This is a genomic window from Streptomyces sp. GQ60 (genome assembly GCF_059758875.1).
In genome coordinates, this window is sequence record NZ_JCAXEG010000002.1 from 622,613 (window position 1) to 786,268 (window position 163,656).

Annotated in this window: 150 protein-coding genes and 5 pseudogenes (1 of these 155 running past the window's edge); 64 read left to right on the top strand and 91 right to left on the bottom strand. The window is 72.9% G+C overall.

The features are described 5' to 3' along the window. On the bottom strand, positions 1-457 hold the 5' end (the start) of the coding sequence (locus AC6CKD_RS07865; protein ID WP_498326056.1) for a pirin family protein. Its footprint begins 509 nt before the window's first position; only the first 457 of its 966 coding nucleotides appear in the window; it begins with the start codon at positions 455-457; the stop codon falls past the left edge of the window. 157 nt (positions 458-614) lie between these two features. Here AC6CKD_RS07865 and AC6CKD_RS07870 point away from each other — a divergent pair, with 157 nt between their 5' ends. The 7 genes from AC6CKD_RS07870 to AC6CKD_RS07900 all read left to right on the top strand — a co-directional run bounded on the left by AC6CKD_RS07870 (position 615) and on the right by AC6CKD_RS07900 (position 5,574). Then, entirely contained in the window at positions 615-1,001 is a 387-nt protein-coding gene (locus AC6CKD_RS07870; RefSeq protein WP_498326296.1) for a tetratricopeptide repeat protein, read from the top strand. 204 nt (positions 1,002-1,205) lie between these two features. Then, on the top strand, positions 1,206-2,402 hold the full coding sequence (locus AC6CKD_RS07875) for a methyltransferase (protein WP_498326298.1): 1,197 nt from the start codon (positions 1,206-1,208) through the stop codon (positions 2,400-2,402). Positions 2,403-2,489: 87 nt separating this feature from the next. Then, the gene (locus AC6CKD_RS07880; protein ID WP_498326057.1) at positions 2,490-3,254 is read left to right on the top strand and encodes a MerR family transcriptional regulator; all 765 of its coding nucleotides are present in this window, start codon (positions 2,490-2,492) and stop codon (positions 3,252-3,254) included. Positions 3,255-3,378: 124 nt separating this feature from the next. Beyond that, positions 3,379-4,008 (top strand): DUF6230 family protein, encoded by a 630-nt coding sequence (locus tag AC6CKD_RS07885; protein ID WP_498326058.1) that lies wholly within the window; start codon positions 3,379-3,381, stop codon positions 4,006-4,008. Next, a complete protein-coding gene (locus tag AC6CKD_RS07890; RefSeq protein ID WP_498326060.1) occupies positions 3,999-4,487 on the top strand; it encodes a DUF6114 domain-containing protein in 489 nt (162 codons plus the stop codon). Before AC6CKD_RS07885 ends, AC6CKD_RS07890 begins: the two co-directional genes overlap by 10 nt. Then, the gene (locus AC6CKD_RS07895) at positions 4,484-5,140 is read left to right on the top strand and encodes a hypothetical protein (protein WP_498326062.1); all 657 of its coding nucleotides are present in this window, start codon (positions 4,484-4,486) and stop codon (positions 5,138-5,140) included. The genes AC6CKD_RS07890 and AC6CKD_RS07895 overlap by 4 nt, the downstream gene beginning before the upstream one ends. 134 nt (positions 5,141-5,274) lie before the next feature. Continuing rightward, positions 5,275-5,574, top strand: coding sequence for a DUF2087 domain-containing protein (locus AC6CKD_RS07900; protein ID WP_498326063.1), 300 nt, complete (start codon positions 5,275-5,277; stop codon positions 5,572-5,574). Here the strand turns inward: AC6CKD_RS07900 and AC6CKD_RS07905 are convergent. From AC6CKD_RS07905 to AC6CKD_RS07945, 9 genes are all read right to left on the bottom strand, one after another. Continuing rightward, a complete protein-coding gene (locus AC6CKD_RS07905) occupies positions 5,547-6,311 on the bottom strand; it encodes a metallophosphoesterase (protein ID WP_498326065.1) in 765 nt (254 codons plus the stop codon). The genes AC6CKD_RS07900 and AC6CKD_RS07905 overlap by 28 nt on opposite strands. A gap of 153 nt (positions 6,312-6,464) precedes the next feature. After that, the gene (locus AC6CKD_RS07910; RefSeq protein ID WP_498326066.1) at positions 6,465-7,565 is read right to left on the bottom strand and encodes a hypothetical protein; all 1,101 of its coding nucleotides are present in this window, start codon (positions 7,563-7,565) and stop codon (positions 6,465-6,467) included. A gap of 98 nt (positions 7,566-7,663) precedes the next feature. Beyond that, positions 7,664-8,143, bottom strand: a complete 480-nt coding sequence (locus AC6CKD_RS07915) for a hypothetical protein (RefSeq protein ID WP_498326067.1) — start codon at positions 8,141-8,143, stop codon at positions 7,664-7,666. A 136-nt stretch (positions 8,144-8,279) separates the two neighbouring features. Further along, a complete protein-coding gene (locus AC6CKD_RS07920) occupies positions 8,280-8,828 on the bottom strand; it encodes a SixA phosphatase family protein (RefSeq protein ID WP_498326068.1) in 549 nt (182 codons plus the stop codon). A gap of 76 nt (positions 8,829-8,904) precedes the next feature. Beyond that, positions 8,905-9,582, bottom strand: coding sequence for an HAD family hydrolase (locus AC6CKD_RS07925; RefSeq protein WP_498326070.1), 678 nt, complete (start codon positions 9,580-9,582; stop codon positions 8,905-8,907). A 163-nt stretch (positions 9,583-9,745) separates the two neighbouring features. Then, the gene (locus AC6CKD_RS07930) at positions 9,746-9,958 is read right to left on the bottom strand and encodes a DUF6479 family protein (protein ID WP_498326072.1); all 213 of its coding nucleotides are present in this window, start codon (positions 9,956-9,958) and stop codon (positions 9,746-9,748) included. Between the two features lie 94 nt (positions 9,959-10,052). After that, on the bottom strand, positions 10,053-10,886 hold the full coding sequence (locus tag AC6CKD_RS07935; protein WP_498326074.1) for an SDR family NAD(P)-dependent oxidoreductase: 834 nt from the start codon (positions 10,884-10,886) through the stop codon (positions 10,053-10,055). 32 nt (positions 10,887-10,918) lie between these two features. Beyond that, positions 10,919-12,028 (bottom strand): NAD-dependent epimerase/dehydratase family protein, encoded by a 1,110-nt coding sequence (locus tag AC6CKD_RS07940; RefSeq protein WP_498326075.1) that lies wholly within the window; start codon positions 12,026-12,028, stop codon positions 10,919-10,921. A 58-nt stretch (positions 12,029-12,086) separates the two neighbouring features. Further along, positions 12,087-13,055, bottom strand: a complete 969-nt coding sequence (locus AC6CKD_RS07945) for an LLM class F420-dependent oxidoreductase (RefSeq protein ID WP_498326077.1) — start codon at positions 13,053-13,055, stop codon at positions 12,087-12,089. A gap of 313 nt (positions 13,056-13,368) precedes the next feature. On the opposite strand from AC6CKD_RS07945, the gene AC6CKD_RS07950 reads away from it, so the two are divergent. The 4 genes from AC6CKD_RS07950 (at position 13,369) to AC6CKD_RS07965 (ending at position 18,757) form a co-directional block, all read left to right on the top strand. After that, the gene (locus AC6CKD_RS07950; protein WP_498326078.1) at positions 13,369-14,616 is read left to right on the top strand and encodes an NAD(P)/FAD-dependent oxidoreductase; all 1,248 of its coding nucleotides are present in this window, start codon (positions 13,369-13,371) and stop codon (positions 14,614-14,616) included. 129 nt (positions 14,617-14,745) lie between these two features. Then, the gene (locus AC6CKD_RS07955; protein WP_498326079.1) at positions 14,746-16,878 is read left to right on the top strand and encodes an MMPL family transporter; all 2,133 of its coding nucleotides are present in this window, start codon (positions 14,746-14,748) and stop codon (positions 16,876-16,878) included. A 29-nt stretch (positions 16,879-16,907) separates the two neighbouring features. Continuing rightward, complete coding sequence (locus tag AC6CKD_RS07960) at positions 16,908-17,801, top strand: oxygenase MpaB family protein (RefSeq protein ID WP_498326080.1); 894 nt, start codon at positions 16,908-16,910, stop codon at positions 17,799-17,801. A 134-nt stretch (positions 17,802-17,935) separates the two neighbouring features. Then, positions 17,936-18,757, top strand: a complete 822-nt coding sequence (locus tag AC6CKD_RS07965; RefSeq protein ID WP_498326082.1) for a class I SAM-dependent methyltransferase — start codon at positions 17,936-17,938, stop codon at positions 18,755-18,757. 317 nt (positions 18,758-19,074) lie between these two features. On the opposite strand, the gene AC6CKD_RS07970 is transcribed toward AC6CKD_RS07965, so the two are convergent. Together AC6CKD_RS07970 and AC6CKD_RS07975 are read right to left on the bottom strand one after the other, a co-directional pair. Continuing rightward, positions 19,075-20,379 (bottom strand): RNA polymerase sigma factor, encoded by a 1,305-nt coding sequence (locus AC6CKD_RS07970; protein WP_498326299.1) that lies wholly within the window; start codon positions 20,377-20,379, stop codon positions 19,075-19,077. 17 nt (positions 20,380-20,396) lie between these two features. Then, positions 20,397-20,747 (bottom strand): YciI family protein, encoded by a 351-nt coding sequence (locus AC6CKD_RS07975; protein WP_498326084.1) that lies wholly within the window; start codon positions 20,745-20,747, stop codon positions 20,397-20,399. 322 nt (positions 20,748-21,069) lie between these two features. Here AC6CKD_RS07975 and AC6CKD_RS07980 point away from each other — a divergent pair, with 322 nt between their 5' ends. Then, positions 21,070-22,227 (top strand): alpha/beta fold hydrolase, encoded by a 1,158-nt coding sequence (locus AC6CKD_RS07980; protein WP_498326086.1) that lies wholly within the window; start codon positions 21,070-21,072, stop codon positions 22,225-22,227. 89 nt (positions 22,228-22,316) lie between these two features. Here the strand turns inward: AC6CKD_RS07980 and AC6CKD_RS07985 are convergent, their stop codons facing one another. From AC6CKD_RS07985 to AC6CKD_RS08005, 5 genes are all read right to left on the bottom strand, one after another. Further along, entirely contained in the window at positions 22,317-23,747 is a 1,431-nt protein-coding gene (locus AC6CKD_RS07985; RefSeq protein WP_498326087.1) for a dihydrolipoyl dehydrogenase family protein, read from the bottom strand. A 61-nt stretch (positions 23,748-23,808) separates the two neighbouring features. Beyond that, positions 23,809-24,342 carry a thioredoxin family protein gene (locus AC6CKD_RS07990; RefSeq protein WP_498326301.1) on the bottom strand — a complete coding sequence of 178 codons (534 nt, stop codon included), beginning with the start codon at positions 24,340-24,342 and terminating at the stop codon, positions 23,809-23,811. Then, entirely contained in the window at positions 24,332-25,771 is a 1,440-nt protein-coding gene (locus tag AC6CKD_RS07995; protein WP_498326089.1) for an aldehyde dehydrogenase family protein, read from the bottom strand. Before AC6CKD_RS07995 ends, AC6CKD_RS07990 begins: the two co-directional genes overlap by 11 nt. A 231-nt stretch (positions 25,772-26,002) precedes the next feature. After that, the gene (locus tag AC6CKD_RS08000) at positions 26,003-27,202 is read right to left on the bottom strand and encodes a thiolase family protein (RefSeq protein ID WP_478688615.1); all 1,200 of its coding nucleotides are present in this window, start codon (positions 27,200-27,202) and stop codon (positions 26,003-26,005) included. A gap of 369 nt (positions 27,203-27,571) precedes the next feature. Then, positions 27,572-28,609: a LacI family DNA-binding transcriptional regulator gene (locus tag AC6CKD_RS08005; RefSeq protein ID WP_498326091.1), complete on the bottom strand. Its 1,038-nt coding sequence runs from the start codon at positions 28,607-28,609 to the stop codon at positions 27,572-27,574. Between the two features lie 281 nt (positions 28,610-28,890). Between AC6CKD_RS08005 and AC6CKD_RS08010 the strand changes: the two genes are divergently transcribed. Continuing rightward, a complete protein-coding gene (locus AC6CKD_RS08010; protein ID WP_498326093.1) occupies positions 28,891-30,123 on the top strand; it encodes an MFS transporter in 1,233 nt (410 codons plus the stop codon). 103 nt (positions 30,124-30,226) lie between these two features. Further along, positions 30,227-30,922 (top strand): alpha/beta fold hydrolase, encoded by a 696-nt coding sequence (locus AC6CKD_RS08015; RefSeq protein ID WP_498326302.1) that lies wholly within the window; start codon positions 30,227-30,229, stop codon positions 30,920-30,922. Positions 30,923-31,027: 105 nt separating this feature from the next. Here the strand turns inward: AC6CKD_RS08015 and AC6CKD_RS08020 are convergent, their stop codons facing one another. Beyond that, positions 31,028-31,435, bottom strand: a complete 408-nt coding sequence (locus AC6CKD_RS08020; RefSeq protein WP_498326094.1) for a RidA family protein — start codon at positions 31,433-31,435, stop codon at positions 31,028-31,030. 73 nt (positions 31,436-31,508) lie between these two features. On the opposite strand from AC6CKD_RS08020, the gene AC6CKD_RS08025 reads away from it, so the two are divergent. Beyond that, positions 31,509-32,141, top strand: coding sequence for a TetR/AcrR family transcriptional regulator (locus AC6CKD_RS08025; protein ID WP_498326096.1), 633 nt, complete (start codon positions 31,509-31,511; stop codon positions 32,139-32,141). 89 nt (positions 32,142-32,230) lie between these two features. Then, positions 32,231-32,692: a type II toxin-antitoxin system PemK/MazF family toxin gene (locus AC6CKD_RS08030; protein WP_498326097.1), complete on the top strand. Its 462-nt coding sequence runs from the start codon at positions 32,231-32,233 to the stop codon at positions 32,690-32,692. Positions 32,693-32,779: 87 nt separating this feature from the next. Here AC6CKD_RS08030 and AC6CKD_RS08035 read toward each other — a convergent pair whose 3' ends face one another. Further along, positions 32,780-33,646 (bottom strand): TIGR02452 family protein, encoded by an 867-nt coding sequence (locus AC6CKD_RS08035; RefSeq protein ID WP_498326099.1) that lies wholly within the window; start codon positions 33,644-33,646, stop codon positions 32,780-32,782. 108 nt (positions 33,647-33,754) lie between these two features. Between AC6CKD_RS08035 and egtA the strand changes: the two genes are divergently transcribed. Genes egtA through egtD form a run of 4 tightly spaced genes read left to right on the top strand, consistent with a single transcriptional unit; the run spans position 33,755 to position 38,371 of the window. Then, positions 33,755-35,089: an ergothioneine biosynthesis glutamate--cysteine ligase EgtA gene (gene egtA, locus AC6CKD_RS08040; protein ID WP_498326100.1), complete on the top strand. Its 1,335-nt coding sequence runs from the start codon at positions 33,755-33,757 to the stop codon at positions 35,087-35,089. Next, a complete protein-coding gene (gene egtB, locus AC6CKD_RS08045) occupies positions 35,086-36,417 on the top strand; it encodes an ergothioneine biosynthesis protein EgtB (protein ID WP_498326102.1) in 1,332 nt (443 codons plus the stop codon). Before egtA ends, egtB begins: the two co-directional genes overlap by 4 nt. Beyond that, a complete protein-coding gene (gene egtC / locus AC6CKD_RS08050) occupies positions 36,417-37,286 on the top strand; it encodes an ergothioneine biosynthesis protein EgtC (RefSeq protein WP_498326103.1) in 870 nt (289 codons plus the stop codon). Before egtB ends, egtC begins: the two co-directional genes overlap by 1 nt. After that, positions 37,283-38,371, top strand: a complete 1,089-nt coding sequence (egtD, locus tag AC6CKD_RS08055; protein WP_498326105.1) for an L-histidine N(alpha)-methyltransferase — start codon at positions 37,283-37,285, stop codon at positions 38,369-38,371. The genes egtC and egtD overlap by 4 nt, the downstream gene beginning before the upstream one ends. Before the next feature lie 233 nt (positions 38,372-38,604). Here egtD and AC6CKD_RS08060 read toward each other — a convergent pair. From AC6CKD_RS08060 to AC6CKD_RS08070, 3 genes and pseudogenes are all read right to left on the bottom strand, one after another. Continuing rightward, positions 38,605-39,138, bottom strand: a pseudogene (locus AC6CKD_RS08060) (lysophospholipid acyltransferase family protein); the annotation flags it as partial. After that, on the bottom strand, positions 39,135-40,019 hold the full coding sequence (locus AC6CKD_RS08065) for a GNAT family N-acetyltransferase (protein ID WP_498326107.1): 885 nt from the start codon (positions 40,017-40,019) through the stop codon (positions 39,135-39,137). The gene AC6CKD_RS08065 and the pseudogene AC6CKD_RS08060, both read right to left, overlap by 4 nt. Before the next feature lie 231 nt (positions 40,020-40,250). Then, the gene (locus AC6CKD_RS08070) at positions 40,251-41,510 is read right to left on the bottom strand and encodes an extracellular solute-binding protein (protein WP_498326108.1); all 1,260 of its coding nucleotides are present in this window, start codon (positions 41,508-41,510) and stop codon (positions 40,251-40,253) included. Positions 41,511-41,676: 166 nt separating this feature from the next. Between AC6CKD_RS08070 and AC6CKD_RS08075 the strand changes: the two genes are divergently transcribed. Further along, positions 41,677-41,895 carry a dodecin gene (locus AC6CKD_RS08075; protein WP_498326109.1) on the top strand — a complete coding sequence of 73 codons (219 nt, stop codon included), beginning with the start codon at positions 41,677-41,679 and terminating at the stop codon, positions 41,893-41,895. Between the two features lie 408 nt (positions 41,896-42,303). Here AC6CKD_RS08075 and AC6CKD_RS08080 read toward each other — a convergent pair whose 3' ends face one another. After that, on the bottom strand, positions 42,304-42,798 hold the full coding sequence (locus AC6CKD_RS08080; protein WP_498326111.1) for a phosphatase domain-containing protein: 495 nt from the start codon (positions 42,796-42,798) through the stop codon (positions 42,304-42,306). 154 nt (positions 42,799-42,952) lie between these two features. On the opposite strand from AC6CKD_RS08080, the gene AC6CKD_RS08085 reads away from it, so the two are divergent. Together AC6CKD_RS08085 and AC6CKD_RS08090 are read left to right on the top strand one after the other, a co-directional pair. Next, positions 42,953-44,059: an LLM class flavin-dependent oxidoreductase gene (locus tag AC6CKD_RS08085; RefSeq protein WP_498326112.1), complete on the top strand. Its 1,107-nt coding sequence runs from the start codon at positions 42,953-42,955 to the stop codon at positions 44,057-44,059. 10 nt (positions 44,060-44,069) lie between these two features. Next, the gene (locus AC6CKD_RS08090) at positions 44,070-46,469 is read left to right on the top strand and encodes an excinuclease ABC subunit UvrA (RefSeq protein ID WP_498326113.1); all 2,400 of its coding nucleotides are present in this window, start codon (positions 44,070-44,072) and stop codon (positions 46,467-46,469) included. Between the two features lie 40 nt (positions 46,470-46,509). Here the strand turns inward: AC6CKD_RS08090 and AC6CKD_RS08095 are convergent, their stop codons facing one another. From AC6CKD_RS08095 to AC6CKD_RS08120, 6 genes are all read right to left on the bottom strand, one after another. Then, positions 46,510-46,875: a cupin domain-containing protein gene (locus AC6CKD_RS08095; protein ID WP_498326115.1), complete on the bottom strand. Its 366-nt coding sequence runs from the start codon at positions 46,873-46,875 to the stop codon at positions 46,510-46,512. 87 nt (positions 46,876-46,962) lie between these two features. Continuing rightward, a complete protein-coding gene (locus tag AC6CKD_RS08100; protein ID WP_498326116.1) occupies positions 46,963-47,610 on the bottom strand; it encodes a hypothetical protein in 648 nt (215 codons plus the stop codon). A 36-nt stretch (positions 47,611-47,646) separates the two neighbouring features. Continuing rightward, positions 47,647-49,575 carry a stealth family protein gene (locus tag AC6CKD_RS08105; protein WP_498326118.1) on the bottom strand — a complete coding sequence of 643 codons (1,929 nt, stop codon included), beginning with the start codon at positions 49,573-49,575 and terminating at the stop codon, positions 47,647-47,649. A 142-nt stretch (positions 49,576-49,717) separates the two neighbouring features. Beyond that, a complete protein-coding gene (locus tag AC6CKD_RS08110) occupies positions 49,718-50,464 on the bottom strand; it encodes a succinate dehydrogenase/fumarate reductase iron-sulfur subunit (protein WP_389698002.1) in 747 nt (248 codons plus the stop codon). Continuing rightward, positions 50,461-52,485: a fumarate reductase/succinate dehydrogenase flavoprotein subunit gene (locus tag AC6CKD_RS08115; RefSeq protein WP_498326120.1), complete on the bottom strand. Its 2,025-nt coding sequence runs from the start codon at positions 52,483-52,485 to the stop codon at positions 50,461-50,463. The genes AC6CKD_RS08110 and AC6CKD_RS08115 overlap by 4 nt, the downstream gene beginning before the upstream one ends. 2 nt (positions 52,486-52,487) lie before the next feature. After that, the gene (locus AC6CKD_RS08120) at positions 52,488-53,192 is read right to left on the bottom strand and encodes a succinate dehydrogenase cytochrome b subunit (protein WP_498326121.1); all 705 of its coding nucleotides are present in this window, start codon (positions 53,190-53,192) and stop codon (positions 52,488-52,490) included. A gap of 109 nt (positions 53,193-53,301) precedes the next feature. Between AC6CKD_RS08120 and AC6CKD_RS08125 the strand changes: the two genes are divergently transcribed. Further along, positions 53,302-54,180, top strand: a complete 879-nt coding sequence (locus AC6CKD_RS08125; RefSeq protein WP_498326122.1) for a LysR family transcriptional regulator — start codon at positions 53,302-53,304, stop codon at positions 54,178-54,180. Positions 54,181-54,234: 54 nt separating this feature from the next. Here AC6CKD_RS08125 and AC6CKD_RS08130 read toward each other — a convergent pair whose 3' ends face one another. Then, the gene (locus tag AC6CKD_RS08130) at positions 54,235-54,882 is read right to left on the bottom strand and encodes a TetR family transcriptional regulator (RefSeq protein ID WP_498326123.1); all 648 of its coding nucleotides are present in this window, start codon (positions 54,880-54,882) and stop codon (positions 54,235-54,237) included. A gap of 140 nt (positions 54,883-55,022) precedes the next feature. Here AC6CKD_RS08130 and AC6CKD_RS08135 point away from each other — a divergent pair, with 140 nt between their 5' ends. Beyond that, positions 55,023-56,144 carry an FAD-dependent monooxygenase gene (locus tag AC6CKD_RS08135; RefSeq protein WP_498326124.1) on the top strand — a complete coding sequence of 374 codons (1,122 nt, stop codon included), beginning with the start codon at positions 55,023-55,025 and terminating at the stop codon, positions 56,142-56,144. 22 nt (positions 56,145-56,166) lie between these two features. Here AC6CKD_RS08135 and AC6CKD_RS08140 read toward each other — a convergent pair whose 3' ends face one another. The 3 genes from AC6CKD_RS08140 to AC6CKD_RS08150 form a co-directional block, all read right to left on the bottom strand. After that, the gene (locus AC6CKD_RS08140; protein WP_498326125.1) at positions 56,167-58,356 is read right to left on the bottom strand and encodes a putative bifunctional diguanylate cyclase/phosphodiesterase; all 2,190 of its coding nucleotides are present in this window, start codon (positions 58,354-58,356) and stop codon (positions 56,167-56,169) included. Continuing rightward, positions 58,353-59,183 (bottom strand): SAM-dependent methyltransferase, encoded by an 831-nt coding sequence (locus AC6CKD_RS08145; protein WP_498326126.1) that lies wholly within the window; start codon positions 59,181-59,183, stop codon positions 58,353-58,355. Before AC6CKD_RS08145 ends, AC6CKD_RS08140 begins: the two co-directional genes overlap by 4 nt. Positions 59,184-59,864: 681 nt before the next feature. After that, positions 59,865-60,323, bottom strand: a complete 459-nt coding sequence (locus AC6CKD_RS08150; protein WP_498326128.1) for a hypothetical protein — start codon at positions 60,321-60,323, stop codon at positions 59,865-59,867. 58 nt (positions 60,324-60,381) lie between these two features. On the opposite strand from AC6CKD_RS08150, the gene AC6CKD_RS08155 reads away from it, so the two are divergent. Together AC6CKD_RS08155 and AC6CKD_RS08160 are read left to right on the top strand one after the other, a co-directional pair. Next, positions 60,382-61,152: a bestrophin-like domain gene (locus tag AC6CKD_RS08155; protein ID WP_498326129.1), complete on the top strand. Its 771-nt coding sequence runs from the start codon at positions 60,382-60,384 to the stop codon at positions 61,150-61,152. A gap of 210 nt (positions 61,153-61,362) precedes the next feature. Next, positions 61,363-61,983 carry a hypothetical protein gene (locus AC6CKD_RS08160; RefSeq protein WP_498326130.1) on the top strand — a complete coding sequence of 207 codons (621 nt, stop codon included), beginning with the start codon at positions 61,363-61,365 and terminating at the stop codon, positions 61,981-61,983. Between the two features lie 110 nt (positions 61,984-62,093). Here AC6CKD_RS08160 and AC6CKD_RS08165 read toward each other — a convergent pair whose 3' ends face one another. Next, positions 62,094-62,609 (bottom strand): hypothetical protein, encoded by a 516-nt coding sequence (locus AC6CKD_RS08165; RefSeq protein ID WP_498326132.1) that lies wholly within the window; start codon positions 62,607-62,609, stop codon positions 62,094-62,096. A gap of 352 nt (positions 62,610-62,961) precedes the next feature. Between AC6CKD_RS08165 and AC6CKD_RS08170 the strand changes: the two genes are divergently transcribed. Further along, positions 62,962-63,651 carry a class F sortase gene (locus AC6CKD_RS08170; protein ID WP_498326133.1) on the top strand — a complete coding sequence of 230 codons (690 nt, stop codon included), beginning with the start codon at positions 62,962-62,964 and terminating at the stop codon, positions 63,649-63,651. Between the two features lie 52 nt (positions 63,652-63,703). Here AC6CKD_RS08170 and AC6CKD_RS08175 read toward each other — a convergent pair whose 3' ends face one another. Beyond that, positions 63,704-64,615, bottom strand: a complete 912-nt coding sequence (locus AC6CKD_RS08175; protein ID WP_498326134.1) for a polysaccharide deacetylase family protein — start codon at positions 64,613-64,615, stop codon at positions 63,704-63,706. Between the two features lie 113 nt (positions 64,616-64,728). Next, on the bottom strand, positions 64,729-68,040 hold the full coding sequence (gene lysX / locus AC6CKD_RS08180; protein WP_498326135.1) for a bifunctional lysylphosphatidylglycerol synthetase/lysine--tRNA ligase LysX: 3,312 nt from the start codon (positions 68,038-68,040) through the stop codon (positions 64,729-64,731). A gap of 85 nt (positions 68,041-68,125) precedes the next feature. Here lysX and AC6CKD_RS08185 point away from each other — a divergent pair, with 85 nt between their 5' ends. Then, on the top strand, positions 68,126-68,587 hold the full coding sequence (locus tag AC6CKD_RS08185; RefSeq protein ID WP_498326136.1) for a universal stress protein: 462 nt from the start codon (positions 68,126-68,128) through the stop codon (positions 68,585-68,587). Positions 68,588-68,768: 181 nt separating this feature from the next. Then, positions 68,769-69,494, top strand: a complete 726-nt coding sequence (locus AC6CKD_RS08190; protein WP_498326137.1) for a DUF4328 domain-containing protein — start codon at positions 68,769-68,771, stop codon at positions 69,492-69,494. A 26-nt stretch (positions 69,495-69,520) separates the two neighbouring features. Here AC6CKD_RS08190 and AC6CKD_RS08195 read toward each other — a convergent pair whose 3' ends face one another. Further along, a complete protein-coding gene (locus AC6CKD_RS08195; protein ID WP_498326139.1) occupies positions 69,521-70,732 on the bottom strand; it encodes a CapA family protein in 1,212 nt (403 codons plus the stop codon). A gap of 284 nt (positions 70,733-71,016) precedes the next feature. Between AC6CKD_RS08195 and AC6CKD_RS08200 the strand changes: the two genes are divergently transcribed. Next, on the top strand, positions 71,017-71,556 hold the full coding sequence (locus AC6CKD_RS08200) for a sigma-70 family RNA polymerase sigma factor (RefSeq protein ID WP_498326140.1): 540 nt from the start codon (positions 71,017-71,019) through the stop codon (positions 71,554-71,556). Positions 71,557-71,815: 259 nt separating this feature from the next. Further along, positions 71,816-72,280, top strand: a complete 465-nt coding sequence (locus tag AC6CKD_RS08205; RefSeq protein WP_498326303.1) for a hypothetical protein — start codon at positions 71,816-71,818, stop codon at positions 72,278-72,280. Between the two features lie 44 nt (positions 72,281-72,324). Here AC6CKD_RS08205 and AC6CKD_RS08210 read toward each other — a convergent pair whose 3' ends face one another. The 4 genes from AC6CKD_RS08210 to AC6CKD_RS08225 all read right to left on the bottom strand — a co-directional run bounded on the left by AC6CKD_RS08210 (position 72,325) and on the right by AC6CKD_RS08225 (position 77,119). Continuing rightward, on the bottom strand, positions 72,325-72,729 hold the full coding sequence (locus AC6CKD_RS08210; protein WP_498326141.1) for a hypothetical protein: 405 nt from the start codon (positions 72,727-72,729) through the stop codon (positions 72,325-72,327). A 71-nt stretch (positions 72,730-72,800) separates the two neighbouring features. Next, positions 72,801-73,661: an Fpg/Nei family DNA glycosylase gene (locus AC6CKD_RS08215; RefSeq protein WP_498326142.1), complete on the bottom strand. Its 861-nt coding sequence runs from the start codon at positions 73,659-73,661 to the stop codon at positions 72,801-72,803. 100 nt (positions 73,662-73,761) lie between these two features. Beyond that, positions 73,762-75,825: a SpoIIE family protein phosphatase gene (locus AC6CKD_RS08220; RefSeq protein WP_498326143.1), complete on the bottom strand. Its 2,064-nt coding sequence runs from the start codon at positions 75,823-75,825 to the stop codon at positions 73,762-73,764. A gap of 7 nt (positions 75,826-75,832) precedes the next feature. Next, positions 75,833-77,119, bottom strand: coding sequence for a DUF6777 domain-containing protein (locus AC6CKD_RS08225; protein WP_498326144.1), 1,287 nt, complete (start codon positions 77,117-77,119; stop codon positions 75,833-75,835). 173 nt (positions 77,120-77,292) lie between these two features. On the opposite strand from AC6CKD_RS08225, the gene AC6CKD_RS08230 reads away from it, so the two are divergent. From AC6CKD_RS08230 to AC6CKD_RS08240, 3 genes are read left to right on the top strand one after another with little or no spacing between them, the layout of a single operon-like run. Continuing rightward, positions 77,293-78,297 carry a YndJ family protein gene (locus AC6CKD_RS08230; RefSeq protein ID WP_498326146.1) on the top strand — a complete coding sequence of 335 codons (1,005 nt, stop codon included), beginning with the start codon at positions 77,293-77,295 and terminating at the stop codon, positions 78,295-78,297. Next, on the top strand, positions 78,294-78,896 hold the full coding sequence (locus tag AC6CKD_RS08235) for a DUF1990 domain-containing protein (RefSeq protein ID WP_498326148.1): 603 nt from the start codon (positions 78,294-78,296) through the stop codon (positions 78,894-78,896). Before AC6CKD_RS08230 ends, AC6CKD_RS08235 begins: the two co-directional genes overlap by 4 nt. Then, positions 78,854-80,305, top strand: coding sequence for a lipase maturation factor family protein (locus AC6CKD_RS08240; RefSeq protein WP_498326150.1), 1,452 nt, complete (start codon positions 78,854-78,856; stop codon positions 80,303-80,305). The genes AC6CKD_RS08235 and AC6CKD_RS08240 overlap by 43 nt, the downstream gene beginning before the upstream one ends. On the opposite strand, the gene AC6CKD_RS08245 is transcribed toward AC6CKD_RS08240, so the two are convergent. Continuing rightward, on the bottom strand, positions 80,291-81,274 hold the full coding sequence (locus AC6CKD_RS08245) for an NAD-dependent epimerase/dehydratase family protein (protein ID WP_498326151.1): 984 nt from the start codon (positions 81,272-81,274) through the stop codon (positions 80,291-80,293). The two genes, AC6CKD_RS08240 and AC6CKD_RS08245, sit on opposite strands and share 15 nt — an antisense overlap. Before the next feature lie 207 nt (positions 81,275-81,481). Next, positions 81,482-81,658 carry a hypothetical protein gene (locus AC6CKD_RS08250; protein ID WP_498326153.1) on the bottom strand — a complete coding sequence of 59 codons (177 nt, stop codon included), beginning with the start codon at positions 81,656-81,658 and terminating at the stop codon, positions 81,482-81,484. A 312-nt stretch (positions 81,659-81,970) separates the two neighbouring features. On the opposite strand from AC6CKD_RS08250, the gene AC6CKD_RS08255 reads away from it, so the two are divergent. Then, entirely contained in the window at positions 81,971-82,333 is a 363-nt protein-coding gene (locus tag AC6CKD_RS08255; protein WP_498326305.1) for a hypothetical protein, read from the top strand. Positions 82,334-82,399: 66 nt separating this feature from the next. Here AC6CKD_RS08255 and AC6CKD_RS08260 read toward each other — a convergent pair whose 3' ends face one another. Beyond that, positions 82,400-83,887, bottom strand: coding sequence for an SDR family NAD(P)-dependent oxidoreductase (locus AC6CKD_RS08260; protein ID WP_498326154.1), 1,488 nt, complete (start codon positions 83,885-83,887; stop codon positions 82,400-82,402). 200 nt (positions 83,888-84,087) lie between these two features. Between AC6CKD_RS08260 and AC6CKD_RS08265 the strand changes: the two are divergent. Further along, positions 84,088-84,813: pseudogene (locus AC6CKD_RS08265) on the top strand (DMT family transporter); the annotation flags it as partial. A gap of 186 nt (positions 84,814-84,999) precedes the next feature. On the opposite strand, the gene AC6CKD_RS08270 reads toward AC6CKD_RS08265, so the two are convergent. Next, on the bottom strand, positions 85,000-86,292 hold the full coding sequence (locus AC6CKD_RS08270; RefSeq protein WP_498326155.1) for a transglycosylase family protein: 1,293 nt from the start codon (positions 86,290-86,292) through the stop codon (positions 85,000-85,002). A gap of 207 nt (positions 86,293-86,499) precedes the next feature. Between AC6CKD_RS08270 and gnd the strand changes: the two genes are divergently transcribed. Beyond that, complete coding sequence (gene gnd, locus AC6CKD_RS08275) at positions 86,500-87,945, top strand: NADP-dependent phosphogluconate dehydrogenase (RefSeq protein ID WP_498326157.1); 1,446 nt, start codon at positions 86,500-86,502, stop codon at positions 87,943-87,945. Positions 87,946-88,240: 295 nt separating this feature from the next. Here the strand turns inward: gnd and AC6CKD_RS08280 are convergent, their stop codons facing one another. Genes AC6CKD_RS08280 through panD form a run of 3 tightly spaced genes read right to left on the bottom strand, consistent with a single transcriptional unit; the run spans position 88,241 to position 89,669 of the window. Next, a complete protein-coding gene (locus AC6CKD_RS08280) occupies positions 88,241-88,879 on the bottom strand; it encodes an aspartate/glutamate racemase family protein (protein WP_498326158.1) in 639 nt (212 codons plus the stop codon). Beyond that, positions 88,873-89,235, bottom strand: a complete 363-nt coding sequence (locus AC6CKD_RS08285; RefSeq protein WP_498326160.1) for a GNAT family N-acetyltransferase — start codon at positions 89,233-89,235, stop codon at positions 88,873-88,875. The genes AC6CKD_RS08280 and AC6CKD_RS08285 overlap by 7 nt, the downstream gene beginning before the upstream one ends. Positions 89,236-89,249: 14 nt before the next feature. Further along, a complete protein-coding gene (gene panD, locus AC6CKD_RS08290; protein ID WP_498326161.1) occupies positions 89,250-89,669 on the bottom strand; it encodes an aspartate 1-decarboxylase in 420 nt (139 codons plus the stop codon). Positions 89,670-90,002: 333 nt separating this feature from the next. Here panD and AC6CKD_RS08295 point away from each other — a divergent pair, with 333 nt between their 5' ends. Continuing rightward, positions 90,003-91,691 carry an SWIM zinc finger family protein gene (locus AC6CKD_RS08295; protein ID WP_498326163.1) on the top strand — a complete coding sequence of 563 codons (1,689 nt, stop codon included), beginning with the start codon at positions 90,003-90,005 and terminating at the stop codon, positions 91,689-91,691. 16 nt (positions 91,692-91,707) lie between these two features. On the opposite strand, the gene AC6CKD_RS08300 is transcribed toward AC6CKD_RS08295, so the two are convergent. From AC6CKD_RS08300 to AC6CKD_RS08315, 4 genes and pseudogenes are all read right to left on the bottom strand, one after another. Then, the gene (locus AC6CKD_RS08300) at positions 91,708-93,138 is read right to left on the bottom strand and encodes a chloride channel protein (RefSeq protein WP_498326164.1); all 1,431 of its coding nucleotides are present in this window, start codon (positions 93,136-93,138) and stop codon (positions 91,708-91,710) included. 147 nt (positions 93,139-93,285) lie between these two features. Continuing rightward, entirely contained in the window at positions 93,286-93,774 is a 489-nt protein-coding gene (locus tag AC6CKD_RS08305; RefSeq protein WP_498326166.1) for an ion channel, read from the bottom strand. Between the two features lie 435 nt (positions 93,775-94,209). Next, entirely contained in the window at positions 94,210-94,893 is a 684-nt protein-coding gene (locus tag AC6CKD_RS08310; protein WP_498326167.1) for a GAP family protein, read from the bottom strand. 362 nt (positions 94,894-95,255) lie between these two features. Further along, positions 95,256-95,534 (bottom strand): annotated as a pseudogene (locus AC6CKD_RS08315) (trehalase-like domain-containing protein); the annotation flags it as partial. Between the two features lie 75 nt (positions 95,535-95,609). Here AC6CKD_RS08315 and AC6CKD_RS08320 point away from each other — a divergent pair. Beyond that, a complete protein-coding gene (locus AC6CKD_RS08320; protein ID WP_498326168.1) occupies positions 95,610-96,089 on the top strand; it encodes a hypothetical protein in 480 nt (159 codons plus the stop codon). A 381-nt stretch (positions 96,090-96,470) separates the two neighbouring features. Here AC6CKD_RS08320 and AC6CKD_RS08325 read toward each other — a convergent pair whose 3' ends face one another. The 5 genes from AC6CKD_RS08325 to AC6CKD_RS08345 are packed head-to-tail and all read right to left on the bottom strand — an operon-like array spanning position 96,471 to position 100,968. Continuing rightward, positions 96,471-97,178, bottom strand: a complete 708-nt coding sequence (locus tag AC6CKD_RS08325; RefSeq protein ID WP_498326169.1) for an ABC transporter ATP-binding protein — start codon at positions 97,176-97,178, stop codon at positions 96,471-96,473. Continuing rightward, a complete protein-coding gene (locus tag AC6CKD_RS08330; protein ID WP_498326170.1) occupies positions 97,175-97,942 on the bottom strand; it encodes an ABC transporter ATP-binding protein in 768 nt (255 codons plus the stop codon). Before AC6CKD_RS08330 ends, AC6CKD_RS08325 begins: the two co-directional genes overlap by 4 nt. Then, positions 97,939-98,919: a branched-chain amino acid ABC transporter permease gene (locus AC6CKD_RS08335; RefSeq protein ID WP_498326171.1), complete on the bottom strand. Its 981-nt coding sequence runs from the start codon at positions 98,917-98,919 to the stop codon at positions 97,939-97,941. Before AC6CKD_RS08335 ends, AC6CKD_RS08330 begins: the two co-directional genes overlap by 4 nt. Continuing rightward, complete coding sequence (locus AC6CKD_RS08340; protein WP_498326173.1) at positions 98,916-99,794, bottom strand: branched-chain amino acid ABC transporter permease; 879 nt, start codon at positions 99,792-99,794, stop codon at positions 98,916-98,918. The genes AC6CKD_RS08335 and AC6CKD_RS08340 overlap by 4 nt, the downstream gene beginning before the upstream one ends. A gap of 1 nt (position 99,795) precedes the next feature. Then, entirely contained in the window at positions 99,796-100,968 is a 1,173-nt protein-coding gene (locus AC6CKD_RS08345; RefSeq protein WP_498326174.1) for an ABC transporter substrate-binding protein, read from the bottom strand. A gap of 295 nt (positions 100,969-101,263) precedes the next feature. Here AC6CKD_RS08345 and AC6CKD_RS08350 point away from each other — a divergent pair, with 295 nt between their 5' ends. Beyond that, positions 101,264-102,901: a carboxylesterase/lipase family protein gene (locus AC6CKD_RS08350; protein WP_498326176.1), complete on the top strand. Its 1,638-nt coding sequence runs from the start codon at positions 101,264-101,266 to the stop codon at positions 102,899-102,901. Between the two features lie 30 nt (positions 102,902-102,931). Here the strand turns inward: AC6CKD_RS08350 and AC6CKD_RS08355 are convergent, their stop codons facing one another. Beyond that, entirely contained in the window at positions 102,932-103,771 is an 840-nt protein-coding gene (locus tag AC6CKD_RS08355; RefSeq protein WP_498326178.1) for a PaaX family transcriptional regulator, read from the bottom strand. 377 nt (positions 103,772-104,148) lie between these two features. On the opposite strand from AC6CKD_RS08355, the gene AC6CKD_RS08360 reads away from it, so the two are divergent. Next, positions 104,149-104,856 carry a cyclodityrosine synthase gene (locus tag AC6CKD_RS08360; RefSeq protein WP_498326180.1) on the top strand — a complete coding sequence of 236 codons (708 nt, stop codon included), beginning with the start codon at positions 104,149-104,151 and terminating at the stop codon, positions 104,854-104,856. Further along, positions 104,846-106,030 (top strand): cytochrome P450, encoded by a 1,185-nt coding sequence (locus AC6CKD_RS08365; RefSeq protein WP_498326181.1) that lies wholly within the window; start codon positions 104,846-104,848, stop codon positions 106,028-106,030. Before AC6CKD_RS08360 ends, AC6CKD_RS08365 begins: the two co-directional genes overlap by 11 nt. Before the next feature lie 70 nt (positions 106,031-106,100). Here AC6CKD_RS08365 and AC6CKD_RS08370 read toward each other — a convergent pair whose 3' ends face one another. The 3 genes from AC6CKD_RS08370 to galT form a co-directional block, all read right to left on the bottom strand. Next, positions 106,101-106,943 carry an alkaline phosphatase family protein gene (locus AC6CKD_RS08370; RefSeq protein WP_498326182.1) on the bottom strand — a complete coding sequence of 281 codons (843 nt, stop codon included), beginning with the start codon at positions 106,941-106,943 and terminating at the stop codon, positions 106,101-106,103. A 158-nt stretch (positions 106,944-107,101) separates the two neighbouring features. Then, positions 107,102-108,307, bottom strand: a complete 1,206-nt coding sequence (galK, locus tag AC6CKD_RS08375; RefSeq protein ID WP_498326183.1) for a galactokinase — start codon at positions 108,305-108,307, stop codon at positions 107,102-107,104. Further along, positions 108,304-109,392 (bottom strand): galactose-1-phosphate uridylyltransferase, encoded by a 1,089-nt coding sequence (galT, locus tag AC6CKD_RS08380; protein ID WP_498326184.1) that lies wholly within the window; start codon positions 109,390-109,392, stop codon positions 108,304-108,306. Before galT ends, galK begins: the two co-directional genes overlap by 4 nt. Before the next feature lie 127 nt (positions 109,393-109,519). Between galT and AC6CKD_RS08385 the strand changes: the two genes are divergently transcribed. Both AC6CKD_RS08385 and AC6CKD_RS08390 read left to right on the top strand, forming a co-directional pair. Further along, positions 109,520-110,332, top strand: coding sequence for a DeoR/GlpR family DNA-binding transcription regulator (locus AC6CKD_RS08385; protein WP_498326186.1), 813 nt, complete (start codon positions 109,520-109,522; stop codon positions 110,330-110,332). Between the two features lie 121 nt (positions 110,333-110,453). Next, positions 110,454-110,915 carry a hypothetical protein gene (locus tag AC6CKD_RS08390; RefSeq protein ID WP_498326187.1) on the top strand — a complete coding sequence of 154 codons (462 nt, stop codon included), beginning with the start codon at positions 110,454-110,456 and terminating at the stop codon, positions 110,913-110,915. A 152-nt stretch (positions 110,916-111,067) separates the two neighbouring features. Here AC6CKD_RS08390 and AC6CKD_RS08395 read toward each other — a convergent pair whose 3' ends face one another. Both AC6CKD_RS08395 and AC6CKD_RS08400 read right to left on the bottom strand, forming a co-directional pair. Beyond that, positions 111,068-112,168, bottom strand: coding sequence for a glycoside hydrolase family 18 protein (locus AC6CKD_RS08395; RefSeq protein WP_498326188.1), 1,101 nt, complete (start codon positions 112,166-112,168; stop codon positions 111,068-111,070). A 471-nt stretch (positions 112,169-112,639) separates the two neighbouring features. Then, a complete protein-coding gene (locus tag AC6CKD_RS08400; RefSeq protein WP_478684253.1) occupies positions 112,640-113,011 on the bottom strand; it encodes a peptidoglycan-binding domain-containing protein in 372 nt (123 codons plus the stop codon). Positions 113,012-113,276: 265 nt separating this feature from the next. On the opposite strand from AC6CKD_RS08400, the gene AC6CKD_RS08405 reads away from it, so the two are divergent. Then, a complete protein-coding gene (locus tag AC6CKD_RS08405; RefSeq protein ID WP_498326190.1) occupies positions 113,277-114,026 on the top strand; it encodes a helix-turn-helix domain-containing protein in 750 nt (249 codons plus the stop codon). Then, on the top strand, positions 114,023-114,928 hold the full coding sequence (locus tag AC6CKD_RS08410) for a helix-turn-helix domain-containing protein (protein WP_498326191.1): 906 nt from the start codon (positions 114,023-114,025) through the stop codon (positions 114,926-114,928). The genes AC6CKD_RS08405 and AC6CKD_RS08410 overlap by 4 nt, the downstream gene beginning before the upstream one ends. Before the next feature lie 67 nt (positions 114,929-114,995). Here the strand turns inward: AC6CKD_RS08410 and AC6CKD_RS08415 are convergent, their stop codons facing one another. The 3 genes from AC6CKD_RS08415 to AC6CKD_RS08425 all read right to left on the bottom strand — a co-directional run bounded on the left by AC6CKD_RS08415 (position 114,996) and on the right by AC6CKD_RS08425 (position 118,833). After that, complete coding sequence (locus AC6CKD_RS08415) at positions 114,996-116,120, bottom strand: MFS transporter (RefSeq protein ID WP_498326192.1); 1,125 nt, start codon at positions 116,118-116,120, stop codon at positions 114,996-114,998. A 213-nt stretch (positions 116,121-116,333) separates the two neighbouring features. After that, positions 116,334-116,750 (bottom strand): PaaI family thioesterase, encoded by a 417-nt coding sequence (locus tag AC6CKD_RS08420; RefSeq protein ID WP_498326193.1) that lies wholly within the window; start codon positions 116,748-116,750, stop codon positions 116,334-116,336. A 58-nt stretch (positions 116,751-116,808) separates the two neighbouring features. Beyond that, a complete protein-coding gene (locus tag AC6CKD_RS08425) occupies positions 116,809-118,833 on the bottom strand; it encodes an oxidoreductase (protein WP_498326195.1) in 2,025 nt (674 codons plus the stop codon). A gap of 253 nt (positions 118,834-119,086) precedes the next feature. Between AC6CKD_RS08425 and AC6CKD_RS08430 the strand changes: the two genes are divergently transcribed. Continuing rightward, the gene (locus tag AC6CKD_RS08430; RefSeq protein ID WP_498326197.1) at positions 119,087-119,800 is read left to right on the top strand and encodes an alpha/beta fold hydrolase; all 714 of its coding nucleotides are present in this window, start codon (positions 119,087-119,089) and stop codon (positions 119,798-119,800) included. 31 nt (positions 119,801-119,831) lie between these two features. On the opposite strand, the gene AC6CKD_RS08435 is transcribed toward AC6CKD_RS08430, so the two are convergent. The 4 genes and pseudogenes from AC6CKD_RS08435 to AC6CKD_RS08450 form a co-directional block, all read right to left on the bottom strand. Continuing rightward, positions 119,832-120,506: a DUF4328 domain-containing protein gene (locus AC6CKD_RS08435; RefSeq protein ID WP_498326199.1), complete on the bottom strand. Its 675-nt coding sequence runs from the start codon at positions 120,504-120,506 to the stop codon at positions 119,832-119,834. Between the two features lie 128 nt (positions 120,507-120,634). Continuing rightward, positions 120,635-120,947 (bottom strand): annotated as a pseudogene (locus AC6CKD_RS08440) (alpha-mannosidase); the annotation flags it as partial. Between the two features lie 278 nt (positions 120,948-121,225). Beyond that, positions 121,226-121,525, bottom strand: a complete 300-nt coding sequence (locus AC6CKD_RS08445) for a universal stress protein (RefSeq protein ID WP_498326200.1) — start codon at positions 121,523-121,525, stop codon at positions 121,226-121,228. A 52-nt stretch (positions 121,526-121,577) separates the two neighbouring features. Next, entirely contained in the window at positions 121,578-121,934 is a 357-nt protein-coding gene (locus AC6CKD_RS08450; protein ID WP_498326201.1) for a hypothetical protein, read from the bottom strand. A 190-nt stretch (positions 121,935-122,124) separates the two neighbouring features. Between AC6CKD_RS08450 and AC6CKD_RS08455 the strand changes: the two genes are divergently transcribed. Beyond that, on the top strand, positions 122,125-122,574 hold the full coding sequence (locus AC6CKD_RS08455) for a universal stress protein (RefSeq protein ID WP_498326203.1): 450 nt from the start codon (positions 122,125-122,127) through the stop codon (positions 122,572-122,574). 103 nt (positions 122,575-122,677) lie between these two features. Here the strand turns inward: AC6CKD_RS08455 and AC6CKD_RS08460 are convergent, their stop codons facing one another. Both AC6CKD_RS08460 and AC6CKD_RS08465 read right to left on the bottom strand, forming a co-directional pair. After that, a complete protein-coding gene (locus AC6CKD_RS08460; RefSeq protein WP_498326204.1) occupies positions 122,678-123,658 on the bottom strand; it encodes a serine/threonine dehydratase in 981 nt (326 codons plus the stop codon). A gap of 26 nt (positions 123,659-123,684) precedes the next feature. Then, the gene (locus tag AC6CKD_RS08465; RefSeq protein ID WP_498326206.1) at positions 123,685-124,332 is read right to left on the bottom strand and encodes a TetR/AcrR family transcriptional regulator; all 648 of its coding nucleotides are present in this window, start codon (positions 124,330-124,332) and stop codon (positions 123,685-123,687) included. Between the two features lie 192 nt (positions 124,333-124,524). Between AC6CKD_RS08465 and AC6CKD_RS08470 the strand changes: the two genes are divergently transcribed. The 4 genes and pseudogenes from AC6CKD_RS08470 (at position 124,525) to AC6CKD_RS08485 (ending at position 130,773) form a co-directional block, all read left to right on the top strand. Next, positions 124,525-126,246, top strand: coding sequence for a ricin-type beta-trefoil lectin domain protein (locus AC6CKD_RS08470; protein ID WP_498326207.1), 1,722 nt, complete (start codon positions 124,525-124,527; stop codon positions 126,244-126,246). 111 nt (positions 126,247-126,357) lie between these two features. Next, positions 126,358-128,691: an alpha-N-acetylglucosaminidase gene (locus tag AC6CKD_RS08475; RefSeq protein ID WP_498326208.1), complete on the top strand. Its 2,334-nt coding sequence runs from the start codon at positions 126,358-126,360 to the stop codon at positions 128,689-128,691. 223 nt (positions 128,692-128,914) lie between these two features. Next, entirely contained in the window at positions 128,915-129,253 is a 339-nt protein-coding gene (locus AC6CKD_RS08480) for a hypothetical protein (protein ID WP_498326209.1), read from the top strand. 133 nt (positions 129,254-129,386) lie between these two features. Beyond that, positions 129,387-130,773 (top strand): annotated as a pseudogene (locus AC6CKD_RS08485) (molybdopterin-dependent oxidoreductase). Positions 130,774-130,798: 25 nt separating this feature from the next. On the opposite strand, the gene AC6CKD_RS08490 reads toward AC6CKD_RS08485, so the two are convergent. Further along, positions 130,799-131,815, bottom strand: coding sequence for a metallophosphoesterase family protein (locus tag AC6CKD_RS08490; protein ID WP_498326210.1), 1,017 nt, complete (start codon positions 131,813-131,815; stop codon positions 130,799-130,801). Next, on the bottom strand, positions 131,812-132,594 hold the full coding sequence (locus AC6CKD_RS08495) for a hypothetical protein (protein WP_498326212.1): 783 nt from the start codon (positions 132,592-132,594) through the stop codon (positions 131,812-131,814). Before AC6CKD_RS08495 ends, AC6CKD_RS08490 begins: the two co-directional genes overlap by 4 nt. A 675-nt stretch (positions 132,595-133,269) precedes the next feature. Here AC6CKD_RS08495 and AC6CKD_RS08500 point away from each other — a divergent pair. Further along, a complete protein-coding gene (locus tag AC6CKD_RS08500; protein ID WP_498326213.1) occupies positions 133,270-134,349 on the top strand; it encodes an alpha/beta hydrolase in 1,080 nt (359 codons plus the stop codon). Here the strand turns inward: AC6CKD_RS08500 and AC6CKD_RS08505 are convergent. Then, positions 134,326-135,549: a cytochrome P450 family protein gene (locus tag AC6CKD_RS08505; protein ID WP_498326306.1), complete on the bottom strand. Its 1,224-nt coding sequence runs from the start codon at positions 135,547-135,549 to the stop codon at positions 134,326-134,328. The two genes, AC6CKD_RS08500 and AC6CKD_RS08505, sit on opposite strands and share 24 nt — an antisense overlap. A gap of 253 nt (positions 135,550-135,802) precedes the next feature. Between AC6CKD_RS08505 and AC6CKD_RS08510 the strand changes: the two genes are divergently transcribed. Then, complete coding sequence (locus AC6CKD_RS08510; protein WP_498326215.1) at positions 135,803-136,726, top strand: SDR family oxidoreductase; 924 nt, start codon at positions 135,803-135,805, stop codon at positions 136,724-136,726. Between the two features lie 49 nt (positions 136,727-136,775). On the opposite strand, the gene AC6CKD_RS08515 is transcribed toward AC6CKD_RS08510, so the two are convergent. Further along, positions 136,776-137,546 carry a TetR/AcrR family transcriptional regulator gene (locus tag AC6CKD_RS08515; RefSeq protein ID WP_498326216.1) on the bottom strand — a complete coding sequence of 257 codons (771 nt, stop codon included), beginning with the start codon at positions 137,544-137,546 and terminating at the stop codon, positions 136,776-136,778. 107 nt (positions 137,547-137,653) lie between these two features. On the opposite strand from AC6CKD_RS08515, the gene AC6CKD_RS08520 reads away from it, so the two are divergent. Then, positions 137,654-138,133, top strand: coding sequence for a VOC family protein (locus AC6CKD_RS08520; protein ID WP_498326218.1), 480 nt, complete (start codon positions 137,654-137,656; stop codon positions 138,131-138,133). A 25-nt stretch (positions 138,134-138,158) separates the two neighbouring features. Here the strand turns inward: AC6CKD_RS08520 and AC6CKD_RS08525 are convergent, their stop codons facing one another. The 3 genes from AC6CKD_RS08525 to AC6CKD_RS08535 form a co-directional block, all read right to left on the bottom strand. Continuing rightward, positions 138,159-139,232: an enoyl-CoA hydratase/isomerase family protein gene (locus tag AC6CKD_RS08525; RefSeq protein WP_498326220.1), complete on the bottom strand. Its 1,074-nt coding sequence runs from the start codon at positions 139,230-139,232 to the stop codon at positions 138,159-138,161. Between the two features lie 31 nt (positions 139,233-139,263). Then, positions 139,264-141,006, bottom strand: coding sequence for an FAD-dependent monooxygenase (locus AC6CKD_RS08530; protein WP_498326221.1), 1,743 nt, complete (start codon positions 141,004-141,006; stop codon positions 139,264-139,266). An 82-nt stretch (positions 141,007-141,088) separates the two neighbouring features. Further along, positions 141,089-141,841 (bottom strand): AraC family transcriptional regulator, encoded by a 753-nt coding sequence (locus AC6CKD_RS08535; RefSeq protein ID WP_498326222.1) that lies wholly within the window; start codon positions 141,839-141,841, stop codon positions 141,089-141,091. 63 nt (positions 141,842-141,904) lie between these two features. Here AC6CKD_RS08535 and AC6CKD_RS08540 point away from each other — a divergent pair, with 63 nt between their 5' ends. Continuing rightward, positions 141,905-143,158, top strand: coding sequence for an MFS transporter (locus tag AC6CKD_RS08540; protein WP_498326308.1), 1,254 nt, complete (start codon positions 141,905-141,907; stop codon positions 143,156-143,158). On the opposite strand, the gene AC6CKD_RS08545 is transcribed toward AC6CKD_RS08540, so the two are convergent. From AC6CKD_RS08545 to AC6CKD_RS08565, 5 genes are read right to left on the bottom strand one after another with little or no spacing between them, the layout of a single operon-like run. Continuing rightward, positions 143,139-143,717, bottom strand: coding sequence for a DUF6434 domain-containing protein (locus tag AC6CKD_RS08545; protein WP_498326224.1), 579 nt, complete (start codon positions 143,715-143,717; stop codon positions 143,139-143,141). The genes AC6CKD_RS08540 and AC6CKD_RS08545 overlap by 20 nt on opposite strands. A gap of 53 nt (positions 143,718-143,770) precedes the next feature. Further along, positions 143,771-145,162: a TfuA-like protein gene (locus AC6CKD_RS08550; protein ID WP_498326225.1), complete on the bottom strand. Its 1,392-nt coding sequence runs from the start codon at positions 145,160-145,162 to the stop codon at positions 143,771-143,773. Next, positions 145,162-146,376, bottom strand: a complete 1,215-nt coding sequence (locus AC6CKD_RS08555; protein ID WP_498326227.1) for a YcaO-like family protein — start codon at positions 146,374-146,376, stop codon at positions 145,162-145,164. The genes AC6CKD_RS08550 and AC6CKD_RS08555 overlap by 1 nt, the downstream gene beginning before the upstream one ends. 19 nt (positions 146,377-146,395) lie before the next feature. Then, positions 146,396-147,205 carry an ABC transporter permease gene (locus AC6CKD_RS08560; protein WP_498326228.1) on the bottom strand — a complete coding sequence of 270 codons (810 nt, stop codon included), beginning with the start codon at positions 147,203-147,205 and terminating at the stop codon, positions 146,396-146,398. A 4-nt stretch (positions 147,206-147,209) separates the two neighbouring features. After that, complete coding sequence (locus AC6CKD_RS08565; RefSeq protein ID WP_498326230.1) at positions 147,210-148,151, bottom strand: ABC transporter ATP-binding protein; 942 nt, start codon at positions 148,149-148,151, stop codon at positions 147,210-147,212. Positions 148,152-148,539: 388 nt separating this feature from the next. Here AC6CKD_RS08565 and AC6CKD_RS08570 point away from each other — a divergent pair, with 388 nt between their 5' ends. The 6 genes from AC6CKD_RS08570 (at position 148,540) to AC6CKD_RS08595 (ending at position 155,907) form a co-directional block, all read left to right on the top strand. Next, on the top strand, positions 148,540-149,361 hold the full coding sequence (locus tag AC6CKD_RS08570) for an MvdC/MvdD family ATP grasp protein (protein WP_498326231.1): 822 nt from the start codon (positions 148,540-148,542) through the stop codon (positions 149,359-149,361). 31 nt (positions 149,362-149,392) lie between these two features. Continuing rightward, a complete protein-coding gene (locus AC6CKD_RS08575; RefSeq protein WP_498326233.1) occupies positions 149,393-149,866 on the top strand; it encodes an aroma-sacti cluster domain-containing protein in 474 nt (157 codons plus the stop codon). A 6-nt stretch (positions 149,867-149,872) separates the two neighbouring features. Continuing rightward, a complete protein-coding gene (locus AC6CKD_RS08580) occupies positions 149,873-152,995 on the top strand; it encodes an AAA family ATPase (protein WP_498326234.1) in 3,123 nt (1,040 codons plus the stop codon). Then, a complete protein-coding gene (locus tag AC6CKD_RS08585) occupies positions 152,986-153,906 on the top strand; it encodes a S8 family serine peptidase (protein WP_498326236.1) in 921 nt (306 codons plus the stop codon). Before AC6CKD_RS08580 ends, AC6CKD_RS08585 begins: the two co-directional genes overlap by 10 nt. Next, the gene (locus AC6CKD_RS08590; RefSeq protein WP_498326237.1) at positions 153,903-154,541 is read left to right on the top strand and encodes a GAF domain-containing protein; all 639 of its coding nucleotides are present in this window, start codon (positions 153,903-153,905) and stop codon (positions 154,539-154,541) included. Before AC6CKD_RS08585 ends, AC6CKD_RS08590 begins: the two co-directional genes overlap by 4 nt. Before the next feature lie 82 nt (positions 154,542-154,623). Further along, positions 154,624-155,907, top strand: a complete 1,284-nt coding sequence (locus tag AC6CKD_RS08595; protein WP_498326239.1) for a helix-turn-helix domain-containing protein — start codon at positions 154,624-154,626, stop codon at positions 155,905-155,907. Between the two features lie 31 nt (positions 155,908-155,938). Here the strand turns inward: AC6CKD_RS08595 and AC6CKD_RS08600 are convergent, their stop codons facing one another. The 5 genes from AC6CKD_RS08600 to AC6CKD_RS08620 form a co-directional block, all read right to left on the bottom strand. After that, positions 155,939-157,801 (bottom strand): S9 family peptidase, encoded by a 1,863-nt coding sequence (locus tag AC6CKD_RS08600; RefSeq protein ID WP_498326241.1) that lies wholly within the window; start codon positions 157,799-157,801, stop codon positions 155,939-155,941. After that, the gene (locus AC6CKD_RS08605; protein ID WP_498326242.1) at positions 157,798-159,228 is read right to left on the bottom strand and encodes an NAD(P)/FAD-dependent oxidoreductase; all 1,431 of its coding nucleotides are present in this window, start codon (positions 159,226-159,228) and stop codon (positions 157,798-157,800) included. Before AC6CKD_RS08605 ends, AC6CKD_RS08600 begins: the two co-directional genes overlap by 4 nt. Further along, positions 159,225-159,566, bottom strand: a complete 342-nt coding sequence (locus AC6CKD_RS08610) for a PqqD family protein (protein ID WP_498326243.1) — start codon at positions 159,564-159,566, stop codon at positions 159,225-159,227. The genes AC6CKD_RS08605 and AC6CKD_RS08610 overlap by 4 nt, the downstream gene beginning before the upstream one ends. Beyond that, positions 159,547-161,046: a StsB family radical SAM/SPASM domain sactipeptide maturase gene (stsB, locus tag AC6CKD_RS08615; RefSeq protein ID WP_498326244.1), complete on the bottom strand. Its 1,500-nt coding sequence runs from the start codon at positions 161,044-161,046 to the stop codon at positions 159,547-159,549. The genes AC6CKD_RS08610 and stsB overlap by 20 nt, the downstream gene beginning before the upstream one ends. Positions 161,047-161,116: 70 nt before the next feature. Continuing rightward, on the bottom strand, positions 161,117-161,386 hold the full coding sequence (locus AC6CKD_RS08620; RefSeq protein WP_498326246.1) for a StsA-related sactipeptide RiPP: 270 nt from the start codon (positions 161,384-161,386) through the stop codon (positions 161,117-161,119). A gap of 319 nt (positions 161,387-161,705) precedes the next feature. Between AC6CKD_RS08620 and AC6CKD_RS08625 the strand changes: the two genes are divergently transcribed. Further along, positions 161,706-162,458 carry an AfsR/SARP family transcriptional regulator gene (locus AC6CKD_RS08625; protein WP_498326248.1) on the top strand — a complete coding sequence of 251 codons (753 nt, stop codon included), beginning with the start codon at positions 161,706-161,708 and terminating at the stop codon, positions 162,456-162,458. 132 nt (positions 162,459-162,590) lie between these two features. Here the strand turns inward: AC6CKD_RS08625 and AC6CKD_RS08630 are convergent, their stop codons facing one another. Both AC6CKD_RS08630 and AC6CKD_RS08635 read right to left on the bottom strand, forming a co-directional pair. After that, entirely contained in the window at positions 162,591-163,040 is a 450-nt protein-coding gene (locus AC6CKD_RS08630) for an SRPBCC family protein (RefSeq protein WP_498326249.1), read from the bottom strand. Between the two features lie 139 nt (positions 163,041-163,179). Next, positions 163,180-163,578 carry an STAS domain-containing protein gene (locus AC6CKD_RS08635; protein WP_498326251.1) on the bottom strand — a complete coding sequence of 133 codons (399 nt, stop codon included), beginning with the start codon at positions 163,576-163,578 and terminating at the stop codon, positions 163,180-163,182. Positions 163,579-163,656 lie beyond the last annotated feature (78 nt).

The following is a 163,656-nucleotide window of genomic DNA, read 5'->3' on the forward strand; positions in this document are numbered from 1 at the left end:
GCGGGTCCACGTCGCGGTGCGCGTCCGGGAGGGCCACCCACAGCTGCGCGCCGTGCAGGAAGCGGGCGTGCGGGCGCGGGCTCTCCTCGGAGTGGCTGATGCCCCGACCGGAGGTCATCAGGCCGAGCTCGCGCGGGCGGATCGTCGCCAGGCTGCCGACGCTGTCGCGGTGCAGCACCTCGCCCTCGTGGAGCCAGCTGACCGTCTGGAGCCCCGAGTGGGGGTGCGGGGCCACGGCCATACCGGGCTCGTCAGCGATGTCGTCGGGACCGTAGTGGTCGACGAAGCACCAGGCGCCGACCATGCGGCGGCCCAGGTTCGGCAGGAGCCGGCGGACCTCGGTGGACTCGCCGAGTTTGACGGTGCGCGGGCTCAGGAGCTCGCGCACCGGCTCGGCGACGACGAACCCGCGGCCGCCGCAGGTGGAGAGAGCGGGTTGGCGATCGAGATTGCTCATACCGCACAACTTAGCCCCGGCGCCGCCGCCGCGGTCATGGGAATGTGCGTACGGATCCGCGTGTTGCAGCAGCCGGACGGAACGACGAGCAGAGCAGAACAAGGCAGAGCACGGCAGAGCACGGCACCTGTGCGGCGGAAGGGATCCGATGGACGTGATGGGCGCGATGGACGTGACGGGCGGGACGGGAGCGATCGACGCGCGGCAGGGCTACCTGGAGCACGGGACCGCCGCCGAGCGCTGGGACCGCGGCCGGCTCTTCTTCGAGGCGAAGGAGTACGCGAACGCCGCTCGCGTCCTGCACGGCGTGGCGGCCGAGGCCCCCGAGCTGCTGGCTCCCCGGATGCTGCTGGCTCGCGCCTACTACCACTCCGCCCAGCTCTCCAAGGCCGAGCGCGAGCTCCGCGCCGTCCTGGACCGCTGGCCCGTGGAGGACTACGCGCAGCTGATGCTCGGGCGGACCCTGGAGCGCCAGGGCCGGCCCGCCGAGGCGGCTCCGTACCTGCGGATCGCCGCCGCGATGGCCGGGGACTTCCCGGAGTAACGCGGTACCGGAGCGGTCGCAGGCGCGGTCCCGGAGCGATCCCGCAGCGGTCCCGGAGCGGTCCCGCACCCGTAGCAGCGCGGTGCGGTACCGGGTCCGGACCGGGCCTGCGGCGGGGCCGGGTGCCGCGGCGCCCACTCTCCCGGCCCCGCCCGTGCGGGACCGGGGCGGTCCCTCGGTTAGCCTGGGGGCAATATGAACCGTCTGACCACGCCCTTCGGCTCCTTCGAGCTCGCCCGCTTCCCCGAGGACCCGCGCGACCGGCTCTTCGCATGGGACGCCGCCGACGAGTACCTGCTCCGCCACCTCGAATCCGGTACGGGTGAACGCGGCCCGGTGGATCTGGCCGGCGCCGGGCAGATCACCGTGATCGGGGACCGCTGGGGGGCGCTGACGACGGCGCTGGCCGCGCACCACCCGACCCAGATCACCGACTCCAGCCTGACCCGCTCCGCCACCGCGGCCAATCTGGACCGCAACGGCATCGGGACCGCCAAGAGCACCGTGACCCTGCTGACGACTCAGGACGCCCCGCCGGAGCGGATCGACGTGCTCCTGGTGCGGGTACCCAAGAGCCTGGCGCTGCTGGAGGACATGCTCTACCGCCTCGCCCCGCACGTGCACGCCGGGACCGTCGTCGTCGGCGCCGGCATGGTGAAGGAGATCCACACCTCCACGCTGCGGCTCTTCGAGAAGATCCTCGGTCCGACGAAGACCTCGCTGGCCGAGAAGAAGGCCCGCCTGATCTTCTGCACGCCCGGCAACCCCGGAGCCGCGCATCCCCGGACCGACGGCCCGTGGCCGGTGACGTACACCGTCGACCAGGACGCCGGGTCGGGCTCCGGTCTGACCGTGGTCAACCACGCCGGGATCTTCTGCGCGGACCGCCTCGACGTCGGCACCCGCTTCTTCCTGCAGAGCATTCCGACCAACACGGACGGGGCCCGCGTCGTCGACCTGGGCTGCGGCAACGGCGTCGTCGGCACTGCGGTGGCGGTGGCCGACCCGGAGGCCGAGGTCGTCTTCACGGACGAGTCGTACCAGGCGGTGGCCTCGGCGGAGGCCACGTACCGCGCCAATGTCCAAGGACGTCTGGACCGCGCCGAGTTCATCGTCGGGGACGGGGTCTCGATGCTGCCGCCCGGTTCGGTGGACCTGGTGCTCTGCAATCCGCCCTTCCACTCCCACCAGGCGACCACCGACGCGACGGCGCTGCGGATGTTCGCGCAGTCGCGCAAGGTACTGCGGCCGGGCGGCGAGCTGTGGGTGGTGGCCAACCGCCACATGGGCTACCACACGCACCTGCGCCGGCTCTTCGGCAACAGCGAAGTCGCCGCGAGCGAGCCGAAGTTCGTGGTCCTGAGGGCGGTCAAGCGGCGCGAGCAGCCCCGCGCCGCGTGACCTGCCGGTACAGCCTGCGCGGCGATCTTCCGACCGCCCCGCGCTAACTCGCCGGTAGGCCCGTCAGCGCGTCTTACACTCGGCCGCGTGAGCAGTCAGGTGGATCAGGACGCGGCCGTCGGCGGGCACTACCGCCGGGATGAACTGGCCCGCGCGGCCGGGGTGAAGGTGCGCAACCTGCGCTACTACCAGGAGCGCGGACTCCTCCCGGCACCGCGCCGGGAGGGGCGGATCGCCTGGTACTCCGACGACCACCTCACCCGACTGCGCCTGATCAGCAACCTGTTGGGGCGCGGTTACACCGTCAACGGCATAGCCGAGCTGCTGGCGGCCTGGGAGCAGGGCGGCGGGCTTTCCCAACTGTTGGGCCTGGAGCGGGAGATGACCCGCGACTGGGAGCAGGAGGAGCCGGTCGTCATGTCCCGGGCCGCGCTGCGTGAGCTGTTCGGCCCGACGGCCTCCCCCGAGGACACCCGGCGGGCGGCCGAGCTGGGGTACGTGACGATCGACGGGGACCTGGTCACGCACCGCAGCCGGCGCCTGCTGGAGGCGACGGTGACGCTGGTGCGGGCGGGGGTGCCGCTCGGGGAGGTCCTGGACGCGGGGGACTTCGTGCAGACGCAGGCGGCCGCTGTCGCGGACCGGTTCGTCGCCCTGTTCAGCACGCACGTGATCGGCGCGGACGGGCTGGAACAGCTTTCGGCCACGCGCCTGCGGCACATCACCGAGGCGGTCGCGGCGCTGCGTCCGCTGGCGGGCGGGGTCGTGGCCGCCGAGTTCGCCCGGGCGATGGCCCGGCGGGTGGACGCCGAAGTCTCCGAGCTGCTGCGCACGGAGTCTTCCGGGGCGTGACCGGCGAGTAGGACTCGGCCGAAAAGGTACGCCCGAGCAACCTTGCCAACCCCCATTGGCACTCTTACATTCAACTCGTCGGTAACAAAAAAACGGTGCACAGCCGAACATAAGGGACGATCTCATGGCAGATTCCCCCAAGTTATCCGAGAGGGCCGACGATGCGGGCAGGGTCCGCTGGCGCCGGTTCGCCCTACTGACCCTCCCCGCCGTCGCCGTGACCGCCGGCCTGGGCATCGCCCTCGGACAGGGCGCGCTCGCCGCCTCCTTCGCCGTCTCGGGCCAGCAGTTCAAGGTGTCGGCGAAGAGCCTGACGGGCGAGGGGTTCGCCCAGTACGGCAGCGTGGACGTGAACGCCCGCGAGGAACTCATCCCGGTGGCGGTCACCGCCATCAAGGAGGCCAAGCTGCACAGCCTCTGCCAGTCGGTGGTGACCACGCTCCCGATCATCGGGGACATCTCGCTCAACCTCACCGCCGGCCAGAAGGCCCCCGTCGAGGCGAGCAACCTCTTCGTGGACGCCACCCAGCTATCCGGTGACGCGGTCTTCACCAACATCGAGATCGGCCGCGACGCCTCCACCCTCGACAAGGGGCCGGCGGACGCGGTGGGCATGCAGGACCTGTTCGCCCAGCAGGCCGACACCGTCAGCATCACCGATCTCCGCCAGACGGCCTGGGCGACCAACGCGGGCACCTTCAAGCTCTCCGGGCTGCACATGAACATCAGCAAGGGCAAGAAGGAATGCTTCTGAGCCGCTGGCGGCGCTGGCGGCGCGGCCGGCCCTTCTGGGGCGGGCTGTTCGCCATCCTCGCCGGGGCCGAGATCTGCGCCCTGCCGCTCGCGCCCTTGAAGATCATGCTCCAGCAGGGGGTGGCGGGGATCCCGTCGGTCCTGATGGGCATCGTCATGATCGTGCTCGGCCTCACCGCCTGGTTCTCCCCGCCCCAGCGCGCCCTGGCCGGCGTCCTCACCACCCTCATCGCCACGGCCGCGCTGGTCCTGTCGAACCTCGGCGGATTCCTGATCGGCACCCTGCTCGGCATCCTCGGCGGCGGCCTGATGTTCGCCTGGCAGCCGTACGCCGCCCCGCGCCCCGGCGCCGCACCGGACCCGGAGGCATCCGGGCCCGGCACCCCCACGGCCGAGTCCCCCGCGGCCACCTCACCCACCGCTACGTCCCCCACGTCCGCTCCCCCACAGCACCACTATCCCCAAGGAGCACAGCCATGAGCCGTACGCGCACCACCACCCTCGCGCTCGCAGCGGCCGCCGCGGCCGGAGCCATGTCCCTCGCCCCGGTCTCCGCCACCGCCCTGCCCTTACCTCTGGCCGGGTCGACCACCGTCACCCCGGCCGGGCACGCCTTCAAGGCCACCCTCAGCGGGAAGGCCACCCTCAAAGCCGGCTCCGTCACCGTCACTTGTACGGTCTCGGTGTCCACCGGCGCGGTGCCGGCCGCCCCCGGCAACCACAACGCGGCGGGTCCCGTCTCCTCCCCGATCTCCCCGCCCACCTACAGCTCCTGCACCTCGAGCATGTGGGGCGTGACCCCCACGGTCACCACCAGCGGGGCCTGGAAGGTGTCGATGCAGCACGGCTCCCCCATCACGGCCACCATGACCGTGCCCCCGGGCGGGCTCGTCGTCCACACCACCGGCCTGGCCGTCTGCACCGTCACCGCCGCCCCCTCCGGACCGGCGAGCGTCCCCGGCGCCTGGACGAACGGCGCCCCGCCGAGCCTGACCTTCACCAACGCCTCGGTGCCGGTCACCGTCACCGGCGGCTTCGGCTGCCCGACGAGCGCCACCGCGTCCATCTTCAACGCCGTGTACAAGGTCACCGACACCACCGACCCCGCGCAGCAGATCACCGTCGGCCCCTGACGCCCCCGTGCACGAGGAAGCCCGCCGGCCCCGGACCGCTCCGGGGCCGGCGGGCCTTCGTGCGACCGTCGCTCTTCGAACCTGCCCGGGAAAAGCCGTTGCCCCGGGGCGATTGGCCGGTAAAGCTCGAGGGCATGTCACAAAGCAGCGCAGAAACCCGTACGCCCACCCGACGCGGCGTCGCCGACCTGTTCACCGCCGGCGGCCGCCTCGCGGCGATCCCGCGCAAGGCGGCCCGCCGGGAGCAGTTGCTCGTCCACCTCAGCGAGACCCTCTTCGAGGCGGACCGCGCGTACACGGAGCCCGAGGTGAACGGTCTGCTGCTCACCGTCCACGAGGACTGCGCGGCGCTGCGGCGGTACCTGGTCATCGCCGGGCACCTCACCCGGACGCGCGACGGCTCCGGCTACCGGCGGGCCACGACCACCCTGTAGTGCGTCGTCAGCCGGCCGTCCTCACCGATCACGTGGAAGGCCACGGCCGGCGGCTCGTCCGTGTGGATGTACTCGCCCTCCCCCGAAGCCGCCTCCCAGGGGAGCCGCGTCGTCGACACGACGCCCGGAGCCACGAGCAGCGGCCGCCCCGCGAAGGTGGTCGCCGCGCCGGTGTGGGCGTGTCCGCACAGGAACGCCGCCAGGTGCGGGTGCCGCTCGGCCAGCGCCGCCAGCCGCTCCTCGCCGAACTGCCGGATGCCGTCGACGTACGGGATGTGCAGCGCGACGGGCGGGTGGTGGAAGGCGACCAGGACGGGCACCTCGCGCGGGGTCTCGGTGAGCACCCCGTCCAGCCAGGTGACCGTCGAGTCCTCCAGGTACCCCCGGTGTTCACCGGGTACGGACGAATCGCACACCGCGAGGACGAAGCCGTCGCCGCGCAGCACTTGGTCGACCGGGGCCGCGGACGGGCGTTCCTCCCCCAGCAGGCCGCGCCGGAAGGCGGCGCGGTCGTCGTGGTTCCCGGGGCAGACGACCAGTGGATGGCGGGAGCCGAGGGCCTTGCGCGCCTCCTCGTACTCCTCCGTGCGCGCGTGATCGGCGATGTCCCCGCTCACGAGCACCGCGTCGAGCTCGTACGGGAGCCCCTCCAGGTACTCCATGACCACGCGGGTCCGCTCGGCGGCCCGGTCTCCGCCGTCGAGGTGGACGTCACTGAGGTGGGCTATCACGATCACGGGCGATGGCTCCTTCGGTACGGAAGCTGGGATTGCATGCCCGCGGCACTCCGGCCTCGGGCCGGGCGTTGAGGCAGGAGACGTGCGGCGAGCGGCGCGCGGCGAGGCGGCACCTCCACGGAGCCGAGCCGAGTCGCGACCGTCCACGCCCGCTCACCTCGACCATCCGAGGGCCCTCCTCCACCAACTCGCCTCCCGGCCGGCCGGGCCCGGCGAGGACCTCCGTCGGCGACCAGCCCCCGGGTCGCTGCCGGGATCACCGTCAACTCCCGCCCCCGGAAGCGGTGGTGCGTCGGCCGCCTTCGAACGCGGGAGGAAGAGCTCTAGCTTGACGTGCTCGGCGACCACCACTTCTCGATCGTTGCACTTGAGAGCCAAGGAGAAGTCGTGGACCGCCGAACGGTCGGAGGCGAGGGTGACGAGGAACCGATCGGCCTCGCCGCTCTGGACGAACTGGGAGAGCGGCACCGAAACCCGGTACGCGCGACCTGCCGACGGCAGGACCGTCGAGTACGCGTGCCCCGGCGGCAGGTACGCCCCGATCCGGGGAGGACCGAGGTACAGGTGGAGCATGCCGCGGACCGAGTTGCTCGAACGGACCGGCGTGCCGTCCGGGCCCGGGTGCGTGTACTCCAGCGTCCCTTCGACGTAAGCGGCTTGCCGGTCGGCGAAGGGGCCGAGGACGGAGCGGATCGTGGCCCGACTGGGCTCTGGAGCCATGAGACCTGCCCCCGCGAGCGATCTCTTCAGCCTCTCGAAGGCCTTCGTGTCCACACCGCACGAACGGAGCGCGTCCGCCACGGACCAGGAAGAGGAGGAGCGCCGGTCTCGGAGGGATTCGAGACCGGAGGAACGCAGCACGAACGGGCCTCCGACGGGCCTCGACGCCCCCGGCGCGGTGAAGAGGGAGAACGTGAGGGTGCAGTCCTCCAGCGGACCCCATCCGTCGTTGCGCACCGTGATGGAGGTGCTGAGGTACGTGAGGACGGGGATGGTGCGCAGATCCGGCGCGGAGGACCTGACATCCAGGATGGCCTCGTGGAGCAGGATCGCCTCCGAGGTGTTGTTGACCACTTTGACGTCCAGGACCGGCCATCGGAATGCCTGTCCCCACGCGCCCTCCAAGGTCGCCCCGGAGCGCAGGCTGCTGAGATAGCCGTTCACCGGCCGGATCACCAGGCCGGACGCGGCTCGCGACACCTCGTACGAGATGTCGGCCGGCCGTCGCTCGTCGGTGTGGACGCCGATGACCACCGTCGGCCGGCCCGGCTGCGGCGGGCCGGATCCGAAGTGGATGCCGCCGTGGACGGTGGAGGCGTTGATCGTGATGGGGCTCGTGTTCCCGGAGTGGTTCAGCCCTGCGTCCGCTCCGGCGCCAGAGGGGGGTTGATGACGGCTCCCCCGTTGATCACCCCCGCGGCGATCGAACCCGGCATGCTCCGGATCTCGACGTTCCCGGCCGCCGACAGGCCGCCGTCGCCGCTGGAGACACCACCGCCGGCCGCGATCCGAGCCAGCAGTTCCTTCAGCTCGGCCGCCGCTCGCACCTGGTCAGCGGCGTCTCGGCTGCCTGCCAGGGCACCCTCGAACCGGGCCCGCCACAGGGCCTCGTGGTACGCGGTCACCTCGGCCAGCCCCTCCGGAGCCGCCTCCCCGACCGCCCGCGCGGTCGCGTCGAGGAGCTCGAACTCCTGGGGCGCTCGCGAACTGTCCGACCGGCTGAACCACTGTGCGACCAGCACTCTCGTCCCGCCCCACGCGTCGGTGGCCGCGGCCTGCACCACCGCCGCACCACCAGCCGCGGCCAGCGCTGCCAAAGCCTCCGTCAACACGTTGCCCCCTCGCTCCGTCCATCCGACTGCGCGCAAACGAAGCATAGGAGACGCCCCAGCCCCACAACAGCCGTTCCTGATCACGCCGTTGATCACCCGGCTGATCAGCCCCCCCGCCTGCCGCATCGGCCGACCGTCAGTGCTGAGGAGCCCAGAACGCCGTCGGCCGGCCTGCCCCCGGCGCGAGCTCCTGCCAGGTGCCCGACAGGGTGAAGACGACGACGGCCGCGGTGGGGAACCCTTCGCGAATGCGGTGGCGAAGCCTCTTCACGTCTTTCTCGTCCGTCCCGGCCTTCCCGTCCTTCCCGCACAGTGCAACGGCCAGTTCGTGGATGCCGGGATTGTGGCCCACCATCAGCAGGCCCATGACGGCCTCGTCCGTCTCGCCCAGTACGTCCATCAGGACATCGGCGGGCTTTTTGTACAGCCGGTCCTCGTAGACGACGGGAGGCGGTTCGCTCAGCCCGGGCGCGAGGAGGTGCCATGTCTGCCGGGTCCTCAGCGCCGACGAGCACAGCGCGAAGTCGAGCGGGTATCCGGACTCCGCGAGCCACGCACCCGTCTTCGGGGCCTCGCGTCGGCCGCGGTCGGCCAGTGGCCGGTCGAAGTCGGGGGCGGCGTCCTTGGGCACGGACTTGGCGTGCCGTACGAGCACGAGCCGGCGTTCGCCTCTGATCGCGGTCACGGTCTCCTCCTCCTGCCCTTGCGGATGGCCCCGCTACCCCGGCGTCCTCCTGCCTCGGGACCGTGCGGCAGCGGGCTCACTCGGACGTCACCGCGGAGAACGGGCTGTCGGCCAGTTCGGCCAGCAGATCGGCCGGGTCACGGTAGGCCGCAGCGGCTCCCGCCTCCTCAAGGTCGCCGCGCGGAATGCCGCCGCAGAGCAGCCCGACGGCGGCCACGCCGGCTCGTACCGCTGCCTTCATGTCCCACACGGTGTCGCCGACGAAGACGGCGCGTTCGGGCGGCGCCCCCGCCAGTTCCAGGGCGTGGTGCAGGGGCTCGGGGGCGGGCTTGCCCTGCTGGACGTCGTCGGAGGTCGCGGTGTCGGTGATGGCGTCGTCCGCATCGATGGCCCGGCGCAGAGCCCGCAGTTCGGTGTCCTTCGCCGAGGTCACGAGCAGGACCTTCCAGCCCGCCTCCGACAGGGTCCGCAAGAGGTCGGCCGCCGAGTCCAGGGCGGGGAGCCGGTCGAAGTAGGTCGCGTACAGGGTGTCGTGGGCGGTGCTCATCAGCTCGTCGTCGCCGCGGTCGCGATCGTCCTCGAGGAGGTGGTCGAGGAGGTCTTCGCCCGGCAGGCCGATGGCCCGGTGGATGTCGTGCATCGGTACCCGGTGGCCGTGCTGGCGCAGGGCCTCCCACCAGGAAACGACGTGGAGGTGGTTGGTGTCCGCGAGGGTGCCGTCGACGTCGAAGAGGGCGGCGCGGTTGCGGCTCATGGCGGCGGCCTCCTACGGTCGCGGATCTGTCGTCGTGCGGCCGGGCCGGATGCCTGCCCGCTACGGCACGCCTGCCCAGTCGGCTGCGCTTCATACCGGCGCTCTGGCGTACGCACCTGCCGCCGCGGCCGTACGTACCTCGATGACGACGGGCTGTGACTGGTCAGCGGCCCTCGTCGTCCGGTGTCTCCCACGATTGCGCGCGCCCGCGCGCCGCGGGGTTCTGCTCGGCCGGCCGTGCCGGGGCCTGCCGACGCGCGCTGCGCCGGCTGCCGTACCAGAAGGCGGCGAGCAAGAGGGCGACGACCGCCACACCCGCGAGGATGAGGAAGAGCGAGGACCGGCCTTCGGCCGCGAAGATCTCGATGGCGAACATGATGCGCTCCTACCCCCGATCGTCTGGAACATCGGCAGGACGCGCCGTGCCGGTTCCGGCTCGCAGGCGACTCCGGGTCACGGACGGCTCCGGGTCACAGATGGCTCCGGCTCCCGTGGGGCCGCGCCCAGTGGGCGTGCAGGGAAGCTCTGGCTTCGGTGGGGAGGCACCGGGTGAGCAGCTCCCTGCTCTTGGTGCGCGAGGAGCCTGCCACCTTCATCGGCCGGCCGGCCATGAGGGCCCGGTACCCCTGGCGGGCGACGAGCGCCGGGTCGTCCTTCCGCGACCTTCCCAGACGGGTGTCCAGCATCCCGGCCCGTACGAAGAACCGGGTGTCCGTCGCACCCGGCATCAGAGCCGTGACCGTGACGCCTGTGCCCCGCAGCTCCTCGCGCAGGGCGCGGGCGAAGGAGAGCAGGAAGGCCTTGGAAGCGTTGTAGACGGCGTTGTAGGGCCCGGGCAGCTCGGCGGCGACCGAGGAGGTGATCAGCAGCCGGCCTTCGCCCCGTGCGGCCATGTCCGTCAGGAGGTGCCTGGCCAGGTGCACGGTGGAGGACACATTGACGTCGATCACCTCGGCCGAATCCCCCGGGTCCGTCTCCAGGAACGCGCCGGCCCGGCCGATGCCCGCGTTGAGGAAGGCGGCGCTCACGGGCCGGTCGTGGGTGCGCAACTCGCTGACGAGCAGCCCGACGCCGTCGGCGGCGGCGAGGTCCGTGCGCACGGCGTGGACCGCGGTGCCGTGCACGCGCAGCCGGTCCGCCGCCTCGTGGATGAGCTCGTCCTCGGCCGCCACCACGAGGTCGTAGCCGTGGCGCGCGCATTCACGCGCCAGCTCCAGACCGATGCCGCTGGAGGCTCCGGTGACGAGGGCGAGAGGGCGTTCCTGGGTGTCCATGAGCTGAGTGTCCATGAGCTGGGTGTCCATGAGCTGCGGCTACCCGGCCGGAGGCCGTGCACTCACCCCGCCGCCCCGGGAACCCCGGTGCGCGCCTCCGTCCGGTGCCCGTGGGCCGAGGGGGCGGCGTCCCGGTCCGGGGCGAGGGGCGCGGTTTCCATGCCCGCTCCGCCCCGGAGGCCGGAGAGGAACTCCTCGAAGGCCTCCACGGCGGTGCGCCGGGGCTCCCACGCGAGTTCCTCGCGCGCCCGGGTGCAGTCCATGAGCGGCAGGCGCAGCACGGCGTCGAAGAGGCCGGGAGCGGCGGGCACCAGGCGCAGCCGCCAGGCCACGGCGAGGGCGGCCCGTAGCGGAGCGGTGGGCATCCGCAGGGTCCGCGCGTCGAAGAGGCCGGCCAGGACGGTGGCGTCCAACGGCGGGTCGGCCGCCAGGTTGAAGGGGCCGCGCACCGGGCGGGTGACGGCGGCCAGGTAGGCGGAAGCCGCGTCGTCGGTGTGCAGGGCCTGGAAGCGCAGCCCCCGCAGGTCGGGCACGACGGGCACGAGGCCGGGCCGGACGAGCCGCCCCGGCAGCAGCCGTCCGGCGAAGATCCGGCGCTGCTCGGAGGCGGACTCCCGCTTGAAGAGGAAGGCGGGGCGCATCCGGACCACGCGGACGTCCGGATGGTCTCGTTCGTAGGCGTCGAGTACCCGTTCGAGGTAGGCCTTCTCCCGCGTGTACGCGGCCTTCGGCCAGCCGTGGGTGGGCCAGGACTCGTCAACGGCACTGTCCTTGGGGCCGGGTGAGTACGCTCCGACCGAGGAGGCGTGGACCAGGGCGGGTACGCCCGCCGCGGCCACCGCGTCGAAGACGCGGATGCTCCCCAGGACGTTGGTGCGCCAGGTCTCGTCCGGACGGTGGGTGGGCTGGAACTTCCAGGCGAGGTGGATCACGGCGTCCGCACCGGCGAGGAGCGGTACGAGGTCGTCCCCGCCCGGCTCGATGTCGACCGCCCGCCACTCGGTCTTGGCCGGCCGCCAGCGCGGCACCCGCCGTGCCAGGCCGAGCACCGAGCCCACCGCCGGGTCTTCGGACAGGGCCTGTACGACGCTGGTGCCCACGTTTCCGGTCGCCCCGACGACCACCACGCGCGCCGCGCCCGCCTCACGCACGGACTCCGGGTGCCGTGTCATGTCCGGCTCCTCCCTTCACGGGGGCCGGGCCCGCACGCCGGCCCGGCCCGGTTTCGTCTCACATGCTCCGGAGCGCGGGCAGGAGTTCCGCCTCGGCCCATTTCAGGAACGGCTCCTGGCGGTCGCCGCCGATCTGGACGAGGGCCACCTCGGTGAACCCCGCTTCCGCGTAGGGACGTACGGCGTCGACGAACGCGTCCACGTCGGCGCCGCAGGCGATCGCCCCGGCGACGTCCTCGGGCCGGGTGTGCTGCGAGGCCTGCTCGAAACCGGTGGGCCCCGGGAGTTCGGCGTTGACCGCCCAGCCTCCCAGTGCCCAGCGGAACTGGTCGTGCGCCCGGGCCACCGCCGCTTCGCGGTCGGTGTCGTAGCTCACGGGCACCTGGCCGACGCGCGGTTTTCCCGCTCCGCCGTGGGCGTCGAAGGCTTCCAGGAGCTCCCGCTCCGGCTCGGTGGCGATGACGAGGTCGCCGCACCGGCCGGCGAGCTCGCACGAGCGGGGCCCCGAGACGGCTATGCCGATGGGGGGCGGCCCGTCGGGCACGTCCCAGAGCTTGGCGTTCTCGACGTCGTAGTGGGCACCGTGGTGGCTCACGTACTCGCCGGTGAACATGCGCCGGATGATGTCGACGGCTTCGTCCAGCATCTCCAGGCGTACGTGGGCGGCGGGCCAGCCGGCGCCGACGATGTGCTCGTTGAGGTTCTCGCCGGAGCCCAGGCCCAGCCGGAACCTGCCCTGGGACAGGAGTTGCATCGTCGCCGCCTTCTGCGCGACGACCGCAGGGTGGTACCGGAACGTCGGGCAGGTCACGTACGTCATGAGCGGTATCCGGGAGGTCGCCTGCGCGGCCGCTCCGAGGACGCTCCACGCGTACGGTGCGTGCCCCTGTGAGCGCAGCCAGGGGAAGGAGTGGTCCGAGATGACCGCGAAGTCGAATCCCGCCTCCTCCGCTCCCACGACGTGGGCCACCAGCTCACGCGGCCCGGCCTGCTCGGTCATCATCGTGTATCCGATGCGCACCGCCATGTCGGTCCTTTCCCTCGCTCCTGGGCGCGGCGCCAGGCGCTGGAGCGTCACCGCTCCCGTCTGGCCGACGTCACCCCGACCACACGGCGCCTGCCCACACGGACGCGATGCACACCACGGTTCCAGAACCGTCCCGTACCCGAGGCGGCCGGCCGGGAACGCACGACCGGCCGGCAGCCACACCCGCGGCGCGCACCGGGGCATCCCCGGCTCACCCCCGGCGCGCCCCACCGGACCGACCTTCCCCCCGACGTAGCGTGGGCCGGGGCCGATTGCCGAGAGCCCCCTCACCCTGAAGCGAAGGTGACCGCGCATGAGGCGGGAACAGGGAAGCGGCCGGGACGTGATCGTGATCGGTGCGGGCGCCGCCGGCCTCGCCTGCGCCGCGGACCTGCTGGCAGCGGGCCTCCGCGTCAGCCTGCTGGAGGCCTCGGACGCGGTCGGCGGGCGCATGCGCACCGACCGCTCCTCCGGCTTCGTCACCGACCGCGGTTTCCAGGTGCTCAACACCGCGTACCCGCAAGTCAAACGCCGTCTCGCACTCCGCCCCCTGCGCCTCAGGCCCTTCACCCCGGGCGTGCTCGTCCACACCGGCGGCGGCCACCTGCTGCGCTTCACGGACCCCACCCGGCGGCCTCGCGAGAGCCGCGACCTGCTTCCCGGCCGACTGGCCACGGCCCGGGACCTCGCCGCGCTCGGATTCCTCACCGCGCAGGACACGCTCCTGCCGCCGCGCCTCCTGCGCGCGCGGCCCGACCGGACGACCCTCGCCGCGCTGGCCGAGGCCGGGATCTCCGCCGGGCTGGTCGAGACCTTCCTCAGGCCGTTCCTGTCCGGGGTGTTCCTGGAAGACCGCTTGGAGACCTCGTCCCGGTTCTTCCACTTGGTCTGGCGCAGCATGGTGCGCGGCACCCTGTGCCTGCCCGCCGACGGCATCGGAGCGGTCCCCTCCCAGCTGGCCGACCGCCTTCCCCCAGGCGTCCTCGGCACCGGAACCCCGATCGCCCGGCTGACCGACGACGGGGTGGTCCTGGCGGACGGTACCGAACGCCGGGCCCGGGCCGTCGTCGTCGCCACCAACCCGGCTGCCGCGGTCCGGCTGCTGCCCGGGCTGAGGGTGCCCGCCGGCCGTACGGTCACCACCCTGTACCACGCCGCCGATCGCTCGCCGCTGCGAGAGCCCACGCTTCTGATCGACACGCGGCGCCGGTTCCTCAACACCTGCGTGCTCAGCGAGGTGCACCCCGGCCATGCCCCCGACGGCCGCGCACTCGTTGCCACCTCCGTCCTCGGGGCACCGGATCCCACGGAGGAGGCAGTCGTCCGGGCCGCGCTCGCCGAAGCGTACGGAGCCGACACGGACACTTGGCAGTTGGTGAGGCGGCACACGGTTCACGACGCGCTTCCCGCCATGCCCCCGCCCCTTCCGCTGATCCGGACGACCAGGTTCGGGCCACACCGGTACGTCTGCGGCGACCACCGGGCGACGGGCTCGCTCCAGGGTGCCCTGGCTTCCGGTTCCAGGGCCGCCCGCGAAGTCCTGGCGGACTTCGACCGTTGAACGGCCGCTCAACGGCCGCATCCGTACCGGCCCTTCCGGGAGAAGACAGCGGTACGGGCAAGCAGCGGTGGTCCCCTCGGCCATCGTGGCGCAGCCCGTCAACTGTTGAGATGGATCTACAGGAGCGCCATGTCCGCCTCGTCACGGTTCACCCGATGGCTGATCCCTGTCGTCCTGCTCGTCGCCTGGCTGCTCGTCGGAGGCGGACTGGGCCCGTACGCGGGCAAGCTCGGCGAGGTGGCCGCCAACGATCAGACGGCCTTCTTGCCCCGCAGTGCGGAGTCCACCCGGGTCGTCGAGGCGCAGCGGGCCTTCAGGCAGGACGAGAGCCTGCCTGCGGTCGTGGTGTGGACCGCGAAGACGCCGGGCGGGAAGCTGGGGGCCCGGCAGCAGGACGACGCCACACGGGCCCTGGCCGGTCTCGGCCACGCCGGGTTCGCGGCCGGTCCTTCCTCCCCCGCCGTCCTCTCCGCCGACGGGCAGGCGCTCCAAGGCGTCGTACGGCTCAAGCCCGACCTCGGAGAGGAGCTGCCCCGCGCTCTGGGGGAGATCGCGGCGACCGCGGCAGCGGTCCCCGGGACCACCGCGCAGGTGGCCGGCCCCGCGGCCGCCCAGGCCGATCTCGCCGACGCCTTCGCCGGGATCGACGGGCTCCTGCTGGGCGTCGCCCTGGTCGCCGTCCTGCTGATCCTCCTGCTGGTCTACCGCAGTCTGCTGCTACCCGTAGTGATCATCATCGGGGCGGTGTTCTCCCTGGGACTCGCCTGCGCGATCGTCTACGTGCTCGCGGACCGGGGCATCGTCCGCGTCGACGGGCAGGTGCAGGGCATCCTCTCGATCCTGGTGATCGGCGCGGCCACCGACTACGCCCTCCTCCTCGCGGCACGCTTCCGCGAGGAACTCCGGGCCCGCTCGGACAGGTTCGCCGCGGTAAGGGCGGCCCTGCGGCGGTCCGCAGGCCCCATCACGGCGAGTGCGGGCACCGTCGCCCTCGGCCTGCTCGCCCTGCTCCTGAGCGACCTCACCAACAACCGCGCCCTCGGTCCCGTAGGGGCCATCGGCATCGTGTGCGCGGTGCTGAGCACCCTCACCTTCCTGCCCGCCGCCCTCGTCCTGCTCGGCCGCGCCGCCTACTGGCCCGCCAAGACCGGCCACACCGCCGACGACGGCACCGGCACCGGCAGCGGCACCGGCACCGGCACCGGCACCGGCATCTGGAAGACCGTGGCGGCCGTGGTGGACCGTGCCCCGCGCAAGGTCTGGGCCCTCAGCCTCGCCGTCCTCCTGGCCTGCGCCGCCTTCGCCCCCACGCTCAACGCCAAGGGCGTGCCGCTGGAGGAGGTGTTCGTGAACGACGCCCCGTCGGTGGCCGCCCAGCAGACCCTGAGCGAGCACTTCCCCGGCGGATCGGGCAATCCGGCCGTCGTGATCGCGGACGCCGACCGGATCGACGAGGTCACGCGGGCGGCCGAGCGGACCGAGGGCGTCGACGCCGTCACCCCCCTCACCGCACCGGGGCCGGCGGGCGGCCCCCCGCTCGTGGCAGGCGGGAGGGTCCGCCTCGACGCCACGCTCGAAGCACCGGCGGACAGCAGGTCGGCCCAGGAGACCATCGTCCGACTGCGTCAGGCGGTCCATGCCGTACCGGACGCGGACGCGATCGTCGGCGGCTACAGCGCGCAGCGGTACGACACCCAGCGCACCGCCGAGCACGACCGCACGCTCATCGTCCCCGTCGTGCTCGTGATCATCCTGATCATCCTCGCCGTACTGCTGCGCTCGGTGCTGATGCCCGTGCTCCTCGTCGCCACCGTCGCCCTCAGCTTCGTCGCGACCCTGGGCGTCTCCGCGATCGTGTTCCAGCGGCTCCTCGGGTTCAGCGGCACCGACTCGTCCGTCCCGCTGTACGGCTTCGTCTTCCTCGTGGCCCTCGGGGTCGACTACAACATCTTCCTGATGACCCGGGTCCGCGAGGAATCCCTTCTGCACGGCACCCGCCAGGGCGTGCTGAGAGGCCTGGTGGCCACCGGCGGCGTGATCACCTCCGCGGGTGTCGTCCTCGCAGCCACGTTCGCCGCGCTCGGTGTCATCCCGCTGGCCTTCATGCTCCAGATCGCCTTCATCGTGGCCTTCGGCGTACTCCTCGACACCCTCGTCGTCCGGTCCCTGCTCGTGCCGGCCCTCGTGCGGGACATCGGCCCGGCCTCATGGTGGCCGGGCGCGCTCAGCCGCGCCCGCGGCAAGGACGATCAGCAGCATTGAACCGGGTTCCGGGCGGGCAGGACACCACCATGGACAAGTCCTCTGCCGGAGACCGGACCCTACGGGCCCGGCTCGGCGCGACGCTGTTCAGCCGGGTGGCGGGACCGTCCGGCCCGGCCAACCGCGCACGGATCCACACCGCACCCGGACCCCGGTGGTTCGGCCCCGACCGCCCCATCCGCACGGTCCACGGCGACGCCTCGATGTTCATAGGAGGCCTCAGCGCCCTCCTGCTCCAGTCCCTGCACCCGCTCGCCATGACCGCCGTGGCGGCACACTCCGGCTTCCGCGGCGACCCGTGGGGCAGGCTGCAGCGCACCAGCACCTTCCTCGCCGTCACCACCTACGGCACGGCTCAGGACGCACAGCGCGCCGTCGACGGGGTCCGAGCGGTCCACGAACGGGTGCGGGGCACCACGGCGGCGGGCGAGCCCTACCACGCGGCCGATCCCCACCTGCTGGGCTGGGTGCACGCCGCGGAGGTCGACAGCTTCCTTCGCGCGCACGAGCGCTTCGGAGCGCACCCGTTGGACGCGGCCGGATACGACGCCTACGTCGCGGACACCGCGCGCGTGGCAACGGCTCTCGGCGTGGTGGGCCCGCCGCGCGACCGGGCGTCGCTGATGTCCGTTCTCGCGCGATACCGGCCGGAGTTGCGGGCCACGCCCGAAGCCCTCGACGCGGCCCGCTTCCTCCTCCGCCATCCGCCACTGCCCTGGCCGGCCCGGGCCCCGTACGCCCTGCTCGCCGCGAACGCGGTCGCCCTGCTGCCCCCGTGGGCCCCGGGCATGCTCGGCCTGCGCCCCGTGACCGGCCCGGTGGAGACCTGCGTATCCCTGTCAGGGCACGCCCTGACAGGGACGATCCGGTGGGCGATGACGCCACCGCCCCGACAGCCCCGACCGCCCCGACAGCCGCACTGAGCCGTCGCGCACGGACCCCGGGCGACCAAGCGGCGGCGGTACTGCTGCGCGGGTGGTCTCTCGCACCACCCATGCGGGGTACTCGTCCGCGGCGTCGCCCTCCCTGGAGCCGCGCAGACGCTAGTGATAGGGACATGAGCAACGAGAATCCGCCCCCGGACGCCCTGAAGGCGAAGCACCGTGCGATGTGGGCGCTGGGCGATTACCCCTCCGTAGCGTCGAACATCGTCAACGAGCTGGGTGGCGAGCTGGTGCGGGCGTGCGGCATCCGGCCGGGTGACCGCGTCCTCGATGTCGCGGCGGGCTCCGGGAACGCGTCCATCCCCGCGGCCCTCCTCGGCGCCGAGGTCGTCGCCTCCGACCTCACGCCCGAGCTCCTCGAGGCCGGCCGCCGGCTCGCGGAGACGCACGGCGCCCGGCTTGACTGGCGGGAGGCGGACGCGGAAGCCCTGCCCTTCGCGGACGGCGAGTTCGACACGGTGATGTCCTGCGTCGGCGTCATGTTCGCCCCGCACCACCAGGAGGCGGCCGACGAGCTGGTCCGGGTCTGTCGGCCGGGCGGCACCATCGGGCTGATCAACTGGACCCCGGCGGGGTTCATCGGGCAGATGTTCGCCACGATGCGTCCCTACGCTCCACCGCCGCCGCCCGGTGTCCAGCCGCCACGCCTGTGGGGCGACCCGGAACACGTGCGCACCCTGCTCGGGGACCGGGTGGGCGACTTCGACGCCCGTCCGCAGACGCTGCGTGTGGACCGCTTCGCGCGGCCGGAGGAGTTCCGGGAGTACTTCAAGGCCTCCTACGGGCCGACCATCGCCACGTACCGCTTCGTCTCCGAGGAGCCCGACCGGGTGTCCGCCCTCGACTCGGCCCTCGACGACCTGGTCGCGCGGCACCTCGTCGACGGAGCCATGGACTGGGAGTACCTCCTGGTCACGGCCCGACGGGCCGACTAGCCGGCCGGCCCCGCAGGGCTGGACCGCGGGCGCTGCGCGACCCGGACCGGGTGGCGGCCCTCGCCGGGGTCGGGGTGCCAGCGCTGGTGGTGGCATTCGAACACGATCCTGTACGTCCCGCCGCACCCCGGCCGAGGGGCTGCCGACGTGCTGCAGGACGGCCGCTTCGCGCGGGTGGCCGGGGCGCCGCACGGCGGACCGCTGACCCGTCCGAAGGAGACCGCCGACGCCGGGATGACGGGATGAGCTGCCTCACCGAACAGTGACAGCGGCCCGCGCCCGCGCCAGGGGACGGCCGCGGGCGCGGTGTCGCGCGGTCAGGTACCGGTTGAACCGTCCGGTCCCGTCGGCAGCACCGCGTCCAGCCTGCGCCGCAGGTGGGCGCGTTCGGGTTCGGTACCGGCCAGGTCGAGCGCCTCACGGTAGGCCTCGGCGGCCTCGGGCAGACGGCCGAGCCGCTGCAGCAGGTCTCCTCGGGCGGCCGGGTAGGGGTGGTGGCCTCGCAGCTGATGCTCGCCGGCCAGGTCGTCGAGCAGGGCCAGGCCGGCCTGCGGGCCGTCGCGCATGGCCACCGCCACCGCCCGGTTCAGTGCGACGACGGGGGACGGCGTGAGCGCGAGCAGTACGTCGTAGAGCACGACGACCTGCGGCCAGTCGGTGGTGGCGAGGTCTGCGGCCTCGTCGTGCAGGGCGGCGATGGCGGCCTCCACCCCGTACGGGCCGGGTGGTCCACCCGTCAGCGCGGAGACCACCAGAGCACGGCCCTCCTCGATCATCGGCCGGTCCCAGCGGCCGCGGTCCTGGTCGCCGAGCAGCACGGGCTCGCCGTCCGGGCCGGTACGGGCCTCCCGCCTGGCGTGGGTCAGGAGCATCAGCGCGAGCAGACCGGCGGCCTCCCGCTCAGCGGGCAGCAGCCGGCGCAGGATCCGCGCCAGCCGGATGGCCTCCTCCGCGAGGTCGAGCCGCTGCAGCTGCGGGCCCGAGCTGGCCGCGTACCCCTCGGTGAAGACCGAATAGACGACCTGGAGCACCCCCGGCAGGCGCTCGGGGAGCTCGTCGGCGCCGGGCACCCGGAAGGGGATGCGCGCCTCGCGGATCTTCTTCTTCGCCCGCACGATCCGCTGCGCCATCGTTGCGGGCGGCACCAGGAAGGCACGCGCCACCTCGGGCGTCGTCAGACCTGCCAGGCAGCGCAGGGTGAGCGCCGTGCGGTCCTCGGCCGCGAGAGCCGGGTGCGCGCAGGTGAAGAACAACTGCAACCGCTCGTCGGGCAACTCGCCGTCGGCATCAGCGGGCGGGGCGGGGTCAGCCCGCTCCGCCTCCACCTGAAGGACGGCCAGCCGGGCGGCGTACGCCTGGTCCCGCCGCAGGCGGTCGACGGCCTTGCGCCGGGCCGTGGTGAGCAGCCATGCCCCGGGCCTGGCCGGAACGCCCTCGACCGGCCAGTGCTCCAAGGCCGCCTCGACGGCCTCGGAGGTGACCTCTTCGGCCAGGTCGAGATCGCCGAACCGGCGGACGAGGGAGGCGAGCAGCCGGCCGCGCTCCTCACGGAACACCGCCTCCACGGACGACCTGGCGGAAGACCGATGGAACGACCCGGCGGACGGGCCGCGGTCGGCGATCCCCTCGTCCCCCACCGTCAGACTCCGAAGTCGGCGATCGGACGGACGACGACCGATCCGCTGCCGCGCGCGCCGGGACAACGGGCGGCCCAGTCGAGCGCGACGTCCAGGTCCGGTACGTCGATGACGTAGAAGCCCCCGAGAACCTCGCGGCTCTCCGCGAACGGCCCGTCGGTGACGACCCGCCTGCCGTCCTGCCCGACCCGCACCGTCGTGGCGGTGACCAGGTCCGCGAGCGACTCACCGGACACCCGGATCCCCGCCTCCCTCACCTCTTTGTCGTAGCCCATCCAGTCCTCGACGGTGCACTCGGCGGCCCCGCCGTCCTCACCGATCGCACCAGCGTTGATCAGCAGCATGTACTTCATGGTCCGGCTCCTGTCAGTCCTGTCGTTCCCGCGCACGGCGAGTCGCCGTACACCATGACGACGAACGGGACGCGGTCGAATCGACACCGCCCCGAAGATCTTTTCGGGACGCTGACCACGGTATGCACGGCAGCGACCGGATCCTGTCCGGCCCGCCGACCTGCCCGCCCCGGGCCACGGGAACCGGAAGGGCTTCGCCCGCCCGCCCCGGGGGTAAGGGACGCGAACACCGGTGCGACGGGGCCGCGGGGCGCGGAGGACGGGGTGGCGGGGTGCGCAAACGGACAGGGGTGCGGGTGTCGGCGGGGCCGCGGGGCGCGGGATGACGGCTCCGGGCCCCCGCCCGGCGACGGGCGTGGTCAACCGGGTGCGTGCGGCCCTGGCCGCGGCCGGGGGCGCGCTGGGGATCCTCATCGGGATCTACGCCGACGAGGCCCGCGCCGTGCTCGCCTGGGCCGGAGCGCACGCCGCCGCGCCGGCCGGTGCCGCGCTGCTCTGCGCGGGCGCCGGCTTCGGCCTCGGGTGGTGGAGCGGCGCCAGGGCGGGTCCCGGCGGCCGGGACGCGGGGCCCCAGGTGGTCGAGGGTTCCTTCGAGATCAGTGCCGACGACTTCGACGTGGACCTGCCGGCGGACCACATGGTCTTCGGCCGCCGGCTGCGCTACCTGGAACGGGCCACGGCTTCGCGTGACCTGGTGGTCCTGCTGCACGGCCTGGGCACGGACGCCTCGGAGTTCCGCCCGTACATGGCCTCGGCCCGGCCGCACACCGTCGCGCTGACGGCGTTCGGTCACCATCCGGAGGAGGCGCGGGACGCGCGCTACCGGCCGATCGGCCTGACCACGCACACCGAGTTGATCGCGGGCGCCATCAGGGCGCTCGCCCGGCGCCACCCGGGCAAGCGGCTCGTGCTCGTGGGGTTCTCGTACGGGGCAGACACGGTGCTGCGGCTGGCCGAGCAGTGGGCGGAGCATCCGGAGCAGCGGCCCTCGCTCGCGGGGGTGTTGCTGCTGGATCCGAACATGAACCGGTCCACCCTCCCCGTCACCCGGGCCCTGGCCGGGTTGGACCTGTCCGATCCGGCGGCGGCGCTGCGCGGGATCGTGGCGGGGACCCGGGACCTGGACGCCCTCGCGAACGTCTGCGACTACCTGCACCGGATCGCCGGGAAGGACCTGGCGCAGGTGTGCCGGCATGCCGGTGAGGTGTGGGAGGACGCGGAGGAGGTGGGGGGCTACGAGCGGTTCGTGCGCCGGTGCGAGCGACTGCGGTCGGTGTGCGGGGGGCCGGTGCGGATCCATTTCTCCACGCGCTTCGAGACGCATTTCAACGATCTGGTCGCCCACGCGCGACGGCGTGGTGTGCGGGGTGTGTTCGACCTGCGGCGGACCGACCACTTCGCGTTGTGTGCGGAGCCCGCGCTGCGGCCCCAGGTGGAGGCCCTGGTGGCGGGTTCCCCGGCCCCCGCTCCCGAGGGGTGAGCGGGGGGGCCGGGGGGTGGGCCGGGGCACGGGTGCGCCGGGGCGCCGAGGCGCCGGGCTGACTCGAAGCGGCCGTCGTCCTCGGGCGCCTATCCCCTGTACTCCTCCAGCAGCCGCAGCCAGATCTCGCTGATCGTCGGGAACGCCGGAACCGCGTGCCACAGCCGCTCGATCGGCACCTGGCCCGCGACCGCGATGGTCGCCGCGTGCAGGAGCTCGGCCGCGCCCGGCCCGACGAAGGTGGCGCCGAGCAGGATCTCGCGGTCCAGGTCCACCACAATGCGGGCGCGGCCCCGGTAGCCGTCTGCGTACAGGCCCGCTCCGGACACCTTGCCCAGGTCGTAGTCCACGGCCCGGACCCGGTGGCCGGCCCGCTCGGCCTCCGCGAGGGTCAGGCCCACCGATGCGGCCTCCGGGTCGGTGAACACGGCCTGCGGGAGGGCCTCCGTATCGGCGGTCGCCGCGTGTGCGCCCCAACGGCCCGTGTCGAGGGGTGCGTTGCCCGCCGCGCGGGCGGCGATGACGGCGCCCGCGATCCGGGCCTGGTACTTGCCCTGATGCGTGAGCAGCGCCCGGTGGTTGACGTCGCCGACCGCGTACAGCCAGTCGGTCCCCGGGACCCGGCAGCTCTCGTCCACCGCGATCCACCCGCCCGGGGTGAGCCCGACGGTGTCCAGCCCGATGTCCTCGGTGCGCGGGGTGCGCCCCGTCGCCACCAGGAGCTCGTCGCCCTCCAGCGTCTCGCCGCCTTCGAGCACCACGGTGACGGGCCCGGTCGAGCCGTCCCGTACGACGGACTCGACGGCCACGCCCGTACGGACCACCGCGCCCGCCTCGCGCAGCGCCTCGGCGACCAGCTCCCCGGCGAAGGGCTCCATGCGCGGCAGCAGCCCGGAGCCCCGTACGAGCACGGTCACCTCGGAGCCGAGGGCCTGCCAGGCCGTGGCCATCTCCGCGGCCACCACCGAGCCGCCGACGATCAGCAGCCGGCCCGGCGCCGCCTGAGCCGACGTGGCCTCGCGGCTGGTCCACGGGCGGGCGCCTTCGATGCCCGGCAGTTCCGGGACGGCCGCCCGGGTACCGGTCGCGACGACGACCGCGTGCCGGGCGGCGAGCACGTGGTGCTCCCCCTCCGGGCTGGTGACGGCGACCTTGCGGACTCCGTACAGCCGCCCGTGGCCCCGGTACACGTGGGCGCCGACCGACTCCAGCCAGTCGACCTGGCCGTCGTCGTTCCAGCTCCCGGTCCAGTAGTCGCGGTGCGCGAACACCGCTTGCGCGTCCAGGGGACCGGCCACAGACCGCGCGAGACCGGGCACCCGGCGCGCGTCGGCCCGGGCCAGCACCGGGCGCAGCAGCGCCTTGCTGGGGATGCAGGCCCAGTACGAGCACTCGCCGCCCACCAGCTCGCTCTCGACCAGCGCCGTGCTCAGCCCGGCGGCGCGGGTCCGGTCCACGACGTTCTCGCCGGCCGGGCCCCCGCCGAGGACCACTACGTCGTACTCCACCGCTTCGCTCATCTGGCCAGTCTCACGGCACGACGCGGGCCCGTCACGCAATCACGCGTCCGGCGTGCCGGGGTCAGGCGTCCGGTGTGCCGGGCTCGTCGGCCGCCGCGCCGGCGGCGCCGCCCTGCTCGGCGGCGATCTTCGTCCGCACCTCGTCCATGTCGAGGGCCCGGGCCTGGGTGATGAGGTCCGTCAGTGCCGCCTCGGGCAGCGCGCCGGGCTGCGAGAAGATCGCGACCTGGTCCCGGACGATCATGAGCGTCGGGATGGAGCTGATCTGGAACGCGGCCGCGAGCTCCTGCTGCGCCTCGGTGTCCACCTTGGCGAAGAGCAGGTCGGGATTGGCCTCGGAGGCCTTCTCGTAGACCGGGGCGAACTGCAGGCAGGGACGGCACCAGCCCGCCCAGAAGTCGATCAGGACGAACGAGTTCTCGCTCACCGTCCGGTCGAAGTTCTCCTTGGTGAGTTCGACGGTAGCCACGGTATTCCAGACCTCCAGAGTGCTGTGCCGCTCGTTTCCCTGAGCTGCTTGTTTCCCCTGAACGAACGACCGGCCCGAAGCATTCCTGGCCGCGCCCGGGAACTCGGCGGACGGCCTAGAACGGATGCCCGCCCGGGGTGGCGCGGAGCGTGGTCCAGCGCAGCTCGGTGAAGGCGTCGAGGTTCGCCTCGCCGCCGAAGCGGGCGCCGGTGCCGGACGCGCCGACTCCGCCGAAGGGGGCCACCGCCTCGTCGTTCACCGTCTGGTCGTTGACGTGCGCGATCCCGACCGGGATCCGCCCCGCCAGGTCCAGCCCACGTGCCGCGTCGCCGGTCACGATCCCGAGGGAGAGCCCGTAGGGGCCGGCCGAGGCCAGCTCCACGGCCTCGGCCTCCGTCGCGAAGGACCGTACGGGTGCCACCGGGCCGAAGACCTCCTCCGTATAGGCCGGGCTGTCGTCGCCGGCGTTCGCCAGCACCGTCGGCCGGTAGAAGAGGTCCTGGTGGTCGCCGCCGGTGACGAGTTTGGCGCCCTGTGCGGTGCTGGCTTCCACCAGCCCGTGCACCCGGTCCAGCTGGGACCGGTCGATGAGCGGCCCCAGGTGCACCCGCTCGCGGTACGGGTCCCCGACCGCGAGCTCCTCCGCGCGCGCGGCGAGCCGCTCCACGTACTCGTCGTAGAGCGAGGCGTGCACGAGGTGCCGGCCGGCCGTCATGCAGATCTGGCCCTGATGGAAGAAGGAGCCCCAGGAGGCCTGCGCGACGGCCGCCGCCACATCGGCGTCGCGGAGCACGACGAGCGCCGAGTTCCCGCCCAACTCCAAGTGCGCACGCTTGAGGTGACGGCCCGCCAGCGCACCGACGGCCCGCCCGCTCGCGGTGGATCCGGTGAACGACACCACCCTGACGAGGGGGTCGGCGACCACCGCCGCCCCCGTCTCGGCGCCGCCGGGCAGGACGTGCAGCAGTCCGCCCGGCAGGCCGGCCGCCGCGAAGACGGCGGCGAGTGCGAGCCCGCCGCTGACGGCGGTACGGCGGTCCGGCTTGAGGAGCACCGCGTTGCCGAGGGCGAGCGCGGGCGCGACCGAGCGGATCGAGAGGATCAGCGGTGCGTTGAAGGGCGCCACCACCCCCACCACACCGACCGGTTCGCGGCGGGTGAAGGACAGCCGCGGCGCCTCGCTGGGCAGCACCTGCCCGGCCGGACGCGAGGCCAGGGCCGCGGCCTCGTAGCACTCCTGCGCGGCGACGTGCAGCTCGAAGTCGGCCTTGCCCGGGATGGATCCGGATTCCCGGACCAGCCAGTCCCGCAGCTCGCCGGCGTGCGCGGTGAACACGTCGCCGGCCCTGCGCAGCACCGCCGCCCGCTCCGGGTGGGTGGCCCGCGCCCAGTCCCGCTGGGCCGCGTGGGCCCGTACGGCGACCTCCGCCACATCGACCGGAGCGGCCAGGTCGATGGTCGCGAGGGTCTGGCCGGTGGCGGGTTCGACGACCGGGGCGGTGCCTCCGGTGAGGGTGGGTCCGTCCTGCCAGAGCGTCGGATCGAGGAGCGGCATGGCGCGGGGCCTCCGGGTGCGGGGAGCGTGGCGGGGGGTGGCGGCAGCACGCGCCATCGTGCCACCCCACCGCACCGGAGGCATCAATTCCCTTCACTTGCTGCGCAGTTGCCGCCCGACTATGACCGGAAATGATCGACTGCCCGGAGTCGGCGCCTCACCGCCTCACTGGATCACCGCATCACCGCATCACTGGATCAGCGCTCCAGCCGGATCAGCGCTCCAGCCCGATCAGCGCTCCAGAACGAGGGCGATGCCCTGCCCCACACCGATGCAGAGGGCCGCGATCCCGGTACCGGATCCGGCGGCCGCGAGCTGGTGCGCCACCGAACCCGCCAGCCGGGCGCCCGAAGCACCGAGCGGGTGCCCGATCGCGATGGCCCCGCCGCGCGGGTTGACCACGGCCGGATCCAGCTCGGGCCAGGCCGCGAGGCAGCCCAACGCCTGTGCGGCGAAGGCCTCGTTGAGCTCAAAAGCGGCCAGATCGGCGAATCCGCGCCCCGCCTTGGCGAGCGCGCGCTCGACGGCCTCCACCGGCCCCAGGCCGAAGAGCTGGGGCTCGATCCCGGTGACGGCCGACGCGCTGATCCGGGCCAACGGCTCCCGGCCCGTGGCGGCGAGGCCCTCCTCGTCCGTCAACAGCAGTGCAGCGGCCCCGTCGTTGAGCGGCGAGGCGTTGCCCGCCGTGACCGTGCCGGTGCCGTCGCTCCGGAAGGCGGGCTTCAGGCGCGCGAGCGCCTCCGGGCCGGAACCCTCGCGGATGCACTCGTCGCGCAGCAGGTCCACGCCCGCGTACGGAACCACCTCGGCGTCGTACTGCCCGGCGGCCCAGGCGGCCGCCGCCTTGCGGTGGCTCTCCAGTGCGAAGGCGTCCTGCGCCTCGCGCGTGATGCCGTGCTTGTCGGCGACGAGCTCGGCGCCCTCGCCGAGCGAACCGGCCCACTCCGCGGGCATGCGGGGGTTGGTCATCCGCCAGCCGAGCGTGGTGGACCACATCTGCTGGTGCCCCGCGGGGAAGGCGCGCTCCGGCTTCTGCACCACCCAGGGGGCCCGGCTCATGGACTCGACGCCCCCGGCGATGGCGACGGAGGCGTCGCCGAGCGCGATGGCGCGGGCCGCCTGGACGACGGCTTCGAGCCCGGAGCCGCAGAGCCGGTTGACGGTGACGCCGGGGACGGTCACGGGGAGCCCGGCGAGCAGCACCGCCATGCGGGCCACGTCGCGGTTGTCCTCGCCCGCGCCGTTGGCGTCCCCGAAGACGACGTCGTCGATGCGGGCCGGGTCCAGTGCGGGCGTACGGTCCACGAGCGCGCGCACCACGTGGGCGGCCAGGTCGTCGGGGCGGATCCCGGCGAGGGCGCCGCCGAACTTCCCGATCGGGGTGCGGACGGCGTCGACGACGTAGACGTCGCGGACGGTACGGATGCTCATGGAGTCCCTCCGAGGCGAACGGGAGGCGGCGCGGCACACCGACACCACTGTCCGGCCCGGCGCACGCTCCGCCCGCGCCCGGTGGGGCGCGCCCGAAGTCTCCGTCCCCCCGACCCCCCTGTCAACGGTCCCCCGCCCCCGACGGGGCCCCGACCTGCGCCCGGCCCCCTGGGACTCGGGCACCGGCGGGGCCGAAATGGCCCCGCGCGTCCGAGCCGACCCCGCCACGCCCAGCTCCGCCGGCGTTCGAGGCGCGGCCACGGCGCCGCAGCCGGCGGCGGGGCCACCACCCCCACCCGTAACCCTGCGGAGTCGCTCAGCGGCGACCCGGCGCTGGGGCACCCACCCACCCGGAGCGGAGCCACGAGCTCAGGTCGAGTCCCGCGGCACCGCCACCGCGGCCATCAGGTCGTGTCTGCGCACCGCCGCGGAGGGCTCCCGTACCGCCTGGTCCACCAGCGCCGCCAGCCGCTCCCCGGTCGGCATCTCGATCTGCACCGTGCTGAGCCTCGGCCGCAGCAACCGGCCTATCAGCAGGTCGTCCGCGCCCATGACGGCCACGTCCTCCGGCACCCTGAGCCCCACGTCCTGGAAGGCCCGCATCAGGAGCATGGCGTACTCGTCGTTGTACGCGAACGCCGCGTCGAGCCCCAGCGACCCCCACCCTTCGGCCAGCGCCGCCGCCGACTCCTCCGAGTAGGCCATCCGCAGGGCCACGACCTCCGCCCCGGCCACGGACCGCGCGCCCTCCAGCCGGGGCGTGGAGAACAGCCCCAGCCCCTCCTCCTCCGGAACGACCACGCCGATCCGCCGCCGGCCCCGGCCCACCAAGTGCTCCGCGGCCCGCGCGCCGACCTCCGCCTGGTCCATGACCAGCGCGTGGGCCCCGGAAACGGCTTCCGGCCCCATCGTCAGCACCGCGCGCGCCCCGGCCCGCTTGAGCGTGGCGACGTTGTGCGCGGACAGGGTGATCTCCCCCAGCGAGAGCACCGCGACCGGCCGCAGTTCGGCCCAGGCCCGCGCGGCCTCGTCACCGGTGAGGCCGAGGCTGCCGTACTGGACCACCGTGTAGTCGAGGGCGCGCAGCGCCCACTGCAACTCGTTGAGGAAGGTGCTGTACAGCGGGCCGATCGGCACGTGCGAGGTGGGCAGCAGCACGATGCGCGTGTGCCCGGCGCGCAGACTGCGGGCGGCCGCGTGGGGGACGTAGCCGAGCTCCTCGGCGGCCTCCCGCACCTTGCGGCGGGTCGGCTCGCTGATCCGTACGGCCTCCGCGTTGTTCAGGACGTACGAGACCGTCGCGCGCGACACTCCCGCGAGACGGGCCACGTCCGCGCTGGTCGGCACGGGCGCCGAGGACGGCGACGGCGGCGTGGGGGGCTTCGGCGGCTTCGATGACTGAGACATTGCCGTGGCATCTTTCCAGACCGGTTGCGCCCGGGGGCTAGCGGATGGCTGGAAACCAATGCTACACAGTGGTTACACGATTCACTGACACGTGTCACCAACCAGTCGCCCCGGCTTCACCAAGGGGTGTCACCCCACGTGCCGGTGCCGTGTCCAGCCGTGCCGCCGCCCTGCCGCGTTCCGTCGCACCCCCGCCGTCGCGACAGGGCGGCGCGCACTCCTCCCCACACCCCTGAGCCCCCCTCCCTCTCGCCCCTCGCCAAACCGCCCAGGAGGGCACCGTGGCCCTTTCCTCCCCCGGCACCGCCACCACCGACGCCCCCGGCACCCCGCGGGGCCTGCTCCCCTTGCTGCTCGTCGGCAACGGCGCCATGTACGCCCTCTACGTCGGTGTCGCCGGCGTACTCCTCGCACTCCAGGTCGAAGACATCGACGCGGCGAACAAGGTCGCCAACTTCGGCCTGATCGCGGGGGTCTCGGCGATCTTCGCGACGGTCTTCAACCCGGTCGCGGGCGCCCTGTCCGACCGCAGCGGACGGCGCAACCCCTGGATCCTGGGCGGTGGACTCGCCGCGATACCGGCGATGTTCCTGCTCGGCGCCGCGGACACGATCCTGCTCATCACCATCGCCTGGTGCCTCGGACAGGCCGTGATGAACGTCTACCAGGCCGCCATCACCTCGGTGGTCCCCGACCGGGTGCCCCTGAGCGCCCGCGGCAAGGCCTCCGCCGCCGTCGGCCTCGGCCTGCCGCTGGGCTCCACCATCGGCGCCCTGATCGGCGCGGCCTTCTCGGACGACTACCGCACCGGATACCTGATCTTCGGCGCGCTCGTCGCGGGCGCCGCCGTCCTGTTCACCACCTGCACCCGCGAGGAGCGGCGCCCCGCCAAGCCCTCCATGCCGGTCAAGGCACAGCTGGCCGCCTTCGCGAGCGCCCTGAAGGACCACGACTTCCGCTGGGCGTTCATCGGACGGGCCCTGCTGGTCCTCGGCTACTTCGCGGTGAGCGGCTACCAGCTGTACATCCTCCAGGACCACACCGTGCTGCCGGAGGGCATGAAGCCGGAAGCGGCGGTGGCGATCATGATGCCGCTGACGAGCGTGGCGATGGTGGTCTCCACCGTCCTCGGCGGCTGGCTCTCGGACAAGTACGACCGCCGCAAGCTCTTCGTCGGGGCCTCCGCCCTGCTGTCCGCCGTCGCGCTGCTGATCCCGGCCCTGTCGACCAGCTGGACGGCCATGCTGGCCTTCGCCGCGATCAACGGCCTCGCGTTCGGCTGCTACATGGCCGTGGACACCGCACTCGTGACGATGGTGCTGCCGAAGGCGGAGGACGCCGCCCGCGACATGGGCGTACTCAACATCGCCAACGCCGGCCCGCAGATCGTCGCCCCCTTCATCGCCTCGGTGATCGTGTCCCTGAGCGGCGGCTACACGGCCCTGTTCATCGCGGCCGCCGCCCTGGCGGTGGCGGGCGCCCTGGCGGTCAAGCCGATCCGCAGCGTCCGCTAGGCCGTCTCTTTCGGATCTTGCCGGTCAGGCGCGGCCCGCTCCCCGCCGCATCCACTCCCGGCTCCCTTGCCACCCCTCACCCCCGACGATGAAAGGCACCACCGTGCAGCTCCACACCCACACTTGGGGCGAAGGCGACCGCATCGCCCTCCTGATCCACGGGATCATGGCCGACCACCGGACCTGGCGCCGGGTCGGCCCCGCCCTCGCCGAGCGCGGCTACCGCGCCATCGCCGTGGACCTGCGCGGCCACGGCGCCAGCGGCCGGGGCGCGTACAGCCCGGACGCCTTCGCCGACGACGTGGTCGAAACGCTGCCGGCCGGCGCCGAGCTCGCCATCGGCCACTCCCTCGGCGGCCTGACCCTCTCGAACGCCGTCGCCCGCCTGAAGCCGGCGCGCGCCGTCTTCTCCGACCCCGCCTGGCACTTGGCGGCGCTCGGCGAGGGTTTCGGCCCCGAGATGTTCGCCCAGTTCAAGTCCGCGCCCAAAGAGCAGGTCCGGGCGATGAACCCGCGCTGGGAAGAGGCCGACGTGGACATCGAACTGGCCACCCTGGCCCTCTGGGACGAGGCGACCGCACTGAGCCTGACCCCGCTGATGGGCGCGGACCTGCTCCCGGCGGCGCCGGTGGTCCCGTCCCTCGTACAGCTGGCCGACCCGAGCTTCCTGATCTCACCGGAGCGCGCGGCGGTCCTCAAGGAGCGCGGCTTCGAGGTCCGCTCGGTCACCGGAGCCGGCCACACCATCCACCGGGACGACTTCGACGGCTTCATGACATCGCTGGAGGGCTGGATCTAGGACGGCGTACGGGCCGGTGGACCGGCGCACGCAGGTCCACGCGGTCCACTGCCACGCCGACGACTCCCGGGCCGCCGTCGGGGCGATCAGCCCTCCTGGCGATCGTCAGTCGAGAACGGCCGTCGCTTCGACCTCGACCAGGAGATCGGGTTCCCCCAGCGCCGCGACGCCCAGCAGCGTGATCGGCTTGACGGGGTCGATCCCGAGCTTGGCGGCCGCCCGGGCCACCCCTTCGCCCAGCAGCGGCATCTTCTCGGCGCTCCAGTCCACGACGTAGACGGTCAACTTCGCCACGTCGTCGAAGGATCCGCCGATCTCGGCCAGAGCGGTGCCGATGTTGAGATAGCACTGCTCGACCTGGGCGGCGAAGTCCCCTTCACCGACCCGCCGCCCCTCGGCGTCGCGCGCGACCTGGCCTGCGAGGAACACCAGCTTCGACCCGGTGGCGATCGAGAGCTGACGGTATACCTCGGGTTTCGGCAACCCGTCGGGGTTGACCAGCCTCACGGCCATGACAGCTCCTTGTCGTCGGGGCGCAGCTTCCTGCACCTCCCCAAACCATAGCGCTGCTATGTATCGTAACGGCATGGCGCGAACCAAGGACCCGGCGATCCGCTCCCTCCTCATCGAACGGGCCGCGATGATGCTGCGCACCCGCGAACCGGTCACCCTCCGTTCGCTGGTGGCGGGAACCGGCGTATCCACGATGGCCGTCTACACCTACTTCGGAGGCATGGACGGCCTGTGGACGGCGATGCGCCAGGAAGGCTTCGCACGCCTGGCCGCCAGGCTCGACACGGTGGCGATGTCCACGGATCCGGTACGGGACCTGGCCGCCCTCGGAGCCGCCTACGTGAGCAACGCCCTCGCCGCCCCCGACCTCTACCGGATCATGTTCGACGCCGGCTTCGAGCTCGAAGACGCCAAGGCGGCGGACGAGACGCTGCATTCCCTGGTCCGCGCCGTCGAACGCGCCAAGACGGCCGGCCGCTTCCACGCCGACATCGACCCCCTGACCCTGGCGACGCAAAGCTGGGTGATCGGCCACGGACTCGCGTCCCTGGTCGCGACGGGCCCGCTGCCGCACCACGTCCTCACCCAGGGCGCGCCCATGCTGACCGCACTCTTCACGAGTTCCGGCGACGCGTCCGACAGGTGCCGCCGCTCCGTCGAACTCGGCTGGCAGAGCACGCCCATGGCCTCCACGGACAGCCTGTAGGCGCCAAGCCGGCCCACCCTCCCGTTCCCCGGCCATTCCCCCGGGCGGCGTCCAGGCACCCCGCGCGGCCACCCGGTAACCTCGCCCGAATGACGGCACTTTCCCATCACAGCAATGGTCACGTCGAGCAACCGGGTCGCGCCGGGGCCACCGCGACCGCCGAGGCCGATCCGCACGCCATCGGGCCGGTGCGGACCTCGTACGCTCCCGATCGCGACGGGGATCCCGACCCCGGCGAGATCGTGTGGACCTGGGTTCCGTACGAGGAGAACGACGGGCGCGGCAAGGACCGCCCGGTGCTGGTCGTGGCCCGGGAAGAGGGCAGCACGCTCCTGGCCGTCCAGCTGTCCAGCAAGCGGCACGACCACGACCGGGAGTGGGTCCCCATCGGGACCGGACCGTGGGACGGCGCGGGACGGGAGTCCTGGGTGGACGTGGACCGGGTGCTGCGCGTCCACGAGGCCGGCATGCGGCGCGAGGCGTGCGCGCTGGACCGGGGCCGGTTCCAGCTCGTGGTGAACCGGCTGCGCGAGCGGTACGGCTGGCACTAGCCGGCCGCCCCCGGGGCGCGGCCGGCCCTGACCGGGGCTAGGCCCGCCGGGCCCCATCCCGGCCGGCGCCGCTCAACGTCCCCCGGCTCACTCGGCTTCCCCGGCTCCCCCACCCGTCCCCACGCCCGCCAGTGCCCGCTCGAACGCCTCCCGAGTCTCCGGCTTCCGGTCGAGCACCCCGAACACCACCCGTTCGAACACACCGACGAACCGCCCTGCCAGCAGCCCCCGGAAGGCTTCCGCCACCTGGGCGGGGTCGTTCTGGAAGACTCCGCACCCCCAGGCGCCCAGCACCAGCCGCCGGTACCCGTGCAGCGCCGCCACCTCCAGCACCAGCTCCGCGCGGCGGACGAGGGCGGCGGGGATCTCCGGCTCGCGGTCCGGTTCCTGGCGGCGGATGGTGCCCGCGTTCGGGGCCGGTGAGGTGAGGAATCCGGCCCGGAACGGGGTGTCCAGCAGGTTGCCCCGGTCGTCGCGGAAGACGGGGACCCCGGGCGAATGAATCACCCGGTCGGTGTAGAAGGTGCTGACCTCGGCGCGGTGGATCTCGTAGTACTCCGGCGCCTCCAAGAGGGTCTCGTACAGCGCCGAGGCGCGGCAGAGTGCCTCCTCCTGGGCCTTGGCCCCGCGGACGTAGCCGCCCCCGGGATTCCGGGCCGAAGCGAAGTTCAGGACGGCCACCGGAACCGTCCGAACCGTCCCCGGGTGCTGCTCGGCGAGCCGACGGGCGGCGACCGTGCTGCTCTCGCCGGTGACCTCGACGACGGTTCGGTACGCGCCCTTCGAGGCCGGCTCGCCTGGAATGACCCGGTTTGGGCCATATATCCTAGTTCCTGCCTTGGCCTCCGCCACGGCGGCGGCGAGCGACACGTGCCGTCCCGACCGCGTCCGGTACCCCCCGGCCGCCACGATCTCCGCATTCTCCCGCGCGATCTCGCGCAATCTGCCGCTCACGCGGCGATCCTCGGCGCTCCGACAGGGCGCCCGCAAGGGATTTGCGCCCCAAGGGACGGGTAGGCACGGGTGATGTCACAGCCGACGACACGAGACGAGGGCCCCGTCATGCCCCAGGACTCACTCACCCGACTGACCGAACCCACCGCCGAGGAGCTGATCCACGGCATCTGTTTCAAGACCGGCCCGCCCCGCCTGCTCGGCGCGGAGCTCGAATGGCTGGTGTTCGACGCGGAGCGACCCGGTCGGCCCGTTTCCCACGAACGCCTGGCCGTCGCGCACGACACGGCGCGCGGCCTCCCCCTCGGTTCCCGCGTCACCGTCGAGCCCGGTGGCCAGCTCGAACTCAGCTCGGCCCCCGCCACCTCCCTGACCGGCTGCGTCGACGGCCTCCAGGCCGATCTGGCCGCCGTCCGGGGCGCCCTGCGCGACCAGGGTCTGGTCCTTCGGGGACTCGGCCAGGACCCGCGCCGGCCGCTGCGGCGGATGCTGACCAGCCCGCGGTACGAGGCCATGGAGACCTACTTCGACCGCACCGGCCCGGCCGGGCGCTCCATGATGTGCGCCTCGGCCTCCGTCCAGGTGTGCGTGGACGCCGGACACGAGGAGCCCGGCCCGCTGGGCCACGGCAGGCGCTGGCGCCTCGCCCACCTCCTCGGTGCGGTGCTGGTCGCCGCGTTCGCCAACTCCCCCGCGCACGAAGGCCCGTACGCGGGCTGGCGGTGCGCCCGCCAAGGGATCTGGAGCGACGTCGACACCCGGCGCTCCCTCGCCCCGCTCCTGGAGGCGGAGCCGCGCGGCGCGTGGACCCGGCAGGCGCTGGACACCGAGGTGATGTGCGTGCGGACGGGCGAGGACGGCGGGACGCACGAGGACGGCGCGCCCTGGGCGGTGCCGCGCGGGCTGACCTTCCGTGACTGGCTGCGCTCCGGAGGCGGCCCCCGGCCCCCCACCGCCGCGGATCTGGACTACCACCTGACCACGCTCTTCCCGCCGGTGCGGCCCCGGGGCCATCTCGAGCTGCGGATGATCGACGCCCAGCCCGGCGAGGACGGCTGGCTGGTCCCGGTGGCCGTCGTGCACGCCCTGTTCGACGACCCGGAGGCGGCGGAGACCGCGTACCGGGTGGCGAAGGGGCTGGCCGACTCCTACGGCACCGGACCCGCGCCGCGCAATCCGCTGTGGCGGTCCGCCGCCCGCAACGCGCTGGCCGATCCGGAGCTGCGCTCCGCCGCCCGCGCCTGCTTCCGGGCCGCGGTCTCGGCGCTGCCCCGACTCGGAGCCGACCGTCACGTCACCGACACGGTGGGCGAGTTCACCGAGCGCTACGTGTCCCGCGGCCGCTGCCCGGCCGACGACCGTACGCCGCCCGGGCAACCGCGGACACGGACACGGACGCAGCAGACCCACCCCCGGCCGGCCGGCGAGGAGGCACACTCATGACCGCCGACCCGGAGCTCCTGCGCGAGCGGGCCGCCGCCGCCCTGACCGCGGCGCGCGCCCGCACGGCCGGACTCACCGACGCCGTCACCGAGGCGGACCTCACCGCCCAGCACTCCCCCCTGATGTCTCCGCTGGTCTGGGACCTCGCGCACATCGGGAACATGGAGGAGCTCTGGCTGCTGCGCAACGTGGCCGGACGCGAGTCCATGCATCCCGAGATAGACCCGCTCTACGACGCGTTCGAGCATCCCCGTGCGGAGCGGCCGAAGTTGCCGCTGCTGAGCCCGGACGAGGCCCGCCGGTACGCCGACGAGGTGCGCGGCCGGGTCTTCGACCTGCTGGACCGCACCCCGCTGGAGGGCACGGCCCTGCTCGACGGCGGCTATGTCTTCGGGATGATCGCCCAGCACGAACAGCAGCACGACGAGACGATGCTGATCACCCATCAACTGCGGCAGGGAGCGCCGGTGCTGACGGCGCCGGACCCGGATCCCCCGCAGGGACCGCCGCCGCCCGCGGCCGAAGTTCTCGTACCGGCGGGGCCGTTCACGATGGGCACCTCCGCGGAGCCCTGGTCGCTGGACAACGAGCGGCCCGCGCACGTCCGCGAGGTTCAGGCGTTCTGGATCGACACCGTTCCGGTGACCAATGCCGCGTACCAGGAGTTCATGGCGGACGGCGGCTACCGCGAGGAGCGTTGGTGGGAGGCGGCCGGCTGGGAGGAGATCCGCCGGCACGGGATCGAGGCCCCGCTGTTCTGGCACCGCGAGGGCGGCACCTGGCTGCGCCGCCGTTTCGGGGTCACGGAGCCGGTGCCCGGGGACGAGCCGGTGCTGCACGTGAGCTGGTACGAGGCCGACGCGTACGCCCGCTGGGCGGGGCGCCGGCTGCCCACCGAGGCGGAGTGGGAGAAGGCGGCCCGGCACGATCCGGCGGCCGGGCGCTCCACCCGCTACCCGTGGGGCGACGCGGATCCCACGCCCGCGCACGCCAATCTCGGCCAGCGCCACCTGCGGCCGGCCAGGGCGGGCGCCTACCCGGCCGGGGCCTCCCCGCTCGGGGTGCGCCAGCTCATCGGCGACGTGTGGGAGTGGACGGCATCGGACTTCCTCCCGTACCCCGGCTTCCGGGCGTTCCCCTACCGCGAGTACTCGGAGGTGTTCTTCGGCCCCGAGCACAAGGTGCTGCGCGGCGGCTCCTTCGCCGTGGACGCCGTGGCCTGCCGGGGCACCTTCCGCAACTGGGACCTGCCGGTGCGCCGGCAGATCTTCTCAGGGTTCCGGACCGCGCGCGGCGCCGTCCCCGCCGGCGCCCCCGGGCAGGCCTGATGTGCCGTCATCTCGCCTACCTCGGGGCCCCCGTTAGCCTCGGCCGGGTGCTGAGCGAGCCCGAGCACTCGCTGGTCCGGCAGTCGTGGGAGCCGCGCCGCCAGGTTTCCGGCACGGTCAACGCGGACGGCTTCGGCGTCGGCTGGTACGCGGACGGGGACCCGGTCCCCGCCCGCTACCGCCGGGCCGGGCCGATCTGGGGCGACCTGACCTTCAGCGACCTCGCCCGGGTGGTCCGCAGCGGGGCCGCGCTGGCCGCCGTACGGGACTCCACGCGTCCGGGGGCGGACGGGGAGGCGGCGGCGGCCCCGTTCGCGGAGGGGCAGTGGCTGTTCAGCCACAACGGGTCGCTGCGGGACTGGCCGGACGCCGCGGCCCCGCTCGCCGCCTGCCTGCCGCCCCGGGAGCTGCTGTCGCTGGCCGCGCGTACGGATTCGGCGCTGATCTGGGCGCTGGTCCTGCACCGGCTGCGGAGGGATCCCGACCTCGGTGCGGCCCTGGCCCGGACGGTACGGGAGCTGGCCGAGGCCGCGCCCGGATCCCGGCTGAACCTGCTGCTGACCGACGGCCGGGCCATCGCCGCGACGGCCTGGGGGGACTCCCTCTGGTACCTGGCCGACTCGGCGGCGCAGCGCACGGTGGTGGCCTCGGAGCCCTACGACAACGACTCGCGCTGGTGCGAGGTGCCCGACCGGACCCTGCTGACGGCCACCCGCACCCGGGTCGACCTCGTCCCCCTGCAGGCGGCTCCCGCCGACGCACTGGACGCACTGGACGCACCGCACGCACCGCACGCACCGCACGCACCGGAAGCACCGCACGCACCGCACGCACTGGACGCACCGCACCAAGGAGACGAAGGCCAGTGAACGACTTCCAGCTGACCCGCACGCTCGACGAGCACGCCGCGGAGACCGCTCTGCGCACGGATGTGCGCGTCGGGCTGAGCCGGTCCCCCAAGTCGCTGCCGCCCAAGTGGTTCTACGACGCCCGGGGCAGCGAACTCTTCGAGGAGATCACCCGGTTGCCCGAGTACTACCCGACCCGCGCCGAGCGGGAGATCCTGCTCGAACGGGCCCGGGAGATCGCCTCGGTGAGCGGGGCCCGCACCTTGGTGGAGCTGGGTTCGGGCTCCTCGGAGAAGACCCGGCACCTGATCGAGGCGCTGCCCGCGCTGGACACGTACGTACCGGTGGACGTGAGCGAGAGCGCGCTGACCGGAGCGGCGAAGACGCTGCTGGAGGAGCATCCGGGGCTGCGCGTGCACGCGCTGCTGGCCGACTTCACCCGGGCGCTGCGGCTGCCGGACACCCCCGGACCCCGGCTGGTGGTGTTCCTGGGGGGCACGATCGGGAACCTGCTGCCGCCGGAGCGGGCGGTGTTCCTGGCGGACGTACGGGCGATGCTGTCGCCCGGGGACGCGCTGCTGATGGGGACGGACCTGGTGAAGGACCCGGCCGTCCTGGTGTCGGCGTACGACGATGCGCAAGGGGTGACGGGCGAGTTCAACAGGAACGTCCTGGCCGTGGTGAACCGGGAGCTGGGCGCGGATTTCCACACCGCCGACTTCGCTCACGTGGCGGTGTGGAATCGGGAGCACGAGTGGATCGAGATGCGGCTGCGCGCCCGGAAGCAGGTGGTGGTGAAGGTCCGGGCGCTGGATCTGGAGGTGCCCTTCGAGGCGGGTGAGGAGATCCTGACGGAGATCTCGGCGAAGTTCCGTCAGGAGGGGGTTCGCAGAGAACTGGCCGCCGCCGGACTGGAATTGACCCATTGGTGGACGGATTCGGCGGGCCGTTTCGCCCTGTCCCTGTCGGTGGCGGACGGCATCGGCACCGACGGCTGGGAGGGTACGCCGGGCAGCGACGAGCGCGCCGGTCGTGACACGGGGCGCGACACGGGGCGCGACACCGGGCGTGACACGGGTACCGGTTCGGCGAGCACCGCGGCCTGAGCAGCGGCCGCGAGGTCCCGCCGGTGCGCGTACCGGCCCGGCGGGATCCGCGGCAGCAGCCGCACCTCGGCCCGCACTCCACGGGCGCGCGCGATCCGCCACAGGGAGGCGGTCAGCGGATCGTCCCCGACGAAAGCGGGCGCTCCGGCCGGCCCCCCGTCGTCGAGCAGGTAGCTGATCCGTACGGGCTGTACCGGCACCCGCGCGTCCAGCGCTGCCTGGAACGCGGCCCGGCGGAACGGGCCTTGGGCGCGCCCGCACCAGGTGGAGCCCTCGGGGTAGACGGTGACGTGGTCGCCGGTGAGCAGCGCCCGGGTGAGGCTGCCGACGGCGGCCGGCAGGGTGCGGAGCCGGTCGCGTTCGATGTAGAGGGTGCCGGCCTGCCGGGAGAGCGGTCCGAGGACCGGCCAGCTCCGGATGTCGCTCTTGGCCAGCATCCGGGAGGGCAGCACGGCGGCGACGAGCGGGATGTCCAGCCAGGAGATGTGGTTGGCGACGATCAGCCGTCCACCGCCGGGTCCGGGGGTTCCGTGCACGGTGATCCGCAGGCCGAAGGCGCCAAGCAGAGCCGCGGCCCAGGCCCGTACCACCGCGTGGCGGGGCCGTTCCGGCAGCAGGCGGAGCGGCGGGGCGCCCAGGATTCCGAGCAGGACCAGGGCGATGGCGGCGGCGAGCCGCAGTACGGCGCGCGGCACGCTCGCGGTGCGCCCCTCGTGGCCGGCGCAGACCTCGGGGGTACAGGGCGAGGTCGGGAGCCAGGCGCTCATGCGGCCGGGGCGAGCGAGAGGAAGTGCTTGAGGTAGCGGGGGTTGGTGCGCCGCAGGGAGAGCAGGACGTACAGGTCGGCGCAGCCGAACTCGGCGTCGAGGGCGGGCTCGCCGCAGACCCAGGCGCCCAGGCGCAGGTAGCCGCGCAGCAGTGGGGGCAGTTCCATCCGGCCGGGGAATTCGATGCCTTCGGGGTTCCAGGGGAGGTGCGGGGTGACCCGGTACTCGACGGGGGCGAGGCTGCGGGTGAGGACGTTCGCCCGGGTGGCGGCGGCCAGGACCCCGCCGTCGGAGAGCGGTACGGAGCAGCAGCCCGCGAGCCAGTTGTGCCCGGAGCGGTCCATGTAGCGGGCGAGGCCGGCCCAGATGAGCGCGATGACGGCGCCGTTGCGGTGGTCGGGGTGGACGCAGGAGCGGCCCACCTCGACCAGGTCGGGGCGGATGGGAGCGAGTGCGGAGAGGTCGAACTCGCCCTCGGAGTAGAGGCGTCCGGCGACGGCGGCGCGCTCGGGGGGCAGCAGACGGTAGGTGCCGGCGACCTGCTCGGTCTCCTCGTCCACGACGAGGAGGTGGTCGCAGTATGCGTCGAAGGCGTCGGCGTCCAGACCCGGCTCCGGGCCGTCGAGCCGGGCGCCGAGCTCGCCGGCGAAGACCTGGTGGCGCAGCCGCTGGGCGGCGCGCACCTCGTCCTCGTTGCGGGCGAGCCGGACGGCGTAGCGGGGCGTGGGGACCGCCGCCGGGTGCGGAGCGGCCACCGGGGCGGAGGCCGCGGGGGCGGCAGCGGAGGCGGCGGGACGGCCGGGCTCGGAGAGGCGGCCGGACGCTGGGGGAACGACGGACGCGGGGGGAACGACGGACGGGGACAGGGGGGCGATGGTCATGACGGCTCCTGGTCCGGCACGGGAAGCCAGGCCGGCAGGTGTGTGGCCTGGCTTCTTTACTTCTTCCGTGACCGGCTGGATTCGACATGGCCGCTTCGCGGCCCTTGGATGTGCGGACGCTGAACTCGGCGGGCGAACCCCTCCGGGGCCCTTCCCCCCGTCCTCGCCCGCCCTCCTGGCCGCCCTCCTCCGCCGTCCCCCAGCCTCCCCACCGCCCCCGCCCGCCCCAGGTCAGCGGTCGGAGCTGAGGACCTTGCTGATGGTGTCGGAGGCCGCCTTCGCCGCCTGCTGGGGGTCCTGGCCGGTGAGGACGGCCGTCATGAACGGCTTGATCGGGTTCTCGGCCTCCACCTCGGCCCAGCGGGGGGACTTCGGGGTGGCTCGGCCCTGAGCGGCTCCGGGGGCCATCGCCACGGCGCCGTCGTTGCCCTCGACCACGTGGGCGAGGGTGGTCTTGTTGGGTACGTAGCTCATCGTGCGGGCCAGCTCGGTCTGCCACTTCTCGCTGACCAGGGCCGTGATCACGTCGACGGCATGCTTACGCTGCTTCGTCTTCTCGGGGATGATCAGGTCCGAGCCGCCGGTGAAGACCGAGCCCACCTTGTCGGCGGTCTTGCCGGGGATCGGGAAGAAGCCGAGCTTGCCCCTGAGCTCCGGATTCGCGGCCTCGATGGCGGCTGCCTGGCCGGGCGGCGCGATGATCTGGGCGATCCCGCCACGGGCGAACACGTCGGACTGCGGGGGCGTCTCCTCGTCGGCGTCCTTGGGGCCGTCACCGAGGGCCTGGAGCTGCTTGTAGAACTCCATGCCCGTCAGCGCCTTCTCCTCGTCGAGGGTGCCGATCCACTGGCCGCTGCTCTCGACGGCGAGCTCGCCGCCCTCGTCCCAGACGAACCCGGCGAGGACGTACCAGTTCTGCCCGGCGAGGTAGATGCCCTGCTGACTGCCCTTGTCGAGCTTCTGCGTGGCCTGGATCCATTCCTGGCGGGTCTTGATCGGCGCCTTGACCCCGGCGTTCGCGAACAGGTCCTTGTTGTAGATCACCACCCGGTTGGCGGCGTACCACGGGACGCCGAACTGGGCGCCGTTGACCCGCCCCGGCTCGGAGAGGCCCTTGAGCCAGTCCTTGCCGTCCCACTCGCGCAGGGCTTCCAGGGTGAGTTCGGAGACGCCGCCGCCCTCGACGTACTGGGCGACCTGGGTGTTGCCGACCTCGATGACGTCGGCGCCCTCCTCGCTCTTGCCGGACAGGACGGCGTTGACCTTGTCGCCGATGCCCTTCCACTCCTGGATCTTCACTTCGAGGTCCACACCCGGGTGTTCCTTCTCGAAGGTGGTGGTGAACTGGCCTATGAACGCGTCGGAGGCGCTGCCCTTCATCAGCCAGAGCGTCACCTTCTGCGTACCTCCGCCCGACCCGGTGAGGCCGCAGCCGGTGAGGGCGGTCGCGGCCGCGAGAGCGGTGGACACGGCAAGGAAGCGCATCTTCACGAGGGTCACCTTCTGGGGATGGATCTCAGATGGCTTGAAATTGGCATAGACCATTGGGTGGGTCAAGGGGGTATCGCTATGGATTGTTCACGCAAAGTTCGCGTACCGGGACTTACTGGGGCACCGTAGAACAAGGCAACAGCCCACCCAGTGTCGGGAGACCCCCATGTCCAATCACACGTACCGGGTGACCGAGATCGTGGGCACGTCCCACGAGGGCATCGACCAGGCCATCCGCAACGGCATCGCCCGCGCGGGCGAGACGCTGCACAACCTCGATTGGCTTGAAGTGGTGCAGATCAGGGGCCACATCGAGAACGGCGAGATCGCGCACTACCAGGTGGGGATCAAGGTCGGTTTCCGCCTCGACGACGGCGAGGCCTGAGGCCGGCGCCCCGGGGGCCCTACGGGGCGCTCCCGGGGCCCGAGGGACTCCAGCGGCTCTACGCACTCCCACGGCCCCGCGGAAAGCTTGCGGCCCTCCGGACGCCCTGGGGCCGTACGGGGCGCCCCCGGGGCCCGCAGGACCCCTGCGGCTCTCCGGACTTCCGGGGCCTCACGGGGCTCCTACGGCTCCACGAACTCCCGCGGCCCCACGGACTCCCGGCGCCCTGCGGACTCCCGCGGCTCTGCCGGACTCCTACGGGTCCACGGATTCCCGACCCCCTGCGGGCCCGGCCGGGGTACCGGGCCCGAGGGGCCGCCAGGCCCGAGAGGCCGCCAGGGCCCGTCCGGCCCCGCCCCCCGAGGAGCGCGCGAGCCCGCCGCCCACCCCAGGGAGCACCGGTACGCCTCAGGTGCGCCCCTCGCCCTCCTGCGCAACCTTGAGCTCCGGCGCGTCCGCCGCCCAGTCCGCCAGAACCACGCGGAAGCCCGCCGCGCGCGCCGCCTCGCACACCAGCTCGTCGTCGTCCACCAGCATCCGCACCTCGCGGCCCCGCGAGATCCGCCGGAGGACCTCCAGCTTGGTCGTCCGGGCGGGCCGCCGGTCCTGGTTGCCGCGCATCCACAGCCGCCCCTCGGGCAACCCGTTCCGGGTGAGCCACTCCTCGGTGTCCGCACGGCACCGCTCCGGGCGGCCGGTGAGGTACGCGACCTCGCAGTCGGCCGCGCTCTCCACCGCGAGCGCGATCCCGCGGGCGAGGGGCGGATCGGCCGGGGCCGCACCGAAGAAGCCGTTCCAGTCACGCGGCCGGCGCTCCAGGAAGTGCTGGCGGTGCGCGGTGTCGGCCAGCGTGTTGTCGATGTCGAAGACGGCCAGGGGCCTGCGGTTCTGAGTCTCGGTCACCCCGCCAGCCTAAGCAGCGACGCCTTCCGCTCGACCGCGGGGACACCGCACCGCACGACCCCCGCAGCCGCCCGGGCGAGCGCCGCTCGGGCGCTGCCCGGGCGCTGCCCGGAAGCTCCGGGAATCCTGGCGCCCTCCGCGCGTTGACCACGGTGTGATCCGCACACTCTCGATACTCGACCGGTCCCGCACCCGCCAGGGGCATCCCGCAGCCCGGGCCCTGCGCGACACCGTGGAGCTCGCGCGCAGCGCCGAGCGGCTCGGATACCGCAGGTTCTGGGTCTCCGAGCACCACAGTGTGCCCGGGGTGGCCGGATCCGCACCCACGGTGCTCGCCGCCGCCGTGGCCGGGGCGACGGAGCGGATCCGCGTCGGGACCGGCGGTGTGATGCTGCCCAACCACCAGCCGCTCGTCGTCGCGGAGCAGTTCGGGGTCCTGGAATCGCTGTTCCCCGGCCGGATCGACATGGGGCTCGGCCGCTCGGTCGGCTTCACCGGCGGGATCCGCCGGGCGCTCGGGCGGGACACCGCCGACGCCGACCGGTTCGAGGAGCAGCTCGCGGAGCTGCTGGGCTGGCTCGACGGCTCCCAGCGGGCGCACCCCGAGGTGCACGCCCTCCCGGCGGAGGGAATGCGGATTCCGGCGTACGTACTGGCCACCGGCGAGGGGGCGGGGATCGCGGCCCGCGCCGGGCTGCCCCTGGTCGTCGGGGACCTGCGGGCCCGGGCGCGGGTCGCGGAGATCATCACGGCGTACCGCCAGGAGTTCCGGCCCTCCGCGTGGGGGGCGCGGCCGTACGTCGTGGCCTCGGGGACGGTCGCGGTGGCCGCCACCACCGAGGCCGCCCGGCGGATCCTGGTACCGGAAGCCTGGGCGGTCGCGTACTCCCGCACCCGGGGCAGCTTCCCGCCGCTCCGCCCGGCCGAGGAGGTCGAGGCCCTCGCCATGAACACCAAGGAGCGGGAGCTGTACGAGCGCGCCCTCGCCGGGCACATCCACGGCACGGAGGCGCAGGTCGCGGCGGAGCTGGCCGAGGTCGCGGAGCTGACCGGGGCGGACGAGCTGCTGGTCACCACGTCCACGTACGACCGGACGGCGCTCCTGGACTCCTTCGGGCGGCTCGCCCGGCTCACCGGACTCACGGATCGCGCGAACGGGCCGGCGAACGGGTCGGCGGACGGGCCGACGGACGGGCGCGCGGACGGGCACGCCGACCTCGGCGGGCAGTCCGTCGGCCAGTCCGGCCGCTCCGGACACTAAACTAGGACGAATGCACCAGCCCGCCACCCCGCACGCCCACGACCCCTACGTCCGCGTACGCGGCGCCCGGGAGCACAATCTGCGCGGGGTCGACGTGGACATCCCGCGTGACGCGCTGACCGTGTTCACCGGGGTCTCCGGCTCCGGGAAGAGTTCGCTGGCCTTCGGCACGCTCTTCGCCGAGGCCCAGCGCCGGTACTTCGAGTCCGTGGCGCCGTACGCCCGCCGCCTGATCCACCAGATCGGCGCGCCGAAGGTCGACTCCGTCACCGGGCTCCCGCCGGCCGTCTCGCTGGAGCAGCGGCGCTCCTCCCCCGGGTCCCGGTCCTCGGTCGGGACGGTGACCATGCTGTCCAACTCGCTGCGGATGCTGTACTCGCGGGCGGGCTCCTACCCGCCGGGCGCCGAGCGCCTGGACTCCGACGCCTTCTCCCCCAACACCGCGGCCGGGGCCTGTCCTTCCTGCCACGGCCTCGGCCGGGTACACCGCACCAGCGAGGAACTGCTGGTGCCGGACCAAGGCCTGTCGATCCGCCAGGGCGCCATCGCCGCTTGGCCGGGAGCCTGGCAGGGCAAGAACCTGCGCGACATCCTGGAGGCCCTCGGCCACGACGTGGACGCGCCCTGGCGGGAGCTGTCGGCGGCGGAGCGCGAGTGGATCCTGTTCACCGAGGAGCAGCCGGTGGTGACGGTGCATCCGGTGCGGGAGGCCGACCGGATCCAACGGCCTTACCAGGGCACGTACATGAGCGCCCACCGGTACGTGATGCGGACCTTCGCCGACAGCAAGAGCCTCACTCTGCGAGCCCGCGCCGAGAAGTTCCTGACCGATTCGCCCTGCCCGGTGTGCGAGGGCAGGCGGCTGCGCCCGGAGGCGCTGGCCGTGACCTTCGCGGGTCGCACCATCGCGGAGCTGGCGGGACTGGCGCTGACGGAGCTGGACGGGGTGCTGGCCACCGCGGGCGGCGGCGGTGAAGCGGCCCGGGTGCTCACGGAGGACTTGCGCTCCCGGATCGGCCCGGTCACGGAGCTGGGGCTGGGCTACCTGAGCCTGGACCGCGGCGCCCCGACCCTGTCGGCGGGCGAGCTGCAACGGCTGCGCCTGGCCACGCAGTTGCGTTCGGGGCTGTTCGGGGTGGTGTACGTACTGGACGAGCCGTCGGCGGGACTGCACCCGGCCGACACGGAGGCGCTGCTCGGCGTCCTGGACCGGCTCAAGGAGGCCGGGAACACCGTGTTCGTGGTGGAGCACCATCTGGACGTCGTGCGGCACGCGGACTGGCTGGTGGACGTCGGCCCGCTGGCCGGGGAGCACGGCGGGCGGGTGCTGCACAGCGGGCCCCCGGAGGCTCTGGCCGCGGTGGCGGACTCGGCGACGGCCCGGTACCTGTTCGGGGCGCAGCCGGCCCGGGGCGGGCGCTCCGGGGCCGCGCGGAAGGCGACCGGATCCGTCCGGCTCAGCGGCGTCGACCGGCACAACCTGCGCGACGTGGCGGCCGAGTTCCCGCTCGGGGTGTTCACGGCGGTGACCGGGGTGTCGGGTTCCGGGAAGTCCACACTGGTGGGCCAGGTGCTCGCGCGTGAGGTCCACGAACGGCTGGCGGAGCCGGAGTTCCCGGTGCGGCGGCTGGTGGAGGTGGACCAGAAGCCGATCGGCCGGACCCCGCGCTCCAATCTGGCCACGTACACGGGGCTGTTCGACGTGGTCCGCCGGCTCTTCACGGCGGCGCCGGAGTCGAAGGCGCGGGGCTGGAAGGCGGGCCGCTTCTCCTTCAACGTGCCGGGCGGCCGGTGCGAGTCCTGCCAGGGCGAGGGCTTCGTCTCGGTGGAGCTGCTGTTCCTGCCCAGTACGTACGCCCCGTGCCCGGAATGCGCGGGGGCCCGCTACAACGCCGAGTCCCTGGAGGTCCGATACTCGGGGCTGAACATCGCGGAGGTGCTCGCCCTGACGGTGGAGTCGGCGGCCTCCTTCTTCGCCGGGGTCCCGGCGGCGGCGCGCAGCCTCGGGGCGCTGTCGGACATCGGCCTGGGATACCTGCGGCTCGGGCAGCCCGCCACGGAGCTGTCGGGCGGCGAGGCGCAGCGCATCAAGCTGGCGACGGAACTCCAGCGCGTGCGCCGCGACCACACCCTGTACCTCCTCGACGAGCCGACGACGGGGCTCCACCCGGCCGATGTCACGGTGCTGCTGCGGCAGTTGCACGGCCTGGTGGACGCCGGGCATTCGGTGGTGGTCGTGGAGCACGACATGGCGGTGGTGGCGGGAGCCGACTGGGTCATCGACCTGGGGCCGGGCGGCGGCACGGAGGGCGGCCGGGTGGTGGCCGCGGGCACCCCCGCCGAGGTGGCCCGCGCCACGGGCAGCCGTACGGCGGCCTATCTGGCGCGCGCCCTCGCCGTGGGGCCGTAGCCCTCCGGGACGGACCGTGCACGCTCGCGCGGCGACGGATTCAGGTGCGCTTGGCGTAGTCCCCGTAGCCCTGCCAGTCGAGAACGACGCACGGCTCGTCCCCGAGCACCCTCGCGTCGTGTCCGGGGGCGATCTGGATGAAGTCCCCCGGCTCCGTCTCGACGCTCTCCCCGTCGTCCATGACGATCTTCATCCGGCCGCTGACGACGTAGCCCACGTGGGGCGCCTCGCAACTGTCGGTTCCCGCGATGGGCTTGACGTGCTTCGACCACTGCCATCCGGGCTCGAACACGGCCCGCCCTACGGGTCCCTGGTCGGTGTTGAGCAGGTCGAGCCTGCCCTTGCCGTCCTCGAACGGACGTGTCTCATCAGCGGAGTCGAAACCCCGTCGCACGATTCCTGACATGATCGTCTACCTCCCGGCACACGACTGCCCCGAGTCCACTTCTCAGCGTACGCCCGCACCGCGGAGAACTCCCGGCGTACGGGGACGCTACGCGTCTCCCGAGAGCAGGTGCTGCGGAAGCTCGCGGAAGCTCCAGACTCCCTGTCTGCGGGTGAACATCCACACCAGGTCGTAGCGGTCGGGCCAGGCGGCCGGCAGCCCCAGCACGTCCTGCGCTCCGAGGCCCCGGATCAGCCGGGGCATCCCCTGGTGCTCCCAGCAGACCAGGACGGGCATCCGCGCCGCCAGTACCGCCCTGGCCAGGGCGGGCTCGGCTCCGACGGCGAACTCCGCGCGGACGGGCGTACGCAGGGCGGTGGCGAGCGTCTCGACGGTCTGGCGGCACCGCGCGGGCGCTCCCTCCTTGCCGCCGACCGCGAAGACGGCTCCGGGCCGGGGCAGGGTGGCGCCCTTGGCCGGTGGGAAGAGCGCGGGCAGCTCCTGGGCGCGGCGCCGGCCCCGCACGGCGAGGAAGCCGGGATCCTCGTTGCCCTCGTCGTCCTCGCCGGTGTCCCCGGCGTACGGCATTTCCGCGTGGCGGATGACCATGACCAGCGCGTCCTTGACGGCCTCGGGGCCGGGGCGCGGCGTCGGGGGCCGCTCCTCCCCGGCGCAGCCGGCCGCCGCGAGCGGGGCGAGGGCGGCGGCCAGCACGGTACGGCGGCGCGGGCCGGATCCGCTGGGGACTTGAGGCATGCGCCCACTGTCACCCATGCCCCGGAGGGCGGCCGGTCACGGCGCGGCGGGGGTCGCTCCGATCATCCGATCGGCGGAGGTGCCGTGGTCGTGCCCGGAGGTGCCGTCGTCGTGACCCGCGGTGCCGTCGTCGTGCTCGGACGCGTCGCGGTCGCGCCCCACGCGCCTGCTCTTCGCAGCGGCCCGGCCCGGGGTCTCGTAGGCCGAGGGGACCGGGAAGTAGGCCTCCAGGAAGGCCTTGAGCTCGCGCTGCTGCTCCTCGGGGGACACCTCGGTGCTCGAATCGTCGGCGAGACAGAACGCGTCGGTGCCGCGGTCGCGCAGGAGGCCGCCCAGCCGCTGCAGTTCCCGCGTCGCGCCGGTGGACACGTACGCGGTGACCAGGTCGCCTTCCACCGCGCGCCCCTGCGCGAGGGCCAGGTGCAGGGCGAGGGTGACGGGGGCGAGGTCGGTGGCACTGCGGAAGACGGACCGGCTGGTCGCGTCGAGTCCGCCGGGCAGCGCCTCCTCCAGCCGGGTGTAGAGGGAGCGGCTCTGCGCGTACGGGGCGTGCGCGAGGATGCGCGGGTACGTGCGCCCCGCGAGCGTTTCCACGATGCGGCGGGTCGCGCGCTGCGAGGTGGTGTAGACGTCGTCGTGGCTGTCCGGGGAGCTGGGCGGGACCGCACGGGTGTCGTGGAAGACCTTGGGCAGACCGGACGGCAGGAAGTAGTTCTGCGGGCGCTGCGGGCGGCCGAGGAAGATGTCGTCGTTGAAGTAGAGGTAGTGCTCCGCGAGGCCCGGGACGCGGTGGAGCTGGGTTTCGATGGCGTGCGAGTTGAAGACGGGCAGGGCGCCGGGGTCGTCGAACAGCTCCCGGTGGTGGACCACGGTGAGCCCGGGGTGCTCCTGGGCCAGCCAGTCCGGGACCTGGTCGTCGGTGACGAGGAAGACCCTGCGGATCCAGGGCGCGTAGGCCGCGATGGAGCGCAGGCAGGAACGCAGCTCGCCGCGGTCCCGGAAGCGGTGGTCGGCGCTGTCGGCGGCATCGGTGAAGGCGGCGCCATCGGAACCGGCCTCGGAACCGGCCTCGGCTTCGGAACCATCGCCGGCACCAGAACCGGCAGGACCGCCGGCGGCAGACGCACCGGCGGCGGCGCCGGCCGCCGCCCGGTCCCTGCGGTGGCGCCACTGGGGGTCCGAACCGTCCACCCAGGTGACCACGGCGTCGATGGGGAAGTCGATGTCTTCGGGGAAGCGGCGGTCGAGGGCCGTCAGCACCGGGTAGTCGCGGTCTCCGATGCGCCGGTGGGCCGTGGCCTCCATGGAGGGCACCCACCAGCCGAAGGGGGTCTCCCGGAGCGAGGCGACCCCGCCGGGACCGTTGGCCGGCTTCCAGAACTCCAGGTCACAGCCCTGCTCCGCGCCCATGTGAAGCGTGTACCCGGAGGTGACCACCGGAATGTAGAGCCGGATCCCCGCGACGACGGCGCCGGGCGTCTCGGCCTCCGCCGCGGTGACGGCCTCGGGCAGGTCCTCGGCGAGGGTGGTGCCGAGCGCCGCGCGGTGGCCGAGGAGGTCGGCGTAGACGGGCCTGCCGGCGAATCCCTTCGCGCAGGCGGCGAGCGCCTCGGCGCGGGTGCCGGGGGCGAGCGCCACCCGGTGGACCAGTTCCCCGTCGGGGACCAGGCCGTAGGGCATCGACGCCGCTTCCAGTGCCTCGGCGACCGCCCGGAGGTTCATTTCGGCCAGTTGGGCGGGCAGCAGGTCGTCCCGTACGACGGCCAGCCGGCCCCCGTGTTCGACGACGCTCCCGGATTCGGCCGCCTTCGTCAGGATCTCCCGTTCGCGGACGGCCCGCCGGGATTCCCGCTCCTGCGCCGGGGTCCGGGCTCCCCGCCCGCGCTCCGACCTTCTCGGCTGCGCCGGCAACGCGGTCCGGGGCTGGAACGGCATCCAGCTCAGATGCCGACGGATGCCGCTCATGATCACCTCAGGGCTCGTGGACACAGAGAACGGCCCCACCGTCGCCGGCGGCCCCCGATGGCCGAAACTCACCTTACGGGTCGGTGTCCGAAAGGTGAACAGGATCTTTCCCCCAAGGCCGCTTTCTTACGAAATCCACAGGTCAGCGGGGGCCTCGACGGACGGCCCGCAGCCATTCCTTGTTCATGGCGGCGATCGACGGCAGCGGGATGCCCTTGGGGCAGGCGGTGGCGCACTCGCCGGTCAGGGTGCACCCTCCGAAGCCCTCGGCGTCCATGGTGGCCACCATGTCCAGGACCCTCGTCTCCCGCTCCGGCGAGCCCTGCGGGAGCACGTTCAGGTGGTTGACCTTGGCGGAGGTGAAGAGCATCGCGGAACCGTTGGGGCAGGCCGCCACGCACGCCCCGCAGCCGATGCACTCGGCGTGCTCGAAGGCGTAGTCGGCGTCCGGCTTGGGGACGGCCGTGGCGTGCGCCTCGGGGGCGGCGCCGGTCGGGGCGGTGATGTAGCCGCCGGCCTGGATGACCCGGTCGAGGGCCCCGCGGTCGACGACGAGGTCCTTGACCACGGGGAAGGCCGAGGCGCGCCAGGGTTCGACGTCGATGGTGTCGCCGTCGGCGAAGGAGCGCATGTGGAGCTGGCAGGTCGTGGTGCGCTCCGGCCCGTGGGCGTCGCCGTTGATGACGAGGCTGCACGCGCCGCAGATGCCCTCGCGGCAGTCGTGGTCGAAGGCGACGGGGTCCTCTCCGCTCAGGATGAGGTCCTCGTTGAGGGTGTCGAGCATTTCGAGGAAGGACATGCCCTCCGAGATGCCGTCGACCTCGTACGAGGCCATCGCGCCGGGGGCGGCGGCGTTCTTCTGGCGCCAGACGCGCAGGGTGAGCTTCATGCGTAGCTCCGCTGGGTGGGGTGGACGTACTCGAAGACGAGGTCTTCCTTGTGCAGGACGGGCGCGGCGCCGGTTCCGGTGTACTGCCAGGCGGCCGCGTACCCGAACTCCTCGTCGCGGCGGGCGGCTTCGCCGTCCGGGGTCTGGGACTCCTCGCGGAAGTGGCCGCCGCAGGACTCGGCGCGGTGCAGGGCGTCGAGGCACATCAGCTCGGCGAGCTCCAGATAGTCGACGATGCGGTTGGCCTTCTCCAGCGACTGGTTGAACTCCTCGCCGCTGCCCGGCACCTTGATCCGCCGCCAGAACTCCTCGCGGATCTCCGGGATCCGGGCGAGGGCCTTGCGCAGGCCCTCTTCGGTCCGGGCCATCCCGCAGTACTCCCACATCAGTTCGCCGATCTCCCGGTGGAAGGAGTCGGGGGTGCGGTCCCCGTCGACGGCGAGCAGTTTGGCGAGGCAGTCGCGGGTCTCGCGGACGGCGGCCGCGGCCTCGGGGTGGCTGTCGTCGACGGTGTCCCGGTGCGGATGGCGGGCCAGGTAGTCGTTGATGGTGGAGGGGAGCACGAAGTAGCCGTCTCCGAGGCCCTGCATGAGAGCGGAGGCGCCGAGGCGGTTGGCTCCGTGGTCGGAGAAGTTGGCCTCGCCGATCGCGAACAGGCCGGGCACGGTGGTCTGGAGGTCGTAGTCGACCCACAGTCCGCCCATCGTGTAGTGCACGGCGGGATAGATCCGCATGGGGACCTCGTACGGGTTCTCCGCGGTGATCCGCTCGTACATGTCGAAGAGGTTGCCGTACTTCTCCGCGACCTTCTCCTTGCCCATGCGGCGGATGGCGTCGGCGAAGTCGAGGTAGACGCCCTGGCCGCCGGGGCCGACGCCGCGGCCCTCGTCGCAGACGTTCTTGGCCGCGCGGGAGGCGATGTCGCGGGGCACGAGGTTGCCGAAGGAGGGGTAGATCCGCTCCAGGTAGTAGTCGCGCTCCGCTTCCGGGATGTCGGCGGCGGGGCGGGTGTCGCCCTTGGCCTTGGGGACCCAGATGCGGCCGTCGTTGCGCAGGGACTCGCTCATCAGGGTGAGCTTGGACTGGTGGTCGCCGGTGCGCGGGATGCAGGTGGGGTGGATCTGGGTGAAGCAGGGGTTGGCGAAGTACGCGCCGCGCCGGTGCGCCCGCCAGACGGCGGTCGCGTTGGAGTTCATGGCGTTGGTGGAGAGGTAGAAGACGTTTCCGTAGCCACCGCTCGCGAGGACGACGGCGTCGGCGTAGTAGGTGTCGATCTTGCCGGTGACCAGGTCCCGGGCGACGATGCCGCGGGCCACGCCGTCGACGGTGATCAGGTCGAGCATCTCGGTGCGGGCGTGCATCTCGACGTTGCCCGCGGCGATCTGCCGCGAGAGCGCCTGGTAGGCGCCGAGCAGGAGCTGCTGTCCGGTCTGGCCGCGTGCGTAGAAGGTGCGGGAGACCTGGACGCCACCGAAGGAGCGGGTGTCGAGGAGGCCGCCGTACTCGCGGGCGAAGGGGACGCCCTGGGCCACGCACTGGTCGATGATCTCGACGGAGATCTGGGCGAGCCGGTGGACGTTGGACTCGCGGGCGCGGAAGTCGCCGCCCTTGACGGTGTCGTAGAAGAGGCGGTGTACGGAGTCGCCGTCGTTGCGGTAGTTCTTGGCCGCGTTGATGCCGCCCTGGGCGGCGATGGAGTGCGCCCGGCGCGGGGAGTCCGAGAAGCAGAACTGGACGACGTGGTAGCCCTGTTCGGCGAGGGTGGCGCCCGCGGCGCCGCCGGCCAGGCCGGTGCCGACGACGATGACGGTGTGCCCGCGGCGGTTGGCCGGGTTGACCAGTTTGGCCTCGAAGCGGCGGCGGTCCCAGCGCTCGGCGATGGGGCCTTCGGGGGCCTTGGCGTCGGCGATCGGGTCCCCGGTGGTGTAGTCGGCGTAGTGCACGGCCTCGCTGGTCTCTCTGGTCTGGCTGGTCTCGCTGGTCTCGCTCGCGATCTCACTGCTGCTCGTGTTCTCGCTCATGGTCAGCTCACCACTCCGGTCATGACGGCGACGGGCACGGACACGAAGCCCGCGAAGAGGACGAGGGCGAGGGCGTCGGCCAGGAACTTGAGCGTCCTGTCCCGTCGGGCGTTGCCCGCGCCCAGGGTCTGGGCGGCGCTCCAGAAGCCGTGCCGGACGTGCAGTCCGAGGGCGGCCATGGCCACGAGGTAGATGGTGTTGCCGTACCAGGTGGAGAAGGTGGCGAGGACGTTCTCGTACGGATGCCCGGCCCAGGCCCGCTCGTTCACGGTGAGCGTGGTGAGGTCGAGCAGGTGCCAGACGATGAAGAGGGCGAGGATGATGCCGCCCCAGCGCATGGTGCGGGTGGCGTAGCTCGCGCGGCGGCGCTTGTGGGCGTACTTCACCGGGCGTGCCTTGATGTCGCGGCGGCTGAGCTGGTACGCGCAGACGCCGTGCGCGACGACGGCCGCGAGCAGGGCCGCGCGGACGATCCACAGGGCCCATTCGTGGTGCAGGAAGGGGGAGCCGAGGGTGCGGAGCCAGTGCGCGTAGCCGTTGAACTCGTCCGCCCCGAAGAAGATCTTGAGGTTGCCGAGCATGTGCACGACGAGGTAGCCGAGCATGATCAGGCCGGAGACGGCCATCACGGACTTCTTGCCGACGGAGGAGTCCCAGAGCGTGCGCGTGGTGGACGGCCGTCGATCCGTCCGCGTTGCCAGAGCCATGACATTGACGGTAAGGACGAAGGTCCCGAAAGGTCCAAGACATGGCAGAGCTGAAGTCGATATGCTCAGCCTATGGCGGGGCTGGAAAGGGACGGCCTAGCCTGGGGCCATGCAGTTCCAGCAGCTGGTCTACTTCGTCGCCGTCGCCGAGACCCGGCACTTCACGCGCGCGGCCGAGCGCGAGCACGTGGCCCAGCCCTCGCTGTCGCAGCAGATCAAGGCGCTCGAACGGGAGCTGGGCGCCGAGCTCTTCAGCCGGGCGCGCGGGAACATCACGCTCACCGACGCAGGCGAGACCCTGCTGCCACTGGCCCGGCGGATCCTCGCGGACGCGGACACGGCGCGGCTGGAAGTGCAGGAGCTGGCGCAGCTCCGGCGCGGCCGGATCCGGCTGGGGGCCACCCCGAGCCTGTGCACCGGCCTGCTGCCGGGCGTGCTCCGCGCCTTCCACACCGCCCACCCGGGGATCGAGCTGCTGATCGAGGAGAGCGGTTCGCTGGACCTCGTACGGGAGCTCGCGCGCGGCTCCCTGGACCTCGCGCTGATCGCCCTGCCGCTGCCTCCCTCGGCGCCGGCGCTGACCACGGTGGAGCTGCTGACGGAGGACCTGGTGGTGGTCTCCTCGGCGGCCCTCCCGCCTCCGGCGGGCGGCGGCTCGCTCACGGTGTCCGCGCTGCGCGACGAGCCGATGGTGATGTTCCGGCACGGCTACGACCTGCGGGACCTGACGGTGGCGGCCTGCCGGGCGGAGGGCTTCGAGCCGGCGTTCACGGTCGAGGGCGGCGAGATGGACGCCGTACTGGGCTTCGTCCGAGCGGGGCTCGGCATCGCCGTGGTCCCGGCGATGGTGGTCGGCCACGCGGGCTCCGGCCTCCGCGCCACCCCCCTGGCGGGCTCCCCCTTGCGCCGCACGATCGCCCTGGCCCACCGCACGGACGTGGCGCCCCCACGCGCCGCCCGCGAACTGAAACGCATCCTGCTGGGCTGACCTCTTTCCCGCCCCCTTCCTTTCCTTTCCTTCGCCGTGCGGGCACACCGACCGTCACACCGAGCGGCGCGCGGGCAGGGACCGGTCCAGACCGTCGGACAGGAGGGTGAAGGCGCGCTCGGCGTCGACCACGGCGGCCGGGTGGGCCTCGGCGGCGGTCCGGCCGGCCTCGATGCGGCGCCAGTTCTCCCGCCCGAGCTCTTGCCGGGCCGCCACCAGGTATCCGGCCGACAGGCGGGCGGTGAGCGGGTCGACCGCCTCGGCTTCCAGGACCGCGGCGAGCAACTCCACCTCACGGGCGGTGTAGTGGGCCATCCGGGACTCCAGGCTGGCGGTGCCGTAGAGCAGGCGCTGGAAGGCGAGCACGTTCGGGTGGTCGCAGAGCCCGGTGATCGGGTCGCGCTCGGCGAGCGCCGCCAGGAAGTGGGCGCGCACGGCCGCCACCGGGGTCTCACCCACGGGGCGGTCGCGCACGAGGCGCGCCGCCTCGTCCTGGTGGTCGGCGAAGCGGTCGAGGACCAGGTCCTCCTTGCTGGGGAAATAGCGGAACAGCGTGGGCTTGGAGACCTCGGCGGCGGCCGCGACGTCGGCTACCGAGACGGCGTCGAAGCCTCGTTCCAGGAAGAGTTCCAGCGCCGTGGCCGCCAGCAGGCGGCGCGTACGGAGCTTCTTGTTCTCGCGCAGACCCGACGTGTTTTCCATGGGGACAGACTACACGAACGAGTGACCCAGTTACTTTCGTTACCGGGTTGCTTTTTCTGTCGCGGCGCGCTTTCCTTGATTCAACGACGACGAGACGACGAGACGACGAGACGACGGACGACGAGACGAAGGGGATACCGATGACCGACAGCAAGCAGCGCCAGGACCGGCCGGACGTGTCGGCAGCGCCGGACGTGCTGGTCGTGGGCGCCGGCCCGACCGGGCTCACGCTGGCCTGCGACCTGGCCCGGCGGGGCATCGCGGTGCGCATCCTGGAGAGCCGCTCCGCTCCGCACCGCGAATCGCGCGGGAAGGGGCTACGGGCCGACAGCCTCGAGGTCTTCGAGCGGCTCGGCGCGGCCGGGGCCGTGAAGGCCAGAGGCAGTGAAGGGATGGTGCTGCGCAAGTACTTCGACGGGCAGCACGTCAACGACACCGCGGTCAGCAGTGGCCTGCTCATAGGGCAGTGGCAGGTGGAAGAGGTCCTGCGCGACCGGCTGGCCGAACTCGGCGTGCGGGTCGAGTACGGGGCCCGGCTCGCGGGGATCGCCCAGGACGCGGCCGGCGTCCGCGCCGAGCTGGCGGACGGCACGGCGATCGCGACCGGATACCTCGCAGGGTGCGACGGCGGTCACAGCACCACCCGCGGCCTCCTCGGCATCCCCTTCGAGGGGAGCGGGGAGGAGGAACCGGCGATGGTGCTCGGGGACGTCGAAGCACCTGGGCTCAGCCGCGATTTCTGGCACCAGTGGTTCACCTCGGAGGGAGGCGGGATACTGCTCTGCCCGATGCCGGGGACGGACAGCTTCCAGCTCCAGGCCTCCCCCGAGACCGACGGCAGCGGGGCGCCCCTGCCACCGTCCCTGGAGAGCTTCCAGCGGCTCTTCGACCGCCACGCCCGGATGCCCGGGATCCGGCTCGCGGAGCCCACCTGGCTCTCCGCCTGGCGGGTCAACGTCCGCATGGCCGCCCGGCTGCGCGAGGGCCGGGCGTTCCTCGCCGGGGACGCGGCGCACGTCCACCCCATAGCCGGCGGGCTGGGCATGAACACCGGCATCCTGGACGCCGCCGCCCTCGGCAGGGCGCTCGCCTCCGCGCTCTCCGGGAAGGCGGGCGGAGCCGGCGAGGAGGCTCTCGGCAGCTACCAGGCCGAGCGGCTTCCAGCGGCCGCCGAGGTGCTGGCCGACACCGCCCGGCGGTACGAGCGCGTGCTGGCGGCCGTCCGCGAGCCGGGCCTGGGGACGGAGGTGGGGCTGGAATGACTCCGGCCGGCCATGGCGGTGCTCAGGGGGTGGGGACCGCGTCCGACAGGGACAGGGTGTGGATGCGGTCGGCGGCGCCCGGGCGGGCGTAGTACCAGCCCTGAGCCGTATCGCAGCCGAGGGCTCGGAGCTGGGCGGCTTGGGCGCCGGTCTCCACTCCCTCGACGGTGACGGCGAGTTCGAGGCTGTGGGCCAGCGCGACGATCCCCTCCACGATCTTGACGTCGACCGGGTTGGCCGGGTGCTGCTGCATGCCCTTGGTGAAGGAGCGGTCCAGCTTCAGAACGCTGACGGGCAGGCGGCGCAGGTTGGCCAGGTTCGAGTAGCCGGTACCGAAGTCGTCGAGGGCGATGTCCACGCCCAGGGCGGCGAGCCGGCGCAGCGGTTCGAGGAGTTCGTCGTCGGCGCCGATCAGGGCCGATTCGGTGACCTCCAGGCACAGCGTGCCCGGCGACAGGCCAGAGGACTCCAGGACGCGGATCGTGTCGGCGACCAGGCCGGGGTGGTGCAGTTGGGTCGGTGAGAGGTTGACGTTGATCCGCAGGGTGGCGCCGCCCTGCTGGTGCTGCCAGGCGCGGGCCTGACGGACGGACTCCTCCAGGACCCAGCGGCCGAGCGGCACGATCAGGCCGGTGCGCTCGGCGAGGGGAATGAACCGGTCCGGGCCGAGCACCCCGTGCTGAGGGTGCGACCAGCGCACCAGCGCCTCGGCGCCGTGCACGCTGCCGTCGTGCATGTGGACCAGCGGCTGGTACTCGATGAAGAACTCGCCGCGTTCCAGGGCCGCCGGGAGGGCGTTGGTCAGGCCGTGCCGGGTGATGGCGCGCGCGTCGGCAGCGGCGTCGGCGAACTCGAAGCGGTTGCCGCCGGCCGCCTTGGCCCGGTACATGGTGATGTCGGCGCTGCGCAGCACCTCCGCGGGGGTGCGCTCGCGGGCCGGGCCCTCGACGATGCCGATGCTGCCCCGGACCGTCAGCTCACGCCCCTCCAGCCGGATCGGGACGGAGAGGGCGGAAAGGATCCGGACGGCGAGTTCGGTGGCCTTCTCCTCGGTGTCGGGGCCGGTGGTCAGCGCCACGAACTCGTCGCCGCCGAGCCGGGCGACCACCTCGCCCGGTGCCGTCGCGCAGCTCTGCAGCCGGTCGGCGACTTCGACCAGGAGCCGGTCGCCGGCCGAGTGGCCGAGGCTGTCGTTGACCGCCTTGAAGCCGTCGAGGTCGAGGTAGCACAAGCCGAAGCGCGAGCCGCCGGCGCCGCTCAGGGCCTTCTCCAGGCGTTCGAAGAAGAGCGTCCGGTTGGGCAGGCCGGTCAGGGCGTCGTGAGTGGCCTCGTAGCGCAGGCGCAGGTTCAGCAGCCGGCGCTCGGTGGTGTCCTCCATCAGAGCCAGCTGGTACTGCGGCACGCCCTCGGCGTCCCGCAGCAGCGAGACCGTCAGGTTGGTCCACAGGACGGTCCCGTCGTGCCGGTAGTACGGCTTCTCGACGCGGTAGCTCTCGCGTTCGCCGCGCACGAGTTCCCCGTACATCCGCCAGACGTGCGGGGTGTCGTCGGGGTGGCCCCATTCGCTGACGTTGCGGCCCCGGACGTGCCCGTCCATGCCGCCGAACATCTGGAGCAACGCGTCGTTGACCTCCAGGACGTTGCCCTCCAGGTCGGCGATGCCGATCCCGATGGCCGCGCCCTCGAACACCGCGCGGAAGCGGGCCTCGCTGGCGTGCAGCGCCTGCTGGGCGTCGATGCGGGCGGTCAGCGCGGAGCGGGCGATGGCCTCCTGCTCCTTGAGGGTGCGCTCGCGCAGTGCCCGGGCGAATCCGGCCGCGATGCCGTGCTGGAGCCGGGCGCAGCGGGACCGGTACTCCTCGGTTGCCTCGACGCTCTCGGCGTCGGGGCCCTGCGGGCCGCAGTACAGCACCAGGTACGACTCGACGACGCCGAGCGTGCCGGCCAGCGCCTCCGGGTCGGTGCAGTGGACCGCCACGAGTTCCTCCCCGACCCGCTGGCCGACGGAGGAGTCGAAGGGGCGGGCGCGCAGGGCCTCGACGAGGGTGCGGGTGAGCGGCAGGAGGTGGCGTTCGAACTCGCCGCGGGTGAGCGACGTCGCGGTGACCGGGAAGATCGCCCTCCCCCAGATGGTCGCGAACCGCCCGATCCGGTCCTCCAGTCCGCCCTGCGGCGCGGCCGGGTCGTCCGCCGTCTGCGTCGGCAGTCTCACGCCTTGCGTCCCACTCCGGCGAAGCCCGAGAAGGCGTAGGGGTCTTCGTCCGCGGTCTCGGCCTCCGACCCGCCGGTCGTGTCGGGCCGCCAGTCGGGCATCGACACCAGCCCGGGCTCGATCAGGCCGAAGCCGTCGAAGAAGCGCCGGATCTGCTCCGCGTCCCTCATGACGAGCGGGTTGCGGATATCGCGGTAGACGCCGACGGTTCCGCTCGCGGTCTCCTCCGAGAGCGGGATCCCCTCGTACGAGGCGTGCGTGAGGATCAGCAGGCTGCCGGGTGCCAGCGCGTCGCACAGCTGGGTGACGGCCTCGTAGGGCTCGTCCGAGTCCTCCAGGAAGTGCAGGACGGCGACCAGCATCAGGGCGACCGGGCGGCTCAGGTCGAGCCCGCGGGCGACCTCCGGGGCGGTCAGGATGTCCTGGGGCTTGCGCAGGTCTGCGGCGACGACACCGGTCCGCTCGGTGCCGGCCAGGACGGCCTGGCTGTGGGCGACGGCCACCGGGTCGTGGTCGACGTAGACCACGCGCGCCTCGGGGCTGGCGGCCTGGGCGATCTCGTGGACGTTGCCGAAGGTGGGGATGCCGGAGCCGATGTCGAGGAACTGCGTCACGCCCTCGGCGACGGCGTACCGGACGGCACGGCGCATGAATGCCCGGTTGGCCTGCATGATCTTGGGCAGGCCCGGCATGAATTCCATGGCCCGACGGGCCGCTTGCCTGTCGACCTCGAAATTGTGGGAGCCGCCCAGGTAGTAATCGTAGATACGGGACACGCTCGGCACCGATATGTCGATGCCTGGCGGGGCCCAGGCGGGGCGCTCCATCGGGGTCTCCAAGCCTTGGTCATGCAGCGGTCCGGACGGGTCGGACTCCTGTCCGAGCCGAATGTACTGATCATTGGCCAACGGAGCGAGCGAAAGCGGAAATTGGCGATCCGTTCTTCATCACACGTCAAAGGCCGGACGGGCAACACCCAGGGAATGATCGAAACCGACAAATACCTTTTGAGAAAAGGTCGGTGAACGATCGAAGGCAGTGCGAATCTGGCTCAAACCTCCATAGCCAAAGCCTCACCCGTTCAGGCGAACCAAGGTCAACCTTCCCGCGCGCGGGCGCGCGCGACCCCATGATCCCCGGGTGAACAGAGCCTCTTCCAGGCGCGTGCTGGCAGTCCCGGTCCTCCTGTGGGCGGCCCTGTCCGCGACACCGGCCATGGCCGATAGCAGCGCATACGCGACGATCGACGCCGGGGACGCGGCGAGCGCCGTCAGGGCGGCCGCGTCCGCCCCGGGCGGCGCGACCGGGGGCACCCGAGGTGGCGGACGTCACGGCGACCCGGGCCGCCAGAGCGACCGCGGCAACCAGGGCGGCCGGGGCGATCGCGGCAACCAGGGCGGACCGGGCGGCAGCCACGGCCGCCCCGGTCACGGCCAAGGTCACGGCAATGGCCACGGCCACGGCCACTGCGGACACGGGCACGGGCACGGTCACGGGCACGGCGGCCATCACGGGCATCCGCCCTGCCCGCCGCCGCCTCCCCCGCCGTGCCCGCCCGAGCCCACCCCGAAGCCCCCTCCGCCGCCGCCCCCGAAGCCGACGCCCACCCCGACCCCGCCGCCGCCCCCGAAGCCGACGCCCACCCCGACCCCGCCGCCGACTCCGCCACACCCGCCACCGCCCGCCCCGAAGCCGGTGCCGAAACCCCCCGAACCGGCCCCGCCCCCCGTACGCCCGGCCCCTGCTCCGCCGGCCCCGAAGCCGGCCCCCGAGCCGGTCCCGCGACCCGCCGCGGAGCCGCCCGCCCCACCGGCTCCGGCCCCGCCCCGGGCGATCCCGGCGGCCGCGCCCAAGAAGCCGGTCGCACGCCCCGCGTACCACGCGACGGTCCGCAAGCCGATCGAGCGCCACATCTCGCCGGTGACCTTCACCTTGATGACCGCGACCCCCGCGGTGCTCGCGATCATCGCGCTGCGCCCGCGCTAGCGCCGCCGCATTCCACCCCGTAATCGATTGGGAGTCATCTTGTCGGAATGGCTCGTCCTGTCCCTCGCGATGGCCGCCGCGTGTGCCGTGGTGCTGTCCATCGCCTTCTTCAACCAGCGCCGGATCGGCGAGGACGACGATCCCAGCGAGACCCCGGACGTCATCGAGTACATGACGATGATGATCGGCGTGATCTACGCGATCGTGCTGGGCCTGGCGATCGCCGGCGTCTGGGAGGGCCGCGGGGCCGCCCAGGAGTACGTGCGCCAGGAATCGCAGGCCCTGCACGAGATCAGCGTCCGCTCCGAGGTCTACCCGGACGACGTGCGCAACAAGATCAGGTCCGACGTGGACGCCTACGTGACCTACGTCGTCGACACCGAGTGGAAGGAGATGGCCGAGAACGGCGAGCTGACGGACCGCAGCGGGGAGCTGCTGGAACGCATCCGCCGCGATGTGACGGACTACGAACCGCAGACCGACCACGAGGGCCAGGCGTACCAGCCGCTCGTGGACCAGGTCGCCGTGGCCGACGACGCGCGCAACGCGCGCGGCCTCAGCGCCGGGGCCACCATGCCCGGGGTCGTCTGGTTCGGACTGATCGCCGGGGCCCTGGTGACGGTGGGCCTGATCTTCACCCTGCAGATCAGGCGCTCGTTCCGGGAACTGCTGCTGGCCGGGCTGTTCAGCGCGCTGATCGCGTTCCTGCTGTTCCTCATCTGGGACTTCGACGCGCCCTTCGGCCGGGGCATCGCCGCCACCGCCGAGCCGTTCTTCTCCCAGTTCCCGCATCTGGGTCCGGACGACTGACAGCGTCGGGGACCGACCGCCCCCGACCTCGGCCCGGCAAACCGGGGACGGGCCTCCCGTCCCCGGTTCGGCCCATCACCATGCCCCATTCGCCCGTTCCTGATCGCGGGGCGCGGCGCCCGGACCTAGCGTGGCGGACATCGAGGCGCACGACCCCCCACGTGCGGAAACCGTTCCGCGGCTGCTCCTCGGGGATCCGGAGAATCAACCATGGGCGCGATACGCACCTCCCCCACCGTCCTGTTGGGCGCCGCCGCCGCGGGCGCCCTGCTCGTCTTCGGCGCGGCGGCCGCGCCCGCCGCACACGCGGCAGAGGCCGCACCCATCACCTCCTTCGGTTTCGCCATCACCCCCTCGACGGTCGCCCCCGGCGGCCAGGTGGTGCTGTCCGTCACCGGCTGCAACGCCGCCTTCGCCACCGTCTCCTCCGGCGTCTTCGACACCGTGAGCATCGACCGGGGCAAGACCGCACGGGTCACCGCGGACCGGGACGCGCGGCGCGGAGCCCAGTACTCCGTCTCCTTCACCTGCGCGGGCGAGACCGGCTCGGCCGACCTCACGATCACCGGCGGCACCGGCAGACCCACGACCAGTTCCACCGTGGGTACCCGTACGAGCGCCGGCGTGGTCACCGGTACGAGTCCGGGTACCGGCGCCGGTACCGGTACGGGCGCTTCGCGCCGCGCGACGCTCGGCGTGCGCGGCGGCCTGGGCGGCAGTGTGGCCGGGCTCGATCCCCTGGAACTCGGCCTCGGCGCGGGGCTCGTCCTCGGCGGGCTGGTCGGTCTCGGCTACGCCCTGCGCCGCCGGGACATCCGCCGCATCCACTGAACGCATTGGCCTCCGACGGCCGGTCTCCCCGGAAACGCCGGTCGCCCCGTGTCCTGGCCAGGACACGGGGCGACCGGCGGTTGTCCGGGCCGACCGGGGAGGTCGGCCGGTCAGGCCCGGCCGCGGAGCGGGCGCCGACGGCGCAGCACGTGGGCACCGGCGCCGAGGGCGGCCGCGCCGACGAGGCTCGCGCCGATGGCGGTCTCGGTGGTGGACGGGCCGAGGGAGCCGCCGATGCCGCCCTGGGCGCCGCGGCCGTCCAGGATCGTGAAGCGGTGCGTGGCGACCAGGCTGTTGTCGTGGCACTTGACCGACAGCGTGTGGTGCCCGGGCGAGGCGTGGTTGAAGATCCGGACGGTCGCGAAGCCGATGGAGCCGGCCGACAGGTTCGTCTGCGGAAAGTTGCCGTGCGAGAAGACGATGCCGCCGTGGTGGCAACCGGCAGCGCTGACCTGCATCGTGGAGCCCTGGTGCACGGAGTACGGGTTGACCGTGACGTTGCTGGGCCCGCCGTTTCCTCCCGAGGGCGGGCCGCCCGCAGGGTTCGCGGAGGCGAATGGGGCACTGAGGGCGATGGCGGCGCAAGTGGCCGCCGCGGTCACGGTAAGAGCGCGGAGAACACGCATGGTCGAACCTCCAGCGGGAAGCGCCCCGGAGCGGTGGCCCGGGCAGATCGACGAGAACGCCTCCCATCACGAACCCTCGGCCCGGTCCGCAACCAGCGCATTTCCGCCTTTGGGCCGCAAGGTTGAGCGACACGCCGATGCGCGGAGGCGTTCGCTGACGGATCCGCAGGTCACGACCCGTCAGGCATTTATGTGACGATTACCTGGATGGGCGCACCCCTTCCGGCCCCACCACCCGTTCGCCCTTCCCCGATCGCCGTCCCGCACGCACCGCCTTAGCGTGCGTGAAGTAGGGCGTGAAGGGGTGGGACAGGAACGCGGGTCGGGACCCCCGCGTCGGGAAGGGAGAACCATGCTCGAGGACGAGAGTGAGAGGCCACCGAGGAAGCGCTCCCCCTGGGGTGCGCTCGCGCTGGTCATGCTCACCGGCCTCGCCATGATGCGTAACGGAGCCGAGGCCGGCGACGGACCCCCGCAGCCGGCCGCGGCCGCTGCGGTGAGCGCACCGGCCGGGACGGCGGTCGGGCCGGAGGCCCACCAGGCGCCCGGCGAGCCGCCCACTCCGCCGCCGGACATGGAGGTGCTGGGCCACTCGTCGGTCCAGCGCATCCGGATCCCGTCGATCAGCGTGGACGCACCGGTGATGACGGTCGGGCTGGACGCTCAGGGCTGGATCGACGCGCCGCCCCCGCAGGACAAGAACCTGGCCGGCTGGTACCTCAACGGCATCTCTCCGGGCCAGCAGGGTTCGGCGGTGATCGTGGGCCACGTGGACAACGCGCAGGGCCCCGCGGTCTTCTACGGACTGGGCTCGGTCCAGAAGGGCAGCCGCGTCGAGGTGGCCCGCTACGACGGCCGCACGGCGGTGTTCGAGGTGTACGGCGTGGAGGTCTTCTCGAAGAACACCTTCCCCGGATCCCGGGTGTACGGGGACACCGGGCATCCCGAGCTCCGGGTGATCACGTGCGGCGGCGGCTACTCCAAGGGGCGCGGCTACGACGGCAACGTCGTCGTGTTCGCGCGGATGGTGGAGGCCCGCTGACCGACCCGCACGGCGACGGACGGCGCCGCCGCCGCGCGCGGGGTACGGCCCCTCAGCGCGGCGGCAGCGCCGGCAGCGTCATCCGGAATCCCCGGCCGAGCAGGTGCGGCAGGTAGCTCGCCAGCGCCTGCACGCTCTGCGAGCGGTCGCCGCCCGCGTCGTGGTTCAGCACGATCACCCCGGGCGCGGCCTGCTTGAGGACCCGCGACACGATCGTCGCGGTGCCCGGCTCCTTCCAGTCCAGGGTGTCCAAGGTCCAGGCGAGCGGTTCCATGCCGAGCTCCGAGCCGATCTCGAAGGCGGCCCGGTTCCACGCTCCGTAGGGCGCCCGGAACCACAGCGGAGCCGTGCCGACGGCCTGTTGTACGACCTCGCTCGTGCGGCCGATCTCGGAGGCCAGGGCAGGCCGGCTCAGCTTGGGGATCAGCGGATGGGTCCAGGTGTGATTGCCGATGACGTGTCCCTCGGCCACCATCCTGCGCAGCAGGTCCTGGTTCTCCACCGCCATCTCTCCGCAGACGAAGAACATGGCCCGGACGCCGTGGCGCGCGAGGGTGTCCAGGATGGCCGGGGTGTAGCGGGGGTCGGGTCCGTCGTCGAAGGTGAGGGTCATGGGGCTCGCCGTGCTCGCGTCGGCGGGCAGTTCCAGGATCGGCCGGGTCCGTACGGCGGGCTTCGCCGCCGGCACGCGCTCCGGCATCCCCTCGGAGGTCATCGGCTCCAGCCGGTACGGGGATCCGCGCGGGAACTGCGGCAGCCCGCCGGGGGCTCCGGTGAGGGGTCCCGGCCCGGCCGCTCCGCCGGCTCCCGTCCCGGGTCCGGCGCCCGCAGCGGGGGTCCCCGAGCCCGGTGTCGGCAGATCGGTTTCGCCTCCCGTCAGCAGCCCTGCGGCGGCGGCGACTCCGAGGAAGACGGCGGAGCGCAGGAGCACGCGTCGCCCTACTGTCGGCTCGTCATTTTTCATTACTACTACGTATCAACGACATCGGCGCGGATGTCGAGAGGCGCGGACGCGCCACCGTCCGCTCACCCGCTCGGAGCAATCCCGCCCGCCCGGGCGCCGGCCGCAGCCGCCGGTCAGCCCCTGCGCACCAGCGGGAACGGCAGGGTCTCCCGGATCGTCAGACCCGTGAGGAACATGACCAGGCGGTCCACGCCGATGCCCAGTCCGCCGGTCGGCGGCATCGCGTACTCCAGCGCGTCCAGGAAGTCGTTGTCGAGCTCCATCGCCTCGGGATCCCCGCCCGCGGCCAGCAGCGACTGCGCGGTCAGCCGGCGCCGCTGCTCGACGGGGTCGGTCAGCTCGGAGTAGGCGGTGCCCAGTTCGGTGCCGAAGGCCACCAGGTCCCAGCGCTCCGCGAGCCTGGGGTCCTTGCGGTGCTGCCGGGTGAGCGGGGAGACGTCGGTCGGGAAGTCCTTGTAGAAGGTGGGCAGCTTGGTCCGCTCCTCCACCAGCCGCTCGTACATCTCCAGGACCACGTCGCCGCGGGTGTCGTCGGGCGCGTGCGGGACGGACGCCCGGTCGCACAGCCGCCGCAGGACGTGCTCCTCGGTGTCGGCGTCGACCTCCTCGCCCAGCGCCTCGCTGATCGCCCCGTACATCGTCTTGACCGGCCAGGGACCGGAGATGTCGTGGACGACGAGCTTTCCGTCCGGTCCGGCCTTGTGCGCGACGGGCGAGCCGAAGGCCGCCGTGGCGGCGCCCTGGATCAGCTCGCGGGTCAGGTCGAGCATCACGTCGTAGTCGGCGAAGGCCTGGTAGGCCTCCAGCATCGTGAACTCGGGGTTGTGCTTGTAGGAGACGCCCTCGTTGCGGAAGGTGCGGCCCATCTCGAAGACCTTCTCCATGCCGCCCACGCACAGCCGCTTGAGGTACAGCTCGGGCGCGATGCGCAGGTACAGGTCGAGGTCGTAGGCGTTGATGTGGGTGCGGAACGGCCGGGCGTTGGCCCCGCCGTGGATCTGCTGGAGCATCGGGGTCTCGACCTCCAGGTAGCCCCTGTCCAGCAGCCCCTGCCGCAGGGCCTGGACGGCGCTGGAGCGGGCCCGTACGACGTCCCGCGCGTCGGGGCTGGCCACCAGGTCGAGGTAGCGCTGCCGGACCTTGGCTTCCGGGTCGGCGAGGCCCTTGCGCTTGTCGGGCAGGGGGCGCAGGCACTTGCCGGTGAGCTGCCAGGAGTCGACGACCACGGACAGTTCGCCGCCCTTGCTGGCGCCGACCTCGCCGCTCGCGACGACGTGGTCGCCGAAGTCCACCTGGGAGGTGAAGGTGCCGAGCACGGCGGCGCCCGCCTCGTCCCGGGTGAACATCAGCTGGATGTCTCCCGACCAGTCCCGCAGGACGGCGAACACCACGCCGCCGAGGTCGCGCACGACCATCACGCGTCCGGCGACGGTGACCGGTGAGCCGGTGCGGGTGCCGGCCGGGTATCCGGGGTGCGCGGCTTTCAGCTCGGCGACGGTGTGGGTGCGCTGCGGGATGCCGACGGGGTACGGGTCGGTGCCCGCGGCCCGGATCCGCTCCAGCTTGTCGTGCCGGACCCGGACCTGGTCGGGCAGCCGCTCGGCCCGCGCGCCCTCACCGTCCTCCTCCCCCGCGTCCAGCCCGAGGGATTCGATGGGCGGCAGGCCGGCGGTGGTGGCGGGGGCGGTGAGCCCGCGCGGGTGGCCGTTGCCCCACAGGGTGCGCATGCTCGGCACCGAGACGAAGCCCTCGGCGATGCCGGAGGCGAGGCTGACCCGGGCGAGCGAGCCGGCGTCCTGGAAGCAGAGGAACCGCGGGTACCACTCGGGGCCGTACTTGACGTTCGAGCGGTACAGCGCCTCCAGCTGCCACCAGCGGGAGAAGAAGAGCAGCAGCTTGCGCCACATCTTGAGGACGGGACCGGCGCCGATCCGGCCGCCCTCCTCGAAGGCGGAGCGGAAGACGGCGAAGTTGAGGGAGATGCGGCGCACGCCCAGGCCCGGGGCGGCCGCGCAGAGTTCGGCGACCATGAACTCCATGACCCCGTTGGGGGCGGCCCGGTCGCGGCGCATCAGGTCGAGGGAGATGCCGTCCTTGCCCCAGGGCACGAAGGAGAGCAGGGCGATCAGCTCGCCCTTGTCGTCGAAGGCCTCCACGAGGAGGCAGTCCCCGTCGGCGGAGTCCCCGAGCCGGTCGAGGGCCATGGAGAAGCCGCGTTCGGTCTCGGTGTCGCGCCACGTGTCGGCCCGGTCCACGATCAGCTGCATCTCGTCCTCGGAGAGGGCGGAGTGGCGGCGGATGACGGTGCCGGCTCCGGTGCGCCTGACCCGGTTGACGGCCTGGCGGGTGACGCGCATGTCGCGGCCGTCGAGGTCGAAGTGGGCCACGTGCAGGATGGCCTCGTCGCCGAGCTGGAGGGCGCCGAGCCCGGAGCGGGCGTACGCGGTCGCCCCGTCCTCGGAGGCGCCCATGACGGCGGGCTGCCAGCCGTAGCGCCGGGCGACGGCGAGCCAGGCCTCGATGGCGGGGGTCCAGGCGGCCGGGTCGCCGACGGGGTCGCCGCTGCCGAGGCAGACGCCGGCCTCGACCCGGTAGGTGACGGCGGCCTTGCCGTTGGGGGCGAACACGACGGCCTTGTCGCGCCGGGTGGCGAAGTAGCCGAGGGAGTCGTTGCGCCCGTAGGCGCCCAGCAGGGCCCGGATGCGGGGCTCCTCGTCCCCGTGCAGGGCGGCGGTCAGCCGCTGGGAGCGGAAGAGGGTGGCGGCGGCGTTCAGCAGGGCGAGGGCGCCGAAGAGGCCGAGCAGGAAGGAGAGGGGCCTGGCCGGGTGGCCGTCGAACTGCCGGGCCGAGAACAGCCCGCCGAAGACCTGCTTGGCGGACCAGTCCAGCCACTGCCCCCTGGGCAGGGTTCCCGGGAACAGCGCGACCAGGCCCCAGCCGAGGAAGACGGCGGCGAGCAGGCCGAGGCCGAGCACGAGCAGGGCACGCCACAGGGCCCCCGGCCGGGAGGCGGCGTTGAACTCCTTGCGCGCGGCGATCAGGATCGCGAGGGCGGCGACCGCGACGGCCATGGAGGAGAAGCCCACCCAGTAGTCCTCGGCGGCGACGGTCAGCACGTCGACCAGGACCAGCAGGGCCAAATAGGTGACGACGATCCACCAGGCGACCTTCTTGCGCATGCCGAGTGCCGCGGCGAGGAGGAAGAGGAAGACGGCGTAGGCGAGGTTGGCGCTGACCGGCACGACGATGGCGTCGAGGAAGTGCACGACGGGCCGCAGCAGGCGGCGCAGCGTCGGGGAGAGCGCCAGCAGGGCGCAGAACAGCCCGAGCGTTCCGAAGAACGCTCCGAAGGCGTCGGGAACCCGGTTCAGGAAGCGGCTGCGGCTCCCGCGCGTCCCGCGCGTCTCCTCCACGGTGGCACTCATGGTTCGCACTGTAAGGAGGGCCGCGCCCCTTCGCGCGGTGAGCCGGTCGGGCCCGATCCGCGGCGCACGCCCTAACCTCGGAAGGGTGACGGAGCACGTGGGTACGGGATTCGAGCGCGGTACGGACGGTCCGAAGGTGATCCTCGCCGGGGTCGACGGGTCGCAGTCCTCGCTCCGCGCGGCCGCCTACGCGGCGGGGCTGGCCCGGCGGCAGAACGCGCTGCTGGCGTTGGTGTACGTCCAGCCGGTGATGCCGGCGGGGGCCTCGCTGGGGGCTCCGGTGTCCGGGGCCACCGAGGAGATCGCGGAGGGGCTGGTGGCCGAGATCCGGGAGTCCGCGGAGCGGCTGAAGGGCGTCTACGACGTCCGCTGGCAGTTCCACACCTTCCGCGGGGATCCGTACGCGGGGCTGGTGAGCGCGGCCGAGGAACTGACGGCGGACGCGGTGGTGGTCGGGGCCTCGGAGCAGGCCGGACACCGGATCGTGGGCTCGGTGGCGATCCGCCTGGTGAAGGCCGGGCGCTGGCCGGTCACCGTGGTTCCGTAGCCGTGGGCGGGCCCCGCTCCCCCGCCGTCGCCCTCCCCCGTGGCAGGCGTTTGCCCACGCAATCTGATCACCGTAGACGGCGGGCTCGGGACTGACGTATGTTCGGGCAGCTCGGGCAGCCCGTCGGCCGGCCCGCTTCCATGTCATACGTCGCACATGTTCCCGTGGGGGGTACCTCGTCATGTCCTTGAGCACGCCCGGTCCGTCGCCGTCGCCGTCTCCGCATCCGCCGCCCGGGCCCACCCCGGTGCTGCGCTCCCCGCAGGGCGTGGCGACGGCCGCGACCGCGCTGCTCTGGGTGGTGGCGGGGCTCCACCTGCTGTCGGCCGCGTTCAACGTGAACGAGTGGCTGGAGCTGGGCCGGGTGCTCGCCGACCCGGTGGGTGTCGACCACAGCGGGATGGCCTCGACCGATTACCTCCGCGCCTTCACCGGGCTCGCCCAGAACGCCACGATGCTCGCCACGGCCGTGGTCTTCATCGTCTGGTTCCACCGGGTCCGCTGCAACGGCCAGGTGTTCCGTCCCGACGGCTTCAGCCAGTCCGCGGGCTGGGCCATCGGCTGGTGGTTCGTCCCGCTCGCGAACCTGTTCTTCCCGTACCGGACGGCGCGGGAAACCTGGAACGCCAGCGCGCAGAACGCGCCCGACGGGGCGTTCCGGCAGGCCTCGGGCACCCCGGTGGTGGCCTGGTGGCTGACGGCCGTCACCAGTTGGGTCCTCGCCTGGTTCGCCGGGTGGAAGGAGCGGGTCGGGGAAACGACGGAGGCGGCACGTGACGCCCACGCCCTCGGTGTGTTCGCGGACCTGGCCACCCTTGTGGCCGCCGCGCTGGCCGTGGTCTTCGTGCGCAAGCTGACCGCGATGCAGCACGTCAAGGCCGTTCAGGGCCCGAACGCCGCGGCCTGAGGCCTCGGCGGCCGCTTCGGGCAGGGCTACTTCGCCTCCGTCAGCCCGTCCTTGGCCGCCCCGCGGCCCAGGACCGCCTCGGCGATCTCGTCGCGGGCCTCCTGGTAGTCCTCGCGCCCGGGCGACTGTGCGAGGGCTGCCGGAAGGTTGACGACGCGGCCCGCCCGGAGGTCCATCATCTGCGGGACGAACTCGGCCTTGGTGAGCTGCCAGCGCTGCCCGGGAGCGGCCGGCGGGGCGAAGGTGAAGCGGCCGATGGAACCGTAGTTGCCGCGCAGGTCCCGGGCGCCGCTGTAGTTGAACATCTCGCCGGCCACCTGGTCGCCCATGCCGTAGACGATCCAGGTCCCGTTGACCTTCTCGTACGCCTGCGGGATGTGGGCGTGCGTGCCCAGGATCATGTCCACGTCGGGGCGGCCGCCGGTCTGCGAGGCGGTCAGCGCCTTGCCGAGCGCGAGCTGCTTCTCGTCCGGTTCGGTCTGCCATTCCGTACCCCAGTGGAGGCTGACGAGGACCACGTCGGCGCCCGCCTTCCGGGCCGCCCGGGAGTCCGCGACGATCTTCTCCGGCTCCATGAGGTTGACCGCCCAGGGCTGCCCCTCGGGCATCGGGTAGCCGTTGGTGTCGTACGTGTACGCGAGGTGCGCGACCTTCGCGGAGCCCGCCGCGTACATCGTCACGGTGCCCGCCTCGGCCGCCGTGCGGGCCGAACCCGCGTGCTTCAGACCGACCTTGTCGAAGCGGTCCAGGGTGCGCTTGAGGCCGGCGCCGCCGCCGTCGAGGGTGTGGTTCGAGGCCGTGGAACAGCCGTCGTACCCGGCGTCCTTGAGGCCGTCGGCGACCTCGGGCGGGGACTGGAAGGCGGGATAGCCGGTGAACGGGCCGCCGTCCGGGCCGTAGATGGTCTCCATGTGGCACAGGGCCAGGTCGGCGGCCGAGACGATCGGCTTGACCGCGGAGAACATCGGCCGGAAGTCGTGGCCGTCGCCGTCCGCGTCGGAGGCCGCCCGCCGGATGACCGACTCGTGGGGCAGTACGTCGCCGCTCGCCACGAGGGTGAAGCCCCTCTCCGAGCCGGCGGGGGCCGTGGTCGATCCGGGGGCGCCGGACGGCGCCTGGGTGGACGGGGAGCCGGCCAGGCGGGCCGGCGCGGGGTCGCCGCCGGCGGAGCAGCCGGCTACGGCCGACAGCGCCAATGCGGTCAGGAGTGCGAGGGCGTGGCGGGTGCGGGCGGTCATCTGTCCCGGCTCTCCTTGATTAGTACGACTACCTGATCTTCAGTCAATCCATAGAAGGAGACGCCTGAAGTCAAGGAACGGCTCCGCCGCCCGGCCGCGCGCTCACTCCAATGGCCGTTCGGCGCGCCGTTCGACCGTTCACCGCCCCGCGCGGCCGCCCACCGGATGACCCGGGTGCTTGGGCGCACCGTCCCGGCGGGACGGTTCCCGGGCGGCCCGGTGCAGGTCAGGGTGGATCCGTCGAACCCGACCACCCCCGCACCGACCCCCGGAAGGAGCCTCCCGTGCCCCTTGCCCCCACCCTCCGACGCACCGACCCCGAGGCGCTGGCCGAACTCCAGCGCGAACACGGACGGGCCCTGTTCGGTTTCCTCCTGGGCCTCACGGCCGGTGACGCCCAGCGCGCGGAGGACCTCGTGCAGGAGACCCTCCTACGGCTCTGGCAGCATCCGGAGGTCCTGGGCGGCGCCTACGGGTCCCTGCGCCCCTGGCTGTTCACGGTGGCCCGGCGGCTCGCCATCGACGCCCGCCGGGCCCGCCTGTCCAGGCCCCTGGAGGTGGACCCGGAAGGGCTGGAGCAGGCGCCGGCGCCGGGCGACGCGGTGGCGGGCTCGGTGACGGCCATCGACGTCCGGCGGGCGGTGGGATCACTGGGGCCGGAGCACCGGGACGTCCTGGTGCAGGTCTACTTCCAGGACCGCTCCGTGGCCGAGGCCGCGGCCGAGCTCGGCATACCGGCCGGGACGGTCAAGTCCCGTACGCACTACGCCCTGCGCGCCCTGCGCAAGGACCTCCAGGGCTACGGTTACGGACTCGGCGCCTGAGGTCCGGCGCGGTGGACGCGGCCCGGCGTCCAACGTACGACGAACGCGTCAAAGAATGGCTTGAACGCCCGCGAACCGGACACGAACCGCATCGAAATCGGCACCGGACCGTTCAAGTTGAGTAAACATCCCCCGCTCCGCGAGCCGCGCACGGAAGGCTCGGCGCTGACGGCGGGATGACGCGACGCATGCGGGAGAAGGTGGAACGGTGCAGCCCGAGGGTACGAACGGCACCAGTGACGGTGGGCTCGCGGTGCCCATGGCATGGCTCTACGCGGAGTACATCGCCGATGAACTGCTGCGCACGGGCCGGCTGATCCCGGTCAGCACCCTGGAGTTCCGCGCCGGACGCGACACGCTCGCGCTGACCATCTACCTCTCGGACGCCGCGGGCGAACTCTCCGGGATCCGGGTCGTCTCGCAGCTCGACGAGTGGATGTCGCTGACGGCGCACGGACATCCCTGGCGCGACTGGGTCCACACCCGGTTCCTCGCGCTGGGCGAGGAGGCGCGCGAGCGCGGCCGGGGCGAGGACCCGGACCTGGAACTGGCCCGGGCGGCCTGGCGCTGGCTGGACCACACCGAACTGTTCGCCACCAACCTCGACCCGGGACGCCACGGCCACGCCGATACGCCGCCGGGTCTGGACGAGAACGCCCGGGTCTGGACCCCGGCCTGGCAACTCGGACTGCCGCTCGGGCACTTGGCGATGCACCTGTTCTGAGCCCGAGGGCCGCGACGCGGTCCGGCCGCTACTCTGACCGGCCGCTACTCTGACCGGCGCGGCCCCGGCGGCTCCGTCGGGTCGGTGACCAGGCCCGTGAAATCGGCCTCGTTGCGCTCGGCCCGGATCACGTACGCGCGGGCGACGCACCACAGCACCGGGTACACCAGGACCCCGAGCACGACCCAGACCAGCGGGCCCGACGCGACCCGCGGGAACAGGAACAGCAGCGGCAGCAGCCCCACCAGGAGGACGAGCGCGGCCAGTGCGCCGAGTCCGGCGCGGAGCTGGCTGCGCATGAGGGCCCGTACGTAGGTGGCGCCGAGGGTGGTCTGCTCGGAGATCTCGGAGCGGGCCGGCGTGTGCGCGGGGGTCCTGCGGCGACTGCCGCGCGGGACCCCGGTGACGACCTCCCGCCGGGGCGGCTGCGGCTGCTGCTCCTCGGGCATGGGCCGGAGTCTAACCGGAGTCCGGCCGCCCGGAACCCTCCGGCGAAGGAGCCGCCCCTGGCGCCCCCGGCCTACTTCAGCAGCTTGGACAGCCGTCGGTCGGCGAGCGGCTTCCCGCCGGTCTGGCACGTGGCGCAGTACTGGAGCGAGGAGTCGGCGAAGGAGACCGAGCGGACGGTGTCCCCGCACACCGGGCAGGGCTCGCCCGCGCGGCCGTGGACCCGCATCCCGCTCTTCTTCTCGGCCTTGAGCCGTCCGGCGGCCACCCCGTGGGCCCGCTCGACGGCCGTGCGCAGGGTCTCCTCGACGGCCGCGTACAACTGGTCCACCTGCGCCTCGTCGAAGGAGGCGGCCAGCTTGAAGGGCGAGACCTTGGCGTGGTGGAGGATTTCATCGCTGTACGCGTTGCCGATCCCCGCGATGACGCTCTGGTCGCGCAACACGCCCTTGATCTGCCGCCGTTCACCGGCGAGCAGCGCGCCGAAGGCCGCCCGGTCGAAGTCTTCGGCGAGCGGGTCCGGGCCGAGCCGGGCGATGCCCGGTACCTCCTGCGGATCGCGGACCACGTACACGGCGAGCCGCTTCTGGGTGCCGGCCTCGGTGAGGTCGAACCCGCCGCCGCCCTCCAGGACGAGCCGCAGGGCGAGCGGCCCCTTCCCGGGGCGCGGCGGCTGGGCGGGAACGGTGTCGATCCAGCGCAGCCAGCCGGCCCGGGCGAGGTGCGTGACGAGGTGCAGTTCGCCGATCCGCAGGGCGAGGAACTTGCCGTACCGGGCCGTGGCCCCGGCCCGCTGCCCTTCGAGCGCGGTCAGGGGCGGGTCGTACGTCTTGAGCACGCTCACGGCGAGCGGGAGGACGCGCTCGACCACCCGCCCGGCGAGGTGCTCGTCGAGGAACTCCCTCAGGGCCTCGACCTCGGGCAGCTCGGGCATGCCCCCAGCCTGCCGTGGCGGCGGGCGAAGCGCGACCCGGGGACCGGGCCCGTGGCCCCGGCCCGGTGCTGTCGGTGCCCTGCCCGACGCGGCGGCGGGCTCACGGCATCGTGAACTCGCACCACACGCATTTTCCGCTCCCCCGCGATTCCACGCCCCAGACGTCCGCCAGCCGGTCCACCAGCATCAGGCCGCGTCCCGAGACTCCGGAGTCGCCCGCCTCCCGGCGCCTGGGCAGGGCGCTGGAGCGGTCCTCGACCTCCACGCGGAGCCTGCGTTCGGGGCCGGTCAGGACGCGCAGGGTCACGATCGCCGGGCCGTCGGTGTGCATCAGGGCGTTGACGATGAGCTCGTCGGCGATCAGCTCGATCTCGTCCGCACGGTCCCGCGCGCCCCACGCCCGCACCGCCGCGCCGATCATGTGGCGGGCCGATACGAGGGCTTCCGGATCTCCGGGGGCCACGTGCTGCTGGAGCCGGCCGCCGGCCTGCTGGGCCTCCTCGGCGTCGCGGCGGAGCAGCAGCAGCGCCATGTCGTCGTCGCCGCCCCGGTCGTCCACGACCTCGCACAGCCGGTCCGCGAGCAGGGACAGGTCGTCCGGCCCGGTGCGGACGAGGGAGGCGAGGAGCCGGACGCCGTCGTCGAGGTCGGCTCCGGGCTGCTCCACCAGGCCGTCCGTGCACAGCAGAAGCGTTTCCCCGGGTCCCATCTCGACCGTGGTCACCGGATACTCCAGCAGCCCGAACTCCGCGGACAGCCCCAGCGGCATCCCGCCCTCCAGCGCGAGGCGCTCGCAGCCCCCGTCCCGGGTGCGCATCAGGGGGTCGATGTGGCCGGCCCGGACCAGTTGCAGCACCCCGGTAGAGAGGTCCGCCTCGACGTACGTGCAGGTGGCGAAGCGGTCGGTGTCCAGCTCGTGCAGGAAGACGGAGGCCCGGGCCATCACGGTGGCCGGCGAGTGCCCTTCGGCGGCGTAGGCGCGCAGCACGATCCGCAGCTGGCCCATGACCGCCGCGGCGTGGGTGTCGTGGCCCTGGACGTCGCCGATGACCGCGCCGACCCGGCCGCCGGGCAGCGGGATGACGTCGTACCAGTCGCCGCCGATGTCCCGGCCCATCCGGGCCGAGCGGTACCGTACGGCGATCTCGGCGCCCGGCACCGAGGGGATCCGGCGCGGCAGCATCGCCTGCTGGAGCCCCTCCGCCAGATCGTGCTCCTGCTCCAGCAGCATCGCCCGCTGGAGGCTCTGCGCGATGCTGCTGCCGAGGGCGACGAGCAGATTCCGCTCCTCCTGGGTGAAGCCGTCCTTGTCCCGGTAGAGCAGGCCGATCGCGCCGATCGGGCGGGCCTGGGCGATCAGCGGCAGGTAGGCGGCCGCCGAGATGTGCATGGACGAGATCTTCGCCCAGAGCCCGGGGTACCCGGCGGCGAACTCGGCCGCGGAGTCCAGGAAGCGCGGCTGGAGCGAGCGGACCACCTCGCTCATCGGGTACTGCTCGTCGATGCGGGTGTAGCGGGTGCCGGGGACGAAGCTGCCGGCCGGGCCCTCGGCGACGAGGTGGATCCGGCCGGCTTCGACCAGTCCCATCACCATGCCCATGGACCCGAGCCGTTCCAGGCCGTGGGCGTCGCCGAGCGCGTCGATGACGTCCTGGACGGTACGGGCGTGCGCGAGCGCGGCGGTGGTGCTCTCGACCACGGACGTCTGGCGGCGCCGCTCCTCGTCCAGCCCGAGGCGTTCCGCCGAATGACTGAGCTCCTCGGTGGCGTCGCGGACGATGCCGATGATCCGGTACGGGCGGCCGTCCGGGCCCCGCATGACCCGGCCCTGGGTGTGCGTCCAGCGCAGTTCGCCGTCGTGGCAGCGGATGCGGAAGTAGGCGCCGTAGCTGTCGACCCCGCTCTTGAGGGCCGAGGAGACCAGTGCGTCGAGCCGGGCGCCTTCGGCGGGCGGGACGCGCGGCGACAGGGAGCCGGGCCGGCCGTCGTACTCCGCCGGGTTGGTGTCGAAGACCTCGAGGGCGGCCGAGTCCATGTGCATGAGACCGGTGACCAGGTCCCAGTCGAAACTGCCCATGCGGTTCAGCGAGAGGGACCGGTCCGGATGTGCGGGCCAGTCCTCCGGCAGCGATACGGCGGTCGGCACCGGTCCACCATGACACACGGGCCGGTCAGGCGCTCTCCAGGTACTGGTCGTCGTACGGGGCGGAGGGCTCCTGCTCGGGGACGGAGTAGGGGTCGGCGTACGGGTCCGCGTACGGGTCGGCGTACGGGTCCGCGTACGGGTCGCTCGGCTGCGGCGACCCGTCCGGGCCCACCAGGGTGCCCGGGTCGCTCGGGGTCTGCCCGGGCAGGTCCGACGGGATGTCGCTGGGCAGGTCCGAGGGCAGGTCGGTGGCGGGCGGCGGTGCCGTGGGCGGGCCCGAGGGGATGCCGGACGAGGGCTGGTCGGGGGTCACCGGCGTGTTCGGGGTGTTCGGGACCGTCTGCGGGGCGCTCGGCGGGCAGTCGGCCGCGTTCGGGGCGGGGCTGCGGCCGGGGCTCGCCGGGCCGGTGGGGGGCTCGGTGCGGGCGAGGCTGTTGCTGTCCGGGGTCCGGCACGGGTCGGCCGGCGAGGGGCCGGGCGGGGTCGCGGGCCCGCTGGGGATCCCGTCGGACGGGTCGTAGGGGGGCGGCGTCCGCGGGGTGCGGTCCTGGGCTCCGTCGTCGCCGGTCCTGCGCTCGATCCAGGTGTTGTCGGCGATGTTGACGATGACCAGGTTCTCGATCACCTGCATGGTCGGCTCGATGACCACGACCTGGGTGGGCTGGTAGCCGCTCCAGGGCTCCCCCTTGAGCACCGGCGCGCCCGGGGCTGCGCGCGGCGCGACCAGTGGGTTTCCGCAGGCGCAACGGACCCGGGGCATTCCGTGGTCGTCCACGAGGACGGCGGTGCCTGCCTGGAGGACGGACTGGAAGGCGTTGGCGTTGCCGCCGACGAAGCCGTGGTTGGTCACCCGGGTGTCGGCGCGCAGCACCACGGGGGTGAGGCCGCGCAGGAAGTCGGGGATCTTCTCCTGCTCCACCCGGGAGGCCTCGGCGAAGGCGCGGGCCTTGGCGTCGTCGGCCGTCAGGGACTGGACCTGCGCCTCCACGTCGCAGCTCCCGAGCCGCTGGGTTCCGCCGTACAGGCCGGGGGTGGCCGCGTTGACGGTACGGATTCCCTGGCCGGTCGCGTTGGGCAGCGGGGGCTGGACGGGGGCCGATTCGCCGGTGGCGGAGGAAGAGGTGAATGGGTCGGGGCCGGCCGAGGCCACGGGCTGGAGGTGGACGTCCTGGCTCTCGGCGGCGGGGCCCTTGGTCCGCCCCTCGTCACCGGAGGCTCCGCAGGCCGCTGCGAGGAGTCCGAGGACGGTGAAGAGGGCCGCACGGGCCGGTGCGTGACGACGCGGCGCCTGACGAGGTGTCGGTGCGTGCACGTTGCATCTCCCTTTTCGCCCCGGTTGCTCCCTCTTGTCTGCCGCATGTGCGGGGCGACCGCAACCGGAGATCACGCACCCGACCCTCTCTTGAACATGTTCAAGAGAGGGTTTAGGCTCACGATCGAGAGTTGAACGCGTTCAATGCGTTCGTTTCCTGGAGGGGGTCCGCGGTGACCGCGCTGGTGAATCTGATCGTCACCCTGGGCATGCTCTACGTCGTCCCGGCCGGCCTGCGCCTGATCGATCCGGTCCGGTTCGGGCGGACGGCCCGGCTCTGGCCGCTGTTCGCGGTCCCCGGCGCGGTCTGCCTGTGGCTGCCCCGGGGAGTCCCGGCCACCGCCCTCGCCGCGCTCTACGCGGCGGCGACGCTGGCCCTCGCGGTGCGGGCCTCGACCCTCGCGGTACGGACCCTGGCCCCCGCGGTACGGGCCCTGGCCCGGCCGACGCGGAGCCCGGTCGGCGCACCCGGGTGGGGTCTCGGCCCCGCCGGGGTGGCGGTGTTCACCGCCCTCGTGGCGCCCTCGGTCGCCGGGGCCGCCCTGGTCGCCGAACGCGCCGGATACCGGCTCTTCGGATTCGACCTCGACATCCTGGCCCTGACCGTGCCGCACTTCCACTTCGCCGGTTTCGCCGCGGCCCTGGTCGCCGGGCTCGTGTGCCGGGCTTCCGCGGGCGGAGCCCTCGCGCGCTGGGCGGCGTACAGCGTGCCGGCCGGGACGGCGCTCGTGCTGTTCGGCTACTTCATCGACGACTGGGCCGAGCTGGTGGGTGCGGTGACGCTGACCGGCGGCATGTGGGCGGTGGCCCTGCTGACCTGGCGGGACGTCCGCCCCGGGGCCGCCGTGCGGGACCGGATCACCGGCGCGCTGCTCGCGGGCTCGGCGGCCGTTCTGGTGGCCACCATGCTGCTCGCCCTGTGGTGGGCGCTCGGCGAGGCCACCGGGATCGCGCACCCCACCCTGACCTGGATGGCCGCGACCCACGGCCTCGGCAACGCCCTCGGCTTCGGCCTGTGCTCGCTGCTGGCCTGGCGCCGCCTGACCGCCCGCCGGGCCGGACCACCTGTGGGTCCCCCTCCCCGAACGGCCGCCCTGGCCGCACCGCCCGCACCGCCCGCCCCGCAAGCACCGCCCGCACCGGCCGCCCTGCCCGATCGAACGGAGATCCCGGCATGACCCGCCTCATCAGCGAAGGCCGCACCACCTTCAACTACCCCGACCGGGGCGCCACGGCCCGGCGGCCGCTGCCCGCCGGGTACGACATCACCCGCCACCGCACCCGGGTCGGGCAGGGGCAGGCCGCCCTCGACGCCGCCGGGGCCGCCGTCACCACGTTCCGCGCCCACCGCGCCTCGGGCATGCTCGTCACCGCCGGAGCGTTCCCCGTCCGGCCCGGCGACCGGGTCGTGGTCGGGATCGGGATGGGCCCGGTGCGGATCGACGCCCCGTGCGAGGTGATCTGGACCGCGTACGAGCCCCGGCGGACCGGTTTCGCGTACGGAACGCTCACCGGGCATCCCGAGTGCGGCGAGGAGTCCTTCGTGGTGAACATGGAGGCGGACGGCTCGGTGTGGTTCGAGGTGACCGCGTTCAGCCGCCCGGGAAGCTGGTACACCCGCCTCGCCGGCCCGGTCGTCCCCTTCCTCCAGCAGGCCTACGCCCGGCGCCTCGGGCGCTCCGTGCGGCGGCTCGCCGCGGGCGCCCGGCCCGCGCCGACCCGATACTGGAGGGGATGGACTGGTTCACGGCGCCCGGATACTGGCTGGGGCGGCTGATCTTCCAGCGCGCCCTCGCCGGTGTCTACCTCGTCGCCTTCGTCGGGGCCGCCCTGCAGTTCCGGGCACTGATCGGGGCGCACGGCATGCTGCCCGTGCCGCGCTACCTGCGGTACGTGCCCTTCCGGCGCGCCCCCGGCCTGTTCCACCTGCACTACTCCGACCGGTTCTTCGCCGGCTGCGCCTGGACCGGGGCCGCCCTGGCGGCGGCCCTCGCCGCGGGGGCCGGGGACGCGGTGCCGCTGGCTGCGGCGATGGCGATGTGGGCGCTGCTGTGGCTGCTGTACCTGTCGATCGTGAACGTGGGGCAGACCTGGTACTCCTTCGGCTGGGAGTCCCTCCTGCTGGAGGTCGGTTTCCTGGCCGTCTTCCTCGGCAACGCGCGGGCGGGGCCGCCGGTGCTGGTGCTGTGGCTGCTGCGCTGGGTGGTCTTCCGGGTGGAGTTCGGCGCGGGACTCATCAAGATGCGGGGCGACCCCTGCTGGCGCCGGCTCACCTGCCTGTACTTCCATCACGAGACGCAGCCGATGCCCGGCCCGCTGAGCTGGTTCTTCCACCACCTGCCGAAGCCCGTGCACCGGGTGGAGTGTGCCGCGAACCACGTGACCCAACTCGTGGTGCCCGTGCTGCTGTTCACTCCGCAGCCGGTGGCGTCGTACGCCGCCGCGATCATCGTGGCGACCCAGCTGTGGCTGGTGGTGTCGGGGAACTTCGCCTGGCTGAACTGGATCACGATCGCGGCGGCCCTGCCCGCCTTCGACTTCAGCGCGTTCGCGGGCCCTCCGCCGCCGGCCGCTTCCCGGCAGGGGCCGCTCTGGTACGTGGTGCTCGTGTGCGCGGTGACCGCGCTGGTGCTCGTGCTGAGCCGGCACCCGGTGGCCAACATGGTCTCGCGCGGCCAGGTCATGAACCGGTCCTTCGACCCACTCCACCTGGTCAACACCTACGGGGCGTTCGGCACGGTGGGCCGGATCCGCGAGGAGGTGGTGGTGGAGGGGACCGCGGACCGGCTGCCCCGGGAGGACGGCGCGTGGCGGGAGTACGGGTTCAGGGGCAAGCCGGGTGACGTGCGCCGGCTCCCCCGCCAGTTCGCCCCCTACCACCTGCGCCTCGACTGGCTCATGTGGTTCGCGGCGCTCTCCCCCGGCTATGCCCGCGACTGGTTCGGGCCGTTCGTGGAACGGCTGCTGGCGGGCGACCGGGACACCCTGAAGCTGATCCGGCACAACCCCTTCCCGGACGCACCACCGCTCTACGTCCGGGCGCGGCTGTACCGCTACCGGTTCACGACCTGGCGGGAACTGCGCGAGACCGGGGCGTGGTGGCACCGCACGCTGGTGCGCGAGTACCTGCCGCCGACCCGGCTCGCGGAGGCGTCCTGGTCGGATCCCTGGTCAGAGCCCGAGTAGCGCCGCCTCCCGGTCGGCCGATATGCCCTTCATCGGCCGGTCGGACCGGTGGGGGGCGACTCCGCCGAGCGACTGGAGCCAGGTCCAGGTGTCGGCGACGGTCTCCTCCACGGGGCGGCAGACGAGGCCCGCCTCCAGGGCCTTGGTGACGTCCCCGCCGAACATGTAGTCGTGCAACTCGCCCTCGGGAAGGTAGATGGGCAGCTCGACCCAGGGCTCGATGCCGGCCTTCTCGATCACCGCCGAATCGGTCCAGCGCGGTTCGGCCTCGGCTGCGGTGGCGGTGGCGCAGGCCTGCAGGAGACCGCCCATGGTGGCGTGGCCGACCGGGGAGACCAGGTTGTAGGCGCCGCCGAGCCCGGCCGCTCCCGCGTCGAGGGTCCAGCGCGCCAGGTCGCGCACGTCGATGTACTGCAGTTGCAGTTCGGAGTGCCCGGGGGCGAGGAAGGGGCCGCCGCGGGCGACGCGGTTCAGCCACCAGGGCAGCCGGCCGACGTTCTCGTACGGGCCGATGATCAGCCCGGCTCGCACCAGCAGGGCGCGGTCGCCGAAGGCGTCCAGGGCGGCGAGTTCACCGCCGCGCTTGTCCTCGGCGTAGGCGGTGGCCTCGGCGTCGGGCGAGCTCTCGACCACCGGGCCGTGCTCGTCCAGGCCGGCCGGGGCGGGGTAGGCGTACACCGAGCGGCTGGAAATGTACACGTACTGGCCGACCCGGCCGGACAGCAGGCGGGCACTGTCGCGCACGGCGGTGGGGGCGCCGCCCCAGGTGTCGACGACGAGGTCCCACTCCCCCTCGGCGAGGGCGTCCAGGCCGCCGGGGGCGGTGCGGTCCCCGTGCAGGGCGGCGGTTCCCGGCGGGGGCGCGTGGTGTCCGCGGTGGAAGACGGTGACGTCCCACCCGCGACTCAGGGCGTCTTCGGTGATCGCGCGCCCGACGAATTCGGTTCCACCCAGCATCAGCAGCTTCATGCGGGCCAGCCTGCCCGGGGGCGGGGGTGCGCGGAACCTTTGATCGCCCACAGCGATGACGCCCACGGCGTACCGGCGGCGGGAACTTCCGGGCTCCGTCCGGCATGGGCAGGCTCCGCCGGCCGTCGGACCACAGGCCGCCGCCCGCCGTCCCGGGTCTTCACCGGGGGCGACGGGCGGTCCGCACCGTACGGGTCTAGAGCGTGTCTAGTCGATGCCGGGCAGGATGTGCGGCTCCGCGAGGTCGTCCTCGTAGCCGGCGAGACGGATCGGGGCGGACCGGGCCCAGACCTCCAGGTTGCCGAGCGTCTCGGGGTGCTTCGCGTTCCGCGAGCCCGTCCGTTCTCTGGGCGCCTGGTCGGTCGTCGTCAGTTCTGGCGTCACCGCGCACTCCTTTGTGTCGCGTAACCCGGCGGGCGAACCGCGCGCGGGTGCGGGAAGAGGGGGTTTCCGGACGCGGTGGCGCCTTGGTGGAGCGAGTGCCCGTGTGGGGCTCTCATGGCGATCAGAGTACACATATGAGCGCACCCCCGCTCGATGGAAAGGTAAAATCCACTCCGGACAGCTTGTTTTCGCCACGAGTTCATCACCTCGCACGGCGGCGCGTCGTGTACGGCTGATCTGCTCGACGGCGCCATACGGGTGATGCGCGGTGGGGCGACGGAAGGAACGACAGTGGCGAAGGCCGAAGTGCCGGTGGTCGTCGGAAGCGTCGGGGAACTGATGGACCTGCTCCGGACCGGGCACGGCGGCGGCCACGGGCTGCGGGTGGCGGCGCTGCTGCGCCGTTCCCACCCCTTCGACAAGGAACTGCAGGTCGCCGGGCTGCTGATCGACCAACCCGCGGAGGCGATCCGCCCGTTGCTGGGCGAGCGGGTGGCCCGGCTCGTACGGCTCCACGGGCGCGGCGCGGCGGCCCCCGGGCCGGACCCCGACGCGGAGTCCCTCGGTCACGCGGCCGAAGCGGGCCGGTCCCCGGGCCTGGACGCGGACGTGCTGGAGGACTGGCGGCCCGTGCTGGAACTGGTCGCCGCCGGGGCCTACGGGCGCACGGCCTGAACGCAGCGCGCCCCTGGCCCCTCGAAGGGGGGACCAGGGGCGCGCGGGTGACGCGGGAGGTGCTGCCTACCAGTTGGCGGGCGCGTAGTCCTTGAGGAAGACGCCGTACAGGTCCTCGCCGAGCTCGCCGCGGACGATCGGGTCGTAGACCCGGGCCGCGCCGTCGACCAGGTCGAGGGGGGCGTGGAAGCCCTCCTCGGCGAGGCGCAGCTTGTCGAAGTGCGGGCGCTCGTCCGTGATCCAGCCGGTGTCGACCGAGGTCATCAGGATCCGGTCGGTCTGGAACATCTCGTGGCCGCTGGTCCGCGTCACCATGTTCATCGCGGCCTTGGCGGCGTTGGTGTTCGGGTGCCCCGCACCCTTGTAGCCGCGGCTGAAGACGCCCTCCATCGCCGAGACGTTCACGACGTACGCCCGCCCGCCGGCCGCCTTTCGGGCGGCCTCGGCCATGGCCGGCCGGAGCGCGCTGATCAGGATGAACGGCGACGTGTAGTTGCACAGCTGGGTTTCGAGCAGCTCCACCGGGGAGATCTGGTCGATCGTCTGCACCCAGGTGTTGCTGTCGACGACGTCGGGCAGCAGGCCGCCCGCGTCGATCGCGGTACCGGCGAGGTGCCGCTCCAGGCTGGCGTTGCCCGCGACCAGTGCGAGATCGGCGACCTTCTGCGCCTCGAGCCCGCTCACGCCGACGGGCAGCGCCGCCAGGCCGTCGACCGCGCCGGAGTTGAAGGCGCCGATGACGTGGTGGGCGGGGAGCTCGCCGGCCGGCAGCGGGGCGCTCTCCCCCTCGACCAGCGCCGCGTACGCGGACGGCAGGCGGCGCACGGTCTGCGTCGCATTGTTGATCAGGATGTCGAGCGGACCGCTCGCGGCCACCTGGTCGGCGAGCGCCACGGACTGGGCCGGGTCGCGCAGGTCGATGCCCACGACCTCCAGGCGGTGCATCCATTCCGCAGAGTCCTCCATCGCCTTGAAGCGGCGGATGGCGTCCTTGGGGAAGCGGGTGGTGATCGTGGTGTGCGCGCCGTCGCGCAGCAGCCGCAGCGCGATGTACATGCCGATCTTGGCCCGGCCGCCGGTGAGCAGCGCGCGCTTGCCGGTGAGGTCGGCACGGGCTTCCCGCTTGGCCCGGTTCTCGACGGCGCAGCTCGGGCAGAGCTGGTGGTAGAAGTAGTCGACCTCGACGTACCGCGTCTTGCAGACGTAGCAGGAGCGCGGGCGCTCGAGGATCCCGGCGATCCGGCCGGTCTCGGTGACCGAGGAGGGCAGCAGGCCCTCGGTCTCGTCGTCGATGCGCTCGGCGGAGCCGGTCGCGGTCGCCTCGGTGACGGCCTTGTCGTTGGCGGTCTTCGCGGCGCGCCGGTCCTGGCGGCGGCGCTGCTTGACCGTCCGGTAGAGACCGGCGGTGGCGCGGCGCACGGTGATCGCGTCCGGGTGGTCGACGTCGAGCTTGTCGAGCTCGTCGAGCACGCTCAGACAGAGGGCCAGGCGGTCGGGGTCGATGCCGGGCCCGAAGGCGTGGACCTGCTCCTGGCTGTCTTCGGTCACCGTCATACCCGCTGCGTTCCTTGATCAGTCGTCCGCGTCCGCCGGATGCGGAAGTCCCCAAAAGGGCTAGTGTACGGATCCCCCACGCGGGAAGACAAACGCACTCCCGCGCTCGCGGCTACTGCGTTCGGAGTACACCCAAGGAGGTACTCGTCCCCGCCTCTAGGGGGAGGAATAGCTCTCCGGACTCGGGCATTGTGACTTTTATGAGTGCCCTGGCTTTTTCGGTCCTGCTGTGCCTGGTCTCCGCCGTGGCGTATGCGGCCGGAGCGATCGTGCAGGAGCGGGTCGCGTCCGTCACGACGGACGGGCCGTACGCCCCGGTGCGCCGGCCCGCCTGGTACGCCGCGATCGCGCTGAACGGCCTGGGCGCCCTGCTGCACGTGGTGGCGCTGGCCTACGGGCCGCTGAGCCTGGTGCAGCCGCTCGGTGCTCTCACCATCGTGTTCGCGCTGCCGATGGCGGCCGTGTTCGTACGGCGCCGGGCCGGAGCCGCCGCCTGGCGCGGGGCCGTCCTGGCCACGGCCGGGCTGGCCGGGCTGCTGGCCCTGACGGGCGGCGGCGGGCGGGCCGAGCAGTCGCTGTCGGGCGGGGAGCAGAGCCTGCTCCTGGCGGCGACCGGCGCCCTGGTGTGCGTGCTGTTCCTGGCTGCGCGCCGGGTGCGGCGGGTCGTCGCGCACAGCGTGCTGCTGGCCACGGCGGCCGGGGCCGCCTTCGGGATGGCCTCGGTGTTCACGAAGTCGGTGGCCGAGAGCTTCGCCCCGGACGCGCTGGTCACCCTGTGGCCGGAACTGACCGCGATCGCCGCGCTCGCCGCCACCGGACTGCTGCTGTCGCAGGCCGCCTACCGCGGCGCCGGGCTGACCGCGCCGCTGGCCACCGTGACGGTGGCCAACCCGGTGGTCGCGGCGGCTGTCGGCATCGCGCTGTTCGACGAGGGATTCCGCTACGGGGCGGCCGGCGCCGCCGCGGCACTGGTGAGCGCGGCGGCAGCGGCGACCGGACTGGTCCTGCTCACCGTCGCGCCCCGGGACGGGCACGTGCGCGTACCGTCGGGACCGGCACCGGCCGGGGCCGGGACCTCGGCCCCGACCCCGGCTTCAGCCCCGGCCCCGGCTTCAGATGGCGACGCCGTGGGCCCTCAGGTACTTCAGCGGGTCGATGTCGGTGCCGTAGCCGGGTCCCGTGCGCACCTCGAAGTGCAGGTGCGGCCCGGTCGAGTTGCCGGTCGAGCCGGAGCGGCCGATCCGCTGCCCGCCGGAGACCGCCGAACCGGCTTTGACCGAGAGCGCCGAGAGGTGCGCGTACTGGGAGTACCGGCCGTCGGTGTGCCGGATGACGACCTGGTACCCGTACGCACCGGCCCAGCCCGCTGAGACGACCTGCCCGCTGCTGACGGCCTTGACCGCGGTGCCGGTGGCCACCGGGAAGTCGACGCCGGTGTGGTAGCCGCTGGACCAGGACGAACCCGCGACGTGGTAGGCGGTGCCGAGGCCCGCGGCGACCGGGGCGCTGAAGGCTCCGGAGGGGGGTCGCGGCTTTTCCGCGGGCTTCTCGGCCGGCTTCTCGGCGGGCTTCTCGGCCGGCTTCTCGGCGGGCTTCTCGGCCGGCTTCTTGCCGGCCTGCTCGACGGGCTTCGCCGGTTCCACGGGCTGCACGGGTTCGGCCGTGCGCGGGGGCTTCTCCGGATTCGGCGCGGGCGGCGCGGCCGTGACGCGCAGGGTGAGCCGCTGCCCGGGGAAGATCAGGTCCGGATCGCCGCCCACGACGGCCCGGTTGGTCGCGTACAGGGACTGCCAGCCGCCCTCGACCTGCTGCTCGGTGGCGATCGCCGACAGCGAGTCCCCGGGTGCCACGACGTAGGGGCTGGGCAGGACGGAAGTCCCGGTCGGCCGGGGCGTCGTGCCCTGTGGAGCGGCCTGCGGAGCCGCCTTCGGAGCGGCCGCGGGGGCCGCCTGCGCCGCGGTCTTCGGAGCCGCCGCCTTCGCGGGGCCCGCCGCCTTGCCCTGCGTGCCGAGAGCGGGCGCCGGGCCGCTGCGGCTGAGTCCGGCCTGCTTCCCGCAGACCGGCCAGGCCTGCGGCCCCTGGCCCTTCAGCACCTTCTCCGCCACGGCGATCTGCTGTGCCCTGGTGGCCAGATCGGCGCGGGCGGCGTACGCGGTGCCGCCGAAGGCGCGCCAGGTGCTCTGGCTGAACTGGAGCCCGCCGTAGTAGCCGTTGCCGGTGTTGACGTGCCAGTTGCTCGTGGACTCGCAGGCGGCGACCTTGTTCCAGGTGTCCACCGAGGCCGCGTGTGCCGCACCCGCGCCCATCAGGGGCAGCGCTATGCCGGCTCCGCCGGCGGTGACGACGAGCGAGGCACGGTTGATGCTGCTCGGCTGATACCGGCGGTGCCGGCCCCGTACACCCATGGGAGCCCCCATCGAAGACATCAGGAACCCCGCAACCTAACGCCACGGCCGGAGCATGACAAGGCGCACAACAAGACGCGTTCCAGCGGAAGTTGATTTCCCGCCGAATGTAGGACACCGGTAAGGATCTCCACCGGGGTAGCGTCGGTGTTCCCGCATTCCGCCGCACATCGAATGCACTGCCGACGCACTCAGGAGCGCACTCACATGACCAGCAGCACGGCCCAGATCGGTGTCACCGGACTGGCGGTGATGGGCAGCAACCTCGCCCGCAACTTCGCCCGCAACGGATTCACCGTCGCCGTCCACAACCGCACGACCGCCAAGACCACGGCCCTCGTCGAGGAGTTCGGACACGAGGGCTCCTTCGTGGCCGCCGGGTCCGCGAAGGAGTTCGTGGACGCGCTGGAGCGCCCGCGCCGTCTGATCGTCATGGTGAAGGCCGGTGAGCCGACCGACGCGGTGATCCGCGAGTTCGCCCCGCTGCTGGAGCCGGGCGACGTGATCATCGACGGCGGGAACGCCCACTTCGAGGACACCCGCCGCCGCGAGAGGGAGCTGCGCGAGCAGGGCCTGCACTTCGCGGGCGTCGGCATCTCGGGCGGCGAGGAGGGCGCGCTGCTCGGTCCGAGCATCATGCCCGGCGGATCCGAGGAGTCGTACGCCTCGCTCGGCCCGCTGCTGGAGAAGATCTCCGCCAAGGCCGCCGACGGCACTCCCTGCACGTCGCACGTGGGCCCCGACGGTGCCGGGCACTTCGTGAAGATGGTGCACAACGGCATCGAGTACGCCGACATGCAGCTCATCGCGGAGGCCTACCACCTGCTGCGCGAGGTGGCCGGCTACTCCCCCGCGAAGATCGCCGAGACCTTCCAGTCCTGGAACGAGGGCCGGCTGGACTCGTACCTGATCGAGATCACCGCCGAGGTGCTCGCGCACACGGATGCCGCGACCGGTCGGCCGTTCGTGGACGTGGTCGCCGACGCCGCCGAGCAGAAGGGCACCGGCCGGTGGACCGTGCAGATCGCCCTCGACCTGGGCGTGCCGGTGTCCGGGATCGCGGAGGCGGTCTTCGCCCGCGCGGTTTCGGGCCACGGCGAGCTGCGTACCGCCGCGCGGGGGCTGGCGGGCCCGAAGGCCGAGCCGCTGGCCGGCGAGGCCGCTGACGCGTTCGCCGCCCAGGTGGAGCAGGCCCTGTACGCCTCGAAGATCGTCTCTTACACGCAGGGCTTCCACCAGATCCAGGCGGGCAGCGAGGAGTACGGCTGGGGCGTGGACCCGGGGGCCGTGGCCTCGCTGTGGCGCGGGGGCTGCATCATCCGGGCCGCGTTCCTGGACCGGATCCGCACCGCGTACGACGCCCGGCCGGAGCTGCCGAGCCTGCTCGCCGACGCCGGGTTCGCCGACGAGATCGGCGCGGCGCAGCACGACTGGCGCGAGGTGCTGGTGGCGGCGGTCCGCCGGGGCATTCCGGTACCGGCCTTCGCGGCCTCGCTGGCGTACTACGACGCCCTGCGCTCGGAGCGGCTCCCGGCTGCCCTGACCCAGGGCCAGCGCGACTTCTTCGGAGCGCACACCTACCGGCGCACCGACCGCGCGGGCTCGTACCACACGCTGTGGAGCGGCGACCGCTCCGAAGTCCGTACGGACTGACGCGGCGGACCGGCTCGGCTCCGCTTCAGCTCAGCGGCTTCAGCTCAGCGGCTCCGGCGCGGGCGGCGGCGCGGGTCCGGGCGGCGGCGGCACCGGGTCGGGTTCGGGCACCGGCCCCGGTGTCGGCGGCTCGGGCCGGGGCAGCGGCGCCGGATCGGGGAACGGATCGGGCAGCGGGGCCGGGTCAGGGACGGGAGGCTGTGTCATACCTCCAGCCTCCCCCGGTCCCGGTTCCGGCGCCCGCCGGGCAGGCGGGTCGTTCGGTTCAGGCAGGGCCCGGCCCGGAAGACCCGCCCTACTCCCCCAGGGCCGCCGCGAGCCCGGACGCGGGGCTGGACAGGACCGGCACGGCGGTGGTGACCAGGGCCTGCGCGCCCGCCATGGAGACCTGGGCGAGGACGATGGCGTCCACGTCGGCGGCCGCGTCCGCCGCGGCGGCCACGAACCCGAGGCAGCCGGCCGCGTCGCCCGCCGCGAAACGGTCCCAGGCCCCCTCGACCACCCGGGTACGGACCGACACCGGCCGGCCGGCCCTCCCGGACTCCTCCGCCAGCAGCTCCGCCGTCGGGGCCAGCGTCGACTCCACGGTGGCCAGTACGAGGATCCGCGGCCCGGTACGGACCGCGGCGGCCGCCAGCGGGCGGTCGACGCGGAGCACCGGGACGCCCAGCTCACCGGCCAGCGACTCGGCGACGGCCCCGATCGAGGAGCAGGTGACCAGGACGGGCCCCGCGGAGCCGGCCAGCAGCTCGCGCACGGCCGGGGCCTGCGACGCGGGTCCCAGCTCGCGGGCGCGTTCCAGCAGCTCCGGAACCACCAGGTGACGCAGGACGGCGCCCGGGTGGTGCCGGTCGCGCAGGGCGTCGAAGACCGGGACGTGCACGGGTGAGGTGTGCAGCAGGGTCAGGCGGCCCGGCGCGGCCGCCGTCACCACAGGTCGGAGTCGGAGTCGAGCTGCGCCTTGGCGGCGGCCACCACCCCGGCCGGCGCCTCGGGCGCCTGCTCGGGGTGTTTGGCGGCCCAGCTCGCGGCATAGGGACACAGCGGGACCACGGGAACGCCCTCGTCGGCCGCGATCCCGTAGAAGGTCTTCACCAGGTTCCCGGCGATCCCGCGTCCCTCGTGCCCCGGCTCGACGACGGTGTGGACCGCCACCAGGGCGTGGGGGGCTTCGGCGAGCACGAAGTAGGCGATGCGGCCGATCACCGCCCCGTCCTCGACGGCCCGCAGCCGCCCGGCCGCCCGGTCGTCCACGATCTTGATCGATCCACTCGACCCGGTCTGCGACATCGTCCCGACTCCCCTCAGACAGCCACCGCGTGGGGGCTGCGCTCCTGGTCCGTTCCCGGAACCGGGGCGGACGGGTCCGCACCCAGCTCGACGATGCGATTGTCGCCGTCGACGTGGACGACGCGCGGCTCGAACACGCGCGCCTCGGCGTCGTCCACCTGCGCGTAGCTGATGAGGATGACCAGGTCACCGGGGTGCACGAGGTGCGCGGCGGCCCCGTTGATCCCGATGACCCCCGAGCCGCGCTCGCCCTCGATGACGTACGTCTCCAGGCGCGCCCCGTTGGTGATGTCCACGATGTGCACGAGCTCGCCGGGCAGCAGGTCCGCCGCGTCGAGGAGATCGGCGTCGATGGTCACGGACCCGACGTAGTGCAGGTCGGCCTGGGTGACGGTGGCCCGGTGGATCTTGGACTTGAACAGAGTACGCAACATGAGAGGTGCTCCTGGCTATCAGCTCCCCGCCTGCATTTGCAGGTCAGGGGCATTTCCTTACCCAATGACGTCTTGCACGCTCGGGGAGTTCTCGCCCCGTTTCTCAGGGCGCATGCTGACCGGTTGCTGACTTTACTGAGGCGCCGCCAGGCAAGTGCAGAGGAACCGAAAGCGCCTTCCGCCTCACCCCACGCGACCGGGCCAAGCCTACGCAGCCACCGGCCCGGACGCCTAGCCCGGGCCGACCTCGCCACAGCCCGCCGCGCTGGGCTCGGGTCGGCGTCATCCGCAGAGGCCAGCGGTGAGGCGTGCGCATCCGGTTGAATGAATGCCGTGACACATACTCTGGGCTTCGCCGAGGAAGACCTGCGCCGACTGGCGGGAGCGCGCTCCTTCGAACGCGGGCTCGACTATCTCTCCGCGGTGTCCCGGCTGGAGGTCGGGAACGAAACGATCACCGCAATCGTGGACGGCAGCGACGCCTACGAGGTCGAGCTGACCGAGGACGAGGCCAGCGGGCTCACCGGCTGGTGCGACTGCCCGTACGGCCAGGAGGGCAACTTCTGCAAGCACTGCGTGGCGGTGGGCCTGACCGTACTGGGGCAGGCCGAATCCGTGCCGCAGCAGCGGTCGGCCGCCGTCTCGCGTACCCGACTGCTGGACACTTGGCTGGAGAGCCGCACCCGCGAGGAACTGCTCGCCCTGGTACGGGAACAGCTCACCGACGATCGTGACCTGCGCCGTCGGCTCGAGCTGCGCGCGGCCACCGCCGGGGAGGACACCGCCATCGCCCGGGAGCGCATCCTGAGCCTCCTCGACACCCGCCCCTTCGCCCGCTACGGCTACGTCGAGTACGCCGACGCCCACGCCTACGGGCAGCAGGCAGCGGAGGCGGTCACCGCGCTGCGGGCGCTGACGGCGAGCGGTCGGTCGGCGGACGCGGTGGAGGTGGCCCGCGAGGCCATCCGGGCTCTCGGCCGGACGTACGGGGAGATCGACGACTCCGACGGCCTGATCGGAGACGTCGCCACCGAGCTGGCCGAGGTCCATCTGGAGGCCTGCCGGACCGCCCGCCCCGATCCGGTGGAGACCGCCGAGTGGCTGGTGCGCCACCTGCTGGACGAGGAGAACGACGCCACGGACATGGACCTCTTCGACTACCGGGAGGTACTGGATGAGCCGGGCACGGCCCGGGCGCGCGAACTGGTGGTGGCCGCCTGGCGGGCCAACCCCCGGGGGTGGGCGGAGAAGTCGCTCATGGAGCACTTCCTGAAGGCTGACGGCGGCAGTGTCGACGCGCTGATCGCGGTCCACGCGGCGGACCTCACACCGAACGGCCACACCCACCTGGTGATCGCCAAGGAGCTGGAGGCCGCGGGCCGCACCGTCGAGGCCCTGGAGTGGGCCGAACGCGGCCTGCGGGAGGCCGAACCCGCCTGGGGGCCGGACGACGAGCTGGTCACCTTCGTCTGCGAACGGCACGCGCGGGCCGGCCGCCTGGCCGACGTGGCCGCCATCCGCCGGGACCTGCTGCGGGCCCGCCCCTCCCTGGCGGCCTACCAGCAGCTGCGTACAGCAGCCCGAGCGGCCGGCGCCTGGGAGGGCTCCGAGCACGCGGGCGCCCTGGAGGTACTGAAGGCGGCCGCCCCGCCCAAGGCCGGCCGCTGGTACGGCGGTTCGGTGCTGGTCGACGCGCTCATGGACGATGCCGACCTCGAAGCCGCCTGGCAGGCCGCCGCCGACGGGTACGCCGACCAGCGGCAGTGGCTGGCCCTGGCCGACCGCATCCGCGACAAGAAGCCGGCCGACGCGCTGACCGTCTACCTGCGCTGGATCGAGCCACTGCGCAAGCAGACCGGCGACAGCACGTACGAAAGCATGGCGAAACTGCTGCTCAGCGCCCGCGCCTGCCACCGCACGCTGGGTACCGAGGCCGCGTTCGCCACCTACCTGGCCACCTTGCGCGCCGACCAGAAACGCAAGCGGAAGCTGATGGCGACGCTCGACCAGCACGGACTCTGAGCGGTACCGCGCCGTCTCACCTGCCGTGCTCCGATGCTTGGCTTGGACCTCGCCGAGCCCTCGTACGCCTTGCGGGGCTGGCTGCGTGCGCGTCCGGCTGCTCGGCTCCCGGTGCGGGCGGCATTGCCGTGCCGACGGGCAGAAGTTCGGTGGTGACGAAAGCGATCACCACCGCGAGGATGGCGATGGGCATCATGGCGGAGCTGCCCAGCAGCAGCACGACGAGGACCACGCTGCTGACCGGTAGCCGCAGCGTGGCGGCCGTGGCGGCGGCCATGCCTGCCACCATGGCCGGTACCAGGCCCAGGCCCGGCAGGGGGGCCAGCAGGACTCCGGCGGCTGCTCCGAGGAAGAGGGCGGGGAAGACCGGGCCGCCGCGCAGGCTGCCCAGGCACAGGGTGTAAGCGGCCCCCTTGAACAGCAGGACTGCGAGCAGTGCGCCCACGCCCCAGGCGTGCGGGTCGGCGGCCAGCCGGCCCAGGGTCGTCTGGCCTGACAGGGCGACGTCTGCGGGGGTGCGGTCGGTGATCAGGGCGTAGAGGGCTGCGCATACGGCGGCTGCCAGGGCGCACAGGACGGTGCGGGAGAGGACGGCTCCCGAGACGTACGCGGCGAGGCGTCGGGCCGCCGCCAGGACGGGGTGCAGGAGGACGGCGAGGGCGATGGCGATGGGTATCGTCCACAGCACGTCCGCCGCGTCCAGGCGCGGGAAGGGCGTGGACAGCTTGAGACTGAGGCTGCCGGTTTCGAGCCCGGTCCAGCGTCCGAAGCCGGTGAAGACCAGGGCCCCGACTCCGCTGGAGAGCAGGGCGGGCAGCATGACCGCGAACAGCTGCGGCCCGCCGAGGCCGGCCACTTCGATCAGGAGTACCGCGGCGATCAGCGGGTTGCCGAAGATCGCCGCGATGGCGGCGGCGGCGCCGGCGGCGCCCAGCAACGCAGTGCTCTGCGGGGTCGCCGGAGCCCGGGTGAGGTCACGGAAGAGCAAGGCCAGGCCGCCACCCAGGGCGATCAGCGGTGCCTCCGGTCCCAGAACGGCGCCGAAGGGCAGGCTCGCGGCCGCGGCAAGCAGGACGCCCGGCAGTGTGGCCGGGGAAGTCCCGCCGGTGTGGAGGCCGGACGCGGGGACGTGCCCGCCGGCGCCGGGCAGATGCGCGGCGACCAGACCGACGACGGCCCCTGCGACCAGGAGCAGGGGGAGCGGCCACCACCACGGCGGCGCGTCCCAGCCCAGCCTGTGCGGAAGGTCCGCCCAGAGGACGTGCTCCAGTTCGTGCAGTCCCACGAGGAACCAGAACGCGATCAGGGAGACCGGGATGCCGAGGAAGGCGGCGAAGGCGAGCACCTTGAGATAGCCGGGAGCGCGGAGTATGTCGCGCAGCCGGTCCGCCTCCTGCGGCTGCTGCCCCCTGGCGGGGTCTGCGGGTCGTGTGCTGGGCTCCGTCATGGATGGCCTTCTTCCTTGCCCATGACCCGAATTCTCAGGGTGGCCGCCGAAGCGGCGCCGGCGGTCGGATGGGGGTCGACCGGTCGAGCCCCCGTTCCCGATGATCCGCCCGGCCGGCGTGCCTCGCCGCTGGAGGGAGGGCCGGACTCATCGTTGTTCATCCCCAGGTGGAGGCGCTGTCTGCGTCTGCCTCCCTCTGCGGAGCCCGACCCTGACGGCTCCGAAGAGCAACTTGGCCACCACGCCCACCACGATCAGGTCGGCGATCATCTGCACAGCGGTCAGGGCGCGGGTGGCCGTGGTTGCGGGGGTGATGTCACCGAAACCTACGGTCGCGAAAACCGTGACAGTGAAGTACAGGGCATCGGTACGGCTCAGAGGCTCGGAGAACGATGCCGACTGCTCCTCGGACAGCACGATGTAGATGGTGGAGAAGACGAGGAGGAACAGAGGCACGGCGGTGGCGAGGGCTTCGACGGCGCGCAGCCGGGGATGAGCGGCGTGGGCGATGGCAGAGATCTGCCACGCCGCCAAGCAGCCGAAGAGGGCCAGACCTACGATGAGCAGCGCCACCAGGGAGACGTCGAATCCCCGTTCCAGGGGCGCCTGGTAGTACAGCACGATGAGCGCGGCCATCGAGGCTATCGAACGCAACAGGGAGCCTGCCACCAGGCGCCGATGCCCTCGACCAAGCCGACGCGGAGGAAGCCGCTGAAAGCGGTCGGATGCCGCTCACGCAGTGAGCCCGGTTTCCCGGCCCCATCGCACTGTGAGTAGCGAACACGCGGCCGCCCGAAGGCATCCTGGCCGAGCAGTTCGGACGACACTCCGTCGAAGGCGAGCTCCCGTCAACGAACTCGACGACCAAGTAGTCGACGGGGCCCATGTCTTCGACGTCGTCGCTCATGAGCACTCCTTGCGTGTGGCTCGGCGGCCCCGGCGGACTTCGGCGATACGTGCCCCTGCGCCGGCTCTGCACGCGTATCGGCGGCCGGTACAGCTCTGTTCTCATTGCAGCATCCGCCGCGCGGCTCCGCACCTGCGCACCATGGTCAGGCGTACGGGCCGATGTCAGCCACTGAGTTGGTAGAGGCTTCGGCCGACAAGCCACAGTCCCAGGGACAGGCAGGTCACGACGATTGCCGGATCCTTGTGGCGCTCCAGCCACGTGCGCAGGCCCAGTAGGGAGAGCTGGGCCCTATCGGGCGAGAACACCACGTACAGCTCCATGGCCAGCAGGGTGGATGTGGCCAAGAGGCAGAAAGCAATGAGGGCCAGGAGCGACGCGCCGTGGGAGAGGTCGGCCTGGACAACGGTGGCGGCAGCAGCGGCAACCATCCCCCAGGGCTGAAGGAGCACGCCGAGGGCGGCTGCGGACCATACGGTGGCGTCGTCCTCCCGGGACGATGCGGACGCCCCTGAAGCCGCGGCCCGCTCCCCTGTCGAAGGATCCGGAGCCGTGGCCGATCGGCGGCGCCGACGGCGCCTGTACTCGCCGTACACGACCAGGCCGACACCGATGACCAGCGTGGCCACGAGTGCCGCGATGGACGGCGGAGAGCGGGGCGGGGGCGGCTGCCCGTCGGTGAGGAGAAGGACGATCGCTATCACGGCCACGAGGCACGCCACCCAGGCAAGGATGAACGCCAGGCCCTTCCGTACCCCACGGGGGGCCGACACCACGAGCACGAAGGCCATGATGGACAGCGGGATCAGCGCGATCGCCAAGCCGATGAGAAGCAGGTCAAGCACCATGGCAGCGCACCCCGCTCCCCCGCATCTTCCCGGACGGCAGGTGGGGCCGAGCCGTCGCCGGTGTCGCTCTCACAGAAGTGAGGCTCATCCGACCATCGTGACCCCGCTCGTGTCCGGGGTGCAACCATGCCCTCGAAAGAGCAAGCGCTAGGCAACGCTCGCAGCCTGATCGAGTTCGCTGTCGAGAGCGAGGGCGGCCAGCCCTCCAGGCGGTCGAGGACCTCCTCGCTCAAGTACGGGTCGCCGTCGACCGGTACATGATCTGCAGGGTTTCGCCGTTGGGAGCTCCGCCGTCCCTCAGCCGCTGGATGAGCCAGCTTCGGAAGGCGTGGGCTTCCTCGGTGAAGCCGAGGTCGCGCATGGGTGAGGAAACGGGTGATGAGGATTGCTGTGTCGGCCAGGTAGAGCTGGCGGGTGATGACGTCGGTGTTGTCCGGCGGTTCGCCCCGAGGGACGCGAACGGGGTCGGCGGTGATGGCGAAGTTTACGCCTCGGCTGCCGTCGAGCAGGCCGGCGAAGATGCTGGGCGAGTCGAAGCGTGGCGAGCAGAACCAGTTGAGTACTCCCTCGGACGAGACGAGGGCACAGGTCTGCGGGTCCCCGATCAATCCGTGCTCGGCGATCGGCGGGTAGGGGCGCATCAGCCCTCCACGAGGGGTGGGAGCACGCCCTGGGTCGCACCCAGGACGCCCCTTGTCGTGGAGGTGGATCGGATATTGGCCCATGAGGAGTCTCCGCGTGCCCGAACCGCGGACCGGTACGCGCCGCATCACTGCGCCGGGCTGGATGCGCCGCACACCCCGCTGCTGGGCCGGCTCCTGGAGCAGCTCGCGACCGTACGGGTCCCGGACTGTGCCACCAGGCTGGCTGCTCAGGCCTTCCTCGGTGCGCTGCCGGCCGTCTTCGTCAAGCGCTCCTGGCACCTGCCGAAGGCGAAGGCGCGGCTTGCCGCCTGCCGGTGGCCGGCCTGGCTCGTCGCCCTGTTCTTCCAGGGCTCTGTGCAGAACGCGTTCGGTGCCGGCCGGGCCGTCGAATTCTTCGTCGCGGTGGTCAGCGGCACCCTGCTGTGGTGGTGGATCCAGCACCTCCTGCCGGGCGGCCGGATTCCGGGACGCGAAGCTCGAGTCCGAGCCGGTGCGCGCGCCTCGGCGGGTGGCTCGGACGGCAGACTCATAGGGCTTCCCGAGGACGACTGAGATGAAGGCCGCTCCCCCGTCATTGGACATGCGGCGCCGCAGTTCCGCGCGTCAGGTTCAGCTCACCCTGTGACGCGTCCCCTCCTCCGACGCCTGCTCCACCTTCACAGTGCAACGTGCACACGCAGCACTGCGTCACCGGCAAAGGAAGGCCGCCGTTCCCCCACTGCCGTCTCGAGGTTGGCAACGGCGGGACACGATCGGGGACCGATGCTGACGACCTGCTGACCTGGACCCTGACAGTACGGCGCTGACCTGCAGAAACGCCCAGAACAACGATTCGTGTCTCCGGTCAGCTGTCGCTACCCGAAGCGGCCACGGCGAGACACTCCGTTGCCGTCCCGGGCCTCCCGCGGCCGGGCGGGCCGCTCGGGCGCGGGGTCAGTCGACGCCCAGCAGGCGCCGCAGGTCTTCGGGGCGGGACGCGAATTCCGCGGCGGCCCCCTGGTGGACGATGAGTCCCTTCCCCATGACCGCCACGCTCCGGGCGGCGGAGAGGGCGAGCGTCAGGTTCTGTTCGACGAGGAGGACCGACATGCCCTGCGCGCTCACCTCGCGGATCACCTCGCCCACGTGGGCGACGATCACCGGGGCGAGCCCGTCGGACGGTTCGTCAAGGAGCAGCAGGCGCGGATTGCCCAGCAGGGCCCGGGCGATCGCGAGCATCTGCTGTTCCCCTCCGGAGAGCTGGTCGCCGCGGTGCCCGAGCCGCTCCCCCAACCGCGGCAGCAGGTCGAGGACGCGGGCCCTGGTCCAGGGTCCGCGCGCCGGGCGCCGCGAGGCGATCGTCAGGTGTTCGTCCACGGTCAGCGGGGCGAACACCCTGCGGCCCTGGGGGACGACGCCGACCCCTGCCCGGGCGATCACGTCGACGCGGGCTCCGGCGAGCTCCCGGCCGTCGAGGCCGACGCTGCCCTCGTAGGGGCGGACGAGCCCCATGACGGTCGAGATGAGGGTGGTCTTCCCGACTCCGTTCCGGCCGAGGAGGGCGACGGTCCCGCCCGCGTCGAGGTCCAGGTCCACACCGCCGAGGACGATGCCCCCGGCGTAGCCGGAGCGCAGCCCGCGGATGCGCAGGAGCGGGTTCACGAGGTGGCCTCCATGGTGCCGAGGTAGGCGGTCTGGACTTCGGCGGAGGCGCGCACCTCGTCCGGGGAGCCCGTCTTCAGGTGTCTGCCGAGGTGCATGACCGTGACCGTGTCCGCGAGTTGGAAGACCATGTCGAGGTCGTGCTCGACGAGGAGTACGGTCACCTCCCCCGGCAGGGCGGCGATCAGTTCGGTGAGCCGCGCCGTCTCCGCCGGCGACATGCCGGCGGCCGGTTCGTCCAGGAGCAGCAGGCGGGGTTCGGTCCCCAGCGCCACGGCGACCTCCAACTGGCGCCGCTCGCCGTGCGAGAGCTCGGCGGCCGGGAGGTCGTGCCGGGTGGGCAGGCCGACCCGGTCGAGCAGTTCGTGCGCCTGCGCGATCGCCGCGCCCCGGGCGGCGGCCCGGGAAGCACCCCGGGATGCGCCCCTGGATGCGGCCCGGCGCACCACGGCGAGCAGCACGTTCTCCAGCACGGTCTCGCGCAGGAAGAGACTGGAGTGCTGGAACGTCGCCGCGACGCCGAGCCCGACCCGGCAGTGTACGGGCAGCCGGGTCACGTCCTGGCCGTCGACGAGGATGGTTCCGGCGGTGGCCGGCAAGGTGCCCGAGATCAGGCCGAACAGTGTGGACTTGCCCGCACCGTTCGGGCCGATGATCGCGTGCCGGGTGCCCGGCCGCACCCTGAGGTCGACCTCGTCGAGGGCTCGGAAGGAGCCGAAGTGCCTTGACGCCCGGCGCAGTTCCAGTAGATCGTGATCTGTCATGCCGTCCTCTTCCGGGTGAGCCTGTGCGGGATCCGTACGCCGGCCAGTCCTCGGGGCAGCGTGTAGACGGCGATGACGAAGAGCAGTCCGAGCAGCAGCGGACCGCGTCCGGCGACGGCTTCGAGGTTCCCGAGGTAGTCGCGGGTGAGCCAGACGAGCGCGGCGCCGGCGCACGCCCCCCGCATCGAGCCGGAGCCTCCGATGACCACGGCCAGCAGGGCCAGCGCGGCGATCTCGAAGCCGGCGTCGCCGGGCGAGACGAACCGCTGTACCGAGACCCACAGGGCCCCGGCGGCGCCGGCCAGCGCCCCGGCCCCGCAGTAGACGGTCAGGGCGTACCGCTGCGTGGGGTAGCCGATCGCCCGCATGCGGGGTTCGTTGTCGCGGATGCCGCGCAGGGCGAGGGCGAACGAGGTCGAGCCCAGCCGGGAGACCGCCGCGAAGAGCAGCAGGAAGACGGCCAGGACGTAGAAGTAGACCAGCCCGTCGAGCTCCAGGGCGGGCATGCCGGGCAGCGGTACGACGGGCGGGATGCCCGACATCCCGTCGGTGCCGTTGGTCAGCGACTTCCAGTTGACGGCGGCGCTGTAGACGATCTCGCCGATGGCCAGCGTGAGCATCAGGAACACCACGCCCCGGGCCCTCACGGCGAGCCATCCGGTCGGTACCGCCACGAGTGCGGAGACGCCTGCGGCGATGAGGAGTTGGAACACTCCGATGTCGGTGATCCGCGTCGCCACGATCGCCGCCGCATAGGCGCCGACGCCGAAGTAGGCGGACTGGCCGAGGGTCGGCATCCCGGTCAGACCGGTGAGCAGGTTGACGCTCAGGACGAGGAGGGCGAACACCAGGATGCGCGACAGCGTGCCGACCGCGTAGGGGCCGAGGACGAAGGGGGCCAGGGCGAGGGCGCCGGCCGCGGCGATGGCCGGCAGCCGCCGGCGTGCCGCGGAGCCGGCGGTTGCGAACGTGCTCATGCGCGCACCGCCGACGGGAGGAGGCCGTGCGGGCGGACCACGAGGACGAGCAGCATGGTGCCGAAGAGGAGGAAGGGGGCGTACTCCGGGAGCAGGGCAACCCCGAGCGTCTGCACCTGGCCGATCAGGAGCGCTCCGGCGAGTGCGCCGCGCACCGATCCGAGGCCCCCCACGACCACGACGACGAGCGAGAGGACGAGCACGGTCTCGTCGACGCCCGGCCCGGGGCCGAGGATCGGCGCCCCGAGGACTCCGCCGACCGCCGCCAGGGCGGCGCCGGCCGCGAAGACTCCGTAGAGCACCTTGCGGATGTCGATGCCGAGCGCGCGGACCATGTCCCGGTCGGCGACGGTGGCCCGTACGAGGGCTCCGAGCGAGCTGCGCTCGAAGACGAGGTACACGAGGAGCGCGAGGCCGGCCGCGACGGCGATGAACACCAGCCGGTAGACGGGATAGGCGTGGCCGAGGAGGCCGACCGTCCCTCGCAGGGCCGTGGGCGGGTCCGTGGGCAGTACGTCTCCGCCGAAGGCCGCGGCGAGGAGGTCGGCCACGATGAAGGTGATGCCGAGCGTCAGCACGGCTTGGTCCAGGTGCCCGCGGCGGGCCAGGGGCTGGGTGAGGAAGGTCAGCGCCGCCCCGCCCATGGTGCCCACCAGGGCGCCCGCCAGCAGCGCGAGGAGGAGACCCCAGAGGCTCCCGTCGGACAGCGCGTAGGCGACGTAGGCCCCGGCCAGGTAGAGCGTGCCGTGCGCGAGGTTGAGCACGTCCATCATGCCGAAGACCAGGGAGAGTCCGACCGCGATCGTGAACAGCAGCAGACCGAAGGCGACCCCGTCGACGACGCTGACGAAGTTGCCGTCCAACCATCCGGACATGTCAGCCGCCCAGTCTGCCGAGCTCGGAACTGACGGTGTTGGAGCCCTGCTTGACCTCACGCAGGTACCAGGGCTGGACGGGCGTCCCGCCGCCGTTGAACCGCCAGGTGCCGCGCGGGCTGTCGATGTCCCCCACCCCGGCGATGGCCGCGTTGACCGTTTCGGAGGTCACCGTGGAGCCGGCCGCCTTGATCGCCTTGTCGAGGACCTGCGCCGCGTCCCACGACGCCATCGCGTACGTGGTCGGGGCCGACCCGTAGGCGGTCGTGTACGCCGGTGCGAACTGCTGGTTGGCGGCGTTGTCCAGGTCCGCGCTGTAGTTGAGCGCCGTGAGGATGCCGTCGGCCGCGTCTCCTTGCCCCGTGAGCACCCCGCCTTCGGTGAGGAAGCCGGGCGCGTAGAGCGGGATCTTGCCGGCCAGTCCGAAGTCCCGGTACTGCTTGACGAAGTCGACGGCGGCGCCGCCGGCGTAGAAGCAGAAGACGGCCTTCGCTCCGGACTTCTCGATCTGCGCGAGGTACGGCTGGAAGTTCTTGGTTCCCGGGAACGGCGTGTAGACCTCCTCCCCCGCCATCTTTCCGCCCGCCGGGAGGAAGGTGGACTTGAAGCCCTCCACCTCGTCCTTGCCCGCCTGGTATCCCGCGGCGATCAGGAAGACGGGGCCGCCGGCCCGCTCGGCGACGTGCTTGCCGAGCGCCTTGCCCGGTTCGTCGTTGACGTACGAGGTGCGCCAGATGTACGTGGTCCCGGTCAGCGTCGTGGGCGAGGCGTTCGAGCCGACGAGCGGGACCTTGCCGGTCTCGAACAGGTCCTTGACCCCGTTGATGGTGGCCGAGCTGACCACCCCGCTCACCGCGAGCACCCGGTCCTGCTTCACCAGCTTCTCGGCCGCCGCCTTGCCCGAGTCGGCCGTCTCCCCCTCGTCGGCGACCACGATCTCCACCTCGCGGCCGCCGAGCTTGCCGCCGTGCCGCGCGACGTAGAGCTCGAAGCCCTGCTTCATGTCGTCGCCCAGCGCCTTGTAGGTCCCCGACCGCGGGACGAGGAGCCCGATCTTCACGGGCCCGCCCTGCTCGTCCTCGGCGGCCCCGAGGCTCGCACCACCGCATGCCGTGGTCAGCAAGAGCGCCGTCGATGCGGCGGCCAGACCAACGGGACGAAACCGACCTGCCATGGGAACTCCGTACGTAGTCAACCGGCCCTGGAGGGCGGGATGTTGCTGATGGGTCCGCCGTGGGGAGTCCCAGGCGTGGAAGGTCCGGCTCTCAGGGATGACCTGGCCGCCGGTCGTAGTGACACGTGTCTATCGCGCTTTTCCGACGCCCGTCAAGACTTCGCAAGATTTACCTCCCCACCCTCCCCGGACCCCTTGACCCGCGCCCCACGCATGGCGCGATACTGACCCTCGTCAAAATCTCGCTATATGAATTCCGGCGACGGGCCCACGATCAGCCAGGGAGTGACGCACCATGACCGACGATCCATCCCGGCGCAAAGTCCTCAGGAACAGCGGGGTGTTGGCAGGCGCCGCACTGCTCTCCGGGGTGGCGGGCGGGCGCGCGGCACAGGCCGCCCCGCACACCGCCGGGTCCTCACCCGTCGTGGAACTGCCCTCGGGCCGCCTGCGCGGGGGCACCGAAGGAGGGCTCTCGGTGTTCAAGGGCGTGCCCTACGCGGCACCGCCGGTCGGCGCCCTGCGATGGCGCCCGGCCCAGCCCCACCCGGGGTGGCAGGGCACGCGCGACGCGACCGCCTTCGGCCCGAGCGCCCCGCAGCCCTACCGGGAGGGAGGCGACCAGGTGCTCGGCACCCACGGCTCGCCCCCCTTCGACGAGGACTGCCTGACGCTCAACGTCTGGACACCGGGAACCGACGACGCCAAGCGGCCGGTCATGGTCTGGATCCACGGCGGCGGATTCATCTCCGGATCCGGGTCGATGCCGGGCTACTCCGGCGAGACCTTCGCGCGCGACGGCGACCTCGTCGTCGTGACCGTCAACTACCGCCTCGGCCCCCTGGGTTACCTCTACTTCGGCGAGGACGGCGCCGGGGGGAACTTCTGGCTCACCGACCAACTCGCCGCGCTGCGCTGGGTGCGCGACAACATCGCCGCGTTCGGCGGCGACCCCGACGAGATCACCCTCGCCGGCCAGTCGGGCGGCGCGCTGTCGGTGGCGGCGCTGGCCGGCGCCCCGGCCGCTCGGCGACCGGGCCGCCCGCTGTTCCGGCGCGCCATCCTGCAGAGCCCGCCGCTCGGCCTGAAGATCCCCACGCGTGCCGAATCCCTTGAGCGCACCGCCGCCTACCTGGACATCCTCGAGGCCAGGAACGTGACCGAACTGCGGGCCGTGCCCTGGCCGCGCCTGATCGCCGCCACCTTCGAGATGTTCGGGCGCACCGGACGGTGGGGCTACTGGTCGACCCCGTTCCTTCCGGTGCTCGACGGGGTCACGCTGGACCGCGACCCCGCCGACCTGCTGCTCGGCGGAGCCGGCGCGGACATCGACGTCCTGATCGGCTGGACCAGGGAGGAGGCCAACTTCGCCTTCGCGCTGAGCGAGCCGTACGCCGCCGCGACCAGGGAGCAGGTCGTCGCCAGGGCGCGGGACACCTTCGGGAACCGGGCGGAGCAGGCGTACACCGCGTACGAAGAGGCCCGGCCGGGTGCCCGCCCCGTGGACGTCCTGATGGACCTGATCACCGACGACCTGTTCCGCATGCCCGCCGTGGCGCTGGCCGAAAGGCGGGCGGCCCGCGGACGTCCGGTCTGGGCGTACCAGTTCAACCTTCCGACGCCCGCGCACGGCGGCCGGCTCGGGGCCGCGCACTGCCTGGAGCTGCCGTTCGTGTTCGACAACTTCGACAAGTGGTCGCAGGCGCCCTTCCTGGCGGGACTGAACCCCCGGGTCCGTGACGGTCTCGCCTCGACGATGCACACGGCCTGGATCTCCTTCATCCGCACCGGCGACCCCCATCACCACCCCATGCCCCAATGGGGTCGCTACGACCGGGACACCCGCACGACGATGGCCCTCGACTCGGTCACCACCGCCGTCGACGACCTAGCGGGCTACTGGCGGCGGCTGCACCATCCGGCAGGGCGGTGACCGCTCGCGGCGGCGTCCGGACCCCGGCCGTCAGCCCTCGGGGGTCGCCTCCGCGAGGCCGGTGACCTCTTGTACGTGCCGCAGGCTCGGAGCCGCGAGCACCTCGTTGAGCTGCTGGAAGACCTGACGAGCGGCGACCGCGTTCCAGTCGGCGGGGAGCAGCTCGGCGGGGAGGCCCGGGTCCAGGTAGGGCAGGCGGCGCCACTGGGTGAGCATCGGGACGTAGTGGCGGAACGCCTCGGCGCCGTCGATGTCGCCCTGCCGGGCGAGACCGGCGGCGACGGGGCCGTGCGCCCGGGTGAAGCCGGCGTACTGCTCCTGGATCGCCGGGAAGTCCCACCACGAGCTGACCGTCCCGGGCAGGTCGCTGAAGGCCGCGTAGTCGGCGGCGAACAGGTGGACGTAGTCGCTGAGCCCGCGCCGGACGAGCATGTCGCGGGCGTCGTCGAGGAGGCGGCCGGGCGCCAGCCACACGCCCGGGGCGATGTTCCCGAAGCCGAGCCAGGTCAGCCGGGTGCGCAGCTGGTAGCGGTAGGACCGTTCGGACTCCGGGACGGAGAAGACGGCCATCGCCCAGCCGTCGCTCAGCTCCGCCGGTTCCAGGCTGCCGAAGATGCGCCGGTCGCCCTCGTCGAAGACGGGTCGAGCGGCCGGACTGAGCCGGTAGCCCGTGGCGCCGCGGCGCTCCGGTTCGAGGACGCCCTTCTTCTTGAGCCGGGAGATCGCCGAGCGCGCCGCCGGGCCGTCGACGTCCAGTTCGGACATCAGGGCGATCAGGCCGGCGACGGATATCCAGCCGCCGAGGTCTCGCAGGAACGCACCGTAGACCGTGTTGATCAGCGAGCTGGGCCGAATCGGACTGTCCGCCATGATCGCCTTCCGTCGTATGCGGTCGCGATCTTACCGCCCCCTCGATCGTCGGACGGGCTCCGAGACGGAGGGCGAATCGTTCCCGGAAGGTCCGCTCCCCGTCCGCGTTCCGCAGGTCAGGGGCGTCGCGGCACCCTACGGGCCTTCGTGATTCCGGCCGGCCCTCTCCCGGCCGTCCCCCGGACACCTCTCCGACGCCTCCCGGCCCGTTTCCGGGGACCTCTCGTAGCCTCGGGCAACTTGGGTGTCCAGCAGGTGAGTTACCTGCCGGAAGGCATAGGACGGCGCACACCGTTCCGGTACCTTTCCGTCACGTCGCCGCCACACCCGGGGCACAGGGCCCCACGGGACTTGCGGCGCGAAGGACCCGACACCTGTTGACGACAGCGACCGAAGTCTTCACAGTCCGGCCGTACACCCCGCACTGCCAGGTGATCCACACCGAAGGCGATCACGCCGTGATCGGCATCTCGCCCGGAAACAGCTACTTCTCCGCCCAGCGCGTCATCGACCTCGCCCACTGGGGCATGCGCAACTTCGCACAGGTCGACCTCATCTACACCGACCTGCACGTGGCCGAGATGTACGAGGCCCTCGGCTACGACCCCGACGAAGCCCGGCGCAAGGCGGTCAAGAACCTGCGGGGCGTCCGCGCCAAGGTCAACAACGCCGCGGCCGAGGCCGACCCCGCCGGCGCCCGTTTACGCGCACGCCCCATGTCGGCCCTCACCGACATCCCCGCGTACCGCAGGCTCCACAGCCACCTGTACAACCTGCTCGACACCGACCCGGAATTCCGCAGCACCTGCAATTCCCTGGTCGACGCGTTCCTCTCCTCCAAGGTGCTGGGCGGGAAGACCGCCACCACCCGGCAGCGCGAGGTCTGCCTGCAGTACGTCTGCGCCGAAGCGCCGCTCTTCCTCGACACCCCCGCCATCCTCGGGGTGCCGTCCTCCCTCAACTGCTACCACCAGCTCCTGCCGATGGCGGAACTGCTCTATTCGCGCGGCTCCGGCCTGCGCGCCTCCCGCAACCAGGGCCACGCCGTCATCACCCCCGCCGAAGGAGCACCCGATGTCCACTGAGACCCTCCTCGACTTCCCCTTCTCCGCGCGCGGCGACCAGCTCCCCCACCAGGTCGAGGAACTGCGCGACGAGCCGGTCAAGCGGGTCCGCACGATCGCCGGGGACGAAGCCTGGCTCGTCTCCTCCTACGAGCTGTGCAAGCAGGTCCTCGAAGATCCCAGATTCAGCCTGAAGGACACCTCCGCCCCCGGGGTGCCCCGCCAGTACGCGCTGACGATCCCGCCCGAGGTCGTCAACAACATGGGCAACATCACCGGCGCCGGACTGCGCAAGGCCGTCCTGAAGGCGATCAACCCCAAGACCGACGGCCTCACCGACTGGATGCGCGCCCACGCCTCCACCCTCGTCGACGGCCTCCTCACCCACGGGGCGCCGGTCGACCTGCGCGGCCAGTTCACCAACCCGTACGCCGAGCACCTGCACTGCCGCATCCTCGGCATCCCGCAGGCCGACGCGCCGCGCCTGGCGTCCAGCCTCGACATCGCGTTCATGAACTCGGCCTGCCCCGTCACCGGTGCCCAGCTCAACTGGGACCGGGACATCGCCTACATGGTCGAGCGCCTCGACGACCCCGCCACCACCGGGCTCGTCGCCGAGCTGGCGGCCCTGCGTCCGGACCCCCAATACGCGCACCTCACCGACGAGATGCTCGCCACGGTCGGGGTCACCCTGTTCGGCGCCGGGGTCATCTCCACCATGGGCTTCCTGACGATGGCGGTCTTCTCCCTCCTCCAGAACCCGGACGTGTGGGAGCAGTTGCGGAAGGCTCCGGAGAAGATGCCCGCGGCCGTGGACGAACTCCTGCGGGTCAACCTCTCGATCGGTGACGGCCTGCCCCGCCTCGCGCTCGAAGACCTCACCCTCGGGGACGTCGAGGTGAAGAAGGGGGAACTCCTCCTCGTCCTGGTCGAGGCCGCCAACACCGACCCGGCCGTGTTCGGCGACCCCCACGTCGTCGACATCGACCGGCAGAACGCGGCCGCCCACCTCTCCTTCGGCGGCGGACAGCACTACTGCCCCGCCACCGCCCTCGGCAAGCGGCACACCGAGATCGCCCTCGAGGTGCTCCTGGAGAAGATGCCCCGCCTCCAGCTCGCCGTTCCGGTCGACCAGCTCGTCTGGCGCACCCGGTTCATGAAGCGCCTTCCCGAGCGGCTCCCCGTCCTCTGGTAGCAGGGCGGTGGGACGGCTGCCCCGGCCGGCTACCAGTGGCCGGGGCACCCGGCGTGGCCGGCCCGCCGCGTCACGGGGTGAAGGGGACGCCGTCCAGGGTCCAGTGGGGATCCACGGCGACGCCCAGCGCCGCGTACACATGGGCGGCGACGTCGGTGTGCCTGACCGCCCGCGGGGCCCCGCCCGCGATCAGGCCGGGGCCGCTCGCCGCCACCCAGGCGGTGCGCTCCAGCTCGCTGCGCCCGCCGTGGCCCCCCTCGTCGCGGTGGCCGTGGTCGGTCACCACGATGACCGTCCACTGCTCCCCGGGGCGGCCCGGACGGTCGCGGACCGCCTTGAGCAACCGGCCCAGGCGCTGGTCCGCCGTCTCGATCGCCCGGCGGTACTCCGGCCCGCAGCCGAGGAAGTGGGCGGTCTCGTCGACGGCGCCGAGGTAGACGAAGGAGGCGTCGAGGTCTTCTCCGGAGCCCAGGACGCGCGCCGCTTCGGCCGTCACGGCCTCGTCGGCCTCCTCCCAGCCCTCCGGCGTGTCCGCGCGGGGAGCGATGAAGCTCAGCCGGCTGGGGGCGGTGAAGAGCGGGCCGCCCTGCTGCGCGAGGAACAGCGGGGCCCAGCCGCCGGCGGCGAAGGTCCGCCGGCCGCATTCGAGTGCCAGTCGGGTGGTGAAGTCGGGGAAGACGTCGAGCCGGTTTCCGTCGAGGCGGTTGCCCCAGACCCCGTGCTTGGCCACGGTGACCCCGGTGGCGATGGTGGACCAGCAGGGCCCGGACATCGTCGGCGTGGCCTCGTCGATCTCGACGGGCGCCAGGAAGCCCGCGTCCGCTATCTCGTCGAGGTGCGGGGTGTCCAGCTCGGCCAGCAGGTCGAGCCGTACGCCGTCGATGCCGACGACCAGAACGTGCTGCGTGTGCATGAAGGGTCCAGGGTGTCCGTGGATGGGTGGATGGGTGCGCGCGGGGCGCGCTCGTTCGCCAACGGGCTTGCGGGGCCGGCGGCCTGGGGGGTCGGGGGCCTGTGGGGTCGGGGGCCTGTGGGGTCGGGGGCCTGTGGGGCAACGGGGCGAAGCGGCGGCTATCGGGGCTCCGTCGGCAGGCGGTGCGCGCCCGCCGCCGGGGTGACGGAGAGGAGCCGCGGGAGGCCGTGGCCGGCCGCTCCGAAGGCCGCGGTGACGGAGCCGCCCACCGCGTCCTCGCGCCCCGCCTCCACCAGCGCGATGACGGAGCCGCCGAAGCCGCCTCCCGTCATCCGGGCCCCGAGGGCACCGGCGCCCAGTGCGGCGGTCACGGCGAGGTCGGTCTCCGGGCAGGAGACCCGGTAGTCGTCGCGGAGCGACGCGTGACCCGCCGTGAGGATCGGGCCGAGGGCGGCCGCGTCGTCCGCCCGGAGCCGCGCGACGGCCTCGGCGACCCGGCCGTTCTCCGTCACCACGTGGCGGACCAGCGGTACGAGTTCCACCGGGAGGCCCTCCAGGGCCCCCGCGAGGTCCGCGGCGGGCAGGTCCCGCAGGGCGCGCAGGCCGAGCAGCGCGGCCGCCCGTTCACAGCCCGCGCGCAGGGCCGCGTACGCCCCGTCGCCCAGGTCGTGGGAGACCCGGGTGTCGATGACCAGGAGGCCGAGCCCCTGTCCGGGGAGGTCGAGGGGTACCTGCCGGTGGTGTTCCGGGGTGCGGGCGTCGAGGTGGAGGGCGGCCCCGGTGGTGCAGCACACGGAGGCCATCTGGTCCATGATCCCGCAGGGGACGCCGGCGAAGCCGTTCTCCGCCCGCTGGGCGATCCGGGCCAGTTCGGGCCCGGGCAGCCGCAGTCCGTACAGGTCGTCGTAGGCAACGGCGACCGCGCACTCCAGCGCGGCGGAGGAGGACAGGCCCGCGCCGGTGGGCACCGTGCTGTCGAAGTGGAGGTCCGCGCCGCCGACGGCGTGGCCCGCCTCGGCTAGGGCCCAGACCACTCCGGCCGGATACGCGGCCCAGCCCGGCACGGACCCGGGGGTCAGGGCGGCCACGGCGAGTTCGGTGATCCGGTCGTCGCCTTGCGCGCTGTGCACGAGCAGCCGGCCGTCCGTACGGGCTCGGGCGGCGAGCAGGGTGGTCTGCGGGAGGGCGATGGGGAGGGCGAACCCGTCGTTGTAGTCGGTGTGTTCACCGATCAGGTTGACCCGGCCGGGCGCCGCCCAGACCCCGTCGGGGGAGCCGCCGAAGATCTTCCCGAAGGCATCTGAGACCTGCCCGGCCCGCACCGCGTCGTCCCCGCCGTCTTCGGATCCAGCCGTCCGGTTCACGCCAGGGCCTCCCGCAGTCGTCGCGCGGCCGTCTCGGGGGCCACGTCGTTGATGAAGGCTTCCGTCCCGGACTCCGCCCCCGCGAGGAACTTGAGCTTGTCGGGAGTCCTCCTGATGGTGAACAGCTCCAGGTGCAGGGCCAGTTCCTCCCCCCGGGTACGGGGCGCCTGGTGCCACGCGGAGATGTACGGGGTGGGGGCCGGCCCTCGCCGCACGCGCGACGGCGACGGCGACGGCTCCGGCTCCGGCTCCGGCTCCGGTACGGGAAACAGCCGGTCGAAGCGGCGCAGCAAGTCCAGGTAGACGTCCGGGAACTCGGCCCGCTCGGCTTCGGTGAGGCAGGTCAGGTCGGGCACCCGGCGGTGCGGGTAGAGGTGGACCTCGTACGGCCAGCGGGCGGCGTAGGGCACGAAGGCGGTCCAGTGCTCCCCGGCCGCCACCACCCGTTCGGTGGCGGCGCGGGCCCCTGCCAGCAGATCCTCGAAGAGGTTGCGGCCGGTGGCGGCGCGGTGTGCCTCCGCGGCGGCCGTCATCTTGGCGGTGCGCGGCGTCACGAAGGGGAAGGCGTAGATCTGGCCGTGCGGATGGGCGAGGGTCACCCCGATCTCGGCCCCCCGGTTCTCGAAGCAGTACACCTGCTCGACGCCGGGGAGGGCGGAGAGTTCCGCGGTGCGGTCGGTCCACGCGTCCAGGACCAGCCGGGCCGCGGTCGGGGTGAGGTCGGCGAAACCGGCGTCGTGGTCGGGGGTGAAGCAGACGACTTCGCAGCGCCCGGCCTCTCCCGCGAGGGAGGGGAAGCGGTTCTCGAAGACGGCCACCTCGTAGTCGGAGGCGGGGATCTCGCTGAGCCGGCCGTCCCGGGAGGGGCAGAGCGGGCATTCGCCGGCGGGCGGGTGGTAGATCCGGTTCTGGCGGTGGGACGCGATGGTGATCCAGTCACCGGTGGCCTCGTCCCGCCGCAGTTCCGGCCGACTCTCCACCGGGTCCAGGGGGCGCAGGTCGGACGCGTCGCGCACGGCACCGTCGTCGGTGTCGAAGTAGATCAGTTCGCGGCCGTCCGCGAGTTTCGCAAGGGTCTTCTTCACCCGCCGAGAATAAACAGTCTCGAACATTTTCCACCACCCCACGCCGAGTTTTCCCCCAGACTCCAACAACATGGTCGTGTTATCTTGCTGCCTTCTGACCGGATTCGCCGACTACCGGGAGCGACCCGTGGCCGAGCAGGCTGCCCAACTGGCCCACCAGCGACGCGCTCTCATCCTGGAAGCGGTCCGGCGCGAGGGCGCGGTACGGGTGGCGGATCTGGTCGGGCAGTTCGGCGTCTCGGACATGACCGTCCGCCGGGATCTGGACGCCCTCGCCCGGCGCGGCGTCGTGGAGAAGGTCCACGGCGGGGCCGTCGCCCCGGCCGGTGCCAGCGGGCACGAGCCCGGGTTCGACGCCAAGTCGGATCTGGAGGGCGACGCCAAGGCGGCCATCGCGGACACGGCGGCGAGCCTGGTGGAACCGGGCAGCGTGGTCGCGGTCTCGGGCGGCACCACCGCGCACGCCGTCGCCGCCCGGCTGCTCGGGATCCCGCGGCTCACCATCGTCACCAACTCCCTCCCGGTGGCGGAGCTGGTGTGGGCCGACGGCCGGGAGCGCGGGGCCGGCGCTGCCACCCTGCTGCTCACCGGCGGCTCCCCCACCCCCTCGGCCGCGCTGGTCGGACCGCTCGCGGACCTGGCGATCGGCTCCCTCCACGTGGACCTCCTCTTCCTCGGCGCGCACGGGGTGGCGCAGGGCGCCGGTCTGACCACCCCCAACCTCATGGAGGCCCAGACCAACCGGGCCCTGGTCGCCTCGGCACGCCGGGTCGCCGTCGTCGCGGACCACACCAAATGGGGCGTGGTGGGCCTCAGCGGCTTCGCCGCCCTCCACCAGGCCGACTGGTTCGTCACCGACGCGGGCCTCCCCGCCCCCGCCCGTGCCGCGCTGGCGGAGGAAGTGGGCGAACTGCTCGTCGCGGGCGAGCCCCAGCACTGATCCGCTCCGCCCTTCCGTCCGGACGGTCCCGGCCCTGTTCCCGCGAGGGCGGCGGCTCCACTTTGAGGAGAAGGGCAAGGGCGGGCGCCCCTGCCGGGTGTCGCGGGGGGGGCGGGCGGGGATGGATGCGTTCTTCGAGTACGGGCTGCTGGCGCTGGTGTACGGGGTCTCCTTGGCCGGGGTGTTCGCGGTGCGGGAAGCGAGGGCGGAGCGCAGCGCCCGGCGCGCCCGTGCCGTGGCGGCGGGGGCCCGCACCGGGATTCCCTGCCGGATCGTCTGGCGGCAGGGGCTGGGGCATCGGCTCCCCTCGTACGGAAGGCTCACGCCGACCGGGGACCCGGACGCGGCCCGGGGCTGGGCCGGGATCCAGGCCGGCGCCGTGTTCACCCGGCTCGGGGGCATTGCGGTGGAGCTTCCGGTGGGCGGCCGGGTGGAGCGGCGGCCCACCTTCTGGGTCCACGCGCGCCACGTACTCCGGTACCGCGGGCCCGGCGGTGAGGAGATCCTCCTCAAGGTCCACCGCGAGGAGGCCGAGGTGGTCGCCCGGCTCCTGGGCGCTCGGGGGACGGACGGTTCTGGTTGAGCCCCGCGGCCGGGGCGGCTCCCTCGGGCTCGCCGACTCAAAGGACTCCGCGGGACGCCTCGGGGGGCCGGGCCGGCCCGGACGGCACGGCCCCCGGAGGTGTGCCGCTCCTTGGGTCCGGTACACCTCGGGGGCTTCGTGTCGCCGTGAGGTCAGTTCTGGCGCAGGGGTGGCATCGGCAGCGGGATGGAGTAGGCGGTGGCGCCGGCGCCCACCCCGCCTTCGCAGGTGTTCGGCGGCAGGGTGCCCGTCCCTCGCGTCGAGGGCCTCTCGGCCGCCCAGAACATGTAGCCGAGCAGGCCCGCCGTGGTTCCCGCGCCGTGCGGAGCCGCGGACTGGGTGAACGAACCGGTCGACTTCTGCAGGGAGTTCGCGAAGTTGGTGCACTCGGGCAGGGACTTCGTCTGGTCGCTGATGTAGAGCCCCGCGGTGAACTTGGCGGGCGCCAGCGGCAGGACGGGCGGCGAGTACGTGGGCTTGCCGTCCAGGTGTTCCTGCCAGTTGGCGATCGCGCTGCTGGTGGAGGGCTGACGGGCGGGCACCATGGCGTTGGCGTAGTCGAGCACCGGGGTATCCGTGCGCAGCCAGTCGGCGGTCGCCTTGCGGTTGATGCCGATCAGCCAGCGGTCGCCGGCGGCGGTGTCGATCGTGAGTCGCGCGCGGTGGTCGGCGCCGGAGGCGTCGTACGGGTGGCGGGACCGGTAGGCGTCGATGAAGGCCTGCAGGCCGGCCAGGTTCGGGTTGGTGTTCTGCTCGTAGTCGATCTCGATGCCCACACCGAGCCGGGTCGCGGCCTCGGCCGCGTTCAGCCCGAGCTGCGAGGCGTTCTCGGCCAGCGCCGCGTCCCACTCGTCGGTGTAGGTGATGCCACCGATCGAAAGCATCACGCGGACGCCGCGCGAGGTGAAGTACTGGACGATCTCGGGGGTCATCCCGCGCGGGAGCCCGTCGACCGTGGTGGCGTCGTTCGTACGGTGCAGCAGCTTGAGCGGTTCGACGAAGCTCAGGACGACCAGGTTCACGGAGGGGCGGCCGTCGCCGCGGTCGATGAGCCAGTGGTTCATCGAGTCGAACTCCGCGACGGTGCGGACCGTGCCCCACGTGCACGCGTCGTTGCTGCAGTGCCAGGCACCGTAGATCTGCGGGCCGGTCGCCGAGGCGGCGGTCGCCGCGGCGCCGGTCGCCGTCGCGGCGGGGACGGGGAGGAGGAGTCCGAGGAGCAGGACGAGAACGCCGAGCAGTCTGTGACGCATCAATGCCTCCGAGGAGGGAGTGGCCCGCGTGGGGGGTGGCGGCCGCCGCCAGGGTGGCAGGTACAGACCAACACGACAAGGGTCGGCGCCCCGCTGTTCGCAGGAACGACGGCGCGGCAACTGGATCGGCTACTGGGACGAGAAGTCATGCACCTGCCGGAGCTTCGAGCCCCCCTCGCGGACCGCCCCCGCACCTCCCGGACCGCCGCCGGGACCTCCGGCCAGGCTCGGCCCTAGGGTCTGCCGGACGGGTTCATGACCCTCGACCAGTACTTCTCGCCCGAATCCGGAAACGCGGACGCGTTCGCTGAACGGTCGGGGCAACCGTTCAGCGAACGCCCTGCCGTGGCCGAGGGGTCGGATGGTCAACAGTTCACGGCATCCGTCCCCCGTCAGGGGGGCAGCAGCAGGTGGTCGGTGCTACGTGGCACGTACGCGTGGCCGGTCGGGTGAGACCGCGTCAGGAGCGGGTTACCACCACACGCCGGAGCGCAGCTTGCTCCAGGTGTTGGTGCCGACCTGGCCGTCGACCGAGATGCCGGCGTGGCTCTGCACGCTGCGCACGGCGTTGTAGGTGGCCGAACCGAACTGGCCGTCTTCCGCCAGCCACGTCGGGTAGCTCGTGTTCTGGTTGATCAGGCACTGCACCTGCTTGATGCGCTTGACCGCTTCCGCGCCGGTCTGGCCCGTCTTGGTGAGCGTCGTGCCGCTGTAGTAGTTGCAGGTGTGGGCGACACGCTGCTCCGAGGGGGCCGAGGCGGCGTTGGCGGCGCCGCCGAAGGCGAGTCCGCTGCCGAGGACGGCCGTGGCCACGGTCACCATGATCTGCTTGCGAAGGTTCATTCTGCTGTGCCTCCGTTGTCGACGACCGGGCATCCGGCCCGGTGTTGGCAGCGACTCTCCTGCGCCAACATCGGCGGTGTCCAGCAAGCCCGGATACGGGGGTCAGTATGGGACGTCCCACGCTCTGACCTGCTGGGACGTCCTGCGCCGGGATACTTTCGTGGGACGCCGAGACGACAGGGGGATCCCGCCAAAGCGTGGCGGGGCACTGGCCAACCGCGGGTGGCGGACCGATGCTGTGCCCTGAATCGAGGGGGAAGCCAGAGTGGCGCGTTGGAAGGAACTGCCTGCCGCGCTCGACAGCCGGGAGCGCCGGCTCGTGGCCGAGTTGCGGCGTCTGAAGGACCACAGCGGCCTGAGCCTGGCCGCCCTCGCCGCGAAGACCGGCTACAGCCGCTCTTCGTGGGAGCGGTATCTCAACGGGAAGCAGTCCGTGCCCCGCGAAGCCGTCGAGGAACTGGCCCAGCTCTGCGGGGCGGACCCGACGAGGCTGGTGGTGCTGCACGATGTCGCCGTACAGGCGCGGCAGCAGGCCCCGGCTCCGAACGCGGCGGCGGGTCGTACGGTGCCGCCCCCGGAGCCCGTGGCCGGGCCGGGACCGCGCACCGTCCCCCTCCGTGCCTTCCTCGCGGCGATCGCGGCCGCCGTGGTCGTGGCCTTCGGGGCGGGGCTGCTGACCGGCGGCGCCTGGGCCGATGACGGGGCCGGGAGCGGGGGCGCCGATACGTCCGGCTACCGGCGCGGCATCACGTACGACTGCGAGATCCGCCGGGAGCAAGGGGCGTTGCACGCCGGGCACAGCACCAGCCGCGAGATCCTGCTCGACACCAACAGCACGGGCTTCGACGTCGTCGAGGTCCAGTGCCTGCTGCGTGAGCACGGTTTCGACCCGAAGACCACCGACGGGCTGTACGGGCAGGACACCAAGGCCGCCGCGACCCGGTTCCAGACCGCGCGCGGCCTGGTCGCGGACGGGATCGTCGGCCCGAAGACCTGGGCGGAGCTGCGCGCGTGACGCTGCCCGCGGAGTGCGGACACCTGGCCGCCGAGCTCAGGCAGCTTCGCCACCGGACCGGCCTGAGCCTCGCGGACCTCGGCCGGCGGACCCCGTTCAGCAAGTCCTCCTGGGAGCGCTATCTCAACGGCAAGCAGCCGCCGCCCCGGCAGGCGGTCGAGGTGCTGTGCGCCGTGGCGCGCGAGCATCCCGGCGAGTTGCTCGCGCTCTGGGAACTCGCGGACGGCGTCTGGAGCGGCCGGGCCGTCCCCGCGTCCCCGACGGGGCCCATCGGGGAGACCAGGGACACCGGAGGGGCCGGACCGGGCGTCGCGTCTCCGACCGGACCCGCCGCCGGGGCCGACCCCGGACCCGAGGCCGACCCCGACCCCGGCCCCGACCCCGGGCCCGCCTCCGGACCGGGAGGCAGGCGTCGGCAGCTGGTCCTGGCGGCCTCCGTGCTCGGCGGCCTCGCCCTCATCGTGACCGCGAGCCTCTTCCTGCTCCGGGGGTCCGGACCGCGGGACTCCGACGACTCTGCGACGACGGAGAAGCCGATACGCAATCCCGGCTGCTCGGCGGCCGGTTGCGCCGGCAAGGACCCGGTGCGCATGGGGTGCGGGGGTGCGGGCATGGTCACCAGCCTGCGCACGGACACGGGGCCCGGCAGCCGTCAACTGGAGCTGCGGTACGGGGCCTTGTGCCAGGCAGTGTGGGTGCGGGCGTCGGGGCTCCAGCCCGGGGACCACGTGGAGCTGTTCGTCCCCGGTGTCCCGGAGCCGCAGGAACTGTGGGTGCGCGAGGTCGATCTCGGTCAGTACGCGGCGACCCCCATGGCGCCGGTGCCCCGGGGAACCGCCGGCACCCACGCGTGCGTGACGCCGGGCAACGCGGCCGACGGAGCCCGGGTCTGCTTCGGCTGAACCGGTCCGGCGGCCCCGGGCCGGAACCGCCAACGCCCGTACCCGGCACCGGAACAGGGCCGGATCCTCACCCGCGGCGGCCCGGCCGCGGCCGGCGCCGGACGGCGGCCGCAGTGGCCGCGGTGGCCCCGGCGGCCCCGGAATCCGGCCGAGCCGCGCCCGAGCCCGCCGCCGGTTTGCTCGGCGGCTTCGGCCCGGTGGAGCGGAGCGGGGTCAGGAGGCCCGCGGCGGCGATCAGCAGGCAGAGGGCGCCCGCGGCCAAGCTCGTCGACGGGACCCCGTGCCGGGCCGCCACGGCGGTCAGCACCGCGGCTCCCACCGGGCCCGAGGCGTTGTGGACCGTCCAGAACGCGGAGGTGACCCGCCCGAGCAGGTGGTCCGGGGTGACTTCCTGGCGCAGGGTCATGGAGCAGACGGCGCCCACCGTCAGCCCGAACATGAAGAGGGCGGCCATCGCCGCGATCACGGGCACGCTGCGGCTGACTCCGATGGCCGCCACCGCCACGCCGATCAGCGCGGTCGAGCCGAGCCAGCACGGGCCGAAGCCGAGCACCCTGCGCAGTGGCCCGGCGGCGAAGGAGGCGCACACGACGCCGATGCCGCTCACCGCGATCACGTATCCGACGGTCGCCGCGCCGCGGCCGAGGTCGCCCTGGAGGCGGAAGATCAGCAGGTCGGTGGCCCCGATGGTGACGAAGGTGAGGAGGGTGAGCAGGACCGTCAGCGGGCGCAGCAGGGCGTGCGCCCACAGGAAGCGGAAGCCGGCCACGAACACCTCGCGCAGGGAGGTGCCCGCCTCCGGCCGGGGGGCCGCCGCGTTACCCCGGACCCCGAAGCGGACCCAGCGCAGGCTGACCGCCGAAACGAGGAAGGTCGCCCCGTCCAGGGCCAGCGCCCAGGTCCCGCCGACCCCGGCGACGAGCAGGCCGGCGACGACCGGGCCGAGGAGCGTGCCGAGGGCGAAGGTGCCCATGAGCCGTCCGTTGGCGGCGACCAGGTCGGCCGGTTCCACCAGGGAGGGCACGGCGCTCACGTAGGCCACGTCGAAGAGCGTCTTCAGTACGGTGACCAGCGCGGTCAGCACGTACAGCAGCCAGATCCGCGGGCCGCCGAAGGACCACATCAGCGGTAGGGAGCCCAGCAGCACCGCCCGCGCGAGGTCGCAGCCGATCATCAGGCGGCGGCGGTCCACCCGGTCCACCACGTGGCCCGCGAAGGTTCCCGTGGCGATGGCGAAGACCCCGGAGGGCGGTGATCAGGCCCATCCCGACCAGGGACCCGGTGACTTCGAGGACGAGCAGCGGCAGCGCGAGCAGCGACACGGAGCCGCCGAGCACCGACAGGGCCTGGCCCAGCCAGAAGACGGTGAAGGGGCGGTTGTGCCGCAGCCCGCTCCGCGAGCCGGTCACCCCAGCAGGGCGTAGACGGTGGAGGCCTTGGCGGCCGGTTCGTCGGCACCCTCGGGCGTCATGGTGATGTCGGCGAAGGCCATCCGCTTGCCGAGTTTGGTGATCCGTACGTCGATGAGGACGTCGGTGCCGACCACCGGCCGCTGGAAGCTGGTGGACTGCTGGACGGTGGTCATCGGACCGTAGGCCCCGCGCGCGGCGGAGACCGCGATGACGGTGGCGGTGTCCGCGGCGGCCATCAGGGCCTGGCCGCTGAGGCCGCCGCCGTCCCGGGCGAGGGTGTCGGACCAGGGCAGCCGCAGCACGGCGTGCCGGTCGCCCGTCTCCTGGACGGTGAGTCCGAGGGCGAGCACCCAGGGGGCGAAGTTGTCGTGGAGGATCTTGTCCGCGTCTGCCGGTGTCAGCGTCGTCACCGGGTGATTGTGGCGGCCCGGCCGCGGCCGCCACAACTCCCTTTGCGTCAGCCGCGCCTCAGAGGGTGGCGGCCAGTTCCGTGCCCTGGCGGATGGCCCGCTTGGCGTCCAGTTCGGCGGCCACGTCGGCGCCGCCGATCAGGTGGGCCTCGATGCCGGCCGCGCGCAGGGACTCGTACAGGTCGCGGCGCGGTTCCTGGCCCGTGCACAGGACCACGGTGTCGGCGGGGACGAGGCGCTGCTCGCCGTCCACCGTGATGTGCAGGCCCTCGGCGTCGATCCAGTCGTACGATGCCCCCGCGACGGAGACGACGCCCCGGTGCTTGAGTTCCGCCCGGTGGATCCAGCCGGTGGTGGTGCCGAGCCCGGCGCCGACCTTGGTGGTCTTGCGCTGGAGCAGGTGGACCTGGCGCGGCGGGGCGGGCCGCTCGGGGGCGGTGAGGCCGCCGGGGCCGGTGTACGCGGTGTCCACGCCCCAGTGGCGGAAGTAGACCTCGGGGTCCTGGGAGGCGCCTTCGCCGCTGTCGGTGAGGAACTCGGCGACGTCGAAGCCGATTCCGCCGGCGCCGAGGACGGCGACGCGCTGCCCGACGGGGGCGCCGTCGCGCAGGACGTCGAGGTAGCTGACGACGTTGGGGCCGTCGACGCCCTCGATGTCGGGGGTGCGGGGGGTCACGCCGGTGGCGACGACGACCTCGTCGTAGCCGCGCAGGGCCTCGACGTCGGCGCGGGTGTTCAGCTTGACCTCGACCGCGTGCTCGGCGAGCTGGGTGCCGTAGTAGCGGATGGTCTCCTCGAACTCCTCCTTGCCGGGGATGCGGCGGGCGATGTCGAGCTGGCCCCCGATGTGGCCGGAGGCCTCGTAGAGGGTGACGGCGTGGCCGCGTCCGGCGGCGGACACGGCGCAGGCGAGGCCGGCCGGGCCGGCCCCGACGATGGCGACGCGCTTCTTCAACTGCGTGGGAGACAGGGTGAGTTCGGTCTCGTGGCAGGCGCGCGGGTTGACCAGGCAGCTGGTGATCTTGCCGCTGAAGGTGTGGTCCAGGCAGGCCTGGTTGCAGCCGATGCAGGTGTTGATGGTCTCGGAGCGGCCGGCGGCGGCCTTGGCGACAAAGTCGGCGTCGGCGAGGAAGGGGCGGGCCAGCGAGACCAGGTCGGCGCGTCCGTCGGCGAGCAACTCCTCTGCGATCTCGGGGGTGTTGATGCGGTTGCTGGTGACCAGGGGAACGGAGACCGCACCCATGAGCCGCTTGGTGACCCAGGTGTAGGCGCCGCGCGGGACGGAGGTGGCGATGGTGGGGATGCGGGCCTCGTGCCAGCCGATGCCGGTGTTGATGATGGTGGCGCCGGCGGCCTCGATCTCCTTGGCGAGGTGGACGACCTCGTCGAGGGTGGAGCCGCCGGGGATGAGGTCGAGCATCGAGAGGCGGTAGATGAGGATGAACTCCTCGCCGACGGCCGCGCGGGTGCGCCGGACGATCTCCAGCGGGAAGCGCACGCGGTTCTCGTAGGCACCGCCCCAGCGGTCGGTGCGCTTGTTGGTGGCGGCGGCGATGAACTCGTTGATCAGGTAGCCCTCGGAGCCCATGATCTCGACGCCGTCGTAGCCGGCCAGCTTGGCGAGACGGGCGGCGCGGACGAAGTCCTCGACGGTGCGCTCGACTTCGGCGTCGGTGAGCGCGTTCGGGACGAAGGGGCTGATGGGCGCCTGGAGGGCGCTGGGGGCGACCAGGTCCTTGTGGTAGGCGTAGCGGCCGAAGTGGAGGATCTGCATCGCGATCTTCCCGCCCTCGGCGTGCACCGCGTCGGTGATCACCCGGTGCTCGGCCGCCTCCTCCTCGGTGGTGAGGCGGGAGCCCCCCTCGAAGGGGCGCCCGGCGTCGTTCGGGGCTATGCCGCCGGTGACGATGAGGCCGGCGCCGCCGCGGGCGCGCTCGGCGTAGAAGGCTGCGAGCCGCTCGAAGCCGCCCTCGTGCTCTTCGAGACCGGTGTGCATGGAGCCCATGACCACCCGGTTCGACAGGGTGGTGAAGCCGAGGTCCAGGGGGCTCAGCAGGTGCGGGTACCGGCTCTGGGAACTCATGGGGGCGCCTCCTCGCGCGGGGGTGATGGCTCTGTTCTAGCTGAGCAAGCGCTTATTGTGCAACTAGGTGCATAACCGAGCGGGGGCCCCGCGTCCTCGCGATCCGGGGATTCCGGTGGCCACGGGCATTCCCCGCCGGAGCCTGTGGCGCAGTTCACGGCACGGGTGATCGCCGAGGACGCGACCATGCCCGCATTCCCCGCGCTCCGGGCTCGCCTCCGGCGGATCCGGCCCGCCGGGTAGCCTCTGGCGGATGACGCGGAGGCCCACGAACGCCCGGACGACCGAGCACCACACCGTGACGGTGAACGGCGGAGTGCGCCTCGCCTACGAGGTCACCGGCCCGCCGGGCGGACCGCCGGTGCTCCTCCTCCCCGCGCTGGGCGAGACCGCCGCCGACTGGGCGCCCGTACGGGACGAACTCGCGCGGGAGCGGCGGGTGTTCGCGCTGGACCTGCGCGGCCACGGAGCCAGCGCGCGGGCGTCCGCGTACTCGCTCCCGCTCATGCGGGACGACGTGCTGGGCTTCCTCGACGCCCTCGGACTCGACCGGGTGGACCTGGTGGGCCACTCGATGGGCGGTGTCGTCGCGTACCTGGCCGCCGCCGCGCAGCCGCACCGCATCGGCCGCCTCGTCCTGGAGGACGCGCCCGCGCCGCTCCCCCGCGAGGCCGCGGCCCCCGTACGCCCCGAGGGCGAGCTCGCCTTCGACTGGGCGATGGTCCTCGCGGTCCGCCCCCAGCTCGACCGTCCGGACCCGTCCTGGCTGGCGGACCTGTCCCGCATCACGGCCCCCACCCTGGTCGTGTACGGCGGCCCCGCCAGCCACCTGCCGCCCGCCTCCTTCGACGAGGTGGTCCGCCGCATCCCGGACGCCCGCCTGATCACGCTCCCGTACGGCCACCTGATCCACGCGGCGGCGCCCGGGGAGTTCACGGCGGCGGTCGCGGCGTTCCTCGCGCGGTGACCCGGGGAATCCGACGGTGGCGGACCCTCCTTCAGGCGGCGGACTGCAGGGCCGACAGGCGGCGCACGAAGAGGACGGCAGCCACCGCCGCCACGGCGTAGAGCAGGTCCGAGGCCGCGCCGAGCAGGACGGCGTCGCGCACGGCGTCGTCGGTGGTGGCCCTGCCTGCGAACCAGCCCGCGCCACCGGACGCCAGCATCGCCGCTCCGAACGTTCCGGCCCAGGTGAAGACGGGGGCGGGCGAGGTCAGCGCGGCCTTGCCGGGCAGCCTCGACACGCTGGTCGTCCACACCTTCACGGCGATCAGCCAGGGCAGGACCGTCCAGCCCACGACCGGGATGAACCAGACCCCGATCGCCCAGCCGGCCCCGCCCCGGAACGCTCCCCGCGCGTACACCCCGGCGTTCACCCGGACCCGGTGGAACCAGACGATGAAGACCACCGCCGTGGGGATCATGGCCATCATGACCAGGCTCATCGAGATCGTGAGCAGCGTCCCGGGATGCCCCAGGCCCGCACTCGGCCCGAAGCCGTCCAGCGTCCGGTACCGGTTGACCCCGGCCGCCGCCGCGAGCAGCCGGGTCAGGGCGCACAGGCCGAGCAGCACGGTCAGCGCCGTGGCCAGCCCCTTCGGCGAGCGGAGCAGCGAGCGCGCCGGAGGCGCGCCGAGCGGAGACAGTCGTGCGGAACCGGGACCGGCGGACATGACGAGGGACCCCCCACGGGTGCGTTGGCATGCGGAAGCCCGCCGAGGGGGCGGGCAGGCAGAACATACGGCACGGGCGTGCCCGCGTCGCGGGGCGCCCCTGTGTACCGGGCGCCCCGCGACGGTGGTCAGGCCCGGTGGAGGCGGACCGTGACGATCTGGAACGGGCGCAGGGTGAGGGGGGCCGTGCCGTCCGCGGCTGGGGCGAACGACCACGTCGCCGCTGCGGTCCTCGGCGGGTTTCACCGACTCGACCGCCACCGCGTCCGCGTCGACCGCGACGAGCGGGGCGACCGGGCCCGCGCCGCGGAGCACGCGCTCCGGCGTTCAGCGCGTGGCGAGCCCTCGCGGACCGCGTCGCCGCCGGCCGCGCCGGGGGGCCGGCGAGAAGCGCAGCGTGTGCGCGCCCTGGTCGGTCTCCGGGTCGGGGTAGCGCGGGGCTGGGCATCCGCCCCGGCCACGGGCGAACGCCTACCCGACTGACCCGGTGCGCCGGGGCGGGCCGGCCGGGCCGTTCGGGCCGGCGGGCCGTTCGGCGGAACACACCGCGCGCGGTCGCGCCTGCCGCTGAAGGATGCGGCTGAAGTTGCCGGAGCCAGCAGCCCAGGTGGGAGCCGTCCATGTACGCCACGCCCGAGACCCGTGAGCACCCGCCGAAGGACCGCCCGCCCCGGGCGCGGGACCGGTCGCGGCCCCGGTGGGCCGTCCTGGGCCTCTGCCTATGGTGCTGGGCGCCGTTGGTGCGAACGGAGCGGCCGCGGCCGGGCACCCCGGCGCGGCGCCCGCGCGCTGCGACCGGGTGCCACCCGGCTGTTGGAGCCGAGCAGCAGGCTGGTGGAGCTGCCGAGTCCGCGTGAGCCCACGACCAGGAGCTGTGCTCCCGCCGCGAGTTCGGTCAGGGTCGCCGCCGGGTTTCCGTCGCGGGAGACGTAGGTGACGGGCGGCAGGTCCTGCCGTCCCGCCAGTCTCCCCCGTACCGCTTCCAGCACCGGATCGGTGTCCCGGTTCCGCGGCGGCACGAGGGGCTTCGCCCTCCGGCGGGGCGGGCCCGGCGGGCAGGGACCGAAGGCCCTACTTGGAGCGGTAGTCGGCCTTCTCCGCGAGCTTGCCGTCCTTGTAGCAGAAGCGCAGCACCGTGTCGCCGCTGCCGGAGTTCGACACGTACCAGGAGCACTGGCTGCCGGCGGGCTCGGCGGGGCCGCCCTCCTTGAGGGCCGAGGTGACGAAGCTTTCGCCGGACGGCAGCTTGGCGCGGACCTCGGCCTCGGAGTCACCGACCTTGACGGCCTCGTACACCTTCGGGTCGACGAGCGTCTTGTCGGCGACGTCCATGACCTTGCCGACACCGAAGAGCAGGGCCACGAGCAGCCCGATCCCCAGCACCCCGGCCACCGCACAGCCGATCAGACATCCCTTGCGTGCCGCCACGTCGAGTTCCTCGTCCCTCTGTCGTCCGCCGGACGAATCCCGTCCGTGCCACGACTCTCCCAAGCGGGGGCGGCCCGCACTGTTCTCCAAAGTCTCGGGTCCCCGCAACGATCGTCGTTCGAGGTCGGACCGGGTGCGGCGTGTATACAGGGATGAGAACGATCATTCGGACGAACCGTGAGGAACCATCGTGAGTCAGAACACCGAGCCTCTGATCGTCGTCGGCGTGGACGGTTCGAACCACTCGAAGCATGCCCTGCGCTGGGCCGTGGCCCAGGCGAAGGCCATCGGCGGCCGGGTGCACGCCGTCATGAGCTGGGAGTGGAACACCAACCCCTTCGGCGTCAGCCCTGCCGAGCAGTCCGAACTGGTCCACGCCGAGGAAGCGGCCCGGCAGAAGCTCGCCGACACCGTGGCGGAGGCGGTCGGCACCTCGCCGGGCGTTCCGGTCTTCCGCCGGGTGGAGCAGGGCTCGCCCGCACAGGTGCTGGTGGAGGCCTCGAAGGAAGCGGCGCTGATGGTCGTCGGCACCCGCGGCTACGGCGGCATCAAGGGCGCGCTGCTGGGGTCGGTGAGCCAGCAGGTGGTGCAGTACGCGGCCAGTACGGTCGTCGTGGTCCGCGAGGACGGCTTGGCCTGAGGGACCGAGTGCCCGAGGGGCCGAGGAGTTCGGGGGGCGAGGCCTTCAGGGGCGAGGAGTTCAGGGGCTGAAGCACTGACCACGGCGGCCGGGGCCCGGGCGCTCAGGCCGGCGCGGCGCCCAGGTCGGCCGGGTCGGTGTTGGCCCCGCAGAGCACCACGGCGACCCGGTCGCCGAGCGACCCGGACGCGCTGCGTACGGCCGCCAGGGCGGTGGCCGCGCCCGGTTCGACCACGATGCGGTGCTCGTCCCAGAGGGCGCGCCGGGCGGCGGTGATCGCCGCGTCCGGGACCAGGACGGAGGTGGCGTTCGACTCCCGTACGGCGGCCAGCGCGTCCGCGGAGACCCGGGTGGCTCCGAGCGAGTCGGAGGCCACCGAGTCCACCGGGACGTCCACCAGCCGGCCGGCTACAAGGGCCGCGTTCAGGGCCCGGCAGTTCTCCGGCTCGGCCGCGACGACCCGTACGCCGTGTTCCCGGGCCGCGGTCGCGATGCCGGCGAAGAGTCCGCCGCCGCCGACCGCGACGACGACCGCGTCCAGGCCGGGCAGGGCGGTGCGGATCTCGTCGAGCAGCGTTCCGGCGCCCGCCGCGATGAGCGGGTGGTCGTAGGCGTGGCTGCTCAGCGCACCGCTCCCGGCGGCGAACTCCCGGCAGGCCGCGAGCGCTTCGGCGTACCGGTCGCCGACGAGCCGTACGTCGGCCCCGTAGCCGCGCAGCCGCTCCACCTTCACGCGCGGGGCGGTGGCCGGCAGGAACACGGTGGCGGGTACGCCCTCGGCTCGGGCCGCCCAAGCGCAGGCGAGGCCGGCGTTGCCACCGGAGGCGATGGTGACCCCGGCGACGGGGAGGGCGCCGGCGGCACGGTGGGCGGCGAGGAAGTTGCGGGCGCCGCGCGCCTTGAAGGAGCCGGTGTGCTGGAGGTACTCCAGGGCGTACGAGATCCCTCCGCCCGCCGGTATCACCGCGACGGGCCGCACGGCCCCGGCGATCCGGCCGGCGGCGGCGCGCACGGCGCCGTAATCGAGCGGCACCGCGTCGAGCTGTACCGCGTCGAGCCGTACCGCGTCGAGCTGCTGTTCCATGAACCCGCACTCCTGTCGTTCGAAACTCAGGCGCCGGCGGAGGGCCGGTTCGCCTCGATCAGCTGGCGCAGGGCGCCGTAGTACACCTCGTGGTCGGTCAGGGCGGGCAGTACGTCCGCCAGCCCGGCCGAGAGCACGGGGAACTCGGCCGGGTCCAGGGCGGCCAGCGCCCCGCGCGAGGCGGCGGTGGCGGCCGCCGGGTCCCGGTGGTCGACGAAGGCCGCGCTGCCGAGGGTCAGCAGGTACATCCGCCGGTACGCGGTCATCGCCTCGGCGGGGGTCATCCCGGCGGCCACGCTGTCGGCGAGCGCCGGTTCCACGAGCCGGGCGAGCAGTTGGCGGCCGAGCCACGGGCGGCCGCCGCGCAGGATCATCAGCCCGGGGTGGTCCGCGAGGAGCCGGTACAGGGCGGTGAACCGCTGCTCGGTGGCCTCGGCCCAGCCCGCCCCGGCCGGAATCTCGGGCAACCGGGCGGCGAGGTGTTCGGTGCAGAGGTCCAGCAGGCCCGCGAGGTCGGTGCAGCGGCGCTGGACGGTGGCGTGCGACACGTCGAGCCGCTCGGCGAGCGCGCGGAAGCTGAGCGCGGCGGGCCCCTGTTCGTCGAGGATCCGCAGGGCGGCGGCGGCGATCGCCCCGGGTGTGGCGCGATCCAGGGCGGCTGATCTTCTCGGCATGAAATACAGCGTATCAGCCAGTGTCACATCCGCCGTATGGAACGCCGTACGAGACTGCGTATCAACCCCTTCGTGTGCGCTCGACTACACCCATATTGCTGGTCATTGATCAATAAACCCCGACTTATGTTGACAGCGGGTAGTCACACCGGTGCACTGAGCCCTCGACAGCCCCCACGTCAAGGAGACTCCGTGCCGCCTCGCCTGCGTGCGTCGCTCCCCTGTCTGACCGCGGCCGCCTTGCTCGCCCTCGCGCTCTGCCCCGCCCCGGCGACGGCCGAGCCGACCGCGACGTCGGACACCCCCCTCGCACTCACCCCGCCCATGGGCTGGAACAACTGGGCGCACTACATGTGCGACATCGACGAGGCCAAGGTCGTGGCGAACGCGGACGCCCTCGTGGCCACCGGCCTGGCCGCCAAGGGCTACGACACCGTCACCATCGACGACTGCTGGATGACCAAGAACCGCGACGCGGACGGCAATCTGGTCGTCGACACGCAGAAGTTCCCGCACGGCATGGCCTGGCTCGGCGCGTACCTGCACGCCAGGAAGCTGAAGTTCGGCATCTACCAGGACGCCGGCTCCCTCACCTGCGAGCGCTACCCCGGAAGCGGCTCCCCCGAGGGCGGCGGCCCCGACCACTACGCCCGCGACGCCCGCCAGTTCGCCTCCTGGGAGGTGGACTTCGTCAAGATGGACGGCTGCAACCTCTGGGTGCCCGAGGGGAAGACCAAGGAACAGGCCTACCGGGACGCCTACAACTCCGTCGCCAGGGCGCTGCGCGAGAGCGGCCGGGACATGGTGCTGTCCGCCTCGGCGCCCGCCTACTTCCAGCAGGGCGAGTGGGGCGGCTCCGACTGGCACAAGGTGATCGACTGGGTCGGCGAGACCGGCCAGCTGTGGCGCGAGGGCCGGGACATCAAGGTCTACAAGCCGGCCGCGCCCGACACCTCGCGCTGGAGCTCGGTCATGGGCAACTACGGCTACAACCGCTGGCTCGGCCGCTACGCCGGCCCCGGCAACTGGAACGACCCCGACTTCCTGATCGCGGGCGCCCCCGGGCTCACCGCGGCGGAGAGCCGCAGCCAGGTCGGCCTGTGGGCCATGATGGCCGCGCCGTTCATCCTGTCCTCGCAGGTCTCCGAACTCACCCCGGCCGGGCTCGCCGCCCTCGGCAACACCGATCTGATCGCACTGGACCAGGACCCGATGGGCGTCCAGGGCGCGGTGGTCTCCTCGAACGCCACCTTCGACATCCTGGTGCGGCCGCTGGCGAACGGGGACCGCGCGGTCGCCGTGCTCAACCGGTCGGCCACCGCCCGCGACATCCGCGTACCGCTCGACGAGCTGGGGCTCGGGCCCGGCTCGTGCACCGTCGACGCGAAGAACCTGTGGACCGGCGAGACCCGCGAGCTGTCCGACACCTTGACCGGATCGCTGGCCGCCCACGACACTGGCGTCTGGCGGCTCACCCCGCGCACCGGCTGCGCCGAGGCCGTCCCCACCGGGCAGATCGCCGGCCGGGGCGCCGGCACGAGCGCCGCCTGCGCCGACGGGGCGAACACCACCGGCGTCGGCGCCGTCGTGATGGCCGCCTGTACGGGCGCACCCGACCAGCGCTGGACCCTGGGCCGGGACGGCAGCGTGCGCCTGGCCGGAGCCTGCCTGTCGGCGGGCGAGGAGGGCCTGGTGGAGCTGGCCGACTGCTCGGGCGGTCAGCGCCGCCACGAGCCGGGTCAGAGCTGGACCCCGCGCCGCGACGGGGCGCTGGTCCAGGACGCGAGCGGGCTCTGCCTGACGGCCCCGGCCCCCGCGGCGGTCCCCGTCGCACCGGGCACCCCCGCCGAGCGGCTGCGGCTGACGCCCTGCGGCGACCACCAGGTCGACCAGGCATGGGCCCTGCCGGTCTGACGGCCCGCTCCCATGGGGAAGCAGACGAGGCGTCAGACGAGTAAGCACCCACCCACCGAGCCGAGCGAGCCGGCCGCAACGCCGGAGCCGGCCGAGACGAGGACGACGCGCATGCCGGTCCCCCTCCCACCACGCGGCCGGGCCGCCCGGCGGGTGCGCCGCCGGGTCACCCTGGCCGCACTGCCCGCGGCCCTGCTGACCCTGGCGGTCGCCGGGGCGGCCCCCGGAGCGACGGGTCCCGCCCCTGGGGCGACGGCTCCTGCCGCCCAGGCCCCGGGCCAGACCCAGTCCCCCGCCCGGGCCGGCGCGGGACACGCCGCGCCGGCGCACGCGCCCCGGCCGCGGTTCTTCGACGCCACCCCCGCGCGGGCCTCCCTGCGGCGGCTGCTGCCGCGGCACGCCGACCAGTTCACGCTGGTGCCCGACGCCGGAGCCGGGCCCGACACCTTCACCGTGTCCGGCACGGCCGGCGCGATCACCGTCCGGGGTTCCACCGGCGCCACCCTGCTCACCGGGGTCGGCTGGTACCTCCAGCACGTCGCCGGCGCCGACATCGGCTGGCCCGGCGACAGCATCGGCCTGCTGCCCGCCGAACTGCCGGCCGTGCCCTCCCCGGTCACCCGCAGCGCGCAGGTGGCGCACCGGTACGCGCTGAACGACACGGACGACGGGTACAGCGGCCCGTACCGCACCTTCGAGGAGCACCAGCGGCAGATCGACCTGCTCGCGCTGCACGGCATCAACGAGGTGTTCGTGCAGGTGGGCGCCGAGTACCCGTACTACCGGGCGCTCCAGCGGTTCGGCTACAGCGCCGAGGAGCTGCGGGAGTGGATCCCGGCCCCCGGCCACCAGAGCTGGTGGCTGCTGCAGAACCTGAGCGGCTTCGGCGGCCCGGTGTCCGAGAAACTGATGCGCGGACGGGCGGAGTTGGGCGGCAAGATCGCCGAACAGCTGCGCGGCCTCGGCATGACCCCGGTACTGCCGGGCTACTTCGGGACGGTCCCGCCGGCCTTCGCCGGGCGCAACCCGGGCGCCGTGACCGTTCCGCAGGGCGACTGGGCGGGCTTCGACCGGCCCGACTGGCTGGACCCGGTCTCGCCGCCCTTCGCCCGGCTGGCCGCCGCGTACTACGCGGAGCAGCGGGCGGTGTTCGGGGACAGCACGATGTACCGGATGAGCCCGCTGCACGAGGGTGGCAAGACCGGTTCGGTGGACGTGAAGACCGCCGCCGGCGCGGTGCAGCAGGCCCTGGCGGCGGCGCATCCGGACGCACTGTGGGCGGTGCTGGGCTGGCAGGACGATCCGACCAAGGAACTCCTGGCCGGGGTGGACACCTCGAAGCTGCTGATCCTGGACGGCCTCTCCGACCGGTACAACCGGCTGGACCGCGAGACCCGTTGGGGCGGGACTCCGTACGCCATCGGCTCGATCTACAACTTCGGCGGGCACACCACGATCGGCGCCAACACCTCGGTGTGGATCGACCGGTTCCAGTCCTGGCGCGCGAAGCCCGACAGCGCGCTGACCGGCATCGCCTACCTGCCCGAGGCAACCGGGACCAACCCGGCGGCCTTCGACCTGTTCACCGACCTGGCGTGGGAGCCCGGCCCGATCGACCAGCGGAAGTGGTTCGCGGACTTCGCCGGCCGGCGGTACGGAGCCGCGGACGCCGAGGCCCGCGCGGCCTGGGAAGAGCTGCGGAAGGGCCCGTACAGCACCTCGTCGGGGCTGTGGTCGGAGTCCCAGGACAGCCTGTTCACCGCCCGGCCGAGCCTGACGGCGGCGGGATCGGCCTACTGGAGCCCCAAGGCGATGCGCTATCCGGCGGGTTCGGTGCGCCGGGCCCTGGACCACCTGCTCAAGGTGGATCCCCGGCTGCGCGGCTCCAGCGCCTACCGCTTCGACCTGGTGGACACCACCCGGCAGGCCATCGCCAACCACTCGCGGGTGCTGCTTCCCCAGATCAAGGCGGCCTACGAGGCCCGGGACCTGGCCCTGTTCCGCAAACTGATCGCCGACTGGGCTTACTGGGAAAAGCAGTTGGACGCGCTCGTCGGCTCCGATCCGAACTTCCTGCTCGGCTCCTGGCTGTCGGCGGCCCGCTCGCACGGAGCGGACGGGGCCGAACAGGACCGGTACGAGTACGACGCCCGCTCGATCCTCAGCGTGTGGGGACGGCAGAGCACCAGTGAGGGCGGCTTCCTGCACGACTACGCGAACCGCGAATGGAGCGGCCTGATCAGCGAGTTCTACGCCCGGCGCTGGTCCTCCTACTTCGCCTCGCTGGAGGAGGCGCTGGTGCGGCGCGCCGCGCCGAGGGCGATCGACTGGCACGCCTTCGAGGACGACTGGGCGCGGCTCACCACCCGCCATCCGGCCCGGCCGAGTGGTGACCCGTACGTCTTGGCGACCGGCATCGCCGCCACCCTCCCCGAGGCCAACTGACCTGCACATCGAGGCTGGTGGGGGTCCTGGACGGTCATGCCCGGCACCCTCCGGCGGGAAGTTCCCCACCCGCACGGGGGACAACCGGGCCGACTGCCCGCCGCTCTAGCGCGGCACCGGGTTCACTGAAGGACACTGCCGGAAACGGATCAGGGGCGGCCGCCGGAACCATCGTCCGGCGACCGCCCCTTCCGACGCCGCCATCGCCGGAAGGACGCCCGCCTTGTCCGAGACCGACCCGCACCGCACCAACGTGACGCTGCAGCCGCCGGCGCTCCTGGCCGGCGCGGCCACCGCGCCGGACACCGCGCCGGCCACCACACCCGCCGGTCCGACCGCCACCGGCCAACCCGACGACGGCCGGTTACGGCACGCCGCGGACCGGGAGCAGCCCCTGCGGCGCCGCTCCGATCCGTGGGAACGGCTCACCGACGGGATCGTCGAACTGCGCAAGCGCCGCCAGATCGCCGCCCCCCGCACGGCGGGCCCGGCGGATCCGGAGAGCCGCCTCGCGGCCCTGGCACGGCGGGCCGCGGAGCGGGCCGGGCACCCGCCCGCCTGAGGCCCGGCCACCCGCCCGCTCCCCCGCCCGCCCGCCGCTTCCCGCACCCGCCCGCCGCACGGACCTCCGCTTCGGAGGCACCCTGGTATCCGGGGGGATCCATCCCAGCGAGCGGGGCGGACGGTGACTCCGCATGATCCGTACGAAAGCGGGGCGGGACGGCCCCGGAAGGCGGCCGGGCCGGTACGCGCTCGGCGCCGCCGGCGGACTGCTCGCCGCCTTCGCCGGGCTCGCCCTGGCCGAGCTGGCCGCCGCGGCCGTCCGGCCCGAGGCCGCCCCGGTCACCGCCGTCGGCGGGGCCGTGGTCGACCGCACCCCGGCCGCCGTCAAGGAGTGGGCGGTCCGCCAGTTCGGTACGGACGACAAGCTGGTCCTGACCCTGGGCATCGGCGCCGTGCTGGCCGCCGTGGCGATCGCCGCCGGGCGCCATGGACCGGCGCGGCTTCGGTCGCCTCGCCGTGGCCACCCTGGCCCTCTCGGCCGGGGCCGGGTACGCCGGGCGGCGGCTGGGCGCCTTCGGAGACGCGGGAGCCACGGCCTCGCGGGCCGGGCTCGTCCTTCCGCCGCCCGCCGTGCCGGCCCCGCCCGTACCGGCCGGGGCGGACCTGCGGATCCCCGGAACCACCCGCTTCATCACTCCCAACCGGGACTTCTACCGGGTGGACACGGCGCTGGTCGTCCCGCGCGTGGACGCGGACACCTGGCGGCTGCGCGTGCACGGGGACGGGGTATCCCGACCCCTCGACCTCGGCCTACGGGAGCTGCTCGCCCGGCCCCTGGTCGAGCACGACGCCACCCTCACCTGCGTGTCGAACGAGGTCGGCGGCCCGTACGCGGGCAATGCCCGCTGGCTGGGAGTGCGGCTCGCCGACCTGCTCCGCGAGGCGGGGGTGCGACCGCCGTCGCAGGGCGGCCCCGCCGACCAGCTCCTGGCGCGCTCGGTGGACGGGATGACCCTCGGCACCCCGGTCGAGGCCGTGATGGACGGCCGGGAGGCGCTGCTGGCCGTGGGGATGAACGGCGAGCCGCTCCCCTTCCGGCACGGTTTCCCCGTCCGGATGATCGTGCCGGGCCTGTACGGGTACGTCTCCGCGTGCAAGTGGCTGCGCGAGCTGCGGCTGACCACCTTCGACGCGTACGACGCGTACTGGGTGCGCCGGTCCTGGGCGCGGCGGGCCCCGGTCAAGACCCAGTCGCGCATCGACACCCCGCGCCCCTTCGCCGAGGTCGGGGCGGGCCGGGTGGCCGTCGCGGGAGTGGCGTGGGCGCCGCACCGGGGCATCGCGCGGGTCGAGGTACGGGTGGACGCGGGCCCGTGGCGGGAGGCCCGGCTCGGCTCGGCGGACGGGGACGACACCTGGCGCCAGTGGGTGTGGCTCTGGCAGGCGGCTCCGGGCGGGCACACCCTGGAGGTCCGCGCCACGGACCGCACCGGCGCCGTGCAGACGGGGGAACGCACCGGAACCGTCCCCGACGGGGCCACCGGATGGCATGCGGTGACGGTCCGGGTACGGCCTTAGGGCGTCCCTTCCGGGTCGGACCGGGTCAGCAGGCGACGGCCGGGCCCTCGACGGCCGGGCCCTCCGCGGGGCAGACCATGGCGGCCGGGCCGGCCAGGGCGCGGGCCTCGTGGAGGAGGCCGGGCGGGGTGGCGGCGCTGAGGGTCCAGATGACGGCGCCGCTACCGGGCTGCTCCGGGACGGCCGCGAACCGTTCCCTCAGGTCGGCCTCGGCGGTCTCCGGACAAGGGAGGTGCAGCGTCTCGTAGCGCACCGGGGCGGTGTCCACGGGGAGGATCCCGATCCGGCGGGGACCACCACCGGGGCCCGGGTCCGCGGCGGGGCCTTCGATCAGCAGCTCGGTGAAACCGCGGCCGCCCGCCTCGCCGGGGCCGCGGGCGTGCGTGTTGCCCGGGTAGACCGCGAAGGCGCCGGCGCCGGGGACGAGCCGGTGGTGGACGTGGCCCAGCGCCCAGTAGTCGTATCCGGCGCGGGCCAGCGTCCGCGGGTCGGCCGGTGCGCAGATCCGGCGGCTCCAGGCACCGTGCAGGCTGGTGTGCAGGAGTCCTATGTTGACCGCGCCGGGGATCGCGCGGGGGAATCCCGCCGCCAGGTCGCGGCGCTCGTCGGGCTCCGCCACCGACTGGCCGTGGACGGTGATGCCGAGGTCGGGCCAGGTCACCGATTCGGGGGCGTCCGCGCCGAGCCACAGCACCGACGGCGGGAGGTTCAGCTTGTGCGGCAGCGGGGTCTCGGCGTCGTGGTTGCCCGAGACCACCACCGTGCGCAGGCCCGCCTCGTGGAAGGCTCCGAGCGCGTCCTGGCAGGCGGCCAGCGCCCGGGCGTCGGCGTGGCGGCGGTCGAAGACGTCCCCGGCGATGAGCACCGCGTCGTAGCCGCCTCCGACGATGCGGCGCACGGCCGCGCGCAGGGCCTCGTACGGGGCTTCGCGCCGGTCTATCGCGGGCGCCCCGGGGTACTCCGCCAGGCCGCGCAGTGCGGACCCTATGTGCAGGTCGGCCAAGTGGGCCACGCGTATCGGCGCGGCCGCGGGGGTGTTCACCGGCCGAGGATGAGGTCGGTCTTGAAGGCGTCCCGCTCCAGCAGCCAGCCCTCGGCGCGGAGCTTGCCCATCAGGTCGGCACGCAGCTGGACCGCGTCACGCAGGGTGCGGCCCTTGGCGGTGATCTCGGTGAACCACGTCAGCTCGCCGGAGGCGGTCCGCAGCCTGCTGACTTGCGTCTCCATCGCGTGATCGAGCATCCGGCCAGGATAGTTGGCCTGTCTTACGGGACCGTGGAGCCGAGATGACGCGGTGACCGACTCAGCCCAACCGGCAGGTTTCGCACCCCATTTGGAGAGCTTTCCGGGGAGGCGGTCCAGGACGAGGGCGCGGGAGGCGTCCAGTCCGGGGAGTTCTCCGGGGGCCAGGCCCGGGACCGGTCGGCACTTCTTGTTGGTGAAGTCGAGGGTGGCGCGGGTGTGGCTGAGGTTGACCTGGACGGAGTAATTGCCGTCGCCCACACAGAAGTTGTGCCCGGAGGCCCGGTCCATCACGCGCCGCACCGCGGCCGGGTCCGCACCGTCGCCCTCGATGTCGAAGCGGGCCTTGTAGGCGAGGCGGATCCGGTTCTCGTCGTCGTGGCGCCGGATGCGGACGATCCAGCCCTGCCCGTTCAGGCTGCGCCCGGCGTCGTCCATGTACTGGGCGACCTCCAGGCGGCCGGGCGCGCCGAGCGACAGCGCCGCGGCCGCTGCGGCCGTGGGCCGGCCGTCCGCGTCGAGCACCCGGTCCGGATCGACCAGCAGCTTGACCTGGTAGCCCGCGCGCGACGGCGCCACCGGCGACATCCCGGCCCGCACTCCGGAGCGAATCCGGCGACTCGTCGCTTTCTGCGTTTTCTGCAGTTTTCGCATATCCCCGTCGATCATGCCTCATACGACACCAGCCCGCCCGAAAGCCCCGGAACCGCGCAGGTGAACAGGCGGTGAATCTACCCCAGGACCAAGGTCCCGACCTGTACGGTCTTCCGGCCCCCCGGTTCGGGATCTTCGACCGCTCGTTCACGCCAGACGAAGATCGTAGATTGTGAATGCATTCACAAGATCTCGGTGGCGGACGAAGGCGCACGTCATGGCCACTCTACTCACCCCTTCCCACAAGATCCCCGGTCCCGGCGGGCCGGCCGGCGCGGCCGGAGGCGAGAGCCGGGGTGAGAGGGGCCCCACACGCCGTCGGCGGCATCGGTCATCAGCGGCGGCTCGCCGACCGGGGGGTCCTGCCGCACGGAACGAAGGGCCCCTTCGCGCACACCTTCGACTCGGTAACCCGCACCGGCCGGCTTGACCTGATCTTCGTGCAACCACTTCGGGCTCGACCGGGCGTGGCGCCGGGCCCGGGTCCGACACCGTGCGCGCCGCCCCCTCCCCGGGGCGGTGCGCATCGTAGATTTGGCCTAATGTCCGGAATTCCCCATCATTCCGGCGCAATTCCGTCGCACGTCAGGAGCCGGCGCAGTGGAGCTGACCAGTACGTCGTTCCTCGTCACGCTGATCGTCGCCACCGGGCTGGCGATGCTCGCCGCGCTGCTCCTGTGGAACCGGATCCCCGGACCGGGCTGGGTGCGCTGGCCGGCCCGGGTGCTGATGATCGGCGTGTGCCAGCTCACCGCCATCTGCGTGGTGGCCACCTGGATCAACGGGAGCTACGGCCTCTACTCCTCGTGGGACGACCTGCTGGGCACCGACACCGGGCAGAACGACGCCGCCATGACCGGGCCGCCGCTGGGGCGGGCCAAGTTCACCCTCGGCGGCGACGGCACCCGCACCACGTACTTCCGCGGCTCCCACTCGAAGCTCGCCGGCCAGGTGATCGTGTGGACTCCCCCGGAGTACGACGCACCGGGCGCGGACAAGAGCCGCTTCCCCGTGCTGATGTTGCTGCACGGCTACCCGGGCTCGCCCCGCTCCTGGCTCGACGTCGGCGACATGCCCGGAGCGCTGGAGCAGCTCGTCCAGCTCGGTGCGGCGCACCCCTTCATCCTGGTGATCCCGGACCTGTACCCAGGCGGGGTGAACACCGACTGCACGGACACCCCGCAGCGGAAGGTGGCGACCTGGCTCGCGGAGGACGTGCCGGATCTGGTCGCCAAGAACTTCCGCACGCTCCCCGAGCCCCGGGGCTGGGGGCTGATGGGCATCTCCACCGGGGCCTTCTGCGCGGCCAAGCTGCCGCTCCAGTACCCGAAGGCGTTCCGGGCGGGCGCGGCCCTGGACCCGGATCCGCTGACCGGGGACCCCGAGGTGCTGTCCGATCCCGTGCTGCGCGAACGCAACAGCCCCATGTGGCTGGTCCAGCAGGCGAAGCACGACAAGAACACGGACGTCGGACTGTTCCTGGCCACGTCCGCGCAGGACAAGGACAGCCCGCCGCAGCAGCTCGCCGACTTCGCCAAGGCGGCCCAGAGCTCGGGAGTCCGTGTCAAGACCCTGGTCCGTCCGCAGGGCGGACACAACTTCCAGACCTGGACCGCGATGTACCCCGACGCGCTGGGGTGGCTGAGTACGGAGATCTCACCGCCGGGCGAAGCCCCGTAGGCGGACCGGAAGCGACTCCACGCTGTTGCCGATGAAGCTGCGCTGGTGCGGGAGTTCGGCCTCGGGGACCGCCAGGTCCAGGTCCGGGAAGCGGGTGAAGAGGGCTTCCAGGGCGATGGCGGCTTCCAGCCGGGCGAGCGGGGCCCCGACGCAGTAGTGGGCGCCGTGTCCGAAGGAGAGGTGGCGGGCCGCGGTGGGGCGGGTCAGGTCGAAGCGGTCGGCGTCGGGGCCGTGGAAAGACTCGTCGCGGCCGGCCGCCGTGTATCCGGCGAGGACCGGGGTGCCCTGCGGGATCACCGTCCGGCCGATGGTCAGGTCTCGGGTCGGGTAGCGGAACGGGAACCAGCTGATCGGGCCGTCGAAGCGCAGGGTCTCGTCGATCACGTCCGACCAGGTGGCCTTGGAGTCCAGCACCAGCGCGAGCTGGTCGCGGTGGGTGCACAGGGCCCGTACGGCGTTGCTGATCAGGTTGAGCGTGGTCTCGTGGCCCGCGACCAGCATCAGCCGCATGGTGCCGGTGAGTTCGGCCTCGCTGAGCCGGTCTCCGCCGGCGTCGCGGGCGGCTATCAGCGCGCTCGTCAGGTCGTCGCCCGGATCGGCCCGGCGGGTGGCGGCGATGGTGGCGATCAGCTCGCCGAGCTCGCGCACGGCCGCCATGACCTCGGCCGGGTCGGCGTCGGTGGCGACGATGACGGTGTTGGACAGCTCGTGCAGCCGGCCCCGGTGTTCGGGGTTCACGCCGAGGAGCTCGCAGATCACGCTCATCGGGAGCGGGAGCGCGAAGTGCGTGCGCAGGTCAGCCACGCCGTCGGGGGACGCCGTCGCCGCCCGGTCCAGGTCGGCCAGCAGCTCCGCCGTCAGTTCCTCGATCCGGGGGCGCAGCCGCTCCACCTGGCGGACCGTGAAGGCGTTGCCCACCAGGGAGCGCAGCCGGCGGTGGTCGGCGTCGTCCGCGGTGTGCATGCCCTGGGCGTTGGCGAAGACGCGCAGCGGCCAGTCCCGGGCGATGGTGCCGTCGTGCAGGGCGGGGAAGTGCCGGGCGCCCTTGGCCGCATCGGGGTGGGCCAGGAACTCCTTCAGCGCCTCGTGACCGAGGACGACCGCGCCGGGCACCCCGCCGGGGAGCACCACGTCGGCCACGGCGCCCCGGGCGCGCAGCCGGGCGTTGAGGGCGTGCGGGCAGCCGCCGGCGGGGTCGATGACGTGCGGGGGCGGGGGTGTGGGTTCGGGCGGTGGTGTGGGTTCGGGCGGGGACGCTTGCTCGGACGGGTGCGTGGAAGCGTGTGCCCGCGCGGGATCGGTGGACAAGCCGGTCTCCTGACCATACGAACGGATCTCGGTCAACAGTGCGGCCTCGCCGGGCGGTTGTTCAAGACCGCGCCCGCCCCGTCTCGGGAAACCGCAGGCGCGCCGCACCGCCCCCGCCGCGCGAAGGCGTCGTAGGGTCGCGGTCATGGCGGAGGCAGAGCGGACTCTCGAAGGCAAGGTCGCCCTGGTGGCCGGGGCGACCCGGGGCGCGGGCCGGGGCATCGCGGTCGAGTTGGGGGCACGGGGCGCGACCGTGTACGTGAGCGGGCGCAGTACGCGGGGCAGGCGCTCGGAGTACGACCGGCCCGAGACGATCGAGGAGACGGCCGAGCTGGTCACGGCGGCGGGCGGACGGGGGATCGCGGTGGTCGCCGACCACCTGATCCCCGATCAGGTGGCCTCCCTGGTCGGGCGGATCGACTCCGAGCGGGGCCGTCTCGACGTGCTGGTGAACGACATCTGGGGCGGCGAGCTGCTCTTCGAGTGGGAGAGCACGGTCTGGGAGCACGACCTGGACAAGGGGCTGCGGCTGTTGCGCCTGGCCGTGGAGACGCACGCGGTGACCAGCCACTACGCGCTCCCGCTGCTGCTGCGCGAGCCGGGCGGGCTGGTGGTGGAGATGACCGACGGCACGGCGGAGTACAACGCGACCCGCTACCGCGTCTCCTTCTTCTACGACATCGCCAAGTCGGCGGTGCTGCGCATGGCGTTCGCGCTCGGACACGAGGTGGGACCGCGCGGGGCGACGGCGGTGGCGCTGACCCCGGGCTGGCTCCGGTCGGAGATGATGCTCGACACCTTCGGTGTCACCGAGGCGAATTGGCGGGACGCACTGACGACCGTCCCGCACTTCGGCATCTCCGAGACCCCGCTCTACGTCGGCCGCGCGGTCGCGGCCCTGGCCGCAGACCCGGAACTGTCCCGCTGGAACGGGCAGTCGCTCTCCAGCGGGCAGCTCGCCCGGGTCTACGGCTTCACGGACGTGGACGGCAGCCGGCCGGACGCCTGGCGGTACATGGTCGAGGTACAGGACCCCGGCCTCCCGGCGGACCCCACCGGCTACCGGTAGGGGGCGCCTTCGGGCCGGGCACGATCCGAAAGAGACGGCCGGGGCCCCGTCAGCCCCGCTCCAGCAGCCGGGCGATCCCGTCGAGGACGCAGCGCAGGCCGAAGTCCCACACGGTCTCGGGGCTGTACCCGCCGACCGCGCTGCCGACCCGCCCGGCGAGGGGGTACTTCTCCGGGTCCATGGCCCGCGCCAGCAGCGGGGCGCTGAGCTCCCACCACTCCTGATCGCTCTGGCGGGCGTTGTGCGCGGCGGTGTCTGCGGCGGCCAGGGCCTGCGCGTGGACGAAGCCGAGGAGGTGGGTCAGGGCGGCGTCCATCTCCACGTCGGTGAGGCCGATGCCGTCGAAGGCCGCGAGTTCGTGCTCGTACTTGCCGATCACGCCGGGGCCCAGCGGGGGACGGGTGACGGCCAGCTCGCCGATCCACGGATGCCGCAGGAACAGCGCGCGGTTCTCCTCGGCGACGCGGGCGACCCGCTCCCGCCAGGGCACGTCCGGGCCCGGCTCGCCCCGGTCCATGGCCAGGTACGCGGCGTCCAGCATCAGGTCGAGCAGCTCGGCCTTGCCGGGGACGTAGGTGTAGAGGGTCATGGGGGTGACCCCCAGCCGCTGGGCCAGCGCCCGCATCGTCAGCGCGGCCAGCCCCGACCGCCCCTCGCCCGCCGCCTCGCAGGCGAGCGCGATCGCGCCGTCGACGACGGCGTCGACGGTCAGCCCCTGCCGGGGTCCGCGCCGCCCGCTGGGCGCCCCCTGCCCCGGCTCGCGCCACAGCAGCTCCAGCGTGCGGACGGGGTCTCCCGCGCCGCTCCGGTCCATGGCCACTCCCGACCCCTTTCCGCCGCCCTCCGGCAGCCGCCCACGTAACTTTCTACACCGTATAGAATACTGTGTATAATGAAACTCTGAGCCCACGACACCAGGAGGACCCCATGCGGATCACCAGCACCGCCATCTGTCTCACCGTCGAGGACGTCACCGCCTCTTCCGCGTTCCTGGCCGGGCACTTCGGATTCGAGGAAACGATGGCCGCCGACGGCTTCGCCTCGCTCTCCCACCCCGACGGCCCGAACGTGGTCTTCGTCCGGCGCGGCCTGGAAGTGCTCCCGGAGGGGCTGCGCGACGAGCGTGCCGCCGGGGTGCTGCTCGCGTTCACCGTGGCCGACCTGCCCGCCGAGTACGAGCGGCTGCGCGCCGAGGGCGTCCCGATCGTCATGGAGCCGCGCGTGGAGCCCTGGGGCGAGCGCGTGTTCCTGGTGTCCGACCCCAACGGCGTGATCATCGAACTGGTCGACTGGGTGGAGACCCCCGGCGCCACGGGGGACGCCTCGGCGGACCCTTCGGGCACGGCGGACGCGGCAGCGCCGGTCGGCGCGGCGGACACCGGCACCGGCACCGCCGCCGCGCTCTGACACCGCCCCCGCCCCGCGGGCGGGTTCACCCCGCGGCGGTCCCGGTGCCGTCCCCGGCGAGCGGGGCGAAGAAGCGGGCCACGTCCTGCTCGGTGACCTCGCCGAGGGTGGCCGGGGACCAGCGCGGGTTGCGGTCCTTGTCGACGACCTGCGCCCGGATGCCCTCCACCAGGTCCGGCGAGGCCAGCGCATTGCAGGAAACGCGGAACTCCTGTTCCAGCACCTGCTCCAGCCCGCCGAGCGCGGCGGCCCGGCGCACCGCCTCCAGGGTCACCTTCAGGGCCGTCGGGGATTTGGCGAGGATCGTCTCGGCGGCCTCCTTGGCGGCCGGCTCCCCGTATGCGAGCAGCCGGTCCACGATCTCCTCGACCGTGGCGGCCGCGTAGCAGTGGTCGATCCAGTCCCGCCGGTCGGCCAGCACCCCCGGCCCGGGCGCGGCGGCGTACCGCGTCAGCACCTCGCGGGCCGGGGCTCCGGCGAGCTCGGCGGTCAGTGCCGGCAGCCGCTCGGCGGGTACGAAGTGGTCGGCGAGTCCGCACAGCAGCGCGTCGGCGGCGCCCACGGCGGAGCCGGTGAGGGCCAGATGGGTGCCGAGCAGGCCCGGGGCGCGGGCCAGCAGGTGGGTGCCGCCGACGTCCGGGACGAAGCCGATGCCGGTTTCGGGCATGGCGACGCGGGAGCGTTCGGTGACCACGCGAACGCTGCCGTGGGCGGACACGCCGACTCCGCCACCCATCACGATGCCGTCCATGAGGGCCACGTAGGGCTTGGGATAGCGGGCGATGTACGCGTTGAGCCGGTACTCGTCGCGCCAGAAGGCGGCCGAGTCACCCGTCCCGGCCTTGGCGTCGTCGTGGATGGCCCGGATGTCCCCGCCGGCGCACAGCCCCCGCTCGCCCGCCCCGCGGATGAGCACCTGCTCCACGCCCGGATCCCGCTCCCAGCCGGTCAGGGCCTCGGTGATGCGCAGCACCATGGGGTGGGTGAGGGCGTTGAGGGCCCTGGGCCGGTTGAGGGTGATCACTCCGGTGCGGCCTTCGACGGCGCACAGGACGGTGTCGGAGGTGCCGGTGTCGGGGGTGTCGGCTTCGGTCTTCACGCCGTCCAGTATGGACGGCGCGTACCACGGCCTACGCCGGGTCCGCGCCGGAGAGCGCGGCGACGTAGCCGGACAGGGCCGTCGCCGTGGCGGACAGCGGGAAGCGGGCGCCGAGGTAGCCGTCCGGGCGTACGAGGAATCCGGTCGGGCCGTCGGCGCCGTACAGCCGGGCGAACTCCCCCGCGGCGTCCCGGTATCCGGGGACGGGCAGGCCGACGGACGCGTCGGCCGCGGCCTCGCGGGCGAGGACGGCCAAGGTCCGCGGGCCGGCGGCGTCGCCGTCCGCGCCGCCCGCACCGCCCGCCGCCAGGGCCGGGCCCGCGACCCGGGCCTGGTCGGCGGCCTCCGCCAAGGCCGGGCCGTCGGCCCCGTACAGGAGCACCACGTGGCCGGCCGGGCCGCGCAGGACGTCGAGCAGCCGTGACGGGTAGGCGGCGATCGGCAGGGTCAACCCGGTGCAGTCCGGGGCCCGTTCGCCGGGCTGTGGTGCGTCGGCCGGGCCGAACGGACGCCCCGCGAGCGGTCCGTCGCGGTAGCCGACGAGCAGTTGGGCCTCGCGGAGCAGTATGGTCCGCGGATCGTCCGTTTCGCTCTCCATGCCCTGGGTCGCGTGCCGTACGGTCCGGCCGACGACCTCCTCGCCGACGGGCCTGCGTTCGGCGTCGTAGCTCGCGAGCAGGGCGGGCCCGGCCGACTCCCGGAGGGTGAGCGCGAGCTTCCAGGCCAGGTTGCAGGCGTCCTGGATCCCTGTGTTCATGCCCTGGGCACCGGTGGGCGGGTGGATGTGGGCGGCGTCGCCCGCGACGAAGACGCGCCCGTCGCCGTACCGGTCGACGATGCGGTGGCTGATGCGGAAGACGGAGGACCAGCGCATGCCGGAGACCGTGGCCGGGGCGGGGGCGAGGCGGTCGACGACGGCCTGGATGTGGGACAGCTCGGGGACCCGGCCCCCCTCCAGTCCGTGCAGCACGCCGTCGCCCGCTCCGGGCCCCCCTGCCGATCCCCCTGCCGATCCCCTTGCCGCGCCCTCGGACGGTTGCGCGGAGAGTTCGGGCGGGACCCGCATGGACATGCGGTAGCGTCCCCGGCCCGGCAGCGGGACGCACACCAGCACGTCGTCGGTGGAGCCGTCGGCGCCCTGGTGCACGGACCGCAGGCCGTACCCGTCGGGCAGGTCCCAGTCGCTCACGACGTCGGCCAGCATGTACTCCTCAGCGAAGGCCCCGCCCTCGTAGGAGAGGCCGAGGCTCTTGCGCACGGTGCTGTGCGCTCCGTCGCAGCCGATGAGGTAGCCGGTGCGCAGCTCCTCCTCGCCGCCGGACGCGGTGCGCAGGAGGCTGGTGACGCCGCCCGCGGTCCCGTCCCCGTCCTGCGTGAACGACAGCAGTTCGGTGCCGCGTTCGATGACCGTGCCCAGCGTCGCGAGGTGTTCTTCGAGGATGCGCTCGGTCTCGTACTGCGGCAGCGCGGCGAAACGGTACGGCACTTCGGGGGGCAGGCCGAGCTCGATCCGGGCGCGCTCGGTGCCGTTGACGTAGATCAGTTGGCCGCGCAGGGGCGCGGCGGCCTCCATGACGGTGCGGGCCAGGCCCATCCGGTCCCAGATCTCCAGGGTGCGCGGCTGGATGCCGACCGCCTTCGCGTACGGGAGGCGGGCCTGCAGCCGGTCGACGAGGCGGCAGCGCACGCCGTGCCGGCGCAGTTCCACGGCCGCGCTGAGGCCGACCGGACCGGCGCCCGCGATGAGTACGTCGGTCCTCGGGGTGTGCGCCATGGGTTCCTCCCAACCGCCCGGCCCCGAACCGGTCTCCTCCCACCATGCTGACCCGGCGGGACGCGTACGGCCAGGCGAAGGGTCAGCCCACCTTGCCGTGCGTACCCGGGGTGTGGCCGAAGGCCCGGCGGAAGACGTCGATGAACGCGCTCGCCGAGGACCAGCCGCAGCGGTGCGCGACCGCCGTCACGGGCGTGTCGACCGCCAGCAGCCGCAGCGCGTGGTGCAGGCGCAGCTGGGTCCGCCACTGCGGAAAGGTCATGCCCAGCTCGGCGCGGAACAGCCGGCTCAGGGTCCGCTCCCCCGCCCCGGCCCCGGCCTGCGCGGAGAGTTCCGCCAGCCCGCGCGGATCCGCCGGGTCGGCGTGCAGCAGCGCGCACACCGCGGCCAGCCGGGGATCGGAGGGAGCGGGCAGGTGCAGCGGCTGGAGCGGCGAGGCCCTCAGCTGGTCGAGCAGCACCGCCAGAATCCGGCGCCGCTCGGCGCTGCCGTCCTGCGGTGCCCGGGTGTAGGCGAGGATCAGCTCGCGCAGCAGGGGGCCCACGGCGAGCACGGCCGGCGCGGAGAGGGAGAGCGGGTTGAGGCGGGTGGGCAGGCCCACGGAGTGCAGGTCGACGCGGCCGAAGGCCCGGTGCTCGTGTACGGTCCCGGCGGGGATCCACAGGGCGCGGGTGGTCGGGGCCACCCAGGTGCCGGCGTCGGTGGTGACGGACAGCACGCCGGAGCCCGCGTAGCAGATCTGGTGGTCGTCGTGGCGGTGCGGATCGATGCCGTGGTGGGTGTCGAGTTCCCGGATGCTCGTCGCTGCGCGCGGGGTGTGGCGGATTTTCTGCATCACCCGGCAATTTATCGGAAGCGGGCCACCGTCGGCGAGAGCGATTCTCGACCGGTGACCTCGATGAAACCGACCCCGACCCCGATACCGCCGATACCGGCGCCCACGCCGACCTCGGCGCCGTCCCCGACCCCGTCCCCGACCCGGCTCCGTACGGCCGCCTTCGCCGCGGGCCACTCGTGCGTGGACGTCTACCAGGGCGCCGTCGCCGCACTCGTCCCGTTCCTCGTCGCCGAGCGCTCGTACGGGTACGCCGCCGCGTCCGCCATCGTGCTGGCCGCCTCGCTGCTCTCCTCCGTGGTCCAGCCGCTGTTCGGGGCGCTCACCGACCGGTGGCCGATGCCCTGGCTGATCCCGCTGGCCACCGCCGCGGCCGGGCTGGGCGTGGCACTGGTCGGACTCGACGCCGGGTACGCGGCCACCCTCGCCGCCGTCGCCCTGTCCGGGCTGGGCGTCGCCGCCTACCACCCGGCGGCCGCCAGGCTGGTCCGTACGGTGGGCGGGCCCGGGCACGGGGCGATGAGCTGGTTCGCGCTCGGCGGCAACGTCGGCTTCGCGTGCGCCCCGCTGCTGGTCGTCGGCGCGCTGGCGCTGCCGGGCCCGGCGGGGTGGTGGCTGCTGGCCGCCCCGGCGGCGCTGGGCGTCGTCCTCAACCGGCCGCCCTCCGCGAAGCGTTCGGCCGTGCACCGGGCGGCGGCCGCCCCGCCCCCGGCCCCGGCGCGGCACCCGCGCGACGACGGGCGGGCCTTCCTGCGGCTCTCCCTGGTGGTCGTCGTGCGCTCGGTGGTCTTCACCGGCCTGAGCACCTTCATCGCGCTGTACGTCCGTGAGCGCGGCGGCGGCGAGACCGCCGGCGCCGTTGCCCTGTTCGCCCTCTTCGCCGGGAGCGCCGGCGGCACCCTCCTCGGCGGCCGGCTGGCCGCCCGCTGGGGCCGTGTCACCACCGTCCACCGCGCCTACGCGGCGGTGGTTCCGGCCGTCGCGGGCATCCTCTTCCTGCCGCTGCCGCTGGTGTACGTCTGCGCGGCGCTGGCCGCCACCGCGCTGTACGTTCCGTTCTCCCTCCAAGTCACCCTGGGACAGGACTACTTGCCGACCCGCATGGGCACGGCGAGCGGGGTCACCCTGGGGCTGACCGTCAGCGTGGGCGGCCTCGCGAGCCCCCTCATCGGCGCGGCGGCCGACGCCGCCTCGCTGCGCACGGCCCTGCTCCCGCTGGCCGCGCTCCCCCTGCTGGCCTGGGCCCTGGCCCAGCGCCTGCCGGAGCCCGCGGAGCCGGATCCCGCGGAGCCGGAGCTCACTGCGGCCCGAGGGTGACGGCGGCCTCCCGGGGGCTGGAGCGGTGGGCCCGCCAGGCGGCCAGGGCCTGCGGGCGGGTGCCCTCGGGGTGGCGGGCGTGCCAGTCCCTGAGGAACCGGTTCAGCTCGAACTGGGTCCCGATCTCCTGGGGTCGCGACGCCTCCGCCCGGGTGGCGTGCCAGTGCGCGACCGCCTCGGCGAGGGTGCGTCCCGCGCCCTGGGCGACGTAATCCCGCATGAAGGCGTCGAAGTGGAAGCCGGGCCCGATCTCCCGGACGAAGAACTCCCGCAGCACCTGGCTGCACCGCTGCCCCGGCGGGATCACGCTGGCACCGTCCACGGGTGCGGCGAGCTGCCGGCCCGCACCGCGGGCGGGACGGCCGGCGGCCGGAGCCGGGAGCCCGTCCAGCGCGGCGGCGATCCGCGCCGTGACCGCCGCCTTCCCGCCTCCGGCCGGAAGGCCCATCCGGCGTGCCAGCGCGGTGAGTTCGGCCAGCGTCCAGTACCAGCGGGCCAGCTCCGCCCCGCTCAGCTCCGGACTCGGAGCGGGCCGCACTTCGCCTTCATTCGCACTCATGTTCCCATCTTAGGCTCCTCACCGCCCGCGTCGCCGCCCGCGCCCGCGCGGGGTCAACCCTCCGCAGCCTTGCGGCGCTCGCGGCCCCGCAGGACGTCCAGGGCGAAGAACCTCGGGACCGCCGCGCCGAGCCCGTCCAGGCCGGCGAACCCCCGGCGGGCCATTTCGACCTCCGGGGAGGTGCCGTGCCCCTTCCAGTGGCGCAGGAAGAGCTTCGCGCACATCGACGGCGGCGGGACCACGAGCTTGGGCCGGGTCTCCTCGGCTGCCGCGTCGGCCCGGACGACGAGAGTGCACCACTCTTCCCAGCGCTCGGAGTCCCGCAAGCGCGCCAGGACCGCCGGACGCCAGTCGACCGACTGCCACACCGGCCACACCCGCACCATGAGGAGCCGGATCCGGTCGGCGACGGGCAGCCCGTCCCGCTCCTGTTCCGTGAACCAGCGGGCGAGGGAGTCCGGCAGCGGCGACCGGCCGTCGAGCCCGAGTTTGGCCCGTGCGTACCCTTCGAGGGTCATGCCCCGGGCGCCGGCGAGCTCCTCCAGGAGGCCCGTCAGCACCTCCTCGTGCAGCGCGGGGTAGCCCGCGTCGAAGAGCCGGGCGGCGTCCAGGACGTCGAGGTCCGACATCCACCGGCCGGGAGCGTGCTCCCGGCGGGTCCGGCGGACCAGGGACTGGGTCCGGCTGATGCCGGTGAAGGGCACCTCGGGCGCCACCGGACCGGGGGTCACGGCGCCCCGGCTCGCGATCGCGCGCAGCGCCGCCATGGCGTCGAGCCGTTTGAGGTCCCAGACGCCCGAGGCGATCATCTCCTCCAGCGTCCGCAGGGAGTCGTGGTCCTGCTCGTCGAGCGCTTGCTCGATGTCCTTCCAGCCCCGGTGCGTGAAGGGCAGCGCCGCGGCCGCCGCCACGATCCGGCGGCCGGCCTCGGGCGGGATCAGGTCGGTCTCCGCGCCCTCCGCGCAGCCGTAGCGGAGGTTCACCAGGGCCACGGTCTGCGCCGGGTACCCCATCTCGGCCGGGCCGTGCAGGACCCCCACCTCGTCGTCCCCGTCGATCTCGCCCGAGGCGTACAGGGTGAAGACGGCGCCGAGGCCCCGCATGCCGCAGGGGGCGAGTTCCGCGGCCCGCAGTGCGCCCATGCTCGCGGTGCCGATCACCTCCGAACCCTCGGTGAGCACCTGGAGGATCTCCTTGTGGCCGACGGAGCGCCGTTCCCGGAAGTAGCCGTCGACGACCACGACCACGTCTCCCGGGCGCCACCGCTCCGCGAGGAGGTCGCCCCGGCCCGCGGGCGGCCGTACGTCCGCCTCCGGGAGCACCGCGTGGACGTCGGCGGCCGAGATCGTCGGCCCCGCGTAGACGATCACCCTGGGCCCGCTCGCCCTGGACCCGCTCAGGCCGGAGCCGTTCACGCTGGACCCGTTCACGCTGGACCCGTTCACTACAGCACCTCCGGGCATACGCGGCTCCCCGGAGCCACGACCTTGACGACCGGGACCCCGATCTCCTCGCGCGTCAGGTCGACGAGGAGGGGCGGATGGGAGAAGGCGGCGGCCGCCCGGCGCACCACGTCGGCGAGGGCGCCGGCCAGACTCTCGTGCGGAACGGGATCCTCTACGAGGCCCCTGATGTCGGCGGCCGCCGGGCCGGACCGCGCGCTCCGCAGTCGGCCGGTGTCCGCCTGCCCGAAGTCCTCCCGGAGGTCGTCCCGGGCACCCGAGATGTAGGCGAGCCGGGCCTGGGCCGCTTCGGAAACGGCGCGGGTAAGGGCGATCTCGGGGCTGAGGTGGCAGCCGAAGCCGAACATCGGCGCCGGGTACTCCTCGCTGGCCACCCAGGACAGGAAGCACGGCAGGCCGGTGGGCGACGGGACGTGGCGGACCTCCAGGGTGACGTCGGCCCGTTCGATCAGCGTGCACAGCTCGTCGGCCGCCGGCGACCCCAGGGAGCGCGGGTCGACGCGTACGCCCATCTCTCCGCCCCGCGTGACCGCGGCCGTCATCGCGTCGCGCTCGATGACCTCGCAGAGCGCGTGCAGAGCGGCTTCGATCCGGGTGTTCCCACTGGCCAGGCCGTTCGTCGACTCGAAGAACACCGGCGGGTGCCAGTCGGTGTGCTCCTCCAGCGTCAGCCGGACGACGTTCACGGGGACGAAGGTCCGCGCTCCGTCGACCAGCGATCTGGCCGCCACCCAGTCCAGCGGCAGCCCCTCGTGCAGCAGGCTCGGCGCGGAGGGCGGCAACGCGGCCACCCCGTAACCCAGTTGCGTACGGAGCTGGCGGGGGGTGGCGGTCAGTGCGGGTGGGGCGGGCTGTTCCACGTGCCAGGTCTCGACCGACTCCATCACCGCGGAGAGCCTGGCCAGTTCGGGGGTCATCCCCTTGCCCTGGGAAACGGCGAGCGTCCTGGAGAGCGGCCGGATCGCCTGGAAGGTGGGGATGCCGATGGAGTCGAGCCGGGTGATGTCCGCGACCCGGGTGACGCCCACCCTGGCCGCCGCTCTGGTCGCCATCTCCCAGGTGGCTCGTGGTGGTTGGGCTCGGTCCGTGCCCGGCAGGCGGAGCACGGAGCGGTCCGCCGGTGTGGCGAGCCAGGCCAGGGGCGCGTCCTCGGTCTGCGCGGGGTCGCCGGTCTGTACGGTGTCCTCGGTCTGCACGGTGGGGAGCTCCTGCGGGTCAGAGGTTCCGGGTGCGCCGCAACAGCGCCCGTCCGGCTACGAAGTTGGCGACGATCGCGACGACGGCGAGCACCACCAGCGAGGGCCAGGCCTTGCCCAGGCCGAAGATCGCGGCGTCGCGCATGCCGGTGACGGCGTACGACACCGGATTCACCGTCGATATCCACCGGAGCACGGTGGGGAGTTGCTGCGCGGTGGACAGCGAGGGCGCGGCGAAGACGAGGACGGGCACCGACACGCTGGTGAGCACCATGAAGGTGCGGTAGTCGCGGATCAGGACGGCCGCCGCGAGGTACATCCCGTTGAACGCCACCGACGACAGCACCAGCGCCAGCAGGAGCCAGATCCAGTGGGACGCGTGGAACGGGTAGTCGAAGAGGACCGCGGCGACGGCCAGGGCCAGCAGGCTCTGGGCCAGCACGAGCGTGACCCCGGCCAGCAGTTTGCCGGCCAGGAACCGCGAGCGGCGCAGCGGCCAGCTCCAGAGCTGGGTCGACACCCCGCTCATCTCCTCCTGGAACATCGCCATGCCCGTCGTCCCGGAGGCGCTGACCACCGACATGGCCAGCACCATGGGGAGCAGGAAGACCGCGAAGGGGAGGGTTTCGCCGCGGTAGGTGATGTTCCCGACGACGTTGCCCAGCGAGGTGTTGACCAGGAGCAGGTAGACGAGCATGGGGGTCAGGCCGAGGATGAGGTTGACCCTGTTGCGGGCGAGGAGCGCGTACTCGCGGTAGAACACGGCGGTGAAGTCCGCCGGCTTCCCCGACGGGACCGGTGCGGTGGTCTTGAATCCCAGGTCGGCCACGGTCTCAGCCCTCGTTCCCGGTCATGCGCAGGAAGACCTGCTCCAGCGAGTCGGTGACGGTGGAGATTCCGGAGATCGCGACCCCGGAGTCGTGGCAGTGCCGGGAGAGTTGCGGCAGCACGTCCCGGACCTGAGCGTTCTCGATGCGCACCTCGGCGTCCTGCGCCGTCGCGGCCAGTCCGGCCGTGGCCGCCCACTCCTTGACGACCTTGGCCGCGACCGCGTCGTCGACGCTGACCAGCAGGTGCGCTCCACCGAACTCCCGGACCAGCTCGCTGGGTTCGGCGAAGCGGACCACCTTGCCCTTGTTGATGACCAGGACCCGCTGGGCGTTGCGCTCCAACTCCTGGATGATGTGGCTGGTCCAGATCACGGTCATGCCGAACTCCTCGCGGAGCCACCGGACGAAGCGCTCGATCTCGTGCCGGCCGGCCACGTCCAGTCCGGCCGAGGGCTCGTCGAGGATGAGGAGTTCGGGGATGGTCAGCAGGGCCCGTACGAGCTGCAGCCGCTGACGCTGTCCGCCGGACAGCTGGAAGACGAGCCGGGACAGGTGGTCACCCAGACCGAGGTACTCAGCCACCTCCATCGCCCAGGGGCGGGTGGTGCGCCAGGACAGACCCTTGAAGCGGGTGGCGATCAGCAGGTTGTCCAGGGCGGAGAGCATCTCGTCGTAAGGGGCGGACTGGTGCATCGCGCCGATGCCGCTCTTGGCGGCGACCGGGTCGCGGGCCGGGTCCACGCCGAACACCCGGATCCGCCCGGTGGTGGGAGGGGTGACGCCGCAGATCATCTTCATCAGGGTGGTCTTTCCGGCACCGTTGGGTCCCAGCAGCCCGATGGTCTCGCCTTTGGCGATGTCGAACGAAATACGGTCGACTGCCGGCGTCTCTTTCCCGCGGTAACGCTTGGTCAGTTCCTCGGCGTTCACCACACCATTCGCCACGGTCCGCCCTCCGCAATGTGATCGATGTTCCTCTTGGTGTTTCTCCCGCTCGCGTTTCTCCGGTTGGAGTTTCTCCGGTTCGCGATTCTCGGGGACTTCCGATCGGGTTGCTGCGGCTGGACGTTACGCCCGCGGAACGGCACGGAAGCGGCCGCCGCTCAAGCTGCCGGGGAACTGCCTCCGTTCTGCCGCCTCCTGCACGGCCTCGTTGGCTAACATTCGCAGCATGAGCCGTTCGGGACAGGCGGAAGACCGCGACGGCCAATCCGTTGTGGTTCTGGTGAATTGCGCGGGCGGCCGTGAATTGGAGGTCGTTCGCGATGCTTTGACGGGGCCTCTGGAAACTCCGGCGATACTGATCCGGCAGGACGAACTCACGTCGACGTCCATGGTTCTCGATGTGGACACCGGCCTGCTGGACATCGCCGGGCGCCGGGTCCGGCCGGCCGTGGTCTGGGTGCGGCACGGTTCGGCCTGCGCCCTGCTGGCGCAGGCCAGGCCCGCGGGTTCGATGACTCCGCTGCGGGCGGAAACCTGGTCCGGGTTCCTCCGGCAGGTGGCCTCCACGGCGGGCGCCGGGCTTCCCGGCGGCACGGTCGTCGGGCCGGGCCAGCTCGTGGAAGCACGCAGGCTGGGCGTGCGGACGCCCCGTACGGTCGTCACCAACGACGTGGCGGCGGGCGCGCGCGAGGTGGGGGCGGCGGCCCTCGTCGTCAAGACTCCGGACTTCCGGCTGTTCGAGCCGGACCGGCGGAACTGGAAGGCCTGCCTGCCCTCGGTCGTGGGCCGGGAGGCGGTGGAACAGGGCCCCGGACCGGCCCCGGGCGCCCGTGGAGAGCGCCCGGTCGTGGTCCAGGAGTACGTGGCGCACGCCCGTGAGCTGCGCGTCTATCACCTCGACGGCGGGATCTGCGCCTTCGAGGTCCGCAAGCCCGATCCGTCGAGCCTGCTGACGGATCCCGACAGCGTCACCGTGACGCGCGTCGACTGCCCCCACCCCGCGGCCGAGGCGGTACGCACCCTGTGCGCCGCGTGGAACCTGCGCTACGGGGCGTTCGACCTGCTCGTGTCCGACACCGGGGAGCCGGTGTTCCTGGAGGCCAACCCGGACGGGGACTGGCTCTGGTTCGAACGCAAGGCGCGCTGGCACGGCGTCTCGTTCATGGCCGCCGTCATGGTCCGTGAGCTGTTCGTACGCAGTACGTCGTGAGGAGTGCGCCGTGAGGAGTGCGTTGCGAGGAGTGCGTCGTGAGGAACTCGCGCCGGTGACGGCGGTACGGGGTGCCGAGATCTCCGGTCGGGGCCTGGTGCTCGTGGCCCTGGTGGCGCGGGGTCATACGACCGACCGCGTGGCCCGTGCGCTGCGCCTGAGCAGGCACACGGTGGGCGAGGAGATCAGTGTCCTGCTCGACCGGTTCAACTGCAGGAACAGGGCGGAGCTGGTGGCCTACTGCTACGTCCACCGGCTCCTGCCGATCGATGTGTGGCCGCCGCCGTGCGGCCCCGTGAAAGGGGTGGGTGACGTGTTCGACCCTCTGACCGCTCTGCGCGAAGCCGGGCTTCCGGTCGACCAGTTGAGCGCCGCACAACGCGAGGTGCTGGCGGGCCTGACCGAGGAGGAGACTTCGGTCGTCGTAGCGGTGCAGCTCCGGCTGGTCGAGGCGGATTCCGGTACGGATGCCGAGGTATGGGCGCACGACCTGAAGCTGCTCTGAGCGCGCATGAGCCGGAGACTGGTGGTCGTGCTCTTCCTCGATCTGGTCGGCTGGACCCGGCTCGCCGAGCGCGTGGACCCGGAACCGCTGCAGCGGCTGCTCGACGAGTACTACGAGATCTGCTCGGCCGCCGTGGAGGAACACGGCGGGGTCGTCGAGAAGTTCATCGGCGACGCCGTCATGGCGGTCTTCGGAGCCGATACCTCCCAGGAGGACGACGCCCCGCGGGCGCTGCGGGCGGCCATGCGGATCCGCGCCGAGGTCCGTGGCCTGCGCACGCCCGCCACCGACGCGGCTCCGGTCGAGGTCCATTGCGGGATCGCGGCCGGCGAGGCGCTGGTGACGCGTTCGGCCCGGGCCGGCATCCGGGTCGTCGGCGATGTGGTCAACCTCGCAGCGCGCCTCCAGTCGCTGGCGGTCGCCGGGGAGATCATCGTGAACGAGACCGTGGCGCACCTGGCCCGTCCGCACTACACGATGGCCCCGGTGCCGCCGGTGGCGCTGAAGGGCAAGGCCGAGCCGGTGCCGGTGCTGGTGGTCACCGGTGAGGCCGCCGCCGAGGGAGCCGACGGGGGGTCCCTCATGGTGGACCGCGCCGCCGAACGCCACCGGCTGCGCCGGGTCTACCACCGGGTGGCCCGGGAGCGGCGCGCGGAACTGGTCACCGTGCTCGGACCGCCGGGCATCGGCAAGACCCGCTTGGTCCGGGAGGCCGTGGAGGATCTCGTCGCGGCCGGGGCGAGGCCCGTCGCCGTGTTCGGCAGCTGCCAGTCCTACGGAACGGACGGGAACTACGGGGCGCTCGTGGAAATGCTGGACGCGCTGACCCGGCGGGTGCCGTCCTGCGCGGAGCTGCTGCGGGCGGACGAGCGGATCGCCGGAGTGCTCGCGGCTCTGCGCGACGCCTCGCTCCCCCGGCGGGCCGGTGCGGTCCCGGGTCCGGGCGTGGAGGAGGTGTCCTGGGCGACCCGCGAGCTGCTCACCGCCGCGGCGTCCGGCCCGCTCGTCGTGGTGTGGGACAACCTCGCGTGGGCCGGGCAGTCGCTCCTGCGGCTCATCGGCGAGCTGATGGACGGTCTGCGGGACCTCCCCCTCCTGATGGTCTGCGTGTCCCGACCGGAACTCGCGGGGCGGGAAGGCCCCTGGTCGCGGGAGGGCTCCGGGTCTAGGGAGGGCTCCGGGTCTCGGGAGACGGATGCGTCGCAGGAGGCGCATGGGTCACAGGAGACGGACGGGTCGCGGGGGGCGGATGGGTCGCGGCGGGCGGATGGGTCGCGGGGGGCGGACGTGATCGAGGTCGGGGCGCTGGTCCCGGCCGACAGCGCGCGGCTGGCGGTCTCGCTGGCCGGGCGCGGGAGCGGCGACGAGGTGGAGCTGCACGGGCTCGACCTGGCCGGACAGGTCGACCGGGTCGCGGTGTACAGCGCGGGCAATCCGCTGTACATCCGGCTGATGATGGACTGGCTGAGGAACGGCCGGACCGTCGACGAGGTGCCGCCGAGCATCACCGCCATGGTGGGGGCGATGATCGACCGGCTGCCCGCGCCGGGCCGGCGGCTGCTGGGCGCGGCTTCGGTGATCGGCCCCTCGTTCACCCTGGAGCAGCTCGCGCTGCTGGGCGAGCCGGCGCCGGCGGCGGCCGTCGCGGAGCTCGCCGGACAGCGGCTGTTCCACGCCACGGCGGAGGAGGGCGGCTACCGCTTCGTCCAGCAGCCGGTGCACGAAGTGGCGTACGGCAGGCTGGAGAAGGAGCAGCGCGTCTCCTGGCACCGGCGGCTGGCCGAGCACGGGTTCAGTCCCGGTTTCCACCTCGAAGCCGCCACCCGCCTCCTCGCGGGGCTGCGCCCGGACGATGCGGAGCTGCCGGACTTGGCGCGGCAGGCGGCCGGGGCCCTCCTGGGCGAGGGCACCGTGGCGCTGCGGCAGCGTGATGTGCCGACGGCGATCGGGCTGCTCGGACGGGCGCTCGTACTGGCGCGGGGCGGGCCGGACCGGTGCCGGTCGGTCGCGGCCGTCCGGCTCAGCGACGCCCTCATGCTCTCCGGGGACACCCGGGGCGCGCTGGAGGTGGTGGAGGAGGGCGCGTGGCCCGACATCCGGTCCGGAACCGCCTCCGGGTCCGACTCCGGACCCGCCTCCGGGACCGACACCGCGTCCGCCCCCGCCCTGGTCCGGGTGCAGCGGCACCTGCTGGCGGCCCGCCTCGGCAAGGTCACCGCGGCCGACGTGGAGCGGCTGCGGGCCGCGCTCGACGGCGAGGGGACCGACCCGTCCGCCCGGTGCCGCTTCGAGCAGCTGCGGATGCTGGTCCACCTGGACCACGGCCGGTTCGGGGCGGCCGAGGAGGCGGCGTGCGCCGCGCTCGCCCACGCCCGGCAGGTCGGTGACGCGTACGAGGAGGACCGCCTGCTGGTGGCCCTGTGCGAGATCCGGCAGTGGTCGCCGAGTCCGATGGCGCAGAAGCTCGCGGGATGCGCGGAGCTCCTGGAGCGGTTCGCCGCCGACCGGTTCCTGGCCCTGCCCGCGCTGGCCGCCCGCGCGCGCTGTCTGGCGCTGACCGGGGACCGGACCGGCGCCCGCTCGGCGCTGGCCGAGGCCGAGTCCGTGGTCGGACAGCTCCGGCTGACCATGGGGCGGGTCCTGGTCGATCAAGTGGCCGCGCTGGCCGCCTCGCTGGACGGTGACCACGCGGAGGCCGAGCGGCGCTTCCGCGGCGCGGCCGACGCTCTCGAACAGGCCGGCTACGTACCGGTCGCGCTGACCATGCGGGTGCAGGCGGCCCGCGAGTGCGCCCACCGCGGCCGGCCGGACGAGGCGGCTCACCGGATCGCGGAACTGCTGGCGCGGCGCGCGGAGATGGACGTCCGCGGGCGGATCCTGTGCCTGTCGGCCGCCGTACTGGGTGCTGCCGCGCAGGGCCGCGCCGAGCCGGTGCGCGCCGAGGTGCTGCGGCTGCTCCGGGACATCGACGATCCGTGCCTGCGGGGCGAGGTCTGCTTCGACCTGGCCCGGGCCCACCGGTGCCTGGGCGAGGGGGCCGAGGCCCGGACCATGGCCGCTCTGGCCGCCGACAGCTACGCGGCCGTCGGCGCGGTGAAGCCGCTGGAGGCGGTACGAGCATGGATGTGAACGGCGCGCCCTGGCGGCGCGAGCGGCGGCCGCACGCGTCGGGGATGCCCGCGTGGAGCATGCCGGCCGGCGGGGACCCCGGCGAGCCCCTGCCGACGGCCCTGTTCGAGGGGATCGGCCCGCGCTGGGCCTGGGAGGGCGCGACCGGCGAGGGCGTACGGGTCTGCGTCCTCGACAGCGGCGTCCAGGCGGCGCACCCGCTGATCGGCGGGGTCGAGCGGGCCTGGCAGGTGGTGAGCACCGAGGGCCGGGCTCCGCGCGTGGAGGAGTGCGAGCCGCTCGACAGCGCCGGGCACGGGACGGCCTGCGCGGGGATCATCCGCTCCATCGCGCCCCGGGTCTCGCTCAGTTCGCTCAAGGTGCTCGGCGACGGGAGGGCCGGCAGCGCCTCGGCGCTGATCGCCGGACTCGCCTTCGCGATCGAGGAGGGTTTCGATGTCGTCAGCATGAGCCTGTCGACGAGCAGGATCGAATTCCGCGACCGGCTGGGCGAGTTGTGCGACCGCGCCTACTTCCGCCGCACCGCGGTCGTGGCGGCGGCGCACAACCTGCCGATCGAGAGCTTCCCTTGGAACTTCGCCTCGGTGATCTCGGTCGCCAGCCACGCCGAGCCGGACGGCATGCGCTTCTACTACAACGCCGCGCCCCCGGTCGAGTTCCGCGCCCGGGGGGTGCGCGTACCGGTGGCGAGCCTGGGCGGCGGCACGGTCCGCAACACCGGCAACAGCTTCGCGGCTCCGCACATGGCCGGGATCGCGGCCCTCGTCCTGAGCAAACATCCGTGGCTCACGCCGTTCCAGCTCAAGAGCGTCCTGTACCACTGCGCCGCGAACGTATCGGTCGACGCAGCGATCCACAACGCACCGATCCACGAGACATCGGTCCAAGGAGAAGGAGGCGGAGAAGGATGAAACCCTGGCCACACGATCTGATGGCCACCGAACGTCAGCTCCTGCAGTCTGTCGTCACGGTGGCCCGCTACATCTACGGGGCCGCCGCGTCCTCGGTGTTCATGGTGAGCCCCGACACCGGCGAGCTGATCTTCGCGGCGGTCGCGGGCGAAGGGGAACAGGGCCTGGTCGGCAGGCGCTTCGAGCCCGGGACCGGCATCGCCGGCTGGGTGGCGGCCAGCGGGCAGCCGCTGATCACGGACGACGTGGCCGCGACCGACCGGTTCGCCCGCGACGCCGCCGCATCCACCGGGTACGTTCCCGCGAGCATCATGGCCGCCCCGCTCATCGCGGACGGTGAGTGCATCGGCGTGATCGAGGTGCTGGACCGCCACGCCCACGACGCGGACGCCCCCGGCCGGGAGCTCGACGACATCGAACTGCTGGGCCTGCTCGCCACGCAGGCGGCCCTGAGCCTCGCGCTGCTGCGGCGCAGCGAGCAGGCCGCGAGCGCGGGCCCGCGCATGGGAGAGCTGGTGGCCCGGCTGTCGGAGCACGCGGTGATGGACGCGTCCGATCCGTTGGCCGTCTCACTGCTGAGCATCTCGCTGGACCTGCTGGACCGGGGTGCGCACCCCAGTTCGAAGGTGGTCTGACGGCCGACGGAGACGGAGCGCAGACGTGCCGGCGACGCACCGGAGACGCGGACGGAACGGGCCCCTCCTACCCTCCTGGCCTATGGTCCACCGTGCCGAGGCCGAGGCTCCGTCGTTTCCCGAACTGCTCCGCTTCAAGCGCGTGCAGGCCGGGCTCACCCAGCGGACGCTGGCCGACCTGTCGACGATCAGCCCGCGGACGATCCGCGCCCTGGAGTCCGGCCGGGTGAACGCGCGGATGCAGACCGTCCGGCTGCTCGCCGACGCCCTGGGGCTGGAGGGCCTGGCGCGGGAGCTCTTCGTCAGCGCGGGCCGGGGCGGCGGGGGGCCGGCTCCGGGCGGTGCCGATCCCTTCCCGGCGGTACCCAGGTCCGTCAACGCCCTTCTCGGGCGGGACGTGGAGGTCCGGGCGATGGTGGGCGCCCTGGAGTCGGATCACCGCCGGCTGATCTCCCTCTCGGGGCTCGCGGGCGTGGGGAAGTCGCGGGTGGCGGCGGAGACGGCGGCGCGGCTGAGCTCCCGGCGGGGCTGGCCGGTGCTGTGGATCGGGGCGGGAACGGTGGCCCCCGCCGGTCACGGCACGGCGTTCGGTCCTTTGCTGCGGTCCTTGCGCCTGCTCGTCGAATCGGGTGCCCAGGACGTGGCCGCGGTGTGCAGGCTCATCGGCCGGCACGAGGTGCTGCTCGTGCTCGACGGGGTCGCCGACGCGCGGGATCCGGTCGGCGTGGAGGAGCTGTTGGCGTACTGCCCCGGCATCCGGGTGGTCAGTACGTCACGGGCGCCGTGGAACGTGGCCGGCGTCCAGGGGACCGTGCTCGCGCCGCTGGCCGTTCCCGGGCCGGACTGGGAGGCGGCGAGCTCCCTGGACGCCCTGGCCGGCGTACCGTCGGTGCGGCTGCTCGTGGACCGGCTCTCGGAGATCCGGCCGGGGTTCGTACTCGGTGGGGCGGACGCGGGGGCGGTGGTGCGGCTGTGCCGGACCTTGGACGGCCTGCCGGCCGCGCTGGAAGCGGCGGCCGCGCGGTGCGGGGTGCTGAGCCTGCGCCGGCTCGCGGACATGCCCGCGGCCGAGTTGCTCGAACTGCCGGCGGCCCCCCGGCCCGCCGGTGTTCCCGGGACGATCGGCTGCCCGATCCGGTCCGGGGTCGAGCGACTGGACCCCGTCCATCGCGCGCTCCTTCACGAACTGGCCCGTTTTGACCGCCCGTTGACCGTCTGCGAGGCCGCCGAAGCCCTGCACCGGTCGATGAACCAGGTGGTCGAGGGCTTCGGCGCACTGACGGGCGGCGGGTTCGTCCGGGCCGCGCACGAGGAGGCGGAGACCCGCCTGCACCTGCCGAACCTGGTGCGGGCGGCCCTGGCCTGATGTGGAGCCTGATGTGGAGCCTGATGTGGATTCAGGCCAGGTGCTCCGCGAGGAACCGCTCGACCGCGGCGTAGTAGGCCTGCCGGTTGGCGGGCCTGGCCAGGCCGTGACCCTCGTCGGGGAACAGCAGGTATTCGTACGGGAGTTGTTTGGCCTCCAGCGCCGCGACGATCTGTTCGGCCTCCGCTTGGGGCACCCGCACGTCGTTGGCGCCCTGGACGACCAGGACGGGGATGCGGATCTCGTCGACCCGCGACAGCGGTGAGCGTTCCCAGAGCATGGCGCGCTCCGTTTCCGGGTCCCCCACCTGGGCGTGCATGAACGAGCGCAGTGCGGTGCGGTAGGGCGCCCCGGCCGCCAGCAGCGTCAGCAGGTTCGACGGACCGCAGAGGTCTATCGCGCAGGTGAACACCTCCGGGTGGAACGCCGCTCCGACCAGCGCGGCGTAACCCCCGTACGAACAGCCCATGATGGCGATCCGCGCGGGGTCGATCCCGCCGCCCGCGACGAGGTGGGCGACGGCGTCGAGCAGATCGGTCTGCATCGCGGCGCCCCACTGTTTGGCGCCCAGGTTGCGGAAGCGCTTCCCGTAGCCCGTCGAACCGCGGAAGTTGACCTGGACGCAGGCGTAGCCGCGATTGGCCAGGAGCTGCGCCTCCTCGTCGAAGGCGAAGGTGTGGCGGGCCCAGGGCCCGCCGTGCACGTTCACCACCGCGGGCAGCCCCGCGCGTTCGGCGCCGGGCGGCCAGGTGACGTAGCCGTGAACGGTGACCCCGTCGCGCGCGGAGAACGCGAAGGGCTCCATCCTGGCCAGTGTGTACGCCTCCAGCTCCCGCTGGTGGCTGAAGAGGTAGCGCAGCTCCCCGGCCGGGCGGTCGTAGACGTAGTAGAGGACGGGTCCGGCTCCGGTCACCACCGAGACCGTCCACAGCCGTTCGCCGCGGTCGGTGCGGTCCACGTAGACCTCGCCGTCGACCGACAGGAGCGCGAGCTCGGCGCGGATCCGGCCGAGGTCCTTGCCGAACTCCTCGTCGAGGAACACCCATTCGTCGCGGTCCTTCGCGAACAGCACCGCTTGAGGCCGACGGCTCACCGGGTCGAACTCGACCTGTCTGACGTCGTACACCGGATCCTCCGCGAGCAGCGTCCGCCGTCCGCTCGCGAGGTCGACGGCGAACAGCCGGGTGGCGTTGGCCCCGATGGAGGAGAGGAGGTGGCAGGTGGCGCCGTCGCGCGAGAAGCCGATGACTCGCGTCCCCATGGCGTCCTCGTAGGGCACGTCGAGCCAGGGCGGGGCCGGGGCGCCGTCCGCCGGCCCCGGTCCGTCCGGCGGGTCGAGGAATACGGCCAGGCCGCCGTCGGGCTTCATCACCGTTCCGCCGCGCACCCGAAGGTCGGTGTCGACGATCCAGCTCACGTACCCCGGATTCTCGGCGACCTTGGTGAGCCGGTCCGTCAGCAGATCCAGGGCGTAGACGTCGTGCAGCCCCGGCCGGTCCTTGTTCAGCCCGATCAGCACGGTCGTCGGGTGCCACCGGTTGTGCGCCAGCACACGTGCCTGGACGCCGTCGAAGGGCGTGGCGCAGCGCTCCCGGCCCGTGACCAGGTCGACGAGGTGGACCCGCCAGCTCTCGTCGCCGTTCCGGTCGCGCAGGTAGAAGAGGGTCCGGTCGTCGTGGCACAGGCCGTACGTCCGGATGCCGCGGCCCCGGTCGTACGTGACGGGCTTCGCCTCCTCGGGCCGGTCCACCGGCGCCGTCCAGACGTTCAGTACGCCGTCGTCCGGTGCCAGGTAGACGAGGCGGGTCCCGTCCGGGGAAATCTCGGGCACCAGGTAGGACGGGTTGCCGAACAGGACGGAGTGCGGGATCAGCGGTACGTCTCGCGTGGTCACGGTTCCCTTCCCGGGGTTGACGGCCGGACGCCGCGCTCCGAGAACCACCAGTCGCGGAGCACGGGGAACTGCGCGACCGCCTCGTCGGTGTCCAGCGGAGGGGCGGCCGAAGGGCCGGCGGCGGGCGCCGGGGCAGCCGCCGGTGAGGGGGCCAGCGTCTGGGCACGGAACAGCCGGGTCATCAGCGCCGGGCTGCTGAGCACCGCCTGGGACGCCCTGGCCCTCATCCGCTGCGCGGCGGCGGACAGCGGACGCTCCGCGGGCGCGGGTCCCTGGGTGGACACGAGCCCCTCCGTGGCGGCGCCCCGTACGCGGTCCTGTCCGATCGCCATCCGCCAGGACTCGGAGGCCACTTCCGCCACCGCGGCCTGGACCACGGGCAGCACGCAGGGCCGGGCGCCGCGCTCCGCCAGCTCCCGGTCCAGCCGCACGGCGCTGAGCAGCGCGACGGACATCCCGTGCGAGTAGACGGGGTTCACCGCCGTCAGCGCGTCGCCGACGACCAGGAAGCCTTCGGGCAGGGGCAGCCGCTCGAAGAACCTCCGGCGGTTCGCGGTGGCCCGGAACGGCCGTACACCGCCGAGGGGTTCGGCCGCGGCCAGCAGCTCCGCCGCGATCGGCGAGCGCAGCGCACGCGCGCAGTCGGTGAATCCCGGCTCGTCCACCGGCGGTCTCGCGGCGCGGGTGCCGGTCAGGGTGAAGATCCACCGGCCGTCCTCGATGGGGAACAGCGTGGCTCCGTACCCCGGACGGCCCTTTTCCGGCCGCGGGTGCACCATGATCGCCGGGAGGTCCGCGGCGAGGCCGGGGGGCGCCCGGTAGATCCGGGTGGAGTACGCCAGACCCGGGTCGACCACCTCCTCCTCGACCCCGGGTCCGCCGATCGCGGTCAGCCACCGCCCGGCCCGCGAGCGCCGGCCGGTCGCGTCCACCACGAGGTCGGCGCGGAGGGTCTCGCCGGAGCCGTCCTCGCCCGCGACCAGGACACCGGTCACGCGCGAAGCGTCTCCTACGAGTCCCAGGACCCGGGTGCGCTCCCGCACCGTGACCGCCCCGCCGGCCAGGGCCCGCTGCCGGATGACGTGGTCCATCAGCCAGCGACTGCACGAGACCATGAAGGCGCCGGTCTCGTGGCGGCGGAACCAGCCGTCCGCGCTCAGGATCAGTGCGCCGTCCGGCAGGCCCCGGCGGTGCGCCCCCCGGGCGAGGAGCGCCTCCAGCGTTCCCGGGAGCACCGTGTCCAGGGCCTCGGCGCCGGCGGTCACCAGCACGTGGCTGTGGAACGCCTGCGGCAGCCCCGTCCGGACGCCCGGACCGGCCGGGTACCGGCCGCCCTCCACGACGGTGACCTCGTCGACGTGCTGGGAGAGCACCTTGGCCACCAGCACCCCCGCGAAGCCTCCGCCGAGGACGACGGCCCTGGTCATGACCGCGCGGCCGGCTCGCTCCGGGTGGCTTGCGTTCCGGCTTGCGTTTCGGCTTGTGTTACGGCTTCCGTCTCCAGGAGCAGATCGGCTTCGACCATGGAGCTGATGAAGGCGTCCACGTCCGCGCGGATGCGGGCCGTCATCACCGGGTTGTGCCCCGCGAACAGCAGGGACAGGTTCCTGATGACCGTCTCCCGGTCCCCGTCGCTCTCCACGAGCGCCCAGATCTGGGCGGCCGTCGCGTTCAGGGTGCGGAAGTCGCCGGACTCGCTGTGGTAGAGCGAGATGCCGTCCGCGGTCTCCTGCCAGATCACCGCGTCACTGATGTGCAGGGACATCTCCCAGCCTCCTGTTCACCGGCATGATCGGAATCAGTTCGCCCACCTTGATCGCGGGCACGGTCGCGGGAGGGCGGACGTAGGTCTTCCACTGCTCGTAGGCCTCGTGCACCTCCCCGGAGGCGACCAGCCGCGGCACGGTCATCTCAGCCTCGTTCAGCGCCAGTTCCGCGCGGGTCACACCGGTCTCCTGCCACAGCTGCGTGGTGACGCCGTGCCGCAGGATCCGGCACAGGTGGCGGCTGTTGCGCCGCGGGTCCCCGGACTCCGACATGTGCGCGGCCCGGCAGCCGCCGCCGCAGTTCGCCTTGATGTAGCACTTCTCGCAGTCGGCGTGGAACTCCCCGCCGTAGACCGTGCTCCTGCGCATGGAGGTCAGTACCGGGCTGGCGAAGATCTCCGACAGCCGCTGCTTCCTGATGTTGCCGGCGAACTCCCCCTTTCCCGTGATGAGTTTGCACGGGTACACGTCGCCGAGGGAGTTGACGTAGATCTCGTTCCCGCCCATTCCGCAGTTGCCCTTGACCGAGCACGCGGTGACCGGCCTCGGGCCGTCCGGCTTGAGCTTGCCCGCGACCGGTGAGGTCCAGACGAGCTGCTGCACGCGCAGGTGGTCCTGCCAGCCGAAGTCGTATTCGTCGCCGATGCCGCGGCCCAGGTCGTTGTGGTTCATCAGGCGGACGCTGTGGATCTCGATCCCGTCGAGGAAGGAGGCGAAGTCCTCCAGCTCGTGGACGTTGTCCGAGGTGACGATGTGGTTGATGGCCGGCGCCACCCCGGCCTCGTTGAGGAGCTGGATCGCCCGGCGGGTCTTGTCGAAGGCCCCCTTGCCGCGGGTGCGGTCGTGGGTCTCGGCCGTACCTCCGTCGAGGCTCACGGTGACGGCGTCGAAGAGCTCGGCGAACCGTTTGGCCTTCGCCTCGGTCCGGATCATCGTCGCGTTGGTGATGACGTTGGCCTTCAGGCCGCTGTTCTTGGCGTGCTCCACGACCTGGAACAGGTCCTTGCGGAGCATCGGCTCGCCGCCGGTGAAGACGATGGTCGCGGCGCCGAAGTCGGCGATCTGCGAGACCAGGTCCAGGGACTCCGCGGTGTCGAGCTCTCCCGGAAGGCACTTCTCCGACGAGGCGTAGCAGTAGGGACAGCGGAGGTTGCAGCCGTCCGTGATGGCGTAGTAGGCGATGCCCAGGGGCGCTTCGCCCAGCCTGACCTTGGGCTTGTTGCCGTTGAAGTACACGATCCAGTTCAGGATGAGCTTGGCGAGGACGCGTTCGGTCTCGCCGTCCTGCTCCAGCCGCGGCTGCTCCCCGCGCGCCCGGGCGGATGCCAGGGCTTCGAGGACCCGGAACTCACGTCCCGTGAGGACGCACCGGGCGGCCACCTCCGGGTTGACCACGAGGTGGTTCTCGTCGTGCAGAAAGTACGTCAGGTCGTCGGGGACTTCGAACAACGACAGGTTCCGGACCAGATTCCCGCGCATCCCGCCTCCTCTCTGGGCTGGCACAGGCGTGGCCCGACGCGAGTGACCGCCGGGCCCCGCCTGTGAACGGTCAGTTGGGGTCGGCCTGGCCGGATCCCGACCAGATGGCGCAGGCACACAGCATCGCGGCGTCGAAGCCCTCCTTGGTGGCCTCGGGCGAGGTCCAGTCCTGGGAGTGCGCCACCACGTCGGGCAGGATCGCCGCGAGGCGGTTCTTCGTCGAGATGAGGACCTTGGTCTCCTCGGGGGTCAGGCTGGCGTAGAACTCTTCGAGAGCGGGCGCCATCGTGCCGCCGATCATGCCGGCCGCACGCAGGGACTCCAGGGCATTGAAGGTCATGCTTCCACCTTTCGCTGTCGCGTTCGATCGGGGACGCAACCGAGACTGCGCGCGGCGGACCCGTGAAACAACCCCACGAATGTGGGTTGTGCCGGAGCGACGAAGGGGACATACGCAGCGCGGGCGGGGCGTGTTGCGACAGGGGACCGGGACGGCGGGAACGCGCCGCGCACGGGTGTTGACGATCTCCAGGCCTTGCCTCACGCTCATACCACGGCAGTTGTGAAGCTCATGTGAAGCGAACGTGGAAACGGGATCAATGGAGCGCCCACCCGGCGACCGTCGGCCCGGCGGCCCGTCGGACGACCCGAGAGGTGCGATGAATCCCACCGGCTTAGGCATCGTGCACATATCGCTGTTGCCAGGCTTCGTCTGCCGCACCGACCAGCGGGTCACCGATCTCAGCGACATCCAGCAACGGCTCGTCGCGGCCCTGGTGCTCAGCGACCGCCCGTTGCGGCGCGCCGATCTGGCTGCCCGACTGTGGCCCGATGCCCCGCCGGACCGAGCGGGAGCCCGATTGCGCCAGACCTTGTGGCGGCTGAACCAGGCCACGGCCGGGGGGTTGTTGCGGGCCTCGCACACCACCATCACCCTCGCCGATCACGTAGAGGTGGACCACCGGGCGGCGGCCCGGCTGATCGCGGCGGTGTCGGGGGCGGTCGGGACGCCGGCCGCCGAGGACCGGCTGCCGCAAGCGTGGAGCCTGCTGCGCCACCCGCTGCTGAACGACTGGGACGACGACTGGCTCGTGCCGTTCCAGGAGAAGTGGAGGCTCCAGCGCGTCCAGACGCTGGAGCGCCTCGCCGAGAGGTTCCTCCAGAGCCGGCAGCACTCCGCGGTGCTCGAGCTGGCCGACGCCGCGACCCAGGCCGACCCGCTGCGGGAGGGGCCCCGGCGGATCGCCGTGCAATCGTGCCTGTTCGTCGGCGAGGTGGCCGACGCGCACCGCCGCTACCGCGGCTACCAGGAGCTGCTCTCCGCGGAACTGGGCGTGGCGCCGAGCGGGGCCATCCCCCGACTGCTCAGACAGGACCGCGAGCGGCAGCTCGCCCTGGCGACGGAGTTCTGACCGGGCGCCGTCGCGCCGCCGCCGGTACGACGGCACCCGCATCCCGCATCCCGCGCACCGCAGCCGCCGCGAACGCCGAAGGCCTTGCCGTCCGGGACGGCAAGGCCTGGCCGCTGATCCGGCGGGGATGGTTCAGACACTGCCGCGCCAGGAGCCGGTTTCGGCGCCGCGGTCCTCGATGAACTGCTTGAACCGCTTCAGGTCGCCCTTGACCTGACGGTCGACGAAGCCGAGCTTGTCACCGATGTTCTCGGCCATGCCCTCCGGATCGAAGTGCATCAGCAGGGTGACCTCGGTGTGCACGGGGTCGATGGGCCGGAAGGTGACGACTCCGGACTGCTCGCTCTCGCCGCCGACGGCGGTCCAGGCGACCTTGGTGTCGGGGATCTGCTCGGTGATCTCGGCGTCGAACTCCCGCTCCACCCCGCTGACCTTCGTCACCCAGTGGGTGAGGGTGTCGGTCCGCTGCTCGACACGGTCCACCCCGGCCATGAACTGGGGAAACGATTCGAACTGGGTCCACTGGTTGTAGGCGGTGGTGACCGGGACGCCGACCTCGATGGATTCCTTCACCTGCGACATGACACGTCCTCTCCGGTAAGGGGCCTGCGGCAGGAGGCACTGGTGCGGGGGCGGAGTCCGTGATGCCGCACCCCGTCGCTGCACCTGCCCTGGACCGGCGCGGGCACACCCCCGCTTCGTGCGTGGACCGCCGCCGGCGTCACCGAGGCCGGCCGTCCGGGTGGGCTCGCAGGACGTGGCCGTCGGTGGGCGGGTGCGCGTCGGTGGGGAAGAGGAACCGGGTGCCGGTCATTTCCAGCAGGCGCGCCAGCTGGTCGTTGGGGGCTGCGAGGCGGATGACAGTGCCGGTGGCCTGCGCCGCGAGCCGGGCGGCGAGGAGGGCGTTGAGTCCGGCGGAGTCGCAGAAGGTGAGGCGGCTGCAGTCGACCACCACGGGCCGGGTCGATGTGGCGTGGGTGAGTGCTCCGGTGAGCGCGCTCTGCAGGGTGGGGGCGGTGTCGACGTCGATCTCGCCGACGGGCTGGATGGTGACCGTGTCGTCGTGGACCTCCACGGGGATGCCGGTGCTGTCGGCCTCCCGGGGAGAGTGTCCGGTCATGGTGATCACTCCTAGGATCGACGGGCCTGTTCCGCGATGACTGTGGCCCGACTCGGTGCTGATTCACGGGTCAGGTGT

What these genes read in the sequence shown, in the direction of transcription:
- AC6CKD_RS08530 (WP_498326221.1), bottom strand. Translation starts at nt 141,006, where the DNA reads ATGGCGCACACCCCGAGGACCGACGTACTCATCGCGGGCGCCGGTCCG.
- AC6CKD_RS08300 (WP_498326164.1), bottom strand. Translation starts at nt 93,138, where the DNA reads ATGACGGAGCCCAGCACACGACCCGCAGACCCCGCCAGGGGGCAGCAG.
- AC6CKD_RS08160 (WP_498326130.1), top strand. Translation starts at nt 61,363, where the DNA reads ATGGGCGCGATACGCACCTCCCCCACCGTCCTGTTGGGCGCCGCCGCC.
- AC6CKD_RS07975 (WP_498326084.1), bottom strand. Translation starts at nt 20,747, where the DNA reads ATGAAGTACATGCTGCTGATCAACGCTGGTGCGATCGGTGAGGACGGC.
- AC6CKD_RS08260 (WP_498326154.1), bottom strand. Translation starts at nt 83,887, where the DNA reads ATGACGGTGACCGAAGACAGCCAGGAGCAGGTCCACGCCTTCGGGCCC.
- AC6CKD_RS08545 (WP_498326224.1), bottom strand. Translation starts at nt 143,717, where the DNA reads ATGAGTGCGAATGAAGGCGAAGTGCGGCCCGCTCCGAGTCCGGAGCTG.
- AC6CKD_RS08535 (WP_498326222.1), bottom strand. Translation starts at nt 141,841, where the DNA reads ATGCAGAAAATCCGCCACACCCCGCGCGCAGCGACGAGCATCCGGGAA.
- AC6CKD_RS08305 (WP_498326166.1), bottom strand. Translation starts at nt 93,774, where the DNA reads ATGGCCGCGCTCATCGTGCTGTACTACCAGGCGCCCCTGGAACGGGGA.
- AC6CKD_RS07980 (WP_498326086.1), top strand. Translation starts at nt 21,070, where the DNA reads ATGACGGCTCCGGGCCCCCGCCCGGCGACGGGCGTGGTCAACCGGGTG.
- AC6CKD_RS08110 (WP_389698002.1), bottom strand. Translation starts at nt 50,464, where the DNA reads ATGAAGCTCACCCTGCGCGTCTGGCGCCAGAAGAACGCCGCCGCCCCC.
- egtC (WP_498326103.1), top strand. Translation starts at nt 36,417, where the DNA reads ATGTGCCGTCATCTCGCCTACCTCGGGGCCCCCGTTAGCCTCGGCCGG.
- AC6CKD_RS07930 (WP_498326072.1), bottom strand. Translation starts at nt 9,958, where the DNA reads ATGTTCGCCATCGAGATCTTCGCGGCCGAAGGCCGGTCCTCGCTCTTC.
- AC6CKD_RS08190 (WP_498326137.1), top strand. Translation starts at nt 68,769, where the DNA reads ATGTCCTTGAGCACGCCCGGTCCGTCGCCGTCGCCGTCTCCGCATCCG.
- AC6CKD_RS07965 (WP_498326082.1), top strand. Translation starts at nt 17,936, where the DNA reads ATGAGCAACGAGAATCCGCCCCCGGACGCCCTGAAGGCGAAGCACCGT.
- egtA (WP_498326100.1), top strand. Translation starts at nt 33,755, where the DNA reads ATGCCCCAGGACTCACTCACCCGACTGACCGAACCCACCGCCGAGGAG.
- AC6CKD_RS08175 (WP_498326134.1), bottom strand. Translation starts at nt 64,615, where the DNA reads ATGAAAAATGACGAGCCGACAGTAGGGCGACGCGTGCTCCTGCGCTCC.
- AC6CKD_RS08625 (WP_498326248.1), top strand. Translation starts at nt 161,706, where the DNA reads ATGAATCCCACCGGCTTAGGCATCGTGCACATATCGCTGTTGCCAGGC.
- panD (WP_498326161.1), bottom strand. Translation starts at nt 89,669, where the DNA reads ATGTTGCGTACTCTGTTCAAGTCCAAGATCCACCGGGCCACCGTCACC.
- AC6CKD_RS08075 (WP_498326109.1), top strand. Translation starts at nt 41,677, where the DNA reads ATGTCCAATCACACGTACCGGGTGACCGAGATCGTGGGCACGTCCCAC.
- AC6CKD_RS08635 (WP_498326251.1), bottom strand. Translation starts at nt 163,578, where the DNA reads ATGACCGGACACTCTCCCCGGGAGGCCGACAGCACCGGCATCCCCGTG.
- lysX (WP_498326135.1), bottom strand. Translation starts at nt 68,040, where the DNA reads ATGAGTGCCACCGTGGAGGAGACGCGCGGGACGCGCGGGAGCCGCAGC.
- AC6CKD_RS08030 (WP_498326097.1), top strand. Translation starts at nt 32,231, where the DNA reads ATGACGGCACTTTCCCATCACAGCAATGGTCACGTCGAGCAACCGGGT.
- AC6CKD_RS08620 (WP_498326246.1), bottom strand. Translation starts at nt 161,386, where the DNA reads ATGACCTTCAATGCCCTGGAGTCCCTGCGTGCGGCCGGCATGATCGGC.
- AC6CKD_RS08510 (WP_498326215.1), top strand. Translation starts at nt 135,803, where the DNA reads ATGGCGGAGGCAGAGCGGACTCTCGAAGGCAAGGTCGCCCTGGTGGCC.
- AC6CKD_RS08235 (WP_498326148.1), top strand. Translation starts at nt 78,294, where the DNA reads ATGACCCGCCTCATCAGCGAAGGCCGCACCACCTTCAACTACCCCGAC.
- AC6CKD_RS08005 (WP_498326091.1), bottom strand. Translation starts at nt 28,609, where the DNA reads ATGTCTCAGTCATCGAAGCCGCCGAAGCCCCCCACGCCGCCGTCGCCG.
- AC6CKD_RS08580 (WP_498326234.1), top strand. Translation starts at nt 149,873, where the DNA reads ATGAGCCGGAGACTGGTGGTCGTGCTCTTCCTCGATCTGGTCGGCTGG.
- AC6CKD_RS08335 (WP_498326171.1), bottom strand. Translation starts at nt 98,919, where the DNA reads ATGAGCACGTTCGCAACCGCCGGCTCCGCGGCACGCCGGCGGCTGCCG.
- AC6CKD_RS08025 (WP_498326096.1), top strand. Translation starts at nt 31,509, where the DNA reads ATGGCGCGAACCAAGGACCCGGCGATCCGCTCCCTCCTCATCGAACGG.
- AC6CKD_RS08095 (WP_498326115.1), bottom strand. Translation starts at nt 46,875, where the DNA reads ATGTCAGGAATCGTGCGACGGGGTTTCGACTCCGCTGATGAGACACGT.
- AC6CKD_RS08595 (WP_498326239.1), top strand. Translation starts at nt 154,624, where the DNA reads ATGGTCCACCGTGCCGAGGCCGAGGCTCCGTCGTTTCCCGAACTGCTC.
- AC6CKD_RS07925 (WP_498326070.1), bottom strand. Translation starts at nt 9,582, where the DNA reads ATGAGCCGCAACCGCGCCGCCCTCTTCGACGTCGACGGCACCCTCGCG.
- AC6CKD_RS08210 (WP_498326141.1), bottom strand. Translation starts at nt 72,729, where the DNA reads ATGCCCGAGGAGCAGCAGCCGCAGCCGCCCCGGCGGGAGGTCGTCACC.
- AC6CKD_RS08120 (WP_498326121.1), bottom strand. Translation starts at nt 53,192, where the DNA reads ATGGCTCTGGCAACGCGGACGGATCGACGGCCGTCCACCACGCGCACG.
- AC6CKD_RS08000 (WP_478688615.1), bottom strand. Translation starts at nt 27,202, where the DNA reads ATGAGCATCCGTACCGTCCGCGACGTCTACGTCGTCGACGCCGTCCGC.
- AC6CKD_RS08520 (WP_498326218.1), top strand. Translation starts at nt 137,654, where the DNA reads ATGCGGATCACCAGCACCGCCATCTGTCTCACCGTCGAGGACGTCACC.
- AC6CKD_RS08100 (WP_498326116.1), bottom strand. Translation starts at nt 47,610, where the DNA reads ATGCCTCAAGTCCCCAGCGGATCCGGCCCGCGCCGCCGTACCGTGCTG.
- AC6CKD_RS08065 (WP_498326107.1), bottom strand. Translation starts at nt 40,019, where the DNA reads ATGACCATCGCCCCCCTGTCCCCGTCCGTCGTTCCCCCCGCGTCCGTC.
- AC6CKD_RS08245 (WP_498326151.1), bottom strand. Translation starts at nt 81,274, where the DNA reads ATGAAGCTGCTGATGCTGGGTGGAACCGAATTCGTCGGGCGCGCGATC.
- AC6CKD_RS07955 (WP_498326079.1), top strand. Translation starts at nt 14,746, where the DNA reads ATGTCCGCCTCGTCACGGTTCACCCGATGGCTGATCCCTGTCGTCCTG.
- AC6CKD_RS07995 (WP_498326089.1), bottom strand. Translation starts at nt 25,771, where the DNA reads ATGCCGCTCCTCGATCCGACGCTCTGGCAGGACGGACCCACCCTCACC.
- AC6CKD_RS08135 (WP_498326124.1), top strand. Translation starts at nt 55,023, where the DNA reads ATGACCGACAGCAAGCAGCGCCAGGACCGGCCGGACGTGTCGGCAGCG.
- AC6CKD_RS08350 (WP_498326176.1), top strand. Translation starts at nt 101,264, where the DNA reads ATGACCGACGATCCATCCCGGCGCAAAGTCCTCAGGAACAGCGGGGTG.
- AC6CKD_RS08585 (WP_498326236.1), top strand. Translation starts at nt 152,986, where the DNA reads ATGGATGTGAACGGCGCGCCCTGGCGGCGCGAGCGGCGGCCGCACGCG.
- AC6CKD_RS08285 (WP_498326160.1), bottom strand. Translation starts at nt 89,235, where the DNA reads ATGTCGCAGACCGGGTCGAGTGGATCGATCAAGATCGTGGACGACCGG.
- AC6CKD_RS07960 (WP_498326080.1), top strand. Translation starts at nt 16,908, where the DNA reads ATGGACAAGTCCTCTGCCGGAGACCGGACCCTACGGGCCCGGCTCGGC.
- AC6CKD_RS08205 (WP_498326303.1), top strand. Translation starts at nt 71,816, where the DNA reads ATGGCATGGCTCTACGCGGAGTACATCGCCGATGAACTGCTGCGCACG.
- AC6CKD_RS08270 (WP_498326155.1), bottom strand. Translation starts at nt 86,292, where the DNA reads ATGGGTGTACGGGGCCGGCACCGCCGGTATCAGCCGAGCAGCATCAAC.
- AC6CKD_RS08395 (WP_498326188.1), bottom strand. Translation starts at nt 112,168, where the DNA reads ATGCGTCACAGACTGCTCGGCGTTCTCGTCCTGCTCCTCGGACTCCTC.
- AC6CKD_RS07940 (WP_498326075.1), bottom strand. Translation starts at nt 12,028, where the DNA reads ATGACACGGCACCCGGAGTCCGTGCGTGAGGCGGGCGCGGCGCGCGTG.
- AC6CKD_RS07890 (WP_498326060.1), top strand. Translation starts at nt 3,999, where the DNA reads ATGCTTCTGAGCCGCTGGCGGCGCTGGCGGCGCGGCCGGCCCTTCTGG.
- AC6CKD_RS08195 (WP_498326139.1), bottom strand. Translation starts at nt 70,732, where the DNA reads ATGACCGCCCGCACCCGCCACGCCCTCGCACTCCTGACCGCATTGGCG.
- AC6CKD_RS08020 (WP_498326094.1), bottom strand. Translation starts at nt 31,435, where the DNA reads ATGGCCGTGAGGCTGGTCAACCCCGACGGGTTGCCGAAACCCGAGGTA.
- stsB (WP_498326244.1), bottom strand. Translation starts at nt 161,046, where the DNA reads ATGCGCGGGAATCTGGTCCGGAACCTGTCGTTGTTCGAAGTCCCCGAC.
- AC6CKD_RS07885 (WP_498326058.1), top strand. Translation starts at nt 3,379, where the DNA reads ATGGCAGATTCCCCCAAGTTATCCGAGAGGGCCGACGATGCGGGCAGG.
- AC6CKD_RS08115 (WP_498326120.1), bottom strand. Translation starts at nt 52,485, where the DNA reads ATGAGCGAGAACACGAGCAGCAGTGAGATCGCGAGCGAGACCAGCGAG.
- AC6CKD_RS07895 (WP_498326062.1), top strand. Translation starts at nt 4,484, where the DNA reads ATGAGCCGTACGCGCACCACCACCCTCGCGCTCGCAGCGGCCGCCGCG.
- AC6CKD_RS08370 (WP_498326182.1), bottom strand. Translation starts at nt 106,943, where the DNA reads ATGCACACGCAGCACGTTCTGGTCGTCGGCATCGACGGCGTACGGCTC.
- AC6CKD_RS08345 (WP_498326174.1), bottom strand. Translation starts at nt 100,968, where the DNA reads ATGGCAGGTCGGTTTCGTCCCGTTGGTCTGGCCGCCGCATCGACGGCG.
- AC6CKD_RS08430 (WP_498326197.1), top strand. Translation starts at nt 119,087, where the DNA reads ATGACGCGGAGGCCCACGAACGCCCGGACGACCGAGCACCACACCGTG.
- AC6CKD_RS08475 (WP_498326208.1), top strand. Translation starts at nt 126,358, where the DNA reads ATGCCGGTCCCCCTCCCACCACGCGGCCGGGCCGCCCGGCGGGTGCGC.
- AC6CKD_RS07935 (WP_498326074.1), bottom strand. Translation starts at nt 10,886, where the DNA reads ATGGACACCCAGCTCATGGACACTCAGCTCATGGACACCCAGGAACGC.
- AC6CKD_RS08145 (WP_498326126.1), bottom strand. Translation starts at nt 59,183, where the DNA reads ATGGAGCGCCCCGCCTGGGCCCCGCCAGGCATCGACATATCGGTGCCG.
- gnd (WP_498326157.1), top strand. Translation starts at nt 86,500, where the DNA reads ATGACCAGCAGCACGGCCCAGATCGGTGTCACCGGACTGGCGGTGATG.
- AC6CKD_RS08090 (WP_498326113.1), top strand. Translation starts at nt 44,070, where the DNA reads ATGCACCAGCCCGCCACCCCGCACGCCCACGACCCCTACGTCCGCGTA.
- AC6CKD_RS08240 (WP_498326150.1), top strand. Translation starts at nt 78,854, where the DNA reads ATGGACTGGTTCACGGCGCCCGGATACTGGCTGGGGCGGCTGATCTTC.
- AC6CKD_RS08130 (WP_498326123.1), bottom strand. Translation starts at nt 54,882, where the DNA reads ATGGAAAACACGTCGGGTCTGCGCGAGAACAAGAAGCTCCGTACGCGC.
- AC6CKD_RS08400 (WP_478684253.1), bottom strand. Translation starts at nt 113,011, where the DNA reads ATGAACCTTCGCAAGCAGATCATGGTGACCGTGGCCACGGCCGTCCTC.
- AC6CKD_RS08465 (WP_498326206.1), bottom strand. Translation starts at nt 124,332, where the DNA reads ATGCCGAGAAGATCAGCCGCCCTGGATCGCGCCACACCCGGGGCGATC.
- AC6CKD_RS07945 (WP_498326077.1), bottom strand. Translation starts at nt 13,055, where the DNA reads ATGGCGGTGCGCATCGGATACACGATGATGACCGAGCAGGCCGGGCCG.
- AC6CKD_RS08150 (WP_498326128.1), bottom strand. Translation starts at nt 60,323, where the DNA reads ATGATCGCGAGCACCGCGGGGGTCGCGGTCATCAAGGTGAAGGTCACC.
- AC6CKD_RS08425 (WP_498326195.1), bottom strand. Translation starts at nt 118,833, where the DNA reads ATGAGTTCCCAGAGCCGGTACCCGCACCTGCTGAGCCCCCTGGACCTC.
- AC6CKD_RS08390 (WP_498326187.1), top strand. Translation starts at nt 110,454, where the DNA reads ATGGATGCGTTCTTCGAGTACGGGCTGCTGGCGCTGGTGTACGGGGTC.
- AC6CKD_RS08310 (WP_498326167.1), bottom strand. Translation starts at nt 94,893, where the DNA reads ATGGTGCTTGACCTGCTTCTCATCGGCTTGGCGATCGCGCTGATCCCG.
- AC6CKD_RS08610 (WP_498326243.1), bottom strand. Translation starts at nt 159,566, where the DNA reads ATGTCCCTGCACATCAGTGACGCGGTGATCTGGCAGGAGACCGCGGAC.
- AC6CKD_RS08125 (WP_498326122.1), top strand. Translation starts at nt 53,302, where the DNA reads ATGCAGTTCCAGCAGCTGGTCTACTTCGTCGCCGTCGCCGAGACCCGG.
- AC6CKD_RS08105 (WP_498326118.1), bottom strand. Translation starts at nt 49,575, where the DNA reads ATGAGCGGCATCCGTCGGCATCTGAGCTGGATGCCGTTCCAGCCCCGG.
- AC6CKD_RS08590 (WP_498326237.1), top strand. Translation starts at nt 153,903, where the DNA reads ATGAAACCCTGGCCACACGATCTGATGGCCACCGAACGTCAGCTCCTG.
- AC6CKD_RS07985 (WP_498326087.1), bottom strand. Translation starts at nt 23,747, where the DNA reads ATGAGCGAAGCGGTGGAGTACGACGTAGTGGTCCTCGGCGGGGGCCCG.
- AC6CKD_RS08340 (WP_498326173.1), bottom strand. Translation starts at nt 99,794, where the DNA reads ATGTCCGGATGGTTGGACGGCAACTTCGTCAGCGTCGTCGACGGGGTC.
- AC6CKD_RS08330 (WP_498326170.1), bottom strand. Translation starts at nt 97,942, where the DNA reads ATGACAGATCACGATCTACTGGAACTGCGCCGGGCGTCAAGGCACTTC.
- AC6CKD_RS08365 (WP_498326181.1), top strand. Translation starts at nt 104,846, where the DNA reads ATGTCCACTGAGACCCTCCTCGACTTCCCCTTCTCCGCGCGCGGCGAC.
- AC6CKD_RS08570 (WP_498326231.1), top strand. Translation starts at nt 148,540, where the DNA reads ATGGTTCTCGATGTGGACACCGGCCTGCTGGACATCGCCGGGCGCCGG.
- AC6CKD_RS08170 (WP_498326133.1), top strand. Translation starts at nt 62,962, where the DNA reads ATGCTCGAGGACGAGAGTGAGAGGCCACCGAGGAAGCGCTCCCCCTGG.
- AC6CKD_RS08605 (WP_498326242.1), bottom strand. Translation starts at nt 159,228, where the DNA reads ATGACCAGGGCCGTCGTCCTCGGCGGAGGCTTCGCGGGGGTGCTGGTG.
- egtB (WP_498326102.1), top strand. Translation starts at nt 35,086, where the DNA reads ATGACCGCCGACCCGGAGCTCCTGCGCGAGCGGGCCGCCGCCGCCCTG.
- AC6CKD_RS08460 (WP_498326204.1), bottom strand. Translation starts at nt 123,658, where the DNA reads ATGGAACAGCAGCTCGACGCGGTACGGCTCGACGCGGTACAGCTCGAC.
- AC6CKD_RS08215 (WP_498326142.1), bottom strand. Translation starts at nt 73,661, where the DNA reads ATGCCCGAGCTGCCCGAGGTCGAGGCCCTGAGGGAGTTCCTCGACGAG.
- AC6CKD_RS08165 (WP_498326132.1), bottom strand. Translation starts at nt 62,609, where the DNA reads ATGCGTGTTCTCCGCGCTCTTACCGTGACCGCGGCGGCCACTTGCGCC.
- AC6CKD_RS07950 (WP_498326078.1), top strand. Translation starts at nt 13,369, where the DNA reads ATGAGGCGGGAACAGGGAAGCGGCCGGGACGTGATCGTGATCGGTGCG.
- AC6CKD_RS07870 (WP_498326296.1), top strand. Translation starts at nt 615, where the DNA reads ATGGGCGCGATGGACGTGACGGGCGGGACGGGAGCGATCGACGCGCGG.
- AC6CKD_RS08435 (WP_498326199.1), bottom strand. Translation starts at nt 120,506, where the DNA reads ATGTCCGCCGGTCCCGGTTCCGCACGACTGTCTCCGCTCGGCGCGCCT.
- AC6CKD_RS08540 (WP_498326308.1), top strand. Translation starts at nt 141,905, where the DNA reads ATGAAACCGACCCCGACCCCGATACCGCCGATACCGGCGCCCACGCCG.
- AC6CKD_RS08355 (WP_498326178.1), bottom strand. Translation starts at nt 103,771, where the DNA reads ATGGCGGACAGTCCGATTCGGCCCAGCTCGCTGATCAACACGGTCTAC.
- AC6CKD_RS08630 (WP_498326249.1), bottom strand. Translation starts at nt 163,040, where the DNA reads ATGTCGCAGGTGAAGGAATCCATCGAGGTCGGCGTCCCGGTCACCACC.
- AC6CKD_RS07900 (WP_498326063.1), top strand. Translation starts at nt 5,275, where the DNA reads ATGTCACAAAGCAGCGCAGAAACCCGTACGCCCACCCGACGCGGCGTC.